The organism is [Clostridium] aerotolerans DSM 5434 (genome assembly GCF_000687555.1).
Taxonomy (GTDB): domain Bacteria; phylum Bacillota; class Clostridia; order Lachnospirales; family Lachnospiraceae; genus Lacrimispora; species Lacrimispora aerotolerans.
In genome coordinates this window covers 115,344-317,829 of the sequence record NZ_JHWJ01000005.1, presented here as the reverse complement: position 1 = coordinate 317,829, position 202,486 = coordinate 115,344, and the positions used below count along the sequence as shown (strand labels likewise).

General features: G+C 41.7%; 198 protein-coding genes, 2 tRNA genes, 1 riboswitch and 1 other annotated feature (1 of these 202 running past the window's edge). Of the genes, 143 read left to right on the top strand and 57 right to left on the bottom strand.

Going from position 1 to position 202,486, the window contains the following annotated elements:
- Window positions 1–373: 373 nt before the first annotated feature.
- A complete protein-coding gene (locus tag T546_RS0109865; RefSeq protein WP_026891468.1) occupies window positions 374–967 on the top strand; it encodes a lactate utilization protein in 594 nt (197 codons plus the stop codon).
- 228 nt (window positions 968–1,195) lie between these two features.
- Window positions 1,196–1,579, top strand: coding sequence for a VOC family protein (locus T546_RS0109860; protein ID WP_026891467.1), 384 nt, complete (start codon window positions 1,196–1,198; stop codon window positions 1,577–1,579).
- A gap of 274 nt (window positions 1,580–1,853) precedes the next feature.
- On the opposite strand, the gene T546_RS0109855 is transcribed toward T546_RS0109860, so the two are convergent.
- Window positions 1,854–1,924, bottom strand: a tRNA-Gly gene (locus T546_RS0109855).
- Between the two features lie 153 nt (window positions 1,925–2,077).
- Between T546_RS0109855 and T546_RS0109850 the strand changes: the two genes are divergently transcribed.
- The 5 genes from T546_RS0109850 to T546_RS0109830 all read left to right on the top strand — a co-directional run bounded on the left by T546_RS0109850 (window position 2,078) and on the right by T546_RS0109830 (window position 9,605).
- On the top strand, window positions 2,078–3,997 hold the full coding sequence (locus T546_RS0109850) for a DNA gyrase/topoisomerase IV subunit B (protein ID WP_026891466.1): 1,920 nt from the start codon (window positions 2,078–2,080) through the stop codon (window positions 3,995–3,997).
- 41 nt (window positions 3,998–4,038) lie between these two features.
- Window positions 4,039–6,273 (top strand): DNA gyrase/topoisomerase IV subunit A, encoded by a 2,235-nt coding sequence (locus T546_RS0109845; protein ID WP_026891465.1) that lies wholly within the window; start codon window positions 4,039–4,041, stop codon window positions 6,271–6,273.
- A gap of 160 nt (window positions 6,274–6,433) precedes the next feature.
- Complete coding sequence (gene asd / locus T546_RS0109840; protein WP_026891464.1) at window positions 6,434–7,522, top strand: aspartate-semialdehyde dehydrogenase; 1,089 nt, start codon at window positions 6,434–6,436, stop codon at window positions 7,520–7,522.
- A 60-nt stretch (window positions 7,523–7,582) separates the two neighbouring features.
- A complete protein-coding gene (locus T546_RS0109835) occupies window positions 7,583–8,644 on the top strand; it encodes an aldose epimerase family protein (protein ID WP_026891463.1) in 1,062 nt (353 codons plus the stop codon).
- A 76-nt stretch (window positions 8,645–8,720) separates the two neighbouring features.
- Entirely contained in the window at window positions 8,721–9,605 is an 885-nt protein-coding gene (locus tag T546_RS0109830) for a DMT family transporter (RefSeq protein ID WP_026891462.1), read from the top strand.
- Between the two features lie 13 nt (window positions 9,606–9,618).
- On the opposite strand, the gene T546_RS0109825 is transcribed toward T546_RS0109830, so the two are convergent.
- Entirely contained in the window at window positions 9,619–10,101 is a 483-nt protein-coding gene (locus tag T546_RS0109825) for a YbaK/EbsC family protein (protein ID WP_026891461.1), read from the bottom strand.
- Between the two features lie 156 nt (window positions 10,102–10,257).
- On the opposite strand from T546_RS0109825, the gene T546_RS0109820 reads away from it, so the two are divergent.
- The 4 genes from T546_RS0109820 to T546_RS0109805 all read left to right on the top strand — a co-directional run bounded on the left by T546_RS0109820 (window position 10,258) and on the right by T546_RS0109805 (window position 15,159).
- Window positions 10,258–12,315, top strand: coding sequence for a DNA topoisomerase (locus T546_RS0109820; RefSeq protein WP_026891460.1), 2,058 nt, complete (start codon window positions 10,258–10,260; stop codon window positions 12,313–12,315).
- A 12-nt stretch (window positions 12,316–12,327) separates the two neighbouring features.
- On the top strand, window positions 12,328–13,014 hold the full coding sequence (locus tag T546_RS0109815; protein ID WP_026891459.1) for an LbetaH domain-containing protein: 687 nt from the start codon (window positions 12,328–12,330) through the stop codon (window positions 13,012–13,014).
- A gap of 147 nt (window positions 13,015–13,161) precedes the next feature.
- On the top strand, window positions 13,162–13,641 hold the full coding sequence (locus T546_RS0109810; protein WP_026891458.1) for a MarR family transcriptional regulator: 480 nt from the start codon (window positions 13,162–13,164) through the stop codon (window positions 13,639–13,641).
- A gap of 270 nt (window positions 13,642–13,911) precedes the next feature.
- Window positions 13,912–15,159, top strand: coding sequence for an MFS transporter (locus T546_RS0109805; protein ID WP_026891457.1), 1,248 nt, complete (start codon window positions 13,912–13,914; stop codon window positions 15,157–15,159).
- Between the two features lie 59 nt (window positions 15,160–15,218).
- Here T546_RS0109805 and upp read toward each other — a convergent pair whose 3' ends face one another.
- The 3 genes from upp to T546_RS0109790 all read right to left on the bottom strand — a co-directional run bounded on the left by upp (window position 15,219) and on the right by T546_RS0109790 (window position 18,095).
- Window positions 15,219–15,848, bottom strand: a complete 630-nt coding sequence (gene upp, locus T546_RS0109800; protein WP_024835751.1) for a uracil phosphoribosyltransferase — start codon at window positions 15,846–15,848, stop codon at window positions 15,219–15,221.
- A gap of 16 nt (window positions 15,849–15,864) precedes the next feature.
- A complete protein-coding gene (locus tag T546_RS0109795; protein ID WP_026891456.1) occupies window positions 15,865–17,205 on the bottom strand; it encodes a uracil-xanthine permease family protein in 1,341 nt (446 codons plus the stop codon).
- A gap of 71 nt (window positions 17,206–17,276) precedes the next feature.
- Window positions 17,277–18,095, bottom strand: a complete 819-nt coding sequence (locus T546_RS0109790) for a DUF4163 domain-containing protein (RefSeq protein ID WP_166429809.1) — start codon at window positions 18,093–18,095, stop codon at window positions 17,277–17,279.
- A 167-nt stretch (window positions 18,096–18,262) separates the two neighbouring features.
- Here T546_RS0109790 and T546_RS0109785 point away from each other — a divergent pair, with 167 nt between their 5' ends.
- From T546_RS0109785 to T546_RS0109755, 7 genes are all read left to right on the top strand, one after another.
- Entirely contained in the window at window positions 18,263–19,093 is an 831-nt protein-coding gene (locus tag T546_RS0109785; RefSeq protein ID WP_026891454.1) for a helix-turn-helix domain-containing protein, read from the top strand.
- An 87-nt stretch (window positions 19,094–19,180) separates the two neighbouring features.
- Window positions 19,181–20,137 (top strand): iron-siderophore ABC transporter substrate-binding protein, encoded by a 957-nt coding sequence (locus T546_RS0109780; RefSeq protein WP_026891453.1) that lies wholly within the window; start codon window positions 19,181–19,183, stop codon window positions 20,135–20,137.
- Between the two features lie 81 nt (window positions 20,138–20,218).
- Window positions 20,219–21,259 (top strand): FecCD family ABC transporter permease, encoded by a 1,041-nt coding sequence (locus T546_RS0109775; RefSeq protein ID WP_051629711.1) that lies wholly within the window; start codon window positions 20,219–20,221, stop codon window positions 21,257–21,259.
- The gene (locus tag T546_RS0109770) at window positions 21,256–22,296 is read left to right on the top strand and encodes a FecCD family ABC transporter permease (RefSeq protein WP_026891451.1); all 1,041 of its coding nucleotides are present in this window, start codon (window positions 21,256–21,258) and stop codon (window positions 22,294–22,296) included. The genes T546_RS0109775 and T546_RS0109770 overlap by 4 nt, the downstream gene beginning before the upstream one ends.
- A gap of 44 nt (window positions 22,297–22,340) precedes the next feature.
- The gene (locus T546_RS0109765; protein WP_026891450.1) at window positions 22,341–23,099 is read left to right on the top strand and encodes a nucleotide-binding protein; all 759 of its coding nucleotides are present in this window, start codon (window positions 22,341–22,343) and stop codon (window positions 23,097–23,099) included.
- Window positions 23,092–24,342 (top strand): nitrogenase component 1, encoded by a 1,251-nt coding sequence (locus tag T546_RS0109760; protein ID WP_026891449.1) that lies wholly within the window; start codon window positions 23,092–23,094, stop codon window positions 24,340–24,342. Before T546_RS0109765 ends, T546_RS0109760 begins: the two co-directional genes overlap by 8 nt.
- Window positions 24,343–24,367: 25 nt before the next feature.
- Window positions 24,368–25,612: a nitrogenase component 1 gene (locus T546_RS0109755; RefSeq protein WP_026891448.1), complete on the top strand. Its 1,245-nt coding sequence runs from the start codon at window positions 24,368–24,370 to the stop codon at window positions 25,610–25,612.
- A gap of 125 nt (window positions 25,613–25,737) precedes the next feature.
- Here the strand turns inward: T546_RS0109755 and T546_RS0109750 are convergent.
- Window positions 25,738–25,820, bottom strand: a tRNA-Leu gene (locus T546_RS0109750).
- Between the two features lie 133 nt (window positions 25,821–25,953).
- Between T546_RS0109750 and T546_RS0109745 the strand changes: the two genes are divergently transcribed.
- The 9 genes from T546_RS0109745 to T546_RS0109705 all read left to right on the top strand — a co-directional run bounded on the left by T546_RS0109745 (window position 25,954) and on the right by T546_RS0109705 (window position 34,156).
- The gene (locus T546_RS0109745) at window positions 25,954–26,301 is read left to right on the top strand and encodes an anti-sigma factor family protein (protein ID WP_026891447.1); all 348 of its coding nucleotides are present in this window, start codon (window positions 25,954–25,956) and stop codon (window positions 26,299–26,301) included.
- Window positions 26,268–28,856, top strand: a complete 2,589-nt coding sequence (gene polA, locus T546_RS0109740) for a DNA polymerase I (RefSeq protein ID WP_242842214.1) — start codon at window positions 26,268–26,270, stop codon at window positions 28,854–28,856. The genes T546_RS0109745 and polA overlap by 34 nt, the downstream gene beginning before the upstream one ends.
- Before the next feature lie 17 nt (window positions 28,857–28,873).
- Complete coding sequence (gene coaE / locus T546_RS0109735) at window positions 28,874–29,467, top strand: dephospho-CoA kinase (RefSeq protein ID WP_034598694.1); 594 nt, start codon at window positions 28,874–28,876, stop codon at window positions 29,465–29,467.
- Window positions 29,464–30,261, top strand: coding sequence for an MBL fold metallo-hydrolase (locus tag T546_RS0109730; RefSeq protein WP_024835763.1), 798 nt, complete (start codon window positions 29,464–29,466; stop codon window positions 30,259–30,261). The genes coaE and T546_RS0109730 overlap by 4 nt, the downstream gene beginning before the upstream one ends.
- A 17-nt stretch (window positions 30,262–30,278) precedes the next feature.
- Window positions 30,279–30,551 (top strand): ACT domain-containing protein, encoded by a 273-nt coding sequence (locus T546_RS0109725; protein ID WP_024835764.1) that lies wholly within the window; start codon window positions 30,279–30,281, stop codon window positions 30,549–30,551.
- 39 nt (window positions 30,552–30,590) lie between these two features.
- Window positions 30,591–31,955, top strand: a complete 1,365-nt coding sequence (locus T546_RS0109720) for a PFL family protein (RefSeq protein ID WP_026891444.1) — start codon at window positions 30,591–30,593, stop codon at window positions 31,953–31,955.
- 61 nt (window positions 31,956–32,016) lie between these two features.
- Window positions 32,017–33,189: a class I SAM-dependent methyltransferase gene (locus T546_RS0109715; RefSeq protein WP_026891443.1), complete on the top strand. Its 1,173-nt coding sequence runs from the start codon at window positions 32,017–32,019 to the stop codon at window positions 33,187–33,189.
- A gap of 78 nt (window positions 33,190–33,267) precedes the next feature.
- Window positions 33,268–33,612, top strand: a complete 345-nt coding sequence (locus T546_RS0109710) for a phenylpyruvate tautomerase MIF-related protein (RefSeq protein WP_026891442.1) — start codon at window positions 33,268–33,270, stop codon at window positions 33,610–33,612.
- 34 nt (window positions 33,613–33,646) lie between these two features.
- Window positions 33,647–34,156, top strand: a complete 510-nt coding sequence (locus T546_RS0109705) for an NUDIX hydrolase (protein WP_034598691.1) — start codon at window positions 33,647–33,649, stop codon at window positions 34,154–34,156.
- Here T546_RS0109705 and T546_RS0109700 read toward each other — a convergent pair.
- Complete coding sequence (locus T546_RS0109700) at window positions 34,151–35,413, bottom strand: nucleotidyltransferase (RefSeq protein ID WP_026891440.1); 1,263 nt, start codon at window positions 35,411–35,413, stop codon at window positions 34,151–34,153. The two genes, T546_RS0109705 and T546_RS0109700, sit on opposite strands and share 6 nt — an antisense overlap.
- 163 nt (window positions 35,414–35,576) lie before the next feature.
- On the opposite strand from T546_RS0109700, the gene T546_RS0109695 reads away from it, so the two are divergent.
- From T546_RS0109695 to T546_RS0109670, 6 genes are all read left to right on the top strand, one after another.
- Window positions 35,577–36,146, top strand: a complete 570-nt coding sequence (locus T546_RS0109695; RefSeq protein WP_026891439.1) for a PduL/EutD family phosphate acyltransferase — start codon at window positions 35,577–35,579, stop codon at window positions 36,144–36,146.
- 20 nt (window positions 36,147–36,166) lie between these two features.
- Window positions 36,167–37,360 carry an acetate/propionate family kinase gene (locus T546_RS0109690; protein ID WP_026891438.1) on the top strand — a complete coding sequence of 398 codons (1,194 nt, stop codon included), beginning with the start codon at window positions 36,167–36,169 and terminating at the stop codon, window positions 37,358–37,360.
- 111 nt (window positions 37,361–37,471) lie between these two features.
- Entirely contained in the window at window positions 37,472–37,999 is a 528-nt protein-coding gene (locus tag T546_RS0109685; protein WP_026891437.1) for a YceD family protein, read from the top strand.
- A 2-nt stretch (window positions 38,000–38,001) separates the two neighbouring features.
- Window positions 38,002–38,184, top strand: a complete 183-nt coding sequence (gene rpmF, locus T546_RS0109680) for a 50S ribosomal protein L32 (RefSeq protein ID WP_024835773.1) — start codon at window positions 38,002–38,004, stop codon at window positions 38,182–38,184.
- A 202-nt stretch (window positions 38,185–38,386) separates the two neighbouring features.
- On the top strand, window positions 38,387–39,898 hold the full coding sequence (locus T546_RS0109675) for a sialate O-acetylesterase (protein WP_026891436.1): 1,512 nt from the start codon (window positions 38,387–38,389) through the stop codon (window positions 39,896–39,898).
- 28 nt (window positions 39,899–39,926) lie between these two features.
- Window positions 39,927–41,453 (top strand): glycoside hydrolase family 43 protein, encoded by a 1,527-nt coding sequence (locus tag T546_RS0109670; RefSeq protein ID WP_026891435.1) that lies wholly within the window; start codon window positions 39,927–39,929, stop codon window positions 41,451–41,453.
- Here T546_RS0109670 and T546_RS0109665 read toward each other — a convergent pair.
- Entirely contained in the window at window positions 41,450–42,310 is an 861-nt protein-coding gene (locus T546_RS0109665; RefSeq protein ID WP_026891434.1) for an AraC family transcriptional regulator, read from the bottom strand. The genes T546_RS0109670 and T546_RS0109665 overlap by 4 nt on opposite strands.
- Before the next feature lie 316 nt (window positions 42,311–42,626).
- Here T546_RS0109665 and T546_RS0109660 point away from each other — a divergent pair, with 316 nt between their 5' ends.
- The 5 genes from T546_RS0109660 (at window position 42,627) to T546_RS0109640 (ending at window position 47,331) form a co-directional block, all read left to right on the top strand.
- Complete coding sequence (locus T546_RS0109660; protein ID WP_026891433.1) at window positions 42,627–43,985, top strand: ABC transporter substrate-binding protein; 1,359 nt, start codon at window positions 42,627–42,629, stop codon at window positions 43,983–43,985.
- 75 nt (window positions 43,986–44,060) lie between these two features.
- A complete protein-coding gene (locus tag T546_RS0109655) occupies window positions 44,061–44,948 on the top strand; it encodes a carbohydrate ABC transporter permease (RefSeq protein ID WP_026891432.1) in 888 nt (295 codons plus the stop codon).
- Between the two features lie 13 nt (window positions 44,949–44,961).
- Window positions 44,962–45,816, top strand: a complete 855-nt coding sequence (locus T546_RS0109650; RefSeq protein ID WP_026891431.1) for a carbohydrate ABC transporter permease — start codon at window positions 44,962–44,964, stop codon at window positions 45,814–45,816.
- Between the two features lie 67 nt (window positions 45,817–45,883).
- Window positions 45,884–45,948: a sequence feature (sodium ion sensor (DUF1646 type); this cis-regulatory element may regulate processes involved in with the transportation of sodium ions), on the top strand.
- A 71-nt stretch (window positions 45,949–46,019) separates the two neighbouring features.
- Window positions 46,020–46,181, top strand: coding sequence for a hypothetical protein (locus tag T546_RS25315; RefSeq protein ID WP_156951310.1), 162 nt, complete (start codon window positions 46,020–46,022; stop codon window positions 46,179–46,181).
- A 13-nt stretch (window positions 46,182–46,194) separates the two neighbouring features.
- A complete protein-coding gene (locus T546_RS0109640) occupies window positions 46,195–47,331 on the top strand; it encodes a sodium ion-translocating decarboxylase subunit beta (protein ID WP_026891430.1) in 1,137 nt (378 codons plus the stop codon).
- 96 nt (window positions 47,332–47,427) lie between these two features.
- Here T546_RS0109640 and sufU read toward each other — a convergent pair whose 3' ends face one another.
- From sufU to sufC, 5 genes are read right to left on the bottom strand one after another with little or no spacing between them, the layout of a single operon-like run.
- A complete protein-coding gene (gene sufU, locus T546_RS0109635; RefSeq protein ID WP_026891429.1) occupies window positions 47,428–47,889 on the bottom strand; it encodes a Fe-S cluster assembly sulfur transfer protein SufU in 462 nt (153 codons plus the stop codon).
- Window positions 47,879–49,099 (bottom strand): cysteine desulfurase, encoded by a 1,221-nt coding sequence (locus tag T546_RS0109630; RefSeq protein ID WP_026891428.1) that lies wholly within the window; start codon window positions 49,097–49,099, stop codon window positions 47,879–47,881. Before T546_RS0109630 ends, sufU begins: the two co-directional genes overlap by 11 nt.
- Window positions 49,080–50,168, bottom strand: coding sequence for a SufB/SufD family protein (locus T546_RS23230; RefSeq protein ID WP_166429808.1), 1,089 nt, complete (start codon window positions 50,166–50,168; stop codon window positions 49,080–49,082). Before T546_RS23230 ends, T546_RS0109630 begins: the two co-directional genes overlap by 20 nt.
- Window positions 50,169–50,182: 14 nt before the next feature.
- Window positions 50,183–51,601 (bottom strand): Fe-S cluster assembly protein SufB, encoded by a 1,419-nt coding sequence (gene sufB, locus T546_RS0109620; RefSeq protein WP_026891427.1) that lies wholly within the window; start codon window positions 51,599–51,601, stop codon window positions 50,183–50,185.
- 4 nt (window positions 51,602–51,605) lie between these two features.
- Window positions 51,606–52,352: a Fe-S cluster assembly ATPase SufC gene (gene sufC, locus T546_RS0109615; RefSeq protein WP_026891426.1), complete on the bottom strand. Its 747-nt coding sequence runs from the start codon at window positions 52,350–52,352 to the stop codon at window positions 51,606–51,608.
- Between the two features lie 229 nt (window positions 52,353–52,581).
- On the opposite strand from sufC, the gene T546_RS0109610 reads away from it, so the two are divergent.
- From T546_RS0109610 to T546_RS0109555, 12 genes are all read left to right on the top strand, one after another.
- Window positions 52,582–52,890, top strand: a complete 309-nt coding sequence (locus tag T546_RS0109610) for a PTS fructose transporter subunit IIB (RefSeq protein WP_026891425.1) — start codon at window positions 52,582–52,584, stop codon at window positions 52,888–52,890.
- Window positions 52,891–52,927: 37 nt separating this feature from the next.
- Window positions 52,928–54,034 carry a PTS fructose transporter subunit IIC gene (locus T546_RS0109605; protein WP_026891424.1) on the top strand — a complete coding sequence of 369 codons (1,107 nt, stop codon included), beginning with the start codon at window positions 52,928–52,930 and terminating at the stop codon, window positions 54,032–54,034.
- A gap of 32 nt (window positions 54,035–54,066) precedes the next feature.
- On the top strand, window positions 54,067–54,951 hold the full coding sequence (locus T546_RS0109600; protein ID WP_026891423.1) for a class II fructose-bisphosphate aldolase: 885 nt from the start codon (window positions 54,067–54,069) through the stop codon (window positions 54,949–54,951).
- Window positions 54,952–54,964: 13 nt separating this feature from the next.
- Entirely contained in the window at window positions 54,965–56,932 is a 1,968-nt protein-coding gene (locus T546_RS0109595; protein ID WP_026891422.1) for a BglG family transcription antiterminator, read from the top strand.
- Between the two features lie 11 nt (window positions 56,933–56,943).
- Window positions 56,944–57,393, top strand: a complete 450-nt coding sequence (locus T546_RS0109590) for a PTS sugar transporter subunit IIA (protein ID WP_026891421.1) — start codon at window positions 56,944–56,946, stop codon at window positions 57,391–57,393.
- A 103-nt stretch (window positions 57,394–57,496) separates the two neighbouring features.
- Window positions 57,497–58,510 carry a LacI family DNA-binding transcriptional regulator gene (locus T546_RS0109585; protein ID WP_026891420.1) on the top strand — a complete coding sequence of 338 codons (1,014 nt, stop codon included), beginning with the start codon at window positions 57,497–57,499 and terminating at the stop codon, window positions 58,508–58,510.
- Between the two features lie 97 nt (window positions 58,511–58,607).
- On the top strand, window positions 58,608–59,243 hold the full coding sequence (gene deoC / locus T546_RS0109580; RefSeq protein ID WP_026891419.1) for a deoxyribose-phosphate aldolase: 636 nt from the start codon (window positions 58,608–58,610) through the stop codon (window positions 59,241–59,243).
- Window positions 59,244–59,259: 16 nt separating this feature from the next.
- A complete protein-coding gene (gene rbsK / locus T546_RS0109575; RefSeq protein WP_026891418.1) occupies window positions 59,260–60,207 on the top strand; it encodes a ribokinase in 948 nt (315 codons plus the stop codon).
- The gene (gene rbsD / locus T546_RS0109570) at window positions 60,201–60,599 is read left to right on the top strand and encodes a D-ribose pyranase (protein ID WP_026891417.1); all 399 of its coding nucleotides are present in this window, start codon (window positions 60,201–60,203) and stop codon (window positions 60,597–60,599) included. The genes rbsK and rbsD overlap by 7 nt, the downstream gene beginning before the upstream one ends.
- A 29-nt stretch (window positions 60,600–60,628) precedes the next feature.
- Window positions 60,629–62,140, top strand: coding sequence for a sugar ABC transporter ATP-binding protein (locus T546_RS0109565; protein WP_026891416.1), 1,512 nt, complete (start codon window positions 60,629–60,631; stop codon window positions 62,138–62,140).
- Window positions 62,124–63,086, top strand: coding sequence for an ABC transporter permease (locus T546_RS0109560; RefSeq protein ID WP_026891415.1), 963 nt, complete (start codon window positions 62,124–62,126; stop codon window positions 63,084–63,086). Before T546_RS0109565 ends, T546_RS0109560 begins: the two co-directional genes overlap by 17 nt.
- Window positions 63,087–63,121: 35 nt before the next feature.
- Window positions 63,122–64,144 (top strand): substrate-binding domain-containing protein, encoded by a 1,023-nt coding sequence (locus T546_RS0109555; RefSeq protein ID WP_026891414.1) that lies wholly within the window; start codon window positions 63,122–63,124, stop codon window positions 64,142–64,144.
- A 51-nt stretch (window positions 64,145–64,195) separates the two neighbouring features.
- Here T546_RS0109555 and T546_RS24585 read toward each other — a convergent pair whose 3' ends face one another.
- Window positions 64,196–65,065, bottom strand: coding sequence for an AraC family transcriptional regulator (locus T546_RS24585; protein ID WP_026891413.1), 870 nt, complete (start codon window positions 65,063–65,065; stop codon window positions 64,196–64,198).
- A 258-nt stretch (window positions 65,066–65,323) separates the two neighbouring features.
- Here T546_RS24585 and T546_RS0109545 point away from each other — a divergent pair, with 258 nt between their 5' ends.
- The 11 genes from T546_RS0109545 to ilvA all read left to right on the top strand — a co-directional run bounded on the left by T546_RS0109545 (window position 65,324) and on the right by ilvA (window position 79,618).
- A complete protein-coding gene (locus T546_RS0109545) occupies window positions 65,324–66,694 on the top strand; it encodes an oxidoreductase (protein ID WP_026891412.1) in 1,371 nt (456 codons plus the stop codon).
- Window positions 66,695–66,707: 13 nt separating this feature from the next.
- Window positions 66,708–67,463, top strand: coding sequence for a 3-ketoacyl-ACP reductase (locus tag T546_RS0109540; protein ID WP_026891411.1), 756 nt, complete (start codon window positions 66,708–66,710; stop codon window positions 67,461–67,463).
- A 13-nt stretch (window positions 67,464–67,476) separates the two neighbouring features.
- Window positions 67,477–69,381, top strand: a complete 1,905-nt coding sequence (locus T546_RS0109535; RefSeq protein ID WP_026891410.1) for an FAD-binding protein — start codon at window positions 67,477–67,479, stop codon at window positions 69,379–69,381.
- A 52-nt stretch (window positions 69,382–69,433) separates the two neighbouring features.
- Window positions 69,434–70,096 (top strand): YczE/YyaS/YitT family protein, encoded by a 663-nt coding sequence (locus T546_RS23220; RefSeq protein ID WP_051629707.1) that lies wholly within the window; start codon window positions 69,434–69,436, stop codon window positions 70,094–70,096.
- A 163-nt stretch (window positions 70,097–70,259) separates the two neighbouring features.
- A complete protein-coding gene (locus tag T546_RS0109525) occupies window positions 70,260–71,606 on the top strand; it encodes an MATE family efflux transporter (protein WP_026891409.1) in 1,347 nt (448 codons plus the stop codon).
- 165 nt (window positions 71,607–71,771) lie between these two features.
- On the top strand, window positions 71,772–72,788 hold the full coding sequence (gene plsX, locus T546_RS0109520) for a phosphate acyltransferase PlsX (protein ID WP_026891408.1): 1,017 nt from the start codon (window positions 71,772–71,774) through the stop codon (window positions 72,786–72,788).
- A 19-nt stretch (window positions 72,789–72,807) separates the two neighbouring features.
- Window positions 72,808–73,038 (top strand): acyl carrier protein, encoded by a 231-nt coding sequence (acpP, locus tag T546_RS0109515; RefSeq protein WP_024835800.1) that lies wholly within the window; start codon window positions 72,808–72,810, stop codon window positions 73,036–73,038.
- A 73-nt stretch (window positions 73,039–73,111) separates the two neighbouring features.
- Window positions 73,112–73,807, top strand: coding sequence for a ribonuclease III (gene rnc / locus T546_RS0109510; RefSeq protein WP_026891407.1), 696 nt, complete (start codon window positions 73,112–73,114; stop codon window positions 73,805–73,807).
- A gap of 64 nt (window positions 73,808–73,871) precedes the next feature.
- Entirely contained in the window at window positions 73,872–77,432 is a 3,561-nt protein-coding gene (smc, locus tag T546_RS0109505; protein ID WP_026891406.1) for a chromosome segregation protein SMC, read from the top strand.
- Between the two features lie 11 nt (window positions 77,433–77,443).
- Window positions 77,444–78,385: a signal recognition particle-docking protein FtsY gene (gene ftsY / locus T546_RS25310; protein ID WP_026891405.1), complete on the top strand. Its 942-nt coding sequence runs from the start codon at window positions 77,444–77,446 to the stop codon at window positions 78,383–78,385.
- 3 nt (window positions 78,386–78,388) lie between these two features.
- The gene (gene ilvA, locus T546_RS25305; protein ID WP_026891404.1) at window positions 78,389–79,618 is read left to right on the top strand and encodes a threonine ammonia-lyase; all 1,230 of its coding nucleotides are present in this window, start codon (window positions 78,389–78,391) and stop codon (window positions 79,616–79,618) included.
- A 110-nt stretch (window positions 79,619–79,728) separates the two neighbouring features.
- On the opposite strand, the gene T546_RS0109490 is transcribed toward ilvA, so the two are convergent.
- Both T546_RS0109490 and T546_RS0109485 read right to left on the bottom strand, forming a co-directional pair.
- Window positions 79,729–80,469 (bottom strand): LytR/AlgR family response regulator transcription factor, encoded by a 741-nt coding sequence (locus tag T546_RS0109490; RefSeq protein WP_026891403.1) that lies wholly within the window; start codon window positions 80,467–80,469, stop codon window positions 79,729–79,731.
- A gap of 10 nt (window positions 80,470–80,479) precedes the next feature.
- Window positions 80,480–81,487 (bottom strand): sensor histidine kinase, encoded by a 1,008-nt coding sequence (locus T546_RS0109485; protein ID WP_166429807.1) that lies wholly within the window; start codon window positions 81,485–81,487, stop codon window positions 80,480–80,482.
- Window positions 81,488–81,969: 482 nt separating this feature from the next.
- Here T546_RS0109485 and T546_RS0109480 point away from each other — a divergent pair, with 482 nt between their 5' ends.
- The 4 genes from T546_RS0109480 to T546_RS23215 all read left to right on the top strand — a co-directional run bounded on the left by T546_RS0109480 (window position 81,970) and on the right by T546_RS23215 (window position 85,848).
- Window positions 81,970–82,521 (top strand): accessory gene regulator B family protein, encoded by a 552-nt coding sequence (locus tag T546_RS0109480; protein WP_026891401.1) that lies wholly within the window; start codon window positions 81,970–81,972, stop codon window positions 82,519–82,521.
- Between the two features lie 17 nt (window positions 82,522–82,538).
- Window positions 82,539–82,679 (top strand): hypothetical protein, encoded by a 141-nt coding sequence (locus T546_RS0109475; RefSeq protein WP_026891400.1) that lies wholly within the window; start codon window positions 82,539–82,541, stop codon window positions 82,677–82,679.
- A gap of 350 nt (window positions 82,680–83,029) precedes the next feature.
- Complete coding sequence (locus T546_RS0109470) at window positions 83,030–83,209, top strand: hypothetical protein (RefSeq protein ID WP_026891399.1); 180 nt, start codon at window positions 83,030–83,032, stop codon at window positions 83,207–83,209.
- 374 nt (window positions 83,210–83,583) lie between these two features.
- On the top strand, window positions 83,584–85,848 hold the full coding sequence (locus tag T546_RS23215; protein WP_051629705.1) for a rhamnogalacturonan lyase family protein: 2,265 nt from the start codon (window positions 83,584–83,586) through the stop codon (window positions 85,846–85,848).
- A 115-nt stretch (window positions 85,849–85,963) separates the two neighbouring features.
- Here T546_RS23215 and T546_RS0109460 read toward each other — a convergent pair whose 3' ends face one another.
- A complete protein-coding gene (locus tag T546_RS0109460) occupies window positions 85,964–87,706 on the bottom strand; it encodes an Rqc2 family fibronectin-binding protein (RefSeq protein ID WP_026891398.1) in 1,743 nt (580 codons plus the stop codon).
- 145 nt (window positions 87,707–87,851) lie between these two features.
- On the opposite strand from T546_RS0109460, the gene T546_RS0109455 reads away from it, so the two are divergent.
- The 11 genes from T546_RS0109455 to T546_RS25535 all read left to right on the top strand — a co-directional run bounded on the left by T546_RS0109455 (window position 87,852) and on the right by T546_RS25535 (window position 96,028).
- The gene (locus tag T546_RS0109455) at window positions 87,852–88,730 is read left to right on the top strand and encodes a YicC/YloC family endoribonuclease (protein ID WP_026891397.1); all 879 of its coding nucleotides are present in this window, start codon (window positions 87,852–87,854) and stop codon (window positions 88,728–88,730) included.
- Between the two features lie 16 nt (window positions 88,731–88,746).
- A complete protein-coding gene (gene gmk, locus T546_RS0109450) occupies window positions 88,747–89,367 on the top strand; it encodes a guanylate kinase (protein WP_026891396.1) in 621 nt (206 codons plus the stop codon).
- Window positions 89,368–89,390: 23 nt separating this feature from the next.
- Window positions 89,391–89,645 carry a DNA-directed RNA polymerase subunit omega gene (rpoZ, locus tag T546_RS0109445; RefSeq protein WP_024835814.1) on the top strand — a complete coding sequence of 85 codons (255 nt, stop codon included), beginning with the start codon at window positions 89,391–89,393 and terminating at the stop codon, window positions 89,643–89,645.
- Between the two features lie 69 nt (window positions 89,646–89,714).
- On the top strand, window positions 89,715–91,055 hold the full coding sequence (gene rimO / locus T546_RS0109440) for a 30S ribosomal protein S12 methylthiotransferase RimO (RefSeq protein WP_026891395.1): 1,341 nt from the start codon (window positions 89,715–89,717) through the stop codon (window positions 91,053–91,055).
- The gene (gene pgsA, locus T546_RS0109435) at window positions 91,039–91,581 is read left to right on the top strand and encodes a CDP-diacylglycerol--glycerol-3-phosphate 3-phosphatidyltransferase (protein ID WP_024835816.1); all 543 of its coding nucleotides are present in this window, start codon (window positions 91,039–91,041) and stop codon (window positions 91,579–91,581) included. Before rimO ends, pgsA begins: the two co-directional genes overlap by 17 nt.
- 5 nt (window positions 91,582–91,586) lie before the next feature.
- Complete coding sequence (locus T546_RS0109430) at window positions 91,587–92,834, top strand: competence/damage-inducible protein A (RefSeq protein ID WP_026891394.1); 1,248 nt, start codon at window positions 91,587–91,589, stop codon at window positions 92,832–92,834.
- Between the two features lie 23 nt (window positions 92,835–92,857).
- Window positions 92,858–94,198, top strand: coding sequence for a hypothetical protein (locus T546_RS0109425; RefSeq protein ID WP_026891393.1), 1,341 nt, complete (start codon window positions 92,858–92,860; stop codon window positions 94,196–94,198).
- Window positions 94,176–94,508, top strand: a complete 333-nt coding sequence (locus T546_RS0109420) for a hypothetical protein (protein ID WP_242842212.1) — start codon at window positions 94,176–94,178, stop codon at window positions 94,506–94,508. Before T546_RS0109425 ends, T546_RS0109420 begins: the two co-directional genes overlap by 23 nt.
- A 7-nt stretch (window positions 94,509–94,515) precedes the next feature.
- Window positions 94,516–95,409: a DUF2953 domain-containing protein gene (locus T546_RS0109415; RefSeq protein WP_026891391.1), complete on the top strand. Its 894-nt coding sequence runs from the start codon at window positions 94,516–94,518 to the stop codon at window positions 95,407–95,409.
- 17 nt (window positions 95,410–95,426) lie between these two features.
- Window positions 95,427–95,837 (top strand): GerW family sporulation protein, encoded by a 411-nt coding sequence (locus T546_RS0109410; RefSeq protein ID WP_026891390.1) that lies wholly within the window; start codon window positions 95,427–95,429, stop codon window positions 95,835–95,837.
- Between the two features lie 53 nt (window positions 95,838–95,890).
- Window positions 95,891–96,028 (top strand): hypothetical protein, encoded by a 138-nt coding sequence (locus T546_RS25535; protein ID WP_013272624.1) that lies wholly within the window; start codon window positions 95,891–95,893, stop codon window positions 96,026–96,028.
- A gap of 146 nt (window positions 96,029–96,174) precedes the next feature.
- On the opposite strand, the gene rpmB is transcribed toward T546_RS25535, so the two are convergent.
- On the bottom strand, window positions 96,175–96,360 hold the full coding sequence (gene rpmB / locus T546_RS0109405; protein WP_024835822.1) for a 50S ribosomal protein L28: 186 nt from the start codon (window positions 96,358–96,360) through the stop codon (window positions 96,175–96,177).
- A gap of 168 nt (window positions 96,361–96,528) precedes the next feature.
- On the opposite strand from rpmB, the gene T546_RS0109400 reads away from it, so the two are divergent.
- The 10 genes from T546_RS0109400 (at window position 96,529) to T546_RS23210 (ending at window position 106,309) form a co-directional block, all read left to right on the top strand.
- Window positions 96,529–96,885 (top strand): Asp23/Gls24 family envelope stress response protein, encoded by a 357-nt coding sequence (locus T546_RS0109400; protein ID WP_024835823.1) that lies wholly within the window; start codon window positions 96,529–96,531, stop codon window positions 96,883–96,885.
- A gap of 14 nt (window positions 96,886–96,899) precedes the next feature.
- On the top strand, window positions 96,900–98,570 hold the full coding sequence (locus T546_RS0109395; protein WP_026891389.1) for a DAK2 domain-containing protein: 1,671 nt from the start codon (window positions 96,900–96,902) through the stop codon (window positions 98,568–98,570).
- Between the two features lie 80 nt (window positions 98,571–98,650).
- Window positions 98,651–100,702 carry an ATP-dependent DNA helicase RecG gene (gene recG, locus T546_RS0109390; protein WP_026891388.1) on the top strand — a complete coding sequence of 684 codons (2,052 nt, stop codon included), beginning with the start codon at window positions 98,651–98,653 and terminating at the stop codon, window positions 100,700–100,702.
- A 33-nt stretch (window positions 100,703–100,735) separates the two neighbouring features.
- Window positions 100,736–101,431, top strand: coding sequence for a DUF975 family protein (locus T546_RS0109385; protein WP_026891387.1), 696 nt, complete (start codon window positions 100,736–100,738; stop codon window positions 101,429–101,431).
- A 143-nt stretch (window positions 101,432–101,574) separates the two neighbouring features.
- Window positions 101,575–103,425, top strand: a complete 1,851-nt coding sequence (locus T546_RS0109380; protein ID WP_026891386.1) for a leucine-rich repeat domain-containing protein — start codon at window positions 101,575–101,577, stop codon at window positions 103,423–103,425.
- A 40-nt stretch (window positions 103,426–103,465) separates the two neighbouring features.
- On the top strand, window positions 103,466–104,083 hold the full coding sequence (gene udk / locus T546_RS0109375; protein WP_026891385.1) for a uridine kinase: 618 nt from the start codon (window positions 103,466–103,468) through the stop codon (window positions 104,081–104,083).
- 162 nt (window positions 104,084–104,245) lie between these two features.
- Entirely contained in the window at window positions 104,246–104,449 is a 204-nt protein-coding gene (locus T546_RS0109370) for an alpha/beta-type small acid-soluble spore protein (protein WP_024835829.1), read from the top strand.
- Window positions 104,450–104,643: 194 nt separating this feature from the next.
- On the top strand, window positions 104,644–105,198 hold the full coding sequence (gene rsmD, locus T546_RS0109365; protein ID WP_026891384.1) for a 16S rRNA (guanine(966)-N(2))-methyltransferase RsmD: 555 nt from the start codon (window positions 104,644–104,646) through the stop codon (window positions 105,196–105,198).
- Window positions 105,199–105,217: 19 nt separating this feature from the next.
- Window positions 105,218–105,706: a pantetheine-phosphate adenylyltransferase gene (gene coaD, locus T546_RS0109360; RefSeq protein WP_026891383.1), complete on the top strand. Its 489-nt coding sequence runs from the start codon at window positions 105,218–105,220 to the stop codon at window positions 105,704–105,706.
- Window positions 105,707–105,727: 21 nt separating this feature from the next.
- Window positions 105,728–106,309, top strand: coding sequence for a vacuolar family H+-ATPase subunit H (locus tag T546_RS23210; protein ID WP_051629703.1), 582 nt, complete (start codon window positions 105,728–105,730; stop codon window positions 106,307–106,309).
- On the opposite strand, the gene T546_RS0109350 is transcribed toward T546_RS23210, so the two are convergent.
- Window positions 106,266–107,192, bottom strand: coding sequence for a nucleoside recognition protein (locus T546_RS0109350; protein ID WP_026891382.1), 927 nt, complete (start codon window positions 107,190–107,192; stop codon window positions 106,266–106,268). The two genes, T546_RS23210 and T546_RS0109350, sit on opposite strands and share 44 nt — an antisense overlap.
- 51 nt (window positions 107,193–107,243) lie before the next feature.
- Here T546_RS0109350 and T546_RS0109345 point away from each other — a divergent pair, with 51 nt between their 5' ends.
- The 15 genes from T546_RS0109345 (at window position 107,244) to pepT (ending at window position 122,550) form a co-directional block, all read left to right on the top strand.
- Window positions 107,244–108,053, top strand: coding sequence for a M23 family metallopeptidase (locus tag T546_RS0109345; protein WP_034598677.1), 810 nt, complete (start codon window positions 107,244–107,246; stop codon window positions 108,051–108,053).
- 53 nt (window positions 108,054–108,106) lie between these two features.
- Complete coding sequence (locus T546_RS0109340; protein WP_026891380.1) at window positions 108,107–109,462, top strand: RsmF rRNA methyltransferase first C-terminal domain-containing protein; 1,356 nt, start codon at window positions 108,107–108,109, stop codon at window positions 109,460–109,462.
- Window positions 109,462–110,208 (top strand): pseudouridine synthase, encoded by a 747-nt coding sequence (locus T546_RS0109335; RefSeq protein ID WP_156951309.1) that lies wholly within the window; start codon window positions 109,462–109,464, stop codon window positions 110,206–110,208. Before T546_RS0109340 ends, T546_RS0109335 begins: the two co-directional genes overlap by 1 nt.
- Window positions 110,198–110,863, top strand: coding sequence for an HAD family hydrolase (locus T546_RS0109330; RefSeq protein ID WP_034598674.1), 666 nt, complete (start codon window positions 110,198–110,200; stop codon window positions 110,861–110,863). Before T546_RS0109335 ends, T546_RS0109330 begins: the two co-directional genes overlap by 11 nt.
- On the top strand, window positions 110,860–112,797 hold the full coding sequence (locus tag T546_RS0109325) for a YgiQ family radical SAM protein (protein ID WP_026891377.1): 1,938 nt from the start codon (window positions 110,860–110,862) through the stop codon (window positions 112,795–112,797). Before T546_RS0109330 ends, T546_RS0109325 begins: the two co-directional genes overlap by 4 nt.
- A 34-nt stretch (window positions 112,798–112,831) precedes the next feature.
- Window positions 112,832–113,620 carry an SDR family NAD(P)-dependent oxidoreductase gene (locus T546_RS0109320; RefSeq protein ID WP_026891376.1) on the top strand — a complete coding sequence of 263 codons (789 nt, stop codon included), beginning with the start codon at window positions 112,832–112,834 and terminating at the stop codon, window positions 113,618–113,620.
- Between the two features lie 24 nt (window positions 113,621–113,644).
- On the top strand, window positions 113,645–114,607 hold the full coding sequence (locus T546_RS0109315) for an RluA family pseudouridine synthase (protein WP_026891375.1): 963 nt from the start codon (window positions 113,645–113,647) through the stop codon (window positions 114,605–114,607).
- Window positions 114,608–114,616: 9 nt separating this feature from the next.
- Entirely contained in the window at window positions 114,617–115,150 is a 534-nt protein-coding gene (locus T546_RS0109310; RefSeq protein WP_026891374.1) for a Holliday junction resolvase RecU, read from the top strand.
- Window positions 115,151–115,279: 129 nt separating this feature from the next.
- Window positions 115,280–116,542: an ATP phosphoribosyltransferase regulatory subunit gene (gene hisZ, locus T546_RS0109305; RefSeq protein WP_026891373.1), complete on the top strand. Its 1,263-nt coding sequence runs from the start codon at window positions 115,280–115,282 to the stop codon at window positions 116,540–116,542.
- Window positions 116,543–116,555: 13 nt separating this feature from the next.
- On the top strand, window positions 116,556–117,206 hold the full coding sequence (gene hisG, locus T546_RS0109300) for an ATP phosphoribosyltransferase (RefSeq protein ID WP_024835843.1): 651 nt from the start codon (window positions 116,556–116,558) through the stop codon (window positions 117,204–117,206).
- A complete protein-coding gene (hisD, locus tag T546_RS0109295; protein ID WP_026891372.1) occupies window positions 117,203–118,504 on the top strand; it encodes a histidinol dehydrogenase in 1,302 nt (433 codons plus the stop codon). The genes hisG and hisD overlap by 4 nt, the downstream gene beginning before the upstream one ends.
- Window positions 118,505–118,525: 21 nt before the next feature.
- On the top strand, window positions 118,526–119,113 hold the full coding sequence (gene hisB / locus T546_RS0109290) for an imidazoleglycerol-phosphate dehydratase HisB (protein WP_026891371.1): 588 nt from the start codon (window positions 118,526–118,528) through the stop codon (window positions 119,111–119,113).
- 12 nt (window positions 119,114–119,125) lie between these two features.
- Window positions 119,126–119,869, top strand: a complete 744-nt coding sequence (hisA, locus tag T546_RS0109285; protein ID WP_026891370.1) for a 1-(5-phosphoribosyl)-5-[(5-phosphoribosylamino)methylideneamino]imidazole-4-carboxamide isomerase — start codon at window positions 119,126–119,128, stop codon at window positions 119,867–119,869.
- The gene (hisIE, locus tag T546_RS0109280; protein ID WP_026891369.1) at window positions 119,866–121,149 is read left to right on the top strand and encodes a bifunctional phosphoribosyl-AMP cyclohydrolase/phosphoribosyl-ATP diphosphatase HisIE; all 1,284 of its coding nucleotides are present in this window, start codon (window positions 119,866–119,868) and stop codon (window positions 121,147–121,149) included. The genes hisA and hisIE overlap by 4 nt, the downstream gene beginning before the upstream one ends.
- Before the next feature lie 174 nt (window positions 121,150–121,323).
- On the top strand, window positions 121,324–122,550 hold the full coding sequence (gene pepT / locus T546_RS0109275) for a peptidase T (protein WP_026891368.1): 1,227 nt from the start codon (window positions 121,324–121,326) through the stop codon (window positions 122,548–122,550).
- Window positions 122,551–122,639: 89 nt separating this feature from the next.
- On the opposite strand, the gene T546_RS0109270 is transcribed toward pepT, so the two are convergent.
- The 3 genes from T546_RS0109270 to T546_RS0109260 are packed head-to-tail and all read right to left on the bottom strand — an operon-like array spanning window position 122,640 to window position 125,592.
- A complete protein-coding gene (locus T546_RS0109270; protein ID WP_026891367.1) occupies window positions 122,640–123,644 on the bottom strand; it encodes an ATP-binding cassette domain-containing protein in 1,005 nt (334 codons plus the stop codon).
- On the bottom strand, window positions 123,641–124,342 hold the full coding sequence (locus T546_RS0109265; protein ID WP_026891366.1) for a GTP-binding protein: 702 nt from the start codon (window positions 124,340–124,342) through the stop codon (window positions 123,641–123,643). The genes T546_RS0109270 and T546_RS0109265 overlap by 4 nt, the downstream gene beginning before the upstream one ends.
- On the bottom strand, window positions 124,339–125,592 hold the full coding sequence (locus T546_RS0109260) for an ABC transporter substrate-binding protein (protein WP_026891365.1): 1,254 nt from the start codon (window positions 125,590–125,592) through the stop codon (window positions 124,339–124,341). The genes T546_RS0109265 and T546_RS0109260 overlap by 4 nt, the downstream gene beginning before the upstream one ends.
- Window positions 125,593–126,051: 459 nt before the next feature.
- Here T546_RS0109260 and T546_RS0109255 point away from each other — a divergent pair, with 459 nt between their 5' ends.
- Complete coding sequence (locus T546_RS0109255) at window positions 126,052–127,113, top strand: inorganic phosphate transporter (protein ID WP_026891364.1); 1,062 nt, start codon at window positions 126,052–126,054, stop codon at window positions 127,111–127,113.
- A gap of 29 nt (window positions 127,114–127,142) precedes the next feature.
- Entirely contained in the window at window positions 127,143–127,766 is a 624-nt protein-coding gene (locus T546_RS0109250; protein WP_026891363.1) for a DUF47 domain-containing protein, read from the top strand.
- A 52-nt stretch (window positions 127,767–127,818) separates the two neighbouring features.
- Here T546_RS0109250 and T546_RS24580 read toward each other — a convergent pair whose 3' ends face one another.
- On the bottom strand, window positions 127,819–128,733 hold the full coding sequence (locus tag T546_RS24580) for a LysR family transcriptional regulator (RefSeq protein ID WP_051629701.1): 915 nt from the start codon (window positions 128,731–128,733) through the stop codon (window positions 127,819–127,821).
- 436 nt (window positions 128,734–129,169) lie between these two features.
- Here T546_RS24580 and T546_RS0109240 point away from each other — a divergent pair, with 436 nt between their 5' ends.
- The 20 genes from T546_RS0109240 to T546_RS0109145 all read left to right on the top strand — a co-directional run bounded on the left by T546_RS0109240 (window position 129,170) and on the right by T546_RS0109145 (window position 151,114).
- Window positions 129,170–130,609 carry a non-oxidative hydroxyarylic acid decarboxylases subunit C gene (locus tag T546_RS0109240; RefSeq protein WP_026891362.1) on the top strand — a complete coding sequence of 480 codons (1,440 nt, stop codon included), beginning with the start codon at window positions 129,170–129,172 and terminating at the stop codon, window positions 130,607–130,609.
- A 26-nt stretch (window positions 130,610–130,635) separates the two neighbouring features.
- Entirely contained in the window at window positions 130,636–130,842 is a 207-nt protein-coding gene (locus tag T546_RS0109235; RefSeq protein ID WP_024835856.1) for a non-oxidative hydroxyarylic acid decarboxylases subunit D, read from the top strand.
- Between the two features lie 59 nt (window positions 130,843–130,901).
- Window positions 130,902–132,278, top strand: a complete 1,377-nt coding sequence (locus tag T546_RS0109230) for an SLC13 family permease (protein ID WP_026891361.1) — start codon at window positions 130,902–130,904, stop codon at window positions 132,276–132,278.
- A 26-nt stretch (window positions 132,279–132,304) separates the two neighbouring features.
- Window positions 132,305–132,868 (top strand): UbiX family flavin prenyltransferase, encoded by a 564-nt coding sequence (locus T546_RS0109225; RefSeq protein WP_026891360.1) that lies wholly within the window; start codon window positions 132,305–132,307, stop codon window positions 132,866–132,868.
- Window positions 132,869–132,892: 24 nt separating this feature from the next.
- Complete coding sequence (gene lpdD, locus T546_RS0109220; protein WP_026891359.1) at window positions 132,893–133,270, top strand: prenylated flavin chaperone LpdD; 378 nt, start codon at window positions 132,893–132,895, stop codon at window positions 133,268–133,270.
- Between the two features lie 16 nt (window positions 133,271–133,286).
- Window positions 133,287–133,814 (top strand): isopentenyl-diphosphate Delta-isomerase, encoded by a 528-nt coding sequence (gene idi / locus T546_RS0109215; RefSeq protein ID WP_026891358.1) that lies wholly within the window; start codon window positions 133,287–133,289, stop codon window positions 133,812–133,814.
- A 128-nt stretch (window positions 133,815–133,942) separates the two neighbouring features.
- Window positions 133,943–135,742 carry a methyl-accepting chemotaxis protein gene (locus T546_RS25300; protein ID WP_051629698.1) on the top strand — a complete coding sequence of 600 codons (1,800 nt, stop codon included), beginning with the start codon at window positions 133,943–133,945 and terminating at the stop codon, window positions 135,740–135,742.
- Between the two features lie 51 nt (window positions 135,743–135,793).
- Window positions 135,794–135,996, top strand: a riboswitch (cobalamin riboswitch).
- Between the two features lie 234 nt (window positions 135,997–136,230).
- A complete protein-coding gene (locus T546_RS0109205) occupies window positions 136,231–137,250 on the top strand; it encodes an ABC transporter substrate-binding protein (protein ID WP_026891357.1) in 1,020 nt (339 codons plus the stop codon).
- Entirely contained in the window at window positions 137,247–138,317 is a 1,071-nt protein-coding gene (locus T546_RS0109200) for a FecCD family ABC transporter permease (protein ID WP_034598671.1), read from the top strand. Before T546_RS0109205 ends, T546_RS0109200 begins: the two co-directional genes overlap by 4 nt.
- 23 nt (window positions 138,318–138,340) lie before the next feature.
- Window positions 138,341–139,093: an ABC transporter ATP-binding protein gene (locus T546_RS0109195; RefSeq protein WP_026891355.1), complete on the top strand. Its 753-nt coding sequence runs from the start codon at window positions 138,341–138,343 to the stop codon at window positions 139,091–139,093.
- A gap of 361 nt (window positions 139,094–139,454) precedes the next feature.
- On the top strand, window positions 139,455–140,165 hold the full coding sequence (locus tag T546_RS0109190; RefSeq protein WP_026891354.1) for a LytR/AlgR family response regulator transcription factor: 711 nt from the start codon (window positions 139,455–139,457) through the stop codon (window positions 140,163–140,165).
- An 8-nt stretch (window positions 140,166–140,173) separates the two neighbouring features.
- Window positions 140,174–141,451: a sensor histidine kinase gene (locus T546_RS0109185; RefSeq protein ID WP_084326271.1), complete on the top strand. Its 1,278-nt coding sequence runs from the start codon at window positions 140,174–140,176 to the stop codon at window positions 141,449–141,451.
- Window positions 141,452–141,948: 497 nt separating this feature from the next.
- Window positions 141,949–142,107 (top strand): hypothetical protein, encoded by a 159-nt coding sequence (locus T546_RS25295; RefSeq protein WP_156951308.1) that lies wholly within the window; start codon window positions 141,949–141,951, stop codon window positions 142,105–142,107.
- Between the two features lie 187 nt (window positions 142,108–142,294).
- The gene (locus T546_RS25290) at window positions 142,295–142,453 is read left to right on the top strand and encodes a hypothetical protein (RefSeq protein ID WP_156951307.1); all 159 of its coding nucleotides are present in this window, start codon (window positions 142,295–142,297) and stop codon (window positions 142,451–142,453) included.
- Between the two features lie 257 nt (window positions 142,454–142,710).
- Window positions 142,711–143,895, top strand: coding sequence for a radical SAM/SPASM domain-containing protein (locus T546_RS0109170; RefSeq protein ID WP_166429806.1), 1,185 nt, complete (start codon window positions 142,711–142,713; stop codon window positions 143,893–143,895).
- A 269-nt stretch (window positions 143,896–144,164) separates the two neighbouring features.
- Complete coding sequence (locus tag T546_RS0109165; protein ID WP_166429805.1) at window positions 144,165–145,391, top strand: S8 family serine peptidase; 1,227 nt, start codon at window positions 144,165–144,167, stop codon at window positions 145,389–145,391.
- 39 nt (window positions 145,392–145,430) lie between these two features.
- Window positions 145,431–147,191: an ABC transporter ATP-binding protein gene (locus tag T546_RS23195; RefSeq protein ID WP_051629696.1), complete on the top strand. Its 1,761-nt coding sequence runs from the start codon at window positions 145,431–145,433 to the stop codon at window positions 147,189–147,191.
- 183 nt (window positions 147,192–147,374) lie between these two features.
- Entirely contained in the window at window positions 147,375–149,240 is a 1,866-nt protein-coding gene (locus T546_RS0109155) for a TIGR03960 family B12-binding radical SAM protein (protein ID WP_026891350.1), read from the top strand.
- Window positions 149,224–149,934 (top strand): TIGR03936 family radical SAM-associated protein, encoded by a 711-nt coding sequence (locus tag T546_RS0109150; protein ID WP_026891349.1) that lies wholly within the window; start codon window positions 149,224–149,226, stop codon window positions 149,932–149,934. The genes T546_RS0109155 and T546_RS0109150 overlap by 17 nt, the downstream gene beginning before the upstream one ends.
- Complete coding sequence (locus T546_RS0109145; protein WP_026891348.1) at window positions 149,927–151,114, top strand: ribonuclease E/G; 1,188 nt, start codon at window positions 149,927–149,929, stop codon at window positions 151,112–151,114. The genes T546_RS0109150 and T546_RS0109145 overlap by 8 nt, the downstream gene beginning before the upstream one ends.
- Window positions 151,115–151,170: 56 nt before the next feature.
- On the opposite strand, the gene T546_RS0109140 is transcribed toward T546_RS0109145, so the two are convergent.
- Window positions 151,171–152,352, bottom strand: coding sequence for an MFS transporter (locus T546_RS0109140; RefSeq protein ID WP_026891347.1), 1,182 nt, complete (start codon window positions 152,350–152,352; stop codon window positions 151,171–151,173).
- Window positions 152,353–152,611: 259 nt separating this feature from the next.
- Here T546_RS0109140 and rplU point away from each other — a divergent pair, with 259 nt between their 5' ends.
- The 8 genes from rplU (at window position 152,612) to rsfS (ending at window position 156,940) form a co-directional block, all read left to right on the top strand.
- Window positions 152,612–152,920, top strand: coding sequence for a 50S ribosomal protein L21 (rplU, locus tag T546_RS0109135; protein WP_024835874.1), 309 nt, complete (start codon window positions 152,612–152,614; stop codon window positions 152,918–152,920).
- Window positions 152,921–152,922: 2 nt separating this feature from the next.
- On the top strand, window positions 152,923–153,261 hold the full coding sequence (locus T546_RS0109130) for a ribosomal-processing cysteine protease Prp (protein WP_026891346.1): 339 nt from the start codon (window positions 152,923–152,925) through the stop codon (window positions 153,259–153,261).
- Window positions 153,262–153,264: 3 nt separating this feature from the next.
- Complete coding sequence (rpmA, locus tag T546_RS0109125; RefSeq protein WP_024835876.1) at window positions 153,265–153,555, top strand: 50S ribosomal protein L27; 291 nt, start codon at window positions 153,265–153,267, stop codon at window positions 153,553–153,555.
- Between the two features lie 194 nt (window positions 153,556–153,749).
- Window positions 153,750–155,033 carry a GTPase ObgE gene (gene obgE, locus T546_RS0109120; RefSeq protein WP_026891345.1) on the top strand — a complete coding sequence of 428 codons (1,284 nt, stop codon included), beginning with the start codon at window positions 153,750–153,752 and terminating at the stop codon, window positions 155,031–155,033.
- Window positions 155,034–155,047: 14 nt separating this feature from the next.
- Complete coding sequence (yhbY, locus tag T546_RS0109115; RefSeq protein WP_024835878.1) at window positions 155,048–155,344, top strand: ribosome assembly RNA-binding protein YhbY; 297 nt, start codon at window positions 155,048–155,050, stop codon at window positions 155,342–155,344.
- A gap of 35 nt (window positions 155,345–155,379) precedes the next feature.
- The gene (nadD, locus tag T546_RS0109110) at window positions 155,380–155,997 is read left to right on the top strand and encodes a nicotinate-nucleotide adenylyltransferase (protein ID WP_026891344.1); all 618 of its coding nucleotides are present in this window, start codon (window positions 155,380–155,382) and stop codon (window positions 155,995–155,997) included.
- Window positions 155,994–156,587, top strand: a complete 594-nt coding sequence (gene yqeK, locus T546_RS0109105; protein ID WP_026891343.1) for a bis(5'-nucleosyl)-tetraphosphatase (symmetrical) YqeK — start codon at window positions 155,994–155,996, stop codon at window positions 156,585–156,587. The genes nadD and yqeK overlap by 4 nt, the downstream gene beginning before the upstream one ends.
- Entirely contained in the window at window positions 156,587–156,940 is a 354-nt protein-coding gene (rsfS, locus tag T546_RS0109100) for a ribosome silencing factor (protein WP_026891342.1), read from the top strand. Before yqeK ends, rsfS begins: the two co-directional genes overlap by 1 nt.
- A gap of 153 nt (window positions 156,941–157,093) precedes the next feature.
- Here the strand turns inward: rsfS and lexA are convergent, their stop codons facing one another.
- Window positions 157,094–157,714, bottom strand: coding sequence for a transcriptional repressor LexA (gene lexA, locus T546_RS0109095; protein ID WP_026891341.1), 621 nt, complete (start codon window positions 157,712–157,714; stop codon window positions 157,094–157,096).
- 172 nt (window positions 157,715–157,886) lie between these two features.
- Between lexA and T546_RS0109090 the strand changes: the two genes are divergently transcribed.
- The 3 genes from T546_RS0109090 (at window position 157,887) to ytvI (ending at window position 161,475) form a co-directional block, all read left to right on the top strand.
- The gene (locus T546_RS0109090) at window positions 157,887–158,192 is read left to right on the top strand and encodes a LysM peptidoglycan-binding domain-containing protein (RefSeq protein WP_026891340.1); all 306 of its coding nucleotides are present in this window, start codon (window positions 157,887–157,889) and stop codon (window positions 158,190–158,192) included.
- A gap of 132 nt (window positions 158,193–158,324) precedes the next feature.
- Window positions 158,325–160,274, top strand: coding sequence for a GTP-binding protein (locus T546_RS0109085; RefSeq protein ID WP_026891339.1), 1,950 nt, complete (start codon window positions 158,325–158,327; stop codon window positions 160,272–160,274).
- 139 nt (window positions 160,275–160,413) lie between these two features.
- Window positions 160,414–161,475, top strand: a complete 1,062-nt coding sequence (ytvI, locus tag T546_RS0109080) for a sporulation integral membrane protein YtvI (protein ID WP_026891338.1) — start codon at window positions 160,414–160,416, stop codon at window positions 161,473–161,475.
- A 59-nt stretch (window positions 161,476–161,534) separates the two neighbouring features.
- On the opposite strand, the gene T546_RS0109075 is transcribed toward ytvI, so the two are convergent.
- Entirely contained in the window at window positions 161,535–162,122 is a 588-nt protein-coding gene (locus T546_RS0109075) for a DedA family protein (RefSeq protein WP_330371903.1), read from the bottom strand.
- 240 nt (window positions 162,123–162,362) lie between these two features.
- Window positions 162,363–163,280 carry a LysR family transcriptional regulator gene (locus tag T546_RS0109070; RefSeq protein ID WP_026891336.1) on the bottom strand — a complete coding sequence of 306 codons (918 nt, stop codon included), beginning with the start codon at window positions 163,278–163,280 and terminating at the stop codon, window positions 162,363–162,365.
- Between the two features lie 197 nt (window positions 163,281–163,477).
- Here T546_RS0109070 and T546_RS0109065 point away from each other — a divergent pair, with 197 nt between their 5' ends.
- The 8 genes from T546_RS0109065 to T546_RS0109030 all read left to right on the top strand — a co-directional run bounded on the left by T546_RS0109065 (window position 163,478) and on the right by T546_RS0109030 (window position 172,882).
- The gene (locus tag T546_RS0109065; RefSeq protein WP_026891335.1) at window positions 163,478–164,830 is read left to right on the top strand and encodes an acyclic terpene utilization AtuA family protein; all 1,353 of its coding nucleotides are present in this window, start codon (window positions 163,478–163,480) and stop codon (window positions 164,828–164,830) included.
- Window positions 164,831–164,846: 16 nt separating this feature from the next.
- Window positions 164,847–165,152, top strand: coding sequence for a DUF4387 family protein (locus T546_RS0109060; protein ID WP_026891334.1), 306 nt, complete (start codon window positions 164,847–164,849; stop codon window positions 165,150–165,152).
- A 391-nt stretch (window positions 165,153–165,543) separates the two neighbouring features.
- A complete protein-coding gene (locus T546_RS0109055; RefSeq protein WP_026891333.1) occupies window positions 165,544–166,266 on the top strand; it encodes a FadR/GntR family transcriptional regulator in 723 nt (240 codons plus the stop codon).
- Window positions 166,267–166,519: 253 nt separating this feature from the next.
- On the top strand, window positions 166,520–168,061 hold the full coding sequence (locus tag T546_RS0109050; protein ID WP_026891332.1) for an L-lactate permease: 1,542 nt from the start codon (window positions 166,520–166,522) through the stop codon (window positions 168,059–168,061).
- Window positions 168,062–168,176: 115 nt separating this feature from the next.
- Window positions 168,177–168,965 carry an electron transfer flavoprotein subunit beta/FixA family protein gene (locus T546_RS0109045; RefSeq protein WP_026891331.1) on the top strand — a complete coding sequence of 263 codons (789 nt, stop codon included), beginning with the start codon at window positions 168,177–168,179 and terminating at the stop codon, window positions 168,963–168,965.
- A gap of 11 nt (window positions 168,966–168,976) precedes the next feature.
- Window positions 168,977–170,173: an electron transfer flavoprotein subunit alpha gene (locus tag T546_RS0109040; protein ID WP_026891330.1), complete on the top strand. Its 1,197-nt coding sequence runs from the start codon at window positions 168,977–168,979 to the stop codon at window positions 170,171–170,173.
- A gap of 107 nt (window positions 170,174–170,280) precedes the next feature.
- A complete protein-coding gene (locus T546_RS0109035) occupies window positions 170,281–171,684 on the top strand; it encodes an FAD-binding oxidoreductase (protein ID WP_026891329.1) in 1,404 nt (467 codons plus the stop codon).
- A 373-nt stretch (window positions 171,685–172,057) separates the two neighbouring features.
- Complete coding sequence (locus tag T546_RS0109030; protein ID WP_026891328.1) at window positions 172,058–172,882, top strand: linear amide C-N hydrolase; 825 nt, start codon at window positions 172,058–172,060, stop codon at window positions 172,880–172,882.
- Between the two features lie 148 nt (window positions 172,883–173,030).
- On the opposite strand, the gene T546_RS0109025 is transcribed toward T546_RS0109030, so the two are convergent.
- The 13 genes from T546_RS0109025 to T546_RS0108970 form a co-directional block, all read right to left on the bottom strand.
- Window positions 173,031–174,086, bottom strand: a complete 1,056-nt coding sequence (locus tag T546_RS0109025) for a tyrosine-type recombinase/integrase (protein ID WP_026891327.1) — start codon at window positions 174,084–174,086, stop codon at window positions 173,031–173,033.
- A 569-nt stretch (window positions 174,087–174,655) separates the two neighbouring features.
- Window positions 174,656–176,398 carry an arsenical pump-driving ATPase gene (arsA, locus tag T546_RS0109020; protein WP_026891326.1) on the bottom strand — a complete coding sequence of 581 codons (1,743 nt, stop codon included), beginning with the start codon at window positions 176,396–176,398 and terminating at the stop codon, window positions 174,656–174,658.
- Window positions 176,399–176,511: 113 nt separating this feature from the next.
- Entirely contained in the window at window positions 176,512–176,883 is a 372-nt protein-coding gene (gene arsD, locus T546_RS0109015) for an arsenite efflux transporter metallochaperone ArsD (protein WP_026891325.1), read from the bottom strand.
- Window positions 176,884–176,958: 75 nt separating this feature from the next.
- Window positions 176,959–177,381 (bottom strand): arsenate reductase ArsC, encoded by a 423-nt coding sequence (locus tag T546_RS0109010; protein WP_026891324.1) that lies wholly within the window; start codon window positions 177,379–177,381, stop codon window positions 176,959–176,961.
- Between the two features lie 72 nt (window positions 177,382–177,453).
- Window positions 177,454–177,801: an ArsR/SmtB family transcription factor gene (locus tag T546_RS23190; protein ID WP_051629695.1), complete on the bottom strand. Its 348-nt coding sequence runs from the start codon at window positions 177,799–177,801 to the stop codon at window positions 177,454–177,456.
- 95 nt (window positions 177,802–177,896) lie between these two features.
- Complete coding sequence (locus tag T546_RS0109000; RefSeq protein WP_026891323.1) at window positions 177,897–178,220, bottom strand: ArsR/SmtB family transcription factor; 324 nt, start codon at window positions 178,218–178,220, stop codon at window positions 177,897–177,899.
- A gap of 260 nt (window positions 178,221–178,480) precedes the next feature.
- Window positions 178,481–178,897, bottom strand: a complete 417-nt coding sequence (locus T546_RS25910) for a hypothetical protein (RefSeq protein WP_242842211.1) — start codon at window positions 178,895–178,897, stop codon at window positions 178,481–178,483.
- Window positions 178,891–179,724: a hypothetical protein gene (locus tag T546_RS23185; protein ID WP_242842210.1), complete on the bottom strand. Its 834-nt coding sequence runs from the start codon at window positions 179,722–179,724 to the stop codon at window positions 178,891–178,893. Before T546_RS23185 ends, T546_RS25910 begins: the two co-directional genes overlap by 7 nt.
- A gap of 96 nt (window positions 179,725–179,820) precedes the next feature.
- On the bottom strand, window positions 179,821–180,312 hold the full coding sequence (locus T546_RS0108990; protein WP_026891322.1) for a hypothetical protein: 492 nt from the start codon (window positions 180,310–180,312) through the stop codon (window positions 179,821–179,823).
- Window positions 180,313–180,517: 205 nt separating this feature from the next.
- Window positions 180,518–181,144, bottom strand: coding sequence for a YHYH domain-containing protein (locus T546_RS25905; protein ID WP_051629693.1), 627 nt, complete (start codon window positions 181,142–181,144; stop codon window positions 180,518–180,520).
- A 150-nt stretch (window positions 181,145–181,294) separates the two neighbouring features.
- Window positions 181,295–182,833 carry an LCP family protein gene (locus T546_RS23175; RefSeq protein ID WP_034598715.1) on the bottom strand — a complete coding sequence of 513 codons (1,539 nt, stop codon included), beginning with the start codon at window positions 182,831–182,833 and terminating at the stop codon, window positions 181,295–181,297.
- Window positions 182,834–182,930: 97 nt separating this feature from the next.
- Window positions 182,931–184,484: a C40 family peptidase gene (locus tag T546_RS0108975; protein WP_026891321.1), complete on the bottom strand. Its 1,554-nt coding sequence runs from the start codon at window positions 184,482–184,484 to the stop codon at window positions 182,931–182,933.
- A gap of 102 nt (window positions 184,485–184,586) precedes the next feature.
- Complete coding sequence (locus T546_RS0108970) at window positions 184,587–185,444, bottom strand: Cof-type HAD-IIB family hydrolase (protein WP_026891320.1); 858 nt, start codon at window positions 185,442–185,444, stop codon at window positions 184,587–184,589.
- A 515-nt stretch (window positions 185,445–185,959) separates the two neighbouring features.
- Here T546_RS0108970 and glmS point away from each other — a divergent pair.
- Window positions 185,960–187,777, top strand: a complete 1,818-nt coding sequence (glmS, locus tag T546_RS0108965; RefSeq protein WP_026891319.1) for a glutamine--fructose-6-phosphate transaminase (isomerizing) — start codon at window positions 185,960–185,962, stop codon at window positions 187,775–187,777.
- A gap of 126 nt (window positions 187,778–187,903) precedes the next feature.
- Here glmS and T546_RS0108960 read toward each other — a convergent pair whose 3' ends face one another.
- From T546_RS0108960 to mreC, 17 genes are all read right to left on the bottom strand, one after another.
- On the bottom strand, window positions 187,904–188,536 hold the full coding sequence (locus T546_RS0108960; RefSeq protein ID WP_026891318.1) for a cytidylate kinase-like family protein: 633 nt from the start codon (window positions 188,534–188,536) through the stop codon (window positions 187,904–187,906).
- 118 nt (window positions 188,537–188,654) lie between these two features.
- A complete protein-coding gene (locus T546_RS0108955) occupies window positions 188,655–189,602 on the bottom strand; it encodes an RluA family pseudouridine synthase (RefSeq protein WP_051629691.1) in 948 nt (315 codons plus the stop codon).
- Complete coding sequence (gene lspA / locus T546_RS0108950; protein WP_026891316.1) at window positions 189,572–190,084, bottom strand: signal peptidase II; 513 nt, start codon at window positions 190,082–190,084, stop codon at window positions 189,572–189,574. Before lspA ends, T546_RS0108955 begins: the two co-directional genes overlap by 31 nt.
- 9 nt (window positions 190,085–190,093) lie before the next feature.
- Window positions 190,094–191,182 carry a 3-dehydroquinate synthase gene (gene aroB / locus T546_RS0108945; protein WP_026891315.1) on the bottom strand — a complete coding sequence of 363 codons (1,089 nt, stop codon included), beginning with the start codon at window positions 191,180–191,182 and terminating at the stop codon, window positions 190,094–190,096.
- Window positions 191,183–191,350: 168 nt separating this feature from the next.
- Window positions 191,351–191,872: a cell division protein SepF gene (locus tag T546_RS0108940; RefSeq protein WP_026891314.1), complete on the bottom strand. Its 522-nt coding sequence runs from the start codon at window positions 191,870–191,872 to the stop codon at window positions 191,351–191,353.
- Window positions 191,869–192,573 carry a YggS family pyridoxal phosphate-dependent enzyme gene (locus T546_RS0108935; RefSeq protein ID WP_026891313.1) on the bottom strand — a complete coding sequence of 235 codons (705 nt, stop codon included), beginning with the start codon at window positions 192,571–192,573 and terminating at the stop codon, window positions 191,869–191,871. The genes T546_RS0108940 and T546_RS0108935 overlap by 4 nt, the downstream gene beginning before the upstream one ends.
- Window positions 192,574–192,585: 12 nt before the next feature.
- Complete coding sequence (locus T546_RS0108930) at window positions 192,586–194,025, bottom strand: HlyD family efflux transporter periplasmic adaptor subunit (RefSeq protein ID WP_034598658.1); 1,440 nt, start codon at window positions 194,023–194,025, stop codon at window positions 192,586–192,588.
- A gap of 101 nt (window positions 194,026–194,126) precedes the next feature.
- Window positions 194,127–194,546: a hypothetical protein gene (locus T546_RS0108925; protein WP_026891311.1), complete on the bottom strand. Its 420-nt coding sequence runs from the start codon at window positions 194,544–194,546 to the stop codon at window positions 194,127–194,129.
- A gap of 89 nt (window positions 194,547–194,635) precedes the next feature.
- Entirely contained in the window at window positions 194,636–195,580 is a 945-nt protein-coding gene (locus T546_RS0108920) for a D-alanyl-D-alanine carboxypeptidase family protein (RefSeq protein ID WP_026891310.1), read from the bottom strand.
- 34 nt (window positions 195,581–195,614) lie between these two features.
- A complete protein-coding gene (gene mgsA, locus T546_RS0108915; RefSeq protein WP_024835918.1) occupies window positions 195,615–196,010 on the bottom strand; it encodes a methylglyoxal synthase in 396 nt (131 codons plus the stop codon).
- Window positions 196,011–196,026: 16 nt separating this feature from the next.
- Window positions 196,027–197,151 carry an FtsW/RodA/SpoVE family cell cycle protein gene (locus tag T546_RS0108910; protein ID WP_024835919.1) on the bottom strand — a complete coding sequence of 375 codons (1,125 nt, stop codon included), beginning with the start codon at window positions 197,149–197,151 and terminating at the stop codon, window positions 196,027–196,029.
- A 2-nt stretch (window positions 197,152–197,153) separates the two neighbouring features.
- Window positions 197,154–197,432: a cell division topological specificity factor MinE gene (gene minE / locus T546_RS0108905; RefSeq protein WP_024835920.1), complete on the bottom strand. Its 279-nt coding sequence runs from the start codon at window positions 197,430–197,432 to the stop codon at window positions 197,154–197,156.
- An 11-nt stretch (window positions 197,433–197,443) separates the two neighbouring features.
- Complete coding sequence (gene minD, locus T546_RS0108900) at window positions 197,444–198,235, bottom strand: septum site-determining protein MinD (protein ID WP_024835921.1); 792 nt, start codon at window positions 198,233–198,235, stop codon at window positions 197,444–197,446.
- Between the two features lie 35 nt (window positions 198,236–198,270).
- Entirely contained in the window at window positions 198,271–198,936 is a 666-nt protein-coding gene (locus tag T546_RS0108895) for a septum site-determining protein MinC (RefSeq protein WP_026891309.1), read from the bottom strand.
- A 20-nt stretch (window positions 198,937–198,956) separates the two neighbouring features.
- Window positions 198,957–201,821, bottom strand: a complete 2,865-nt coding sequence (locus T546_RS0108890) for a penicillin-binding transpeptidase domain-containing protein (protein WP_026891308.1) — start codon at window positions 201,819–201,821, stop codon at window positions 198,957–198,959.
- On the bottom strand, window positions 201,814–202,332 hold the full coding sequence (mreD, locus tag T546_RS0108885) for a rod shape-determining protein MreD (RefSeq protein ID WP_026891307.1): 519 nt from the start codon (window positions 202,330–202,332) through the stop codon (window positions 201,814–201,816). Before mreD ends, T546_RS0108890 begins: the two co-directional genes overlap by 8 nt.
- A gap of 14 nt (window positions 202,333–202,346) precedes the next feature.
- Window positions 202,347–202,486, bottom strand: the final stretch of a protein-coding gene (mreC, locus tag T546_RS0108880) for a rod shape-determining protein MreC (RefSeq protein ID WP_026891306.1). 757 nt of this gene lie beyond the right edge of the window; the window shows 140 of its 897 coding nt (coding positions 758–897); its start codon lies off the right edge, out of view; the stop codon is at window positions 202,347–202,349.

Genomic DNA, 202,486 nt, shown 5'->3' with positions numbered 1-202,486 from the left:
GTAGCGCCAGCAGGACCAGTAGCGCCGGTAGCGCCAGTAGCGCCAGCAGGACCAGGACAGCCTCTAGGGCCTTGAGGTCCGCAACAGCAATTTTTATTACAACAATGATTGAAATCAGTATCTCTATAATTATACATTTAAATCATCTCACCCCTTTTTATCGGTATAATAATAAAATAAATTATTACATATTCAATATATGTGAAATTGTACAAGTATGTTAAATTAGTATATCGTAGAATTATTGTACATTGATAGATTAATATTGAAAGTTATTAGGTTTAATGGTATCCTATTCATACAGATGAATAGACTTTGATGAATAAAAATTTTTATTATAATCAAAGGTGGAATAAAAATTGGAGATGAGTTTATGGATTATTCGCAGATAAAAAAGAACTTTGAGCGGCATGGATTTACAACACAAGTTTTTTCTACAAAAGAAGATGTCTGTTGTTACCTTACCGATATTTTACAAAATCAAACGATTGGATTTGGGGGAAGTGAAACTTTGAAGGAAATGGGATTATTTGAGGCTCTACAACAAAAAAATGCTGTTGTATGGCACAATAAGATTCCAGGCATGGAAGTGCGTAAACTTGCAAATTGTGCAGACATTTATATATCCAGTGCAAACGCAATAACGGAGACGGGAGAGATTGTAAACATTGACGCAACAGGAAATCGTGTTGCAATGACTGCTTTTGGACCTCAATCCTATTATTACATTATAGGCAGAAATAAAATTACAGCTAATATTAGCGAAGCTTATTCCCGGTGTAAAAATGTAGCTGCACCCTTGAATGCGAAACGTTTAGGAGCAAAGACGCCATGTGCGGTTAGGGGAGATAAATGTTATGATTGTAACAGTCCTAACCGGATTTGTCGTATTATTTCGATAATTGAACGTGTACCATTGGGTATGAAGTGCGAAATTATCTTTGTGGATCAGGAATTGGGGTATTAATCTAACCGGTTGTAATCATAATGACTGTTTGTTAAATGTAAATACGAAAATAAAACTACCAGCTATTAGTATTCTGAACTGGTAGTTTTTTATTACATAAAACCAATAAAGCTGATATTTATCTTAACTAATACTATGCTCAAAGTCATTTATAATTATTATTGAGGTCCTATGTAACTATTTTCTTTGTTACAATTAAGAAAATGATAAGGAGAATATAGAACTAAAATGACTATAAGATTAAAAACTGTAATATTAGAATGCCGTGATATACCGCAATTACTGTCTTTCTACACAGGTCTTTTGAATTGGCCAGTTGTATATGAACAAGAAACCTTTGTAGGAATACATTCTAATGATGAAGAAATGGGAATAGCTTTTCAGTATGATGAAAATTATATCCCTCCAGTTTGGCCATCACAGCTAGGGCAGCAACAGATGATGGCTCATTTAGATTTTGCTGTAACTAATAAGCAAGAATTAAAGGAAGCAATGGAAAAAGCAACTATGTTAGGTGCAAAAATCGCTAATAAGCAATATGGTGGTGAAGAGTGGGTCACTATGCTTGATCCTGCTGGTCACCCGTTTTGTTTTGTTGTTTGGAGTGAATAATAAACAATGTATTTGTTTCTGAAAGCAGTATTCCAAAATAGAATGCTGCTTTTAAATTTATATTTTTTCCATTGCAAAGGAGAGTTCAAAATTGCTATGGAAATATTACGATTTATAGGCCTCGTTTGAACCCTTAAAACGTGTTGTATATCGTGTTGCATTTCATTATAAAATGATATAAAAATTAACAATATATCAGTAAATGTTATGAACGCAAACATTGAAAAACCCTAGTATTTACAAGGAATTCTTGTATATACTAGGGTTTTAAAACAGCAGATAACGGGAATCGAACCCGCCTCCTCAGCTTGGGAAGCTGATATTCTACCGATGAACTATATCTGCATACTGATTTTAACTAATAAATATTATATCACACACAGTTAGTGGAATTCAATCCATTTTTACAAAAAATGGAAAAAGAATCTTAGTAACTTGCCAAAAATGGAAAAAGCATTGTATAATGAAAGCTGATTATACGAAATGTGGAGGAGTATCATGGCAAAAACGCAGTATAATGCGGATAGTATTACCGTATTGGAAGGCCTTGAGGCGGTACGAAAACGTCCTGGAATGTACATTGGAAGTGTAGGGACAAAGGGATTAAATCATTTAATTTACGAGATTGTAGATAACGCGGTGGACGAGCATCTGGCTGGTTATTGTGATCAGATATGGGTGACGCTGGAATCAGATGGTTCCTGTACCGTAAAGGATTCAGGCCGAGGAATCCCGGTAGAGATGCACAAAAAAGGTGTTTCAGCAGAACGAGTGGTTCTATCTACCCTTCATGCAGGCGGTAAATTTGACAATGATGCCTATAAAACCAGCGGCGGTCTTCATGGAGTAGGTTCCTCTGTTGTAAATGCGCTGTCTGCCCACATGAAAATTAAAATATATAAGAACGGTCTGATTCATTACGACGCATATGAGCGGGGCATACCAACGGTAGATCTGATGGATGGCCTGCTTCCTACGTTGGGAAAGACAAAAGAGACAGGGACTGAGATTAATTTTCTTCCGGATGTGGAGATTTTTGAAAAGATACGTTTTAAGGCAGATTGGCTTAGAAGCCGTCTCCATGAAACAGCCTATTTAAATCCAAACCTAAGAATTACTTATATGAATAAAAGACAGGGCGAAGAGGAAACGGTGATTTACCATGAACCGGAAGGAATCGTTGCCTATGTAAAAGAATTAAATGCTGGGAAAGAAAAGATGCACGATCCCATTTATTTTAAAGGGGTGGTTGATAAAGTTGAAGTGGAAGCAGCCATTCAGTTTGTGGATACCTTTGAGGAGAATATTCTTGGATTTTGTAATAATATCTTCACTCAGGAAGGCGGAACCCATTTAGCTGGCTTTAAGACCCGTTTTACCCAGATGATTAACAGCTATGCAAGAGAGCTTGGAATCTTAAAAGAAAAGGATACAAACTTTACGGGAGCAGATACGAGAAATGGACTGACGGCTGTGGTTGCAGTAAAGCATCCAGACCCCATTTTTGAAGGACAGACAAAGACAAAACTTGCCAGCGCGGATGCCACAAAAGCTGTATTTACCGTAGCGGGAGATGAGCTGCAACGTTATTTTGACCGTAATCTGGAGGTTTTAAAGGCAGTCATAAGCTGTGCGGAAAAGTCTGCTAAGATACGAAAAGCCGAGGAAAAGGCAAAGACTAATATGCTTTCCAGATCCAAGTTTTCCTTTGACAGCAATGGAAAGCTTGCTAACTGTGAGAGCAGGGATGCCGAAAAGTGCGAAATCTTCATCGTAGAGGGAGATTCTGCGGGAGGCTCTGCGAAAACAGCCCGTAATCGTCAGTATCAGGCCATTTTACCTATCAGAGGTAAAATTTTAAATGTAGAAAAAGCTTCTATTGACAAGGTTTTGGCCAATGCAGAAATTAAGACCATGATCAATACCTTTGGGTGTGGCTTTTCCGAAGGCTATGGCAATGATTTTGATATTACAAAGCTGCGCTATGATAAAATCATACTGATGACCGATGCCGATGTGGATGGAAGTCATATTGACACCCTCCTTTTGACCTTTTTATACCGGTTTATGCCGGAGCTTATTTATGATGGACATGTATATATCGCCATGCCTCCTTTGTTTAAGGTTATTCCAAAGCGTGGTGCGGAACAGTATCTCTATGATGAGAAAGAGCTGGAGCGTTACCGCAGGACCCATTCCGGTGATTTTACCCTCCAACGTTATAAAGGTCTTGGAGAAATGGATGCAGAACAGCTTTGGGAAACAACACTTGATCCGGAGCGGCGTGTGCTTAAGCTGGTGGAAATTGAGGATGCCCGTATGGCTTCTGAGATAACAGAAATGCTCATGGGAAGCGAAGTGGCTCCCAGACGACAGTTTATTTATGAGCATGCTGATGAAGCGGAGATTGACGCATAAATAGTTAGATGTCCTGAAAAGCGGACAAAAAGAGAGGAAATATGGCAGAAAAAATAATTAGAACAGAGTATTCCGAGGAAATGCAGAAAAGCTACATGAATTACTCCATGAGTGTAATCACAGCCAGAGCAATCCCGGATGCAAGAGATGGATTAAAGCCGGTACAGCGGCGTGTATTATATGATATGAGCGAGTTGCGTTTAAACCACGATAAGCCCCACAGAAAATCGGCGCGTATCGTGGGTGATACCATGGGTAAATACCATCCCCATGGTGACAGCTCCATTTATGAGACTCTGGTAGTGATGTCCCAGATATTTAAAAAAGGGATGCCTCTTGTCAATGGACATGGAAACTTTGGTTCCATTGAAGGGGATGGCGCGGCGGCGATGCGTTATACGGAAGCCAGACTTGAGAAATTTGCTGAGGAAGTTTATTTAAAGGATTTAGATAAAACGGTTGATTTCATTCCTAACTACGATGAGACGGAAAAGGAGCCGGAGGTACTTCCGGTAAGAGTTCCTAATCTTTTGATTAACGGTGCCGAGGGTATTGCCGTTGGAATGAGCACCAGCATACCTTCCCACAACCTGGGAGAAGTCATTGATGCAGTCATGGCATACATTGACAATTCAGACATTTCCATTCAGGAGCTGATGGAATATATGCCAGGGCCTGATTTCCCAACTGGAGGTATTATTGCAAATAAAAGCGATCTGCCTGCCATTTATGAAACCGGTGTAGGTAAAATCAAGCTTCGCGGCCGCATTGAAGTGGAGCTTGGAAAAAGAAAGGCAGATAAGGACAAGCTGCTGATTACTGAGATTCCTTATACCATGATAGGTGCAGGAATCAATAAATTCCTGGTTGATATCGTAGACCTTGTGGAAAGCAAAAAGCTTACAGATGTAGTGGATATCTCCAATCAGTCCAATAAAGACGGGATCCGTATCGTTCTCGAACTTCGTAAGGATGCCGATGTAGAGAAAATCCGTAATATCCTATATAAGAAGACAAAGCTGGAAGACACCTTTGGAGTCAATATGCTGGCCATAGCTGGCGGCAGACCGGAAACTCTGAATTTAAAAGGAATTTTAAAGAATTTCCTGGACTTCCAGTATGAAAATGCCACGAAGAAATACCAGGCACTTTTAGACAAGGAGCTGGAGAAAAAAGAGATCAAGGAAGGTCTTATTAAGGCCTGCGATATCATTGATCTTATCATTGCAGTTTTAAGAGGCTCCAAGAACCTAAAGGATGCAAAAAACTGCCTTATGACCGGTGATGTGTCCAATATTAAATTCCGGGTCAGCGGATTTGAAGAAGATGCGAAAAAGCTTTGCTTTACGGAAAAGCAGGCCAGTGCCATTTTGGAAATGCGTCTTTATAAGCTGATCGGACTGGAGATTCTTCAGTTGGAGAAGGAATTTAAGGAAACTCTTGAAAAAATTGCATTATATGAAAAAATTCTTTCCAGCAGAAAAAATATGGATGAAGTAATTAAAGATGATTTAAAAGCCATTAAGGAAGAGTATGCGACTCCAAGAAGAACGGTGATTGAAGACGGCAAGGAAGCAGTTTACGATGAATCTGCCATCGCTGTTTCAGAAGTGACCTTTGTCATGGACCGGTTTGGCTATTGCAAAATATTAGAAAAGAATACCTATGACAGGAATAAAGAAACCATTGAAACCGAGAGTCAGTATGTGGTAAACTGTTTCAATACGGATAAGATCTGTATTTTCACCAACACTGGAAACTTACATCAGGTGAAAGTTCTTGATATACCGGCTGGAAAGCTGAGGGATAAAGGAACTCCGATTGAGAATTTAAGCAAGTTTGACGGGACAAGGGAACAAATCATATACTTATGTCATGCGGAAGGATTAAAGGGGCATAAATTCCTGTTTGCAACGAAACAGGCTCTTATTAAGCTTGTTCCAGGAGAAGAGTTTGAGACCAATAACCGAATGGTAGCTGCAACAAAGCTTCAGGACGATGATTCCGTTATCAGCATACAGCTTTTAAATGAACAGCAGGATGTGGTACTCCAGACATCAGCAGGTATTTTCCTGCGCTTCCGTGTGGAAGAAATATCTGAGATGAAAAAGAATGCCAGGGGTGTCCGGGGAATTAAGCTGTCTCCGGGAGAGGAACTGGAAGCTGTGTATCTTCTGGGAGAAGATCCTGTGATTCGTTACAAAGAAAAAGAGGTTCACTTAAACCGGCTGAAAGCAGGTAAGCGAGATGGAAAAGGCAGCAAAGTTCGCCTTTAGTACGTTACCACGAAATACATTTTAAAGAAATGTCTTTGTGACACGAACAAATGTATTTTTATCGCGAATAAATATTGATTTTTCTTTCACTTTGTTATAGGATAGTTAAGAATTTAGCGTATTAGGATATTACAATTTGGAAAGAAGTGAGGAGAAAGCGATGGAAAAGAAATTGCAAGTTGGCATCTTGGGAGCAACCGGAATGGTAGGACAGAGATTCATTTCTCTGCTTGAAAATCATCCCTGGTTTGAGGTAGTGACAGTAGCAGCAAGTCCACGCTCTGCCGGAAAAACATATGAGGAAGCTGTGGGTGACCGCTGGAAAATGACATCACCAATGCCTGAATCTGTGAAAAAGTTAACGGTCATGAATGTGAACGAAGTGGAAGCAGTGGCTTCTGGCGTTGATTTTGTATTCAGCGCAGTCGACATGTCAAAAGACGAGATTAAGGCCATTGAAGAAGCTTATGCAAAAGCAGAAGTACCTGTTGTATCCAACAACAGTGCCCATAGATGGACTCCGGATGTACCGATGGTAATTCCTGAGATCAATCCAGAGCATTTTGAAGTGATCAAAGATCAGAGAGACCGTCTGGGCACTAAAAAAGGCTTTATTGCAGTGAAACCAAACTGTTCCATTCAAAGCTATGCTCCCGTACTTACCGCATGGAGAGAGTTTGAGCCTTATGAAGTAGTGGCTACCACTTATCAGGCGATTTCCGGTGCAGGCAAGAACTTTAAGGATTGGCCGGAGATGGTAGGCAATGTGATTCCATTTATCGGCGGCGAGGAAGAAAAAAGCGAGCAGGAGCCGCTGCGTCTTTGGGGTGAGGTCGTAGACGGACAGATCGTAAAAGCCAGTGAACCGGCTATTACATGTCAGTGTATCCGTATTCCCGTTTTAAATGGACATACAGCCGCTGTGTTTGTAAAATTCCGTAAAAAGCCAACCAAAGAAGAACTGATTGACCGCATCCGCCAGTTCAGTGGCCTTCCACAGGAGCTTAAGCTTCCAAGTGCGCCAAAGCAGTTTATTCAATATATGGAAGAAGATAACCGTCCACAGATCACACTTGATGTGGATTATGAAAACGGCATGGGAATTTCCGTGGGCCGTTTACGTGAAGATACGGTTTACGATTATAAATTTGTGGGAATGTCTCACAACACCGTCCGTGGGGCAGCAGGCGGAGCCGTTCTCTGTGCAGAGCTTTTAACAGCCAAAGGATATATATCGGCTGGGAAATAATAAAACCATGAAGCCCCTTTTATAAGGGGCTTTTAGGAAAAGGTATATGGAGGAAGCAAAATGGCATACAAAAAAGAACTTTGGGGAAACATGCCGGATGGCAAAGAAGTGTATTTGTATACACTGGAAAATGGAAATGGAGTTTCTGCTTCATTTACAGATTTAGGAGCCGTGTGGGTCAGTATGTTGGTGCCGGATCGGGAAGGAAATAAGAAGGATGTGGTGTTAGGGTATGATACCGTAGCCCAGTACCTGGAAAATCCCCCTCATTTTGGAGCACCCATTGGTAGAAATGCCAACCGGATCGCAAATGCTGCATTTGAAATCAACGGCAAAGAGTATCAATTGGAAGCCAATAATGGTGTCAACAATCTACATAGCGGTTCTGATCTTTATCACTCCCGGCTGTGGGAGGCTGAAGTTGAGGAGGCAGAGGAAGGTACGAAAATCAGCTTTTCTCTTTTCTCACCTGACGGAGATCAGGGATTCCCTGGAAATGCTACCATTACAGCAGCCTATACCCTGACTCAGGATAACAGCCTGATTCTTTCCTATCATATGGTTTGCGACCAGGATACAGTGGCTAATTTTACCAACCACAGCTATTTTAACCTTGATGGTCAGGATGGCAAAAATGCAATGAAACAGCGTGTCTGGATCGATGCAGATACTTATACCAGAGCAGATGAAGGCTCCATTCCAACCGGCGAGATTACACCTGTAAAGGGAACTCCAATGGATTTCACCCAGATGAAGCCAATTGAGCAGGATATTAATGAGGATTACGAAGCATTGATCTTTGGCGGCGGCTTTGACCACAACTGGGTGCTTAATCATCCAGAGGGAGAAGTTTCCTTATGTGCTGCAGCAGAATCTGATAAAACAGGCATCCGTATGGAGGTATACACCGATTTACCAGGAATGCAGTTCTACACCGCTAACTTTTTAAAGGACGGGATGACAGGAAAAGGCGGAGCTGTTTATGAAAAACGCTGCTGCTACTGTTTTGAGACCCAGTATTATCCCAATGCCATCAACAATCCTGAGTTTCCATCTCCCCTATTAAAAGCTGGAGATGAATATCAGACCGTAACGATTTATAAATTTTCTATCGCAGAATAATATCATACATAGAAAATAATCCAGGGACGCAGGGTGCTGCGCCCCTGAACTTATGTGAAAGGACTTTGCTATACATATGAATATACAGGACGGAAAAGGAATTAAGGCACTGTCAGCCCTTGGTCTTATAGTGACCACAATAATATGGGGTAGCGCGTTTGTGGTGATGAAAAATTCAGTCGATATTATTTCTCCCACCTATTTACTGGCTCTGCGTTTTACCATTGCTTCTATGGCACTGGTCGCAGTATTTTTTAATCGCCTTAAGCTGGTAAATAAAACAGAAATACTATGCGGCAGCCTTTTGGGCGTGTTTTTGTTCGTCAGCTATCTGCTTCAGACTTATGGGGTGAAGTATACCACTGCCAGCAAAAATGCATTTATCACTACGCTATACGTGATTATAGTACCTTTTCTGCACTGGTTCTTTAATAAAAAAAGGCCCTCTGTGAACAATATAGGCGCAGCCGTCATCGCTGTATTCGGACTGGCCCTTATTTCACTGGAAGGCGATCTTTCTATTAACATAGGTGATTTACTGACACTTTTCTGCGGTCTGTTTTTTGCGTTCCATATCGTATTTGTAGACCGGTATACGGATCATCACGATCCGGTGAGGCTGACCGTGATTCAGATGGTGGCAGCTGCAATCCTTAGCTGGATTTTGGCACCGATTATGGAAGGAACACAGGATTTTACCGTCATCAATGGTTCCATGCTCATTGGCTTATTGTATCTTGGTATATTCAGTACCATGATCTGCTTTCTGCTTCAGAATGTGGGACAGAAGCACCTAAGCCCAAATACTACTTCTATTATACTGTCCTTTGAAGCAGTATTTGGCCTGGTATTTTCAGTCATATTCCTGGGAGAAGAGGTAACCCCTAAACTCATGGCAGGGTGTATCTTATTGTTCGCCTCTGTAATCCTGTCAGAATATCAGAGAAAGAAGAAAGCATGATCGGTGTGATCAATCAGGATGCATCTGTTATTTTACACACATCGATCCATTCCAAAGCACCTGATAGCATGAAAAGCTCTTCACAGGTCAATTCAATGGCGGAATTGGAGCTTCCGGCAGCCGGAAAAACGGTTTCAAATCTTTGCATGGAGATATCTAAGTAGGTAGAAACCTGTTCCGGGTTGGCAAAGGGGCAGACGCCGCCTATTTCATGGCCGGTTAGTAAGGAAACCTCCTCAGCTGCCAGCATTTTTGCCTTGTAGCCAAATGTCTTTTTAAACTTTGCGTTATCAATTTTTGTGTCTCCCGCAGTAACCACCAAAATGCAGCTGTCTGAATCTTCCTTACGAAAGGACAGGGTCTTGGCAATGCGGGCGGGAGATACATCAAGGGCTTTGGCGGCCAGTAAGACCGTAGCACTGGATACCGGGAATTCCTTTACCTGGCAGTCTCTGCCATAGTCTTTTAAATACTCTTTTACCTTCTGTACTGACATGGTTCAACACTCCTTTTAATAAAATTGTAAACCATTGTACCATTGATATTCCTATTTTTCAATGGTATAATAAGTTTTAAACGGTCAAATATTTGCTATTCCAAGGGTTTGATGGTATAATAGTCAGGTTACTAAAAAAGAGCAGTAGGGAGTTATATGTCGAAATCGTTATACATTGCAGAAAAACCAAGTGTAGCGCAGGAATTTGCCAATGCTCTGAAAGTAAAGGGAAGGCGCAGTGATGGTTATATTGAGTCTGATGAGGCGATTATTACCTGGTGCGTAGGCCATCTGGTGACCATGAGTTATCCGGAAAGCTATGATCCGAAGTTTAAGCGGTGGAGCTTGTCTACCCTTCCGTTTCTTCCAAAAGAGTTTAAATACGAGGTAATTCCCAGCGCTGAAAAACAATTTAAGATTGTAAGCAGCCTGCTGAACCGTTCGGATGTAGACGTGATATATGTCTGCACTGACTCCGGACGGGAAGGAGAATACATATACCGCCTGGTTGCCCAGATGGCGGGAGTTAAGGATAAGTGCCAAAAGAGGGTATGGATCGACTCCCAGACAGAAGATGAGATTTTAAGAGGAATTCGTGAGGCAAAGGATTCTTCTGAATATGATAATCTCTCAGCTTCCGCATATTTACGGGCAAAAGAAGATTATCTCATGGGAATTAATTTTTCCCGATTGCTTACACTAAGGTATGGACAGCATATTTCCAACTATATGCGGAGTGGGAAAAATACAGTCATATCGGTTGGCCGTGTCATGACATGTGTCATGGGAATGGTAATCCGTAAAGAAAGGGAAGTCAGAGGCTTTGTAAAAACTCCCTTTTACCGGGTTGTGGGTACATTTTTAAAGGACGAGCTGGACTTTGAAGGAGAGTGGAGAAGCGCTCCAGGGTCTAAATATTTTGAGTCCCCTTATCTTTATAAGGAGAATGGTTTTAAGGAGCGAAAGCATGCGGAAGAATTGATTAAAATTTTAACTTCTGCGGAGCCCCTGGAAGGAACCGTAGCTTCCATTGAAAAGAAAAAAGAAACGAAAAATCCGCCTCTTCTTTATAACCTTGCAGAGCTCCAAAATGATTGTTCCAAGATGTTTAAGATCAGTCCTGATGAGACCTTAAAGGTAGTACAGGAGCTTTATGAAAAGAAGATGGTTACCTATCCCAGAACCGATGCCAGAGTGCTTTCCAGTGCGGTTGCAAAGGAAATCCATAAAAATATCGGTGGGCTGAAAGGCTTTGAGCTGTTAAAGGATGCAGCTTCTGAGGTTTTGGAAAAAGGTTCTTACCGTAATATAGAAAAGACCAGATATGTCAATGACAAGCAGATCACAGATCACTATGCTATCATACCTACCGGGCAGGGCCTGGGAGCAATGAAGGGTCTTTCTCCCCTGACTTATAAAGTCTATGAAGTTATTACCAGGAGATTTTTAAGCATTTTTTATCCGCCGGCTGTTTATCAGAAATATTCCCTGGAGCTGGTGGTGGGCAAGGAGCATTTTTATTCCAGTTTCAAGGTCATGCTGGAAGCGGGATATTTAAAAATTGCTGACGTGTCAGGCATGAAAAAGAAAGCTCAAGAGGATAAAGACGGGGGAAAATCATCGCCTGAGGAAAATTCAGATGAGAAAGATACTGATACACCTCAAAAGAATATGGATAACCCTGCGTTCATTGCCATGCTTGGCACCTTAAAAAAGGGAATGGCTCTTTCCATTAAGGAATTTACCATAAAGGAAGGGGAAACATCCCCGCCAAAACGCTATACCTCCGGTTCCATCATTCTTGCTATGGAAAATGCGGGACAGTTGATTGAGGATGAGGAATTAAGGGCTCAGATCAAAGGAAGCGGCATTGGAACCAGTGCTACCAGGGCGGAGATTTTGAAAAAGCTGTTTAATATCAAATATCTTTCCCTGAATACGAAAACACAGGTAATTACCCCAACATTGCTTGGAGAGCTGATTTATGATGTAGTAAATGCATCTATTAAACAGCTGTTGAATCCAGAGCTTACAGCAAGCTGGGAAAAGGGTCTTACTTATGTTTCCGAAGGTTCCATTACCTCCGAAGAGTACATGCAGAAATTAGAGAATTTTGTTGCCGGACGCACCTCTGGGGTGCTCAGGCTCAATAACCACTACGATCTTCGCAGTGTATTTGATGCAGCGGCAGCTAATTATATTAAAGAAAAATAGGAGATTACAAACATGAAAAAAGAAGATATGACAAACCAAGATCTATTTGATACAAACTATACTGTTGCAAAATTATTATTTGAGCAGACAACATATCCTTGGGAAGTTCTTCCTAAAATCAGTGAGTTCATTGTTTCTTTAGGAGAGCGTCTTCCTAAAGATGAGTTTGTACATGTAGGAAAGGCTGTATGGATTCATAAATCTGTAAATCTTCCGCCAACAGCATGTATGGGTGAGCACGTAATTATCTGTAAGGGAGCTCAGATCCGTCATTGTGCATTTATCAGAGGCAATGCCATCATTGGTGAATTTGCAGTGGTTGGAAACTCCTCTGAAGTAAAGAACTCCATTCTTTTTGACGGCGTTCAGGTTCCTCATTTTAACTACGTAGGAGATTCCATTTTAGGATATAAGTCTCATATGGGTGCTTCTTCTATCGCTTCCAATGTGAAATCAGACAAATCTCTGGTTACTGTACACGCAGAGGATGGAGATATCGAGACTGGCCTTAAGAAATTTGGAGCCATCCTTGGTGATTATGCAGAGGTAGGCTGCGGTGCAGTTTTAAATCCAGGAACTGTAATCGGACCAAAATCCAGCATTTATCCCCTTTCTTCTGTAAGAAGCTGTGTAGATGCAAACTCTATCTACAAAAATCAGGGTGAAGTTGTAGAGAAGACTGTAACAGAAGAAGAGTAATGAATTGTAATCTCAGATAAGAGATAGAACAACGTGCAAGAGAGGGGCTGTCTCGGTGAGAGATGGCCCCTATTTAAAATGGTTTCGCATGATAAGAAGAGAATTATTTATAGTGTAAATTGTTTCTTCACAGTGGGAGGTTTGGCAATGGATAAAGAAGAACATGTCATTATGGGATTGAGGGATTTGTTAAATAAGATGTCCTGGCTGAATAAGATTAAGATGGAAGACGTACTTAAGGACTATAAGGCTTCCGAGGTGCATTGCATTGAATATATTGGTAGAAATTCAGATTCTAACGTGACAAAACTCTCAGAGTCCTTCTATATGACCAGAAGCGCCATGAGTAAAATAACAAAAAAACTGATGGAAAAAGGTTTTATTGAAAGTTATCAAAAGCCAGATAACAAGAAGGAAATCTATTTCAAGCTTACCAATAAAGGAAAAGAACTATATGACATCCATGAGAGCCTTCACAGAGAATTCAAGAAGCGTGATGAGGCTGTTTTTGAGCAAGTTACGGATGAACAGTTTGACAGCATGCTTCGTTTTATAGAAAGCTACAGCAGTCATTTGGATGAAGAAATAAAGAAACTTGATTCTGATATTCATTCAGAAAAAATTTAATTATATATTGTAATTACAGGCGGCCAACGAACAAAGTGTGGCCGCTTTTTTATACAACAAGAAATACGATTTATTCATGAAAAGTCCTGCCGGGCGGGGAGCACATGGCGTTTTAAGAAAGATTTTCCCTAATCTGACAGCGGGTCAGCGCCAGAGTGTGGCGAGGCAGACTCTTTAAATTGTTTTTTGTTATTGTTGACAAGGACACAAAAAAGAGTTAAGATAAATATGTGTCCAAGGAAACAATAAAACAATGAGAGGAGAATTGTTATGTTTACAATTAAATTGCAAAAAGAAGAAAATCATGAAACAGCTGTAGATAGAAAGGCTTTAATATTTGGCCTTATGATGGTATTTCTTTGTGGATTAGGGTTTAGTATTATAACCCCAGTAATTCCGTTTTTAGTAGCACCATATGTCAAATCCCCCGAGGAACAGGCAATTATGGTCACTCTTTTAACTTCCGTTTATGCCGCTTGCGTTTTTCTGGCTGCTCCGGGCTTAGGAGCTTTAAGCGACAGGTATGGGCGCAGGCCTTTGCTGTTAGCTTGCCTTTTAGGATCGGCAGCCGGTTATATTGTTTTTGGTATTGGAGGTGCCTTGTGGGTATTATTTGTCGGGCGCATCATTGAAGGGATAACAGGAGGCAGCATAAGTACTATTTTTGCTTATTTTGCAGACATTACTCCCAGAGAGCAAAGAACCAAATACTTTGGCTGGGTAAGTGCGGTCACTGGAACTGGTTTTGCCATAGGGCCTGCCGTAGGAGGATTGCTCGCCAGGTTTGGTTATTCGGTGCCTATGTTCTTTGGAGCCGCCATAACCTTGTTGAACTTTGGATTTGGATTCTTTTTTATGCCTGAGAGTCTTCATAAAAGTCTCAGATCTGAAATGATTTCTCTTACAAGCTTAAATCCACTTAAGCAGCTTATGAATGTATTGTCTATGAAAAAATTGAAACGGCTTTTATTATCTGCTTTTTTACTTTGGATACCTAATGGATCACTACAGGCGGTTTTTTCACAATTCATCATAGATACCTTCCATTGGCAGCCAGTAATCATTGGACTCATGTTTTCCATTATCGGAATACAGGATATTATATCTCAAGGTTTTATCATGCCAAGACTTCTTAAAAAGTGCAGCGATATGCAGATTGTAATCCTAGGAATGGGTTCGGAGATATTAGGGTATTGTCTGATTGCAGTATCAGCCTTGTTTTCCTTCTATCCTTTTTTCATTTTAGGTATGTTTGTCTTTGGATTTGGTGATTCCATCTTTGGACCTTCCTTTAATGGTATGATTTCTAAGTCGGTGGAATCAAGCGAACAGGGGAGAGTACAGGGCGGGAGTCAGGCCATACAATCCCTGGCAAGAATCGCAGGACCGGTCATTGGAGGCCAGCTCTATGTATTGCTGGGCCATGTATCACCAGCCTTAATGGGAGTGGTTTTAATTACCGGGGCTTTACTGGTATTGTGCCGGAAGGAACGTGTATATAATCATCTTACAGCATAAAAACAGGGGTACAAAACTTGAATGAAGTCTTGTACCCCTGTTTTTATCTATTAAAATCTCTATTTTGTTCCGAAAATACGGTCACCTGCATCGCCAAGGCCTGGACAGATGTAGGCATTCTCATTTAATCCACGGTCTAAATGTCCTACATAAATCTGGATATCAGGGTGAGCTTCCTGAAGCTTCTTTAAGCCTTCTGGAGCAGCAATGATACACATGAACTTAATGTGCTTGCCGCCATACTGCTTGATGAAATTGATTGCTTCAACTGCAGAACCGCCGGTTGCTACCATAGGATCTGTGACAACGATGGTTCTCTGTTCGATTGGGCTTGGAAGCTTGCAGTAATACTCGTGTGGCTCATGAGTCACTTCGTCGCGGTATAAGCCAATGTGTCCTACTTTTGCAGAAGGAACCAGAGCCAGAATACCATTCACCATACCCAGTCCTGCACGGAGAATCGGTACGATTGCCATTTTCTTGCCGGCAATCATTGGAGTCATGCAGGTTTCGATTGGAGTCTCTACCTCTACATCCTGTAAAGGAAGATCTCTTAAGGCTTCAAAGCCCATCAGCATAGCAATTTCTTCAATAAGAGCACGGAATTCATTGGTGCCTGTTCTCTTGTCTCTTAAGATAGAAATTTTGTGCTGAATCAGGGGGTGGGTAAAAACGGTTACATTGTCCATTGAAAAATCCATAATGTTATTTGTCCTTTCTTGAATCTCTTGTTGTATCAGGGGTTTCCGGCAGAATCAGGTTCATAATGACACCTACCACAACTGCGATGAAAAGGCCTGAAATGTTTAAAGTAACAGAACCGATCTCTGCATTAAGACCGCCGATCTGGCCAAATCCAAGACCAAACACCAGAATGAGTCCAACAATGGATAAATTTCTGCTATGTGTAAAATCCAAATTTGATTCGGCAAGAGAACGGATACCAACGGCAGCAATCATACCAAAGAGCATGATTTCAACGCCGCCTTTTACAGGACCGGGTATGGTCTGAAGAATTGCGCCCATTTTTCCAAATAGACCTAAAATGATTGCAAACACTGCGGTAATACGAAGAAGTCTTGGGTTATAGTTCTTTGTAGTCGCAAGCACTCCAGTGTTTTCCGCATAAGTAGTATTAGCTGGACCGCCTGTGAAACCGGCAAAAAGAGTTGCAATACCGTCGCCTAAAAGGGTGCGATGGAGTCCGGGATCTTTTAAGAAATCTTTTCCTACAACCGTACCATTGGTAGTAATATCACCGATGTGTTCCATAAAAGTAACACAGGCAATTGGTGCGATGGAAAGAATGGCTCCCAGGCTGAATTTTGGAACTGTCATGAAAGCTACTCCATTTAGATCTTTGGTCACATAAGGAATGTTGATCCAGGCTGCAGATGTAATGGCGGAATAGTCCATGTGAAATACGCCTAAGCTTCCTAAAATTATGCACAACAAATAACCTGCCGCAATTCCGATAAGAATGGGGACAAGCTTAAAGAATCCGTGTGCGAAGATAGAGCATAGGATTACTACAAGCAGGGTAAATAAGGCAATTCCCAGGTTCAACGCTATGGCTGGAGTCAATCCGTCGGCAAGGCTTAGGTTGCCGGTAGCATCATTGATTGCCGTACTTGCAAGGTTAATTCCGATTACTACGATGACAGGACCTGTTACTACCGGAGGGAATATCCTCTTAATCTTGTCCGAACCTACGATAAAAACAATAAGGGCAAAGAGAAGATAGACAAAACCGGCAAAAATAATTCCACCCTGTGCTAAAGGTACGTTCTCTGGGATCACGGTTCCTTCCGGGCGGACGATAGTAGTAACGGCTGCCAGAAATGCGAAGGAAGAACCAAGAAACACAGGAACCTTAAATTTAGTACAGCAGTGGAATATTAAGGTACCAACGCCTGCAGAAAATAATGCCAGCGATGGGTTGAGACCAGTCAGCAAAGGAACCAGTACGGTTGCGCCAAACATAGCGAACAGATGCTGGATACTGAGCAGATAATCTCGCGTGGTGAGTTTTTCTTTATTACTCATTTTTCGACTCCATTTCTATTTATTTTCCGTCCTATTTTAACAGAGAAAGGAGTAAATGGCAACTATTTTTCCTATTTTGTCACAGGAGTGTAAGAAACCAGGGCAGAATCGCCTAAAGCATGGGGGACTGGAATGGAAAAAATGATGTTTCCCTTGTCTTCATAACTAAAGGAATCCGGGAATGCCGGGGTTCCATCGGGCAGCTTAGTCTTAATAGGAAAGTCAGCTTCCTGGAATAATTTGACATATGAAGAAAGGTCCATCTGGGTTCTTGCATCCATAAGTGCTTCTGTAAGTTCCGGGGAAGCATTGTAGAATTTTACCTGATCGGAAAGAACGTACTCTGCCAGAGCTTCCGGGCTTGCAAAATCTGTCAGTCCAAGATCTTTCACCTGGTTGATATCAATTGTATTTGTGTAAAAGAGATTAATGGGATGTGCGGCTCCCTCTGCATAAAAGGTGCCGGTGTAAACGGCTGTAATCCGTTTGGGATCAGCAGAAATAATTTCAGCATCAACAATCACTGTGTCCTTTAAGGGATCAACGGAAGCAATGCTTAGAAAGCTGAGGGCATTGTCTTTCAGCAGTTTATTGACGTTTTCTTCTTTTTTCTTGTCTTCTAAATTAGAAATAGCAGGGTATTGAATGGAGACATTTTTGTCTTTATAGGTTTTTATTGATGTGGTAATGCCTGGATGAGTGACTGGTTTTTCTGAATAATCTCTGATGACAATGGTGCTTGCCTGGCTTTCCACCTTGGAAGCTTCCGGGGAGACGGTTTTAATATAATTCTTCTGATTGCACCCGGATAAAATTAGAACACAGAGAGCAGATAAAAAGAGAAGCTGTTTGCGGAACATAATAGAACTACCACCTTTCTTTTTGTTCACATTCAAGTTCAGTATATCATAAAGTATGAAAATATGGGGAAAAGAATGTGGAAATGATTGTATTTCTACGTCATTTTTACACCTTTGCTTGCGTGAAACCGGGAGAAATAGTATAATTTAGTAGTTAGATAGGACTAACTTAAAGAGATCAGAAAAGAGATGAAAATATGGATGCAGAATTAGAACAGTTTATAAAAAGTTATTCCAATGCCTCTATATGTGTACAAGGGGTTTATCACTATGCAATAGAGCCTGGATCTTCCGGCAGACAGAAAACGGCTCCATTTCGTGGATTTATATTTCCCATCAGCGGAAGAGCGCAGTATGCCTTTGATGGAACTCTCTATACCACAGATTCCCGGAAAATTATTCATGGTGTACCGGATATGATGTTAGACAAGCTTGTTCTGGGAGATAGAAGGTGGGAATACATATCTGTTTTTTATGACATAACAGGGAAGCGGCCGGAGGGAGAGTTTCTTCCTGATACCCATTTTGAGCTGACGGTAGGGCATAGCCCCAGGCTGACTGGTCTTTTATGGCGTCTTCGCAGAGTTTTTTCAGAACCTGGGGCTCTTTCTTCCTTTCAGTCAGAAGTGTTGTTTCGCTGCATTTTGGAGGAAATGTTCATCAGTGCTGCAAGCCAGACAAGTGACAGCTCCCATATGCTTTTTAAATCTGTCCGTTCCTATATTCATGATTATTATATGGAAGGGCTGACAGTAGGAGGACTGGCGGAACAAAATGGAGTGACCGTAAACCGTTTGTTTTATGTATTTCGAAGCTATGCCGGAATGGGACCGGGAGATTATCTTCTCCGGTACCGTCTGAATCGGGCAAAGGAAATCCTCATTACAAGTGATGCTTTCATCAGTGACGTTGCCCGAGGGGTTGGTTACGACGATCCGCTGTATTTTAGCAGGTTGTTTAAAAAGCAGTTTGGAATAACGCCCAGCGGCTTTCGTGAAAAATTCAGGAATAATCCATGTCCATCTTAGGATTATTCCATTCCAATCAAATGCTTCCATTGTTATACTGTATGAGTTGAATACGGAAAACATCATTCAGTACCTGGAGGATATGACATGAAAAAAATGATGAAAATACTTCTTTCCATTGCAGTTTTCTCCTGCCTGATCAGTGGTTGTGCCAAAGCACCCAAAGAGGCAGCAGTCACTGGTTCCCAGTGGCCAAGAAGTTTTAAGGATGCGGCAGGGCATGAGGTGGTTTTAGAGAAACAGCCGGAAAGAATTGCAATCCTGCATTCCATGTATCTGGAGTATTTCTTTGCACTGGATACGCCGCCAATTGCTTCGGCTGGCGCCAATACAGGAACAGCAATGAAAGCGCTGGAAGAATTCGAAACACTTCGCCCCTTTAAGGGAACCGCGGATATTATTGACTTAGGAAGCGCACGCCAGCTTAACTTAGAAGCAATTCTTGCATCCGATCCGGATGTAATCGTTACCTTTAACGGGCAAGGGGGAGTAAATGAAATATATGACCAGCTGACGCAAATAGCTCCGGTAGTTATGCTGGATTATACAGCAAGCTGGCAGGATTCCATACGTGATTGTGCTAAGATCGTAGGTAAGGAATACTTAGCAGAGCAGCGAATTACGGAAACAGAAAAAATTATGTCGGAAGCAAGAGAAAAGCTCGCAGGCATAGGCGATAAGACGGCGGTTTTTGTTCGTTCCGATGGAAAGGGTGGAGTATTTGCCCTTGGAACCTCCCGATATCCTTACTATTATGATAAAGCCTCCGGCTTTGGACTCTCCATACCAGATGGATATCCTGAGGAATGGGGCGTGATTTCATTAGAGACTCTCTCTGAGCTGGATCCGGATTATATTATTTTTCAGGACTTTATTTCCGATGCCAAAGGCCTTGTAACGTCCCTGGAAGCGTCTGCCGTATGGAATAATCTAACGGCGGTCAAGAACCAGCAAGTCGTTTATCTGGATGGCTCTTTGAATACCACAAGTCCTCTTGCCATACAGGCAGCAGCAAAGGGACTGACGGAATCATTGGTCAAGTAACGGAATTATCATAGGATTAGCCGGGCGACGTTAAGACAGTGAGTTGCCCGGCTTTTTGTATACTTAATTTAGGAGGGATCGATGAAACCGAGCATTTCTACAGAACAAACCGGTTACCAAAAGAATCATTTGAGAAAGACGTGTCTGGCTCTTTTAGGAGGTCTCTTATTACTTCTTTTCGCCATGACAGCTTCCGTGATGGGCGGGGCGTCAGATATATCTGTTAAGACCTTGTGGGAGGCAGTGACACAGTATGATGCCGGCAAGTCCCAGCATTTAATTATTATGGATCTGCGGCTTCCCAGAGTGGTCACTGGGGCAATGGTTGGAGCTTCACTTGCTGTAGCCGGGGCAATGATGCAGGCAATGACGAAGAATCCTTTGGCAGATTCCGGGCTTATGGGCCTCAATGCTGGGGCGGTCTTTTCTCTTTCGGTCTGCTTTGCCTTCTATCCTGGTCTGGGATATCAGGAGATGATGTGGGCGGCATTTGCAGGAGCAGCCCTGGGGGCAGGAATGGTTACTGGGGCCTCTGGCATGAGAGGAGGAACAAATGAATCTGGAAGAATTGTATTGGCAGGAGCAGCGGTCAGTGCGCTATTGACTGCATTCAGCCAGGGAATTGGTTTGCATTTTAATGTCTCCCAGAAGGTAATGTTTTGGACAACAGGAGGGACGGCAGGCGCAAACTGGCAGCAGATAAAAGGGGTATCTCCCTGGATTGCAGCAGGACTGATTGGTGCCTTTCTTCTGGCCCGGTCAATATCACTGCTCAGTCTTGGTCAGGAGACCGCAAAAGGACTTGGTGTGAATACTGGGGCAGTAAATGCAGTCTGCTCCTGTTTGGTGCTTATATTAGCGGGTACAGCGGTATCCATTGCTGGCGGAATTGGATTTGTAGGACTTATGGTCCCTCATATCGTCCGTTATTTTGTTGGTGTGGATTATCGAAGCATTCTTCCTGTCTCCGCCATCTTTGGAGCGGCGTTGGTTGTTGCAGCGGATTTAGGCGCCCGGCTGGTCAATCCACCCTTTGAAACACCCTTGGGTGCTGTGATTGCTTTGCTTGGAGGCCCGTTTTTTCTGTATCTGGCATGCAGCCAAAGGAGGCGTAACGTATGAATAGCATGAAAGAGTTAGTTAAGACTGACAGGGGCAGGCGTCTTGCCCGAACCCATGGAGTGGTGGTGATTTTATGTGGAATACTCCTCTTTACACTGTTGGTCAGCATGAATACAGGTCAAATAAGGCTATCTCCATTTGATACGCTTCGTACTCTTTTTGGAGGTGGCAGCGGGAAAGAAAATCTGGTTTTATTTCAGTTTCGCCTCCCTCGCATCGTGATTTCCATACTGGTGGGGGCAGGTCTTTCTATTTCCGGCCGTATCATACAGGCGGTACTGGGAAATTCCCTGGCAGATCCGGGGCTCCTGGGAATTCATGCCGGGGCTGGCTTTGCAGTTACCATGTATGTGTTATTTCTTGGGACACAGTCCTTTTTGTCTGTCTTTACCATGCCCTTCATCGCCATGGCTGGGGGAGGAGTAACGTCCTTTTTCATTTATATTCTGGCGTATGCTAGGCGAAGGGAAGCATCTCCGGTTCGTCTGATCTTAGTGGGGGTGGCTTTACAGGCAGGCTTAACTGCCTTGACGACGGTAACTGTGGTCAGGCTTGACGAAACCCAATACAATTTTGTGGCCGCCTGGCAGGCAGGGACCATATGGGGAGCAAATTGGAACTACGTCATGGCTTTGCTGCCATGGATTTTTATACTTGGATTCTATGTTTGGTCAAAGGCTCTTGTTCTTGATGTCTTGAGTCTGGGAGAAGAAGTGGCTGGCGGACTGGGTATTTCAGTTTCACGTCAGCGAATATTTCTCCTTTCGTCAGCAGTAGCGCTGGCTGGTTCCTGTGTGGCTGTTAGTGGTGGCATTGGCTTTGTGGGACTAATTGCACCTCACCTGGCGGCGAAACTGGTAGGATCACGTCACCAAATCCTTTTGCCCGTATGTGCCCTGACAGGGTCGGTCCTGGTCCTGGCAGCGGATACCGTGGGAAGAACCATTGTTCAGCCCTCTGAGCTGCCGGCCGGTCTGGTAACTGCTGTCATAGGGGCACCATACTTTTTATATCTGCTAAGGAAGCGCAGAAACTGAGTGAAATAGGAAATAAGGCATAAGCAAAGAAAGGCAGGAAAATGATGAAAAAAATCGCAATTTACGGAAAAGGCGGAATTGGAAAATCCACCACAGTTTCAAATATATCGGCAGCCATGGCTGAAATGGGGAAAACCGTGCTGCAAATCGGCTGTGACCCAAAGGCGGATTCTACAAGGAACTTAACTGGCGGAAAAAATATTCCTACTGTACTGGATATTTTAAGAGATCAGGGAGATGCGGAATTGGAGGATTTTGTGGTCAAAAGCAGTACCGGAGTGCTTTGCGTGGAGGCAGGCGGTCCCGTGCCAGGAATCGGCTGTGCCGGAAGAGGAATCATAACTGCGTTTGAGAAATTGGAGGAACTGGAAGCTTACGATACATACCGGCCGGATGTAGTACTTTATGACGTGCTTGGAGATGTGGTCTGCGGAGGATTTGCCATGCCCATCCGCGGCGGCTATGCGGATGAGGTATGTATTGTAACCTCAGGGGAAATGATGTCCCTCTATGCGGCTTCCAATATTGCTCATGCGGTGAAAAGCTTTGGAAGCCGGGGCTATGCAAGTCTTAGAGGGCTTATATTAAATTCCAAGAATATTGAGCGGGAAGAGGAACTGGTTCAAAAAGCAGCCGCTGAAATCGATGCCTCAATTCTTTACTGCCTGCCAAGAGATGGCGCCGTTCAACAGGCGGAGGCAGAAGGAAAGACCGTAATTGAGGCCTTGCCGGATTCTGATATGGCAGAGCATTACCGTTCTTTAGCAAGGCTGTTGCTGGAAGGAGGACTTAAGGATGATTGAGTTAAAGCACTTAAAGAGATTATCTGCCGTTAAATCCAATGCAGGAATTAAATTCCTCACTCCAGCCGCTTTTCCCGGCAATCATTGTCCCATGCACACTGCATTGGCGCTGAGTTCCAATATTAAAGGAATGTCCACCCTATTGATCGGAACGGCAGAATGCGGCAATTACAGCCGCAGCATTATTGAGAAAAATAAGCCGGACGATCATACTCTCCACTGGATGTATGTGCTGGATTCCAATGAGGTGGTTTTTGGATGCAGAAAGGGAGTCATGCAGGCTGTTAAGGAAATGGAGGCAGCTGGAGCAAGGGCGATTATGCTGATTTCCACCTGTGTTCCCGAAGTCATAGGGGAAGATATGGAAGGGATCATTCGAGAGCTGCAGCCCGAAACAGAAGCCAGACTTAACTATGTGCAGATGCCTCATTTTAAATGTAACAGCTATCCTTCCGGTTTCTATAAAACCCTGGAGTCCTTTGTAGAGATGATGGAGCCTTCTAAAAAACGCCCGGATGTGGTAAACATTCTGGGCAGGAGCAAAGAAGAAGACCATATTCCTATGCCAGAGCTTTTACAGGCACTTGAAGCCAGAAATATGACCCTTCGTTATCTGGCACCAAAATCTGATATCACAGATTTTGTCTCCGCACCAGACGGAGCACTGAATCTTGTGCTTTCCCCTTATATGAACCCTCTTGCCAAACGGATGGAAAAGCGTTTTGGAGTCCCCTTTGTCAGTGTTCATGAAGTCTATGACGTAGATGGTATTGACCATCTATATCATGACATTGCTGCAAAGTTAGGCATTCAGTGGGGAGATGGTTTTCAAAAATCAAGAAAGGCAGCTGCCCATTCAGAGGCAGAGGCAAAAGAAATAGTAAAAGGGCTCCGCTTTGTCACGACCCATCGAAACACCTTAATGACACTGCCGCTGGCTCATTATCTGTTAAAGCTGGGGATGGACCCATTGCTGCTTCACATGGAAGAGTTTTATCCGGATGATAAAAGATGGTCGAAGCTTCTTCTGGAACAAGGACAGAATCCCTATCTTTGCCATATGGTAAATGAACCATCCGATGCAAGGATGCTCGAGGAGTTAAGCCCAGATGTTTCTTTTGGAGAGATACCTGGCGGAAATGGGAAGATTCCCTTTGTCCCCCACTTAGATGAACTATACGGACAGGCTGGCTACGAACGGACAGAATTATTATTAAAAAGACTGATAAGCGCTTTAAAATAAACCAACAGGTAAGGAGATGATTGAAATGGGATTACATAGATTCAGACCGCCTCTTTCCGGCAGAATGGGCACTTTACGCACCCTTGGGACCATTCGCGGTGCAGCTCTGATTGAATATGGCTGTATGGGACATATGCTGTATAGCCGGGTGTTTTTAAATCAGGCAGGAGTGGCAGAAGGGTGCAGGCTGTACTCGACGCACATCGACGAAACAGATATTTCCATGGGTGATACCAAGCGGCTTAACCGCACAATTGCTGAAATCGTAGAAAAAGATAAGCCGGAAATCATCTTTTTCCTTCCTTCTTCCGTTCCAACCGTCATTGGAACGGATTTAAATGCGATCTGTAAGGAACTGCAGCCGGAATATCCGGATATTCCTTTACTCCCCTTTGGGGCAGGAGGCTTTCATGTCCATGGATACGAAGGGGTAGAAGAAGCCCTTCTTTTACTGGCGAAGGAGCTTCCAAAAGAGCGGGAAAAAACATCTCACCCTACCTTTAATATCATTGGTTCCTGTGCAGATATGTTTCGCTTTCAGGCTGATGCAGAAGAAATGGTGAGAATCCTGAAAGGAGCTTTTAACATGGACCCGGTTTGCGTGATGACATCTCATACCTCGGCAAGCCAGGTAATGGATATGGGAGGAGCTCATATCAATATAGTGGTCAGAAGAGAAGGAGAAAAGGCGGCAAAATATTTAGAAAAACGATTTGACACACCCTATGTGATCGGCAGGCCTTATGGAATAGAAGGAACTCTTTCCTGGATTATAAACATATCAAATACCCTGGGGGTGGAGGCAGACCGTGACTTTGTGAACCAGGAAGCCAATGGAGCCAGGAATCATTTAAGACCTGCAATGCCTGTTTTAAATCATATGATTCGTTCCCACCCGGATGAAGCCACTATTTCTCTGGGAGGTCACGCAGATATAGTAAAAGGAATCCTGGAATATGGCCATAAGGAGCTGTCTTTGTACCGGGGAGACTGCTGGTGTGATAGTCCGGACATGGGAGATGAGGATATACCATACTTCTCAGAGGAGGAATGGTCCAAAACAGTGAGAAATCGAAAAAAAGGAATCTTCATGGGAAGTGGAGAAGCTTTAAAATGGGCAGGAAAAGGATTGGAACTTCAAATCAGCAATCCAGATGTCAGATGGAGACTAAGTCCTTATGATCCTCCCTTCGTTGGATTTCATGGAGCCATTCATCTGGCAGGACTATGGCTCAATGCTCTGTTGGAGCAGGAAGAGGAAGAAGAGTAATAAAAGAGGCGGCACCGATAGGGTAAAGTGGACCCATGGTTCCGCCTCTTTCATGTTAATTGACTTATCATAGAAATAAAAAAAGAAACCGATTAAAAACCGATTTCTTTTTGCCCATAATAGAATGCCGATGGCCGGATTCGAACCGGCACGGAGAGTGTCCGCTGCATTTTGAGTGCAGTGCGTCTGCCAGTTCCGCCACATCGGCTCTCGTCTGCAACGATGATTATTTTATCACAGGAATTTCCATTTGGCAAGTGCTTTTTTGGATTATTAAATTGAAAATAGGCAAAATATATTGTATGATAGATGAAAGAAATTGTTAAGGAGGTGTCGGGATTTTGACATGCAAAGAAGCAGAGCGTCTCGTCATGCCATACATCAGAGATGAACTTACGGATGAAGAACTGAAGGAATTTCTGGAACATATGGAATCCTGTCCCGGCTGTCGCGATGAACTGGAGATTTATTTTACCGTTGAGGTAGGAATCAGACAGCTGGACTCCGAAACTGGGAACTATAATATAAAGGGAGCGCTTGAAGCTGCCATTGAGCAGTCAAGACAAAGGATACAGGCTATAAGGCTCATAAAAATAGCAAGGTATTCTGTCGCAACCTTAAGTGTTATGGCATTGATAATCACGGTCCTCCTGCAATGCAGAATCTGGATGCAGCAGGGCTTACTATGATAGGAGAACAGATGAGCAGAAAACGAATTGTTTTAATAGATGGAAGCAGTATGATAAAGGAAGCCTTTTACAGCCTTCCAGCCAAAGGCGCAGGTGGAGTCAAAAGCCTGATGACAGGAATCCTTGAAAGAAAGGAAGCTGATTATCTGGCAGTTGCCTTTTCTTCGACCGGTGCCGACCAGTCCATGGTAGAAAAGGAGATAACGATACAGGAAGAGCTGTTAAAGGAGATGGCACCATCTCTTAAGGCAGAGGTTCTTATAAAAGAAGGGTACGAATCTGCGGATATCCTGGCTTCCCTGGCTAAGAAGTGCAGCAGTGAAGAGAGTGATATTACCATAATTACGAAAGATCAAAGACTTTTGCAGACGGCAGCAGAGCATGTGACAGTCCAGATTCCGGCTATGGGAGAAGAGGGGCTTATTTTTAAGTCTTACCATCCTGAAACCATCCGGAAAGAGTATGGACTGGAGCCAGTGGGCCTGAAGGAAGTCTTTTCTCTTATAGCCGCTGATGGGCTTGGAGAAAAAACCGCCTGTGGGCTGATCAGACAGTATGAGAACATCGCCGGTTTATATGAACATCTGGAAAGCATCGAATCCCAGAGAATCAAAGATATTTTAAAGACATTTGAAAACAGGATCCTTGAGGAGGAAAAGAAAATTCTTTTAAAAGAAGACTGCGATATAACTCTGGACGATACAAAATCAATATCCGAAGCTGAAATTCAGGAAATCATGGATATGGACTTTGTACCCGCAGAATTCCCGGATGACGAGAATCAATCGGAGAAGGAATCTTCTCCAACCACTAGCTTTCATGTAGTTACTGATTTTTCGGAAGCGGAAGCAGTGTTTGGTAAAGGTATGTCAGCAGACCGTCTTGGCCTTCAGCTGATCATTGAAGATAAAACAGTAATTGCACTGTCCATTTGTTTTGGAGAGGAAGACTGCTATTGCATTCTTTCGGAAGGCTTATTAAGCGGAGACTATCTGGCTGGCAAGGCAGAGGATATCTGCAAAAAGGCTGGACATGTTACTGTACTTGATTTAAAGAGCCAGCTTCCCTATTTAAAACTGGAGGCAGGAACTCCGGTGTTTGATGCTGGAGTTGCGGGATATCTGTTAAACCCATTAAAGGATTCCTACAGCTACAAGGATCTTGCCGAAGATTATCTTAATATGACCGTTCCTTCCAGGATAGAGCTGATAGGAAAGGTCTCCATAAGCCGTGCTCTTATTGATAACCGGGAGAATGTTGTCTCCTGTATCTGCTATATGTCCTACATTGCCTTCCTCTGTGGAGACCGCCTTTTAGAAGCCTTAAAAGAGTCGGAGATGGAGAAGCTTTTCCATGAGATAGAGATGCCTTTGATCTACAGCCTTTACTCCATGGAAACAGCCGGAATTCAGGTGGAACGGGAACGGTTAAAGGAATACGGAGACCGGTTAAAGGTTCAGATCAAAGAATTGGAACAGAAGATATATGAGGAGACAGGAGAGACCTTTAACATCAATTCCCCCAAGCAGCTTGGCGAGGTACTCTTTGACCATATGAAAATTCCGGGAGGGAAAAAGACAAAAACAGGTTATTCCACAGCCGCCGATGTACTGGAAAAGCTTGCCCAGGATTATCCTGTGGTCACACTTATTCTGGACTACCGCCAGCTGACCAAATTAAATTCCACCTACGCCGATGGCCTGGCAGCTTATATCGGGCCAGACGGACGGATTCATGGAACCTTTAATCAGACCATCACCGCGACGGGAAGAATCAGCAGTACAGAGCCAAATCTCCAGAACATTCCGGTTCGAATGGAACTGGGACGGGAGATTCGTAAGGTCTTTGTTCCAAAGGAAGGCTGCGTGTTCGTGGATGCAGACTATTCCCAGATCGAACTTCGGGTACTGGCCCATATGTCAGGAGATACCCGTCTGATCAATGCTTATAAGCAGGCGGAGGACATACACGCCATCACTGCCTCAGAGGTGTTCCACATTCCTCTTAACGAAGTGACGTCACTGCAAAGAAGAAATGCCAAGGCAGTGAATTTCGGAATTGTATACGGAATCAGCTCCTTTGGCCTAAGCGAAGGCTTAAGCATAACCAGAAAAGAAGCTTCCGAATATATAGAAAAATATTTTGAAACGTATCCAGGGGTTAAATCCTTCCTGGATGGGTTGGTAACAAAAGCAAAGGAAAGCGGCTATGCGGTCAGCATGTTTGGAAGACGGCGTCCGGTTCCTGAGTTGAAATCATCGAATTTTATGCAGCGGTCCTTTGGAGAACGAGTAGCAATGAACTCTCCCATACAGGGAACGGCAGCCGATATTATGAAGATAGCTATGATACGGGTAGATCAGGCACTAAAAAAACGGGGCCTTAAATCCCGGATCGTTCTTCAGGTTCATGATGAACTTCTGATTGAAGCCTATCAGGATGAGCTGGAGACAGTAAAGGAACTTTTAACAAATGAGATGACCCATGCGGCTGACCTAGAGGTATCCCTTGAGGTGGAAGCCAATGTGGGAGAATCCTGGTTTGACGCAAAATAAGGAACTGGTGGCAACGCATGAGAGTAATTGGATTAACAGGAGGGGTAGGCGCAGGTAAGAGCCTGGTTCTTTCTATATTAGAGAATGAATATGGGGCAGAAGTGATAAAGGCTGATGAAGTAGCCAGGGAATTAATGGAACCGGGGAAGGAAGGGTATGAACTCATTGTCACGGCTTTGGGAGACAGTATCTTAAAGCCGGATGGCTCCATAGACCGAAAGCTTCTTTCCCAATGCATTTTTCGGGATGAGAGAATCAGGAATGCAGTTGATAGAATTATTCATCCTCTTGTATGGAAATTCATAAAGGGTAAAATTTCTTCTTCCCAAGCGAAGCTTATTGTGGTAGAATTTGCAATTATGGGTGAAAAGGCGGATGTCGGTTATGATGAAATGTGGTATGTTTATGCATCGGAAGAGGTTCGAATCCGCCGGCTTTTTGAAAACAGGGGTTATGAAGAGGAACATTCAAAGCGAATAATGGCAAGCCAGGCAGCCGAGTCGGAATATCTGGCCCGTTGCGACCGGGTCATCAAAAATGATGGTTCCATGGAAGAAATCAGGGACCAGCTGGCGCAAATATTGAAAAACAGGGGACAGAAAGAATCATGAGACTGGTAAGCATTGCAAGCGGAAGCAGTGGTAACTGCATCTACGTAGGCTCGGACACCACCCATATCCTGGTGGATGCAGGCATAAGCAACAAACGGATTGAGCAGGGGTTAAATGAAATCGGTGTCAAGGGAAATGAACTGACAGGAATTGTAATTACCCATGAGCATTCCGATCATACCAAGGGACTGGGAGTACTTGCCAGAAAGTACGGCGTTCCTATTTATGGAACAAAGGAAACCCTGGAGGAAATATCAAAGCAGAAGTATCTGGGAGAATATCCAAAGGAATTATTTTGCGCCATACGCCCGGACGTGGATTTCCAGGTCGGAGATCTTGACGTAAAGCCGTTTTCCATTGATCACGACGCGGCAAATCCAGTGGCTTACCGGGTGCAGCACGGACGCAAATCGGTAGCAGTGGCTACGGACATGGGCCATTATGACCAGTATATCATCGAACATCTCCAAGGGCTGGACGCTCTTCTTTTAGAATCCAACCATGATGTGAATATGCTGCAGGCAGGACCTTATCCCTATTATTTAAAACGCAGGATTCTGGGAGATCACGGACATCTGTCCAATGAGAATGCAGGCCGGCTGTTATGCTGTATTCTCCATGACAATCTAAAGAAGATTCTGCTGGGTCATTTAAGTAAGGAAAACAATTATGAGGAACTGGCTTATGAAACAGTAAAGCTGGAAATTACAGAAGGCGATAACCCATTTCGGGCATCTGATTTTTCTATTACGGTAGCGAAAAGAGACCAGATGTCGGAAATTATCACTATATAATCAAAGAGGAGATCATTATGAACAAGACGATTATTACAGTAGTTGGAAAAGACACCGTTGGGATCATCGCAAAAATCTGTACATACCTGGCAGACAACCGGGTGAATATCCTGGATATTTCTCAGACCATCGTACAGGGATACTTCAATATGATGATGATTGTCGATATGGATGAATCTGCAAAGCCTTTTGGAGAGCTTGCTGATGAACTGGAGGGAATCGGTGACGAGATCGGCGTAAAGGTAAAATGCCAGAGAGAAGAGATATTTACAAAAATGCACCGTATCTAATGATAACTGCAAGGCTTAAGAAAAGGATGGGTTCCCGATATGTTAAATATGTTTGAAGTAAACGAGACCAATAAGATGATTGAGCAGGAACTGCTTGATGTGCGTACCATTACCATGGGTATCAGCCTTCTTGACTGCTGTGACAGCGATCTTAATGCAGTGAATGAAAAAATCTATCGTAAGATTACAACCGTTGCCAAGGATCTTGTTTCCGTAGGAAAAGAAATTGAGAAAGATTTCGCTATTCCCATTGTAAATAAGAGAATCTCCGTCACTCCTATTGCATTGGTAGGTGGTTCTGCCTGCAAAAAACCAGAAGATTTTGTGACCATTGCAAAGACTCTGGACCGTGCAGCAAAAGAAGTGGGCGTTAATTTTATCGGAGGCTATTCTGCACTGGTAAGTAAGGGAATGACAACCGCTGATGAGTACCTGATTCGTTCCATACCAAAGGCTCTTGCCTGTACCGACAGGGTGTGCAGCTCTATTAATGTAGGCTCTACAAAGACAGGTATTAACATGGATGCTGTAGCTCTTATGGGTAAGATTGTATTGGAAACTGCGGAGGAAACAAAGGAAATTGACTCTCTTGGCTGCGCCAAGCTGGTGGTATTCTGTAATGCGCCGGATGACAATCCATTTATGGCGGGAGCGTTCCATGGTGTGACAGAAGCAGATGCCATTATCAATGTAGGTGTCAGCGGCCCAGGTGTTGTAAAGACTGCCATTGAGTCAGCCAGAGGACAGGACTTTGAGGTGCTTTGCGAAACCATTAAAAAGACAGCATTTAAGATTACTCGTGTTGGACAGCTGGTAGCTCAGGAAGCGTCCAAGCGTCTTAATATACCATTTGGTATCATTGATCTTTCTCTTGCTCCGACTCCTGCAGTTGGAGACAGTGTGGCTGAGATATTGGAAGAAATCGGTCTGGAGAGAGTGGGAGCTCCTGGAACAACAGCAGCTCTTGCACTTTTAAACGATCAGGTAAAAAAAGGCGGCGTTATGGCTTCTTCTTATGTAGGAGGATTAAGCGGCGCATTTATTCCAGTCAGCGAGGATCAGGGTATGATCGATGCGGTTGCTATGGGAGCCCTTAACTTAGAAAAGCTGGAAGCAATGACTTGTGTCTGCTCCGTTGGTCTTGATATGATCGCAATTCCTGGAGATACGCCTGCTTCTACCATTTCCGGAATCATCGCAGATGAATCTGCCATTGGTATGATCAACCAGAAGACAACTGCAGTACGTATTATTCCGGTTGTTGGTAAGTCCGTAGGTGAGACGGTAGAATTCGGTGGACTCCTTGGATATGCACCCGTTATGCCGGTAAATAAGTACTCCTGTGAGAAGTTCGTAAACAGAGGCGGAAGAATCCCGGCTCCTATTCATAGCTTTAAAAATTAAGTTTCGATTTTATCAGCCAGAAGAAGGCATGAAACTGTAGAGAAAGGAATCGCTTAGTTCAATGGAACAAAAGGAAAGAGAACATTTCATTCAAACTGTCCAGAAATATCTTGACGAGGCCCTGCTTCGTATTGTAGTCAGCAATCCATCAGGAAAAGAGGGAGTTTCAAAGGTAAAGATACGTCCTCTCTTGTTGAAAGGGACTTTGGTATTTCAGGCAGAGGAATTGGTGGGAAACCAGGCTTTCCACAAAAATCTTTCTGTCATGGAATGTGCCGCTTATCTGGCTGATTTATTGGAGGACAAGCTTCGGCAAATGGAGCTAGATTCTGGTAAAGGCCAGGTAAGGGTTCTGGTAAGTAAAAAAGGAACCTTAAGTATGAAGGAAAAGAGGCAGCAGCCAAAAATGGAGGCTGCCCCTTTCATACCAGAACATAACAGACAGAAAAGCTATATTTTACAAGAAGGAATCCCGGTTCCGTTTCTGGTGGATTTAGGTGTTATGACAGAGGAAGGCAAAATCGTCAGAACCAGATACGATAAGTTCCGTCAGATTAACCGTTTTTTAGAATTTATTGAAGATATTCTTCCAAGACTTCATTCAGACAGGGAAAATGTAATCATAGATTTCGGTTGTGGTAAATCCTATCTCACCTTTGCCATGTATTATTACCTCCATGAGTTAAAAGGATATCCCATTCGCATCATCGGATTGGATTTAAAACAGACCGTTATAGATAAATGCAACCAGCTAAAGGAAGCGTACGGTTATGATAAACTAAATTTCTATCATGGAGATATTGCCTCCTATGAAGGCGTCGAGCATGTGGATATGGTGGTGACTCTTCATGCCTGTGATACCGCTACGGATTATGCTCTTTATAAAGCGGTCCGCTGGGGGGCATCTGTTATTTTATCGGTTCCGTGCTGTCAGCATGAGATGAACCGCCAGCTAAAAAACGATCTGATGGCGCCAATTTACCAGTATGGGCTCATTAAAGAACGGACAGCAGCCCTTTATACGGATGCATTGCGTGCGGAAGTATTAGAAAACCAGGGATACCGGACCCAGATTCTTGAATTTATTGATATGGAGCACACTCCTAAAAACATCTTGATTCGTGCCGTAAAGCAGGGAGGAAAGAAGGACAACCAAAAAGAGATCAAAGAAATTATGGAATCTCTTCACTGTGATCTGACCTTGCCAAAATTATTTGAAGAAAAAGAAGTGTAATGCTTTGAAAGATAGAAATTTCCTTCATTATATGATATAATCACGGAAAGGAAATTATATAAATAAAGGAGGTATCTCATGCCTTTTATTAATTCAAAAGTGAATGTTCCATTAACCGAAGAAGTAAAAGAAGCATTAAAAACGAAACTTGGCCAAGCAATCAGCCTGATTCCGGGAAAATCGGAAAACTGGCTCATGGTAAGCCTTGAGGACAACTGTTCCCTCTATTTTAAAGGGAAGAACAATACGAAGATGGCTTTTATCGAAGTGAAAATATTCGGACGAGCAACAGAGCGCGATTATGAACGTCTGACAGAGGAAATCAGCAAGATTTACCGGGATACGGTTGGGATTGCTCAGGATAAGATATATATTAAATATGAAGAAGTAGAGCATTGGGGCTGGAATGGAACAAACTTTTAACCATACTGATTGAGTTTTATGGCAGGAGGAATGGATGATGGAGCTTTGGGACGTTTATGATGAAGGCAGAAAAAAGACAGGGAAAACCCATGTGAGAGGGGTTCCCATGCCGGAGGGGGATTATCATCTTATATCAGATATCTGGGTTGTCAATGAATCCGGAAGAGTTTTAATCACCAGAAGGCATCCAAAGAAAACCTACGGCCTGATGTGGGAGTGCAGCGGAGGATCTGTACTGGCAGGAGAAACAAGCCTTCAGGGAGCGGTAAGGGAGCTATTGGAAGAAACGGGATTACTGGTAGGGGAGGATGAGCTAAAACTGATCCATACCATCCAGTTTAAGGACCGGTTTGTAGATACTTATATTACCCGCCAGGAAGTTACAAGGAAGGATTTGGTCCTTCAGCCAGAGGAAGTGGTTGATGCAAGGTTTGTAACCTTTCAAGAGCTTTTAGATATGTGGGATCAAGGAATAGTTGTTCCCAAAACCCGGTTTCTTCTATATAAAGATGCCATCCACGCATTCCTTGTTCCGCCGTCATAAGATGACGACGGAACGAGTGAATTCATTCTTATTCTGAATATGATATTTGTTCTGAAGTACGGTCTGATATAAGTGGGAACAGTAAAAATCCTGCCGGAGCATGGAACTGGCTGCTTCCGAAAGTGTGAGTTCTGCGCCTGCTGTTTTGGTAATGAGAGGGATGCTCCCTCTCATTTTTATTTGCCCTAATAAGTCTTTGGAGTCTTTTCGAAATCCTAAAATTCTGGCATAGGGAGCGTACCCCGCTTCTTTTCCTTCCCTTATCTGCTCCGTTGTAATTCCTAATATGATGTGGAGCAGCGCCCGGCTGATTCTTGTATAGGTATACTGTTTGGTCTTTAAACTGCTTATTTTTTCCTCGAAGGGAAGAAAATCCGGCAGTTGCTTTTTTATTCTGGCAGCCAGCTCTTTGGAGACATCGGCATACTTTTCCAGAGATATGTCTTCCATAGAGAGGCGAAGAAGAGCTGCATTTAACAGGGAACTGAAATCGTCTGAAAATACAGGCTGGCTGTTTTTTGCTATCTGTCTTGCTGATTCAGGAATTTGCAAATAAAGAGAAGCCGTATCCATGATTTCGCCTTCGTTTTCTTTCAGCAGATTTCTAATACCTGTGGCTGAGCTATATTGGTGCGGGGTTACCAGGGGATCATGATAGCCGCTTCCTGCTCTCTTAATGGTAAGAGGAGTCAGGCTGCTGTTTTGACGGTGAATCGCCTTACAGTATTCAATGCCAAGTATGTTGTTGGGAGTCAGAAGGATCTCCCCATCTTCCTCGCCTAAGTTTTCGCAGGAGATGAGTGCCTTGTTCCTTGCCTGAGGAAAGCTCAACCCTTTTTTTAATTCCATGCGGAGTATTTGTTTGTATTCCTCTGGTTCTTCTGCCAGGATGGATGCGATGGCTGAAAGTTTTTTAATATCTCCGCATTCGCTGCCAAAGCAAACAGAATCTACAACCCCCAGACTGCCAAGAAGGGCAATGCTGCAGGCAGCAAAGTCTTCGGCACTGCTGGTAGCAAAGATAGACGGAAGTTCGATGACTAGATCAGCCCCGCAGGAAAGTGCCATGGTGGCGCGGGTATATTTGTCGAATATGGCCGGGGCGCCTCTTTGAACGAAATCCCCGCTCATAACAACGATACAGTAATCTGCTTTAGATAATTCTTTGGCTTTTTTGATATGATATGCATGTCCATTGTGGAATGGATTGTATTCAGCAATGATGCCAACGGCACTGCAATGAGTATGGTTTGCCATGAAAATAGTCCTTTTTATGATATTTTATACTCTATTATGCTATTGTTTTGCAAAAAATGCAAATAATTTAAAGACAAGACTTGAAAATTTTGAGGAATGCTCATAGAATAGAGTGAGAGTTAATTTAAAAACTTTCAGGAAGAGAACAGGAGAATATCGAAACATGAAGTTTATTGTTGAAACATCAGCACGTCATGTACATTTATCTCAAGAAGATCTTGAGATTTTATTTGGTAAGGGATATGAACTCACAAAGAAGAAGGATTTATCCCAGCCAGGGCAGTTTGCCTGTGAAGAGAGAGTAGCGGTTGTTGGCTCCAAAGGTGAGTTCAAGGGCGTTTCTATCTTAGGACCCGTAAGAAAAGCAACTCAGGTAGAACTTTCCCTGACCGACGCTCGTTCCGTTGGAATTGCAGCTCCAGTTAAAGAATCCGGTGATATCGCTGGAAGCGGTGCTTGCAAGATCGTTGGACCAGCAGGTGAGATTGAACTTGCAGAAGGTGTTATCGCTGCAAAGCGTCACATTCATGCAACACCTGCAGATGCAGAACAGCTTGGCGTAAAGAACGGCGAGATCGTATCTGTAAAAATTGACACTGATGGCAGAAGCCTTGTTTTTGGAGATGTAGTTGTTCGTGTAAGCGAATCCTATGCTCTGGCTATGCATATTGACACTGATGAATCTAACGCAGCTGGCTGCGGTAGAGAGCAGCACGGCGAAATCGTTAAATAATCAAAGGAGAATTTATTTTTATGAAAATTTTAGTTATCAACTGTGGAAGTTCTTCCTTAAAGTATCAGCTGATCGATATGGAGAATGAGGGAGTTTTAGCAAAAGGTTTATGTGAGAGAATTGGTATCCCTGGTTCAAAGTTAGTTCATAAGGGTGAAGGAAAAGACGATCTGGTAATCGAAGAAGATATGCCTAACCATACCTTAGCGATCGAGCACGTTATGAAGGCGTTGGTTGATCCTCAATACGGCGTAATCAAAGATACAAGTGAAATCTCCGCAGTAGGACACAGAGTTCTCCATGCTGGAACCATCTATAGTGATTCTATCGTTGTAACAGAAGATGTAAAGAAAGTAGTACGTGACTGTTTCGATTTAGGACCTCTTCACAATCCTGCAAACTTAATGGGTATTGAAGCTTGTGAAGCTGCTATGCCAGGCGTTCCTAACGTAGCTGTATTTGATACAGCATTCGGTATGGGTATGCCAGAGAAGGCTGCTTTATATGCAATCCCTACAGAATATTATGAGAAATACAGCATCCGTCGTTACGGCTTCCACGGTACAAGCCACAACTATGTATCCAAGGAAACCTTAAAGTTCTGTGGCCTTGATGAGAACAAGGGCAAAGTAATCGTATGCCATTTAGGCAACGGTGCCAGCATCTCAGCTTCCATCGGCGGCAAATGTGTAGATACCAGCATGGGTCTGACTCCATTAGAAGGACTTATCATGGGTACCAGAAGTGGTGACATTGATCCTGCTGTTGTACAGTTCATCTGTGATAAAGAAGGAAAGACTGTTACTGAAGTAATTGATATCTTAAACAAAAAATCCGGTATTCTTGGTATGTCCGGTGGCATTTCCAGCGATTTCCGTGATGTTCAGAAAGCTCAGGCAGAAGGAAACCACCTTGCTGATACAGCAATCAAGGCTTATGTATACCGTGTAGCTAAATACATCGGTTCTTACACTGCAGCTATGAACGGTGTTGATGCAATTGCATTTACTGCAGGTGTTGGCGAGAATGACAGAGCAATCAGAGAAGAAATCTGTTCCTATTTAGGATACCTTGGTGTTGTGATTGATGATGAAGCTAACAGCAAGAGAGGATTTGACAACATGATTTCCGCACCGGAATCCAAGGTTAAGGTATGTGTAATTCCTACCAACGAAGAGCTTGCTATCGCAAGAGAAACAAAAGCTCTCGTATAATCCTGGACAGGGTGGTACATCCTAGTGATGTAACATCAAATATGGAAATATTTTGTTGACAAATAGTGCGCATCTATGTATAATTACATAGGTGCGTATTAGGAGACTAATATGCTTATTAATTTAACCGAGTTGTTTACCCTGGAGGGGAAAGAGAAAACTTATACGCCAGATATCGAGATGAAAGTCTATCATGGGCCATACGGTGATTATAAAGTAGTGGCTGAGAAACCAGTTACACTGCGGATTATCAATCTGGGAGGCAAAAAGCTGGAAGTGGAAGGGAAAGCAGAGCTTACCCTTGTTATTCCATGTGACCGCTGCCTGGAACCTGTTCCTATTGATTTGGATTTTGATATCATTCGTATGATTGACTTAAGTGAATCAGAGGAAGAGCGTGAAGAGGATCTCGATGAACAACCATATGTTAATGGTTATAATCTGGATGTAGACCAGTTGGTTTGTGATGAACTCATACTGAACCTGCCTATGAAGGTTCTCTGCAGTGAAAACTGTAAGGGGATTTGTAATAGATGTGGAACAAATCTCAATCGTGAGACTTGTGACTGCGATATTAGGCCTACAGACCCTAGAATGGCAGTCATCCAGGATATTTTTAAACAGTTTAAGGAGGTGTAACCATGTCTATCTGTCCAAAGAACAAATCTTCTAAAGCAAGAAGAGACAAACGTAGAGCAAACTGGAAGATGAGCGCTCCAAACTTAGTGAAGTGCAGCAAATGCGGTGAGCTGATGATGCCTCACAGAGTTTGCAAGGCTTGCGGTTCTTACAACAAGAAAGAAATCATCAACGTTGAAGCTTAATTCAAGTTTTGTGTAACCAGAAACTGCGTCATGTAGTTTCTGGACAAACATGGTGAAAAGAAGGCTGTTACCCGGTATCGGGTGACGGCTTTTTTATTTGCCTATAATTATAAAAAAAGAGCAAGTTTTATGTTTTGATAAAAAAATATCTATGCTACAATATAGTAATATAGTTTCATATTTTATACTTAGGGGGAAGTGTATGACACGAATTGAATTACCTGAAATATTTCAAGATGGAATGATGCTTCAACGGGATAAGACCATTAAAGTATGGGGGACAGCAACAGGGGCAAAACGGCTTCGCATAAGTCTTTGCAATGATATGGCAGAGGCAGAGGTCCATGGAGATGCCTTTTACTGTGAGCTTTCAAAACAGAATGCTGGTGTGGGACTTACTCTGTCCATTTTTGTGGATGAGGAGGAAGCTCCGGAAGTCACCATTTGCAATATAAGCATAGGAGATATCTATATTGCGGCAGGTCAGTCCAACATGGAGTATTTTTTAAGATACGACGCTCACTGGAATGACATAAGAAAATGGGAAAGAAATGATGATATACATATGTTCAACTGTAAGAGAATTGCATTTGAAGGCCAGAAGAGGGAGCTGCCAGATTCCGGGAGCTGGTTTTTGGAGCATGATTTTCAGTGGGAGACCTTTTCTGCACCAGGATATTCCTTTGCTAAGTCCCTGCAGCCGGTCATTGGCGTTCCAGTGGGGGTTATTGGCTGTAACTGGGGCGGGACACCTGCCTGTGCCTGGATGGACTGGTCCTGTTTTGAGGAAGAACCGTTACATATTTTTAAAGAAGAGTATCAACAGGCTTTATCTTCTATGTCAGAAGAAGAAATAAAGAATAAGAGCATGGAAGGCTGGGCATTTGAAGACTCTTATGAGCATCAAATTGACTGGAGAGCCATGATGTATGGCATGAATGAAGAGGATCAGAAAGAATGGATGGAACGAAATGCAGGTGACCCTGCAGTTCCTCTGGGACCGTACCATCATTACCGCCCATCAGGCCTTTATGAGACCATGCTTAAAAAGCTGGCACCCTTTCCGGTAAAGGGAGTTCTCTGGTATCAGGGAGAATCCGATGCAGGCCATGCAGACATATACGATAAGACCTTTGAAACCATGATCCGCTGCTGGAGAAAGCTTTGGCAGGATGAACTGCCTTTTCTTTTTGTTCAGCTGGCTCCATTTGGCTGGTGGCTTGGAAATGATGGCAACGGCTACCCGGCTGTCAGAGAGCGGCAGGAACTGGTCTCCAAGCTTGTTCCAGGTGCTTACATGGTTTCTATCATGGACCTGGGCATGTACGAGGATATCCATCCTAAGGAGAAAATGGAAGTTGGGGAAAGGCTTGCCCTTCTGGCTCGTGGGAAAATATATGGGGAAGACATTCTTTGTGAATCTCCGGAGTTTATAAAGGCTGAGAGAATAGAGAATAAGCTCATTCTTCATTTCTCAGATACAGGTAAGAGCCTCACCCTCAAAGGACGAGAAATTAAAAGCCTGAAGATCTGGCAGGGGAAACAAATAAAAGAAATAAAAGATTTTAGTCTTGATACAACCGTTACACTTACCTTTGAATCCTTATCAGAAGATTCCATAGAAATTCAATTCGCAAAAGAGGGATATTGTGAGGTGAACCTGTTTAATGAGGCTGGACTTCCTGTAAAACCGTTTTCTGTGGTGTGCTTATAGGAATGGAATTCAAAGAGAGGTGATAAAGATGATAACGATTACAAATCCCATTCAAAAGGGGTTTTACCCGGATCCTTCCATATGCCGGGTGGGGGAAGAGTTTTTTATGGTTCATTCCACCTTTACATATGCACCTGGAATACCGGTTTTTAAAAGCAATAATTTAAGAGATTGGGAACAGATCGGCCATGTGCTGGAACGAGAAGAGCAGCTCCGTTTGAATGGTGCCAAAGTCTCCCAGGGGATTTATGCGCCTACTATCCGATATTTTAATGGAAGGTTTTATGTGATTACCACCAATGTGTCTGGCGGAGGGAATTTCTATGTAACAGCAGAGACGGCAAATGGGCCGTGGTCGGATCCTATTTTTATAGAAAATGCCCCTGGCATTGACCCCAGTTTGTTTTTCGATCATGATACCTGCTATTATGTAGGCCAGAGAGCAAAAGAGAACGCGGCTTATTATGGAGACTGCGAGATATGGATTCAGGAGCTTGATTTAAAGGAAGGAAAGCTTGTGGGAAAACCAGTAGGTGTTTTTGATGGAAGTATGAAGCACACGATCTGGGCGGAAGGTCCTCATGTATATCGCAAGGATGATTTTTATTATCTGATGCTGGCGGAGGGAGGAACGGCCTTTGATCACAGCGTAGCAGTTGCCAGAAGCCGGTCTGTCTTTGGCCCTTATGAATCCTGTCCTCATAATCCGGTTCTCACTCACCGTAATCTGGGCCATAGTCACCCCATTCAAAATATTGGTCATGGGGATCTGGTGGAGAGCCCAAGCGGGGACTGGTTTATGGTCATGCTGGGAACAAGGCCGAAGAATGGCTGCGCGGAGCTTGGCAGGGAAACATTTTTAGCGAAAGTTGAATGGGAAGAAGACTGGCCTGTTGTAAACCCAATGGTGGGAACGGTCATGGAGCAGCAAAAGATGAAGTTCTTACCTGGTTGTGACAGAGCAAAGCCGGCTGCAAGGGGTGATATCCTATGGACATCCCCTCTTGATATGAGGTGTCTTGGTTTAAGGGGAAATCCAGATAAGCTGCCCCTTAAGATAGAACAGGGAAAGCTGTATCTTCCATTTAAGACAGTAACCATCGAGGATCTTTCGGTTCCCTCCTTTATTTGTACAAGACTTCTGTCCCGCAGCTTTGAGGCATGGGTGGAGGTAGATGCAGATTTGATGGAAGGAGAAGAGGCCGGGCTCATTTATTTCTATGATGAGAATCATTATGTAAAAACAGTCATAAAGAATCGGGCTGGAAGCTTAGACGCAGTTATGATAAAACGAAGCGGAGATGAAGTGACGGAGTGGGGGAACCCTGTCGTATCCGGCAGCCTGCATACAATATACCTAAAGGGGGAAGACCAGCGGCTTCGCGGGGAAGCGGACCAGACGGTCATTGTCGATTCCCTGGGGTTAAAGGAGCTTTCCTCGGAGATGGCAGGAGGCTTTACCGGGTGCACCATTGGAGTATATGCAGCATCAGAGCGGGGAGAATCGGAACGTATGGCTGCATTTGGCACTCTTTATCTTGACTTTATGGATTAGCTGTCGTTGTACATACGGCGAAATTCTGTAGGAGTACAGGATTTTACGATTTTAAACATACGGATAAAAGCGGATGGACTTGAGAAGCCGGAACGAAGAGCAACCTCAGTAATGGAAAGCTGGGGATTGATTAGCAGCGTTTCGGCAGTGGCTATCCGCTTTTTGTTTACGTATTTGTAAAAGGATATGTTTGCAAATTGCTTAAATAAGCGGGCAAAATGGTATTTACTGAATCCAACCAGAGAGGCCACCTCCTCCAGTGATAAATCCTCGGTACAATGGCAGCTGATATAGTTGCAGATAAAAATGAATTTTTCTGTGTATTTCTTCTGTTTGATATTATCTGAATCCAGAAGGCTCACCTGCTCTGTGTGATTTCGTCCGATGAGGGCGAACATGTCTAAGAGAGCAGAGTAAATCTTTGTCTCTGTTAAAGGGATGTCTTTTTTGTATTCTTCTGTAATCTCCAGCATGTAGTGGTAAAGTTTGTCGTGAATGGTAGGGAATCCCTGTGGAGTGATGATTAAGGTCGGACTTAGGAGTGTAAGAATGGATTCTAGTTCTTTGATCGCGTTAAACATGGGAAGCTCTGCCTGAAAGATAATTCTTCGTCCGGTTTTAGGTGCCTTTAAAGAATGAATGACTCCTGGACAGATCAAGATAATGTCGCCTGGGTTTATTTCAAAGGTATGGGTATCACAGACCACAGAGTAATGGTTCTTTATGGGCATGATGATCTCCAGGGGAGTATGCCAGTGGGCAGGGTAATCTTCAGCCTCCGTATTGTCATAAAGACGAATGTTGGTGTACTCTTTGTAATTAACTGTTTCGTGGATTCCTCTCAGATTCTCTATCATTTTACGGCTCCTTATAAAAACAGCAATAAATAATTGCTTGTAGTAATAAAAATATTATAAGGTGCATATGTCAAAATTACAATAATAAAAGGAAAATTGTAACAGCAAATAAGCGTTATATTGTGAAAAAGCATAAAAAAACACCTCTGATGCCTACGATGATATCTAAAACATAAAAAAGTAATATATACGAAAAATAAATGATAGCAATAATTGATAATGTAGAGGCAATAATTTTAAAGAAATAATAAGTGATTTCTGTTAAAGTTAATTTATCAAATAAACATGAAACATGTGAGTCATGGAGGAGAAAGGTATGATGAAAAGATTCATTTCAGGCTTCTTAGCAGCAGGACTGGTAATTGGGTCACTTTCTGGTTGTGGGGTTTCAACTAATACCGGGGCTACCCAGGGAGCAGATGGTACTACAGAAAGTAGTGCTGCAGCTGTAAAAGCTACTGGCACAGAAGAGCAGATTACATGGATGTTCTGGGACAACCTGGATGCAACTGAGGATCTCATTACGAAAGGGTACAAGCAGGTCATTGATCGCTTCAATGAACAGTATAAGGGGAAATACTACTGTAATGTTGTTACAACCAATCTGGACGAATACTATACCAAGCTGAATGCTTTGGTTGCAGCAGGGAATACACCTGATGTATTTATCTGTGATCCAGGACCAAACCTTACCAAGTATGTGGAGGTAGGAGTAGCAGCAGATTTAACAGATATTCTGAAAAACAAAGAATCTGAATGGTATAAAACATTTAACGATGGTATTTTTGAGCGTATTACATATGACGGAAAGATTATGGCGGTTCCTACAAACTTTGCCGCAGCCTGTGTATTTTATAATACAGAGATCTTTGAAAAGGCAGGAGTCGAGGTACCAAAGGACTATACTGATTTAATTGAAGCTTGTAAGAAGATTAAAGAAGCAGGCTACACACCAATTTCCTGTTCCGCAGGTACTTCCTGGTGTTTATCCATGATTGCTGGATATCTTTGTGATAGAGAAGGCGGTCCAGATAATCTGATTGCTGTCAATGAAGGTAAGCTTGATTGGACGAATAAAAGCTTTATTGATGCAGGAACGAAGTTAAAAGAGCTGTCCCAGTATTTCCAGGACTCTGCTGCTGGAGATTCCAATGATCAGGCAACTGCTAACTTCTATAATGGAGAAGCAGCAATGCTGGTACAGGGTTCCTGGGCTATTGCTCAGATCAACGGCAACAATCCTGAGTTTGAAAGCAAATGTGGTATCTTCCAGTTTCCAGGTATTGAAGGCGGAGCAAATCCTAACCGTATGATTGTTAAGACAGATAACCTGGTTATGAGTTCATCTACAAAGCATCAGGAAGCTTCCCTTGCTTTATTGAAGATGTTTACAGATGATACTGCACAGAGATACACGGCTGAAGTAGCAGGTAAGATTCCTGTAACTTCTGTAAAGATCGATTTTGATAAGGCACCAAAGCAGTTTGCTTATATCAGTGATATTATGAAGAATGTTACTGGAACCTTAGGCTTTTACAATGAATCTTTAGCTAGCGTTGAAGCAGGAGATTTCTTTGATAATGCAATGGTAGATATCTATCTTGGTAATGCGACTCCAGAAGAAGCATTCCAAAAGGTTCAGGATTTTTATACAAAAAATGTCTGGAAGAAATAAATCATAGGATATTAGAAGGTATACGGTGCAGAAATACATTCGTATACCTTCGCTTTGAAAGGAAAGGGATATTACATGAACAAGTTATTGGAAGATAAAAAAGCAGCAGTTATATTTCTTGCACCGGCATTCCTTTTGTTTACACTGATTTTATTTGTTCCAATCATTCAGGTTATTTATTATTCTCTTTGTGATTATACGGGGCTTACGAAACCAGATTTCGTGGGACTAAAGAATTATATAGATCTGTTTACCAGTGATGATATAATGAAAACTGCTTTGAAAAACTCCATATTCTTTATGGTTTTTTCTGGCATCACGCAACAGGTAATAGGGTTATTTCTTGCTGTCATATTAACAAATCTGAAATGGGGAAGAAACCTTTTTAAAAATATCTATTATCTTCCTTGCGTACTGTCTTCCGCAGCGCTTGGGCTTTTGTGGGCATTTTTATTTAATCCTAAGATAGGATTAAACCAGCTCTTAGGTATGATTGGGGTTGAGGGACCAAAATGGCTTTTTGCTACCAAGGGGCTGATTCCACTTCCTATGTGGGTCATTGGGTTTGTAGCACTCTGGCAGTATGTAGGGCAGACAATGATGCTTTATATGGCGCAGATCAGTGGAATATCAAGAGATATTTACGAAGCTTCCTATATTGATGGGGCATCAAAATCCCGGGCTTTCATACATATTACGCTTCCTCTTATCCGGCCTATGTTAGTTACCACCCTTTCTTTAAATTGCATTGGTTCCTTGAAATTTTTTGACTTGATTTACAACATGACACAAGGCGGTCCTAACCATACAACAGAGGTTTTGGCATCTCATTTGTATACCCAGGGATTTAAGTTTTTTAAATACGGATATGCCAGTTCGATTTCCATTGTCTTATTGATCTTATGTATGGTCACGACAGTTATAATCAGCAAGTGCATAAAAGTTGAAACTTATGAGGCTTAAGGGAGGTGGCAGAATGAAAACAAATGAATTGGTAAAGAAGAAAAAACAAATTACCATTGTCGATGTTATTATATATTTATTTCTTGTTATTCTTGCACTGATTTATATTCTTCCCTTGCTATGGATGCTCAGTGTTTCCTTTAAAACCAACCGGGAAGTACTGACGAATCCATTTTCCATACCCCGGGTATTGCAATTAGGGAATTATATATTTTCTTGGGTAAATGGTAAGCTGGGAATTGCGACCTTAAATTCCGTGATTGTCTGTAGCGCGGCATTGATTATCAGCCTGCTAATTGGTTCTATGGCAGCATTTGCCATTGCAAGAATGAGATTGAAGATCATGCGTTATCTTATGCAGTATTTTTTAATTGGTATGATGGTACCGGTTCACTGCGTATTGATTCCTCTGTTTGTTCGTTTCTCAAGCTGGAATTTGACTAATCAATTAATCGGTCTTATTATACCTTACATAACCTTTTCTCTTCCTATAACAATATTTCTTATGGTAGGGTTCTTTAAAAGTATGCCAAATGAGCTGCTGGAAGCGGCATGCATTGACGGCTGCTCCATCTATGGCTGCTTTATAAGAATTTGTCTTCCGCTGGCAAGAGTTGGTATGTTTGTTGCAGGGCTTATGACTTTTATTGGTAACTGGAACGAACTGTTGCTTGCAATGGTATTTATTTCGGATAATCTAAAAAAGACATTGCCGGTTACTTTGACCTTTTTCGTAGGACCTTATGCGACAAACTACGTTCAAATGTTTGCTGCAATCATCATAGCAATTGCTCCAACGATTGTGGTATACAGTATATTCAGCAATCAGATTGTTGATGGTCTGACGACAGGGGCAGTAAAAGGGTAACAGGGACCGCCGTATTGACAAATCCTCTGTTGTACGATATGATATATAAAATAAATATGATTGATCCGGTTGGACAGATATTTCAGTATTTTGTATCTGTTTTCAAGAATTGTTGCTTTTAGGGTGGAGGCTTCTTTGGAAGTTCCTGCCCTTTTTTGCGTGTTTGAAACCGGGATCGACAGAAATAAAAGGAGGTACCATGAATGAATTTTATTGAAAGTATGACTGTTTCCTTGTTTTTGCTTGCGGTTGTGTTTTTTGTATTGTTCTGTCTGTACATTTCAATTCGATTGTTTTCTTTTCTGCTGGAAAAGGTTCAAAAGGGAAGTACGTCAATGGATAAAAATAAAAAACCTGAAATATAAAAGGAGAAAAACTATGTTTATAAATGCATTAAAAAACTTGTGGTTAAGCTCAGGGTTTGCTGCACTTACCTGGCAGCAGGCGATGATGGTTGTGGTGGCCTGTTTTTTGATTTACCTTGCCATTGTCCGTAAATTTGAGCCCCTTTTGCTTATGCCGATTGCCTTTGGGATGATGCTCGTTAATCTGCCTCTGACAGGCTTAATGACGGGGCCCGGTGCTGGCTCAGAACCTGGAGGACTACTTTATTATCTATACCAGGGAGTCAAATTAGGAATTTATCCTTCGCTGATATTTCTGGGAATTGGAGCTATGACTGATTTTGGCCCATTGATTGCCCGCCCCAGCAGTCTGTTTCTTGGCGCTGGCGCCCAGTTTGGTATCTGTGTTGCATTTGTACTTGCAAATGCTTTGGGATTTCAGCCATCAGAGGCTGCCTCCATCGCAATCATTGGAGGAGCCGACGGACCTACGGCTATTTTCCTGTCGTCAAGACTTGCTCCGGAATTATTGCCAGCCATAGCAGTAGCGGCTTATTCCTACATGGCGCTGATTCCTCTCATTCAGCCACCCATCATGAGGCTGCTGACGACGAAAAAGGAGCGGGAGACAGGGATGGAACAGCTTCGGGTGGTATCAAAGCTGGAAAAAATATGCTTTCCTGTGATTGTTACTATTTTATGTGTACTTTTACTTCCATCTGTGGCTCCTCTCATTGGAATGCTTATGCTTGGAAATTTATTTCGGGAATCCGGAGTAGTGGAACGCCTGTCAGATACTGCGCAAAATGCCCTGATTAATATTGTAACTATATTTTTAGGCGTTACGGTGGGAGCCACTGCTAATGCGGAAACCTTTTTGCGGCCTCAGACTCTTATGATTGTCGGACTGGGACTATTGGCTTTTGTTTTCAGTACAATAGGGGGATTGATCCTTGGAAAGGTAATGTTTTGGGCTACGAAAGGCAAAATTAATCCTTTGATTGGGTCTGCGGGAGTTTCTGCTGTTCCCATGGCGGCCAGAGTGTCCCATATAGAGGGGCAGAAGGCCAATCCAGCCAATTTCCTGCTAATGCATGCCATAGGTCCTAATGTGGCTGGTGTCATTGGCTCTGCAGTAGCTGCTGGTATACTCCTGTCCCTGTTTGGATAGGAGTTGTTCATAAAAATAAGCCCTGATCTGGTCCTTGGACCATCAGAGCTTATTTTTTATATACTTGTTATTTGCTTAAGAAACATTTGAACCGTATTAGGAATGGCCGTCATTACATCCTGTTGATTCTGTTCTTCCGTCCAGGGCTTCTTCCAGGGTATGCCATGCAAGCACAGCACATTTTACTCTTCCCGGCATATGGGATACTCCCTTTAAGGCAACGATATCGTCAAGGATTTCCAGTTGATCATCATCGGTGATCTCTCCCTTAATCATTCCATAAAAGGTGGAAAGCAGTTCTTTTGCTTCTTCCACACTTTTTCCTGTGACTAAATCAATCATCAAAGAGGCAGAAGCCTGAGAGATGGCACAGCCGGTTCCAGTAAAACCTGCTTCTTTTATCTTTCCGTCTGAAACCTTTAGCTCCAGTGTAATATCATCGCCGCAGCTTGGATTGACTCCCTCTAAAACGGCTGTTGCATGATCTACCTTATGGCGGTTATGGGAAGCGCGGCTGTTTTCTACAATAATTTGATTATACAAAGCCTTAAGATCCATAGCCCATCCACCTCCTTACATTCTTTAAGCTGTTAATTAAGGCATCCACATCCTCTGGCGTATTATAGATTCCAAAGCTGGCACGGACACAGGAGTTGATCTTTAAATACTCCATGAGCGGCTGGGCACAATGGTGACCGGCACGGATTGTGATGCCGTCTGAATCCAGAAGGGAAGCGGTGTCATGTGGATGGACATCCTCTACATTAAAGGCGATAACTCCGTGCCTCTTATCCGGGGAGAGGTCTCCATATACGGTTAGATGAGGAATTTCAGCCAATCCCTTTAAAGCCCGTGTCATAAGATCCCTTTCATGAGCTTGAATGTTATCCCATCCCAGGGAATTCAAATAGCCGATGGCAGCAGCCAGACCGGCTTCGCCTCCTACATTTCTGGTGCCTGCCTCAAAACGGCGGGGCACCTCAGCATAGGTGGAGCTTTGCTCATGAACGTTTCCAATCATGTCACCTCCCGTTAAAAATGGAGGCATTTTATCAAGAATCTCTTTCTTTCCGTACAGAACTCCGATTCCCATGGGAGCATAAAGCTTGTGGCCGGAGAATGCTGCAAAATCCACGTCCAGGGCTTTTACATCCACTGGCATATGAGGGACACTCTGGGCACAATCCAAAACAACGACTGCACCGGCTTTACGGGCCCGGCGGACAATGGAGGCAACGGGGATTTCGATACCGAGAACATTGGATACCTGGGCAACTGCAATCAGCCTGGTTTTGGAAGTGATTTTTTGATCCAGTTCTTCCTCTGTCAAATGACCGAAGGCATCGGGATAGAGATAAACCAGCTTAGCTCCAGTTACTTTCGCGACTCTCTGCCATGGAACAAGATTACTGTGATGCTCCGCTACGGAGAGGACGATTTCGTCCCCTTCCTTTAAAAATTCCATGCCGTAGCTGTATGCAACGAGATTCAGGCTTTCTGTGGTATTCTGAGTAAATATAATTTCATCAGGCGAAGCATTTAAAAAGTCACCAACAATGCCTCTGGAATCCTCATGGGCCTTTGTGGCACGGGCGCCCAGTTCATAAACGCCGCGATGAGGGTTTGCATTGTCTTTGTTGTAATATGACTCCACCGCATTTAAAACAGCCAGAGGCTTCTGTGTGGTAGCGGCATTATCCAGATACACCAGCCGTTTTCCATTTTCTAAAATGGATAGTATGGGGAAATCATCCTGGATTGTTTTCATGGCGGTCAAGCCTCCTTTCGATGCCCTCCAGTATTTCGGTGCGCAAGTCTTCCTCTGGAAGCAGATCCAGCACCGGCATGAAACGGGCTTCTACCATAAGCCGCTTTGCCTGAGTGGGGGTAAGTCCTCTGGAGCAGAGATAATAAAGCTGTTTTTCATCAAATTTTCCAAGGGTAGCGGCATGCTGGCCTTCTACCTGTTCTTCTCCGCAGAGTATGAGAGGAGTGGTACGGTTGCGGGCTGTGGGGCTGAGTAAAAGTACCGTTTCATTTTCATGTCCCACCGCACGGACAGCTCCACTGCGAAAATCAATGGTTCCACGCAGAATCTTCGTGCTGTTATCAGCCAGCACTCCTGAGGTGTACATCTCGCAGACAGATTCCCTTCCCATATGCTCCGCGGTATCGTTAAAGTCAAGATACTGTTCTTTGTGGCCGAAATAGGCGGAGTTTAAGTCATATCCGCTTTTTGCGCCCTCCAGCTTCATAAGGGAGCCGGAGGCAGCTACCTGACCTCCAAGCACGGCCCGAACCAGCTCTACCTTGGCACCTTCTCCGATACGTGCGCCAACCGCCTCCCAGCTTCGGCTCTTATCCCCTAAAAGCTGGAGCTGAATCAGCCGTACAAAGGAGCCAGCCTTGGCGTGAATCTGGGTCAGGGTCATAGCTGCGCCATCCATAGCGTCTCCTCTGCTTATCTGTACCACAGTAAGGCGGCTGCCTTCCTCCGCCACAATTCCCCAATGGGTCCGGCTTGCTGGATTGGAGGAATCTAATTGCTCTGTAATAATAAATGGTTCTTTTACATCATCATTTACCTGTAAAAAACAGGTCTTATCTGCCTGATCCATGATATATTCATCGTAATAGGCACCCATTCCGCTCTGGATCTGGGCCACCTCAGTGGGGAGTTCTCTTAAGGTCTGCATCCCGTGGGAAACTGAGCCGGTGTAGGGCTCTTTTTTTCCTTTTGGTAACAATGCTTTTGGCAGGTCGGCTTTTGCCTCTGCCCAGTTGACTCCCATACGGTTCCAGGTGGGAACCGGCAGTATATTAATTCTTTCGTTCATACCAGCTCCTCCTCTCATCCGATACTTCCTACCATCTCAAGATGGATTAAATTGTTCATTTCAACGGCATATTCCAAAGGAAGCTCCTTTGCAATGGGTTCCGCAAAGCCGCCTACGATCATGGCTCTTGCATCCTCCTCAGAAAGCCCCCGGCTCATGAGATAGAAGATGGCTGACTCACTGATTCGTCCAATCTTGGCTTCGTGTCCGATATCCACTTCATCGCACTGGATATCCATGACAGGAATGGTATCGGAGCGTGATATGCTGTCTAACATCAGGGATTCACAGGATACGGCTGATTTACTTCCCGTTGCCTGAGGGGTAACGGTAATGGCACTTCGGAAGGTGGATACGCCTCCGTCTCTTGATATGGACTTGGTCGTAATATGAGAGGTCGTATCAGGTGCGGAATGAAGTACCTTGGCTCCGGTATCTAAGTTCTGGCCCTCGCCTGCAAAGGTAATTCCCGTAAATTCCATTCGGGAATTTTTCCCCTTTAAAATGCTCATGGGATATAAATAAGAGGTGTGGGATCCAAAGGAGCCGGATACCCATTCAATGGTTCCTCCTTCTTCCACAACCGCACGCTTGGTGTTTAGGTTATACATATTTTTTGACCAGTTCTCAATGGTAGAGTAGCGGAGTCTGGCATTTTTCCCTACATAGAGCTCCACGCAGCCGGCATGAAGGTTCGCCACATTATACTTGGGAGCGGAGCAGCCTTCGATAAAATGAAGATAGGCTCCTTCATCTACAATAATAAGGGTATGTTCAAACTGTCCGGCGCCAGGTGCATTCAGCCTGAAATAAGACTGTAAAGGAATCTCTACGGAAGCGCCTTTTGGAACGTATACAAAAGAACCACCGGACCAAACAGCTCCGTGAAGAGCTGCGAATTTATGATCAGAGGGCGGTACCAGCCGCATAAAGTGCTTTCGTACCATTTCAGCATAAGGACCTGTGAGAGCACTTTCCATATCAGTATAAACCACTCCCTGGGCAGCCACCTCAGCTCTTACGCTGTGGTAGACCACTTCTGAGTCATACTGGGCACCTACGCCGGCTAAAGATTTTCTCTCTGCATCGGGAATTCCCAGCCGCTCAAAGGTGTTTTTGATGTAGTCGGGAACGTCAGACCAGTCGGTGCGCATGTCTGTCTTAGGGCGGACATAAGTAACGATGTTTCCAATATCAAGTCCGTCTAAGGATGGCCCCCAGCCAGGCATGGGAGTTTTGTGATACGTCTCCAAAGCCTTTAAGCGGAAGATGCGCATCCACTCCGGATCGTTTTTTTCCTGGGATATCTTTGAAACAATGGCAGAAGTCAGGCCGGAATCCACTTCAAAGGAAGAATCTACTTTGTCCTTGATGTCATAAATGCTTCGGTCTACTTCACTTATATGGGTCTTTTCCTGGTTAAAGTCTTTCATGGCCTCATTCCTCCTTATCAAGTATAGTAAAACCGTCGTTTGTAATTAAGGAGATGAGTTCCTTTCCGCCGGTACGAATGATGCGTCCGCCTTCTAGGATATGGACCACATCTACGTCAAGTCCCTCCAGAATTTTTGCGTTATGAGTAATGATAAAAAGTCCGTTTTTCTTATTTGAGAAGGTGCGGATTCCTTTTGTCACGGTACGGACGGCATCCACATCAAGGCCGGAATCAGTTTCGTCTAACAGTGCAAGCTTTGGTTTTAACATAAGCATCTGTAAGATCTCTGCCTTTTTCTTTTCGCCGCCGGAAAATCCAACGTTTAAGTAACGTTCCGCATAGGAAGGATCCATATCCAGGGCCTTCATCTGCTCTAACAGCTCCTTACGGAAGGAGAGAATCTTAGGCTGTTGCCCTTCGACGGCTCCTCTGGCTGTACGGAGAAAGTTCTCCATAGTAATGCCTGGAATCTCTTCGGGAACCTGGAAGGAGAGAAAAAGTCCTGCCCTGGCCCTTGCATCTGCCTTATCATCTGTAATGTCTTTTCCCTCAAAGAGGATGCTTCCCCGTCTGATGGTAAATCTTGGATCTCCCATGACCGTGGAAACAAGAGTGGATTTTCCAGTTCCGTTTGGTCCCATGAGGACATGGAGCTCGCCTGGATTCACCTTTAAATTCACTCCATCTAAAATTACTTTATCTTCTACTGATACACATAAATCTACTATTTCAAGCAATGGTCTGCTCATATTTTCAACCTCCTTTTTTTGCCTGATCACAGGCAATTACGGGGTTAGCACATGCTAACTTACCTTTCATAATAATACTATACCTTTTTAGTATGAATTACAAGCCTTTTTTTGATTTTACACAATCTTTTTCATAAAAATTACCGTTTCGATATGCCTTTTTATATTTACCGTAAGCGTACATGATATGGTAAACTTTAAGTAACTTAAAGAGAAGGAGGTATCAGTTATGAAGATTCTGGCCATTACAGCCTGCACCGCAGGCATCGCCCATACCTACATTGCAAAGGAGAAAATTGAGAATGCTGCAAGGGAAATGGGAGATTTCATCAAGGTTGAGACTCAGGGGTCCATTGGGGTGGAAAATGAGCTGACACCGGAGGAAATTAAGGAGGCAGATGTGATTTTAATTGCAGCTGACATACGGGTAGGAAAGGAGCGTTTTACCGGAAAGGCAGTGGTTGACGTACCCATCAGCATGATCATGAAGTCTCCCAAAAGTGTAATTTCTAAAATTCACGAAAAGCTGGGGAAATAGCAGGAGACAGAAACGAAGTATTCGAGGAGGGATATCAATGGCAAAGCAGAAGTTTGAAATCAAAAAGCATGTTATGACAGGAATTTCATATATGATACCTATCGTAGTATGTGGGGGGATCTTATCTGCACTGGCAAAAGGTTTTGGGGGATATGATATCGGAAGCGCCATAGAGGCTGGAGCCACACCATTTACTAATTTAAATCCATTTACCTGGCTTGGCTTCTGGTGGGGAGTCAATAAGCTTGGTTCCATCGCAATGGACTTTGCAGTAGCAGTCATGACGGCTGGGGTAGCTTATTCCATTGCAGGGCGGCCGGGAATTGTGCCGGGAATTGTAATCGGTTATTGTTCGTCCCAATCGAAGGCCGGATTTCTGGGCGGACTGCTTATGGCATTTATCATCGGCGGATTCGTCAACTGGATGAAGAAGTGGAAAATGCCGAAGTGGTGTGAGGGCTTAAAGCCTGTTATGTTTATTCCGGTTTTATCCACCCTTGTCTGCGGAATGATTTTCCTGTGTGTATTTTCCATTCCTCTCGCCTATGTGATGAATGTGTTTCAGCAGTGGATCATTTCCTTAAATGGACGGGCAAAGGCAGTCATTGGCGGCGTAATTGGAGCTTGTATGGGCTTTGACTTAGGGGGACCTGTGAATAAGACGGCTTCCATGGCAGCAAACGCACTTGGCGCCGATGGAATCTACGGTCCTATGGCAGCGAAAATCATTGGCGGTATGACGCCTCCTATCGGTATTTTCATTGCAGCACTGATTAAAAGAAAGAGCTTCTCCAAGGTAGAATTTGATACAGCAAAAACAGCATTCCCTATGGGCTTATGCTTTATTACGGAAGGTGTGCTTCCATTTGCAGCTGCAGACCCTATAAGAGTCATTCCCAGCTGTATGATAGGATCAGCGGTAGCCGGAGCTATAGCCGTAGGTATGGGCTGTGAATCAGCAGCAGGCCATGGAGGTATTTTCGTAGTTCCAATGATGAAAAACCCTATGTGGTTCCTCATTGCTTTACTCATCGGTTCTCTGATAACAGGAATTATCTATGCAGCGATTAAAAGGCCAAGTCAGGAAGGTACTGATGATAAGGAAGAGGAGCAGGACTTTGATCTTGATATCCAGATCCAGTAAATGACCAGGTATAGGAGAGGAAGGGTGAGATTATGCTGGTATCGATGAAAGCAATTCTTGACGACGCAAATAAAAGAAATTACGGTGTTATGGCCATGAACAGCATCAACATGGAAATGGCCAGGGCCGGTATTATGGCAGCAGAGGAAGAACATTCTCCTATTATCATTCAGTTTGGCCCCGGCCAGATGAAAAATCATGCTCATGCAGAAGAGATGCTTCCTGTGATTAAGGAGTTGGCTTCCAGAGTGAGAGTTCCTGTTGCCCTTAATTTAGATCACGGTACAGACTTTAATGTGATCGCAGACTGTATTAACCGTGGCTTTACCAATGTTATGTTTGATGGTTCTTCCCTACCCTATGAGGAAAATGTAAGCCGGACAGCCATCATCACAGCATTGGCACATGGAATGGGCTGTTCGGTGGAAGGAGAACTGGGGCATGTAGGTCAGGCAATCGATTCCGACGATACGGATGTTGACCTTTATACAGATCCCGGTCTGGCCCTTGATTTTGTACAAAGAACCGGAGTGGATGCCCTGGCAGTTGCCATTGGAACGGCTCACGGTGCATATCCTAAGGGAAAAATACCAAAGCTAGACTTTGAGAGACTTAAAAAGTTAAAAGAAACACTCCGGATGCCTCTGGTCCTTCATGGTGGATCAGGCTCTGGAGAAGAAAATTTAAAGAAAGCGGTAGCATGCGGGATCAATAAAATCAATGTGTGCACCGATGCATTTGAGGCTGGGAAACGCTCTATGCTAGAAGCATTGGAGGAGAAGCCGGATTTAGATTACATGCATTTATGCATGGCAGCCGAGACTGGAATAAAAGCTTTTGTAAAGGATTATATGAAAGTGATTGGCTCCAGCGGGCGTTACATTTATGGGGAGACCAGACATATTGGATATGAATGATTGAGGTGGTCATTTGAAGCAGGACAAAAATACACGATACTACAACCAAATATTATCATATCTTTTTTCAGGGAAGACATACACGGTAAAGCAGCTGGCAGATGGTATGGGTCTATCTGAAAAAACAATACGGACGAAGACCGACCAGCTAAACGACTGGATGAAGTCAAACGGTCTTGGGAGCATTACGAAAAAGCAGGGGCAGGGCATCTGGCTTGACTGTACCAAGGAACAGCTTAGTGTCTTAAAGGAGACATTTTCTGACCATTCAAATGTTGACCTCTCTGCTGATTTAGAAAATCGCAACCGACAGCTTACCGGAAAGCTTTTAAAGCTTAAGCCTGGAGAAATCATTACCCTGCAGCAATTGGCGGACAGTCTTTATTTAAGTCCGCCAACGGTTGCCTCTATGTTAAAAAAGATTTCTCCCTGGTTCGAGACCCGCCATCTTCAGATTACCTCCGTAAGAAACAAAGGAATTTGTGTGGCTGGGGATGAGTATAACTACCGGGTCGCCATAAAGGATTATATTCTCTATATGATGCCGGATATTATGGAAGCTCTTCTTGGTACCTATGCACCAGGCATTGACGCCGCCAGAATTCGAAAGATTATTGTAAAAGCGGAGAACGCCTGGAGAATTGAGCTTGCGGATGTTTCCTTTAATATGGTCTGGATCATGATATGCCTTTCTCTTTCCAGAGGCTATTCGGGAGCACTTGGCCATTTCCCGCCGGGGGAAGAGGAAGAGGTACAGCATTATAACGAATATTCCTTTGCTCAATCCATTTATCAGAGAATCGAGTCGGAATATGGAATTAACATTCATTCGGATGACGTAAGTCTTTTGTCCATGTTACTGCTGTCTGCCAGGAAGATTGAGGGGTTTTCCGGCATGGAAGACGGGGAGTCTGCAAAAAAATACGATGAGGATTTAAGAGAGTTTGTAAAGCTAGTCATTGAAACCATAGATTCGGTGCTGGATGTGGATTTGTCCTTAGATGACATTCTGTTTGATAGTCTTTTAAGCCATATGCGCTCGGCCATTTTCCGCATGAAATATTCTACGACCAATTCCGACAGCATCAGTAAATACGTGAAGCAGGAATATAAACAGACCTTTCTCGCCACATGGTCTACCAGCAACTTGTTTGAAGAATATTATGGAGTTCAGGTGACGGAGGATGAACTGGCTGGGATCGCCTTATATATTCAGGCCTCCCTGATCCGTTTAAACAGAGAGCGTCCATTTAAAGCTCTTATGGTCAGCAGGCAGGGGCTGGCTTCCAGTCAGCTCATGATGGAGATGATTAAATACAGTATACCGGAGATTTCTGAAATACGGGCGGTCAGCCATCATGATTTTAAGCTTTCCCAGTACAGGACCATGGATCTTATCATCAGTTCCGTCCCCCTGTCCGATTCCGATTCCAGAATTGTGAGCATCAGTGACCGAATGTCAGAGGAAAATATTGATATCATTCGCAGGAAAGTAAAGGAAATACGAAAAAGCATTCCAGTTACTGATTTTCAGTTTCATAGTCTTTGTCATCAGCTATTTGAAATTGACTTGATTTTCTTTCGACCGCCTGTAAAAGAGAAAGGGGAGCTGCTCCGTCATATGGTGGGTAAACTGGAGGAAAAAGGAGATGTGACCGGGAAATATTTAGAAAGTGTGTTTGACCGGGAAAAAGCGACCACCACCAGTATTGGACACGGCATTGCCATTCCCCACGGAAACATGATGGAGGTAAATGAATCCAGAATAGCAGTAGCCATCTTAGACAGCCCCATTGAGTGGGCAGGGGATCTTGTGGATGTTGTATTTCTGCTCTCTGTAAAAATGACTTCCCAATATGAAATCAAACGGACAAAACAGTTCTACAAGGACTTCTTACTGCTGACAGAAAATGAAAAAAACATGGAAAGTTTAAAGAAGTTAAATTCCCCGCTGGAAGTATACCAGTATTTTATTCGATAAGGAGTGATGTTATGGCTGTAACAGAAATTTTAGACCAGAGAGTCATTGATCTTAGCATGGATGCAAGAAATAAGGATGAGGTTTTAAGGCATTTATCCGGGCTATTAAAAAAAGCTGGATATATAGAGGATGAAGAAGCGTATTTAAAAGATGTATACTTAAGAGAATCGGAAGGAGTGACGGGGATTGGCAGTCACGTTGCCATTCCCCACGGCAAGTCAGATTCCGTTAGTCAGGTAGGCATTGCCGTTGGACGGACCAAAGAGATGGTAGAATGGGAGTCCTACGATGGAGAACCTTCTGATCTGTTTTTCCTGTTTGCAGTCCCTTCTGACAGTCAGGGGGCATCAGAGCACCTTCGCCTGATTTCCGAGCTGGCAGGAAAGCTTGGAAATTCAAAAACAATGGAAAAGCTTCAGACAGCCAAAAGCTACGAAGAGCTTTTAGAAGCTTTCTCTTGATTGTTAAGAAAATAGAATATATCATTTGCACAAAATGGCTTTACAGTTTTAGAAAATTGTGGTAATGTTATACATGTAACCGGTTACATAAAGGAGAATCTACATGAATATACGGGATATAGCAAAAAAGGCAGGAGTATCGTCTGCAACAGTTTCCAGAGTGATCAACGAATCCGGATATGTAAAGGAGGAAACGAAGCAGAGAGTACTGGAGGCCATTGAAGAAACCAACTTTGTCCCTAATGCAATAGCAAGAAGCTTAAGTATCAACGATTCGTCCAGTATAGGAGTGATTGTCCCGGATATTGCCAATGAATTTTTTTCAGGAATAATCAGCGGTATGGGAGAAAAGGCTTCCGGTAATCAGTATAACATTGTTCTTTTTGATACTGGAGAGATGCAGGAGAGGGAGCATCAATGCCTTCAGATTGCAGAGCGTCAGAGACTTTCCGGGCTTTTAATCACTCCGGTATCTGAGCTTGATATGGAGACCCGGGATAAACTGATGCAATTTGAAAGCAAGGGAATCCCAGTTGTCTTAGTTGACCGGAATATAAAAGATTCCACTTTGGATGGAGTTTTTGTAGAGAATGCCAAAGCCGCTTATGAGGGGGTAGAGGCGCTCATAAAGGCAGGGCACAAAAAGATTGCCATTATCAAAGGACCAAGTACTTCCATGCCTGGAAAAGACCGCTATGAAGGCTATAAGGCCGCTTTAGCTGATTATGGGATCGAACTTAAAATGGAATACGTAGTTTCCGGAGATTTTAAAACCATGAAAGCGTATGAACAGACCAAAGCGTTGCTTGAGCTGCCGGAACCGCCTACTGCGATCTTTGCCTCCAACAACCAGACCAGCCTTGGTGTTTTAAAATATTTAACAGAGCATAAGCTGAAGATCGGAAGGGACCTTTCCATGGTAGGATTTGACCAGATCGAGTCCCTTAAAATCATAGATTACAGGCTTTCCACCATAGAAAGAGATGCCAAAAAACAGGGATATGAGGCAATGGCAATGCTCATTGATAAACTGTCCCAAAAAGAAAGCAAAAGTACCGGAAAAAAGATATATGTTCCGTATCAGGTGGTACTGCGCGGTTCCGAAACTATAAAATAAGCTGCATGTAGCAGTTTATTTTTCCGGCAAATATGTAACCGGTTACATATTTGCCGGAGATAATAAAAACCAAGAAATAACAAAAGGAGAAAGAAAGATGAATCTAGCAGGAATGATTGACCACACAATGTTAAAGGCAGATGCTACCTCAGAAACGATTAAAAAATATTGTAAGGAGGCAAAAGAATACGGGTTTGCATCGGTTTGCGTCAATACATGTCAGGTGCCTCTGGCAGCGGAGGAGTTAAAGGGAAGCGAAGTAGGAGTATGCTGCGTGGTAGGCTTTCCCCTTGGTGCTATGCTTACGAAGGCTAAAGCCTTTGAGGCCATGGAAGCTGTAAAGGCAGGAGCCACTGAGGTGGATATGGTAATCAATATCGGGGCACTGAAAGATAAGAATTATAATCTGGTAAGAGAAGATATAAAAGCGGTGGCAGAAGCCTCTCAGGGGCGGGTTGTAAAGGTCATATTAGAAACATGTCTTTTGACCAAAGAAGAAATCATAAAGGTCTGTGAGCTTTCCGTGGAGGCTGGAGCTGATTTTGTAAAGACTTCTACAGGCTTTAGTACGAATGGAGCAGAAGTTTCAGACGTAGCGCTGATGAAAGAGACTGTGGGAACGAGAGCAAAGGTAAAAGCCAGCGGAGGAATTCGTACCAGAGAAGAGGCACTGGCAATGATAGAAGCCGGGGCAGACAGAATCGGAGCAGGAAACGGAGTTATACTGCTCTAAGAAAAGGAGAAATAGTATGGGAAAGAAGGTAACAGTTTTTGGCAGCTTTGTAGTTGATCTAATGGGACGATGTCCCCATCTCCCGGCACCGGGAGAGACGGTAAAGGGAAGTGTTTTTCAGATGGGGCCTGGAGGAAAGGGGTTTAACCAGGGCGTAGCAGCCCATAAGGCAGGAGCAGATGTTACCATGGTGACGAAGCTTGGAAGTGATGCCTTTGCAGAGGTGGCCCTAAATACCATGAAAAAACTTGGTATGAATTCAGAACGAATCTTTCAGACAAGTGAGACTGTAACTGGCAGCGCACTGATTCTGGTAGATGAGAATACGGCACAAAATGAAATTGTAGTGGTGCTAGGAGCCTGTGGTAACATCACGGATGAGGAGGTAGAATCACTCTCTGATCTATTGGACCAGTCAGAGTATCTGCTGACCCAGCTTGAAACCAATGTTTCAGCCGTAGAAAAGATCATTACCATGGCCTATGAAAAGGGAGTGAAAATAATATTAAATACAGCTCCTATCCAACCAATCAGTGATTTTGTTTTAAGCCGGGTCGATTTAATTACACCCAATGAGGTGGAGGCTGGAATTTTAAGTGGAATTAAAGTTGATGGTGTGGAAGGTGCAAAAAAAGCAGCCGATTACTTCTTTCATAAGGGCGTTAAGAATGTGTTGATTACCATGGGAGGCAGCGGAGTATTCCTTGCCACACCACAAAAGAGAGGCTTCCTGCCAGCATATAAGATAAAGGCTTTTGATACCACTGGAGCAGGGGATGCCTTTAATGGAGGGCTGACAGCAGCCCTTTCAGAAGGAAAGGATCTATGGGAAGCAGCACAATTTGCCAATGCACTTGCTGCTATATCTGTGCAGCGACTGGGGACCACAACATCTATGCCAGACCGGGAAGAAATCGATCGGTTTGTGGCAGAGCATGGAAAAGGAGAGTGGAGCTTATGCTAAAGACCGGAATCCTCCATCCCCAGCTGGCAAGAGTGATGGCTGAGCTAAGGCATATGGATATGCTGGTGATTGGAGACGCTGGACTACCCATTCCGAAAGGAGTAGAGCGGGTGGATTTAGGGTGGAAGCCTGGAAGTCCAGCATATTTAGAGGTGTTGGAAGAAATGGAGAAATACATGATAACCGAAAAAGCCATCTTTGCAAAAGAGGCTTTGACAGTATGCCCTGCTCTCCATGAAAAAGCCTGTAATCTGCTCCCCAAAGGAATCCCTGTGGAATACGTTTCCCATAAGGAATTAAAAAAGATGACAGAGGAAGCAAAAGCCATCATCCTGACAGGGGAATTTACCGGGTATACCAATGTGATCCTGATTTCTGGCTGCGCATATTAAGGGGAAATAGTGGGGAAGGGTGAAGTTAAATGGGAGAAGGGTACGTTTTAAAACTGGATAACATAGTGAAGGTATTTCCTGGAGTCAGAGCACTGGACGGAGTACATCTGGAGATCAAGAAAGGTGAGGTTCATGCTCTGTGTGGAGAAAACGGAGCAGGGAAATCCACCTTAATGAAAATCATAGCAGGAGCCCAGCCCTATACCTCTGGTACCATGCTATTAAATGGGAAGGAAGTTGTGTTTCATTCAGCAAAAGACGCCGAAAGGCATGGAATCGCTATGATCTACCAGGAATTTAACATGATTCCGGAACTGTCAGTCGCTGAAAACATGTATCTGGGAAGACTGCCGGTCAACCGATTGGGGAAGGTTGACTGGAATCGTCTGTATCAGGACGCGCAAGAGCATTTAGACCATCTTGGCTTACCATTCTCAGCAAAGGCAAAGGTAAGAACCTTATCTGTGGCTGAGGCTCAGATGACAGAAATCGCAAAATGCCTTACCATCGGCGCCAAAATTATTATTATGGATGAACCGACTGCGGCTTTGGCAGAGGAAGAAATCCGGATTTTATTTCAGACAATCGAAGAACTTAAAAAGAAAGGGATTTCTGTCATTTACATATCACACCGTATGGATGAGATTTTTAAGATCTCAGACCGGCTCACCGTGTTCCGGGATGGGAAGTTTGTAGCTACAAAGAATATTGATGAGACAGATTATGAGGATGTCGTTTCCATGATGGTGGGAAGAAAGGTGTCCAATCTATACCCGGTGAGGAATTATATTCCGAAAGAAGTGGTCTTTGAAGCCAGGGACATAACAGGCCGGGGAGTCCACGGTATCAGCTTAAAGCTTTATAAGGGAGAAGTTTTAGGAATCACCGGTTTATTAGGGTCTGGTGCCGTTGAGCTTTCCAAGCTGATTTACGGAGCAATTCCCATGGAGAGTGGAATCATTATGATTGGCGGGGAGAAAAAGGACTGCTCCTCTCCGAAAAAAGCTTTAAAGGCAGGCATTGGATTTGTTTCCGATGACAGGAAGCAGGAGGGGCTTGTTCTTGTAAGAAGCATTCGGGAAAACATCTCCATGTCTTCCTTAAAGAAGTTTACCAGAGGTGTTTCCTTAAATAAAAAGCTTGAGATGAAATGCGTACAGGATCAGGTGAAAGCGCTTAACATCAAAATCAGTTCTGACCAACAGCTGGCAGGGAAATTAAGTGGCGGGAACCAGCAGAAGGTAGTATTTGCAAAAGTGCTGGAAGCTGATTCTGATATACTGATACTGGCTGAGCCTACACGAGGGGTAGATGTAGGCGCTAAAGCAGAAATCTACAGCATAATAAACAGGCTGACGGAATGCGGAAAAAGTATCCTGGTCATTTCCACAGACCTTCCGGAATTAATCGGAATCAGCGACCGGATTCTGGTCATGCGGGAGGGGCATCTGGTTTTAGATGTTTTAAGGCATGAGGTGAATCAGGAGACAATATTGGCACATGCGTCTGGAGGGGTGAGTGAACATGAATCAGGAAACTAAAAAAAGACTGATGAATCAGATTAATATTTATCGTTCATTTCTGATATTGGTAGTCATCTGTATTTTTGCGGCATTTTTATCAAATAGCTTTTTAAGTGTATCAAATCTATTTAATGTATTCAAACAGATTACTGTTGCGGGGATTATAGCCTGCGGTATGACCTTTGTCATTCTCACTGGAGGTATAGATCTATCCGTTGGTTCTATCCTGGGATTATCTGGTGTGGTGGCGTCTGGTGTACTTCAATCAACCGGCAATACTGGATTAGCGGTTCTAACTGCATTGGCCATAGGGATTGTCTGTGGGGCAGTCAATGGATTCTTCATTTCTCATTGTGAGATTCCTCCATTTATCGCAACTCTTGGTATGATGACTCTGCTTCGGGGGTGTGTTTTAATTTTCACAAAGGGGTCTCCCATTCCAGTGAAGGCAGATATCTATAAATTTTTAGGTAAGGGTATGATTCTTTCCATTCCTGTGCCTGTTATCATACTCATACTGCTGTATTTACTGGCCCATTATGTATTGACACAGACCAGTTTTGGGCGAAGTGTTTATGCTTTTGGAGGAAACAGAGAAGCGGCCAGACTATCGGGTATTTCTGTTAAAAGAACAGAATGGATGGTTTACATCATAAACGGCTTGCTAAGCGGTGTTGCAGCAGTGGTACTGACCGCCCGGCTGGGTTCGGCACAATCTACCAGCGGACAGGGGATTGAGATGGATGCAATCGCAGCAGTTATACTTGGGGGAACCAGCTTAAGCGGAGGGACTGGATTTGTTCTTCCTACAGTGATAGGTGCCATGATTATGGGGATCATCGATAATATTCTTACGCTCATGAACGTAAATCCTCATGCAACCTATATTGTAAAAGGCGCAGTGGTACTGATTGCAGTTTTAGTGGACAAGAAGGTAAAGGATTTATCTGCGAAAGCAGAGTAAATAAATATTTTTTATGGAGAAGGGAAGGAAAAATTATGAGGAAAAGAAGGTTTTTGGCAGCATCGGTACTTTTAGGGGTGGCTCTGGCTTCGCTTACAGCGTGCAGTACTGAAAAAACAGTAGCTACGAAGCAGGACACAGCGGTAGAAACTACAACGGCCAGGACAGAAGAATCGAAAGCAAAGACGGAGGCTAAATCGGGGGATAAAAAGTATGTGGTGGGACTTGCTATGAATACCCAGACGAATCCCTTCTTTGTAGATGTAAAAAACGGGGTGCAAAAGGCGGCAGATGAACTGGGGGTAGAGCTTTATATTACAGATGCCCAGGATGATCCCACCATTCAGATGAAGGATGTGGAAAATCTCATTACCAAAAAGCCAGACTGTATTATAATTGATACCTGTGACTCCGATGCCATCGTTTCTTCCATAGAAGCCTGCAATGAAGCCGGTATCCCGGTGCTTACGATGGACCGGGAAGCCAGCGGCGGGGAAGTGGTTTCTCATATTGGTTATGATGCCGTAAAATCCGGCAAGCTTGCAGGGCAGTATCTTGCGGACACCCTAAAGGGAAAAGGGAATATTGTTGAGATTCAGGGCATTATGGGGACCAATGTAGCCCAGAACCGATCTAAGGGCTTTAATGAGATCATCAGCCAGAACCCTGACATGAAAATCGTTGCCTGCCAGGTGGCTGATTTTGATCGTGCGAAAGGCATGAGTGTCATGGAGAACATTCTTCAGGCTAATGATCATATTGACGGGTTATATGCAGCCAACGATGAGATGCTTCTGGGAGCGTTAGAAGCGGTAGAGGCAGCAGGCAGGCTTGATGAGATTACTATGATCGGCTGTGATGCCATTGATGATACCATTAAGGCTATCAAAGCAGGTAAGGTAGAGGCAACCATAGCGGAACCTCCTTACTTCCTTGGAAAGGCGATTATGAACGCTGCTTACGATTACTTGGAAGGAAAGCCAGTTGAAAAATATGTAATTCTGGACAATGAACTGGTCACCGCTGACAATGTAGATAAATTAGTTACAAAAGAATAAGGACAGTACAATAAAAAAGCCGGCAGATGCAGCCGGCTTTTTTTCGTTTTCTTACTTCCCTGAATGATGTTGATAAAACATCTTGTGATATTGATAAGGGGTCATTTCTTCCTTTTCCTTAAACAGGCGGATAAAGTAATTGATATTGTCATAGCCGATTTTAGTGCAGATTTCATTCACCGTAAGGCTTGTATTTTGCAATAGTATTTTCGCCTTATTGATACGAATCAGCTGAATGTATTTTTTAAATCCATAGCCAATGATTTCCTTAAATTGATGAGATAGATAATATTTATTGATGTAAAAACTCTGAGCCACCGTTTCAAGGCTTAAGGGCTGGCTGTAGTTATGGTCAATGTAATCCTTAATGGCAAAGATAACATTCAGGTCATCGGGATTTTTCTGAATTGCAAATGCTTCGGGATTACTGCGGTAAAGTAATATTAATATATTAAAAAGAGTAGTTGCACATCGCTCTTTCCATTTCACTTCATGGCTTGCTGTTTCTGAAACAAGGGTTTTAAAATAGCCTTCCATTTCGTCTGCTGTTTCAGGGGTTAGGTCAATGACGCCCAGATGTTGATTGCTCCTTACAAAGGCAGAGGACATGATGGGATCATGAATGTAGTCTGAACAGAGGTCCATGGAAGATACAAACACGTATCGATGATAAGGCGTGTGCATGGAATGGGTGGAGTGGTTTTCAAGTGCACTGATGAGCACAATCTGATTCTTTTTGATGGTATATGCTTCTCCTGAAATGTCAAAGGTACATTGACCTTCCTTTACAAATATAATTTCATTTTGGGTGTGATGATGCCTTGTAAGTGCAGCATTATGATTGCTTTCATCATAATAGGCATGAGCGAAATCTTTTGAGTGAAAGTTCCCATTTTGTGCCGTATTTATCTTATCTCCCATACCAAACCTCCTCCTCTTATACATGGAATGCTATAGCTTTATATAACAGTAATACCATTAACAAATGAAGTAAATAAAAGAAAAACAAGCTGTTTTGTAAATTATAACCATTTTTTTGTGGAAGTCAACCGTAAATCTGTATTAAGTCAACATGAAAACAAGAAAGGTGTATTTTGCAACAATTTATTGCCTAGCTATTATGAATAAAACTTTTTATAATTAACTCACATTAATAGTTCAACTTTGGAGGTTATAAGCATGGCAAAGCACAAAATGTTTCGGTATATGTCATTGGAGGAATTGAGACAGGAGATAAAAAATCAGGAAGTAAACATTGATTTAACAGAAGATTTATCCCCCCTTAAAAACAAGGTAAAAGTAGGACACCTAACAACATCAAATGCGATGGCAATTCTGCCAATGGAAGGCTGTGACAGCAATCCAGACGGCTCCATGTCTGAGCTTACCAAACGCCGTTATATGAGATTTTCAACCGGCGGTTCCAGTCTGATCTGGTGGGAAGCCAATGCAGTGGTAGAAGAAGGAAAGGCTAATCCCCAGTCGTTAATGCTGACAAAGGAGAATGTCGGTTCCTTTCAGGAGTTCTTAAAAGAGAGCAGAAAAGCAGGAAAAGAAGCAAATGATGTTTCTCTCATTCATATCCTTCAGCTGACCCATTCTGGCCGCTACAGCCGTCCGGGAGAGGAAAGAGCTCCTATGGTGGCATTCCGTGATCCTATCTTAGATGAGAGAAGCGGCATATTTCGTGATGATCAGGTGGTGACCGATGAATATCTGGATTCCCTGACTGAAAAATATGTGGAATCTGCTCTGCTGGCCAAAGAAGCTGGATTTGACGGAGTTGATATCAAGGCATGCCATAAATATCTCTTAAGTGAACTTCTCGGTGGATTTACCAGGGAAGGAAAGTACGGCGGAGAAAGCTTGGAGAACCGCAGCCGTTTTCTGGTTCAGACGGTGGAAGCCATCCGAAAAGCTGTTGGCGATGAGTTTATTATCGGCTGCCGCTTAAATGTGTTCGATGTTCACCCATACCCATATGGATTTGGATGTGATAAAAATGACATTTATCAATTTGACAGCACAGAGCCAGTGGCATTAATCAAAATGCTGGTTAAGTCTGGAGTGAATGTATTTGCACTCTCTTCCAGCAACCCATACTTTGTTTACCCTCAGTTTGGACGTCCCTTTGATATTCCAAGCTTGGGTGTCCCGGAGCCGGAAGAATCCCAGCTTTCTATTATTGAAAAGATATTTGAGTACACCAGAATTGCACAAGAGGCAGCTGGCGATGTGCCCATTATTGGAAATGGCTACAGCTGGCTTCGTAAATATATTCCCAATGCAGCCGCAGCTAATATTAAATCCCATTCCTGCAGCATGGTAGGTCTTGGCCGTTCCAGCTTTGCATATCCGGATGCAGCCCATGACATTTTTACGAATGGTGAAATGGATTCTAAAAAAGTATGCGTTTGCTGCAGCAAATGTACCCAGATCATGAGAGACCATGGAAGCACAGGCTGCGTGGTCCGGGATTCAGCCGTATACGTTCCTAAATATAAAGAAGCAAGAGCGGCGGCAGAAGCTTTGGCAGCAGCGAAACGATAACAGGAGGATTCAAATGGCAAAAACAGCAGTAGTGACCGGTGGAACCCGTGGAATCGGATTAGCCATTGCAAAGCAGCTTTCAGAAGACGGCTTTCAGGTTGTCATAGTCGGAACCCGTGAAAAGGAAGCGTATGCAGAACAATTAAAGTGGTTTGATGATAATAATAAGGATTATTTCTATGTGACTGGAGATATCTCCAGCCAGGAAGACAGAGTTCATATTGTAAAGGAAAGCGTGGCACATTACGGGAAAATAAACGTCCTTATAAATAACGCGGGAGTTGCTCCTAAAGTTAGAGCAGATCTTCTTACTATGAGCGAGGAAAGCTTTGATTATGTGCTGGGAGTCAATCTTCGGGGAAATATGTTTTTAACCCAGCTGGTTGCGAACCAGATGATAAAGCAGGAGGAGAAAGGAATCATTATTAATGTTTCGTCCTGCTCCGCAGAGGTGAGCTCTGTAAACCGTGGAGAGTACTGTATATCAAAGGCTGGTGTCAGCATGCTGACTAAGCTTTATGCGGACCGGTTATCCAGTGAGGGAATTCTGGTCTATGAAGTCAGACCGGGTGTTATCTTAACGGATATGACCAGTACCGTGCAATCCAAATACGAAAAGATGATTGAAGATGGCGTATTTCCTATTCGCCGCTGGGGACTGCCAGAAGATGTGGCACTGGCCGTAAGCGCGTTTGCAGGAGGGAAATTCCCATATACCACAGGAAACTTTATTGATGTGGACGGAGGATTTCACATCAAACGACTTTAAACAGAGGTACACAATGGAGAAAGTTAGTTATAAGTTCTTACAATATGACACAGTCGTAGTGGGAAGCGGTGCAGCAGCTTATAATGCGGTCGATTGGCTCTATGACCTTGGCCGGAGAAATATTGCCTTGCTGACAGAAGGAATCCGCATGGGAACCTCCCGGAACACAGGAAGTGATAAGCAGACCTACTATAAGCTTTCCGTGGGTTTTCATGAAAACGATTCTGTGTACGAGATGGCTCAGACACTATATGAGGGGGAGGGGGTAGACGGCAGCGTTGCCCTGGCAGAGGCCGCCAATTCCCTGCGCTGTTTTTACAAGCTGGCGAATCTGGGAGTGGATTTTCCCACCGATGAGTTTGGAGTATACACTGGCTATAAGACAGATCATGATCCGCGTCAGCGTGCAACTTCCGCAGGGCCTCTAACATCCCGCTACATGACAGAAGCCCTGGAAGGGTCAGTAAGTAAAAAGAATATTCCAATTTTAAATGAGCTGCTGGCTTTTCAGATTTATGAAGAGGACAATAAAATCCGGGGAATTATCTGCTTAAATAAAGATAAGCTTTCTGATAATCAGCTGGAACTGGTCGTCGTTGCAGCAAATCATGTGATCTGGTGTACCGGAGGACCAAGCGCCTGTTATAAAAATGTGGTCTATCCGGCAGGTCATACAGGAATGTCAGGGGCACTCCTTGATGCAGGTGTCAGGGGCGTGAATCTTCAGGAATGGCAGTACGGACTCGCTTCCATCAAGTTTCGCTGGAATGTATCAGGAACTTATCAGCAGGTGCTGCCACGGTATGTATCCATTGATAAGGAGGGAGTGGAACGTGAATTTCTTACGGACTATATGAGTAAGGAAGAGGCACTGAATCTGGTGTTCTTAAAAGGCTATCAATGGCCCTTTGATGCCAGCAAAAAAGACGCTTCTTCACGGATCGATTTATGTGTCTATGAGGAAACTGCAATAAAAGGGCGCAGAGTGTATCTGGATTTCATGAATAATCCAGCTGGTTTAGAGGGCGGGTTTGAATGCCTGTCAAAAGAGGCCCATTCCTATCTTTTAAAATCCAATGCTCTGTTTGGCACTCCCATTGAGCGGTTAAAGCACATGAATCCTCTTGCCATTGACCTGTATAAGAGTCACAGCATTGATATTGAAAAAGAAATGCTTGAAATCAGTGTTTGTGCCCAGCATCACAATGGGGGCATATTGGTGGATGCCAACTGGGAGACTTCGATGAAAGGACTGTTTGCAGCAGGAGAGGCAGCAGGTACCTTTGGAGTCCATCGTCCAGGCGGCTCCGCTTTAAATTCCACTCAGGTAGGCTCTATGCGGGCCGCTCAGCATATTTCATACACCAGTGAGGAGGAGACACCAGATCCTTCGTTGTGGAAGGTATCCCCGGACAAGCTGGCTGAGGAAATAGGAAACAGTCTTTTAAGCATGATAGGAGAAGAAAATAACGCCCTTACGGTAAGAGAGGACCTTCAAAATGCCATGTCTTGTGTGGCAGCCCAGGTCCGTGATTTAAAGGGGTTGTCTGAACTGCGTGAGAACGTGGAACACTACCGGATTCATTTTAAGAGCCTGGTGAAGGTTCCTAATATCAGAACCCTTCCTATCTTATTAAAGACATACGATATGATTGTGACCCAGTGTGCTGTTTTAGAGGCCATGGAGCAGTCGGCAGCTTTATTTGGCAGCAGGGGAAGCTGCCTGGTAAAAGAAGAGACGGGTGGGTATCTGCCAACCAAATCTCATGATAAGAACCTGCGCCTGATTACAAGGCAGGAAAATGGCCGCTTCACAAGCCTTACGGAAGAAGTGACCCCGGTTCCCCAGAAAAACGACTGGTTTGAAACAATATGGGCAGAGCATCGAACGCTGCGCCAGTCCAAACAAACGCGATAAAGTAACGGTCTCATCTCATTCTATTTCATATCAACAAAAAAGGGGTATTCATATGAATTATACTAAAATGGCACAGCGCATCGCTGTATACGTAATTGGGGTTCTTTTACTTGCACTGGGAGTCGTACTAAACACAAAATGCTTACTTGGAGTATCTACAACAAATTCCGTTCCGTTTGTTATCAGCAAAATCAGCTCAATGACACTGGGAACAGCCTGTACCGTAGTTTATCTGGCAGACGTATTATTTCAGTGCATCATTTATCGTAAGATAAAAATCAAAGTACTTCTCCAGTTTCCTTTTTCTTTTGTTTTTGGCTGGATTGTGGATTTTTATAATAAATTTATAATCATATCAAATCCAAGTATCATGATAAAAATCGTGCTCCTGGTATCAGCGATTCTTTGCATCGCAATCGGTATCAGTATGGTGGTTAATATGGACTTTGTACCAAATCCTCCTGATGGCGGAGTACAAGCCCTTTCTGCCATTACAAAATTGCCTTTTGGACGTGCAAAAGTGCTCTATGACGGTATTATGCTTGGAATCACTGTTGTCATCAGCATGATATCCACCGGAACCATCATCGGCATCGGTATAGGTACGGTTGTCGCATTCTTTACCATTGGAAATATCATTCACTTTATCAATAAGAAATTTGGAGGCTGGTTCCGTAATATTTATGACAAGGAATTAAAACCTGCAAAAAGCTAAATAATAGGGATTGGAAATGCAGTCACAAGGCTTAAGTCATAAGCGATGTGGCTGTTTTTTCATTATATTATAAAATATCGGTGACAAGCCCATTGGAACGTGATAGAATACGTTTGCACTGCTAAAAAACAGGATACTTATGAGCAAAGAAGGATAAAGAACAATGGAAACAGATATGACAAAAGGCAGTCCCTTACCAATTATCTTAAAATTTACACTGCCACTATTTTTAGGTAATATTTTTCAGCAGCTTTATAATATGGTGGATACCATTATTGTGGGTCGTTTTGTAGGGCCAGGTGCACTGGCAGCAGTTGGTTCCACAGGAACTATCATGTTTTTAGTGATTGGTTTTTCCCAGGGAATGAGTACTGGTTTTACGGTTCTTACCAGCCAGAGGTATGGAGCTGGCGACAGGGAGGGGACCAAGCATTCTGTGGCAAATGGTACGATATTATCTATTTTTGTTATCGTGTTTATGACATTGATCAGCCTTCTATTTATGAAGCCGCTTTTAAGACTTATGAACACTCCGGATGATATTTTTAATGATGCATTGACATATATATCAATCATTTGCATAGGTATTGTTGCAAACGTATTTTATAATCTGTTTTCCTCTTTTTTACGGGCCGTGGGAAACAGCAGAGTTCCTCTTTATTTCCTGGCATTTTCCTCGGCACTAAATCTTTTACTTAATCTGCTTTTTGTAATTGTTTTTCAGTGGGGGGTGGCAGGTTCGGCTTGGGCGACCAATGTATCGCAGGCAATTTCCGCCATACTCTGCCTTATTTACATTTTTAAGAAAGTCCCGGCGCTTGCACCATTCGCGCACCACTGGAAGCTGAGCTTTCGCGATACAAGGCATCAGCTGTCTGTGGGAATCCCGATGGCTCTTCAATTCGGGATAACGGCTTCCGGCACCATGATCATGCAGTCTGCGATCAATTTATTTGGTTCTACGGCAGTCGCCTCTTTTACGGCAGCCAGCAAGTTTCAGAACATTGCCATGCAGGGAATGATGGCAATGGGTCAGACCATGGCAACTTATACGGGTCAGAATTACGGAAAAGGGGATATTAAGAGAATCAGAAAAGGGGTCCGGCTGGCACTTTCCACAGAATTTGTCTATGCCATCGTAAGCTCCGCTGCGGTATGCCTTACGCTGCCACACGCTCTTGGGCTGTTCTTTTCCGGTGATGTGGATATTTCAGCAATGCTTCCCTGGGCAAAGACTTATATTTATTTATGCGCTTTATTTTATATTCCCTTAAGTACGATTTTCATATTCAGAAATACTATGCAGGGCTGTGGGTACGGATTTCTTCCCATGATGGGCGGCGTGGTAGAACTCATAGCGCGCCTTATCATGGCAGTATTTGCAATCCGTTTCTTAAGCTTTCCCTTATCCTGTGCAGGAGATCCGGCGGCCTGGGTCAGCGCAGCAGTATTTACCGGCATTGCTTATATTTTTGTTATGAAGAAGGTAGAAAAAAATTTGACTTCCTAAAAGATTAAAATCATTTGTAAAAAGCGGGCATACTAGGATTCGGAATCCTTTATTTTGTTTTTTCGTTCCTCTTTTAAATTTCTCAATTTATTATTGATTTATAGAATAATATTTAGTATATTATGTAATAGATTATCTAAGGAATTACTTGAAAGGGGAATCATGATGATTAAAGTAGCTGTAGATGCCATGGGTGGAGACTATGCGCCAGCAGAGATGGTAGCAGGTGCTGTGGCGGCTGTGAATGCGAATAAAGGGATCCAGGTTCTCTTAGTAGGGAAAGAGCAGATTGTATCAGAAGAACTTTCAAAGCATCAATATCAGAAAGAACAGATACAGATTGTAAATGCATCAGAGGTAATCGAGACGGAAGAATCTCCGGTTAATGCTATACGAAAGAAGAAAGATTCTTCTATTGTTGTGGGAATGAATCTGGTAAAACAAAAGGAAGCGGATGCATTTGTATCGGCAGGCAGCTCGGGCGCCATCTTAGTTGGCGGTCAGGTAATTGTCGGCCGGATTAAGGGCGTGGAAAGACCGCCGCTCGCTCCGTTAATTCCTACAGAAAAAGGAGTTTCCCTGCTGATTGACTGCGGAGCCAATGTAGATGCCAGATCGTCACATCTGGTACAGTTCGCAAGAATGGGTTCCATTTATATGGAGCACGTTATGGGGATTAAAAACCCCAGAGTAGCCATAGTCAATATCGGCGCAGAAGAGGAAAAGGGAAACGCGCTTGTAAAAGAAACCTTTCCACTGTTAAAAGAATGTGAAGACATCAATTTTACCGGAAGCATTGAAGCAAGGGAGATTCCCCGCGGCGGAGCAGACGTTATTGTCTGTGAAGCATTTGTAGGAAATGTAATCCTAAAGCTTTATGAAGGAGTGGGCGCAACCTTGATCGGCAAGGTGAAAAGCGGTATGATGGGAAGCTTGAGGAGCAAGATAGGAGCTTTGCTAGTAAAGCCCGCTTTGAAGGAAACATTAAAATCATTTGACGCATCCCAATACGGCGGAGCACCGCTTCTGGGACTTAACGGTCTGGTTGTAAAAACCCACGGTAATTCAAAAGCGGTAGAAGTAAAAAACTCCATACTTCAGTGTGTAACCTTCAAAGAACAGGGAATTAATGATAAGATAAGAGAAAGTCTTAAATCAGTGAATGAAGGAAGTAAAGAATAGGAGAGAGGAAGGAAAAGAAATGGAATTTGAGAAGTTACAGAATATTATTGCAGAGGTATTAAATATTGAGCCGGATGAGGTTAACTTGAACTCCACATTTGTGGATGATCTTGGAGCTGACTCCCTTGATGTGTTCCAGATCATTATGGGCATTGAAGAGGAATTTGATATTGAGATTCCAACTGAAGTGGCAGAAAACATTGTTAGTGTCAGCGATGCAGTAGATCAGATCAAGAATGCTTTAAATTAATAGATGTGGGTGCTGCTGGAACCGTAGGGTCTTTTAGCAGCACCTTCTTTCATAATAGGGAAAGAGGGATTATATGAGTAGAAATTTAAAAGAACTGGAGGAACGGATCGGCTACCGTTTTTCAGACAAGCATCTGATGACGCAGGCAATGACTCACAGTTCCTATGCCAACGAGCATCGCTTAAACAAGCTGGAATGCAACGAACGGCTGGAGTTTTTGGGAGATTCTGTGTTAGAATTATTTTCAAGCGACTGCCTGTATCACAAATATCCGGACAGGCCGGAGGGTGATTTAACTAAGGTTCGGGCAAGCATTGTCTGTGAACCCACACTGGCATACTGCGCGGAAGAATTAAAGCTTGGGGAATATCTTCTCTTAGGCAAGGGAGAAGAGGCGACCGGAGGAAGAGGACGGGCTTCCATCGTGTCTGATGCCATGGAAGCATTAATTGGGGCTATTTATCTGGACGGTGGTTTTGCTAATGCAAAAGAGTTCATTTTGCGTTTTATTATGAATGACCTGGAACACAAACAGCTCTTTTATGATAGCAAGACTATCTTGCAGGAGATTGTACAGAGCCAGACAGAGGAACCGCTGACCTACAAGCTTTTACGGGAAGAAGGACCAGACCATAACAAATTATTTGAAGCCCAGGTTCTTATAGGAAATAAGGCCATCGGACAGGGAAGCGGCAGAACCAAAAAGGCAGCGGAGCAGGTAGCGGCCTACCATGGTATTCTTGCACTGAAAAAAGAGAAAGCGCGTTAATGGCGGGTTTTCATGTCCAAAAAACGAAGAAAGGGCAGGCGTTAACAGTCTGTCGGCGTGAACTATGTATTTAAAAAGTATTGAGATACAGGGCTTTAAGTCATTTGCCAATAAAATCGTATTTGATTTCCATAATGGAATTACCGGCATTGTGGGGCCTAATGGGAGCGGAAAAAGCAATGTTGCCGATGCAGTGCGTTGGGTGCTTGGAGAACAGAAGGTAAAACAGCTTCGAAGCTCCAGCATGCAGGACGTAATCTTTTCAGGAACCGAGCAGCGTAAGCCCCAGGGGTTTGCTTATGTTGCCATTACCCTGGATAATTCGGACAAGCATCTTGCCATTGATTATGATCAGGTAACCGTATCCAGAAGAGTTTACCGTTCTGGTGAAAGCGAGTATATGATCAATGGCAGCGCCTGCCGTTTAAAAGACATTAATGAACTGTTCTATGATACTGGAATCGGTAAAGAGGGGTATTCCATTATCGGACAGGGTCAGATTGATAAAATCTTAAGCGGAAAACCAGAGGAACGCCGGGAATTGTTCGATGAAGCGGCTGGTATTGTTAAATTCAAGCGCCGTAAGGCAATCGCACAGAAAAAACTGGAGGATGAAAAACAAAATCTGGTCCGTGTCAATGATATTTTAACGGAGCTAGAAAAGCAGGTGGGTCCTCTTGCCAGACAATCCGAAGCAGCAAAAGAATACCTTCGACTGAAAGAGGAATTAAAAAAATACGATGTGAACCAGTTTTTAATGGAGACTGAGGGACTCAGACTTCAGATAAAAGAAAGTGAAGACAAGGAAAACATCGTAGCCAAAGATTTGGAAGATGCAAAGACGATTTCCGAGGGAATCAAAGAGCAATACGATGCCCTTGATACATACTTAACGGAACTGGATGAGGCCATTAATGCCCTGCGGAATGAAAAAAACAGTTCCAATATGGAGATCAGCGGTCTGGAAGGCCGAATTAACGTATTGAAGGAGCAGATTAATACGGAGCGTATGAACGCAGAGCATATTGCAGGCCGTATTAAAACCATACATACGGAGATCGCTTCCAGGCAGGAACAGGAGGTTTCCTACCAGCAGGCGCGTGCAGATATTGCCAGCCAGGTAAACGCAGCTCTGGAGAAACTAAAGGAAGCGGAAGGGATTCTCACTGCAGAGGATGAAAAAATCCGCTCCTTTGAACAAAAGCTGGACGAAGGCAAAGGCCGTATGATGGATCTTTTAAATGACAAAGGATCCCTGACTGCCAGACAGCAGCGGTATGAAGCCATGCTTGAACAGGTCAATGTCCGCCGTTCCGAAGTATGTCAGAAGCTTTTGAAATTTAAAAGTGACGAATCCGAGCAGGATGAGCTGCTTTTAAATCTGAAAAAAGAAGCAGATGAAATCGATGAGGGAATATCACAGCGGGATGAAGCCCAGTCTTTATGCGAAAGCAGGACAGAGGAGCTGGAAGCCCAGGTCAAACGGCTGAATAAGAACTTAAACGACAAACAGCAGGAGTATCATACCAGCTATACGAAGCTTGAGTCCTTAAGAAACCTTGCAGAACGGTATGAAGGTTATGGCGGAAGCATCCGTAAGGTAATGGAAGTCCGAGACCGGATTAAGGGCATTCACGGCGTTGTGGCAGATTTAATTACAGTGCCGAAACAGTATGAAATTGCCGTTGAGACCGCTCTGGGCGGAAGCATCCAAAATATTGTTACGGATTCAGACCAGACTGCCAAGCAGTTGATTGAATATTTAAAAAAGAACCGGTTCGGCCGGGCTACCTTTTTACCTCTTACAAGTATATCAAGCAAGAATTCCTTTTCCCAGGAAAAGGCTCTTTTAGAACCAGGTGTTCTTGGTCTTGCCAATACTCTGGTGGAAGCAGACAAGCAGTACGAAGGCCTGATGAATTATCTTCTGGGCCGCGTGGTGGTGGTAGACACCATTGACAATGCCATTGCCCTAGCTAAGAAATTCCAGTACTCCCTTCGTATCGTCACCCTGGAAGGAGAGCTTTTAAGTGCAGGCGGTTCCATGACCGGTGGTGCATTTAAAAACACAAGTAACCTTCTTGGACGAAAAAGAGAGATCGAAGAACTGGAAGAACGCTGCACCAAGGCTCTAAGCGATGTGGAACAGCTGGAAAAAGAGCTGGTGATGAATGAAGGTCTTTTAGCGGAAAGCAAGGAAGAGCTGGACCGAATCCGGGGAGAAAAGCAGAGTCTTTATTTAAAACAGAATACCGTTCGCATCAATCTTAAGAGAATCGAAGATAAAAAGACAGAAATCCGGGAATCCTACGGAGATCTGGAACGGGAGAATGTTCAGCTGGAGGCACAGATCCGGGAAATCGGAGGAAGCCAGCAAGAGCTTCTTACTGCGGTGAAAACTCTGGAAAAGCAGAACCGGGATACTGGTGAAGAACTGGAGCTTTTAAATTCCGGTCTGGAAAAGGCTAAGTCAGACAGAGAACAGTTTTACAGAAATTTATCTGCCGTACAGCTTGAAGCCTCAGGTTTAAAACAGAAGGATGATTTTGAGCAGGAGAATATAAAGCGTATCAAAGAAGAGATACGGCGGCTGGAAGAAGAACTTTTGGGACTCACAAACGGTTCCGATGATTCCCAGCTCATTGTAGGGGAAAAGGAAAAAGAGATTGAGCTTTTAAAGGGTCAGATCCATAAAGAAAAGTCCCGTGGGGAAGAATTGGAACAGTCGATTGCGGATAAGGCAGGTAAAAAGGAGTTAAAGTCAAAGGAGCAGAAAGAACTGTTTCGGACCAGGGAAGAGCTCACCGGCCGTATCGGTCTTTTGGATAAGGAACTATTCCGGCTCCAAAGCCAGAAAGAAAAGCTGAATGAACGAATGGAAGGCCACGTAAACTATATGTGGAACGAATATGAACTGACCTTCTCTTCCGCTGAGGCACTAAGGAATCATGAATGGACGTCTCTTCCGGACATTAAGCGGATGATCGCATCTTTAAAGGATGAGATTCGAAAGCTTGGCAATGTCAATGTCAATGCCATTGAAGATTATAAGGAAGTTTCAGAACGATATGAGTTTATGAAGACTCAGCATGATGATCTTGTATCAGCAGAGGGAACTCTGTTAAAGATCATAGATGAGCTGGATTCTGGAATGAGAAAGCAGTTTGAGGAAAAATTCCGGGAAATCCGGGCAGAATTTGATAAGGTATTTAAAGAACTGTTCGGAGGCGGCCGCGGAACCTTAGAGCTGGTGGAAGATGAAGACATCCTGGAAGCAGGAATCCAGATTATCTCCCAGCCGCCAGGAAAGAAGCTTCAGAACATGATGCAGCTTTCTGGTGGGGAAAAGGCGCTGACTGCCATTGCCTTACTGTTTGCCATTCAGAACTTAAAGCCATCCCCATTCTGTCTTTTGGATGAGATTGAGGCGGCACTGGATGATTCTAACGTAGACCGTTTTGCAAAATACCTTCATAAGCTGACGAAATATACGCAGTTCATTGTAATTACACATAGACGTGGTACTATGGTATCTGCGGACCGCCTGTTTGGTATTACCATGCAGGAGAAAGGCGTTTCAACGCTTGTATCAGTAAATCTGATTGAGGAAGATCTAGAAAGTTAAGGAGACCGACTATGAGTGAGAAAAAGGGATTTTTTGGGAAGCTGGTTGCTGGACTTCAAAAGACAAGGGATAACATTATCGCCGGCGTGGATTCCATTTTCAGCGGCTTCTCGGCGATTGATGATGAGTTTTATGAAGAGATTGAAGAAATTCTCATCATGGGAGATCTGGGCATCCAGACCACCATGTCTATTGTTGAAGATCTAAAAAAGAAAGTGAAAGAGAACGGAATTAAAGATCCTTCCGAATGCAAGGAGCTTCTGATGGACAGCATCAGAGAGCAGATGGACCTTGGCGAAAATGCATATGAATTTGAGAACCGCAAATCCGTGCTCCTTGTCATCGGCGTCAATGGAGTAGGGAAAACCACTTCCGTTGGAAAGCTGGCAGGTCAGATGAAGGACGACGGGAAAAAAGTCATTGTTGCAGCCGCTGATACCTTCCGTGCTGCCGCCATTGAACAGCTTACAGAATGGGCCAGAAGAGCCAATGTGGATATCATTGCCCAGCAGGAAGGCTCAGACCCGGCCGCCGTTGTATACGATGCAGTGGCTGCGGCAAAGTCCAGACAGGCAGATATTCTCATCTGTGATACGGCAGGGCGCCTCCATAACAAGAAAAATCTTATGGAGGAGCTTAAGAAAATCAACCGGATCATTGATAAGGAATATCCGGATGCCTACCGGGAAACTCTGGTGGTCTTAGATGGAACCACCGGACAGAATGCACTTGTTCAGGCCAGACAGTTTATGGAGGTTGCCGATATTACTGGAATCATCCTGACTAAACTCGATGGTACTGCAAAAGGAGGAATTGCTGTTGCCATTCAGTCTGAGCTTGGCATTCCTGTAAAATATATTGGTGTTGGGGAGAAAATCGATGACTTACAGAAGTTCAATGCAAACGAGTTTGTGAATGCATTGTTTCACGCAGATGAGAAAGTAGAGGCTTAAAATATGTTGACATTGGAAAAGTTCGAAGAAGCATCAGAAGTCGTAAGTAAGGTAACTCTGGAAACTAAGCTGGTATACAGTGAGTACTTCTCTGCCCAGACCGGGAACAAGGTGTATTTTAAGCCGGAGAATATGCAGTATACCGGAGCCTACAAGGTTCGCGGGGCGTATTATAAGATCAGCACTTTATCGGAGGACGAAAAATCAAGAGGTCTGATTACCGCTTCTGCCGGCAATCATGCCCAGGGTGTCGCCTATGCGGCAAAGTTAGCTGGTATCCCTGCTACGATTGTTATGCCAACTACCACACCTCTTATGAAGGTAAACAGAACAAAAGGGTATGGCGCTGAAGTAATTCTGGAAGGCGATGTTTTTGATGAAGCATGTGATCACGCCTACAAGGTGGCAGAAGAGCGGGGACTCACATTTGTTCACCCATTTAATGATTTGGACATTGCTGCCGGACAGGGAAGCATCGCCATGGAGATTGTCAAAGAGCTTCCAACCGTTGATTATATTCTGGTCCCCATCGGTGGCGGCGGATTGTGCACAGGAGTATCCACTCTTGCCAAGATGTTAAATCCAAAGATTAAGATCATAGGGGTAGAGCCGGCTGGAGCCAACTGTATGCAGGAATCCATACGCCAGGGGAAGGTGGTTTCTCTTCCAAGCATCAACACAATCGCAGATGGTACTGCTGTCAAATGTCCGGGAGATAAGCTTTTTCCCTATATACAGGACAATGTGGATGAAATCATCAGCATAGAAGATTCTGAACTCATCGTTGCATTCCTTGATATGGTTGAAAATCATAAGATGGTAGTGGAGAACTCTGGACTTCTTACGGTTGCGGCATTAAAGCATATGAATGTGGATAATAAGAAAATCGTTTCTATTTTAAGCGGCGGAAATATGGATGTCATTACTATGGCTTCTATTGTTCAGCTGGGATTAATTCAGAGAGACCGTATCTTTACCGTTTCCATTCTCCTTCCGGACAAGCCAGGAGAGCTTGCAAAAGTATCTGCTCTGCTTGCCAAGGAACAGGGCAATGTCATTCGTCTGGAACATAACCAGTTCATCAGCATCAACAGAAACTCTGCGGTAGAGCTTCGCATTACCCTTGAGGCGTTTGGAACGGATCATAAGAATACGATCATGGCAGCGCTGACTTCCCAGGGATATCGTCCAAAGCTGGTGAAATCCAAGGGCACATATAGTGATGGCTGCTAAAGCTGCTTTATATTTATCATATCTATTACGAACATAAAAAGAAAAAGGGTACCCGTTGAAAGTTCCATGAACTTAAAGGGGTACCCTTTTTTACTGTCTAAACTTGCTGTCTAAAGCTGTTTTAAAGCCCTTTGAATCTTACCCAGCATTCGGATGGAAACAGAATACGTTTCTTTGTTATCCATGGTTAAGAGCGCTTCTTCTCTGGAATACTTCACTACGTGCTTCATATTTACGATAGCAGAACGGCTGCATTGACAGAATGCAGGATTTAGAACGGCTATCAGTTCCTTTAAAGACCCTGACATCTGTCGTACCCCGTTTTTCGTATGAATCATGATTTTATGATAATCTTCACTGGTAGTAATGGCTACAATATCGTCCTGGTCAAGAATCAGGGAGGTCTTGTCTACCTTTACTGAGAGCAGGCGGCTTGATGAGTCCAGCTGTGTTTTATAATTGATTTCTGCATTTTTAATGCAGGCACATATCCGGTCAGGAAGTGTTTCTATTTCATCTTTTACTATAAAATCCATGGCTTCCACCTTATACTGGAAGGTGAGAACCGCCATTTCACTGTGTGTGGTGACAAATACAATATATCCCCTTGGATCGTATTTCCGTATCTCCTGAGCCAGTTCAATTCCGTTTTTCTCAGACTGTAAATCAATATCTAAAAAGTACAGGCCGGTAACGGTTGATTTTTTTCTTATCTCAAGCAGTTCGGATGGACTATTTGCAGTGCAGTAAAGCTGAGATTCAGTAGAATTCATCAGCAAATATTTTTCCACCACGCTTTTCCAACGTGTCAATTGCCTGTTATTATCTTCACAAAGATATATATGTATCATTTCTTACTCCTTATAAATTGTTTTTCTTAAGGATTATTTCCTGTGTAAAATAAGGATTTTCGTATGTAGTATTCCAGATGACATTTTCATAGTGATTGAGGATCATCTCCACATTATAAAGGCCCACTCCACGATTTACTCCCTTTGAAGAGATTCCCTGATTGCGCAGCTCCGAGATGGGATGGTCCAGTTCGGGAGAGGAGTTTCTGATGATGATATAAAGATCCTGCTCCTTATAGAACATACAGAAAGCCAATTGTTTATCCTTAGTTTCTGTTGCAGCCTCAATGGCATTATCCAGAAAGATTCCGATGACACGGGAAAGATCCAGGGAATCCATAGGCAGGGCGTCAATGGGTTCCAACAATTCGATCTCTGCTTTAATTCCAATTTCCATGGAATAGATGAATTTAGAGGAAAGGAGGCTTTTTAAAGCAGTATTTTTTACATTTGACAAGGCTCCCAGCTTCGTATCTGATTCCGCAAAGGCATGACTGATAGGAAGAACCTGATCCCCGTAATATTTCATCAGGCCATCCATGTTATTCTCTTCCATATAGCCTGACATAGTACTTAAGATATTCATATAATCATGCTTGAATTTACGCATGATCCCATAAGATTTCTCCAGCCGCTCCGTATAGTGGCGGAGGTTCTCAAATTGGGCCATACGATGTTTATAAGCCTGTTCTCCCGTGGTGGCCCTATAAATGGAATACATGAGATAAACGGTAATCGCAAACAGCAAAAGGAATATAATACCGTTTAACGCAATCACGCCATAATTATACCCTAAGTACTCCCCATAGGAGAAGTTAAAGATATAAAAGAATACCAAAATAAAAAGGTCAATAAATATGGCCTTTAACAAATGAGAATTTGTTAAGTATTGGAATATATTCAGCTTTTTATGGATATACCATCCCAGCAGTTTCGTGGTAATTCCGCAGTATACACTGTAAGTGATAGAAAATATAATGTTCAGCCTGTTATGTGTCAGTAAATCCTGCATGTCCATTTGAAGCAGAAGACCGGCAACCCACATAAAAAGGTAATTGAAAGCGATGGTATAAAGATATCCGAATAAAAAACACGACATATTAAAATAAGGTTCCTTTGCAAAAATAAAAACAAGCAATAAGATCCCTACAAAGGTAATGTATGTACTGGCTTGTCCGTAAATTCTGTTAAATAAAAAAAGACTGCCAAACGCGTACATAAAGATACAAAGTTTTCTGACGTTCGTCATTTTATGGGGCAATAGATGAATGCTTGAAAAATATATGCATATGCCGCCGGTCAAGGTGTAAATTAAGTAAGTCATGATGTTTCCTCTCGTTGGTAAGTATATCCATTTTACCTTGTTGCATATGGAAAGTAAAGAGAATTGTTTCCTTAAAATAGACATCTAACGTTTAAGAAGAAAAATTCAACGAAAATTGCAAAAACATTCACATGTAAAATTTTGTGCTAATATAGCAATATGTGGTGGTGATAATAATGAGTATATCTGGGATTGCTGTCGGATTTTGTAATTGGATGAATAAGATAAGTCCAAAAAGTCAAGACGAAAACAAAGTGATTCAATATGGAATGGAATTATTGCTGGATAATATGATAAAGTTCGCCTTGATTCAATTGATTGGTATTTTTATTGGAAAGGGCTTTGAAACTTTCATTATATTATCATCCTTTTGCGGTCTAAGGCTACAGGCTGGAGGCATTCACGCCAAAACCGGTTTGGGCTGTGGAATCAGCATGGTACTGGTATGGGCAGTTTCTCTGTTGGCAGACAATTGGTTTAATATACATATTTCCGTACTGCCTCTGATATTTGCTGCATCCACATTGGTGATTCTGCTTTGTGTTCCCCGCACCATCAATATTGAATATTTCAGTTCTCAGGACAAATTACAAAAGAAGATATTTTCTTTTGTAGTATTGATTGTTTTGATGGCATTAGCCTCAATCTTTCCGTCAATCAGAGAACTGACTATGATTCCTGTTATTTTGGAAGTATTGACATTACTTCCCCAAAATAAAAAAATATAAAAAGGAGAGTACAAGGGATGAAGAAAACATTGATTGAAAGAGTTCAGAAAGCTTTAGTAAAGGTGTCCTTAAATTCAGTAGGGAGAAGTATACCTGCTGGAATTTATGAAAGAAAAATCCCGGAAGAAGTATTAAAAGCTCGCGATGCAAAAAAATGATTTTAGACAGATTTCAAAAGCGGTAAAAGCAACTATAAGCAAGATGTCCGGTATGAGTATGTAAAAAGGCTAAGGCCAGGGATAATGAAAAAGCTAGATTACTTCAAGCAGTGTGAGTAGCTGTTTGATGAATTAATTTAAATTGCACTGAATAACTAAGGGGGAAATAATGATTTAATTGACAAGGCGTCAATACAATCATTGTTTTATAAGTTGTTCAGTGCAATAGTAGTTATATTCCATGATTTTATGATTGAATATGACAATAGGGTGAATGAGTTAGTAAAAATTGGATAAACGGAATAATTGCTTTGTGTACATGTGGTAAAAGGAATTAGGAGAACGTATTCATGAGAAGGTCTTTGTTTCAGAAGTTTCTCAATTTGGATGAAAAAAAGTCAGCTGCCTCTGCGGAGAAAAGGGTACTCTCTAAACGCAGAAGGAAAATTTTGATTCCAGAGAAATATTATATTGAGGTGATAACCAACGTTCCCGTGAGAAAGGCTGTAGTAGAGCTTTCTGATAATTAAAAGAAAATACTACAGTGTGGGACGATATACGGCAGGTCCAAGGAAGAATGATATATTCTTTCTTGAGACCTGCTTTTTGTATTTTAAGAAGAGAATAGTCACACATTATATGGTCTGGAATAACTGGCTCTCTTTCCAAAGGAAGGCCATGCTGGTATTTATTATGATAACAGGCGATCTATTCCCTGATGTTTAGGGGCCAATATTGGGTCATAACATGATTATTTACAGATATTATAAGTAAATGTTAGAATTATTTCAGGAGATTCCTGAATTTTATTAACAATATTGGAAGGAGGGTTGAACGAGTCAAGGGGGGATACTCCTGTTTCAATTAACAGTAAGGGGATTATTATGAAGATGGAGGAGAAGGAATGTATTTAAGGAGAAGAATAAGAAAAAGCTTTGTTGCATTGACGGGTATTTTAATTATGGTCAGCGGAGTACCAGGGATGACTGCCAATGCAGAAAACATGTTTTCCAAACAAATTTATGGAGGACTGGAAAATACGTCTGACAGGGCACTGACAGCCGTTACGACCAATCAGGGAGCTTTGGTAAGCTGGCGGTATTATCCGGAAGATGGAAGTGGAACAGAGTTTACTCTAAAGCGTAATGGTCTGGAAGTGTATCGTGGGAGCAATACAAATTATTTTGACCGCCAGGGAAGGGCAGGAGACAGATACAATTTAGAGGATAACTCGGGAAGGAATCGTGTTGGTTTAACAACGTCTGCGTGGAAGCAGGAATATTTGGAGCTGACTCTTAAAGCACCTGATCCACAGACCATGCCAGACGGCTCTGTCACAGATTATACGGCCAATGATATGTCTGTGGGGGACTTAAATGGAGACGGACGTTTGGAGCTAATTGTCAAATGGTATCCTGACAATGCTCAGGACAATTCCATTGACGGGTATACGGGAACTACCTTTTTGGATGCCTATGATATTGATACGGGCACAGGAGCCGCTAACCTGATGTGGCGAATTGACTTAGGAGTTAATATTCGTTCAGGAGCCCATTATACCCAGTTCCAGGTTTGGGATTATGACGGCGATGGATGTGCGGAGGTGATGGTAAAGACTGCCGATGGGTCAACCACCTACCAAAATGTAAATGGAAGCTTAAAGGAAACCGGGCACGTGGGTGCTGTCAGTTCAAAAGCACTTCCAACCAATAAAATCAGCGAAAAATATGATTTCCGCAGCTTCAGCGGAAGAATCGGACGGATTGTAAAAGGCGATGAGTACTTAACTGCATTTGACGGCAGGGCAGGAAAAATCATTGATACCACAGCTTATCTTCCTTCCAGAGGAATCTACAATGCCCAAACAGGGATCTGGGATACCTCCATGTGGGGACTGGACAGCAAGGGAAACAAAGAACCTCAGGGATACGCCAACCGGGTGGATCGTTTTCTGGCGGCTACAGCATATCTGGATGGAACAAATCCAAGTGCTGTATTCTGCCGCGGCTATTATGGGAGGACAGCAATTGCTGCATGGGATCTAAAGAATGGGAAGCTGACGAGGAAATGGCTGTTTGATGTGCCTACAGGTGACAAATATGCAGGTCAGGGAAACCACAATCTTTCTATTAATGATGTGGATGGTGATGGAAAGGATGAAATCATCTACGGATCTCTGACGCTTGACCATGACGGAAAGCCCAAATATACCACTGGCCTTGGTCATGGGGATGCCATGCATGTCAGTGACTGGAATGATGACGGAAGACTGGAAGTATTCCAGGTACATGAGGAGAAAAATGCCCAGTATCATGTGGAACTTCACGATGCGGAAACAGGAAAGATTTTATGGGGATATCAGTATGGCAAGGATACGGGACGTGGCGTAGCTGCTGATATCGATCCAAGATATCCTGGTGCAGAAATGTGGGCAGCTGTTAATGCAATTACCTACAATGCCAAAGGAGAGCGGATATATGAGGAGGGCAAAAGGCCAAGCCAGAATTTCTCCATATTCTGGGATGGAGATCTGCTCATGGAATTGTTTGATTCCAATAATTCCACACAGCTGATTCCTCAGGTTCAAAAATGGGATTATGAAAACCAGAAAACAGATGTACTGATCCAGATGAATGGTACTCTTACGAATAATGGAACAAAATCAAACGCCTGTCTTGTAGCGGATATCATAGGAGACTGGAGAGAAGAAGTGATTGTCCGGGATGGACAGGATAAGAATAAGATCAGGATTTACAGTACTCCCATTGAAACCTCCTATCGGGTTCCCTGTCTTTTAACGGACCGGGCTTACAGGGAAGGTGTGGCTTGGCAGAATACGGCGTATAATCAGCCTGCCAATTTAAGCTATTTATTATCCAGCGGAATTAAAGTGCCGGAGATTACTGGGAAACAGCTTAATTCCCAGACTATGGAATTAAACTGGACCGCTGGAAGTGATGGCAAATACGGGCATCAGATTACTGGATACGCAGTTTACCGGGCCGAACCAGGACATAATTTCAGACAGATTGGAACAGTAGGAGAAAGCAACCGGTCTTACCGGGATTCTGGATTGACACAGGGGGTGGAGTACCGCTATCAAGTAGCAGCCATTGTAGATGGAGTTCCTTCCTTTCAATCATTTCCGGTTACAGGAAAAACACAGTAATAGGTTGAATAAGTAACAAAGGAATTTGAAAAAGCCTACAAAGAAGTGGGCGAAAAAATGTGCCGCGTTCAAAGCTATTGATCGGCTATGAGCGCGGCACTATTTATTCGTTTATTTATTGAACTTCCTCCAGGATCAGCTTTGGTTCTGCCACCATGGAGTAATTCGTATGGTAGATGACAAAGCCGGGAGCTGCGCCAGTCACCTTTTTAATCTGTTTTTTCTGGATATAATCCACTTCAACCTTGTCGCCGTCCCTGCCTTTGGAATAATAAGCGGCCAGAGCTCCAGCTTCTTCATAAACCCGGTCCGGCAATTCCTTACCTTCTGATTTTACAATAACATGGGAGCCGGGGATTCCCTTTGCGTGGAACCACCAGTCGTTACCGGTTGCCACCTTGAATGTGAGTTCTTCGTTTTGATAATTATTTTTCCCTACATAGATATGGAAGCCGTCGGATGAGATGTAATGAAACGGCTTGCTGGTCACCTTCGGCTTTTTATCACCAGCACGGCGGTGCTTGACATAGCCATACTCCATCAGCTCTTCTTTAATCTGAACCAGATCTTCTTCTTTCAGAGCAATATCCAAAGCAGCGCTCACGGATTCCAGATGATCAATTTCCTGTCTGGTTTCCTTGATCTGTTCTGTAACAGCTTCAAAGGTACGTTTCAGCTTATTATATTTATCAAAAAACTTTTGTGCATTTTCCTTCGCGGATAACTGGTCATCAAGAGGAATAGTAATCTCTTCGTTGGTGTAGTAGTTTAAACAGGTGAATTTTTTCTCCCCACCGGACAGCTCATATCCATAGGTGTTTAAAAGCTCTCCATATACCTTGTATTTATCTTTTTTCTCTGTATCCTTTAGCTGTTTTTCCTGCAGGTCAAACTTTTTATAGTTTCTCTCCAGTGCTGTCTGGACAATTTTACGAAGGTCCACTGATTTTTGACGAATTCTTGTAATGGTATTTTTAGAAGCATAGTAGCTCTCCAGCAGAGAACTGATGGATTCAAAAGAGACTGCCTCATAGCCGTCACCTTCATAACAGGTCATAGGAAGTGCAGAAAATTCTACAGGCTCATCCTGGCGGTAAATGATATTAGGTGAAAAATTCTCCTGCCTGATATCTTCCATAAGATGAGAGAAGGTCCGGTATAGATGAAGCATCTCCATTTCAGACAGTTCGTTAGCAGAGTGGTCTCCATCAAGAGACGCCAGGTGACAGAGCTCGTGGCCCATAATGGGGCTAAAGCCGGTCAGCTTTAAATACAAGGCTTTTTGTATAGGGGCCGGCGTCGTGCCAATGGTCTTAATAAACTCATCCTGGGTGATGGTGAGAGGGTCTCTTTTCTCTGTGGTCTGGGGGATAAAATAGGTCCTGCCAGGAAGTACCTCCCGCACAGAGCTTACCTGGGCTGATATATGCTTGATGCTGTCTAAAATCATATCTTCCTCATTGCAGAAGATGATATTGCTGTGCTTGCCCATGATTTCAACGATAAGCTTTTTTACACGCTTGTCCCCTAATTCGTCTAAATGTTCAATCTCCAGACACAGGATACGTTCAAGGCCAGGCTGGCTTACACTCAGGATTCGGCCATTTCCAATGTGTTTTCGTAAAAGCATGCAGAAATTAGGCGCGGTCATGGGACTTTGCTTGTTGGATTCTGTAAAATAGACCAGTGGAAGACTGGCGCTGGCGGAGATTAAAAGCCTCCATGTATTTTTCTGATTTTTAATCGTAAACAGCAGTTCGTCTTTTTCCGGCTGGGCGATTTTGGCGATTTTTCCGCCTTCCAGCCGGTTTTTCATTTCTGCTGCGAGATTAGCCATAACAATTCCGTCTAAAGCCATTGTATTATTTCCTCCGGTAAAAGTCTGATTAAAATAAGGATAGTATACCACAAAAACGCTGTTGTGTAAAATTTAAAACCAATTGACTTGTTTTTTAATATGACTTATAATGGTTAATATCTATGGCGAAAGAGAGGCATTTGCAATGATTAAGAGCATGACAGGTTTCGGCAGGTACGAGACCGTCACGGATGAATATAAGATTTCCGTCGAGATGAAAGCTGTAAATCACAGGTATTTGGATTTAAGCGTGAAGATGCCGAAAAAGTTTAATTTCTTTGAAGCAGGAATCAGAAATCTGTTAAAGAATTATATACAGCGGGGTAAGGTTGATGTTTTTATCAGCTACGAGGATTATACAGAGAATAAGCTGTGCTTAAAGTATAACAGTGCTCTGGCCGCTGAATATATGGATTATTTCGCAAAGATGGAGGCAGAGTTCGGAATCCAGAACGATATTAAGGTATCTGCACTGGCTAAATGCCCGGAGGTTCTTACCATGGATGAGGTTCCTGAAGATGAGGACCAGATGTGGAAGCTCCTTTCTGAAACCATTGAGGAGGCTGCAAAGCGTTTTGTGGAAACCAGAATCACCGAAGGTGAGACCTTGAAGAATGACCTTCTTAAAAAGCTTGGACTGATGAACGACCTTCTTGACTTTATTGAGGAACGCTCTCCAAGGATTCTTATGGAATACCGTGCTAAGCTTGAGGACAAGGTAAAAGAACTGCTGGCTGGTGCTTCCATTGATGAAGGAAGGATTGCCACAGAAGTTACGATATTTGCTGATAAAATTTGTGTGGATGAGGAAACCGTTCGGTTAAGAAGCCACATTGATAATACCCGGACAGAGCTGGAGGCTGGGGGAAGTGTAGGAAGGAAACTGGATTTCATCGCACAGGAGATGAACCGGGAAGCCAACACCATTCTTTCCAAGGCCAATGATCTGGAGATCTCTGACAAAGCAATTACATTAAAGACCGAGATTGAAAAGGTCAGAGAGCAGATCCAGAATATTGAATAGGGAGTGTAACAGATTCATGAATGAGCAAGGCATGTTGGCAGTAGTATCCGGTTTTTCAGGGGCTGGAAAAGGAACTCTTATGAAGGAACTCCTGAAGCGGTACGATAATTATGCGCTGTCCATATCTGCTACCACCAGAAACCCAAGAGAAGGGGAAGCTGATGGGAGAGAATATTTTTTTGTAACAGAGGAATCCTTTCGGGACATGATTGAAAAAGATGCCCTGATTGAATATGCCCAGTATGTAAAACATTTTTACGGAACTCCCAAGGAATATGTTTTAAATCAGATGAAACAGGGCAAGGATGTAATTCTGGAAATTGAAATACAGGGAGCACTTAAAATCAAAGAACGTTTTCCTGAGACTATTTTGATTTTTGTTATGCCGCCAAACGCAGAGGAATTAAAGCGCAGGCTGATCGGACGGGGCACGGAGAGCATGGAAGTAATCAACGCCAGGCTGAAACGGGCTGCAGAAGAAGCAGAGGGAATGGAAGCTTATGACTATATCCTCATCAATGACAAAATTGAAACCTGCGTGGAAGCAATGCACCAGATGATACAGGTCCAGCATAACCGGGCATCCAATAACATGGCATTTTTATCCCACATTCGGGAAGAATTAAAGAATATATAGTTGACTTAGAAAGGGGAACAAAGATGTTACATCCATCTTATTCAGATTTGATTAATGTAGTAAACAGTGAGGTTGAACCAGGAGATGCTCCTGTTGTCCAGAGCCGTTATTCTATCGTGATTGCAGCTGCGAAAAGAGCAAGACAGATCATTGGTGGTTCTGAGCCTTCCGTACCGGGATACGGTAAAAAACCGCTTTCTGTTGCCGTAGAAGAGCTGTATGAAGGCCAAGTAAAGATTTTGAGCGAAGCGGACGCAACAGAAGAAGACGATAATTAAGAAGAAGGCCGTCTCCCTTTTGGTAGATGGCTTTTCTCATATACGAATATTTACGACAGGAGTTTTAGGATGAAATTATTATGTGTTTCACTGGGCTGTGACAAGAATCTGGTAGATACGGAGATGATGCTGGGCCTTTTAAATAAAGACGGATATACCTTTACCGATGATGAATATGAGGCAGATGTTATTGTAGTCAATACCTGCTGTTTTATCGGAGATGCAAAGGAGGAAAGCATCAATACCATACTGGAGATGGCTCAAAGAAAGGTAGACGCAAACTGCAAGGCACTTATTGTAACAGGCTGTCTTGCTCAGCGATATAAGCAGGAGATCATTGATGAGATTCCGGAAGTAGATGGAATTCTTGGAACTTCCACCTATGACGAGATTTCCAATGTGTTAAGGGAAGCTTTAAGCGGTGTAGAACACGTACAGCGTTTCCACGATTTAGACGGAATTCCAGAGATGGAAACTGGACGAGTTCTTACCACCGGAGGTCATTATGCGTTCCTTAAAATTGCAGAAGGCTGTGATAAGCACTGTACTTACTGTATTATCCCTACCCTTCGTGGAAACTACCGCAGCGTTCCTATGGAAAGACTTATAAAGGAAGCACAAGAACTGGCTGAAAAAGGGGTAAAAGAGCTTATCTTAGTTGCACAGGAAACCACACTTTACGGTGTGGATCTCTATGGCAAAAAGTCTCTTCCTGAACTCTTAAAGAAGCTTTGCCGTATCTCAGGCATTCAGTGGATCAGAATTCAGTATTGCTATCCGGAAGAAATTACGGATGAGCTGATTCAGACCATGAAGGAAGAAGAGAAGATCTGCCATTATCTTGACCTGCCGATTCAGCATGCCAGTGATCGTATATTAAAGCGCATGGGACGAAGAACGACTCAGGATCAGCTTCGTGGGATCGTGGAAAAGCTTAGAAAAGAAATCCCGGACATTGCCCTTCGAACCACACTTATTTCCGGTTTCCCTGGTGAAACAGAGGAAGACCATGAAGAACTCATGGGATTTGTAGATGAGATGGAGTTTGAACGTCTTGGAGTGTTCGCTTATTCTGCAGAAGAAGATACACCAGCGGCTGATTTTCCGGATCACGTAGATCAGGAAGTAAAAGAAGACCGCCGTGATGAAATTATGGAGCTTCAGCAGGAAATTTCCTTAGAGCATTCAGAGTCTATGATCGGAAAGACAGTTGAAGTTATGATCGAGGGCAAAGTAGCAGATGAAAATGCTTATGTAGGACGTACTTATATGGATGGACCTGGTGTGGATGGTATGATATTTGTCCAGACCGGTGTAGAACTGATGTCAGGTGATTTTGCCAGGGTTCGGGTTACCGGAGCTATGGAATATGATTTGATGGGAGAGTTGGAAGATGAATTTACCGAATAAGCTAACGATTTTAAGGGTTATCATGATTCCGTTTTTTGTTTTATTTCTTCTGTTAGAGGGTGGCACAAATGTTACTTACCGCTGGATCGCGGCCGCCATATTTGTGATTGCAAGCTTTACGGATATGTTAGATGGAATGATTGCAAGAAAATATGGACTGGTAACGAATTTCGGAAAGTTTATGGACCCGCTGGCAGATAAGCTTCTGGTCTGTTCTGGCCTGATTTGTTTTACCGCATTGAATCAGCTTTCTGCCTGGATTGTTATTGTAATCATAAGCCGGGAATTTATCATCAGCGGATTTCGTCTGGTGGCTTCTGATAATGGCGTCGTGATTGCCGCAAGCCAATGGGGGAAATTTAAAACAGTTTCCCAGATGGTCATGTCTGTACTTCTTATTGTAAATATACCGCTGCTATCACCGGTTACAGCCGTATTTATCTGGCTTGCAACCATACTTACGATCGTATCGCTGGTTGATTATATTGTAAAAAATTATAAGGTTCTTACAGAAGGGAGCATGTAATCATTATGGTTGTCGAACTTGTTTCAGTTGGAACGGAGCTATTGCTCGGAAATATTGTAAATACGAACACCCAGTACCTTGCACAAAAGTGTGCTCTTTTGGGATTATCCATGTATCATCAGGTGACGGTAGGTGACAACCGGGAACGTTTGTCCCAGGTGATGGAGACTGCCTTAAATCGCTCGGATGTTGTAATTTTAACCGGCGGTCTTGGACCTACGGAGGATGATCTGACAAAAGAGGTCTGTGCTGAAGTTATGGGATTTTCATTGGAAGAAGATGCCCATACGAGAGATCGGATCAGCGAGTATTTTAAAAACAGTATTTATAAAGAGATACCGGACAACAACTGGAAACAAGCCATGACCCCTCAGGGGGCCATGGTTCTCGATAACCACAATGGTACGGCTCCTGGGCTGATTATGGAAAAGGACGGGAAAACAGCTATTTTACTGCCCGGACCTCCAGGTGAATTAAAGCCTCTGTTTGAGGAACAGGTATTTCCTTATTTACAAAAGCGCCAGCCGGAAGTGATTCGTTCCCAGATGATTAAAATCTGTGGTCAGGGAGAGAGCCAGGTGGAAGACAAGCTGCTTGATTTAATTAGTGGCCAGTCAAATCCTACCATTGCTACCTATGCCAAGACGGCCGAGGTTCATTTACGGGTCACTGCCAAAGCTTCCAGTGAAGAAGAGGCAAAGGAGCTTTTAAAGCCGGTTGTAAAAGAGATTAAGAGCCGTTTCGGTAATGATGTCTATACCACGAAGGAAGAAGAGACCTTAGAAATGGCAGTGGTCCGACTTTTGAAAAAACATGAATTAACAGTGACAACGGCAGAATCCTGCACAGGCGGTCTGATTTCAGGCCGTATCGTTAATGTGTCGGGAGCCTCCCAGGTGTTTCGGGAAGGGTTTGTCACTTACTCCAATAAGGCAAAGAGAAAGCATCTCAATGTAAATAAAAGCACTCTGAAAAAATACGGCGCTGTCAGCAAGCAGACAGCAAAAGAGATGGCCTTAGGCGGTGTCTTTGCTACAGGTGCGGATGTCTGTATTGCCGTGACAGGAATTGCAGGACCAGTTTCCGAAGGGGAGAAGCCTGTGGGACTGGTGTATATTGCCTGCTATCTGAAAGATAAGGTGAAGGTGGAAGAATACCACTTTAAAGGAAATCGTGAGAAAATCAGAGAGCAGTCAGTTGTGAAGGCTCTGGATTTATTAAGGCGGTCGATTCTAGCCAATTACAATACGTGACAGATTCCGAAAGGAGATATAATTTGGATACCCGATTACTGAAAAAACAGATGACAGCAGCTTACCAGTACTCCTATGTGAGGCTTGCGCTGAATTACTATACTCTATTTGAAGCTTTAGAAGAAGAGACTCTTGTTTCCCCGCATATTTCTGATTGCAGTGTACGTCTGAACCAGCTTCTTTCTGATCATTATTCCGGTGGGGACGTACTGGAGGAAGTTTTGAAGCTTAGAGAAGATATTACTGGTAAGGTTGAGGTAATGACTTCCTATGCAGATTGCTTTCAGATTTATGAATACGTATTAAACCGTATGGAGAGAAAATTTAAGTCTATGCCAGAAAGCTCTCTTTCTGATAATGAGTTTGCAAAGCGTTTAATGGAGTACATTACCGGATCCAGCGAAACGGCTGTGATGAATGGAAGAATCAAAGAGGTAATTGGTCAGTTACCGGTCCGTTTGACAAAACAGAAATTTTTCAGTCTGGTTATGGAGGGGCTGTCGGTATATATCGGTTCTTCTATGGAAAGCCTTAAAGATATGATGTATACACTCCGCACGGAATCCATGGCACAGCTTCCAAAGGATATGGGCCAGGAATATGAGGAGTTCTTTCAGCTTCTGGAACAGCTTCGAAGGACGGATTATAAGAATATGGCATCAGAAGGCTTTGAGGAGGCTATGGATAAGCTTTTAGATGCTTCCGAAGGGCTTACAAAGGAATCTGGTTTTTATGTGATGATTCAGGAAATTGTCAATGATTTTTGTGTTCTTTTAATGGCTGGAAGAGATGCTGTTGTGGATGTGAAGGAAGAGGAGCTTTACTCCTCCATTGTAAAAGAAGTTCTGGAACAATTCCATAAGGGGGAAGGTTCTTTTGGATCCGATGAGCTTTTTCATAAGCTCACTCAGATGGAAGGCCGACAGGAAGCGTTCTTTGAACGGTATTTAAAGACTGAGCTTCCCCAGGAGAGTGAAGAATGGAACCGGGATCCGGATTATATAAGAGCAGTTAATGTAGACCGGCTGCTGTCCGGAAGCAGTTTTGCAAAATTAAAGTACTTATCTTCTCAGGAAGAAACCGAAAAGACAGAGGAAGGGGTATTGGTAGACCGTATTTCTCTGGAAAAAGAAGCAGGTGCGTATTTTAAAGAACTGGAAGAAATCTTTGCCGGGTCTTCCAAACAAGTGGTGCGTGCCATAATGGCGAAGGTTTTATCAGACCTTCCTGTGTACTTTAATTCGATGGATGAAATTCAGTCGTATATCACAGGAAGTCTTACAAGCTGTCTTGATGAAGCGGAAAAAGAAACCTGCAAGGAATTATTGGAAGAGCTGATGGATGATGAAAATAAGCTGGTTTAACCGTCTGTACGTAGGCGAAAAGGCCAAGAAGAAACGGTACAAAATTATACAGGGAATTCGTAAATCAAAGCCAAGACCTGATATTTATGTGATTATGCCCGCTTCAAATGGGAATAATATACTTGATATCTACCCCACTGCGGAGCTGTTTGCCCCATTTTTTAAGAAGAACGATATTCTTATATTAGGCATTGCGGCCGATTACTGGGAAGCATTGGAGGTGGCCGGGCGAATGGTTCATGACATGTACCGGATAACAGGTGGCTTCGATCTATCCGCCTTTTTGGAAGAGGAAGCCGGTAAGGTGTGAGGTGTCCATGCTTCATATAATTTTATTGATATTAAAAATCTTAGGACTTCTTTTGCTGGTCATTCTGGGACTTCTTTTGGTGGTTCTTCTGGCCGTGCTTTTTGTACCTGTCAGGTATCGTGGTTCTGGTTCCTATTATGGGGAAGGAAAGGGAAGTGTCGGTATATCCTGGTTGCTACATATCCTTTCCATACGGCTGCGGTATGATAAGAGCCTGACGGTAACGGTTCGTTTATTCGGATTTCGGATTTTAAAGCAAAAAAAGCTGGACAGAGAGCTGGAAGAAGCAGAAGATATTATGGTTCATGCCATGGAAAGAATCGAGCCGGAGCCTGTAAAGGATGCCAAAGAGATGAAGGAGGAAGTTCGGGAAGAAATAAAGGAACGTCCTGAAAACATTCCACCAGCCAAAAAAGTAGTGAAAACAAAAAAAACTCCCTTTTATAAGACATGGTGGGAGAATGTGAAGCGAAGAATCCTACGGTTTTTCGCAAAACTTAAGTTTTTTTTTCACAGAGTATATGATACACTGAAGACAGTAAAAGAAAAAAAAGATGAAATTTTTTCCTGGATCAACAATGAGAATAACCAGAAAACAGTAAAGCTGCTTTTAAGGCAAGGGAAAAAACTCATCCGTCACGTTCTCCCCTTAAGGGGAAAAGGAAGTATTACATTTGGATTTGATGACCCTTATCTGACAGGTCAGGTGTTGATGTATGCAAGTGTGGTCTACCCGTTTTGTCATAAGCATCTTGATTTATATCCGGTCTTTGACAATGCGGTGTTTCAGGCAGAAGGAACATTTCGCGGAAGGATTCGGCTGGGCACAGTGCTGATCATAGGACTGCGTATGCTGATGGATAAAAACTTCAGAATTCTGTTGAGGAAATGGCTTCGATAAAGGAGGAATTGCTTTCGATGGCAGAGAATAATTTTACATCTACGGTAGAAGCCCTGTTTAAAGGGATGGATGCCTTTGTAGCGACGAAAACAGTAGTGGGAGATGCAGTTAAGGTTGACGATGCAATCATTCTTCCCCTGGTTGATGTGACCTGTGGCATGGCTGCCGGTTCTTTTGCAGAAAATGCAAAACAGCGGGGAGCGGGCGGAATGCACGCAAAGATGAGCCCCAGTGCCGTTCTTATTATTCAGAATGGAGTAACAAAGCTGGTGAACATCAAACAGCAGGATGCAGTTACCAAGATCCTTGACATGGTTCCTGATTTTGTGAATAAGTTTGCGGGAGGCTCAAAAGAAGTCTCTTCCGATGCGTTAAAAGTAGCAGAAGAAATGGCTGCCGCACAGGAGAAGGAAAAAGGAGAGGAATAAGCAGGGGATAAGCCGCATAGGATATCATATAGCTGAATGAATTGAGGGATGATATGAGAAGAGTATGCGGGCTTATGCTGTTCTGTTTCGGAGCAGGTATGGCGATCCTGCTATTTATCCCGGCGACAATCGTTACGATCTTGTTCATTATTGGATGTCTGGTATTGGGATATAATCTGTTCTGCTGTTGAGAGAGCATTGCCATAAATCATAAAAGGGGGACTGGTCATGAGAAACCGTCCCCCTTTAAAAATTTATTATATAGGGGAGTTCGTAGAACTTTCCTATATAATAAAAAAAATACCCCTGACTGTAAACAGCCAGGAGTTTCCTTCGATTAAGCTCTTTCAACTAATCCGGATCTTAAGCAGGAAGTACATACGTACATCTTCTTAGAGCCGCCTGTAACCTTCACCTTAACGGACTTTACATTTGCTTTCCACATCTTATTAGATCTTCTATGGGAATGGCTCACTGCGTTACCAAAGTGAGCAGCTTTTTCACAAATTGTACATTTAGCCATGATTGCACCTCCTTAAAAGCTACTTGGATTTTTTATGGTTGAAAAATCCACAACAAGTGTATGATAACAGAAAACACCATGATTTGCAAGTGAAAATTAAAAATTTGTTTCTTTTTTTGGAAAAATCATGTATAATCAAAACAGACAGAAAGAACGGAGGTAGAGACTATGAAGGGTTATATCAATAATAAACTGGGCGAAATCCAGGTAAGCCCTGATGTTATCGCTATGTATGCCGGAACTACTGCGGTAGAATGCTTCGGTATTGTCGGTATGGCGGCTGTCAGCATGAAGGATGGACTCGTAAAGCTTTTAAAGCGGGAGGGCCTGACTCACGGAATCAATGTGAATATTCAGGACAACCATATTATCATTGATTTCCATGTAATTGTTGCATATGGAATCAGTATTTCTGCAGTAGCTGATAATCTGATTGAAAATGTAAAATACAAAGTAGAAGAATTCACCGGAATGACGGTAGATAAAATTAACATCTACGTTGAAGGCGTAAGAGTGATCGATTAAGGAGGAAACTACCTGTGGGTATGAAGTATATAGACGCCAAAATGCTGCAGAAGGCATTTCTGGCAGGTGCAAAAGGGCTGGAAGCCAAGAAAGAATGGATTAATGAATTAAATGTGTTTCCAGTACCGGATGGAGATACCGGAACGAATATGACCATGACAATTATGTCAGCGGCCAAAGAAGTTGCCGCCATTGAAAATCCAACCATGGAAACTTTGGCAAAAGCAATTTCTTCCGGTTCTTTAAGAGGAGCCAGAGGAAACTCAGGCGTAATTTTATCCCAGTTGTTCCGTGGCTTTACAAAAGAGATATCCGGAACAGAGCAGGTGACCACAACAGTTTTAGCCAACTCTTTTGTAAGAGCTACGGAGACTGCTTACAAAGCAGTAATGAAGCCGAAAGAAGGTACCATTCTTACCGTTGCAAAGGGTATGGCTGATAAAGCGGCAGAACTGGTGACTGAGACAGAAGATGTAATCGAATTTTGCCAGAAGGTGATTGAACACGGAGATTACGTTTTAAGTCAGACTCCTGAGATGCTCCCTGTATTAAAGCAGGCAGGCGTTGTGGATTCCGGCGGACAGGGACTCATGCAGGTAGTAAAGGGAGCCTTTGACTGCCTTATGGGTAAAGAGGTTGACCTTTCTGTAGAAGGAAGCAGCCAGCTGTTCCAGACCAGAACGGAAACCGCTCACCTGGGAGATATTGATATTAAATTCGGCTATTGTACCGAGTTTATTGTTAATCTGGAAAAACCATATGACGAAAAGACTGAACTGGAATTCAAAGACTATTTAGAATCCATTGGTGATTCTCTTGTAGTCGTTTCTGATGATGATATGATAAAGGTTCATGTTCATACCAATGATCCCGGGCTTGCTATTCAACGGGCTCTTACCTATGGTTCTTTATCCCGTATGAAGATTGATAATATGAGAGAAGAGCATCAGGAGAAGTTAATTAAAGAGTCAGAAAAACTGGCGGAGCAGCAAAAAGCAGAAAGAGAGAAAAAGGCGGAGCCAAGAAAGCCTTATGGATTTATTTCTGTTTCTGCAGGTGAAGGGCTTGATGAGATTTTCCGTGGTATCGGAGCCGATTATCTCATTGAAGGCGGCCAGACCATGAATCCAAGTACAGAAGATATGTTAAATGCCATTGACCGTGTTAATGCTGATACGGTCTATATTCTTCCAAATAATAAGAATATAATCCTGGCAGCTGAGCAGGCAAAGGGACTGGTAGAAGATAAAAAGGTAGTTGTGATTCCGTCAAAGACCATTCCTCAGGGAATTACTGCAATCATCAATTTTGCGGCAGATCTTTCTCCGGAAGACAATGAAAGAAATATGATTGAAGAGATGTCCAGAGTAAAAACCGGACAGATTACTTATGCAGTGCGCAATACTGTGATTGACGACATAGAGATCAAGGAAGGCGATATCATGGCTCTAGGTGATCAAGGCATTCTGGCAGTTGGAAAAGACATAGAATCTACTGTGCTCCATTCCCTTAAGTCAATGGTAGAAGAAGAATCTGAGCTTGTTACTATTTACTATGGAAAAGATGTAAAGCAGGACGATGCCAATGTGTTAAAAGAGAAAGCAGAAGAGATTTTCTCTGCCTGTGAAGTAGAGCTTCACGCTGGTGGGCAGCCCATCTATTATTATCTGATTTCAGTGGAATAAGGTGTATTATTTCCCGGGCAGACGGGATTTCGTCTGCCCGGATTTTTGCTATTTAAAATGAACCTGGAGGTGTATGTTCCATGAACCGTGAACCCATTGATACCTTAAAGGGAATTGGAGATAAAACCGGAAAATTGTTTTACAAAGTGGGAGTGGAAACGGTAGAAGATCTCCTGGAATATTATCCAAGAGCTTACGATACCTATGAGGAACCGTCCTTGATTGGAGATTTAAAGCCGGACCGTGTCATGACTGTGGCAGGAATGCTTTATAAAACTCCGGATGTAAAGCGTTACAGTCATATTCAGGTAATCACAACGACTCTAAAGGATTCTACGGGAACCCTTGCTTTGACCTGGTATAATATGCCTTATCTTCATTCCACCCTAAAGGCTGGCATGAGGGCAATTTTCCGGGGAAGGATCGTAAAGAAAAGCGGCCGCCTTACCATGGAGCAGCCAGAGGTGTTTACTCCGGAGGCTTATGAGCAGGTCGTTCACTCCATGCAGCCGATTTATGGACAAACCAAGGGACTCAGCAATAAAACGGTGGTCAGAGCTGTAAAACAGGCCTTGGAGAATCGTATGATGGTCCGGGATTATATGCCTGCTGATTTAAGAAAGAAGCATGAACTGGCGGAATATAATTTTGCCATTGAACATATACATTTTCCGGAAGACCGGAAAGAACTGCTGTTTGCCAGAAAAAGACTGGTATTTGATGAATTCTTTTTATTTTTAATGGCGGTCAGGAGACTAAAGGAGCAGAGAGAGGATAAAAAAAGTAAGTTTTCTTTCCAGCTTTCTTCTACTGTGGAAGAGATAAAAGAAAGCCTTCCTTATTCGCTGACAAAGGCCCAGGAAAATGTGTTAAAAGAAGTTTATAAGGACATTTCCGGAGGCCAGGTAATGAATCGTCTGGTTCAGGGTGATGTTGGATCCGGTAAGACCATTATAGCCATTCTGGCACTTTTACAAGCTGCTTATAACGGATATCAGGGAGCTCTTATGGTACCAACTGAGGTATTGGCAAAACAGCATTTTGAATCCATGACTGAGCTCTTTGAGGCTCATGGAATTGAGAAGGTACCCATTCTTGTTACCGGATCTATGACCGCAAAGGAAAAGAGGATTGCTTATGAAAGAATTGCTTCTCACGAAGCCGATATCATTGTAGGCACCCATGCTCTCATTCAGGAAAAGGTGGTATATGATAAGCTCGCCCTTGTAATTACGGACGAACAGCATCGGTTTGGTGTGGGGCAAAGAGAGATGCTTGGAAAAAAAGGAGAAGAGCCTCACGTGCTGGTCATGAGTGCAACTCCTATTCCACGGACTCTTGCCATTATTATTTATGGGGATCTGGATATTTCAGTCATTGACGAATTGCCAGCCAACCGTCTCCCAATTAAAAACTGTGTGGTAGATACGGGATATCGGAAGAAAGCCTATGAATTTATTCGCCAGGAGGTTGCTGCCGGCCGTCAGGCCTATGTAATCTGCCCCATGGTGGAAGAGAGTGAGATGATTGATGCGGAAAATGTAGTGGATTATACAAAGGTCCTTAAAGGAGAACTTCCAGGCATTGCAGTGGAATATCTCCATGGGAAGATGAAACCAAAAGAAAAAAATAAGATCATGGAGAGATTTGCCGGCGGAGAGATCAAGGTCTTAGTATCCACTACTGTAATTGAAGTAGGTGTCAATGTACCGAATGCTACTGTAATGATGATTGAAAATGCAGAACGGTTTGGCCTGGCTCAGCTTCATCAGCTAAGAGGAAGAGTCGGCCGTGGAAAACACCAGTCCTATTGTATCATGGTTAATGGTTCCGACCAGGACGGAACTAAGGAGCGGCTTGATATTCTAAACAAATCAAATGACGGCTTTTTTATTGCTTCTGAAGATTTAAAGCTTCGTGGACCTGGAGATATCTTTGGTATCCGCCAAAGCGGTGATCTGGAATTTAAGCTGGGTGATATTTTTACGGATGCCAATATATTAAAGACGGTATCTGAGGAAGTAAAGCTGTTGTTTCAAGGTGATCCGGAGCTTCATAAAGAAGAGCATTATGAGCTTAAGATTCGGTTGGAGGAGTATCTGGCTAAGAGCTATGATAAGCTGAATCTATAATAGAATCATTCATAGTGAGAAAGGAGGCGTGTAATGGATAGAAGAGAGTTAAAGATGGGAGCAAAGGAAGCCATGAGAGTTGCGGCAATCAGCCCATATGGTGTAACTATTATCTATGGTATTATCATGTTCATCATATCTGGTGTTCAAAAGGCTCTCGATGATTGGGGAATGATATTATTTCAGACGGGAGAATATGAAGACCTATCCCAATTATCATCGTATGTACTTATCAGCCTTGGATTTTTTATAATTTATTTTTTATTTTCCTCAATTCTTGATTTTGGATACCAATTGCTTTGTCTGAAGTTTTCCAACAGGGATTCTTCTATGTCCTATAGTGATCTTTTCATTGGAATTCGGTATCTGTTTAAAGTCCTTGGTTTATATTTTATGATGTTTATTTTTACCGTATTGTGGTTTTTGGTGTTTATTGTACCAGGTATTATTGCAACTTACCGCTACTCCCAGGCTGTATTCATATTGGCGGAGAATCCGGAAAAGGGAATTCTGCAGTGTATCAGGGAGAGTAAGGAAATGATGATCGGTCATAAATTTGAATATTTTGTTCTTGAACTGTCATTCATTTTGTGGTTTCTGTTGTTGTTTGCTACATTTGGCCTGGCATCTATTTATGTTAATCCATATGTAACAGTAACAAAAGCTAATTATTATAATGCCATAAAACCCAAAGCAGCTGTAGACTATGAATATACTGCGTTTACATAGAATGATGAGAGGTTCAGTTCTTGCTTTTAAGAACTGGACCTTTCTTTGGTGACAAATAAGTCTTTAAAAAGAATTGAATATAACCATTGATTCTGCTAGAATATGTATGGTAAATATTTGAAACAGCATTTAGGGAGTTTGAGATGAAAATAACAGAATTAAAGTGTAAGTCCTGTAATGGTACCTTAAGGATTGATGAAAAGAATCCCCATATAGCGGTCTGCGAGTATTGTAACACAACCTATGCCATAGAATCAGATCACGATGACAATGTGCACTTTTCCCATGAAAAGGACACAGGTTCATCGGTCCAGGCGGAGAGAGTAAACTCAGGAGCTGGAATTCTACCCAGGATTTTGTTGTTGGTCCTTGTATTATTTATAATTAATGTGGCAGTCAGAGGTATCTTTTTCAAATCTGGGGCGGACAAAGGGGAAAGAGCAGTTCAGGCCACTGTTGATAGCAGTCAGACCTCTGTAAAACCCTTATCAGGGCCTCTTGGTATGATGGCAGAGACTGCACTTGGCCGTCCTGCCCAGGAACTGACAGAAGAAGAACTGTCTAAGATTAAATGGCTCAACATTACATACACAATAGACGATCTTCAAATAGGATACAGCCTTGATAATCCTTATGAAGATACAAACGCGCAGCTTACATGGCTTTCATATCCAAAAGAAAGCGGAACATTTGATTATGATCTGGTGTCACGATTTACTGGTCTTAAAAAGCTTGAGATGAGCGGATATGTAAATAAAGAATCTTTAAAGGGTCTTACTTTAGAAGGAATCAGCTGTAATTTGGATTCTCCCTTAAAACTGGCAGAAATATATCCTGATGTATCAAATTTAAAAGAGGTCCAATTTGTATCAGGCCTATACAATCTGGAAGGGTTGGATCAATTTAAAAATCTTGAGAGTCTTACTATTAATGGTGTAAATTTAAATGAGATTAAAACGCTGGTCACAGCCAAGTCCATAAAGAGCTTAACCATTAGAAACGGAGACAGTATCAACGATTTTTCCGTACTTTCCGTACTTCCTAATCTTGAAACGCTTTCTCTGGAATCAGAGATGATCCGGGATTTAAGCTTTTTATCAGGCCTTACAAACTTAAAAACCTTTTCATTAAAAGATGCTAAGATTTTAGAGGTTAACGAACTTAGAAATCATTCTGGTCTAACGAATCTGACCATTACAGATTGCGATGAGATAAAGGATTTAAGCGGAATAGAGGGACTTTCGGGGCTTAAGGAACTTTTTCTGGAAATACCAAGTAATATTCCGCAGCCGGATATGACACATTTCCCGGGAATCATGAAACTCACTTTAGTTCGAGCTTCTGATGTAGGCTTTTTAAGTTCCATGACTTCATTGGAAGAACTGAATCTGGATCGTTGCAAGGTGAACAATCCTGATGTTTTTGCCAGCCTTACAAATTTGAAAAAACTGACCTGCGGATGGTTATCCGGTAGTTTTCAAAATTTAAATTTTGTATCATCCATACCGTCTCTTGAATATCTCAATGTAAGCGGAATGACGACGTATGAAGATATTTCCAATATATTCCAGGTACCATCGATACAGGAACTATATTTAAATGGAGTAGAATGTGAACTCAATTTTGATAAAATTCAGCCTACAGAAACTTTGAAGATATTGGAAATGGATGGTGTAAAGTTATATAAGAACGTAAAAGTATCCGGCGGTAACGGTATCTATTCCGTCGATTATGATAAGGTAGTTCTTGACGAACACAAAGATTTTTTTGCGAAATTTCCAGGACTTAAGAAACTTAGTTTAGCAGATAATACTCTTACAGGGATTGAATTTGCTTCTTCTCTTCCCTCGCTGGAAGAAATTAACATCAGTGGAAATTATGTATCAGATTTAAAACCATTACAAAATTTAAATCAATTAAAAAAGGTTGTATGTACAGATAATCCCATTGGGAATGACCGGGTACTAAGCGATAGCGTTACCATAGTTAGATAAAAATGAATATGATCCAAAAGAGTTTAAAGGAGTGCGAAAGATGAAAAGTGTAATAATAGGTATTGCCGGAGGAACCGGTTCAGGAAAGTCAACCTTTACGAATCGGTTAAAGGAGGCATTTAGCGACAATATAGCAGTCCTTTATCATGATAATTATTATAGAAAGCAAGATGGAGTTCCCTTTGAGGAAAGAAAGAAGATGAATTACGATCATCCGGAGGCATTTGAAACAGAGCTTTTATTAAATCAGTTAACCATGCTGCGGGCAGGAAAAGCAGTGGAATGTCCGATCTATGATTATTCCATGCATAACCGTTCCGATGAAGTCGTAAGAGTGGAGCCAAAGAAAGTTATATTAGTAGAAGGAATTTTAGTCTTTGCGGATGAACGTTTAAGAAATATGTTTGATATTAAAATATTTGTAGAGGCAGATGCGGACGAACGGATTCTGCGCCGTGTGATCCGGGATGTCAAAGAACGGGGCAGAGATATAGAAGGAGTTGTAGAACAGTATCTTACAACGGTAAAGCCCATGCATTATCTTTATGTTGAGCCTACAAAGCCGCTTGCTGACGTGATTATTAACAGCGGAATGAATGAAGTGGCATTTCAGCTTATGCGGACAAACATTGAAAAAATGCTGTCATCTGAATCATAAATGTCCATTGCGTAAGAATGGTTATGAGGGTTAAAAAATTTCCTAAAATTTTCTAGTGTATTTCATTCTGTTTCAGCCATAATAGGAGTGTAGCACAAAACACACCATGTAAAAAAAACAAACGAACACATGGTGAAATAGATGAAAAGGAGGCATTTTATTATGTCAGGAAAATCTAACACTACAAATGTACCAGAGGCAAGAGAAGCAATGGATCGTTTCAAAATGGAAGTAGCAAACGAATTAGGTGTTCCGTTAACCAATGGATACAACGGTAACTTAACTTCCGCACAGAATGGTTCTGTAGGCGGTTATATGGTTAAGAAAATGATCGAATCCTATGAGAGACAGCTTGCAGGTAAATAATCTGTAAACAAAAAAAGAAAAGTGGAGCCGCAGCCTGGTAAATATGAATTTATTTACAGGGGCTGCGGCTCCTTTTCTTTGTAAATTTTTAAGACTGAATAACTTATAAATTTAAGAATCTCAGGACAAAATCTTGTTGTATATCTTTAGGTTTCATACTATAATAGTTTGGATAAATAAAGTGAGGAATTCTAATGAGAGTGATTGCAGGAAAAGCCAGAAGGCTTTTATTAAAAACAATAGAAGGTCAGGATACCAGACCTACCACAGACAGAATCAAAGAAACGCTTTTTAATATGATAAATACAGACATGGCTGATTGTTGTTTTCTGGATTTATTTTCTGGTAGCGGTGCCATTGGAATTGAAGCATTAAGCCGTGGAGCAAGATTTGCAGTATTGATAGAGCAAAATCCAAAAGCAGCGGAATGCATCAGGGAAAATTTGAAGACAACCAAGCTGGAAGACGGCGCAATTGTCATGAACTGTGATGTTTTAACAGGCATCTCCAGAATGGAAGGAAAGGGATATGTTTTTGACTATGTTTTCATGGATCCCCCTTATAACCTGGAATGGGAAAAAAGAGTTTTGGAAGCACTTATAAATTCAACCATGATAGATGAGCATACCGTCATTATTACAGAGGCATCTTTGGAGACTTCGTTTGATTATCTGGAAGACATGGGATACCAGATGGTAAAGGAAAAGACTTATAAAACGAACAAGCATATTTTTATAGAGAAAAAGTAATAGGGGAAAAGAGAAGCATATGAGAAAAGCAGTATATCCGGGAAGCTTTGATCCGGTGACCTTTGGCCATCTGGATATCATTGAACGTTCGGCCAGAATGTCCGATCATTTAATTATAGGAGTTTTAAATAATAATTCAAAAACGCCGTTGTTTTCTGTAGAAGAACGTGTTAATATGTTAAAGAGTCTAACCAGAGATTTAAAGAACGTAGAAGTAACAGCGTTTGGAGGACTTTTAGTTGATTTTGTACGAGCCAATCAGGCGGATGCGGTTGTCCGCGGGCTTCGCGCTGTAACAGATTTTGAATATGAATTGCAGATTGCACAGACCAACCGCGTCATAGCACCGGAAGTGGATACTGTGTTTTTGACGACGAATCTTAAATATTCTTACTTGAGTTCCAGCATTGTGAAGGAGATTGCCGCTTTTGGCGGAGAGATAAACGCGTTTGTGCCGGAAGAAGTAGCGGAACGTGTGATGAAGAAAATGGAAGATAGAATGAAATAAAAGTAAGGAGTGTTCGAATTTATGATGAGTAGAATTGAGCAGTTAATTGGTGAAATTGAAGAATATATTGATAGCTGCAAGTATCAGCCCCTGTCTAACAGTAAGATCGTGGTGAACCGGGACGAGTTGGAGGAGCTTTTGGTGGAACTGCGCCTTCGTATCCCGGATGAGATCAAGCAGTATCAAAAAATCATCAGCAACCGGGATGCAATTATGAACGAAGCACGCCAGCAGGCGGATTCCATATTGGCCCAGGCCAATGCTCAGACCAATGAACTGGTCAATGAACACGAAATTATGCAGAAAGCCTATGCCCAGGCCAATGAAATCATTGAGCAGGCCAGCCTGCAGGGACAGCAGATCGTAGAGAAGGCTGTGGCAGATGCAAACGGAATCAGACAGAGCTCTGTCCAGTATACCGATGATATGCTTAAAAGCCTGCAGACGATTATCAGCCATTCCATGGAAGGCGCACAAGGCCGTTTTGATGCATTTATGACTTCCATGCAGTCAAGCTATGATATCGTTTCCTCAAACCGTCAGGAACTGACCGGAGCCGTTATGGGAACGGAACAAGTGCCGGAACCCGGGACAGCAGAATAAACAGGATAATGGTTAGGAGGCAGTGAAAAGCCTTCCATGCTACATAGTGCCGGATGGATAATCCGGCATTTTTTATGACACTCTTTGTCTGAAAGATTCCGGAAAGTCCTCCGAAAGCAGAAGCGGCTGCAATCCAAAATCCGCATAAAGCGCCTGGAAAGGCTTCTGAAATGGCCTTGATTCCCGTGGTGATTTCCACAAAACCAAGTATCACTGCCTTGTACTTTGGTGCTTCCATGGGAAACTTTGTTATGTAAAGAGCAAGAATGGAAAACAGCATGATGTAGCCGCCTATTTTAACCATGACCTCGCAGGAGTCCATCAGACTGTCATCAAAGGAGCGCTGGGCCTTTTTACTTACCGGCAGGGAGCGTTCTGGTTCTTTCACCTGGTAAAGTGCCTTTGCAGCCAGTGAGACAGGAAATATGGGAAGGTAAACAGAGAGAAGAAGCAGTGAAACCGGAACCTGGGCGGGCAAGGCGGAAGCAGCATAGCCAAGTAAAAACATGGGGCTGGAGTGATTGCAGATGGCAAGAAGGTATCTCCCTTCCTTATTTGAAATACGGCCGCTGTCCATAAAGTCGCTGCAGGTTCTTGCGCCCATGGGATAACCGCACAGGAGACCGGATACCAGGGCATAGCTTCCAGCATCAGACAGGCAGAAAAACCGGTGCAAAAGTTTTTTTACCGGAAATATCAGAATATGAATCGCATTTAAGGTCACAATGACATTGGAACAGATCATAAAAGGCAATAGTGTAGGAACCACCACAGAGCCCCACAGAATAAGCCCATTTTTTGCTCCTTCGTAAGCGATGGACGGCCGGAACAGGAGAAAAAGCAGGGCCGCTACGGAAAGCAGACGGAAAAAGGATTTTTTCATGTGCACCTGAATAAATTGTTTTATATATTTATATGAGGGGGCGTGACCGATATGATGGTGATTCTTTTTTTGATTCTGATCCTGTCCATATTCCATGTGACCATGATCGATTATTTATATAACAATCCAACCTTTTATCAGCTGAATGCATATACTTGGGAAAGTGAGGATTTCAGGAGCTTAAAGCTTGGAAATATGGTTGCCGACTGGAATACCATTGATTACGATGTGCTGACCTCTCTTATGGTAGAGCATCAGTACGACTTAACTAAGGTGAAGGACAAGGACAACCATGGAAGCCAGCTGCGGAAAATAAAGCCTCAGGAGTACCGTAAGCTTAAAAATGCGTATATCACTTTGCTGGGGGATCTTAAGTTCTTTCCGGTACCACTGAATACGAAAGGGGATGCACCTGAAATAACCTATGAAAATGGCTGGATGCAGCCAAGGACCTATGGCGGGGACAGAGGACACGAAGGGTGTGACATTATGGGAAATAAAAAGCCCAGAGGTTACTATCCGGTGGTGAGTATGAGCGATGGCGTGGTGGAAAAGGTGGGCTGGCTCAATAAGGGTGGCTGGCGGATTGGAATCCGGGCACCAGGAGGGTCGTACATTTATTATGCCCATCTATATGGATACAGCAAAGAATGGAAAGCAGGGGATCCTGTGAAGGCGGGAGAACTGTTAGGATTTATGGGAGACACAGGATATAGTGAGATTGAGGGGACGACAGGGAATTTTGATGTCCATCTTCATGTGGGGATTTATTTAAAAACAGACCATAATGAGGAGATGAGCGTCAATCCCTTCTGGGTCCTTAAGTATCTGGAAAAATACCGGTTGAAATATTCCTATTAGTATATTAAGATTGCTTACATAGACAGGAAACAGGAGCAAAACGCGTGAAAGAAATGAAAATTTCAAAAGAGTTTTTAAACAGAATGAAAGACTTACTTGGAGAAGAAGAGTTCGAGGCATACGTAAAAAGCTTTGAAGAAGAAAGGCTGTATGGCCTGAGGGTTAATACGCTTAAAATTTCTCCAGAGGAGTTTTTAAATATAACGGATTTAAGCCTAAAACCAGTTCCATGGATCAGGAATGGTTTTTACTACAATGGAGACGAACGTCCGGCCAAGGATCCCTATTATTATGCCGGCCTCTATTATTTACAGGAGCCAAGTGCCATGACTCCGGCGGACTTACTCCCTGTGGTTCCGGGGGATATGGTTCTTGATCTTTGTGCAGCGCCTGGAGGAAAAAGCACAGAGCTTGGAGCCAAGCTGCAAGGACGAGGGATGCTGGTATCCAATGATATCAGTAATTCAAGAGCAAAGGCACTGCTTAAGAACTTAGAGCTTTGGGGCATTGAAAACATCTGTGTCACCAGTGAGGAACCGGGAAAGTTAAAAGAGACCTTTGGATCATTTTTTAATAAGATATTAATTGATGCGCCTTGTTCTGGCGAGGGGATGTTCCGTAAGGATGCGGACATGGTGAAAAGCTATGAGGAGCATGGACCGGAGTATTATGCTGTCATTCAAAAAGAAATCGTAGCTCAGGCTGTGGACATGCTGGTTCCAGGAGGGCTGATGATTTACTCCACCTGTACCTTTTCCCCATGTGAGGATGAGGATATTATCCGTTGGATGTTAGAAGAATATGAGGAAATGGAACTTTTGCCTCTTCCCCTGTTTGAGGGAGCATCGGATGGAATCGGTCTTTCCGGCTGTCTCAGACTTTTCCCTCACAAGGTTAAGGGAGAAGGTCACTTTATGGCATTGTTAAGAAAAAAACAAAGTCATGAGAAAGAAGATATCATCAGTAACCAGAGAGAAAAGGAAAAACCACTTCCGGAAGAACTCAAAGAATTTCTTTCCCTGATTTCAAGACCCTTTGACACCAGTAGAATCTATAGGAAAGAAGATTCTGTCTATTATTTGCCGGAGTGTTTCCCGAAACAGGGAAAAAAGCTTCGTTATTTACGGACGGGCTTACTGCTTGGAGAATTGAAAAAAGGAAGATTTGAGCCAGCGCAGCCTCTGGCAATGGCTTTAAAGCCAGGAGAATTTAAACAGACAATCTCCTGGAACAAATCCGATGAAAGGGTAATCCGCTATTTAAAGGGAGAAACTATTTTCTTGACAGAAGAGGAAGGGCTAAAAAAAGGCTGGTGTCTCATTTGTGTGGAAGGGCATCCATTGGGTTTTGCCAAGGGAAGCGGGAACACACTGAAAAACAAATACTATCCTGGATGGCGGTGGCAATAATGAAAGAAATCAGATTAGATAAATATTTAGGAGAAATGGGAATCGGCACCAGAAGCCAGATTAAGGAAATGGCCAAAAAAGGCAGGATCACGGTAGACGGCACCCCGGAGAAAAAGACAGATCGGAAAATAGACCCGGAGTTGACTGAGGTAGCGGTAGACGGTCATAGAATTGCCTATGCGGCCTTTGAATACTATATGCTGAATAAACCCCAGGGAGTTGTTTCTGCAACGGAGGATAAGCGATATGAGACCGTTATTGGTCTTATCGGAGACCGGATGAGGGATGACTTATTTCCTGTGGGAAGACTTGATATAGATACCGAAGGACTTCTTCTGATTACCAATGACGGAGATCTGGCTCATCAGCTTCTTTCCCCTAAAAAACATGTGGACAAGGTTTATTATGCTAAGATAGAGGGAGTGCTGCCTTCTGATGCGGCAAAGCAGATGGAGGAAGGAATTGTGCTTTCAGATGGAACGCCTACCCTTCCGGCCCGGCTTGAGATTTTGAAAGAAGGAGAAATATCTGAAATTCTCCTTACCATACGGGAAGGAAAATTCCATCAGGTAAAACGTATGTTTGAAACACTTGGTACTCCTGTGGTATACTTAAAAAGGCTATCCATGGGAAGCCTTAAACTGGATGAAACATTGAAACCGGGAGATTACCGTCTTCTGACCAATGAGGAATTAGAAGAACTGAAGCGTCATGGAAAGGAAAAGAGAACAGATCATGTTAAATGAGAAAAAAGCTGTGATTTTTGATCTGGATGGAACCCTGGTGGATTCCATGTGGATGTGGAAATCCATTGATATAGATTTTTTAGGAGACAGAGGGATTGAATGCCCGGACGATCTCCAAAAGGATATAGAAGGAATGAGTTTTTCAGAAACCGCCTTTTACTTTAAAGAGAGGTTTAAGCTGGAAGAGTCTCTCGATGAGATCAAGGACATCTGGGTAGACATGTCCATTGAAAAGTATAGAAATGAAGTGCCCTTAAAGCCAGGCGTAGATGTACTGCTGAAATATATAGCAGAAAATGGACTTAAAGCGGGTATCGCTACCAGCAATGGCCGGCAAATGGTGGAGGCGGTGCTTGAATCCCTTCATATCGGGCAATATTTTCAGGTAGTGGCGACCTCTTGTGAGGTGGCGGCTGGAAAGCCTGCTCCGGATATTTACTTAAAAGTAGCCAGTGAGCTTTCCGTAGACCCTGCTCACTGTCTCGTCTTTGAAGATGTCCCTGCGGGAATTCTTGCAGGAAAGAGAGCCGGCATGACAGTCTGTGCGGTTGACGATGATTTTTCCAAAGAGATGGAAGAGGAAAAGAGAAGGCTGGCAGATTATTTTATACATGACTATCATCAGATTTTTAATAGAAATGGAGCAAACGAATGATACACGATTATCTTCCTATCAGCAGGACTGATATGAATATCAGAGGATGGAAACAATGTGACTTTGTTTACGTCGTCGGAGATGCCTATGTAGACCACCCTTCTTTTGGACATGCCATTATCAGCCGTCTATTGGAGGCCCATGGATATAAAGTAGGAATTATTGCGCAACCAGACTGGAAGGATAAAAAAAGCATTCAGGTCCTTGGGGAGCCAAGACTTGGATTTTTGGTTTCCGCCGGAAACATGGACTCTATGGTAAATCATTACTCGGTTTCAAAGAAACGGAGACAGCAGGATTCCTATACCCCTGACGGAGTCATGGGGAAGCGTCCGGATTACGCAACCACAGTATACTGTAACTTAATCCGTTCCGTATATAAGAATACACCTGTTATCATCGGAGGCATTGAAGCCAGCTTACGACGGTTTGCTCATTACGATTACTGGTCTGACCGGTTAAAGCACTCCATTTTAATTGATTCCCAGGCGGATTTAATTTCCTATGGAATGGGAGAAAAATCAATTGTAGAGATTGCAGATGCCTTAAACAGCGGAATTGATATTAAGGATATTACATTTATTGAAGGAACCGTTTATAAGACAAGCAGCCTGGAATCCGTGTATGATTATAAATTGCTCCCAGCCTATGACAGCATGAAGGCAGATAAGCTGGAGTATGCAAAAAGCTATTACATCCAGTATTCCAATACCGATCCATTTCTTGGAAAACGCCTGGTAGAGCCGTATAAGGATAATTTATTTGTGGTTCAGAATCCTCCGTCAAAGCCATTGTCTGAGGAAGAGATGGATTTCACTTATGACCTTCCCTACATGCGTAACTACCATCCCTCCTACGAGGAACAGGGAGGAATTCCGGCAGTCAGGGAGGTTAAATTCAGCCTTATTAATAACAGGGGCTGCTTTGGTGCCTGCAGTTTCTGTGCTCTTACCTTTCATCAGGGAAGGATCATTCAGGCAAGAAGCCATAATTCCCTCATTGATGAGGCAAAAAAACTGACAGAGGAACCGGATTTTAAAGGTTATATTCACGATGTTGGCGGTCCTACCGCAGATTTCAGGTATCCGGCCTGCGAAAAGCAGACCACAAAGGGAGCCTGTGCCAACCGTCAGTGCCTTTTCCCGGAACCATGTAAGAACTTAAGAGCAGACCACTCAGATTATATCGAGCTTTTAAGGAAACTAAGAAATCTGCCTAAGGTGAAAAAGGTATTTATCCGTTCAGGTATCCGATTTGATTATGTTCTGGCAGATCCGGGCAAAAAGTTCTTAAAGGAGCTTTGTGAACACCATGTCAGCGGTCAGTTGAAGGTTGCACCGGAGCACGTAGCAGATAAAGTTCTTTCTAAGATGGGCAAGCCCCAAAATCAGGTATACCGTCAGTTCGTTAAAGAATATAACGAGATGAATGTGAGAATAGGAAAGAAACAGTTTTTGGTTCCTTACCTCATGTCTTCTCATCCAGGCTCTGGTCTTCATGAGGCCATAGAGCTGGCAGAATATTTAAGAGATCTGGGATATATGCCGGAGCAGGTGCAGGATTTTTATCCAACTCCTTCCACCATTTCCACGTGCATGTATTATACCGGATATGATCCCCGTACCATGGAAAAGGTTTACGTGCCCACCAATCCTCACGAAAAAGCCATGCAGAGAGCCCTCATCCAGTACCGCAATCCTAAGAACTACGACCTGGTGGTAGAAGCATTAAAGCTGGCAGGAAGAACCGATCTCATCGGTTTTGATAAAAAATGCCTCATTCGTCCTAAAACAGGTGGTCCCAGAGGTAATATGGATGGGAAAAACGGGAAATATAATGGTAATATGAGAAAAGCGGAGGCTTCGTCCCAGGAAGGACAAAAGAACCGCAAGAAAAAGACCATACGTAACGTTCATAAAAAAGCTGCTAAATAACAGGAATAAAAGTTCAGGAAAAGAAGGGATTTATATGAAGATTGCAATTGTGACCGGTGCATCTTCCGGTATGGGAAAAGAATTTGTCATGCAGATTGCGGATCGTTTTAACGGAATCGGAGAAATATGGGCCATTGCCAGAAGGCAGGAGCCCATGGAGGAGTTATCTCCCCTGGTACCTGTAAAGCTTCGTACCTTTTCAATTGATTTAACAGATGAAAGCTCCTTAAGAGAACTTCAGGAAATTCTTGAAAGAGAGAAGCCAGAGGTAAAAATGCTCATAAACGCAGCCGGCTACGGAAAAATCGGTACCGTGGGCAGCGTGAGTCTTTCCGACGAGATGGGAATGGTGGATCTAAACTGCAGAGGACTCATTGCTGTTACTCATTTGGTAATTCCATATCTGTCATCCAACAGCCGGATCATACAATTTTCTTCTTCTGCTTCTTTTCTACCTCAGCCAGGCTTTGCTATATATGCTGCCACAAAGTCATTTGTCCTAAGCTACAGCCGGGCGTTGAATGAAGAACTAAATCATAAGGGCATATTCGTTACGGCAGTATGCCCTGGACCTGTGCGAACAGAATTTTTTGATATTGCTGAAACAACAGGGCGGATTCCTGCTTATAAAAAGGTAGTCATGGCCGATCCCAAAAAGGTGGTGCGTCAGGCACTTCGGGAGAGCATGATGGGCCGTCCTGTTTCCGTATACGGAGGAACGATGAAGACCCTCCGTCTGGCTGCAAAGGTAATGCCTCACAGCTTTATATTACGCCTTTTTAGAGCAATTGGTGTAATGAAGGTAAAAAATGAAAGACTCTAATGAGGATTACAGAAAGGATATCACATGCAGTCTTTGATTGTATCGAGTAATGAAGCAGGCCAGCGTCTTGACAAGCTGCTGACCAAATATCTAAATCTGGCCGGTAAAGGATTTCTTTATAAGATGATGAGAAAAAAGAACATCACATTAAACGGCAAAAAATGTGATGGTTCGGAGAAATTGTTATCAGGAGACGAGATCAAACTGTTTCTGTCGGAAGAGACTATCTTAAAATTTTCCGAAGTGAAAATACCGGATGTAAAAAAAGTCAATTTGGATATTATTTACGAGGATGATAATATTGTGCTGGTAAATAAGCCTGCGGGGATGCTTTCCCAAAAAGCAAAGGACACGGATGAGTCTCTGGTGGAATACTTAATTGATTATCTATTATCCAGCGGCCAGTTATCCACAGAACAGCTAAAAAGCTTCCGTCCTTCCATCTGCAACCGCCTTGACCGGAATACAAGCGGCCTTGTGGTAGGGGGGAAGTCTCTAGCCGGACTTCAAATCATGTCAGAAGTCTTTAAGGACAGAAGCATACACAAGTTTTATCAGTGTGTGGTGAAGGGAGAGGTATCCGGTCGCCAGACCATAAACGGCTTCTTAATTAAGGATGAAAAGACCAATCAGGTAACCATTCATAAAACATCGGTACCAGGAAGCCTGCCGATCACCACAGAGTATGAGCCAGTGGAGTATTTCGGAGGATATACGCTTTTAAAGGTCACCTTGATTACGGGACGAACCCATCAGATCAGGGCTCATCTGTCTTCCATTGGACACCCCATTGTGGGGGATTATAAATATGGGGACAGCCGGGTCAATGAAGAGGCAAAAAAGCTTTACCATATCAGTTCCCAGATGCTCCATTCTTATCAGGTGATATTTCCTGAACTAAGAGAGCCATTGGAGTATTTATCTGGTAAGTCATATAAAGCTTCTCTTCCCAAAACATTTTCAAAGATATGCAGGGACTGGAGATAGGAGGGAGATATGGGAACCTGGAAAACCAGAGGGTTAAGGGGATCTACCCTGGAAGAACTGATTAACAGAAGCAATGAAGGATACCGGGAAAAGGGACTTGCATTGATTCAGAAAATACCGACTCCAATCACACCGATCTCCATCGATAAGGAAAGCCGGCATATTACACTGGCGTATTTTGACCAGAAAAGTACAGTGGATTATATCGGTGCGGTACAGGGAATCCCTATCTGCTTCGATGCAAAGGAGTGCGGGGCCAATACCTTTCCGCTACAGAATATCCATCCCCACCAGGTCGCTTTTATGGAAGCCTTTGAGCAACAGGGAGGAATCGCCTTTATTATCTTATCCTACACCCAGAAAAACGAGATTTATTATCTCCCATTTGCCCGGTTGAAAGAATACTGGAAGAGAATGGAGGAGGGCGGAAGAAAAAGCTTTACCTATGAAGAGGTGGATAAGACCTGGAAGATCGGAAGCTGCCGTGATATTCTGGTCCACTATTTGGAAATGATTCAAAAAGATTTGACAGGAAGAGATTGACAAGTCAGGATTTGTAACCTATAATAAACAGCACATCATTGAATTATCACTTTACTACAATAAAGTAGCGATAAAGGATAACGCATGAAATAGAATTTCTTCACTGATTTCAGCAGTCAGGAGGTTTATATGGCAAATAAACTGTTACATACTCCGGATGGTGTCCGGGATATATACGGAGCAGAGTGTACCAGAAAGGCAGTCATACAGGAAAAGATATTAAAGGTATTTCATTTGTGTGGGTATCAGGATATAGAGACTCCTACCTTTGAATTCTTTGACATCTTTAATGAATCAAGAGGCAGTGTAAAGGCCAAGGAAATGTTTAAATTCTTTGACCGTGACAATCATACCCTTGTACTTCGGCCCGATGAGACGCCTGCAATTGCAAGATGTGCGGCAAAGTATTTCCTTCACGAGGATATGCCCATCCGCCTTTGTTATATGGAACGGACTTTTATCAATCATTCCAGCTATCAAGGCAGGCTAAAGGAAGCCAGCCAGACCGGCGTAGAGCTCATTGGAGACGGTTCTGCGGACTCTGATGGCGAGATTCTTGCTATGGTAATCTGGGCACTGATGAGTGCAGGACTTACGGAAATCCAGGTGGAATTAGGAGAAGTGGATTTCTTTAAAGGACTTTTAGAAGAAGCAGGCATGGACGAGGAGCAGGAAGAACGTCTAAGAGAGCTGATAGAAAATAAAAATTACTTTGGGGTGGAAGAGCTTGTTAACTCTCAGCCTATATCCGATGAATTAAAGCAGGTGTTCTTAAAACTTCCGGAGCTTTTTGGCTCCCTGGATCAAATAAAGGCAGCCAAAGAACTAACGAGTAATAAAAGAGCTTTAAAAGCCATTGAACGTCTGGAAGAGGTAAATGAAATCCTTTCCTTTTACGAGCTTTCTGATTACGTTTCTTATGATCTTGGAATGCTGAGCCAGTATCAGTATTATACAGGGATTATATTTAAGGCATACTCTTATGGAACCGGCGATTATATCGTAAATGGCGGAAGATATGATAAGCTTTTAGAGCAGTTTGGGAAAGATTCGCCTGCTGTGGGATTTGGAATCTCTGTGGAAGAGCTGCTTTTAGCCTTATCCAGACAAAAGATCAAAACAGAAATTCCTGTGACCAATACCATGATCCTTTATGAACAGGAATCCAGAGAACAGGCCATTCTGTTAGCAGATCATTTTAGAAGCACTGGTTTGTCGGTTCAGCTTCAGTCAAGAGATGGAAAACGCTCTATAGAAGATTATGAAGCCTATGCCCTTCGCAGAGAGCTTACCAATCTTTTGTATCTGGATTCCAGGGGAATATCTGTTACCATTAAAAATCTGTCTCTTGGAAGAGAAGATGAAATACCGCTTTCAGAATATTTAAAATGACGGGAGGGAACGTATGAGATATTTAACCTTTGCCCTGGCAAAAGGGCGTCTGGCCAGCAAGTCCCTCTCCATGTTTGAAAAAATAGGTATTACCTGTGAAGAGATGAAGGATAAAGACTCCAGAAAACTGATCTTTGTTAATGAGGAATTGGGTATCAGATTCTTCCTTGCAAAAGCCAGCGATGTTCCCACCTATGTAGAATACGGTGCGGCGGATATCGGCGTGGTGGGCAAGGATACTATTTTGGAAGAAGGCCGTAAGCTTTACGAAGTGATGGATCTTGGTATGGGAAGCTGCCGCATGTGCGTCTGTGGTCCCGAATCAGCCAGAGAGCTTTTAAAGCATCATGAAAGAATCCGGGTAGCAACCAAATATCCAGCCATTGCCAAGGACTATTTTTACAACAAGAAGCACCAGACTGTGGAAATCATTAAGTTGAATGGTTCCATTGAGCTGGCTCCTATTGTTGGACTTTCCGAGGTCATCGTAGATATTGTGGAAACAGGAGCGACCTTAAAGGAGAATGGCCTTACGGTATTAGAGGAGATTTGTCCCCTATCAGCCCGAATGGTGGTAAATCAGGTGAGTTTGAAACGGGAAAATGACAGGATCACAAAGCTCATCCGTGATCTTCGCACCTTACTGCAGGAGGAAAACCAATGAGAATCGTAACATTAGATGAAACATCCAGAAAAAACATTCTCGCAGATCTCTTGAAACGGGATCCCAATCAATACGGTACGTATGCAGATGCAGTCCAGAACATCATTGATACGGTAAAAAAAGACCGGGACAAAGCCGTGTTCGCATATACCAGGGAATTTGATCATGCGGATATCAATTCTTCCAACATCAGAGTAACGGAAGAGGAGATGGAGGAAGCGTTAAAAGAAGTAAAGCCAGAGCTTTTGGAAGTAATGAAGAAATCCCTGAAAAACATTCAGGAATTTCACGAAAAACAGAAACAATACAGTTGGTTTGACAGCAAGCCAAACGGTACCATTCTGGGTCAAAAGGTCACTGCGCTGGAGAGTGCCGGTGTATACGTTCCAGGTGGAAAAGCCGCTTATCCTTCTTCTGTTTTAATGAACATCATTCCTGCAAAAGTGGCTGGAGTGGATCGCATCGTCATGGTGACTCCTCCGGGAAGGGATGGAAAGGTCAATCCAGTGACCTTGACCGCAGCCCGACTTTCTGGAGTTACTGAGGTATATAAAGTGGGAGGGGCCCAGGCTATCGCAGCCCTGGCATTTGGTACGGAATCCATTCCACGGGTAGATAAAATTGTAGGCCCTGGCAATATATTTGTTGCCCTGGCAAAAAAGGCAGTCTACGGCCATGTGAGCATTGACAGCATTGCAGGACCCAGTGAGATTCTTGTCCTTGCGGACGAGAGCGCCAACCCCCGTTTTGTTGCTGCTGATCTTCTTTCTCAGGCAGAGCATGATGAGCTGGCTTCTTCTATTTTAGTAACCACCAGCATGGAACTGGCCCAAAAGGTATCGGAGGAAGCAGAGCGGTTTACAAACCAGCTTTCCCGAACTGAAATTATTCGAAAATCCCTGGATCAATACGGTTATATTCTGGTAGCAGATTCTATGAAGGAAGCCATTGAGACCGTCAATGAAATCGCACCGGAGCATTTGGAAATCGTGACGAAGAATCCATTTGAGGATATGACAAAGATCCGTCATGCAGGAGCTATCTTCATCGGAGAATACAGCTCAGAGCCTTTGGGTGATTATTTTGCAGGTCCTAACCACGTGCTTCCCACTAATGGGACTGCCCGTTTCTTCTCTGCTTTAAGCGTGGATGATTTCGTAAAGAAGTCAAGCATTGTTTATTATTCCAAAGAAGCCTTATACGAGGTTCACCAGGATATTGAGGCTTTTGCAAATGCAGAATATTTAACAGCTCACGCCAATTCGGTGAAGGTACGGTTTGAGGAAGAGGAGTCATAACACAGGGGAGGTGGAAGGAACGTGGGACGAAGTTGTGAGATTGAACGAGTGACTGGAGAAACGAATATTAACATGCGCTTTAATCTGGATGGACAGGGAGAGGCAGTGATAAACACAGGTATCGGCTTTTTCGATCATATGTTAAACAGTTTTACCCGTCACGGTTTTTTTGACCTAAATCTTTCTGTAGATGGAGATCTGGAGGTAGATACTCATCATACGGTAGAAGATACTGGAATTGTGCTGGGGAATGCCATTAAGAAAGCCCTTGGTGATAAAAAGTCCATAAAACGGTATGGAAGCATGATTCTTCCCATGGATGAAACTCTCATCCTTTGTGCCATTGATTTATCCGGCAGACCTTATTTCAGCTTTGATGTTCCATTTACAGCAGAACGGGTAGGGGATTTTGAGACTGAGATGGTAAAAGAGTTCTTCTATGCGGTTTCCTATGCCAGCGAGATGAATCTGCATATCAGAAAACTGGCAGGAGAAAACAATCACCATATCATCGAAGGAATCTTTAAAGCATTTGCAAAGGCACTTGATGAGGCTACCATGATAGATGACAGAATTCGTGGAGTGTTATCTACGAAAGGGACATTATAAAGGAGAATTCGTATGCAGCTTTATCCAGCGATTGATTTAAAAAACGGGCAGTGCGTCCGCTTAAGACAGGGCGAATTTAAGGATATAACAGTATATTCTGACAGACCAGAAGAGATTGCTGCAAAATGGCAGTCAATGGGAGCTACCTATCTCCATCTGGTGGACTTAGACGGAGCTCTGGCTGGTCATTCTGTGAACAAAGAGGTTGTGAAGAAGATTGCGGCGGAAGTTTCTATCCCTGTTCAGATGGGCGGCGGTATCCGAAAGGAAGAAGATATTGAGTTTATTCTGTCTCTTGGGGTAAGTCGTGTCATTATTGGAACAAAAGCTGCAGAAAATCCGGAATTTATTCGGCAAATGGTGAATAAATTTGGACAGGAGCGTATTGTAGCAGGAATCGATGCGAAAAATGGCATGGTTGCTGTAGAAGGATGGGAGAAAATCAGCAATCTTTCCGCATCCCAGCTTGCAAACCAAATGAAAGAATACGGAATTCGTCATGTGGTGTATACAGATATCGCCAGAGATGGAATGCTGTCAGGTCCTAATGTGGAATACACCAGGAAATTGACGGAAGAAACAGGTCTTGACATTATCGCTTCCGGTGGAATGTCTTCCATGGAAGATTTAGAAGAACTATACCATGCAGGCATATGTGGTGCAATTATCGGAAAAGCTCTGTATGAGAATAGAATCGATTTAAAAGAAGCTATTGTTGCTTTTGAAGGACAGGACCATCAGGGGAGGAAAAGTTGATGGAATGCAAAAAACTGATTGCAGGTTTTGGCATACGGCAGGGCAAGGCGTGCAGGCTTGATGACCTACAGGCCTGTTATAAGGAAGACCTGCTATCTTTGGCCCGTTATTTTGGAGACAGCGGGGCAGATGAACTATTTATTTATGATTTATCGGATACGGAAGAAGACCATGAAAAAAACATTGGTCTGATCAAAGAGATCGTCAGGCTTTCAGATATCCCTGTCATTGCCGGAGGCAGAGTAAAGCGGCTGGAAGATGTAAAAAAATATCTCTATGCTGGATCAAAGGCTGCATTTCTCGATGCAGGGGATGATGACAATGTAGACCTTATGAAAGAAGCCGCTGACCGGTTTGGAGACGATAAGATCTATGCCTATTTACCAGATTCCTCCTACCTTAACCGAACCAAAGAATATGCTCAGCTGGGAGCTTCGGTCATGATTCTTGGTGACCCGGACCTTACGGAGGAGACCCTTTTAGCAATTTCCTCTTGTGAGGAACATTTTCTACTGACTGGTTCTGATGAAAATATGCTTTCAGACTCCTTAAAGCTGGATCTGGTGGATGGCTTTATTGCCTGCCTGTTAGAGGATTCCGTATTCATGGATTTAAAACAGGAATTAAAGTCCCAGGGCATCGGAGTAGATACCTTTGAAAGCAGCGTGGAATTTTCCCAGTTTAAATTAAATTCCGATGGCCTGATTCCGGTGGTGGTTCAGGAATACCGCACGGGAGAAGTTCTCATGCTGGCCTACATGAATGAGGAAGCCTTTAAGGAAACATTAAAATCCGGCTGTATGACATATTATAGCCGCAGCCGTCAAAGTCTCTGGAAAAAAGGAGAGACTTCCGGTCATTTCCAATATGTAAAGGCTTTATCTCTTGATTGTGATAATGATACGCTTCTTGCAAAGGTCAATCAGATCGGGGCTGCCTGCCATACAGGAGAGCAAAGCTGTTTCTACCAGAGCCTGATTAAAAAAGAATTCAAGGACTCCAATCCACTTAAGGTATTTGAAGAGGTCTTCCAGGTGATTCTCGATAGAAAAATCAACCCCAAGGAAGGCTCTTATACCAATTACCTCTTTGATAAGGGACTGGATAAAATACTGAAAAAGCTGGGAGAAGAGTCCACAGAAATTATTATCGCTGCTAAAAATCCAAACCCGGAAGAAGTAAAATACGAAATTTCAGATTTTCTTTATCATATGATGGTTCTAATGGCTCAAAAAGGTGTTACCTGGGAAGATATAACCAGGGAACTGGCTAACCGTTAGAGAATTAAGGGTATCTTATACATAGCTTTTGAAGCTTGTGTGAGATACCCTTTTTTGTATTTGAAATTCCATAAACACCATGGCGTAGACAGTATAATACCTCTATGGTATAATAAAGAAATTGGGAAAAGGGAAAGCTATTAAAACTAAAATCATGAAAAAGAGGCGATTATTATGTCAGAAGTATTAAATCATTTTTTGAAGTATATATCCTATGACACCCAGTCAAAAGATGGAGTGGAGGCAGTTCCAAGTACAGAAAAGCAGAAGGTACTGGCTCAGGAACTGGCTTCAGAGCTTCGGGCCATGAAGGCTGAAGATGTTGTTATAGATGATCATGGCTATGTTTACGCGACGATTCCGGCAACCACAGATAGGCCTATACCAGTACTGGGATTTGTTTCTCACATGGATACATCACCGGCATTTTCAGGAGCTGGAGTGAAACCTCAGATTGTAAAGAATTACGATGGAAACGATATTTTGCTGAATCAGGAAACAGGACTTACGATGAAGGTAAGCGACTTCCCGTATTTATTAAAATATAAAGGACAGGACATTATTACAACAGATGGCACCACACTCTTAGGTGCTGATGATAAAGCCGGAGTTGCAGAGATTATGACAATGGCAGAATTCCTGTTATCTCATCCTGAAATTCCTCACGGAAAAATCCGTATTGGCTTTACTCCCGATGAAGAGGTTGGAAGAGGAGCTGATTTCTTTGATGTCAAGGGATTCGGAGCTGAGGTTGCCTATACCGTTGACGGCGGCGGTCTGGGAGAATTGGAATATGAGAATTTCAATGCTGCCTCTGCAAAGGTAAAGATTCATGGTACGAGCATTCATCCAGGCTCTTCCAAAGGAAAGATGAAGAATGCGCTATTAATGGCTATGGAATTCCATAACATGCTTCCTGCCTTTGATAATCCTATGTATACAGATGGCTACGAAGGCTTTTTCCATCTGGATTCCATGAAGGGAAGTGTTGAGGAAGCAGCCATGGATTATATCATCCGTGACCACAGCAAAGACAAGTTTGAAGAGAAAAAACAGTTCATCCGCAGAGTGGAGGAGTATTTGAACAGCCGCTATGGAGCAGGTACCGTCGAGGTGTTGTTAAGAGACAGTTACTTTAACATGAAAGAGAAAATCGAACCACATATGTACCTCATCGACATTGCAAAAGCAGCCATGGAGGAACTGGAGATTGAACCTTTGGTAACACCAATCAGAGGAGGAACCGATGGAGCACGTCTTTCTTATGAAGGGCTTCCATGTCCTAATATCTGTACTGGTGGCTACAACTATCATGGCAAATTTGAATTCATACCGGTTCAGTCCATGGAAAAGGTAGTTGATTTGTTATTAAAGATTGTTGATAAATTTACAGAGCGGTAAGCTTTTTACTGTTTCAAATAAAAGAGCTGTTGGAGGGCCAAAAGAATATTTTCTTTGCCTTACCAACAGCTCTTTTTTTATTTCATTGATTATCCTAACAGATCAGAAGTTAAATTGCTTCCTTTTCTAAGTTCCTGTCTTGCATGCTGAATGAGGGTGTCCATCTTTTCCAGTTCTTTTAACAGCTCTTTTTCTTCGTCACTGGTGTGGATGACTTTGCTGATTCCACCGTTTTTAATGACAATTCTCTTATCTGCCATAAGTGCAAGCAATGGGTCATGGGTCGCCATCAAGACGATTTTATCTGAGGTGACTAAAAGCTCCAGGGCTTTTTTTCGGTCAATTCCTGCATTTTCAATTTCATCAATGAGAACAATGGGAGAGGAGCTTAAAATAGCAGTATCTGCAATCATAAGAGCTCTTGACTGGCCTCCGCTTAAGCTGGTTACCGGCGTGGTCAGATCAAACTTCTCGCCAGCCAGATTATTGGCCGCTTTTATGATTTCATTGATCACTGACTGTGGGTCCTCCACCAGACGGCTGACTGCATGCATGTTTAAGAAATCCTCAACTGTTAAATCCATAACAAAGTTCATGTTCTGAGAAAGCTGAGCGACCAAACGGTTATTGGAAGAGAAGCGCCACTTATTATCCGGTACTTCTCCGTTAATGCGGATACTCCGGCCGGTAGGTGTATCATTTTGAGCTGCCCACTCGATATCTGCAAGAAGGCGGCTTTTCCCGGAACCAGTAGGGCCTACAATGGAGATAATCTGAGAGGTGTGAATGGTCAGCTCCTCAAAGCCTTCCGTCACTCCTGATTTATCATGTCCCGCAAGAATGGTCAGAGAGAGTACCTGGTTCTTCTTTTCGATACCAAGAAACGCCTGCATCTGTTCGATATAAACGGGAAGATCGGATAAGACCTTTTCTTTATCAATGGCCTGATCCTCTAATTCTATTTCGGTAAAATGATCTAAATATTCTTCCAGTGTCTGATTCTCAAATCCTGTGATGTCTAATTTATTCTGCTCAAAGTAAGACAAAGAGTATGGGTATTCTTCTAATATCTTTGAAATTGTCCAGTTTGTCATTTCTTATCAGCCCCCAAATCTATTTTTTTAATATTACCCATCTGATAAGCTTCTCCGATCCTGGTTTCGCCAAGACAGTAGGAGCAGAGTGCAGATGGCATAGGAAACCGAAGCTTCATGCCCTGAACCGATTTAATATCCTGATCTTCATCGTATAATAAGCTGCCGAGTTCATAAGCACCCTGTCCGGTCAGGCCATTTACATGCATGGTGACGGCACGGGGATTGACTGAGCTTACACAGGAAGCGAAAACTTCACGTTCTGCCTGAGAGACAATATCTCCCTTGGTGATGACTACAAAATCTGCAGATTTTAACATAGGACCAATCTTTTTGGGAGTATTAATACCGGATAAGTTGTCGATGACACAAACGCCTTTAATGTCCTTTAAGTAAGGAGAGCAGCGGTTGCACAATCCTGCTGATTCTGTAATCAGGAGATCTAAGTTCTCCTGATTGCCCCAGCTGACCACCTCTTCAATGTTTGAAGCGAAGAAGTGATCCGGGCATAAGGCGCCGGATAATCCTTTTTTTACGGGGATGCCTGCTTTTTCATAGGCGGCATCGTCATCAGTATACAAACAGTCGAATTTCACCACACCGACTTTAATGTTTCTTCTATTATAAGAAGCGATGACCTTTAATATAATGGAGGTCTTCCCGGAAGAAGGGGGACCCGAAAATATAATCAGATTCATAAAATCTCCTTTTCTGCCGCCTGATAAAATTTCTGCTCAATGTTCTTTATCAGTTCGCCGATATCATGATTGTGGATAAAGTCCCAGCCAAGCCACATGAAATTCTGGTCTTCTTTTAGATTATTTTCAACCAGAGGATTGGTAGATGGGAATTTTCCGTTGGAGGAAAGGATCTCGCCAATTTCCTTAGAATAAAGAAGGTCTACGAAAGGCTTTACCTTATCCTTATTCTTTGCTCTTGCCAGAAGGAAGATTGGGCTTAAAATAGCGCCGTCCTTTGGCCATACGGGACGCATCGGTCCTTTTCCGTCAGCCATGCTGGCAAAAAAGTAAGGGGTAACCGTAATGGTCGGGACTTTACCCTCTCCCTTTGCAAGATGTGCTTTCACCATCTGAGCAGGATGCATGCTGCGCAGTAGTGCCTTACCCATTTTTTCTACGCCTTCTTCTCCGTAGTAGCGGTAGATATGGAGTAAGAATGCGTTAAACATATCGAGATCCTTCATGGGAAGGCTGATGCTGTTTTCAAATTCAGGCTTCATTAAATCCGCCCAGCTTTCAGGCATAGGACGATCTCCAAGAACATTGGTATTTACCATGAAAATCGCAGGAACGACACCAATAATCGCGTACTGGCCTTTTGGATCCTTTAAGGATATTTTTTCGTTATCAAAGTCAGGATTAATATGATCCAGACCGGAGATATCTTCAAATTCTCCAGCTTCCCGGTATTGGCCCATCATTTCCTTATCAAAGAAAAGATCAAAACCTGCGGATAAATAAAGATCAGAAAGCGCATCTGCATTGCCATTTGCAGCCACGACACGCTCTTTTACGTCATCAAGACCTAAATTGGCAGATTTCAAATTATAATCCACTTTATAGCCAAGCTTATCGGATTGTTCGCTGAGCCAGGATTCGAATTTTTCCATTAGCGGAAGGCGGATAGGACAGGGAAGAACACCTTCAATTCTGATATCACCGCCATCTTCCTTTACCATAGGAGCAAGTCCTGATCCCGCATCCGGAAGCGCCTGATTAATGACCTCATCAAGTTTTGCAAGGAATGCCTCCGCATTCATCTTTCTCATGGAAAGAGCCATTTCCAGTGTGACTGTCTTTCCAATGGTGTTTCGCATGATGGGGTTGCTCATTTTATCAAAGCCGTTAGCCACAAAGAAGTTGATTGTCTCCGGGTATTTTTCTGTTATATCATATATAGTATCAGTTACTTTCAAATGATTTGACATAGTTTCTTCCTTTCTGATGGTAATAAGTAAATGTTTTTCAAACTATCTTTCGTAGGTACTATCATACCATAACATTTCCTCTTTGTTTGTTGTAGATACAACCAAGTACCAAAACATTATTGATACAAATTATTATGAGACCTCATTGAAGGCATGTAACTAAAATGATACCATACTTTGGTAAAATTATTGTAGATTTTCTTATGATTTTTTTAAGTAAAAGCCTCGAAAAATCTGGAATTCTAAATATTTCTCTTTAAAAACCTTAAAAATATCTGTCTTTGTGGGGCGGAAAAAGGATTGTGTTGTTTTAAGGTTTATGCTATACTTACTAAGGTTTGTCATTTTTTTGTAAAATGAATGCTAATTTTGTGTTAAAATGACAGACCACAAAGAATATTGTTGACCGCTGATTATGTTAGTAATTATTTTGGCGGCAAGAAATTTGGAGGTGATTGCTTGGGTGTTACCTTAGGTGAGTTTTTAGTGGAGCTTACAAAAAATCTGCCACTCTTGATCGTATCTGTTCTGACATTAGGTGTTATACTTGTAAATGGCTGGACAGATGCACCGAATGCGATAGCGACATGCATATCCACCCGTTCTATGAGGCCAAGAACGGCGATTTTAATGGCGGCAGTAATGAATTTTGCCGGGATTTTGATTATGACCTCTTTTAATGCTACCGTTGCCATGACCATTTATAATATGGTAGATTTCGGGCAGGGAGCAAACCAGGCCGGTGATGCGCTGACCGCACTTTGTGCAGCGTTGGCAGCCATTGTACTTTGGGCAGTTCTTGCCTGGAGGTTTGGTATTCCTACAAGCGAAAGTCATGCACTCATTGCAGGACTGAGCGGTTCAGCCATTGCACTTCACGGTAGCCTTTCCGGCGTAAACGGAAGTGAATGGATGAAGGTATTATACGGACTGGTGGCATCTGCGGTATTAGGCTTTAGCTTGGGATGGATCATGACAAAGCTGACGGAACGCTTATGCCGGAACGTAGACAGAGGAGCAGCTCAGCCATTTTTTAAGGGAGCTCAGATTGCTGGTGCTGCGGCCATGGCATTCATGCACGGAGCACAGGATGGTCAGAAGTTCATGAGTGTATTTTTACTGGGTACATTTCTTGCTAGAGGAAATGGCGGTGAAAATACCTTTGCAGTGCCTTTCTGGCTCATGGTTCTTTGTGCCGCAGTTATGGGACTTGGAACCTCCATTGGTGGTATGCGTATCATCAAAACAGTAGGTATGAGTATGGTTAAACTGGAAAAGTATCAGGGATTTTCCGCCGATATTGCGGCGGCTGCCTGTCTGATGGTTTCCACTCTGACCGGAATGCCGGTTAGTACCACCCATACAAAAACAACAGCAATGATGGGAGTAGGCGCATCAAAGCGTATCAGTGCTGTAAACTGGGGAGTTGCAAGAGAGATGGCACTTGCATGGATTCTTACGTTTCCGGGTTGTGGATTGGTTGGATTTTTGATGACCCATCTGTTTTTGCGTATTTTTTAAAGTGAGTTATTCTGAAGGGAGATAAAGGAATGGCAAAAAGAAGTGATAATGAGTATTTTACGCTGTTTGTCAAAATGTCAGAGGTTGCGTTAAAGACTCATAAGATGCTGACTGAGATACTGAGTGATTTTGATCTGGCCAAGCTGCCGGAACAGCTTGACAAGCTTCATGAGCTGGAATCCGAAGGAGACCGTCATACCCATGAGCTTATGAAGAGAGTTGCAAAGGATTTTGTTACTCCAATTGAGAGAGATGATATCATTGCCCTTGGAAGAGAGCTTGATGATATTACAGATAATATAGAAGATATCCTGATTAAAATCTACATGTATAATATCAAATCCATTACACCAGAAGCGATGGAGATGCTTAAAGTCGTTGGACAGTGCTGTGAAAAAGTTAACAGTTTAGTGGCAGAATTCTCAAACTTCCGTAAATCAGACTCTATTTTAAAGGACATTGTTGAGATCAACCATTTAGAAGAGCTTGGCGATGATTTATACATCAAAGCATTCCGCAATCTTTACACAAAGGGCGGAGATCCTCTGGAGGTGATTGCCTGGTCAGAAGTTTATAAGCAGCTGGAAAAATGCTGTGACACTTGTGAACACGCTGCAGATGTTGTTGAGTGCGTCATTGTTAAAAATACTTAATCATAAAAAACCTTGGTTTCTTTTTAGAAAGAAAATCAAGGTTTTTTTGATATCACATCATTACTTTCTTATTCTCTTTCATCTGTTTAAAAAAATCCAGTAATACATTTGTCTTTTCATATAACTGCGGATTATCATCGTTAGCAGACAGCTTCACAAGTCCAATGCTTGTTTTGACCGCATCTCTGATTCGATAGTATGTAAGCTGAGGAAACATATAAAGATTAGCCAACTGCTTTGGCAGCAAGGCGCAGCCTCCCTTTTGGATCAGGATGGGAAAAATCATCATATGTCTTGGAACTGTGCCTGTTATTTCTTTATTATACCCGATACGATCTAACTGCATTTTTGCTAATCTATAGATATCAGAATTCTTAGAGATGGTATATACGTGATCCGGTTTAAAACCAGCCAGATCGATTTCGCTTCCCTGTTCAAAGGGAAAGGTATCCTTATTGCATATGAGGACCATCTCATCTGTCACAAGAGGTACGATATCATATCCTTTTTCCGGCAATAAATCAGTACGGCAGATAGCAGCGTCAATTTCCTTCTGTGCAAGCTGTTTCATCAGAAAGCTTTGATCTGATTCCGTGATCTGAATGGAATAGTTGGTATATGTCTCTTGAAAATCCAGAAGCGGCTCCATGATTCCGCTTTCTGCCAAGCATGGGATTGTCCCAATGCTTAAGCGGTAAATACATGGAGAGATTCCAAACTTATTTAGTTTGAGCCGAAGTTCATGGGAAAAATTCCGAATGTTGAGAGCGTACTCCAAATATATTTTCCCTGCTTCCGTAAGCTCTGCCTTTGTGTTGCTTCTTACAAACAATACTACACCAAGTTCATTTTCGATCGCTTTAATATGCTTTGATAACGCTGATTGTGAGATGTAAATACTATCGGCTGCTGTAGAAAAACTCTTGTGCTCCGCCAATGCCAAAAAATCGTCGATCCATCTGATCATGATTGGTGCCCCCCCCTTTTTGCCTCATATAGTCTATAAAGCAGCTTTTGTAGTTATAAAATAATGAAAAATTGTCATTTTATAAGATATTTTGTCATTGATCATATTATAATACAGAATCACCAGAAGGAAAATACAATTTTACTAATTTGTGCTGACATTTTAGAATAGGGCCAAGTGAGCTAATTCGACAAACAGTGACATACAACTATACCTAATTCAGTACAATTCATTTGTTATTCTTTGTATTTAACCTATTTTTTTGTTATTTCCTCCAAATGTAATGATAGGATATTGATTGCATCTTTCTATTTTGGAATATGCTCCCGTTTCTTTTCGAATTGCCACGGATTCTCTAAATGCTATAATCGAAGAAACTGGGTGGTATCTCACCTGGAAACCGTTAACAGTTTACAAAAGATCAGGAGGATGAGTTATGGCAAACGTTTATCAGGATTTGCGAAGTTTTCTTTCCACGTTAGAGGAAAACGGTCAATTGGTTCGTATTAAGGAAGAAGTAAATCCAGAACCTGACATTGCAGCGGCTGGCAGAGCTGCAGCCAATATCGAGAATGCTCCGGCAGTGCTATTTGAAAAAGTCAAAGGGTATCCCTACAGCGTTGTGACCAATGTACATGGTTCCTGGGCCAATCATGCCCTTATGCTTGGTATGCCTAAGACAGCTTCCACCAAAGAACAATTTCATGAGATCAACCGCAGATGGGAGAGCTTTCCGGTAAAGCCTGAGATTCTGGACCGGGATAAGGCGCCCTGTAAGGAGAATACCATTGATAAACCAGAGGATATCAATCTTTTTGAAATACTTCCCCTGTACCGGATCAATGAACAGGACAGCGGTTTCTTCCTCTCAAAAGCTTCCATCATTACTGCTGACCCCAATGAGCCGGATAATTTTGACAAACTGAACGTAGGTACTTACCGCATCCAGGTCAAAGGAAAAAACCGTGTGGGAATTCAGGCTCTTGCCTTTCATGATATTGCCATACAGCTGGAGGCAGCCGAACGAAAGAATGAGAGAGTTCCTATCTGTATTACCGTAGGCAACAGTCCTCTTGTCACCTATATGGCGTCAACACCAGTCATGTATACACAAAATGAGTATGAATTTGTAGGGGCACTTCAGGATGGCGTTCCCACTCAAATTGTAAAATCAGATCTCTATGACAATCTCTACGTTCCGGCCGGATCAGAGGTAGTGCTGGAAGGTTATATAGAACCACGGGTTCGGGAAGTCGAAGGACCCTTTGGTGAGTTTCCAGGCTCTTATTCCGGTTCCCGCCGTCAATGTGTGATTACCATTACCCATGTGACCCACCGGACCAATCCCATTTTTGAAAATCTGTATCTTGGTATTCCCTGGACAGAGATTGATTACCTTATGGCACTTAACACATCGGTTCCCCTATACCAGCAGATCAAGCGGGATTTCCCTGAGGTTCAGGCAGTGAACGCCATGTACACCCATGGAATTGGCTGTATCATCTCTACCAAGGTACGCTTCGGAGGCTTTGGCAAAGAGGTCGCTTTCCGTCTGCTTTCTACTCCCCATGGAGGTTCTTACAGTAAGATCATCATCATCGTAGATGAATTTGTGGATCCTTTTAACCTGCCTCAGGTAATGTGGGCCTTGACCACCAGAGTACGTCCGGATAAGGATGTAGTAGTCATTCCTAACTGCCCCGGGATGCCTCTTGATCCATCTTCCTACCCGGCAGGTATGCATTCCAAGCTGATCATCGATGCTACCACACCAAAAGATCCGGAACCCAATCCACGTGAAGTAGAGCTTTTGGAGCCTCCTGTGGGTTATGAAAAATATGAGACCTTGATTCGTGAACTGATGGCAAAGATGTAAGACCATAATGGAAGGAGCAATGAACTATGAAATGTCCACGCTGTGACGGCAATAAAATCGAAATAATTGCAACCTCACCCGTAGGTAATGTATGGGAGGTTTATGAATGTATGGATTGTTTTTATTCCTGGCGGTCCACAGAGACTCCAGTTGTCCACGAAAAGTTTAAATTGACAAAAGAACAGATTGACCATCTGCCCATGATCCCGCCAATTCCGCCCCTGGATAAATAAACGAACAGGGAATGTCTTTATGCAATGCCTTAGAATAGAAAGGAGTGTTTGCTATAAAATTGAATAAACAGATTCTTGGTTTTTTCGGCGGTATCCTCGTTCTTGCCATCGTCTTATTACTACCTTTAGAGGGACTGGCAAGGGAAGGTCATATTTTTCTTGGCTTAACGCTTATGACCGTTGTTTGGTGGGCCACACAGGTGGCCCAATCCGGATATGTAGGGGGATTCTATGTTGTTTGTTTATGCCTCTTAAAGCTGGCGGATACAAAGGTTATTTTTGCAAGCTGGACCGGCTCCACCCTTTGGCTGGTAATCGGTGCCTATATGATAGCCAATGCTGTAAAAAAATCTGGTTTGGGCGAGCGGATCTCTTATATGTACATCCTAAAATTTGTAAGATCATGGAGAAGTATTATCATTGGAATCTTTGTACTGACACTTATTTTATCCCTCCTGATTCCCAACCCATGGTCCAGAGCCTTTCTTATAATGTCGGTGATGACAGTGATTATAAAGGCTGCAAAGATGCCAAAGGAAGACGCTGTTAAAGTTGGCTTTACTGTTTTTGCGGCGTCTGTACCAGTATCATTGATCTTTATGACTGGTGATTCCATCATAAATCCGTTGGTGGTCAGCTATTCTACCTCCGGTAATATTAATTTTATCACCTGGCTTGTGATCATTGGTCCGCCTGCTATTTTCTTAAGTTTAATGAATCTTTTTTTGATTCTTGTGCTGTTTAAGCCGACCAAGGAAGTCACCATGGATTTTGAGGAAGTACGGAAAGCCCAGACCGACCTTGGCAAAATCAGTGAAAAAGAGATACGGACATTGGTGTGGATTCTCATAGCCATAGTCTTGTGGGTTACCAACGGCATCACTGGGCTGGATATCGGCTGGGTGACTCTGGCTGTTGCCATGTGCCTTTCCCTTCCTGTCATTGGCAATGTACTGACGCCAAAGGAATGGGGAGATGTGCCGGTTCATGTTCTTGTATTCTTAACGGCTGCGATGGCAATCGGAAAGGTTGGGGCAGCGACTGGTCTTAACGACTGGCTGGCGGTTACCTTACTGCCTGACAAACTGCCGGAGAACATCTTTATACTGGCAGTTTTGATTGCCGGGATTGCAATTGTGATTCACATGTTCATCGGCTCGGTCATTGCGGCAATGGGGGTGGCTGTTCCGGCTATTCTCGTATGTACCAATGCACTTGGAATTGATCCTTTCGTCATAGCGGCCATTATCTACCTGGCGGTCTATACTCACTACATCATGCCGTTTCATCACCTTAATATCCTGGTGGGACAGGGGGAAGAAAACGGAATGTATACCCAAAAGGAAGTTATGAAAATGGGAGTTCCATTGCTGATCCCCGTATTTCTCACAGTTATTTTTGCTGTGATGTGGTTTACCGTACTTGGCCTAGTATAAGAAAAAATAGGAATGAGGTTGTATCCATGCGAATCATTATTGGAGTATCTGGTGCTACTGGTGTTATTATGAGCTATTATCTGCTAAGAGCCTTAAAAGAAGTGGAGGGCTGTGAGACACACCTTGTGGTTTCCGATTATGCAAAATTAAACTGGGAGCTGGAAACAGATCTGCCATTCCAGCTTCTGCTAGATAATGCGGACGTATATTACGATGTACATAATCTGGCAGCCGCCATTTCCAGCGGCTCCTACCAAACCGACGGTATGATCGTTATGCCCTGCAGTATGAAAACTCTGGCAGGCATTGTAAGCGGATATACGGACAATCTACTGATTCGTGCTGCGGATGTTTGTATCAAGGAGAACAGAAAGGTTATACTTTGTACCAGAGAAATGCCTTTAAGCAAGCTGCATCTTCGTAATATGCAGTCAGCTGCAGATTTAGGCTGCACCATCATGCCACCAATGCTGACATTTTACAATAACCCCCAATCCCTTGATGACCAGATCAATCATGTAATAGGAAAAACGCTGATGCAGTTTGGTATCAATCATAAAAGCTTTATTCCCTGGAACGGAATACATTAAGACCATCGTATAAAGAAAGGCAGTATGACTATGATAACTGAAACCTATGGAGATGGAAAATACATTGTGAACATTAGTGTCCATGATACCAATGGGTCTGGACTTGCTGTGTTTGTAAGAGGTGGGGATAAACCACACCTGGGAGGGGTCGCCCTGGCTTCTCCTGGAATTGAGATGCATGGCAGAACCTTATCAAAATGTGATCTCTGGACCATTACCGTTCCAGGACATAAGGATGCGGAGCTCGCCCAGAGAATCGCAAAAAAGATCTGCATCGCATCCGGGGAGCCAGTATCTGTCAGTCTTGGAATCCATGTGGAAAATGCAACTCCTGAGGAAATTGAGCTGATATGCAGCAATGTGGATGCGGGCGTAGATGTATTTCTTCAAAAATATCTATAAATGGATTGGAGTTAATATGGATGAGCTAATATGCGTTGATGTTCTGGACCTGCCGGTTGGTAAGGCTACAAAGGAAATATGTCATAAGGAAGGACTCCTCCACAGAGCATTTTCCGTATTCTTATATCGGGATGGGAAGCTGCTTCTTCAGCAGCGCGCCAGGAATAAGTATCATTCCGGTGGGTTGTGGACCAATGCATGCTGCTCTCATCCCCGATATGGGGAATCTCTCGACGACGCGGTCAGAAGACGTCTTTATGAGGAAGTGGGAGCCGTGTGTTCCTGTAAGGAAATCGGCCAGTTTATTTATTATCACCAGTTTGACCAAAATCTCTATGAATACGAATATGATCATGTATTCTTAGGGGAATATGAGGGTACGGTATCCCCCGATCCAGAGGAAATCATGGATGTGGCGTGGGTGGATGTAAGTGAGCTGTCAAAAAGCCTTGTGACAAGCCCTAATCAATATACGGTCTGGTTTTTAACAGCGGCACCTATGGTGATCCGTGAGTTATCAAAATCATTTACTTTTGAAATCTGAAAGTAAATCGTTTACTTTTTTACTAAAGACAATGAGTAGGAATCACCTGATAAAATGGCAGGATCCCAGTTGTTACTACGGAAGGAAAGAGACGGTTTTATTATAATTTACAAATGGGAGGTATCATAATGAATGAAAAAAAGGCGGCTAAGGTGTATATGAAACGATTGCCGGTGAAATGGAAGCTGTCAGTGGGATTTGGTATTTTGTTTGTAATCCTGCTCTTATCTCTGGGCACTTCAGCAAGAAGTATTTCCAGCATTGGAAAGCAGGTGGAGATGTACTCTAATTTCACCTATCCCCTGACCAGCCGCAATCTGTCTGCACAGGTTGATATGTACTCTGTACAGCGTTACCTATTAATGGCTATTTTAGATAAGTCTGCCGGGAAAGATTATCAGGCTTCCCTGGACTTATCCAATCAGAGCGTAGATGGGTTTAAGACCAATATGGAGTATTTTGCCTCCCATCAGCGAAGCAAAGCCAACGATGAGAATATTGCACAGATCACGCAGTATGTAACTGAGGCAGAGGCAGCAAGAATGAAGATCATTGACATGATTAAGGATCCTTCAAAAAAAGATACCAAGGCCGCCTATGAGTTGTTCCAAAATGATTTTGTACCTACGTTTAATAAGATTGCAAAAATCATGGATGATATGAATGCAGTAGGAGATCAGAAGGAAGCCATTCAGAGTAAGACAGCTAGAACCATTGTATCCAATGCCTGGATCATACTTGCGATTGTTTTACTCAGCGCCATAGCAGCAACCATTGGTGTTATATACGTGCTGGTCCGTGCAATCCTGATTCCTGTGACTGAAATCGAAGAGGTCTACAAGGAAATGGCAAAAGGCAATCTTCATAAACAGGTTCAGTACGAAAGCGACGATGAGCTGGGACGGATGGCGGTGAACATCCGGGAGACAAATGCCAGACTCACTACATATATTGAGGACATTATTGATAAACTGTCCCGCCTTTCCAAAGGGGACATGTGTATTTCCATTGATCTCGACTATATGGGTGATTTCGCAGTGATCAAACAGTCCCTTTTAAAAACCACAGAGGCACTTAATTCTACCATGCTGGTTATATCAACATCTGCGGATCAGGTGAATTCCGGTGCCGGTCAGGTGGCCGATGCTTCCCAGTCACTTGCATCCGGAGCTACAGAGCAGGCTGCCACAGTAGAAGAATTAACAGCGGCCATTCAGAGCGTAACGGAAAAAGCAGAAAAGAATACAGTTTCTGTTCGGAAAGCAACGGAATATGTGGCGCAGGCAGGAGAGGGTGTCTATGAAAGTAACGATCATATGAAGAACTTGAATGCTGCAATGAAGGAAATTATCCAGTCTTCCGAGGAAATCTCCAAGGTAACAAAGCTGGTGGAAGACATTGCCTTCCAGACGAACATTCTGGCTCTCAATGCAGCGGTAGAAGCAGCACGGGCAGGGGAAGCGGGAAAAGGCTTTGCGGTGGTTGCCGACGAGGTGAGAAATCTGGCAGCTAAGTCTGCAGAAGCAGCAAAACAGACGGCAGAGCTGATTCAACAGTCGAATATGAAGGTTGCAGAGGGAGAGAAAATAGCAAGCCAGACTCTCGTGCTATTAAATGATGTTGCGGAAAAAGCGGCTATGGTGGATGAGGCAATCAAAGAAATTGAAGCGGATTCACAGGATCAGACCAATGCCATCGTTCAGATCAATCAGGGCTTATCTCAGGTTTCCTCTGTGGTTCAAAACAATGCTGCCACTGCAGAAGAAAGCTCAGCTTCCAGCGAGGAGCTTACTGCCCAGGCTCAGATTCTTCGGGGGGAGCTGTCTAAATTTAAGCTTTCCTTAAACACTAATAAGGGAATGAGCGAAACCCATGAGCCGGAAAGTCACTTCCATGAAGACGGTAATACCGCATCTGGAAAGTATTAGAATGTCTTGACTTTATGGTAGAAGTAGGATATTATACCTATGAATTTCAAATTACATAGGAAGAAATACGGTTCGGCCCATTGCCGATTAATAGAGAAGTCAGGTGAGATTCCTGCATAGTCCCGCTGCTGTGATAGCGTAGGTTTTTTGTGAATCATTCGACCACTGAGAGCAATCTTGGGAAGGTAAAAAAACCACTGATGAAAGATTCAGAACGCTTAAGTCAGAAGAACTGCCGTATTTTATTGTGATTTCCTCGCGGATGACGATGGGAACAGCTTTATAAAAATCGTGTCAGTTACAGACAGGACATTTTTGGTGTACCTGATGGCGGTTTGTTGTTCATGGTAAAATACCCCTAGTATTTGCGCAAAGGCAGATATCAGGGGTTTTTCTTTGTGATCTTTTTGTTCTCGGCAAGAACCATCATGGCGTAGTTCTATGGAAATTATGAAATCAGAAAATAACAGAGGTTGAGGAGACAAAAGATGAAAAAAAGATTAATTGCACTGGCAGCCGCCATAATCCTTTCTGCAACAGGATGTTCTACAGCAGCGCCATCAGGTGAAAAAAAGGCCGAAACATCAACTGCCATAACAGAAGCAGCTGGTCAGGACGCAGATGCGTATGGCGAGGTAGTAATTCAAAATGGTGACAGGACCATTACCTTTACCTCCATGCCCCAGAAGGTACTTTGCTGTAATTTATACAGTGCTGAAAACATGGTAATGCTTGGACTAAAAGATTATATAGCAGGAAGAAATGTACCAGCTAGCAAGGCAGAAACCCCTCTTCCGGAATTGGCAGATGAGTTTGCCTCCATACCTGAGATAGAGGTCTCACATGAGAACGCTGTAGCTTTGGAAGCAGACCTTGTGATCGGACAAATCAGTTCCTTTCAGGAAAGCAAGTGGGGAACCTACGATATGTTCGGCAACAAAGGCGTGAACTGCTATACCATAACCGGCACCCTTGTAAAAGACGAAACCATAGAAGATGTTTATACCGACATTGAAAACCTTGGTAAAATATTTAAGGTAGAAGACAGGGCTTCGGCTTTGATTGATAAGATGAAAGGGGAAATCACGGATATCCAGACCGCTGTTTCTGATATTGAGGAAAAGGACAAAGTAAAAGTCTTTGTCATGGACACCTTTAAGGGAAATGAAATATATACTACATCAGCTGGCTTGCAAAGCAACTTAATTGAACTGGCAGGCGGTATTAACGCAACCAGAAACATGGCTGACTCCCGTTGGTTCAACACCAGCGTGGAAACGATTGTGAAAACAAATCCTGATATTATTATCTTTAATGATTACGGTCAGCAGACCATTGAGGAAAAAATGGATTTTATGAATAATAACCCAGCACTTGCTGATGTAACAGCCGTTAAAAATAAGGCCTACTTAACGGTTCCTCTGGTAACGGTTATGCAGAATATCCGGTCAGCCAGCGCGTGCAAAAGCTTTGCTGAATTTTTCTATCCGGAGAAATTCAAACAATGAGACAGGAGAATGGTAGGAATCTAAGAGGAATCATTCTGTTTCCTGTACTGATTGCTGTTTTGTTTGTTTCTCTCCTGTTTGTGATATCCAAAGGCTCCACAGACATTTCCCTGTCTGTGGTCTACGGAATCTTAAATGACCAGGTCTTACATGGCGGACGGGAATTAAAAGAGGGCTTATGGGGGAGGGCGGATTATCAGATCATCTGGAATATCCGGCTTCCCAGAGTATTGTTTGGTATCTTATGCGGTGCCGGTCTTGGATTATGCGGAGCAGTGATGCAGGCACTGGTTTTGAATCCCATTGCCGACCCATATATTCTTGGCATATCCTCAGGTGCATCTTCGGGGGCAGCCTGCGCGCTGCTTCTTCCGATTCCATTCTTCGGAGGCCAGTATCAGACTACAATCATGGCTATGGTTGGTGCTCTGATATCCTCTGCTCTGGTGTACTTCATGGCAAAATTTGCCGGAGGCGGTAAGCTTCATCCGGTCACCTTATTGCTTTCCGGAACCGCAATCAATGCAGTAATGAGTGCTGTCACAGGTTTTTTAATATTTATTGCAAAAAGCTCTGAAAGCATTGCTGCTGTGTATAACTGGCAGATGGGAAGCCTGGCAGCTGCTCAGTGGTCCACACTGACTATCCCAGCTCTTGGCGTTCTTCTCGGTCTCGTCGTTTGTATCCTTCAGTCAGGGAATTTAAACCTGATGATGATGGGAGATGAGGATGCGGCAGCTCTTGGTCTGTCCGTAAAGCATGTTAGAGCTGGTATGTTTATTGTATGCTCGGTAATCGTTGCCTCCCTGGTTTCTGTTACCGGTATCATAGGCTTTGTGGGCCTGGTGGTACCTCATGTGGTTCGTCTGATGATCCGCTCCAGCAATAATAAACTGGTGATTCCACTCAGTTCATTATCAGGAGCCATTTACCTCATGTGGGCAGACAGCCTGGCCCGCAGCGCATTCCGGGCGGCAGAGCTTCCGATAGGTATTATTACTGCATTTGTTGGGGCGCCATTTTTCCTATTTCTTATGATTCGGAAAAATTATGGAGTTAGAGCGTAAGAGAACGGGAGAAAAGGAGGAGTATGAAGATAGAATATAAAGATGTCAGTGTATCAGTTGGAAGAAACAGAATCGTACATGGAGTGAATTTAACGGCGGAAAGCGGTATTATAACAGGAATTATAGGACCAAACGGCTGTGGAAAGTCAACGCTGTTAAAAACGACTCTGGGACTCAATTCTATGGACGAAGGAGATATATTACTCGATGGCCGTTCCGTGACAGGATTAAACAACAAGCAGCTGGCTAAGCGTTATGGTTATGTGGGCCAGGATAACAGCTGTACCTTTGATTTTACTGCTTATGAAATCGTTTCCATGGCCGTTCCTATCCGGGGAAGAATGAGCAAACGGGCGGAGCAGGAGATTGTTTTGAATTCTCTGGAACAGTTAGGAATTTCACATTTAAAAGACCGGAACATACAAAGCTTATCTGGTGGAGAGCGGAAATTAGTCTTCATCTCAAGAGCATTTGCCCAGGGCGTGGATACCATAATTCTTGACGAACCCACCAACCACTTAGATATCAAACATCAGCTTTATATTTTAGATATTTTAAAGCAAAGCAAAAAGACCATTTTAATCGTCTTACACGATTTAAGGCTGGCGGCGCATTATTGCGACACCCTGTATTTAATGAAGCAGGGAAATGTTGTTTGCGGCGGCAGACCATCTGAGGTTCTTCAAAAGAAAAGGGTAAAACAGGTGTTTGGAGTAGAAGGCTTTGCGTTAGAATTAGAGGATGGGGCACTTGATTTTCATCTTAAGATGAATTAGCTTTTTTACAAGTTTTTTTTAATTTAAGCTTTAATAAATCTTATTTTTTTGCAATATAAAATATATAAATCGCCGTCAAGATTATCTTGACGGTTTTTTGTTTTTTCAGAAATAGAAACTATTTGCGGAATCAATCTTATAAGATAGTAAAGGAGTAATTTGTTGATAACATTGCAAAAGAATGTTGTAATATATCGAATTAAATGATGAAAATAATATTATTTTGCAAATAACTGTCTTTAATTTAATAAAACTTTATTTTGTGTAAAAATAGTATTATAATATGATTGTTGCAAATTATAAAGTGAAAGTAACATTGTATTATTATAATATACACACATTATAATAAAGGGGAATGAATATGAAAATGCATATCGTTGTTTGTGATGATGAGGCAAGTGCTGTAAAATTAATTAAAGAAAGGTTATGTATCATACTTGATCCACTGATTCAATATACTTGTTATGAATTTACCGACCCAAGACATGTTATTAAAATGGCAAAGCATACTCCTATCGATTTGCTTTTAATAGATATTGAGATGCCGGATATAATAGGGTTTGATGTAGTTAAGGAAGTAAGAATATATAATGATCAGTTACTGGTCTTATTCATTACAAACATGGACATGTATGTATATGAATCATTTAAACTCCAACCATTCAGATTTATCAGAAAATCTCATATAAATGAATTAAATGAAGCATTGGTCAGCGCTGTATCTATAATAAAGAATAATATGGAAATTTTTAATGTGCCAATTAATCCGGTTACGCACAAGGAAGTGAAGATTCATGATATTGTCTATTTTGAATCTTTGCATAATAATGTTAAGATAGTCTTAAATGGAGATTCATATGTATTTAGATCTACTTTAAAACTCATTGAAGAACAATTGGAAGATAAGAGATTTGTTCGTATACATAGCGGATTTTTGGTTAATTTGAAATATATCTATCTTATCAGAGGGTCTATGGTAGAAATTAGTTTTAATGATAATATAATTTCGCTTCCGCTAAGCAGAAATCGTAGAAACAGATTAATTTCTGAATATAAAAGGAGTTTAAGATAAAATCAATTATGAGTATATTTCAATTCAACCTAATTATATTTGACTCTTTGCTCGCTGTTTTCTTTTTAATAAGATATAACGGATATAAATGGAATGACAAGCCTCAATTTTTAATGTTGTTTTCAATATTGCTAATGAACATTTGGTTTTCTGGCGTAAATGTTCATGTTTTGGTTATCACAGGAAGTATTTTCGTTTCCTATCTTTTAATGATTATATGGAAATTTGAATGTCGAACAAAATTTGGTCTTCTTTGGTTCTGTATTCTTTATTTTGGAACATTGATGTTATCAAGTTCTATGACCTTCGATTTGTTTCTATTACTTATGAATAAAAGTCTTGATTTCTTCATGATTCCTCATACGTTTAATGTATTATTATGTTTGATTTTGAATAGTTTTCTATGGGGCTTTGTTAGATTTTATATTTTTTTAGAAGAGAGAAATATTACGTCTAAAAATGATAACATTCAGCCTATGATAAGTAACTCTATTTATAATATTGCTTATATAGTTGTTATCTTATATTCAATCAATAATGATATTTTAAAGGAACGGCATGGTTTCGTACTTCTTATTATTGGCATTGTGGCCAGTCAGGTTATATTCTTTTATATGTATGCTAAAATGAACAGTAAAAGCAGACTTTCTTATGTAAATGATCTCCTCATGCAGATAAATGAGGATGAGCGGTATTTGGAAGGAAATAATCAACAAGTTGAAAGAATGGCCCGGATTAATCATGATATAAAAAACCATTTAACTTATATAGCTTATAATTTAGAAAGTAAAAATTATGATAAAGCAAAAGAGTATATTGTAGAATTAATAAACAATGCAGATCTAAATTTTAATTTTATAAAGCTTTCCGATAACTCTCTTAATTTTATCATTAATCATAAGCTCAGTCAGGCTTATAAAAAAAACATAAAGATATTTGCTCAGATTGAAGATTTAAAGAAACTTTACTTAGAGGAATTTGATTTATGCATATTACTATGTAATATTCTTGATAATGCAATAGAAGCTGTAGAAGGGCAAGAAGAAAAGCAGATACATATTGAGATATTTAATCATGCTGGCTATCAGACCTATTTTATAAAAAACACCATTGAAACCTCTATATTAGGAGTGAATTCCAATCTCGTTACCACTAAATATAACAAGGAGGATCATGGATATGGATTTCTACAGATAAATGATATTATCAATAAATATCATGGACATATTGATATCTACGAACTAGAAAGATTCTTCTGTATTAAAATATTAATTCCAGCCTCATAATAAGTGATATTAATTGAGTACCCGTCTATCGCATTTCCATAGTTCATTTAACATATCTTTTATGAATTTATAATTTTAATATGCAGCATAAGATACTATGCTATTTGCATCTGCGATTATCTAATAAGCTCCATTTTTTGCGTTTAGTACACACAATCAAATGGGAAGGATAGGAATAAGCCTTTTAAAACAAAGGGCTTATTCCTTCTGCCAATAATTTTTTACTATATTACTTTAAAGTAGTTAACTGGTAAGACTTAAATTAGCTATTACATAATATCCCGGAAATCTTTCAAATATCCCAAAATATTGATTGCATTTCAAATATCTTATATATTTAATAATGATAATAATTCGTCAATGCCTCACACCAGTACATGATAGAAACATGATGAAAACTTAGCTTATTATCCATTTAGAGTGCAAAATATTGATATTAAGCATTTATTTTTGATGTTTAATATAAATAACATTTATTATTGAAAGGTGGTGGAAATATGAGCAAAAACCAAAAACAACCAAATGTAAAGCAAGGTTTTACCATTCCTGAGGATCGCCGTGTTCGTCTTCAGGTCAACAGTAAAAGCAGTTCCAACTGTAACCGTCCTGGTGGATTCTTATGGGGAGGTAATGGTCAGAGCCAATGTACCTGTTAATTATAATTTGATAGGTCCAACAGGAAAGTTATTATTAAAGCAGCTGTGATTTTGTTATGGTAATTGATGCATTGTCTCAGTTTGTGTACAAAGGAAGATAAATAAGTTATCAGAATATAGAAAACTGTGATTCTGATTGCATGAAGCATATATACATACTATTTAACTTTGAAAGGGTGGCGTGAATATGAACAAAAACCATGAGCAATCTAATGTAAAGCAAGGTTTTACAATTCCTGAGGACAACCGTGTTAAGCTTCAGGTCAACAGTAAAAGCAGCACCAATTGCAGCCGTCCCGGCGGCTTTTTATGGGGATCCAATGGTAAAAGTAGTTGTACCTGCTAATAATTCCTGAGGCATTTAACAGGAATTAAATTACTTATATCGCTGCGGCTATGTTTTGATACTCAATGCATTGGCCGCAGCTTGCTGTAGAAAGGAAACTATATATGTTATTAGAATATAATAATCAAATTCATTTTACCAGTAGATATAGCTCTATAAAAATTGATCATTTTAATTTGGTTCTATTTCCTGAATTCAAAAATTATTTTGTTACGGATGATGAAGGTATGGATTGTTTCCAAAAGCTATATGACGGTATGAGTATTGGTGAAGCCTTTGAACATTACAGCAGCCAATTCATTGATTGTACGGAAGACGAAATACGTCAGAAATACCAAAAACTTCTTGGTGATATTGTACATGCCAATAAACATACTGAGCCTTTTGACACTGCTGATGAAATACTTGATATTAAATTTGATATGACATATAAATGCAACGCAGAGTGCGTACATTGTTTTGCTACTGATTTTCCTGATATGATGAGCGCAGATACCAATACATTTTGCAGGGTTTTTGATGAGCTTCTCAATATCTTTCCTCATAAGCCTAAGGTGGCAATATCTGGTGGCGAACCGCTGTTAAATGCGGAATTATTAACAGATTTCGTTCGTTATATTAAGCCAAATACAGCAGGAATAACTCTTTTAACAAATGGATTTTTATTTAGTGACTGGATTGATAAAGATGTGACTAAAATAAACTTTTTATTGGATAATATAAGTGATTTTCAGATTAGTCTTGATGGCTTTACAGAAGAGATTTTTGATAAAGTCCGAGGTGATGGCAATTTTAAAAAGGTTATGAACACATTGTATTATCTCAATGAAAAGGGAATCAGCCTTAATATGCATACCACAGTTACTAGAATTAATGAAAAAGACATAAGGGAGAACTTCATTCCCTTTTTAATTAAAAACCGTTCCTTAGTAAATAATAGAAATCATTTCTCATTTTCCATCGCCAGAGCTGTTGGCAGAGGAAAGGATCTTGCTGAACAGGGCCTTATCTGTAGTTACACGGATTTTGAAAAACTATTATTTGACGTGCATACCCAGCTTATTAAGAATCATCTCTGTGATTCTGCCCCCATGCCTATTACCTTCCGGGAAATATGTGGAATCGGAAAGCAGATAACCGTATCACCTGATGGTAGCTGCTATTTGTGTGGAATACCTACCTCAGAAATTCTTGGGAATGTTCTAACAGACGGGCATGAGCTAATCAAAAAGCGGACATTAAATACCAGAAATCTCTACCACCTGGACAAGTTTGAATTCTGTAAGGGCTGCGATGTCAGTGGCCTATGTATGGGAGGGTGCCGTGTTTATAACAAAACATTAAAAGGGGATTATTGTGCTCCTGCCTGTAACGATGATTATAAGGAATCCATATATCGGATGCTAATAAGAGAATACGAAGTAGGCATGGTCAATATATGATAACCATATCTAAGCAATCTGAAAATATGCGTGTGGAGATTATGGATTTTAACCGGGATGAATTCATCTTATGGAATGAGCAAACCAAATCTATTTATTATTTCATGCGCCGGCATCTTGATAATCATAACCAGACATTTAATTTATTCAGCAGATTATTTCGTAAAAACTCTTTACTTGCAGTATTGCTTATAGATGACAAAATGGAAGGACTGATTACATGGAAGAGAGTGAAACGGGCTGGTGACTGGCTGGTACATATTGATATTTTGATTATTTCAGATGAATTTCGGGGAAGTAAAAGGATGTTTTTCTTTATTGAACAGGCTTTTTTACATTTAAATTCCTGTTTTGAATCCCCAGACCAAGAAATTTTACTTATAGCGGAGACTAGATACAATTCTGTTTATAAGTACATTGATAAATTTTTTACTATATTACCTCCGCCTGGATTAAATACGGATTACCAGACAGATCGTGATAAGTTGATTCATTTATTTTATCAGGACTTTGTCGAACATTATTTGCAGGGAATGTATTACAGTGGGGATACCCATACCATTCGTCTGAAAGGAGTGGAACCAGCGGATACAGATATCTATGTCGAGTTTGACTGCCTTGGTAAATTAAATATTACACTAGATGAATACAGTGTAATATTCTGCCGAATTACCAAGGAACAAATTAATAAAATCAAAAGGTTCCATGAAGTAGAAGTATACACTAAAGCAGAACTCTTAAAAAATTGCCTTCTTCTGAATCAGGTCAATAAGGATGGCCCTGGAAAAAATAAACAAACGAAAGTGGCTATTATAGATACTGGCATAAGTCAGAGTAGAAAAGTCAATCTTATAGGTGGAGTTCATGTTTTTTATGAAAACGGGAGTGTAAAAACAGATAATGATTTTTATTCCAGTGAAGAACATGGAAACCTGGCAGTAAGAATCGTAGAAAGCATATATCCGGATGCAGAATTTTTTGTTGTAAGAGCTCTCTCAGGCGGAGACTGCAGATGTGAAAATATGATTAAAGGCATATATTTAGCAGCTGATTCTGGTGCAAATGTTATCTCCATTGGAGGCGCAACACTATCTCAGGATTTTAAAGATGATTTGCAGAACGCGTGTGACTATGCGGTATCAAAAGGTTGTATTATCATAGCTCCCCGGGATATTGAAACGACAAAGGAATGCTATCCATTTTCTTTTTCTAATGTTTTAGGTATCGGAATTACATCTATTTATAATATGATATTATTGGACAGAACCTTAAATATAGTAAAGGCAACTCCAGAATGGATTGATTATGATGATGATTCTGAGAGGTTGATAGGAAATGTTTCTCTTGGTTCCAGCGTTGCAAACTATATTATCACAGCTTTAGTTGCAAAACTGTGGAAAACTTATTCCTTAACTGGTTATGAGGATCTCTGGGATCAACTGGAGAAAATCGGAATGCCAGCGGAAGAAATTGAACATTATTTATTTGATGAGTGACTAACTTATCGGAGGCAGGTTTATACAAGGAGGTAGCAGTTGAAAGAATATTGGATCAGATTTAGGGAAGGCGTTATGGCAATTAAGAGTATCAGATACTTCTTACCATCCAGAAAACTTGTCATATTCGCCATCCTTGCTGCCTTGTTTGAAATTGTGGCTACTGTTGTAACACCAGTAGCTGTCATGGATATGATTGACAATCCTCTTATGGATGTTCATCTGAGCATATTCAATTATTTGCCCGTTCTTATGATCTTATTTATAAAACTGCTTATTTCATCTTTTCATTATCTCATGCTTTCAAATCTGGCTGCGGGTCTATTAAAGAATCTGCGGCTCAAAATCTGGGAAAAAATATTACGGCTTCCGGTTTCCTTTTATGATTCTGTCAGCAATGGTGAAACCATGAGCCGGTTAACGAATGATGCTATAGTTATTAAAGATTTTTTTACTACTGAGACATTTTCCGTTATTTCAGGTAGTATTTACCTTGTGATAATTGGAGCAATTATTTTTATTATTGATTGGAAGATATCATTGTTAATCTTTTTTGCTATTCCTGCGACACTTTTATTGATTTCTTTTATAGCCCGACGAGAATATGATATATCTCAATCCATACAAAGAGAAACGGAAGGATTTCAGAATAGGATTAATCAGGTTCTCTATGAAATCAGAACAATTAAATCCAGCCAGGCAGAGGAGTATGAAAGTATTCAGGGCCAAAAAATCATTAGAAATTTATTCCACTTAAGCAGTCTGGAGAACAAAATATTTGCCTTGATTCAGCCTTGCGCAAACATCTTACTTATGCTATTGTTTTTGGTCATCTTTGGGTACTGTAGTATTAGAGTTTCTCAAGGAAGTTTATCAGCAGGTCAATTTGTGGCTGTCATATTCTATCTTTTTGAGTTGACTGGCCCAGTCACTATCTTTGGAAGCTTCTCTGCAAAGCTTCTCAAATTTATTGTATCAGCTGGAAGGATTAACCAACTTTTTGCAGAAGAAGAAGAACCTGGGATTTCAGGAAAACTGTCAGCAAGCCTTTTACCGCCTCAGGATATAGAAGTGCAGGGTTTGAATTTTGGGTATCATAATAACAGAATGATACTTCAATCTGTTGATTTTAGGATTCAAAAAGGATCTGTTACTGCAATTATCGGTGAAAGTGGTGTGGGAAAGACTACTTTTTTTCTTCTATTAGAAAGGTTTTATCTTCCTTCCTCCGGGAATATCTGTTATGGGGGTGTGCCTATTCAGAACTATGATCTTTATGAGTGGAGAAATAAGATCGCATATGTCTCTCAAGAGGCCCCATTAATGCAAGGAACAATTCATGATAATCTAACTTATGGAATTGAAAACTATGACAATGAAGATCTTACGAAAGCCTTATTGGATGTTGGATTGCTTGAATTTATCGAAAAGCTTCCAAAAGGAATACATACAAAAGTAGGTGAACGGGGAACAAACCTGTCAGGAGGACAGCGGCAAAGAATTGTAATTGCCAGGGCGCTAATAAGAAAACCAGAAATCCTTCTCTTAGACGAGGCCACATCTCATCTTGACAGCACTTCGGAATACCTGGTTCAAAACTCTTTAAATAAACTGATGAAAGGTCGGACAACAATAATAATAGCTCACCGTTTATCAACTATTGAAAACTCAGACCAAATTATTATTTTAAAGGATGGAAAAACCGCTGGAATCGGATACCATAGAGATTTAATGGAGAATAATAGATTATACCGCTCTTTAGTGACAAGACAGCAAATCTATGAAAGTCCATTTGCTTAATTGTCAATTTTTAAATCATGTTGCCTAATACCGAAAAATCCTATATAATTATGCGTAGTGTTGAATGCTATTTATGAAAGCAAATGGCTATCAGAGAATGCATTGCATAAATCACTTTCAATATTTTATGCAACACAATCAATTATAAAATGTGATTGATTCACATGTAAAAAAGGAATAGGCATGAGAAAATTAGCTTTAAGTGATGAAATTTTAATGAAAATTGAAAAACCTGCCCGTTATATCGGTAACGAGGTAAATATGGCCAGGAAGGATCCGAACGAAGTGGATATCCGCTTTGCCATGTGTTTCCCCGACGTATATGAGATCGGTATGTCCCATTTAGGGATGCAGATTTTATACGATATGTTTAACCGCAGAGATGATATTTACTGTGAACGCATCTATTCTCCATGGACCGATTTGGACAAGATTATGAGGGAAGAAAACATCCCTCTTTTTGCGTTGGAATCACAGGACCCCATTAAAGAATTTGACTTTATCGGAATCACCTTGCAGTATGAGATGTGCTATACCAATATCTTGCAGATTCTCGACTTAGGCAAGATTCCGTTCCATACCGAGGACAGGACAGAGGAAGATCCTATCCTCATCGGTGGCGGCCCATGCGCTTATAATCCAGAGCCTCTGGCCCCATTTTTTGATCTGTTTTATATTGGAGAAGGAGAGACAGTCTACTTTGATTTAATGGACCGCTATAAGGAAAATAAGAAAAATGGCGGAACCCGTAAGGAATTCCTTCAGATGGCCGCAGAAATAGAAGGCATTTACGTTCCTGCCTTTTATGATGTTACCTATAAAGAAGACGGCACCATCGAAAGCATGAAGCCTAACAATCCTCATGCAAAGGAAAAGGTGACCAAGCAGATCGTCACCAACATGGATGATGCTTATTTTATTGAAAAGCCTGTCGTACCATTTATCAAAGCCACCCAGGACCGGGTTGTTTTGGAATTACAGAGAGGCTGTATTCGTGGATGCCGTTTCTGCCAGGCCGGCAATGTATACCGTCCTTCCAGAGAACACAGTCTTGATTATTTGAAAGATTACGCCCATAAGCTTTTAAAAAGCACCGGACATGAAGAGATTTCCTTAAGCTCTTTAAGCTCCAGTGATTACTCTCAGTTAGAAGGAATCGTTAATTTTCTGATTGATGAATTCAAGGGAAAAGGAGTTAATATTTCACTTCCATCCCTTCGTATTGATGCATTCTCCCTGGATGTAATGAGTAAGGTTCAGGATATTAAAAAAAGCAGTCTGACCTTTGCTCCGGAAGCAGGTTCCCAGAGACTTCGTGATGTTATTAACAAAGGACTGACAGAGGAAATTATCTTAAAGGGAGCCAGTGACGCATTCCGCGGCGGCTGGAACCGGGTCAAGCTTTATTTTATGCTTGGTCTGCCTACAGAGACCGTAGAAGACATGGAAGGAATTGCGGAGCTTTCGGAAAAGGTCGCAGAAGTTTATTACGAGATTCCTAAAGATCAGCGAAATGGAAAAGTACAGGTCGTGGCAAGCTCCTCCTTTTTTGTTCCAAAGCCATTTACCCCATTCCAGTGGGCAAAAATGTGCACCAAGGAAGAATTTTTAGAGAGAGCTTACATCGTGAAAGACAAATTCCGTGAAATGTTGAACCGAAAGAGCTTGAAGTACAACTACCATGAGGCAGATTTGACCGTATTAGAGGGCGTTCTTGCAAGAGGTGACAGAAAGATATCGGCTCTGATTGAAGAGGTCTACAAAAACGGGGCTATTTATGATTCCTGGTCAGAGCATTTTAAAAATGATGTCTGGATGAAGGCGTTTGAGACCTGCGGCATAGATCCTGATTTTTATACCATAAGGGAACGTGATCTTGATGAATTATTTCCATGGGATTTCATTAATGCAGGTGTAACCAAAGAGTTTTTAAAGAGAGAGTGGCAGAATGCCATCGGCGAAAAAGTAACTCCAAACTGCCGTCAGCAATGTACCGGCTGTGGAGCCATGAGTTTCAAAGGAGGAATCTGCTATGAAGGTAAGAATTAAATTTATAAAGCACGGCCCAGTGAAATTCATCGGGCATTTGGATATTATGCGTTATTTCCAGAAAGCAATCAGAAGGGCAGAAATCGATATTAAATACAGTGAAGGCTTCAGTCCTCACCAGGTCATGTCATTTGCAGCGCCTTTAGGCGTTGGGCTTACCAGCAATGGAGAGTATATGGACATCGAAGTAAATTCCATGACAGATACAAAGACCATGATGGATCAGCTCAATGCAGTTATGGTAGAAGGTATTTCAGTTACAGACTGCCACGTACTGGATGAACGTGCTAAAAATGCAATGTCACTGGTTGCTGCGGCTGATTACACCCTTACCTTCAGGGAAGGAAAGGAACCGGCTGATTTAGAAAGCTTCTTTCAGGGACTTTCTGAATTTATGAAACAATCTGAGATCCTTATAACCAAGAAAACAAAAAAAGGGGAAAAGGAAGTAGATATTAAGACTGGAATTTATGAGCTTTCCGTAGATGGGGAGCGGATTTTTATGAAGGTATCTTCCGGTAGCGCAGATAATTTAAAGCCAGAGCTTGTTATGGAGGCTTATTATCAATTCCTTGGCCTTACACTTCCTGAATTTGCGTTTCATATTCAAAGAGAGGAAGTATACGGCAATACAGGAGACGACGAAAACCGGAACCTGGTGCCCCTTGGCCTGATGGGAGCAGCCTGTGAATAAGCTGATTATTACCAGATGGAATGGAGGGATTGTAACCCTCCTTCATTCTGGTAAGGAAGTACTTCAGATTAACGTGGAACCAGAGCAGCAAGGGTTCTCTTTAGGCAATGTTTACATTGGAAAGGTTAATAAGCTGGTAAAGAATATTAACGCAGCCTTCGTTGACATTGGCAATGGTCAGATGGGGTATCTGTCTTTAAATGAAGGAATGGTACATTATGCCGATGGCCGTCCGTGGGATGGAAGGCTGAAACAGGGAGATGACGTTATCGTTCAGGTAGAACGGGATGCCGTTAAATCAAAGGCACCTGTTCTGACCGGAAATATTAACCTTACCGGACGGTATTTTGTTCTTACCACCGGTAAAAAGCAAATTGGATTCTCTTCTAAGATCACAGACCAGACGTGGAAGCTTAAGATGAAGTCTTATCTTGAAACTTTAAAGGATGAGGACTTCGGAATCATTGTAAGGACCAATGCATATGGTGCTGTGGAAGAAGATCTTAAGAACGAATTTCAGTCCCTTCACAGTGGCTTAAAGAAGCTTTTAGAGGATGCAAAATACAGAACCAGCTACAGTCTGTTATATAGTGGTGCTCCTACCTATCTTTCTGGTATCAGAGACAGTCTTAAGTCATCTCTGGAAGCTGTGATTACGGATCAGACTGATATCTATGAAGCCTTAAAAAATTATTTAAGTGAGAATCAACCTGAGGACTTATCCCTTCTGGTTTCTTATGAAGATCCGTTGCTTCCCCTTTATAAGCTGTATCGAATTGAGAAATCGATGGATGAGGCCCTGGGGAAAAAGGTCTGGTTAAAATCAGGGGGATATCTGGTCATTGAACCCACGGAAGCCCTTACGGTCATTGATGTAAATACCGGTAAGTATGCTGGGAAAAAGGCACTTCGTGACACCATAATGAAGATTAACTTAGAATCAGCCCAGGAGATTGGCCATCAGCTCAGGCTTAGAAATTTATCTGGTATCATAATCATTGATTTCATTGATATGGAATTGGAAGAAGATAGAATACTGCTGGTGAACCGTTTACATGAGATTCTTTCTAAGGACCCGGTTAAGACTACAGTAGTTGAAATAACAAAGTTAAATTTAGTAGAGGTCACAAGAAAAAAAATCCGCAAGCCTCTTCACGAACAGATCGCACAGCTACCATAAAAATGAGGATAAGCAGGCTTTATACCAGCTTATCCTCATTTCTAATGGTAAGGCTCTTATATCTTCTTATGATGATTTCTGAAATTAAGGAAGGCTAACAAAATTACCATAAATACATTTATATTCAATATCCCAATGGAACCTACAATACCAATACGGTCAGCAATGCCACCGATGATCTGTGGTGTAATAATACCTCCCATGGCTGAAATTGCAGTTAAGACAGACATCCCAAGGGTGGAGCCCTTAATCATAGGGCCGGCATTTGCAATGCAGGTAGGATAGATTCCAGATAAAAAGAATCCAAGGCCCAGCAATGCCACTGTAATCAAAGTCAGGTTTTTCGTAGATATTAAAAGGAAGAAACAGGCGGCACTTCCCAATGAAAGAATGAGTATAATGGTACTCTTATCCAGTTTCTTTGAAAGGGCAGCGCAGATTAAGCGTCCAGCCATAATAACTAGCCATGTAAAGGACACAAGAGCTGTGGCATAAGTTGCACTCATGACATTTGTATTCTGGAGGTAAGTAACAAACCACCCATTGATACAATTTTCAAGCCCCAGATAAAAAAACAGGATAAAGGCGATTCCATAGAAGGAATATGACTTTAAGAATGACTTATCCTGAGAATCCTTCTTACCTTTATCTTTATTTATGCCATTAGAAGTCTCATTTAAAAGAGTGTCATCCATGGTACCATAAAGTGCCGCAGTCGCCGCTGTGAGAATGAGTATTAAGTAGAGAACATGTCTCCAGTTAAATCCCAGCTTCATTAAAACAGCAGTAAGAAATGGTGCCAGGAATGCTCCCACTGCAAAAAAACAGTGAAGAAGATTCAATTTTCCAGTCGCTTTACTTCCATATATATCGTTGACAGCAGAATTATTCAAAATCGTTATACTGCCGCGGACCAGACCGTAAATCAGCATAACACCGTACATAATTGGAAATGGTGGGAGAATACTTAATATAAAAAGACAAACTGGTGCGCAAAGAGTGATAAAAAAGATCGCCCGTTTTCTTCCCAACCAGGAAACCAGGACCGGAAATAAAAAACTGGCGCTTAAATTTCCGATTGCCATCCCTGACAAAAGGCTTCCAGCCGCCAGAAAACTGATTCCTGCTTCTGTAATAATCGATGGCAATATGGCACCAATAACAAGAACTGCCATCCCGCTGACTGCATACCCATAACAGCAGCGTAGAAAGATGTGATTGTACTTATCTGTTTTCATTACAAAACTCCTTAATCGTATTTAAAACACATTTCATTATACTAAGGGTTTCATGGAAAGACAAGGGTAAGACACATTTCCTCAAGAAAAGAGCCATTTCTTTATATACATGCATAAAAATTGGAAAAGTCAAGAAATAATATTGACAGAAGTATTATAGAATGCTATATTAATTAAGTATGCCGCACAATGAGGTTAGTAAGCTTCCATGTTTCATGGGACACCGAAGTTGGCGAGTAATGATAATAGGAGGTGCCATATGTACGCGATTATTGCAACAGGTGGAAAGCAGTACAAAGTAGCGGAAGGCGATATCATTAAGGTAGAAAAACTTGGTGTTGACGCTGGCGAAGCTGTCACATTTGACCAGGTTCTTGTAGTAAACAATGGTGAATTATCCGTTGGCAGCCCAACCGTAGCAGGTGCTACCGTAACAGGTACAGTTGTGAAGGAAGGCAAAGCTAAAAAGGTTATTGTTTACAAGTATAAGAGAAAAACTGGATACCATAAGAAAAATGGTCATAGACAGTCTTATACACAGGTTAAGATCGAAAAGATCAATGCTTAATTATGGTAAGTGTAACCGTATTTGTTGATTCAGAACAGCATTATACTGGAATTCAGATGTTGGGACATGCAGGTCTGAAAGACGATCCTCAGGAGGGGCAAGAACTTGTCTGTGCTGCGGTATCGGCTCTTACGATTAATATGTCTAACAGTGTAGAGCAATTTACAGAGGATTCTTTTGAAGTAGATCAGGAGGAAGAGTCAGGTACTTTTCGTTTTCGGTTTACCTCAGATATCAGTTCAGAGTCGCAGCTCCTTATAAACTCTCTCGTATTCGGATTACAGGATATTGAGGAGGAATATGGAGAACCATATATCAAAATTTGTTTTAAGGAGGTGTAAGTTATGTTAAAGATGAACCTTCAATTGTTCGCTCATAAAAAGGGTGTTGGTTCTACCAAGAACGGCAGAGATTCCGAGTCTAAGAGATTAGGTGCCAAGAGAGCTGATGGTCAGTTCGTATTAGCTGGCAATATTCTTTACAGACAGCGTGGAACACATATCCACCCAGGCATCAACGTAGGCCGCGGCGGTGATGATACATTATTCGCTTTAGTGGATGGCGTTGTTAGATTTGAAAGAAAAGGCAGAGACAAAAAGCAGGTTTCTGTTTATCCAAAAGCAATTAATGAATAATTGGACCGGCTTCATACCTTGACGTATGGAGCCGTTTTTTGCGATACAGATAATGCTTTTACTTATCTGTATTTTCTGTCTGTCAGAAAGGACAGGCAGTATGTTTGGTGCTAATGTTCAGTTTAAGTCTTATCCTCTTTAGAAAGAGGTAGAACTTAAATTTTAAATAAAGCAGAAAGGGAACAGGTGAATGAATGTTTGCCGATAGAGCAAAAATATATATCAGATCCGGTAAAGGTGGCGATGGCCATGTCAGTTTCCGTAGAGAACTTTACGTTCCTTGCGGTGGACCTGACGGTGGTGATGGCGGCCGGGGCGGTGACATTATATTTGTAGTGGATGAGGGCCTTAATACCTTAAGTGATTTCCGCCAAATCCAAAAATATGCAGCAAAAGACGGGGAATCTGGTGGAAAACGCAGATGTCACGGAAAAGACGGGGAAAGCCTTATCATTAAAGTTCCGGAAGGAACCGTTATTAAGGAATTTGAGTCTGGTAAAGTAATTGCAGATATGTCCGGTGAAAACCGCAGAGAAGTGATACTAAAAGGCGGAAGAGGCGGCAAGGGCAATATGAATTTTGCGACTCCCACCATGCAGGCACCAAAGTATGCTCAGCCGGGACAGGCCTTTCAGGAGCTTTGGGTACAGCTTGAGCTTAAGGTGATCGCAGATGTAGGTCTGGTTGGTTTCCCTAACGTTGGAAAGTCTACTCTTTTATCCAGAGTAAGCAATGCCAAGCCTAAGATCGCTAATTATCATTTTACAACCTTAAATCCTCATCTTGGAGTTGTAGATATTGATGGAGGAAAGGGCTTTGTAATGGCCGATATTCCTGGACTCATTGAAGGAGCCTCCGAAGGCGTTGGCCTTGGACATGATTTCCTTCGTCATATAGAACGCACCAGAGTTCTTGTTCATGTAGTGGATGCTGCTTCTACAGAAGGAAGAGATCCCATTGCGGACATCCATGCCATTAATAAGGAATTAGGCGCATACAATTCAGAGCTTCTGGAACGGCCGCAGATCATTGCTGCCAATAAAACAGATGCTATTTATGATGATGGTGAAGATCCTGTAGCAAAGCTGAAAGCTGAGTTTGAACCTAAGGGTGTTAAAGTATACCCCATATCAGCCGTAAGCGGTAAGGGAGTCAAAGAACTGTTATATGCCATTTATGAACTTATTCAGACCGTGAACTTAAGTCCGATTGTCTTCGAAAAAGAATTTGACTTAAAGGGGCTGACCATTAAGCAGCTTCCTTATACGGTTGAAGTGGATGAAAATGGTGTTTATGTGGTGGAAGGCCCAAGAATTGATAAGATGCTGGGTTATACCAATTTAGAGACGGAAAAAGGCTTCCGATTCTTCCAGAACTTCTTAAAGGAAAATGGAATTTTAGAAGATCTTGAGCAAGCTGGAATCCAAGAGGGTGATACCGTCCGTATGTATGGTCTGGAATTTGACTATTACAAGTAAGTAAGGAGAATAATATGACAAGTAAGCAGAGATCCTATTTAAAAGGATTGGCGATGAATATAGATCCGATTTTCCAGATAGGAAAATCAAGCTTGACTCCAGAACTGACCAATGCAATCGCAGAGGCGCTGGAAGCCAGAGAATTGATTAAGATCACAGTATTAAAGAATTGCCTGGATGACGGTTCAAGCATTGCTCAGGTTCTTTCTGAGCGCACCCATTCAGAGGTTGTACAGGTAATTGGAAGACGCATTGTCCTTTATAAGCAGGCAAAAGAGGAAGCAAAGCGAAAAATAGCACTTCCCAAATAAAACTGCATCACGTTCCAGTGAGGGAGTCGAAGATTATGGGGAAAATAGGAATTATGGGCGGAACATTTGATCCGATTCATAATGGTCATCTTATGCTTGGGGAACAGGCGTATGATGAATACAGTCTAGATGAAGTCTGGTTTATGCCATCCGGGCATCCGCCTCACAAAAAAAGGCGTCAGATAACGGAACCAAAACTCCGCCTTGCCATGACGGCTGCTGCGGTGAAGTATCACCCAGGATTTTCGTGTTCTGATTTTGAAGTTGCACGAGAGGGGAATACTTATACAGCGCAGACCTTAAAATTACTTTCAGAGGCATATCCGGAACATACCTATTATTTTATTGTTGGGGCTGATTCCCTTTATGAGATTGAGAAATGGTATGAACCGGAACTGGTGTTAAAGCTGGCAGTAATACTGGCTGCTCCCAGGGAATATGAGGTTAAGGAAAGGTCTTTGGATCAACAGATTGATTATCTTCGCCGTAAATATGATGCAGATATTCGAATGCTGCACTGCAAGGAAATGGATATCTCTTCTGCAGAGCTTCGGAGCATGGTGTCAAATGGCGAATCCATAGATCCTTATGTGCCAAAGGTGGTTAATAAGTATATTCAGGATCATGGTCTTTATCAGGAGATAGAAGCATGAAAGAGATAATCTTAAATCTTAGAGATGACTTAAAGGAAAAACTTAGCCCTCAGAGGTATGAGCATACAATCAGCGTATCATTTATCTGTACAGCGCTGGCGATGAGGTATGGTGCTGATTTAGAGCAGTCTGAATTGGCCGGCCTGCTGCATGACTGTGCGAAATATTACGGTGACGGAAATATTATTAAAAAATGTGAGAAACAGAATATCTTTTTAACATCGGATGAATTAAAAGCTCCTGTTGTGCTTCATGCCAAATACGGTGCATGGCTTGCAGAGCATAAATATGGCATCGAGGATCAAGAAGTTATAGATGCCATACGGTGGCATACGACCGGAAGGCCGGATATGTCTTTACTGGAAAAAATCGTATTTACAGCGGATTATATAGAACCAAGACGAGATAAGGCGGCAGATTTGCCTGTCGTAAGGTCTGTTGCTTTTATAGATTTGGATGAATGCGTTTATATCATCCTGAAAGGCACTCTGGAATATCTGGAGGGAAAAGGCTATTTTGTGGATTCCATGTCGGTACAGGCATATGATTATTATAAGAAGATCCATGAAATGAAGAAGGGAGAGTTGTGATGAATCAGTCAGTTGAAATGGTAAAAACCGCATACAATGCGTTGTCTGATAAGAAGGGTGAGGATATTACAATCATTGATATCCGTAACGTATCGGTTATGGCAGATTATTTTATTATTGCCAGCGGTACAAATTCAAGCCAGGTACAGGCCATGGTTGATAATGTGGAAGAAGAACTGGGTAAAAAGGGTTATGTCTGCAAACAGATGGAGGGATATCGCACTGCCAATTGGATCCTCATGGATTACGGCGATATTATCGTTCATGTATTTGATCGTGACAACCGTTTATTCTATGATCTGGAAAGAATCTGGAGAGACGGAAAAACCATTGATGTAGAAACATTATCATAATATGATGAGAGTAGAAAACGGCTTAACAGAACCTGTTAGCCGTTTTTTGTTGCAGTCCTATCAATGGATTAAAAAAACGGCGATAGTTGACATAAAATAATTATGTTAACTATCGCCGATCCTTTATAATCTCTACTGGCGTTAAACCGTCTATTAATGAATTCCAAGACGAAACAGACCGATTACTTTTCCAAGAATCTCTACTTGATCTACAATAATCGGATCCATGGAATCGTTCTCCGGCTGAAGGCGGTAATGACCATCTTCCTTGAAAAAACGTTTTACTGTAGCAGAATCATCTACTAATGCAACAACAATCTCTCCGTTAACAGCAGTAGGACAATGCTCAACAATAATTTGATCTCCTTCCAGTATACCAGCATTAATCATGCTGTTTCCCCGTACCTTAAGCATAAAGGTTTCCCCATTGGGAAGTAAATCGGAAGGAATAGGATAGTAATTCTCAATATTCTCCTCAGCATATAATGGCTGACCGGCTGCTACTGTTCCAAGAACCGGTACATTCACCACTTCTCTGCGGGTCAGATTAAAAAAATCATCAATGATCTCAATGGTTCTGGGTTTGGTTGGGTCTCTTCGTATGTAGCCCTTTTCTTCCAATGTCTCCAGGTGTGAATGAACGGAAGAGGTTGATTTTAAATGAACCGCTTCACAAATCTCCCTCACTGCCGGGGGATAACCCTTCTTTAATATCGTCTCTTTTATATATTCCAAAATTTCCTGTTGCTTGGGTGTGATCTTCTCCTGAGCCATCGCACAGCCTCCTCAAATCTTTATCATTAAACCTATAGTAACATATGTTCGAAGAAAATGCAAACCTTTGTTCGAAAAAAGCCAAAACGAATTGACAAACATATGTTTGGAATGATATGATTGCCTTATTAAAACAGAACATGCGTTCTGATTATTTTTAGGAGGTATCCGTATGATGAAACAAATAATTGTGCTGTTATTTTTCTCATTTCTTGGATTCCGTATCTTTGGTTTCGTTCCGGGACTTGATTCTGCCCAGGCCCTTGAACAGGCAGCTATAGAGAAGTACTACACCAGCATTGAGATCCAGCAGGGAGACAGTCTGTGGAGCATTGCAGGAAAATATAGTGAAAACAGCGGAATGACTGTAGCACAGTATGTAAAAGAGTTGAAGAACATGAATGGTTTAAAGGAAGATATCATACACAGCGGGCACTATTTGACCGTTATGTACTGTACCTCTGAGGAAAACCCCTGATTTTTATTTCGATGGCAGGATAGGAGCTTTAAATTGCGTTGATTTTATGGGAATAATAAATTAGAATAAAGAAAGCGTCCCCTGATATTGGTAGATTGGCGCAATTTTAATGACTAAAGGATTTGAACCTATATGAAAATCACATTTGGTATTCTGGCTCATGTGGATGCTGGTAAAACTACTTTTTCAGAACAGATTTTATATGAGGAAAAGGTGATCAGGACATTGGGACGGGTAGACTCTCAGACGGCCTGTCTGGACCATGATGAGATAGAGAAAACAAGAGGGATTACGATTTTTTCTGATATGGCGTGCTATACACATAACGACAATACTTATTACCTGGTAGATACTCCCGGGCACGTTGATTTTTCGGCTGAGATGGAGAGAACTTTGGAAATTATGGACTATGCTGTCCTTGTAGTGAACGGTTCCGATGGGGTTCAGGGTCATACAGAGACTATTTGGAAGCTGCTGGAACGATATGGGATTCCTGTATTTCTGTTTATCAATAAACTGGATATCCCGACAGCCTCTTATGAGCATATTGTAAAAGAACTTAAAAACCAGCTGTCAGACCGCATTTTGGATTTCCAGGACATGAACTTTAAGAATGGAATGGAAGGTACCTTTACGGACGATCTCATAGATAATGTTTCTGAACTGGATGAAGGCCTTGTGGATGAGTGGCTGGAAGGAACTATGTCTTATGAAGATATGAAGCCCTCATTGTTATCTCAGATTAAGAAGCGCCACTTATTTCCCTGCTTTGGGGGAAGTGCATTAAAAGGGGCCGGACTTTATGAGTTCCTTACCGCATTTTATGAGCTTACTAAGACCAATTACGAGACCTCTGACGTTTTCAGAGGAAGAGTGTTTAAGATTCGTTATGATGAACAGCAGGAGCGCATGACTTATCTTAAGGTATTAAGCGGAAGTGTAAAGGTACGTGATATTGTTTCTGAGACTGAGAAGATACATCAGATCAGATTGTTTAGAGGGGAGAAATTTACTACAGTGGCGGAAGCAACTGCTGGTGATGTGGTTGCTGTAACCGGATTAATAAATACAGTTGCAGGCCAGGGACTTGGCGCCTGCCATACAGGAGAGATTCCTTACCTTCATCCAGCCCTTCAGGCCAGAGTTCAGTATCCACCTGACATTCCTGATCAGACGGTTTTACGCATCTTCCATATGCTTGAAGAGGAGGATCCATCTCTGAAAGCGGAGTGGGAGGAATCCTTACAGCAGCTTAAGGTAAACGTTATGGGGAAGATCCAACTGGAAATCTTAGAAGAAACGGTTTTAAGAAAATATCAGGTTCCAGTAACCTTTGGGAATCCGGAGGTTGTATATATGGAAACGGTGAAAGAACCAGTATATGGTTATGGTCATTTTGAACCTCTTAGACATTATGCGGAAGTAGCCCTTAGAATAGAGCCGGCGTCCAGAGGGGAGGGCATTACCTTTAAGAGCGAATGTCATGTTGACAGGCTTGGGATCAATTATCAGAATCTGATACGTACCCATGTATTTGAGACGGTTCATAAAGGAATCTTAACCGGTTCTTCCCTGACAGACGTTAAGATCGTTTTGATTGATGGTATCTCTCATATAAAGCATACAGAAGGCGGTGATTTCCGGGAGGCAGTATATCGGGCAATCCGGCAGGGGCTGATGAAGGCGGATAATCTCCTTTTAGAGCCCTATTACAGGTTTAGCCTGTCCATTCCCGACACCCTGGCTGGAAAGCTCTTAAATGACATTACAAGACGTTACGGAGTGTATGAGGCTCCGGTCATGGATGGAAACGGTAGATGTGTTGTTACGGGAACCGGCCCAGTCTCTTCTTTTATGAATTATGGAGAAGAGCTGTTGATGATGACAGGAGGACGGGCAGGGATCACTATGAATTTTTCTCATTATGACATATGCCATAATCAGGACGAAGTCGTGGCCTCTTATCATTACAATGCGGATGCAGATGTTAAGAATCCCTCCTGTTCTGTTTTCTGCCAAAAAGGGACTTCCTTTGTAGTGAATTGGGATAAGGCAGAAGATTATATGCATACCCTTCGGTAGCCCCTGTTTTTCAACAATATCGGACAAAGATTAGCCGTAGTGCTTGACACCGTCCGTATAAACGATATAATACAACCAAGGAATCTGGTAATTATAGGTACCAGATTTACATGCGACCATCAGAAAGGTATTGTAATTCATGAGTTTAGAAAAACAGAAAGCATTTATTATTCACTGTGTATTTGCATTTATTTTATTAATCATGGTATATGCAGGCGTTAAATATGTTTTTCCGCTTTTAATGCCCTTTGTTATTGGATTAATTATCTCCATGACATTTCGAAAGCCCATTGATCTGCTGACAAAGAAGTTGGGTATCAAACGGACTTTTTCCTCAATTATAATTCTGATTTTATTTTATGCCTGTTTGTTCTTGGTCATCAGCCTCATTGGTGCAAGGTTCTTTCAGTTTATCAGTTCATTATTTAATAACCTTCCTTCGCTTTATAAGGAAACGCTTCAGCCAGCGCTTTCTGCTTTTACAGATCAGATGTCTGACCGGTTTCCTGTCATTAAGGTGTATCTGGATGAGTTTATTAATAACATTGGGCAATCAATTTTCACCTATCTTTCCAATATATCCTCTAAGGTAGTGACAACGGTCACTGGTTTGGCTGGTCAGGTTCCAACATTGTTAATAAAGGTTATTTTTACAATTGTATCGTCCTTCTTTTTCACCATTGATTATTATAAGATCGGAAATTTTGTGTTACGCCAGTTTGGAGACAAGCGCAGAAATATAATGCTGAATATAAAAGATAATGTCATTGGCTCATTAGGCAAATTCATTCGTGCCTATGCCCTGATCATTTCCATCACTTTTATAGAATTATCTCTTGGCTTTTCTATTATAGGCATTCCTACACCATTTCTGATTGGACTGCTTGTCGCAATCATAGATGTTCTCCCTATTTTGGGGACTGGAGCTGTTTTAATTCCCTGGTCAATCATTGCCTTTTCCATGGGGGATACCCGGGTAGGAATCGGAATGATTGTTTTATACATCTTTATTACAATAGTTCGGCAGATACTGGAACCCAAAATCATAGGACAGCAGATAGGACTTCACCCCATTGTAACTCTAATTTTAATGTTCGTAGGAGCACAGCTGATGGGAATTTTAGGACTGTTCATGTTGCCGATCATAGCAACTATTTTGGTCAAACTGAATAAAGAGGGTAGCATTCATATTTTTAAATAAAAAAAGATACGAATATATAAAACAAAGGCAGAGACATAAATAAAGTCTCTGCCTTTGTTTTATATGGATTTTTTTCGTTTCTTTACAAACCAGATAAGAACACCGACTGCGATGACCGCCATAATAGCGACGGAAATATTGGAATACAGATCCATGTAATGTACAATGGTGTTCCATTTCGACCCAGCGAATGCTCCCAGGAACACGAGCACAATGTTCCATATGAAGGTACCAATGGTGGTATAGAGGAGAAATTTCCCCATATGCATTTTGGCCATACCTGCTGGTATGGAAATCAGGCTGCGTATAAGTGGGATGAAACGGCAAAAGAAGATGGTTGAGGTTCCCTTTTTCTCAAACCAGCCTTCTGCTCGTTTAATATCAGATCTTTTTAATCCCAGGATATGTCCCCATCTGTCAACCAGCAGCTCCAGCTTTTCTACGGGAAGCAAAAGTCCCACTCCGTATAGGATACATGCGCCAATGACAGAGCCAAAGGTAGCAAACAGCACAACAATCCATCGATTCATGGATGTGTAAGTTGTCATAAAACCGCCAAATGTCAGAATCAATTCAGATGGGATGGGAGGAAAAACGTTTTCTATTGCTATCAGCAATGCAATCCCCAAGTATCCGTATTGATCCATCGTATTAATAATCCATTCCTGCATTTCAAATTCCTTTCCTGATGTAAATGTTCTGTTTGTTACTATTATCTGCAGAAAGGCAGATATTTAATAAGCATCAGCGCGAAACCTTTTGAGTTAGGACGCTAATGCTTATTTTGATTATAGCTATTATATTGGATAAAAATATATATTTCAATCCTTTTTCATTAAAATGATAGCTTAAGAATTATGGAAGAAATTCTAAAGGGGAAAACTGAATCAGAAATGACCTAGTATTTCTGGTATCATATTGATTAAAAATTGTTCTCCAGCAGTTAAATATCCGTGTTTTCTATAGCAGCAATATAAGCTTCGTTTCATAGGATAATCTTTGATCTGGCAGTAGTAATTGGTGTTATTACTTACAGAAAAATGATGCATGGCGATGCTGGGAACAAAGGTGAATCCCTTATTCAATCTTACTAAGCTGCTGGCAAGGTGAATATTTTCAGTCTCAATGACTTTACCAGGAGTAATTTGATATTGCATCAGGAATCGGTCAGCCGCTTCACGCATGCTCCGGCCTTTTTTTAGTAGAATCATAGGTTGACCGGAAAGTGATTCAGGCATTATGGAAGGGTTTTGACTGCCTGGTTTCCATGAGGTTTTATGTTCCAGAAAGAACGGCGGAACTTGTAGATAAATAGGATTTTCCAGGAATAGACGATACTCCAGTTCAGGATCCTCCGTCTGATAGACAAAAGCCATATCTGTTTTTCCGCTTTTAACTGTTTCTAAAAGAGCGCTCATACGTTCCTCAATCAGTAATAACTCAACATTAGGAAATTTCTGCTCAAAGGTATCTAAAATAGCTGGAAATAAAAATTCCCCAGTCAGGGAAGTAAGACCTAACGTGATTTGCCCGCTTTGGCTGTTGCTTAAATCAGAGATTTCTTTTGTAACAGACCTTGAAATTGCCAACACCTCCTTACATCCACGTAGATAGACCTCTCCAGCTTTAGTAGGCTGGAGATTGCCCCTATTACGGATAAACAATGAGGTGCCAAGACTATGCTCCAGATCAAGAATAAGACGGCTCAGTGCGGGTTGAGAAATGTAGAGCTTTTGAGCTGCTGCGGTTATATTATGTTCCTCGGCTACGGTCAGTAAATAATAAATCTGTTTTTCGTTTATCATGGTTGTATCTCCACATAGTTTTTGAGAAATAGTAAGCAAAAGCATAACATCAATGTTATGCATGAATGTCATGATTGGTATTTTACATTATTTTAATCTGTGTTTATAATGAAGTCAAGATGAATCGTAATCACTGAGCGGATCGTAAGATTTTATAAAAAATCCAGTGATATTCAGATGTACAGGAGGGGATAGCTATGGCAAATGTAAAAGTATTTGTTCCATATGGCGCAGTTGGTTTAAATTGTACGGAAGAAGCATTTGAAGCAGGTCTGGCCATGAAACCAGACATCATATCCAGTGACGCAGGTTCCACGGATTCAGGGCCTTATTATTTAGGATCAGGTCACGGTAAATATTCTATCAGTGATGTCAAACGAGACTTAAAGCGCATGGTATTAGGTGCTCACAAGCTGGGAATTCCCATGACCATTGGTTCAGCAGGAACCTGCGGTTCGGATGAGGGGGTTGATACTGCCTGCGAATTAATCAAGGAAATATGTGAGGAAGCTGGAATCCACAAAAAAATTGCCAGAATTTATTCCCAGCAGGATTCTAACGTGATAAAACAGAAGTACTGTGATGGAAAGATCAATGCATTACATGGAGCTCCTGAAATATCAGAGAATACGTTTGATGAGTGCAGCACCATTGTAGCGCTGCTTGGTGCGGAGGCGTATGAGGAGGCTTTTAAAAATGGCGCAGAAATCATCATTGGAGGCCGGTCAACCGATACTGCCGTAATAGCAGCATATCCCCTAATGAAAGGCTGTGATCCTGCATCTTGCTGGCACGCAGCCAAAACCGTTGAGTGCGGCGGCGTTTGCACCAGCGCTGGTCTGCAGGGTGGGGTATTTATGGAGGTAGATGAAAAAGGCTTTACAATCAAAGCCGTGCAGCCAGGCAGTACGGTTTCTGCCTATTCTGTATCTGCACATCTGATTTATGAGAATTCCAATCCGATTCAATTAACAGAGCCAGGAATTCAAATTGATACTGCAAATTCCATCTATACAGAACTGTCTGAAACAGAAGTACGGGTAGAGGGTACAACCATCGAGTATTTTCCCTATACCTTGAAGTTAGAGGGTTCTGGTCCTGTGGGATATCAGACGGTCAGCATGGCAGGCATTCGTGACCGAAAGGTAATGCAGGATCCTATGAAATGGGTGGATGCAGTATCCAGAGCCGGTATAGAAAAGCTGGAAAAGGCAGGCATTTCGAGTGACAGCTATCATTTCTGGCTGCGTCCTTATGGTTATAACGGTGTTTCGGGAATGGAGGTACCGGAGGGTTATGTTCCAAACGAGGTACTGATGATGCTGACAGTGACCGCTGATACCCAGGAAATGGCAACTCAGATAACCAAAGCATTTAATCCGTTACTGCTTCATTACAATATGTTTGAAGGAAAACAAATGCCTTCTTATGCCTTTATTTTTTCACCTGCGGAGATGGAACGAGGCGCAATTTATGAATTCAAATTGTACCATACCGTGTCCGTGGAGGATCCGTTGGAGCTGGTTCGCTTTTCTTATGAGAATATCTAATTTGGGGAGGTGCATGATGAATACGATTGAAAAGACTGTAAAATACATTCGCAGCAAAAATGCAGGTCCTTTTTGGCTTACCATTGATGCTTTTTGCAATAATGTAGAAGATACAAAGAGTGTTACTGCTGCGTTTGAAAGAGAGCGGGAGTTTATTGCCAAGTCATTTCAGGTGAAACCGGAGGAACTTGAGATCTTCTGTCTGGAACATATTCAGGTGGCTAAAATCAGCCTCCCCCGGGTACCAATTGAGGGAAGCCGCGACGAGAGGGATATGCACGGCGGACAGCAATATGTTTCATTGCTTGATATCTCTTGCTAAAGAAACATGGTTAACAATTTCATATATAAACTGAAAAATCAGTATAATGAACCGGCAATAGGAGGCGAATCCTATTGCCGGTTTGTCTACGTAATCAGAATAATTCTTTTACATACGCTTACTATAAATTTTTGATAGTGCATTCTTAATAAATTCCAATATAATAATGCCTCTCTCCGCGTTTCTGATATATTCATATCTGGTAGGAGACCATTTGAAAGAACCGCATATAGTTGAAAATAAAATAAATTATGATAGAATTATAGACAGCCAGAGGTTATATCGACTACAAAGAATTCAAACTAGCAGGATATGTTTTGATTATAAATTGTAAATGAAAAAACAAATTGCCCTGAATAAAATTGGATATTTGAAATACAAGGAGGTATTTATGGAAGAGGATAGAACAGAAAATAAGTCATATATGAAAGTGATAGATTATATAAAAAAACAAATACGCAATGGCGAATTGAGTATAGGAGGAAAGCTGCCTGCGGAAAGAGAATTGTCAGAGATACTGGGAATCAGCCGCAATTCTGTCAGGGAAGCGATTCGTACGCTTGATATTATGGGGGTTATCTCAAGTCAACAGGGTGCAGGTAATTTCCTTACAGGAAACTTTGAGAATAATCTGGTAGAATCCCTGTCCATGTTGTTTCTGCTGAATCAGATCGATTACAGGCAGGTCAGTGAGCTTAGGAGAGCGCTTGAGATGGAAGCACTGATGCTGGCAATTGATCATATCACCGATGAGGAAATTCAGACCCTGGTAAAGATCGTATCACAGTTGGAGAGAGAGACGGAAGCGAATAATGTGGTATTGGACAAGAAGATGCACTATAATATAGCCCTGGCCTCTAAGAACACTCTGATTATCAATATCCTTCAGGCTCTTTCAGAAATACTGGATAAATTTATTGTAGATCTGCGAAGAGAGATCTTAAGCCAGGAAGACAGCAGAAAGATTCTTATACAAGCCCATAATGGAATGTTAGAAAGTTTGATTAACAGGGATAAAAATCTTGCTTATGAATCAATTAACAAACATTTTAGTATTATTGACCAAAAAATTAAAGAAAAAGATTTGACAATGATCAAAAAACACGAAAATTAGTGAAAATCAACAAAATACTTGTTAAAAAAATGACGTATGTTGACATATATAACATACGTCATTATAATTAAATTGCAAAGTGGTACTACCAATTTTATGGGGTGGTAGCAAATAGGTGTAGTAAGACAAATCTGTTTTGCAACATCTATTTTTTTACGATAATTGGTACTACCAATTGAAAATTTCATTTCAGGAGCAATGAGAATCGGCAGAATTCCATGAGGCTCCTCAAAGACCACAGAATGGAGAAGCTATGGAGAAAATTTTCGAATTTGTTTTGGCACTGTTACCTATTATCTGGCTGATCATTGCTCTGACAGCTATTAAAATCCCAGGATTTAAAGCATGTATCATTGCTTTGGCAATTGCATACGTACTTTCCGTGTTCGTATGGAAGATGCCTTTTATTGACAGCCTGGGTGCAGTTGCGGAAGGGGCCGCACTTGCTTTATGGCCAATTATCATTGTTATAATTGCCGCAATATTTACTTACAACGTCTGTGTTGCCACCGGAAAGATGGAAATAATCAAAAAAATGCTGGCAAATGTGACGCAAGACAAAAGAGTGTTAGTACTTATTATAGCATGGGGCTTTGGTGGCTTTATGGAAGGTATGGCGGGCTTTGGAACAGCGGTTGCCATTCCGGCCAGTATGTTATTGGGCCTCGGCTTTCCGCCAGCATTTGCAGCAATCGTCTGCCTGATTGCGAATGCAACACCCACCGCCTTTGGTTCTATTGGTATTCCCACCACCACGCTGGCTAAAGTAACAGGCATTCATGTGATTGATCTTTCCACCAATACCGTAATTATGTTAGCTTTACTGATTATCTTAACACCGTTTGTATTAGTATTTCTTACAGGAAAGTCAAAAAAATCTTTAAAAGGAATCACTTTAATCACATTCATTTCAGGAATTTCCTTTTTGATTCCTGAATATTTGGTGGCAAGATATTTAGGGGCGGAGCTTCCCGTCGTAATTGGATCGGTTTGTTCCATGGCTGCCACGGTTTTGGCCGCTAGTGTCATTGGAAAAGGCGAGGTGGAAGAAAAGTACCGTCTGGAGGGCAGAGAAGAAGTTAAAATAACAGTGAAGCAAGCCTTGGTTGCCTGGAGTCCCTTCATCCTGATTTTTGTATTTCTTCTAGCAACATCTAAATTGGCAGGTCCCTTAAATAGAATGCTGGAATCCATAAAAACTTCAGTGAGTATTTATCAGGGAAATGGTGGGGGCACATTTACCTTTTCCTGGCTTGCAACTCCTGGTTTGTGGATTCTTTTATCTGCCTTTATCGGAGGTAACATTCAGGGATTGAATATGAAAGAAATGATTGTAATCCTTAAGAAAACGATTCTTCAGATGATGAAGACGGTCATCACCATTATTGCCATTATGGCAACAGCAAAATTAATGGGATACAGCGGAATGATTGCCTCCATCTCACTGGTATTTGTAACTTATACGGGTTCCTTCTATCCCTTTTTCGCACCCTTCCTTGGTGCCATCGGAACCTTTGTAACCGGAAGCGGAACATCTGCCAGTGTATTATTTGGGGGATTACAGGCAGAAACGTCTGCAGCATTGGGACTTAACCAGGCCTGGATTACAGCGTCTAATACAGCCGGTGCGGTGATTGCCAAAATGATTTCACCTCAAAGTATCGCGATTGCAGTCGCGGCCGTAAATCTTGAGGGCAAGGAAAATATGTTATTAAAGGGAACCATCAAATGTTTCATCATTTTTATAATTATAGTCGGGGTTATTACATATGCAGGTTCGAGGATGTTGTCATAATATCCTGGGAATAAAATTTGCGATAATAAAAAACGATAAAGTATTTTTGCTGTAGGTTTTGATTTGAATTATCATTGCCACAGTAATCCTTAAAAGGGAAGGAAAGGAGTTCTAAATGAATATTTTAGTATGCATTAAGCAGGTACCAGACAGCAATAAGGTGGAAGTAGATCCGGTTACCGGCGTGTTGAAGCGAAATGGAGTAGAATCCAAAATGAATCCTTATGATTTATATGCATTAGAAACCGCACTGCGAATCCGGGAAAAAACCGCTGGCAGTATTACGGTAATTACCATGGGACCTGGGCAGGCAGTTGGAATCATCAAAGAAGCCTTTGCCATGGGAGCAGATAACGGAGTGCTGATATCTGACCGTAAGTTTGGCGGAGCCGATGTACTGGCAACCAGCTATACTCTTTCTCAGGGAATCAGACAAAGTGGAGAATTTGACCTGATCCTCTGTGGAAAACAGACCACAGATGGAGATACCGCTCAGGTAGGACCAGAAGTGGCGGAATGGCTGGGCATTCCCAGTCTGTCCAATGTTTCCCGGATCGTTGAACAAAAAGAAAGCTCATTAGTAGTGGAAATGGATATGACAGAAGACATAGAAGTAGCAGAAATACAATATCCCTGTCTGCTGGCGGTGGATAAAGACATATTCATTCCAAGGCTTCCTTCCTATATCAGAAAACAGGAGACAAAGGACAGGGAAATAAAAGTTATTACTCTTGCCGATATGGAAGATAAGGAAGAGAAAAACTATGGCTTAAATGGTTCCCCCACACAAGTGCAGAAAATATTCCCTCCTCAGGTAAATAACCACAGAGAAGTGTGGAATGGAGATGGTAAAGAGCTGGCTGAACAGTTATTGCATAAATTAAAGGAACTAAAATTTGCCTAAGGAGGATAGATATGGCTAAGTTAATCGTAAACCAGGAAAAGGTAGGAAATAAACAGGAGCTGATCAGTATCTGCCCCTTTGGTGCTATTGAAGAGAAAGACAATATGATTCAGATCAACGCCGCCTGTAAAATGTGTAAGCTCTGCGTAAAAAAAGGCCCGGCAGGTGCTGTTGAATATGTAGAGGAAGCTGTTGAAGCCATTGACAAGGATCAATGGAAGGGAATTGCCGTTTATGTAGATCATATTGATGGAGTGATTCATCCCGTAACCTATGAGCTAATCGGAAAAGCAAAGGAACTGGCAGCAAAAATCAATCACCCGGTATATGCCATAATGATGGGACATCATATACAAAAACAATGTGAAGAACTTTTACATTATGAAGTGGATAAGGTATTTGTTTATGATAAGGAAGAATTGGACCGCTTCAAGATGGAGCCATATACCAGAGCTTTTGAAGATTTTGTTGAACATATTAAGCCTACGGCTATCTTAATAGGAGCAACTCCGGTAGGCAGACAGTTGGCACCAAGACTGGCAGCCAGATTAAAAACGGGATTAACTGCTGACTGTACGATTCTGGACATAAATGAGAACACGGATCTTGTTCAAATAAGACCTGCTTTTGGCGGAAACATTATGGCACAGATATTAACGCCTAATCACAGACCTCAGATGGCTACTGTACGCTATAAAGTTATGGATGCACCTGAAAGAAAAGAAGAGGAACTCGGTGAAATTATTAACTGTGTGATTGATTCAAAGGAACTGGGCAGTAAGGTAACGGTATTAGATATCATTGCAAAGGAAAAAGAACAGTTTATAGAAGCCGCCGATGTACTGGTAGTCGCCGGCAGAGGTGTTAAAAAAGAAGAGGACCTTGACATGCTAAGAGAGCTTGCGGATATACTGGGTGGTCAGCTTGCCTGCACACGTCCGGTCATGGAAGCAGGGTGGCTGGAAGCCAAATGTCAGGTAGGCTTAAGTGGCCGTACCGTAAGACCGAAGCTGATCATTACCTGCGGGGTATCCGGTTCCGTCCAGTTTACGGCAGGTATGAATAATGCGGATCAGATCATTGCCATTAACAAAGATGAGAATGCACCAATTTTTAAAACAGCTCATTATTGCCTGGTTGGAGATCTGTACGAAATTCTGCCGGAAATCATCAGCCAGATCAAGGCTGGTAAGTTTATTAGCGCTTAAGTGTTGTTAAACTCAGAATAGTATTAGCGTGAAACGTGAAATGCGATATACAAAATTGTACCTGTGGCTTAAGATTTTAAAGCTATGAGAAAGGCAGGGTTATTATAATGAATTATAAAAAGTTGGAATTGGAAGATATTAATTACATACAAAGTATCATCAAGGATAATGAGAGAATTCTCATGGGCGAAGATATTAACGAAGAATACAGCCATGATGAACTAAGCGACACGATCAGCTATCCGGATTTGGTGGTAAAGGTTAAATCCACGGAAGAAGTCTCTCTTATTTTGAAATATGCCTATGAGAACACAATACCTGTTACCCCCAGAGGTTCTGGCACAGGTCTGGTAGGAGCTTCTGTTGCAATCGAACATGGTATCATGCTGGATACCAGCCTAATGAACCACTTTCTGGAACTCGATGAAGATAATCTTACCATCACAGTGGAACCGGGAGTTCTGCTTATGGAGCTGGCCGCCTATGTGGAGGAGAGAGGTTTATTTTACCCTCCTGATCCAGGTGAAAAATCTGCCACCATCGGAGGAAATATCAGTACCAATGCCGGTGGTATGAGAGCCGTTAAATACGGTGTAACCAGAGATTATGTAAGAGGGCTTGAAGTTGTACTGCCCAATGGCAAGATTGTGGATTTTGGCGGTAAGGTAGTAAAGAATAGTACCGGATACGCCATGAAGGATCTGATGGTAGGTTCAGAAGGAACTCTTGGTATTATTACCAAGGCAACCTTAAAGATTCTTCCTTTGCCAAAGAAAGCAATCAGTTTACTGATTCCATTTCCAACTCTGGAACAGGCAATTGGTACCGTGCCTCTGATTATCAAATCCAGAGCGATTCCCACTGCAATTGAATTCATGCAGAGAGAAGTTATAATGGATGCAGAAGAATACCTGGGCAAAAAATTTCCTGATAACAGTGCAGATGCCTATCTGCTGCTTAAATTTGATGGTAACTCAACGGAAGAAATTGAAAAAGACTATGAAAGCGTAGCCAAAATCTGTATAGAGCAGGGAGCCATTGATATTTTAGTGTCTGACACCACGGAAAGAGAAGATTCTATATGGAAAGCCAGAGGTGCTTTTCTGGAAGCCATCAAAGGTTCGACTTCTTTTATGGATGAAGTCGATGTCGTAGTCCCCAGAAGTTCCGTGAATGAAATGGTGGAATATATCCATGGATTATACAAAGAAGTCAATATCCGTATTAAAAGCTTCGGCCACGCTGGAGACGGCAACCTCCATGCTTATATCTTAAAAGATGAACTAAGTGAAGAAGAATGGGAAGAAAAAATGAAAGCAGCCATGGATAAGATTTATGGAAAAGCCAGAGAACTAAGTGGTCAGGTATCAGGAGAACACGGCATTGGTTACGCGAAAAAGTCCTATCTTATGAAAGCGCTGGATCCGGCTACGGTTGAAATTATGAGCGGAATTAAACAGGCTTTTGATCCAAAGAATATCTTAAATCCGCATAAAGTATGTCAGTTGTAGGTCATAGAAGATATTTGCTTGTATTGATTTATCTTTGAAAGGATGGAAGAGGAGTGGTCTAATACAGACCACTCCTCTTAAAATACTTAGCTTACTTGTATTTATATACATCTCTATTTAAACGACTAGTAGGAGAGGTAACTATATTGTGGCACATATAAATTCGGTCAATATAGCTTTAACCAAAATAAGCTTAAGTAGCGCATTATTTATTCTGAAAAATGTTGTAGGTTGAACCATGGAGATGTCTGATGATATCATGTGGATGGAAGTTTAAGAAAGTGGTGATTCCAATGGTAAGATAGCTAATTGATTCTCTAAATACTCTAAGTATACTATATGACAAAATTATATATTAAAAGGAGGTTCCAAAATGTGCACAAGTTTTGCTGTATACAGTCAAGAAAAAGCTATTTATGGTATGAATTTCGATGCTGATGATATTGATTTAAAACTAAAAGTAAGTAGTTATAATGATATGAACTTATTTTACTTTTCAGGCTTATTAGATGACAAATACAGGGATATTGCTGGTTTTAATAGTGAAGGTCTTTTTATCTGTACTCAAGCAGTAGAATATAGTCAGGGTTTTAAATCAAGTTGTGACGTTAATGATTGGTTTGCCTTTGATATTTTTGATGAAGCGCTAAAGAAAACAAGAAAAACATCTGAATTTTTTAAAATTCTTAAAAAGAGAGTAATCTCGTATCCTAGAAATCCATTATTCCCGGATTTAGGGCTACATACTATTATCGCTGATAAAACTGGTGATGCATTTATTTTAGAAGAAGGAAATGATACAAACATAGTAAGTCTTAGCCATAATGATTTTATTATTATGACTAATTTTCCAAATGGGGATTTTAAAGAAGCAAATTATAATAAAGTATATGGCATAGGTGCTGATAGATATATTTGTGCTCATGAATATATTCATAATAATATTCATAGCTTTGGAATAAATGAAGCCTTTGAAATTTTAAGTAAAACTAGTCAGGAGAATACTCGGTGTTCAATCGTATATGAACCATTAAAAAATGAAATTTATATTAGTTTCAAAAAAGATTTTAGCAAAAAATGGAAAATATCTATTATCGAAAAAACAATCCAATCAATGGATGGATTTTTAAGCAATAATAAAATTCAATTTACACATGAAGAAATATTTGTGAAGGATCTTATTAACTTATATAAGTGAAAACCATCTAAATAAAGAAGATTAATTGGTAAGACAGATTTTTTTGCTATTATGCAATAGAAGAGGAGCGGTCTGTGTTAGACCACTCCCTTTTGTGATATTATCATTTAAAACTTTATTTACTTATTATTTACCGGAATTAAGTACATTACGACTCTCTTAATTTCACTTTATTTCTTGCGCTTCTTCGTCGCTCATCCTCCAATGCAGCATAATGCTTTTTAGTTGTATTTACGTCTGAATGGCCAAGTACATCCGCCACAAGATAAATATCACCCGTTTCTTTATAAAGACTGGTTCCATATGTGCTTCGAAGTTTATGGGGCGTGATTTTCTTTAGAGGAGTCACCGATTTAGCATATTTTTTTACCAGATTCTCCACACTTCGAACAGCAATGCGCTTTTTTTGTAGGGATAGAAAGAGCGCCTTATCATGGCCTTCCTCAGCAATTGTCTTATTACGTTCTATTAGATATTCATACAGAGCATCCTCTACCTCAGTTCCGAAATAGACCATGACTTCTTTTCCGCCTTTTCTAACAATTCGTATGCCCCCATTTTTAAAATCAATATCGTCTATATCAAGACCAACACATTCCGACACTCGGATTCCGGTACCTAGAAGCAGCGTCAACAAAGCAAGATCTCTGATTTTTGTTTTGGCATGATAGGATTTTTGCTTTTCTGTCAAGGCTTCTCCATTTTCTACCTCATCAAGCAGGAGAGCAACCTCATCAACATCTAGCCGAATAATATCTTTTTCGTGTAGTTTAGGGAGTTGTACTAAAGCAGCCGGATTGTTTTGAATACGTTCATTTCGGTAATAATAATTATAGAAGCTTTTTAAAGATGAGATTTTCCTCATTATTCCTCGTTCTTTATTGGTTATTTCCTGGTTTTTGTCGTTAAAACGATATTTAAGATATTCCATATATTCTTCAATATCTACCACTTTAAGATTATCCAGGTGATCCAAAGTGATATTTTGAATGTCAGACTTGAAAAGTGACGGATTTTCTTTTTTTAGGAAATCAAAAAATACCTTAAGATCGTAGGCGTATGCGATTCTTGTCCGGGAGGACGTACGCGGCTCTATACCACGAAAAAAATCTCCACAGAAGCGGGGAAGCCCTTTGATTAGCTCACGAAGATGCTTCACATTTTCAATGTCTTTTTGCTGATGATAGGACAGTGGGGCGCTCACATTTTTACCTCATTTCATTTATGTATTTAAATTTAAGTTTGTTAGCAAGATTAATCCATGAAATTAGAAGATTTATTCTTGTAAATAAGTAGTTAATTTATATTATATCATATAATTTAAATAATGTATAAGACAAGTATTTATATAGTGTATTATGAGATGTATAATAAGAAAACGTATATGAGTTTAATTAAGTGAGGTATTTTAAAGAGTGCATTTAATAGTTGAGTAGTAAAAGTGTTATCAATAGCGGACATTCAAAGAACAAACAAAGAATAATAAAATTGCATTGGAATTAATAAAATGTATTAATTACCTATAACTATGCGTTAAACTAGACTTTCGCGAATAGTTAAATGTATAGCTTTATCTAATAATAATTGAATCATATTTACTATTGTTCCTAACAATCGCTTTGTGCCAATACCCCTATTGCTTCTAACGATTGTCATACCCTTTTGCTATATCATATTTTTACTACATATCTCCAGGCCTCTATGCTCATTCTTTGAATACTGAGGCCTGGACTGAATTAATTATATGCAAACATTGAAATAATATATTGAAAATTATGCGAACAGATTTTTTAGTTCATCTCCTTTAATATCATAAGGACTCCAGCCTATTACAGCAAATTTACCGTTTGTATGGTTATCCACTCTATTAATCCATTCAACCTCATTGTTTGCTTTGGCAGCTAACAATTGATTCGTTGTCTTTGTCTGATACATGGAGGAATTGATTATCCACCATTTAGTTGCAATATCAGCACGTTTCAAATCTTCTTCCAATCTCAAAGCTTCGTAAACTGGAGTTGCCTCAGCGAGTGTAACAATAATTACTTCGGTCTCATTATCGTTACGCAATTTAGGAAGAAGCTTTTTAACTGATTCTGGAATGTCACCTTGAGATCGCTGTATCTCCCGATGATAATTTTGTGTAGAATCCAGAAGTAATAAGGTATGTCCTGTTGGTGCAGTGTCAATTACAACAATCTCCTTTTCTGCCCTTTCAACTATTTGAGCAAAAGCGCGAAAAACTGCAATTTCTTGAGTACAAGGTGAACGCAGATCTTCTTCAATATAGGCAATGTCCTCATCAGACAATGTTTCTCTTGCCTTGTCAAGAACTTCCTCCTGGTATTTTTTTAGTTCTACATGCTCATCAATATGACTCATTGTTATTCCCTGGCTTTCATCTATTACCAGTTTAAGATGAGCTGCTGGGTCAGTTGTTGCAAGATGTACTTTTACTCCTTTTTCGGCTAATCCCATAGCAATTGCCGCAGCGATTGTAGTTTTTCCGACACCCCCTTTTCCCATTGTAAAAATAACTTTTTTCTGGCTATGATATAATTCATTCACAATATCTGCTAGCCGTAATATACTCTCCGCTCTCACAATTTCATTAGATGGTAAATAATTATCCGAATTCAGAAATGCCCTAATATTATCTATTCCAGTTATATTATAAGCTCTAAGTGGAATTTGATAAAATTTTAACTGTTTAAATGATTCCGATATCTCCTCTAACGCATTTTTTTGTTTATAATACAAACTTTCAGAAATATTATCATCAAAAGAATTCATTATACCATTGATTATTAAAATCTGATTGTTTACGCCAATATCTGCAAGTTCTTTCGATGCACGTTCTGCTTCCTTTAGCGGAGCTGATTCTGGTCGTGTAACAAGTAATAATGTTGTTAATTCATTATTAGAAAGAGTCTCTACTGCTTTTTTATAGATATCCTTTTTACTTTCCAATCCGGAAAGCTGACCAAGACAGGAAGCTCCATGTGTGCTTTCGCTAATAAAGTTACTCCATGCCGAAGGCAATTGTAACATTCTTAGTGTGTGTCCGGTAGGGGCTGTATCAAATATTACATAATCATACTCTTCCTGGATTGTTTCATTTGTAATAAAATTAGAAAATTCATTGAATGCTGCAATTTCAACCGTACAAGAGCCCGAAAGCTGCTCCTTCATATTATTTATTACAGCCTCTGGTAACTTTCTACGATATGGAGCAATGACACTCTCTCGGTATTCAGCCGCAGCCTGGATTGGATCTAAATTTGCCACAAAAAGATTGGGTACATCATTGATGGCAACACCTTTGTTAGTAAGTTCGGTATTAAATACATCCTGCAAATTTGAAGCAGGATCAGTACTGATTAAAAGCACCTTTTTTCCGCTATCTGCAAGATTAACAGCGGTAGCGCAGGCAGTAGATGTCTTTCCGACACCACCTTTTCCTGTAAAGAATAGATATTTGGTAAGCGCTATTAATTGCGGGGTGAAATTTTCCATTTAAAAACCTCCGGTTATAGCCAACAATGAAAGACATATCTATTGGTAATTCCTTTTAATCCGTTAAATAAGATATGCCCCTCAAGACAGTTGATTTCTTTACAGAAACTTAATTAGCAACAATTTCCCCCGGAACATCCGCAGCTACCTGAAGATTTTGAACTTCCTTCCAATATATTTGCAGGAATGCCGAGTATACTTGAAAACTCATCATTAGTCGGATATCTGCCAGCTATCACAATTTCTCCGTTCGCTACGATAATAGGTAATTCATCCACGCCCTTTGCATTGATAAATTCATTTACAGCTTTATTTTTAATAAACTCTTGAGGTGAATTTGAAAGATTAAACCTTTCAACTACAAATCCCCTTTTTTTAAGCGTATTTAGGATGGTGGATATCCTAAGAAGTTCTGGATCCACCCCCACTCCACATAATCCTGTTGAGCAGCACATTGCAGGTTCAAAAATTTGCATTTTAATCATGATATTTCCTCCAACTCAATTGTTATATTTATATAATAAAGTATTTTCCCTTACTGTAATATTACTTTGCTGAGCCTATAAGCCATTTGCCAGGCGCTCTTTTAAATCCAATATGTTGTGTTCAATTTGATTTATGATCTCAAAGAAATTTTCATCGTTTTTCCCGGATGGATCTTCTAAGCCCCAATCTTCTCTTAATTTACAAGGTAGAACTGGGCACTTTACGTTGCATCCCATTGTAATGACCACATCGGGACTTGGGATGTCTTCTAGCAGCTTGATTTTCTGTGTTTCCTCCATATTAATGTTGTACTTTTGCTTTATTAAACGTACTGCATCCTGATTAATACGGTCCTTTAATTCGGTTCCTGCGGAATAGCTTTCAAATACATCACTTGCGAAACGCTTTCCTAATGCTTCTGCCATCTGACTTCGGCAGGAATTATGTACGCATACAAAGGCCACCTTTGGTTTATTAACTGCTGAATTTGAACTCATGAGCTTCCTCCTTCATATATCAAATTTTAAGCGATACTGATAAATATTATAATCTTCCTTAACAAAACAGCTTTAGTGTGAATTGCTTTGGCAAGAACAAAGATTTCTCACTTTTACAGCTAAGCTATTCCTATAATCCTCTTGATAGCTTGGAATCTCTTTTAAATTTATTTGTAAATAGATCCATAGCTCCTTATTTTTTTCTATAAAATGACTACTTAGCTGGTAATAGGTCCACTGTGCTTTTTTGTAACTGGTTAAAATACCGCTACTCTTTAGTGCCGATAAATGTCTGGAGGCGTTCGACTGTGTCATATTAAGAATGGCTTCTATTTCACAGACGCACATTTCCCGTTCCATGAGCAAGGCAAGTATTCTTAGTCTGCTTTCTTCAGACAACGCTTTAAATAGTTCTACCATTTTTATCCCCTCCTTGCTTATATCTATATGCGCATATAGGAATATACTATGCAGAGTTAATCATTATGCTATACTTTTTTGATACACCATATTTTCTATTCGCACGTATTAATCTCTTTTGTATTCTTGCATATACAAATATCTGAAGGTGTAGTAATGCCTTCCCAAAACTCCTTTACTGCTTCTGTGAGTATTGAATTATTTCGGTAACGCATCCAGGAGCCTTCTTTTCTCGATATGACAAGACCAGACTCGGTCAATATTTTCATGTGATAAGATAGGGTAGGCTGTGTAATTTGAAACGATTCTAAAATGTCACAGGCACATAGTTCTCCACATGACAACATTTCTATAATTTTTAACCGAGTTTCGTCTCCCAGCGCTTTGAAAACAGCAACATATTCTTTATGATTTTCCATTTCTTATTTCCTGCCTATGTGAATTCGTATATAGTATTTTTGTTTATGTAGTTATAATTCGTAAATATATAGATATATATCAATATAATAAACATATAGATGTTTGTCAATGTGTTTTTGCGTTAAAGCCCTACAATTCGCTTTAAAACGAGATGTACAACGTAGATTAGTGAAAATAGATAAAAAGCTCTTACTTTTCGGCTATAAATTTAAATCTAGGCATGACAATCAGATAATCTCTATTTCATAAAACAAAAATGTTAATACGAATCATTAGTTCTTGAAAGGATCCTCATAATCTCCTTAGTTCTCTCATAAATATTCAATGTTCTTTTTTTAATTAAAAGCTCTTTGCAATTATTGTTTATATATGAAGCATAATCAATCTTATCATAAATCATATTTATTTTACTAAACTCGACTAAATCATAGCTAAAGTTATTATCTTTTCCATTCTTTAGGAATTCTAAATGTTCCAAAAGTATTTTAAAATATCTGTAGCAAAGTGGTGTTATTAAATCTATTTCATCTAGTTGAAACGCTGGATAATCAGTTTTGAAAATTTTTCCCTCCCAGTAATACTCTAATGCACAAGTTGAGATATTTTTAAAATATTTTAGTAATTCTTGTTTAATAAATCTTAGCGTAGTTGCAGTACCTGTGCTATCATCTAACAATAAATATTTGTACTCTCTGGATATTTAGTACTTACTAAACGCACCTGGTCAAGCAAGGATAATTCACAATAATGAGTATTATCATATTTTGAATACCTAATATATTCATACCCTACCAAACCGGTAGAAATATTCATGGTATTGGTATATTTTTGCATAGATATAAAAAAGGGTGGTATTAGTGCTGCTCCCTGCAAAGGCGAAATAATAATATCGTGTTCTCCAATATAATCACATAATGCAAAATATGTAACAAACATAATAAGAATATTGTCCATCTCAGAAAATTCGCGAACAGAGTAAATATTAAGTTTTTTCATATCCGACATGATACTATCAATCAAACTAAAAGATATCGGTGGAAATAGATTCAATTCTTCATCAAAAATAATTCGAGTTATATAGTCAGTCAAATCAATCAGATATTCTTTAAGTACCTTATAATAATTATCACATAAAGACGTATAAGAAAATATAACACCAACTAATTTTGCTATACATGACAACATATATTCCGTAAGTGAAAATATAATATATCTTTTATTATCATACGATATTTCTAAATCCAAAATTATTGGTGCATCTATGGCTATATTTTTTAATAAGTCTGTTATCTCAATTATATCTGCTGAATAATACGTGTAATTTCTATTACAGTAAAACGGTTTTTTTAGACTAAAATACTTCTCTAAAATCGAAAAATATTGGTTGTATTCTTCTTCAAACTTATCTGCCTCAATATACACCTCCCCTGCTAAACCGAACTTATATTCAGATAATATAGTTTTATTTAAGAATGGTTTGATTGTTTCATATAAGTCATTCAAACTAACACCTCATTCCTATAATTGTATTAAAAATAGGACTCTCCCACTACTTACAAATTTATATAAGCAGAAAAGTCCTATATGGCACTAATATTACTAATTCGTATTACCTGTCGTTGTATCTTTGTCTTGGAACACAACCCAAAGTGGAAATTCTTTGATTACATTGAAGTTATTATCCCGATATGAAAATCCAAAATAAATAGGTTGATTTGATATGCTGTTAAAGTCTTCAGTAAAATAAGGAATGTAGCTAACACGGCCATCCTGAATATCTACCATGTAATCCCCTACCACTGTATCAGCAGTACTAACTGTCGAAGTAATCAAGGTTGCATTTGTATCTGTTGTTACGATATCAAAAAAATGATATCTGTTTTCACTATTTATTGTCGGCTTCTCAATAACAATTGCTGGTGTGGTTTGACCATTAATTGTTATATCTTTTCCCCCAATAAACCCCGGAACAATTATCTGATAATTAGTATCTCCCCAGTTAACAGTCTGCTCTTGAGCTGCACTTGCGGGTAAAATCATAATACAAGCTAGTAAAACTGTTGTTAAAATGACTTTAAATAATTTTTTCATATAAATACCCCTCCTTTTTAGAATATAGTATCATAACAAATCCATAAATTCAATAATTTTCCAATTCCATATTACTGTTTTTTAGGCTAAAATCGACAAAATGAGGACGTTATTTTTGAATTTGTTTGGTATATTGTCAATAGAGATGTATTCAAAATAGAAACGGCTTCATGCGCTCCCACATAACCATATTAAGAATCATATATTAATTATGTTTTCGGTTCTCCTTGTGCCCAATAATTCTATAATGCTCATAATATTCTTTTAAATTATCTCCATATGCAGCTTCTAAATCTTTGTTACTATCTCTATATACTTTTACATCAAAATTACTTGACCCTTTTCTGCCTTCAGCCATACCATAATTAACGAAGTGCTCCAGTAGGTCCTGGCCGCCATTTCCTACAGCCTCTTGTAGGTCTGGGTTATTATTATAATAGTAGACTGTTTCAAAAATGAGACTATAATCCTCTATTTTCAGAGCGGGTTCTGTCTTTTTCTCAGAGGACGATGTACTTGACCCAGAGGTCTGTTTTGATGGCTTTGTTGTAGATGCTCCATTGCCATTGTCATAGGGACATACACCGTTGGGGTGTAAATGGGCCTCATAACCGTGATGATAATGGTAGCTTCCTAAACCACTTTTGTTCTTATTATCATGATGCCCACCTTGAGAATCTGTTCTTCCTGAATGTGCCTCTGCAACTATAATACCTCCAGAATAACTTGTCTCCATGGATCCAATGATGAATATTGCTGCAACAAATAAAGTTCCTCTTTTCAGCTTCTTTGAAATAAATTCAAACTTCTTGTTTAATACTCTTTTCCCCATATACAATTCCCTCCATATATATCCATTTATTACCATCATAACATATGAGTTTTAACATTACAAACATTGGATAAAATAATCGAAAAAGAAAACCCACTGTCTTTCGATCAGTGCGTTTTCTTTCAAGTTTTACGATTAGTTTTTAACTCATTAAATTCCTGGCCCAAACTCTCCTTGCTGATCCGGTTCATTCTGCTGCTCCGGGGTATCTATTGGTTCTGTCTCTTCTTTTGTTTCCTTTTTATCTTTATTTTTCTTCTTATCATTTTTCTTTGAATTGGAATCGTCGATCTTTGCTCCCGGGCCAATTAAGCTGCCATCCTGGTTGGTAGGGGCTTCTGTGCTCTCCACTTTTGTTTCTACCGAAGTCGTTTCTTTTACATTTTCTTCGGTGGTTTCCGGTGTAGTCTCAGCTGTGGTCTCAACGGCTGGTTCCGTCTGTTGAGGCGCTGTTTCTTTTGTGGAGGAAGATTTTTTCTTCTTGCCACCGGACCCGTTGCTTGAAGGAGCATTCTGACCTGGTTCCGTCAGGCCGCTTTCCTTGGCGATCTTGCCGCTGATATTCTTCACTGTTAAGGAAGGGCTATAATCGGTCACTCCATAAAGAACCTGCTGAAGCTGTATTACGTTGCTTTCCAGAGTGGTTGCAATGACACAGTCCATTTTGCCGATCTTCATAGCAGTTCTTGAAAATGGGAAACCAGTGGTCTCTCCAATGTGATATTTATTAATTCCTTTGGCGATAGATAGAACGTCATTTACTCCAATGCTGGTGGATACCTGTGGGAACACGGCAGCTACTAAGGAACTACGGGTTGCCAAATCAGCATTCTTTGCTTTCTCCATTGCCAGGTTAACAACCTTACGCTGGCGTTCGGTCCTGTTATAGTCGGTATCCATAAGACGAAGTCTGGCATAAGCCACTGCTTGTACCCCATCCAGGTGATTCATACCGGCACGCTTTAATTGATGGGAACCAACACCTGTAGAGTTTACTGTTTCAGTGATGAATCCATTTATGTAAGCAAACTCAGAATCTGTTATTTCAAGGTCAATGCCGCCTAAAATATTGATGGCATCGGCAACGGATTTCCAGTTAAATGTGGCATAATCATCAATGCTTAGATCCAGGTTTTCGTTTAAGGCTTCCATTGCCTGTTTATGGCCGCCTTTAAAATATGCCTCGTTAATCTTATGATACGTTCCCTTGCTGTTGATCTTTAGATAAGTATCCCGGTAAACGGATACCAGTTTAATCTCTCCCGTAGCTTTATTGATGTTACAAAGCATAATAACATCGGATAAAGCTCCTTTATCCAGCTTACCGTCCCTGGAATCCACTCCGAAAACGGCAATGGTCCAAAATCCTTTTTGGTGGGTTCTTTGCTTAAACATAAAGAATCCAGCCAATAAAATAAGAATCAGGACAGCAATTTCTATCAATATAATACGTCTTTTATGCTTACGCTTTTTCTTCTTTTGATTGTTGCGCTTCGGACTGCTTGAGGCACCGGTATATCGGGCTCTGGGATTTCTTCCATCTCCGTCGCTGTAATATACTCTATCCCCTTTTGCAGCTTGCTGAGGGTGTTTTTTTGGTGCCGGACGTCCAGTTTCACCTCGGCTGCCGATACCATTTTTATGACGTTTGCGGGCTCGCATTCGGTCTAATTCATCTTCATAATCCATGATTGAAATATCAATCCTTTCCCAATTTGTCTTAGGCAGACTCCATTTCATTTTAACAGAAAAGCATAAGTAAGTCCTTGCTTTTCTCTTAATTTTATCAGTCGATCAGTTTTCTGATATAAGGCCAGTTTGCGCTCATTTTTGTTACGGTCACATTATCTACCAAAGCGCTTGATTCGTGTACGACAGTCATATCTCCGTCATCTTCCCAGCAAAGGAACATAACGACATGCCCCTCATCTCCTGTTTTCAGGATGATGTCTCCAGGCTGTAAATCCTCTCTTTTTATGGGTGTCCCAAGGGAAGCCAGCCCTGATGTACTCTCAGAGGATAGGCGTTTTTGAATGGCAGACCAATAAATCCAGCTGATCCATCCGGAGCAGTCCAGTCCTTTCAGCGTTCTGCCCTTTTCATCAGGATCTGCCAGTGCACCAAAATTGTTTCTCTCATAGCCGGCGCAGGCAGGTTTACCACCCCAGTAATAAGGCACTCTCCCAACGGAAGATAACGCATAATAAATCAGTTTTGTCCTGCTTTGAGAAAGTGTATCCGGAAGCCGTTCCATATAGCTTTGTATCTCTTCGTAGGACAGAGGATTTGAAATAAATGATGGTGTAAGTGTAAGCCCATAAGCCTCTGCCCAATCCTGCTCAAAAAGACTTGCTGCATATTTTTTCGTTTCCTCCGTCCAGCCTGGCCACTGTATGGAATCATTTTTCTCAGAACCCAGAGTATCCAGAGAAAATAATCCCTTTTTAGAATCAGAAAGTCCGGTAATTACCGCCTTGACATGGAGATCCACGTGTCCGGGACATGGGTTTGGTTTAGTAGCTTCGGATTCTTCTATGGTTTCCGCTTCTGTGGCTGCGGCTTCTTTTTCTTTTAAGGCAAGACCTGGTCCAATCTCCTTCGATGCTTCTGTTTCCTCTTCTGCTTCGGAAATAGCAGGTTGGGCTTCTGAGGGGGTTGCAGGAACAGTTTCTGGAAGGGTGACTGGATTGCCTTCCAGAGAGCCATCACAGTAATAGATATCACTGATGGAGTATTGAACGGTATGAGAGCTTTCCCACAGCTGGCTTGCATAGCTTAAAAAAGCGTCGTAATCATTTGGAGCCGCATAGTAAAAATATGTATTGGCCAGAGACATAATTTCCTGGATATTGGACTGGGGAGAAATCTGTTTTCCAGCTTCATTATAAAAAGAAATATTCACTTTTTGAAAGGATAATCCTCTTAAGGGAGCATCCGGAATATTTAACTTTTTAGCCACCTTTTCAGGACTTTCGTCTCCGATCTGATAAATAGAGGCCAGCCAGGCTGAGTCTTTCTTAGACAAAGCTTCCGCTGCTTCTGCACCCAGACTTTTTTCCTGGGAGTCACCCTCTCCATAAAGAAAGGCCAGATTAAATGCAGTAAGAGAAGGAACATAGGGGGCCGGTGTTTCCGGCTGCTCCTCTTCTGTATCTAAATGAGCCTTTTCATCTTTTGTATTGTCTTTTGGCAATGCACTTGCCATAAGTTCTGTTTTATCAATGATTGGTTTGTCGTATGCGGAAATATAAGATTGGGAGTATTTGCAGAGAAGACCTCCCAAAAGAGCCATAATCATGGCTGCTGACATCTGTATTTTAACGGTTTTACCTATTTTCATCTGCTATCATTCCTGTTATTTTCTTCTAAGATAGAACTATAGCATAAGAAGACCGTAAAATACAGAGAAAAAGATTTAAGAGTTTATTAAGATATAATTGAATTAACTTACTGCAGCTTCTTTCGATAAAATAAGGGCGTCAATGGCAAGAGCCACACCATCTTCCTCATTGGTTCTTGTTATAAGCCTTGCACTGCGCTTTACGGCATCAGAAGCATTTCCCATTGCAACGGTGTAACCGATGGGAAGCCTTAACATGGACAAGTCATTTTCACTGTCTCCAAGAGCAAGGATCTCCCGTGGGTGAATTTTTGATTTTACGGCATATTCCATGAGTGCAGAGCCTTTTTGAGCCATTTCATGGGTCAGTTCCAAATTGGTGGATGCGGAGGAGGCAATTGAAATACCGTCTTCTTTCTTTAGCTGCCTGCGAATCTGATCCAGGACTTGGGGATTTTCATGGATCACCGAAATTTTGAAGATATCTGTCTCTCCATTTAAGAGAATATCTTCTGTAATAAACTTAAAACGGCTTTCTATGGTCTCATAGGTCAGCTCATCGGCTACCATGGAAAGAAATACCCTGTTTTCAAAGCTCTTTTTCAGCTCCTCACGGCTGGTTGTGGTACAGCTTCCTGATTCGGTCATGAAATCAAAAAGCGGGGAATAAGGGCGGCAGATATCAAGAATCATTGCAACCTGGCTGTTTAACAAGGGCTGGTTTCTAAGTCTCTCTCCCTTTTTATTAAATGCGGCGGCGCCATTCATGCAGATAATATCGCATTGAATTCCTGCCTCTTTCAGCGGAGCATACGCATCCTCATAATGCCTGCCAGTACAGACTACAAAGCCAATATTTTTATCTTCCAGTGCCTTGATCGCATTGACATTCCATTGTGATACTTTGCCAAAACGGTTTAAAAGTGTTCCATCCATATCAGATGCTACTAATCGTATCATAAGTTTGTTCCTTTCTTCATTTTTATAGTGTCAGGATAAGTGGATCTTATGGGGAAAAATGTCCCTTTATACATATCCTATGATTCATTATAAGGAGTTATTGTAAAATAAAAAAGATACTTTTCGTAAAATAGATGTAAATCATGGTATTGACTCACAAACGATGAAAGGATATAATAAACTAAATTTATAAGGAGGATAAATTTCTAATAGCAAAGCTAAGCGCCATGCACCTGATGGTACGAACGTGAACGTTTTTTCTGAAAAACGGTGCCAAAGGTTAACGAGGTGAAGGGTTATCGAATATTCGGCGGATGCCCTTCCATGCCCTCCGGGCGTGTGATCCAACATGAAATATGCAGGTAACTGCAAAACAAACATGCTGGAACCGGAGAACTTACAAATGAATAAAAGAAAAAAAGCTGCCATAAAATGAGGAAACAGACAGCCTGTTTTTTGTCTGTGATTTTTTATGAATGCTGTAATCAATTGAAAATATAAGGAGATTATAAAATATGTGTGGAATTATTGGATATACAGGACCTTTGGACTCTAAGAAAATATTGCTGGAGGGACTTTCTCAGCTGGAATACCGGGGCTATGACAGCGCTGGAGTTGCTCTTTGTATGGAAAACTCTCATATCCGTGTCATTCGTCATACTGGAAAGGTTTCAAATTTAAAAGAAGGCTGCAAGGATATTACTGAAGTATCCCACTGCGGTCTTGGGCATACAAGATGGGCAACCCACGGCGGCGTAACTACGGAAAATGCGCATCCTCACAGAGCTGGGCGCGTTACCCTGGTTCATAATGGAATTATTGAAAATTATCATCAGCTTACTACAGAATTTCATCTGGAAGATAAGCTTCATTCAGAAACCGACACAGAGGTTGCTGCCTGGGTGCTGGATCACATTTATCAGGGGGACCCCATTGAGGCCATTGCAAAGCTTGTTGGCCACTTAATAGGCTCTTACAGCTTCTGTATGATGTTTGAGGATCATCCTGGTGAAATATATGCAATCCGTAATGTAAGCCCACTGGTGGCCGCTTACACCCGTTCCGGTTCATTCCTGGCATCGGATCTGACTGCCCTGATTCCTTACACCAGACAGTATTTCGTAGTGCCTGAGAATCATATTGTAAAGCTTACCTCTTATCAGACACAGCTGTTTGATTTAGACCAGAAGGAACAGGAGCCAGAGCTTCTGGAAGTAAACTGGAATACGGAATCAGCTATGAAGAATGGCTTCCCACATTTTATGCTGAAAGAAATTCATGAACAGCCAGACGCTTTAAAGAACACCATTCTTCCGCGCCTGGTCAAGGGGCTTCCCGATTTTACGGATGACCAGATTCCGGATCATGTATTAAAGGACTGCAATCAGATCCACATTGTTGCCTGTGGTACCGCAATGCATGCAGGAATGGCAGCCAGAGCTCTCATAGAGCCTTTGTTAAGAATACCTGTAACCGTTTCCATTGCCTCAGAATTTCGTTATGAAGAACCCCTGGTTGATGATAAGACACTGGTAATAATCATATCCCAGTCAGGAGAGACCATTGATACGCTGGCGGCTCTTCGTCTTGCAAAGAATTATGGTTCAAAAACGCTTTCCGTCGTAAATGTGAAAGGCTCTACCATTGCAAGAGAAAGTGATTATGTTTTATACACCCATGCAGGCCCTGAAATTGCAGTAGCAAGCACTAAAGCCTATTCCGTACAATTAGCGGCTCTCTACATGATTGGCTGCCGTATGGCCTATGTACGTGAGTGCTACAGCAAGGATGAAGCCAGAGACTTTATGAAAGAGCTTTTAGATGCTATTCCGGCTATGGAAGCAATGCTTGAGAAGAAGGAATTAGTGAAGGATCTGGTAAGCCACCTCATCCAGAAACCAGACGCATTCTTCATTGGACGTGGGCTTGACTATGCATTCTCCCTGGAAGGTGCCTTAAAATTAAAGGAAATTTCTTATATCCATGCAGAAGCATATGCTGCCGGAGAATTAAAGCACGGTACCATAGCGCTCATTACAGATCAGGTTCCTGTCATTGCAATTGCCACACAGGAAAAGGTATTTTCTAAGACTATCTCTAACATCAGAGAGGTTAAGGCCAGAGGTGCATTTGTAATTTTGCTGACCAGAGAAAATGCTCAGATAGAAAAAGGCGTATCTGATATTCAGATCAACATTCCTGATATCAATGACAGCTTCACTGTATTCCCCATCGCAGTTATTTTACAGCTGATTGCTTACTACGCTTCTGTTGGTAAAAACCTGGATGTGGATCAGCCTAGAAATCTGGCGAAGTCAGTAACCGTAGAATAGGTTAAATGAAATAGCTGTTGAAATAACGGTTATATCTGATTGAATAAATTAAATATGCTATATTAAATAGGGTTATATAAAGAAACGGACATTTCCATGAAATTAAGAAATGTCCGTTTTGCTATATTATGATAACCTATTCATCTTCTCTTCTATAAAACACTTAATGACTTTCACGGCTCCATCAACCCCAACAGAGCTTCTGTCGACGCAGAGATCATAGCTCCTTACATCTCCCCATTTCTTATTGGAGTAATAATTATAATAGCTGGAGCGCTGCTTATCTGTTTTTACCATTAAATCTTTAGCCTTAGCATCATCAATCTGGTATAGCTCTTTTAAGGATTTGATTTTATCTTCGTCCTTTGCAGATATAAAAACGGATATCAGATTGGGATAATCGGAAAGTGCATAATCTGCACATCTTCCAACGATAACACACGGTTCTTCCATGGCAAGCTCTTTGATGGTTTCAAACTGTGCCAGAAACAGTTTATGGTTAATTGGCATATCCATATAACCGGAGGTTGTAAAACCCAAAGAATAGGTATCCATTACCAGGGAATATAAAAAGCTGCTGGTTGGCTTTTCATCGTGAGATTCAAACAGCTCCTCACTAAGTCCGCTGTTTTTCGATGCAAGTGCAAGAAGCTCCTTGTCATAACATTTAATTCCTAATTCTTCTGCCAGTTTCTGACCAATGACCTTTCCGGAACTTCCGCATTGTCTTCCAATTGTAATTACCGGATGTTTACTCATATCGATCACTCCTTCCAGTTATCTGATGGTAATATTATACATCGAAATATCTGAAAAATCTATATTTATTCTGATATTAAACAGTTTTCTATATAGAAAAAACCACTTAGACAATCTTCTAAGTGGTTCGTAGTTTTCTTAATAAATCCTCAAAATATTCAGGAAGGGGCGCGGTAAACTCCATATATTCCCCGCTTCTGGGATGTATAATACCAAGTACTCCTGCATGGAGTGTCTGTCCGGTCAGGCGAAATGGTGACTTAGCGGGACCGTAAACAGAATCTCCTAACAGAGGATGATTGATGCTTGCCATATGAACCCTGATCTGATGAGTCCGACCTGTCTCCAGCTGGCATTCTACATAGGTAAACTGCCGGTATCGTTCTAAAACCCGGTAATGAGTCACGGCTTCTCTTCCATTCTTTTCGTTAATGCTCATCTTCTTGCGGTCTACCGGATGACGGCCTATTGGGGCATTTACAGTCCCTTCATCCTCTTTTAAGACTCCATGGACCACGGCATAGTATTTCCTCGTAATGGAGTGTTCCTTTAATTGCTCTGCTATGGAGTTATGGGCCATATCGTTCTTGCAGACAATGAGCACCCCCGTCGTATCCATATCAATCCTATGAACGATTCCAGGGCGCATTACGCCGTTGATCCCAGATAAGTCTTCCCGGCAATGGGCCATTAAACCATTGACCAGCGTTCCGCTGTAATGGCCTGCCGCCGGGTGTACTACCATGCCCTTAGGCTTATTGATGAGGATGATATCCTTATCCTCATAGATAATGTTAAGCGGCATGTCCTCTGCTTCAATCTCAGGCTCTATGGCTTCTGGAATGCATAACAGGATATAATCGTTGGGGCACACCTTATAGTTGCTTTTGACTGTCTTCTGGTTTACTAATACAGTTTCATCCTTTAACAGCTTTTGCAAATAAGAGCGGGATACCTCACTGCATCGGTCGGATAAATACCGGTCAATCCGAATCCCGGCTTCTTCAGCTGTTACGGTAAATTCTAGATTCACTGTTAAACCTCCTTCTTTCCAAGGTTCAGGCATGATAAATCCTCTTCCTTGTAGTAAAAAAAGAAGAGAATGATAAAAAAGAACATGGAAATGGTAACATAACAGTCTGCAACGTTAAAAATTGGAAAGTTAATCAGTCTGAAATAAAGAAAGTCTACCACATAGCCCCGTGTAAATCGGTCTATCATGTTTCCTACTGCTCCTGCTGATAAAAACATGGCAATGACATGAAGAGGCAGATATTTTTTCGTGGCTGGCATACGAATAACTGCAAAAACAGCTACTGATAATACGGCTATAGCAACTAACAGGAAAAAAAACTGCTTTCCCTGAAGCATGCCAAAGGCTGCTCCACGGTTCTCGGAATATAATAATTCAAAGACTCCGGTCCAGATGTTATAAGCACTCTGATCCATAAGATGCTTTACCGCCAGGAGCTTGGTCCACTGGTCTAACCCGATTGCTGCAAAAAAGCCGATGATTAGTCCAATGATTAGTTTTGTCTTCTGATTCATAAAATCTCCTTATGCTAAGATGGGGATAAGACCCTTTGACATTTCTGTTTCTGTTACAGTCTTATCAACGTACGCCTTCCCTATCTGTTCTAACAGGATAAACCGGATGGTACCGGAATCCATCTTTTTATCATTCTTTGTAAGACTCACAATGTCCTGGGAGGAAAGACCGCTGACAGTCAATGGCATGTCAAAGTCCTTCATAAGCTCATTAAGCCTCGTAAGCTCCTCTTCCTGAATCATTCCCCTATGAATGGAAATGGCCATAGCAGCGATGCAGCCAAGCCCCACACAATGGCCGTGTAGCAGCTTGAAATCAGCCAGCTTTTCAATGGCATGTCCCAGGGTATGACCAAGATTTAAGAGGGCTCTGTCGCCTTGCTCCGTAGGATCCTTTTCCACCACCTCACGCTTTATGTGGTTACTGATCTTTACCATCTCTTTTAGATGCTCTAGGTCTCTGGCTTGAATCATAGAAGCATGATCCTTCAGCCATTGATAGTAGGAAGCATCACGGATCAGCCCATGTTTAATGACTTCTCCCATTCCAGAGGAAAACTGTTCCGGAGAAAGCGTCTTTAATGCGGATATGTTGGTATACACAAGCTTAGGCATATGAAACGCGCCTACCATGTTTTTGTAAGCATCAAAATCAACACCAGTTTTTCCACCGATGCTTGAGTCCACCTGAGACAGCAGAGTCGTTGGGACCTGAATAAAGGAAATACCTCTTAAATAAGTGGCAGCCGCAAAACCGCATAAATCGCCTACGACTCCGCCGCCTAATGCCAATAGAACATCGTGACGGTCGAATTGCCTTTTTATAAGAATCTCATATAAGCTCCTGACCGTATCCAGATTCTTATGTTCCTCTCCTGCGGGAAAAATAAAATGAGAGGCTTCCCTGCAGCAACGGGAGACAATCGCTTCCACTTCATCTAAATAAAGAGCCGCAACATTAGAATCTGTGACGATACAGATTCTGCGACCCTGTAAGCCAAATTCGTGCAATTCCCTCTCCAGACCATCAAATGTCATCTCCATAACAATGTCATACTGAAAGTCACCATTCATGTGTACCGGAACTCTATCTCCCATGATGCGATTCCTCCGTCGTAAAATTTGTCTGCCTATATTATGGAAGAAAGCAAACAATTCTCCTTTTCACCATTGCTCAGCTTTTTGGCCTCGCATATAAATAAGTGAATGTAACGGAAAATCATCTGCTTGTACCATAAAATATGTTATTGCATTATAAAAAGCGATCTAAAGACGTAGATTCATACCGCCCATATCCAAGCTTCCACTGTTAAGTAAGTCCTGGAAATCCCCGGACAATTCAACAGATTCAGGAGTTGCTATGAATATGTAATTTGATATTTTCTGCAGATTGCCATTCATGGAATAAGTAGCGCCTGATGTAAAATCTATGATCCTTTGGGCCACTTCCGTGTGAATTCCTTCCATGTTAAGTACAACTGCTTTTCCAGCCAGCATATGATCGCATATTTCTTTCGCATCTTCAATGGAAGTCGGTTTTACCATCGAAACTTCCATGGTTCTTGATTGCTTCATCGGCACTACCTTGGGAGAACGGGACAGAAAACGAGGCTTCTGTTCATATTCCTCTTCTTCATCGTAGTATTCATCATCAGTCTTTTTGGAAAAGAGTGTTTTCTTTGCAGGCTTTTCTTTTTCATCCTCGTAATCATCATCTAAATAGTAATCATCGTCATCATCTGTATCATTTAAGCGCATGCTATCCATCAGTTTGCCTAAAATGCTCATACTTCATTCTCTCCAATCTTATATCTTGTACCGAAAATACCGGTACCGACTCTAACAAGAGTAGCACCTTCTTCTATTGCAACTTCATAGTCTCCGGTCATACCCATTGAGAGCAAACTCATACTAACATTATCAATGTTTTTCCTTTGCATGTCAACATAAAATTGTCTTAATTTTTTAAAAACGGAACGATTTTCCTCAGAATTTTCAACAAAAGGTGCAATAGTCATGAGGCCTTTTATCCTAACATGGGGAAAGGTGGCGATTTTTAAAATGGCGCTTTCTGCTTCCTCTAGTTTAAAGCCAAACTTACTGTCTTCTTCAGCCACATTTATTTCCAGGAGGATATCAATGATTAAATCCTGTTTCCCAGCTTCTTCCTCGATCTGCTCTGCAAGACGAAGGGAATCAACGCTATGAATCAGCACTGTTTTTCCAATGATCTGCTTCACCTTATTACGCTGCAGATGACCAATCATATGCCATTTGATGTCCTGTGGAAGTTCCTTGTGTTTTTCACACAATTCCTGAACTTTATTTTCCCCAAAATCACGGACTCCAGCACCATATGCCTCTTCTATCATAGAAGCTGGCTTTGTTTTACTAACTGCAATAAGGGTCACTTCTTTGGGATCTCTCCCAGCTTTTTCACATGCGGATAAAATTCGTTTATTTACTTCTTCCAGATTTTCCAGAATCAATTTAATCACCTCTTATTGATATATTAATTCCCCTTCGCTGACAGTCTCTGCATTCAATACAATATGATCGTAAACAGCCAGCCCATAGGTCATATTTTTCTTAATGGTATAGTACTCATCATTGGATGACAATACATCAATCTGCTTGAACACGGCATATCCCTTGTTAATATTGTAAACTCCCTGCAAGGATGCGCTTGGCCCGACTTGATACCGATCAGTGGAGTTGGGCTTAACAATGTAATCGCCAGCCTTAAAGCCGTCCTTATCATTCATCTCAATATAGTAATTATTGCCTTCAGAATAATAGATCTCAGTTGGGACAAAGACCACAGAAGTGCCGGACTGAGAATAGACCTCTTTATTAAAGCCAGTTTCTGTGCTGTCTCCGCCTTGCGTCATGTAATCCATTGGTACCAGTAAAAAGTCTTTCTTAGTTACTGCAGTCACAGGAATCTTAAGACCATCAGCTCTCTGAGAGACTATTTCAAAGTCCACAAATCGATCCGAAGCGAATTGCACCATGTATTTGTCAAAATCAAGTTTGCCATAGGTTTTTCCATCGGTACCGGTAAATACGGTAAAATTTCCTGGAATCTTTAAATCATGGCCTGAAAATTGTACGGTAAGGCTTGTCTTATCTCCATAAGTTTTTGCATCCTCTTCGGCAAGCGGAAACACAACGGACCATAAATCAGATGTAATGAGCTTATATACTGGCACTCCTTTTTCAATCAGACTGCCGGACTTGGTTATGTTTTTTGTATACTTCGTACGGTCAAACACCTCTTCTGATATAGCGGAAGAATTCAGTGCCTCATAGGAATCAATGCCATAGGAAACAATTCCAGCCTGATCGGATTTCACCTGCTGAAAATTAACACCAGCCTTGTCCATCTGCTCTCCAAGGTTGTCCAGACTGTTAAAGTTCATGTATTCAAGGATCTCCGCGTCTACAGATAATTTAGTATCGTAAACAGACTGAAAGCGGTCACTGTTGTAGGCGAGACTAAAAGAGGTCAGCTGCTTTTTAAGACCAGATAAGTTTTCTGGCTTTAACGCTACCTTATCCTGAGCGTTTTCCGCAAGAAAAGTGGCAATCGTCCCGGTCTCATCAATGGAATATACTCTGGTTCCAGTGGAAGCCCGTTTGCCCTCTCTTACGTAATAGTTTACATAGCCGGAACGGTCTGTATTCTTAACCTCCTCCTGACGGAGAATGATACCTGTGTAATTTTTATTGTTTACAATGCTTCCTTCCTGCACTTCATAAAACATTACTTTATCTCTTCGAAGGTAAGCGGTTACACTGAACACCATATAAACAAAAATCAGCGCAAAGATGATCATGCCAACATTGATATTCAGAGGCCGTCGGTACCGGATTATTTTTTTGTTCTTCTTTGGTCGTGCAGCTTTCTTTCCTGGCTGCGTTGCCTTTTGTTTTGCCAACCTGACGCCTCCTTTCCTTTCATACATTATAAAAGGAAACTTCTAAAAATTCAAGAAAAATAAAGGGGACCGTTATCCAGCCCCCTGTTTATTATCTATGATTATAATGAAACAATCACATCGGCCTTAGCGTTCTCCGGCAGATGTTCCGCATCAATTGAAACGCTTAGAACGAAAGTTACGTGATACTTTTCACCGATTTTTTCCAAAGTTGCAATGGTCTCAGATATGTCTTCTCCTTCCAAACAGGCCAGCCTCAAAAAACTGTCAAAAAACATCATTTCCAAATCATGATCCTGAGATATGATACCACAGATAAAACCAATAAATCCTTCACTAGATGTTATCGGATACTCATTCACATTAATGAGACGGATTTTGTTGCTTAGCTCATACATGTGCTTAGAGCTTTTGTCCAAGTACACGATTGAGCCTTTTGAGTCTTTTACAGCGAAATTCGCTCTGTCTAACAGATGCTTTGTCTTTCCCTTACCCTTTTTTCCCGCTATTATCTGCACCATAGCAATCTCCTCCTTGCATTATTTAATTTGTATAAAAAGTTTATTCGGATTAATCTAATTATAGTACAAATTCATAAGAAAGGCAATGATTATTCTGCTATTTTATTTAATATATTTGTCATGTTATCGTAGAGAGTCGCGTGATTGGAAGCCTTTAAAACTACGGAAATGTATTCATTCTTAGAGTCATCCGAGCTTCCCATGATGAGACAGCTTCCGGCTGCCTGGGTAGTGCCCGTTTTCCCACCAAGAACGGTAAGTCCCTGTGGCATCTTTTTCTCACCAGTCAGATAACGGTTGGTATCCTTCCAGGTAACATTGACTGGATTTCCATCTTTATCCTGATAAGTAGTGGTGTAACGGTCTGTCCCGATAATTTTACGGAATTCCGGATATTTTAAAGCCTCGTTAAAGATTAAGTACAAATCATAAGCCGTCGTATAATGATTTTCATTGTTCAGTCCATGAGGATTCATGAAATGGGTGCCAGTGGCCCCCACCCTCACCGCTTCCTCATTCATCATCTTGGCAAAGGCGTCTGCATCGCCTGCAATGTGCTCCGCGATGGCTGCTCCTGCATCGTTACCGGAGGGAAGCATGAGTCCATATAAAAGCTGCTCCAAAGTCACCTTATCACCTGGTTTAATCCCACACAAGCTGGATCCAGGCTCCGTAATCACAGCAGCTTTTGTCACTGTAATTTCATCTGACAAATTGCCGTATTTTAAGGCAACAAGAGCGGTCATGGTTTTTGTAATGCTTGCAGGATACATTCGCTCAAACGGATTTTTAGCAAAGATCACAGATCCTTTTGTAAGGTCAAAAACAGCGGCTGCTTCCGCTGTAACTTTACTGTCCTGGCTGGCCACGTCTTCCGAAATGACACAAAGATTCTGGGCAAAGGTATCTGATTTATCCGTTTTACTTCCAGCCGCATAAAGAGCCGTCCGTTCCGAAAATACATATGGATTGTCAAGCTTACGCAGACCAGAGCATCCCGTTAACAGTATGGCAACGGAAAGGAAGCCTGACATTACTAAAGCTTTTCTTTTCACAAAAAACACCTCTTTATTTGTACATTTCCCGCCATTCAAGATCTCCTCGCTCCAGAGATTTGATTAAAAGCTCTGCAGTTGCAAGGTTGGTTGCAAGGGGAATATTGTGCATATCACAGGTGCTCATAATATTGACAATATCCGGTTCATGGGATTTCTGAGTAAGAGGGTCTCTTAAGAAGACCACCAGATCAATCTCATTGTGCTCAATTTGAGATCCAAGCTGCTGTTCTCCGCCCAAATGCCCTGCCAGATATTTATGAACGTTTAAATTTGTTACTTCCTCAATCAATCGTCCGGTTGTCCCGGTTGCATATAACATATGCTTGCTTAAAATGCCTCTGTAGGCAATGCAGAAGTTCTGCATCAGTTTTTTCTTAGAATCATGTGCAACTAATCCTATATTCATAACGATATACCTCCTATTAATTACCGATTTTGCGTTGCAATCCAACATTCAGCACCAGCCCCATGCCCATAAAAATACTAATGAGCGAACTGACTCCCGAGCTGATAAACGGAAGCGGGAGGCCTGTATTTGGGAAAATCTGTGTCGCCACTGCAATATTAGCAAATGCCTGAAAACCAATCAAAGCTGCCATACCCGTACAAATCAGTCTTCCTGATAAGTCTTTGGAACGGGCTGCCATATAAAGGCATTCAAAAACAACAAGACCAATAATGAGAATGATGATTACACTGCCACGAAACCCCATCTCTTCGCCAATGATAGCGAAAATAAAGTCGGTTTCTCCAGCTGATAAGAAATTCCCATCTTTTACAGATGCGATTGTCGTATTAAAAAGTCCCTTCCCCTGAAGCTGGCCGGAACTGATTGCCATGATTGAATTTTTTTGCTGATACAGATTTTCTGCATATTGCTCGGCATGCGGGTAAATCCACGCAAGAATACGCCGTGCCTGGTAGTCGTGAATAAAAGGAATTAGGCCCTTTGTCAGCAGGAATATAAAAAGCGCGCCTGCAGGTATTGCCACTGCAAGCACTCCACCGATCCAACGATAACTGATTCCTGCGGAAAAAACCATACAAAGAATGATAATGGTGACCACAAGACTGGTTGACAGGTTTGGTTCTGCAAAAATAAGGCCGATAGGAATGGCAGCTAGTCCTGCCGCCATTCCTATCATGACCGGCATATTCATCTTCTCCTGATATTTATTCCAGTACCAGGAGAAGAATATAATTAATCCTATTTTTACGAATTCAGAGGGCTGGATGCGACCGATACCCGGAAGGTTGATCCATCTGGTTGCACCTCCCGCCGTATGCCCCATAACCAGTACCGCCCCCAGTAAAATGATGCAGCCTGCATAAACCAAAACATACAGCTTTGTTATGTTGTGATAATCAATGATAGAAATGCCGATAGCCAAGGCAAACCCTACCATAACTCCTATGATCTGCTTCGTCACAATAGAGGAGTCCTGATTGGAGGCACTTGCCACCACCAGGATTCCAGTCACGGACAAAATTATCATATATAAAACTAAACGGTAATTATAAAACTTTAAGTTGATTTCTGAAAACATAATTAATATATCCCCTTGTCAGGTACATCGCGGATAGGGATGTTAGCATAAAGCACCGGAGAAAAACCTTCACAGTCCGGCTGCTTTAACTTCTTCATCTGTATCTCTATTCTGTCGGAATCTATATCCATGTATCTTGATACTACACGGATCATATCGTCTTTTATCATCTGCATGATTTCAGGAGAACAATCAGCCTTGTCCGCAACCAGCAAAAGTTTCAGACGATTTCTTGCAATTTCTCCTGAATTCTTCTTGCGGAATACAGGAAACAGGCTCATATCAAACCCTCCTATGCTCTCTTTAAGAGATTTGAGAGTTTGAAGAACAGGCCTTCGCGCACGGCTGGATTCTGAATCGGGATGTTCTCGCCGGCAATCCTTCTGCAGATATCCATGTAAGCTTGTCCCGCTGGGGTTCCCATGCCTACCAGCGGCTCTCCCTGATTGGAGGAAATAACAATATCCTCATCATCCGGTACAGCTCCTATGATATCTACCGCAAGTATGTCCATTACATCATCTAACGACATCATATCTCCGCGCTTTACCATGTCAGCCCGTATCCGGTTAACAATCAATTCAATGCTTCCCATATCAGCGGCTTCTAAAAGTCCGATAATACGGTCTGCATCCCGGATCGCAGAAACCTCCGGTGTTGTAACGACTATGGCTCTGCCAGCGCCTGCAATGGCGTTTTGGAAGCCCTGTTCAATCCCGGCAGGACAATCAAGGATAATAAAATCAAATTCATCCCTTAAATCGTCAACCAGCTTTACCATCTGGCCGGGTGTAACAGCAGTCTTGTCCCTCGTCTGTGCAGAGGGAAGTAAAAATAAGTTCGGGTATCTTTTGTCTTTTATCAGGGCCTGCTTCATACGGCAGTTCCCTTCTACCACGTCTACTAAATTGTAAACGATGCGGTTTTCCAGACCCATGACTACATCAAGGTTTCGCAGTCCGATATCAGTATCAATCAGAACTACCTTTTTCCCAAGAATTGCCAGTCCGGTACCGACGTTGGCAGAAGTTGTCGTTTTGCCTACCCCGCCTTTTCCAGAAGTGATTACGATGATTTCACACATACCATATCCTCCTGATTTTTATACCTTATACTATTTTACCTTAATTTATGGAATATTTCCATACTTTTTTTCATTGGTTTAACAATGACCTTATTATTTTCAAGATAAGCCTTCATGGGTCCCCTGCCCAAACGCCTGCCACGGCCATCAAGACCTGAAGTACAGTCTGCGATACGCAGCTGTATGGGAGCCATATCAAGAGCGGTGATCAGTGCGCTCTTATTACCAGCTACCCCGGCACATACGGTTCCGGTTAACTTGCCAAGAACAATGACATTTCCCTTAGCAAGCACCTTAGCACCTTTGCACACGTCTCCAATAATGACAATGCTGGCTTCCGATTCCAAGGTCTCTCCGTTTTGCAAATTACCTTTAAAGAACTGGCCGGTCTGACAGGACAGCTCCATAAGTTTCTCATTGAGTGCTTTTTCACATCGCTCCAACCGGTTCGCATCCGTATCGACAATACAGATAATTTCCACATTGGAGTTATTCGTAATCTGGTTGATGATTGCGAATTCTTCTTCAGAAGTTAATTGCCTGCCTTCTAGAGTCAGGGTCATTTGTACTGATCCCCAGAATTTTGAATTATCCCCGAATTTTTTCCCAATATCAGAAAGAAGCTGAGGGAAAGGGAGGTCGGGGTCCAGGATGACAGTCATACCTGCTCTGTTGCTCTTAATTACTACGGTATTATGCATCATATCACCTCTTATCCTAGTTAATCGCGAATATTGACTTTCGCTGCATCCAGGGCACCCGCGTTTACAATGGATTCTAAGTCAGTATAACCATAGTAGTATTTGTAAACATTCTTCGCAATATTGGCCGCATTGGATGATGAGTAGCCATACGGAATATTCACAGTAACACAGATTTCCGGATTGTCATATGGCGCATAAGAAATGAAGAAAGCATGGTTGGGTTTGTTGCGGGCTTCCTGAGCGGTACCTGTCTTACCTGCAATCTCCACTTCAAGGTCTTGAAACAACCTTTTGGTTGAACCATTTGCAATCACTTCTCTCATTCCCTGTTGTACAGTATCCCACGTTGTTGTCGCCGCGTCAATATGAGAAGAAATCTTAGGGGTATAATCTTGTATCAGATTGCCTTCAGAATCCGTTGTTTTATCAAGTAAACTGAGTTCAAAAACGGTTCCCCTGTTTGCGATGGCTGCCACATATCTGGAAAGCTGTACATTGGTGTACGCATGGCTTCCCTGTCCCATGGCAGAACGCTCGGGAGCTTCTTTGGAAATCTGAGGATCAAGCTCTGCAATTTCTACGCCGGACTTATGATCCAGTCCGAACTTGGTTGCGTAAGTGCGTAAAACATCAAGGCCCAAATCTGGGGAGTATACGCCTCCGGCATCGGTTGACAAACGATGCCCTAAATCCGCAAATAAAAAGTTACAGGAATTTTCAATTCCACCTACTATATTCAAAGGGCCGTGATGCCCGGAATAAATCCAGCATTTAATTGGCGGTTCCACATCTGTATAGATGCCGGTACAGTTTATGGTCTCATCGGTTGTAATGGCTCGTTCTTCCAGTGCCGCAACTGCTGTAATCGGCTTAAAGGTAGAACCTGGTGCTTTTCTCGTCTGAGTCGCATTGTTATAAAGGGGCAGAGACATGTCTGCCTGAAGCTGACTGAAATAGGTCCCGTCTCCGATCCGGTTGTTATCATACCCAGGATAAGAAACCAATGCAAGAACTTCGCCTGTTTTATCATTAGTAACTACAACACCAGCGTTACAGGGCGATAATGCCAGCTGGGCCGGTGTGATCTCCAAGGTGGACAGCTTTTTTAACAGGAAGGAGTAGGCATCTCCGGTGGCTCTAAGCTGGGCCGCATCCTGACCGTCATCCTTTAATACTCCCTGGTCGTACAGGGCGAGGCACAGTTCCTGACCGGTAATAACATCGTCATTAATCAGGTAACGGTAAATCCTCTTGGTGAAGTTACGGTCCCCTTCCAGATTGGTCAGTACATAATTAATAAGCTGTTCAAAGGTATCATCTGCATTGGAATATTTGGAACCGGTTTCAAGCTTTGTGGTATCCACCCAGCCGTTTGCAATTCCATAATAAAGATAATCCCTGAGACTCATCTCATTGGATTTCCAGGCCTGGTATTCTTCACTTGAAGTATCTACCTGATCTTCTTTAATGATACCAACCGTGGGGCCTGACAAATAGGTATAGATATAAAACATATAAGCTTTCATATCTTCCGGCAGATCCTTCATCGGTGTGGGATGGGCACTCATTAATTCATTTCTTAAATTTGCAAATATCTGTTTTTGAGAAGATATGTATTTGGAATAGATATTTTTTTCAACCGCAGAGGCATCTGTTTCCTCCAGTTCCTTTAAGGATAGTACATTGTTATTGATCAGCTGATAATAAGCATCCTTAACAGGGATTTTCATATTAGAACCATCGGTATTAGCCCCGGTTTTATAATCACCATTCACAATGGTTTTTATGAGAACACCAGCTAAAGACTGTTCAATCAAATGATAAATACCAACCTGAAGGTCCGCATCCTGATTTAAATATACATCATTTCCAGCAGAGGAATCGGTTTGATCCTTGGTTTCACGGATTCTTCCTACGCTGTCTTTGTATATGGTCTTCTTGCCCTTGGTTCCCTGAAGCTCATGTTCCATGGTGTATTCAATGCCGGTACGTCCTACGATATCGTTAATATCATAGTCATCTTTCTTCTTCTGAAGATCCTCCAACTGATCCTCAGGTACCTTTCCCGTATAACCGATAATAGGGGCAAATGGAATGCTGTAATTATAGGCCCGAATGGTGGTTTCCTCTACACTGACTCCCTGTAAATCACTAAGATGCTCCAAGATATCCGCCACTGTCTCATCACTCACCTGGGAGGCTACTGTCGTCGCTTCATATTTCCGGTAGGACATGAGACGAAGGGCGTATTTAATATTTATAATATCAAGGGCTTCCTGGTCAGTTAAAGTGATTATGTTCTCTTTCGTGTCTTTCAAATCCTTTAAGCCATTTTCTTTGCAGGCCCAATCAAATAACTCTCTTGCGCTTAAATTCGAGGGATACTTCCCCTTTTCATCATCCAGCTCGTCTATACTTTTTAATCCGTAATAATCACGAAGGAATCTTTTTCTTGACGTTTCAGAGGAAGAGGTATAAACCATATCTCCATTTGAGTCTATGGCCACTTCAAATTTACTCTGAATGGTCTCTTTATGGTTCTGAAGGATTCTCACCAGGTTCAAGTACATATTGTTTCTGGCGGCTGGAGTTTTATAGGCTCCGTTATCCTGAACCGTCACCGAGTAAGCCAGCTTGTTATAAGCTAAGACCTTACCATTCCTGTCATAAATATTGCCTCTCGTACCAGCTGTGGTGATGGTCTGCTCTGTTATCTGGAAATATTCATTAAGGGCCTTTTCTCCATTGATAATCTGCATATGGAACAGCTTGTTAATTAAGCCGACATACATGGCAAAACAAATGATTCCAAGTACGAAAAGCCGGGATGATACAGCTTTTTTAAAAAACTCAGAAACGATGTCCAATAAATCCCTAAACAATGTTCGAATCTCCTCTTTTTCCTATGTCTTCCAAATGACGATTTATAATCATTAATACACGATAAAGAAGCAGTGTCGTCACTACGGTAAAAATGATTTCCGGCAGCACGATATTAACAAAATAGTATCCAATCCGCAGCTTTTGGCGGATCAGGAACCGGAAAACATAAATGTAAAAGTTGTAAGTCAATTCATTCAGTACACTGAGTATTAATGGAAGGGTAATATAATCTTCGTAATAATACTTGGTGCAAATACCATTCACATACCCTACATATAGAAAAATCAGGGTATAAAAGCCGAAGGGACCAGTATAAAACAGATCCATCAGCAACCCGGAAAGCAGACCGTAATACATTCCTGCCTCTTTTCCATGCATGAAGCCGAAGGAAAAGGTCAGAATTAAAAGCAGATTTGGAGACGCTGATAAAAACGGCAGCAATGGGAATATACAGTTTTGAATGGTAAATGCCAGAATAATCAGCAGTACATTGAAAAAAACACGTCTCATGATACTCCTTTTCGCTATTGAGAAGCACTTTCCGTCGCCTGTGTTTCAGCGGAAGTTGTCTCCTGGGAAGTTTCTTCTTTCATCATTTCAGATTTTAATTTCGTAATAACCAGTACTTCCTGCAGACTGTCAAATTCTGCGGCAGGGACCAGAT

Excerpts from the sequence above, each read along its gene's own strand:
- T546_RS0109340 (WP_026891380.1), top strand. The coding sequence starts at position 108,107 with ATGAAAATTTCAAAAGAGTTTTTAAACAGAATGAAAGACTTACTTGGA.
- nadD (WP_026891344.1), top strand. The coding sequence starts at position 155,380 with ATGGGGAAAATAGGAATTATGGGCGGAACATTTGATCCGATTCATAAT.
- minD (WP_024835921.1), bottom strand. The coding sequence starts at position 198,235 with ATGTGTGAAATCATCGTAATCACTTCTGGAAAAGGCGGGGTAGGCAAA.
- T546_RS0109845 (WP_026891465.1), top strand. The coding sequence starts at position 4,039 with ATGGCAGAAAAAATAATTAGAACAGAGTATTCCGAGGAAATGCAGAAA.
- coaE (WP_034598694.1), top strand. The coding sequence starts at position 28,874 with ATGAGAGTAATTGGATTAACAGGAGGGGTAGGCGCAGGTAAGAGCCTG.
- T546_RS0109325 (WP_026891377.1), top strand. The coding sequence starts at position 110,860 with ATGATACACGATTATCTTCCTATCAGCAGGACTGATATGAATATCAGA.
- T546_RS0109250 (WP_026891363.1), top strand. The coding sequence starts at position 127,143 with ATGGCAAAAAGAAGTGATAATGAGTATTTTACGCTGTTTGTCAAAATG.
- rsmD (WP_026891384.1), top strand. The coding sequence starts at position 104,644 with ATGAGAGTGATTGCAGGAAAAGCCAGAAGGCTTTTATTAAAAACAATA.
- minE (WP_024835920.1), bottom strand. The coding sequence starts at position 197,432 with ATGAGCCTGTTTCCTGTATTCCGCAAGAAGAATTCAGGAGAAATTGCA.
- T546_RS0109700 (WP_026891440.1), bottom strand. The coding sequence starts at position 35,413 with ATGGCAAACCATACTCATTGCAGTGCCGTTGGCATCATTGCTGAATAC.
- T546_RS0109685 (WP_026891437.1), top strand. The coding sequence starts at position 37,472 with ATGCTTATTAATTTAACCGAGTTGTTTACCCTGGAGGGGAAAGAGAAA.
- T546_RS23215 (WP_051629705.1), top strand. The coding sequence starts at position 83,584 with ATGTATTTAAGGAGAAGAATAAGAAAAAGCTTTGTTGCATTGACGGGT.
- T546_RS0109850 (WP_026891466.1), top strand. The coding sequence starts at position 2,078 with ATGGCAAAAACGCAGTATAATGCGGATAGTATTACCGTATTGGAAGGC.
- T546_RS0109815 (WP_026891459.1), top strand. The coding sequence starts at position 12,328 with ATGAAAAAAGAAGATATGACAAACCAAGATCTATTTGATACAAACTAT.
- T546_RS0109535 (WP_026891410.1), top strand. The coding sequence starts at position 67,477 with ATGGAGAAAGTTAGTTATAAGTTCTTACAATATGACACAGTCGTAGTG.
- T546_RS0109480 (WP_026891401.1), top strand. The coding sequence starts at position 81,970 with ATGAGTATATCTGGGATTGCTGTCGGATTTTGTAATTGGATGAATAAG.
- T546_RS0109070 (WP_026891336.1), bottom strand. The coding sequence starts at position 163,280 with ATGATAAACGAAAAACAGATTTATTATTTACTGACCGTAGCCGAGGAA.
- rpmB (WP_024835822.1), bottom strand. The coding sequence starts at position 96,360 with ATGGCTAAATGTACAATTTGTGAAAAAGCTGCTCACTTTGGTAACGCA.
- rpmA (WP_024835876.1), top strand. The coding sequence starts at position 153,265 with ATGTTAAAGATGAACCTTCAATTGTTCGCTCATAAAAAGGGTGTTGGT.
- T546_RS0109265 (WP_026891366.1), bottom strand. The coding sequence starts at position 124,342 with ATGAATCTGATTATATTTTCGGGTCCCCCTTCTTCCGGGAAGACCTCC.
- T546_RS0109810 (WP_026891458.1), top strand. The coding sequence starts at position 13,162 with ATGGATAAAGAAGAACATGTCATTATGGGATTGAGGGATTTGTTAAAT.
- T546_RS0109260 (WP_026891365.1), bottom strand. The coding sequence starts at position 125,592 with ATGTCAAATCATTTGAAAGTAACTGATACTATATATGATATAACAGAA.
- rbsK (WP_026891418.1), top strand. The coding sequence starts at position 59,260 with ATGGGAAAGAAGGTAACAGTTTTTGGCAGCTTTGTAGTTGATCTAATG.
- ftsY (WP_026891405.1), top strand. The coding sequence starts at position 77,444 with ATGAGTGAGAAAAAGGGATTTTTTGGGAAGCTGGTTGCTGGACTTCAA.
- recG (WP_026891388.1), top strand. The coding sequence starts at position 98,651 with ATGAACCGTGAACCCATTGATACCTTAAAGGGAATTGGAGATAAAACC.
- T546_RS25295 (WP_156951308.1), top strand. The coding sequence starts at position 141,949 with ATGAGCAAAAACCAAAAACAACCAAATGTAAAGCAAGGTTTTACCATT.
- pgsA (WP_024835816.1), top strand. The coding sequence starts at position 91,039 with ATGAATTTACCGAATAAGCTAACGATTTTAAGGGTTATCATGATTCCG.
- T546_RS0109475 (WP_026891400.1), top strand. The coding sequence starts at position 82,539 with ATGAAGAAAACATTGATTGAAAGAGTTCAGAAAGCTTTAGTAAAGGTG.
- T546_RS0109150 (WP_026891349.1), top strand. The coding sequence starts at position 149,224 with ATGAAGGTAAGAATTAAATTTATAAAGCACGGCCCAGTGAAATTCATC.
- T546_RS0109350 (WP_026891382.1), bottom strand. The coding sequence starts at position 107,192 with ATGAAAAAATCCTTTTTCCGTCTGCTTTCCGTAGCGGCCCTGCTTTTT.
- T546_RS0108990 (WP_026891322.1), bottom strand. The coding sequence starts at position 180,312 with ATGAAAAAATTATTTAAAGTCATTTTAACAACAGTTTTACTAGCTTGT.
- sufU (WP_026891429.1), bottom strand. The coding sequence starts at position 47,889 with ATGGATCTTAAGGCTTTGTATAATCAAATTATTGTAGAAAACAGCCGC.
- T546_RS0109540 (WP_026891411.1), top strand. The coding sequence starts at position 66,708 with ATGGCAAAAACAGCAGTAGTGACCGGTGGAACCCGTGGAATCGGATTA.
- T546_RS0109400 (WP_024835823.1), top strand. The coding sequence starts at position 96,529 with ATGAAGGGTTATATCAATAATAAACTGGGCGAAATCCAGGTAAGCCCT.
- T546_RS0109010 (WP_026891324.1), bottom strand. The coding sequence starts at position 177,381 with ATGAGTTCAAATTCAGCAGTTAATAAACCAAAGGTGGCCTTTGTATGC.
- T546_RS25300 (WP_051629698.1), top strand. The coding sequence starts at position 133,943 with ATGAATGAAAAAAAGGCGGCTAAGGTGTATATGAAACGATTGCCGGTG.
- lpdD (WP_026891359.1), top strand. The coding sequence starts at position 132,893 with ATGACTATGATAACTGAAACCTATGGAGATGGAAAATACATTGTGAAC.
- T546_RS0109130 (WP_026891346.1), top strand. The coding sequence starts at position 152,923 with ATGGTAAGTGTAACCGTATTTGTTGATTCAGAACAGCATTATACTGGA.
- T546_RS0109765 (WP_026891450.1), top strand. The coding sequence starts at position 22,341 with ATGAAAAAAATCGCAATTTACGGAAAAGGCGGAATTGGAAAATCCACC.
- T546_RS0109805 (WP_026891457.1), top strand. The coding sequence starts at position 13,912 with ATGTTTACAATTAAATTGCAAAAAGAAGAAAATCATGAAACAGCTGTA.
- T546_RS0109730 (WP_024835763.1), top strand. The coding sequence starts at position 29,464 with ATGAGACTGGTAAGCATTGCAAGCGGAAGCAGTGGTAACTGCATCTAC.
- T546_RS0109090 (WP_026891340.1), top strand. The coding sequence starts at position 157,887 with ATGATGAAACAAATAATTGTGCTGTTATTTTTCTCATTTCTTGGATTC.
- T546_RS23190 (WP_051629695.1), bottom strand. The coding sequence starts at position 177,801 with ATGGTAGAACTATTTAAAGCGTTGTCTGAAGAAAGCAGACTAAGAATA.
- T546_RS0109155 (WP_026891350.1), top strand. The coding sequence starts at position 147,375 with ATGAGAAAATTAGCTTTAAGTGATGAAATTTTAATGAAAATTGAAAAA.
- T546_RS0109770 (WP_026891451.1), top strand. The coding sequence starts at position 21,256 with ATGAATAGCATGAAAGAGTTAGTTAAGACTGACAGGGGCAGGCGTCTT.
- idi (WP_026891358.1), top strand. The coding sequence starts at position 133,287 with ATGGATGAGCTAATATGCGTTGATGTTCTGGACCTGCCGGTTGGTAAG.
- yhbY (WP_024835878.1), top strand. The coding sequence starts at position 155,048 with ATGACAAGTAAGCAGAGATCCTATTTAAAAGGATTGGCGATGAATATA.
- T546_RS0109555 (WP_026891414.1), top strand. The coding sequence starts at position 63,122 with ATGAGGAAAAGAAGGTTTTTGGCAGCATCGGTACTTTTAGGGGTGGCT.
- T546_RS0109055 (WP_026891333.1), top strand. The coding sequence starts at position 165,544 with ATGGAAGAGGATAGAACAGAAAATAAGTCATATATGAAAGTGATAGAT.
- T546_RS0109825 (WP_026891461.1), bottom strand. The coding sequence starts at position 10,101 with ATGTCAGTACAGAAGGTAAAAGAGTATTTAAAAGACTATGGCAGAGAC.
- T546_RS0109670 (WP_026891435.1), top strand. The coding sequence starts at position 39,927 with ATGATAACGATTACAAATCCCATTCAAAAGGGGTTTTACCCGGATCCT.
- T546_RS0109760 (WP_026891449.1), top strand. The coding sequence starts at position 23,092 with ATGATTGAGTTAAAGCACTTAAAGAGATTATCTGCCGTTAAATCCAAT.
- smc (WP_026891406.1), top strand. The coding sequence starts at position 73,872 with ATGTATTTAAAAAGTATTGAGATACAGGGCTTTAAGTCATTTGCCAAT.
- T546_RS23175 (WP_034598715.1), bottom strand. The coding sequence starts at position 182,833 with ATGGATTATGAAGATGAATTAGACCGAATGCGAGCCCGCAAACGTCAT.
- T546_RS0109650 (WP_026891431.1), top strand. The coding sequence starts at position 44,962 with ATGAAAACAAATGAATTGGTAAAGAAGAAAAAACAAATTACCATTGTC.
- rpmF (WP_024835773.1), top strand. The coding sequence starts at position 38,002 with ATGTCTATCTGTCCAAAGAACAAATCTTCTAAAGCAAGAAGAGACAAA.
- T546_RS0109410 (WP_026891390.1), top strand. The coding sequence starts at position 95,427 with ATGGCAGAGAATAATTTTACATCTACGGTAGAAGCCCTGTTTAAAGGG.
- T546_RS23230 (WP_166429808.1), bottom strand. The coding sequence starts at position 50,168 with ATGAACGAAAGAATTAATATACTGCCGGTTCCCACCTGGAACCGTATG.
- T546_RS0109695 (WP_026891439.1), top strand. The coding sequence starts at position 35,577 with ATGAAGTTTATTGTTGAAACATCAGCACGTCATGTACATTTATCTCAA.
- udk (WP_026891385.1), top strand. The coding sequence starts at position 103,466 with ATGAAAAGTGTAATAATAGGTATTGCCGGAGGAACCGGTTCAGGAAAG.
- T546_RS0109655 (WP_026891432.1), top strand. The coding sequence starts at position 44,061 with ATGAACAAGTTATTGGAAGATAAAAAAGCAGCAGTTATATTTCTTGCA.
- T546_RS0109715 (WP_026891443.1), top strand. The coding sequence starts at position 32,017 with ATGGAACAAAAGGAAAGAGAACATTTCATTCAAACTGTCCAGAAATAT.
- T546_RS0108895 (WP_026891309.1), bottom strand. The coding sequence starts at position 198,936 with ATGCATAATACCGTAGTAATTAAGAGCAACAGAGCAGGTATGACTGTC.
- T546_RS0109705 (WP_034598691.1), top strand. The coding sequence starts at position 33,647 with ATGATGGAGCTTTGGGACGTTTATGATGAAGGCAGAAAAAAGACAGGG.
- T546_RS24585 (WP_026891413.1), bottom strand. The coding sequence starts at position 65,065 with ATGGGAGATAAGATAAATACGGCACAAAATGGGAACTTTCACTCAAAA.
- T546_RS0109725 (WP_024835764.1), top strand. The coding sequence starts at position 30,279 with ATGAACAAGACGATTATTACAGTAGTTGGAAAAGACACCGTTGGGATC.
- T546_RS0109330 (WP_034598674.1), top strand. The coding sequence starts at position 110,198 with ATGTTAAATGAGAAAAAAGCTGTGATTTTTGATCTGGATGGAACCCTG.
- upp (WP_024835751.1), bottom strand. The coding sequence starts at position 15,848 with ATGGACAATGTAACCGTTTTTACCCACCCCCTGATTCAGCACAAAATT.
- mreD (WP_026891307.1), bottom strand. The coding sequence starts at position 202,332 with ATGAGACGTGTTTTTTTCAATGTACTGCTGATTATTCTGGCATTTACC.
- T546_RS0109045 (WP_026891331.1), top strand. The coding sequence starts at position 168,177 with ATGAATATTTTAGTATGCATTAAGCAGGTACCAGACAGCAATAAGGTG.
- T546_RS0109185 (WP_084326271.1), top strand. The coding sequence starts at position 140,174 with ATGAGTATATTTCAATTCAACCTAATTATATTTGACTCTTTGCTCGCT.
- plsX (WP_026891408.1), top strand. The coding sequence starts at position 71,772 with ATGATTAAAGTAGCTGTAGATGCCATGGGTGGAGACTATGCGCCAGCA.
- T546_RS23210 (WP_051629703.1), top strand. The coding sequence starts at position 105,728 with ATGATGAGTAGAATTGAGCAGTTAATTGGTGAAATTGAAGAATATATT.
- T546_RS0109040 (WP_026891330.1), top strand. The coding sequence starts at position 168,977 with ATGGCTAAGTTAATCGTAAACCAGGAAAAGGTAGGAAATAAACAGGAG.
- T546_RS0108960 (WP_026891318.1), bottom strand. The coding sequence starts at position 188,536 with ATGAGTAAACATCCGGTAATTACAATTGGAAGACAATGCGGAAGTTCC.
- T546_RS0109370 (WP_024835829.1), top strand. The coding sequence starts at position 104,246 with ATGTCAGGAAAATCTAACACTACAAATGTACCAGAGGCAAGAGAAGCA.
- T546_RS0109430 (WP_026891394.1), top strand. The coding sequence starts at position 91,587 with ATGGTTGTCGAACTTGTTTCAGTTGGAACGGAGCTATTGCTCGGAAAT.
- T546_RS0109565 (WP_026891416.1), top strand. The coding sequence starts at position 60,629 with ATGGGAGAAGGGTACGTTTTAAAACTGGATAACATAGTGAAGGTATTT.
- T546_RS0109755 (WP_026891448.1), top strand. The coding sequence starts at position 24,368 with ATGGGATTACATAGATTCAGACCGCCTCTTTCCGGCAGAATGGGCACT.
- T546_RS0108955 (WP_051629691.1), bottom strand. The coding sequence starts at position 189,602 with ATGCCTGAACCTTGGAAAGAAGGAGGTTTAACAGTGAATCTAGAATTT.
- T546_RS25905 (WP_051629693.1), bottom strand. The coding sequence starts at position 181,144 with ATGGGGAAAAGAGTATTAAACAAGAAGTTTGAATTTATTTCAAAGAAG.
- sufC (WP_026891426.1), bottom strand. The coding sequence starts at position 52,352 with ATGAGCAGACCATTGCTTGAAATAGTAGATTTATGTGTATCAGTAGAA.
- sufB (WP_026891427.1), bottom strand. The coding sequence starts at position 51,601 with ATGAAAGACTTTAACCAGGAAAAGACCCATATAAGTGAAGTAGACCGA.
- T546_RS0109320 (WP_026891376.1), top strand. The coding sequence starts at position 112,832 with ATGAAGATTGCAATTGTGACCGGTGCATCTTCCGGTATGGGAAAAGAA.
- T546_RS0109545 (WP_026891412.1), top strand. The coding sequence starts at position 65,324 with ATGGCAAAGCACAAAATGTTTCGGTATATGTCATTGGAGGAATTGAGA.
- T546_RS0109860 (WP_026891467.1), top strand. The coding sequence starts at position 1,196 with ATGACTATAAGATTAAAAACTGTAATATTAGAATGCCGTGATATACCG.
- arsD (WP_026891325.1), bottom strand. The coding sequence starts at position 176,883 with ATGATTAAAATGCAAATTTTTGAACCTGCAATGTGCTGCTCAACAGGA.
- yqeK (WP_026891343.1), top strand. The coding sequence starts at position 155,994 with ATGAAAGAGATAATCTTAAATCTTAGAGATGACTTAAAGGAAAAACTT.
- T546_RS0109345 (WP_034598677.1), top strand. The coding sequence starts at position 107,244 with ATGATGGTGATTCTTTTTTTGATTCTGATCCTGTCCATATTCCATGTG.
- hisZ (WP_026891373.1), top strand. The coding sequence starts at position 115,280 with ATGGCAAATAAACTGTTACATACTCCGGATGGTGTCCGGGATATATAC.
- T546_RS24580 (WP_051629701.1), bottom strand. The coding sequence starts at position 128,733 with ATGATCAGATGGATCGACGATTTTTTGGCATTGGCGGAGCACAAGAGT.
- lspA (WP_026891316.1), bottom strand. The coding sequence starts at position 190,084 with ATGAATCAGAAGACAAAACTAATCATTGGACTAATCATCGGCTTTTTT.
- T546_RS0109460 (WP_026891398.1), bottom strand. The coding sequence starts at position 87,706 with ATGGCTTTAGACGGAATTGTTATGGCTAATCTCGCAGCAGAAATGAAA.
- rimO (WP_026891395.1), top strand. The coding sequence starts at position 89,715 with ATGAAATTATTATGTGTTTCACTGGGCTGTGACAAGAATCTGGTAGAT.
- T546_RS0109640 (WP_026891430.1), top strand. The coding sequence starts at position 46,195 with ATGTTTATAAATGCATTAAAAAACTTGTGGTTAAGCTCAGGGTTTGCT.
- rsfS (WP_026891342.1), top strand. The coding sequence starts at position 156,587 with ATGAATCAGTCAGTTGAAATGGTAAAAACCGCATACAATGCGTTGTCT.
- T546_RS0109000 (WP_026891323.1), bottom strand. The coding sequence starts at position 178,220 with ATGGAAAATCATAAAGAATATGTTGCTGTTTTCAAAGCGCTGGGAGAC.
- T546_RS0109315 (WP_026891375.1), top strand. The coding sequence starts at position 113,645 with ATGCAGTCTTTGATTGTATCGAGTAATGAAGCAGGCCAGCGTCTTGAC.
- T546_RS0109490 (WP_026891403.1), bottom strand. The coding sequence starts at position 80,469 with ATGATACATATATATCTTTGTGAAGATAATAACAGGCAATTGACACGT.
- T546_RS0109590 (WP_026891421.1), top strand. The coding sequence starts at position 56,944 with ATGGCTGTAACAGAAATTTTAGACCAGAGAGTCATTGATCTTAGCATG.
- coaD (WP_026891383.1), top strand. The coding sequence starts at position 105,218 with ATGAGAAAAGCAGTATATCCGGGAAGCTTTGATCCGGTGACCTTTGGC.
- rbsD (WP_026891417.1), top strand. The coding sequence starts at position 60,201 with ATGCTAAAGACCGGAATCCTCCATCCCCAGCTGGCAAGAGTGATGGCT.
- T546_RS0109865 (WP_026891468.1), top strand. The coding sequence starts at position 374 with ATGGATTATTCGCAGATAAAAAAGAACTTTGAGCGGCATGGATTTACA.
- T546_RS0109485 (WP_166429807.1), bottom strand. The coding sequence starts at position 81,487 with ATGGACATGCAGGATTTACTGACACATAACAGGCTGAACATTATATTT.
- T546_RS25315 (WP_156951310.1), top strand. The coding sequence starts at position 46,020 with ATGAATTTTATTGAAAGTATGACTGTTTCCTTGTTTTTGCTTGCGGTT.
- T546_RS0109720 (WP_026891444.1), top strand. The coding sequence starts at position 30,591 with ATGTTAAATATGTTTGAAGTAAACGAGACCAATAAGATGATTGAGCAG.
- T546_RS0108970 (WP_026891320.1), bottom strand. The coding sequence starts at position 185,444 with ATGATACGATTAGTAGCATCTGATATGGATGGAACACTTTTAAACCGT.
- T546_RS0109660 (WP_026891433.1), top strand. The coding sequence starts at position 42,627 with ATGATGAAAAGATTCATTTCAGGCTTCTTAGCAGCAGGACTGGTAATT.
- arsA (WP_026891326.1), bottom strand. The coding sequence starts at position 176,398 with ATGGAAAATTTCACCCCGCAATTAATAGCGCTTACCAAATATCTATTC.
- T546_RS0109820 (WP_026891460.1), top strand. The coding sequence starts at position 10,258 with ATGTCGAAATCGTTATACATTGCAGAAAAACCAAGTGTAGCGCAGGAA.
- T546_RS0109420 (WP_242842212.1), top strand. The coding sequence starts at position 94,176 with ATGATGAAAATAAGCTGGTTTAACCGTCTGTACGTAGGCGAAAAGGCC.
- hisD (WP_026891372.1), top strand. The coding sequence starts at position 117,203 with ATGAGAATCGTAACATTAGATGAAACATCCAGAAAAAACATTCTCGCA.
- T546_RS0109240 (WP_026891362.1), top strand. The coding sequence starts at position 129,170 with ATGGCAAACGTTTATCAGGATTTGCGAAGTTTTCTTTCCACGTTAGAG.
- T546_RS0109035 (WP_026891329.1), top strand. The coding sequence starts at position 170,281 with ATGAATTATAAAAAGTTGGAATTGGAAGATATTAATTACATACAAAGT.
- T546_RS0109225 (WP_026891360.1), top strand. The coding sequence starts at position 132,305 with ATGCGAATCATTATTGGAGTATCTGGTGCTACTGGTGTTATTATGAGC.
- T546_RS0109065 (WP_026891335.1), top strand. The coding sequence starts at position 163,478 with ATGGCAAATGTAAAAGTATTTGTTCCATATGGCGCAGTTGGTTTAAAT.
- T546_RS0109675 (WP_026891436.1), top strand. The coding sequence starts at position 38,387 with ATGACACGAATTGAATTACCTGAAATATTTCAAGATGGAATGATGCTT.
- hisG (WP_024835843.1), top strand. The coding sequence starts at position 116,556 with ATGAGATATTTAACCTTTGCCCTGGCAAAAGGGCGTCTGGCCAGCAAG.
- T546_RS0109380 (WP_026891386.1), top strand. The coding sequence starts at position 101,575 with ATGAAAATAACAGAATTAAAGTGTAAGTCCTGTAATGGTACCTTAAGG.
- T546_RS0109690 (WP_026891438.1), top strand. The coding sequence starts at position 36,167 with ATGAAAATTTTAGTTATCAACTGTGGAAGTTCTTCCTTAAAGTATCAG.
- T546_RS23220 (WP_051629707.1), top strand. The coding sequence starts at position 69,434 with ATGAATTATACTAAAATGGCACAGCGCATCGCTGTATACGTAATTGGG.
- rplU (WP_024835874.1), top strand. The coding sequence starts at position 152,612 with ATGTACGCGATTATTGCAACAGGTGGAAAGCAGTACAAAGTAGCGGAA.
- T546_RS0109030 (WP_026891328.1), top strand. The coding sequence starts at position 172,058 with ATGTGCACAAGTTTTGCTGTATACAGTCAAGAAAAAGCTATTTATGGT.
- T546_RS0109600 (WP_026891423.1), top strand. The coding sequence starts at position 54,067 with ATGCTGGTATCGATGAAAGCAATTCTTGACGACGCAAATAAAAGAAAT.
- T546_RS0109060 (WP_026891334.1), top strand. The coding sequence starts at position 164,847 with ATGAATACGATTGAAAAGACTGTAAAATACATTCGCAGCAAAAATGCA.
- T546_RS0109270 (WP_026891367.1), bottom strand. The coding sequence starts at position 123,644 with ATGACAAACTGGACAATTTCAAAGATATTAGAAGAATACCCATACTCT.
- hisA (WP_026891370.1), top strand. The coding sequence starts at position 119,126 with ATGCAGCTTTATCCAGCGATTGATTTAAAAAACGGGCAGTGCGTCCGC.
- acpP (WP_024835800.1), top strand. The coding sequence starts at position 72,808 with ATGGAATTTGAGAAGTTACAGAATATTATTGCAGAGGTATTAAATATT.
- T546_RS25290 (WP_156951307.1), top strand. The coding sequence starts at position 142,295 with ATGAACAAAAACCATGAGCAATCTAATGTAAAGCAAGGTTTTACAATT.
- T546_RS0109795 (WP_026891456.1), bottom strand. The coding sequence starts at position 17,205 with ATGAGTAATAAAGAAAAACTCACCACGCGAGATTATCTGCTCAGTATC.
- T546_RS0109200 (WP_034598671.1), top strand. The coding sequence starts at position 137,247 with ATGAGACAGGAGAATGGTAGGAATCTAAGAGGAATCATTCTGTTTCCT.
- T546_RS0109525 (WP_026891409.1), top strand. The coding sequence starts at position 70,260 with ATGGAAACAGATATGACAAAAGGCAGTCCCTTACCAATTATCTTAAAA.
- T546_RS0109085 (WP_026891339.1), top strand. The coding sequence starts at position 158,325 with ATGAAAATCACATTTGGTATTCTGGCTCATGTGGATGCTGGTAAAACT.
- ytvI (WP_026891338.1), top strand. The coding sequence starts at position 160,414 with ATGAGTTTAGAAAAACAGAAAGCATTTATTATTCACTGTGTATTTGCA.
- T546_RS0109235 (WP_024835856.1), top strand. The coding sequence starts at position 130,636 with ATGAAATGTCCACGCTGTGACGGCAATAAAATCGAAATAATTGCAACC.
- deoC (WP_026891419.1), top strand. The coding sequence starts at position 58,608 with ATGAATCTAGCAGGAATGATTGACCACACAATGTTAAAGGCAGATGCT.
- T546_RS0109075 (WP_330371903.1), bottom strand. The coding sequence starts at position 162,122 with ATGGATCAATACGGATACTTGGGGATTGCATTGCTGATAGCAATAGAA.
- pepT (WP_026891368.1), top strand. The coding sequence starts at position 121,324 with ATGTCAGAAGTATTAAATCATTTTTTGAAGTATATATCCTATGACACC.
- T546_RS0109775 (WP_051629711.1), top strand. The coding sequence starts at position 20,219 with ATGAAACCGAGCATTTCTACAGAACAAACCGGTTACCAAAAGAATCAT.
- lexA (WP_026891341.1), bottom strand. The coding sequence starts at position 157,714 with ATGGCTCAGGAGAAGATCACACCCAAGCAACAGGAAATTTTGGAATAT.
- T546_RS0109385 (WP_026891387.1), top strand. The coding sequence starts at position 100,736 with ATGGATAGAAGAGAGTTAAAGATGGGAGCAAAGGAAGCCATGAGAGTT.
- T546_RS0109470 (WP_026891399.1), top strand. The coding sequence starts at position 83,030 with ATGAGAAGGTCTTTGTTTCAGAAGTTTCTCAATTTGGATGAAAAAAAG.
- rnc (WP_026891407.1), top strand. The coding sequence starts at position 73,112 with ATGAGTAGAAATTTAAAAGAACTGGAGGAACGGATCGGCTACCGTTTT.
- T546_RS0109050 (WP_026891332.1), top strand. The coding sequence starts at position 166,520 with ATGGAGAAAATTTTCGAATTTGTTTTGGCACTGTTACCTATTATCTGG.
- T546_RS0108925 (WP_026891311.1), bottom strand. The coding sequence starts at position 194,546 with ATGGTGCAGATAATAGCGGGAAAAAAGGGTAAGGGAAAGACAAAGCAT.
- aroB (WP_026891315.1), bottom strand. The coding sequence starts at position 191,182 with ATGGGAGATAGAGTTCCGGTACACATGAATGGTGACTTTCAGTATGAC.
- T546_RS0108975 (WP_026891321.1), bottom strand. The coding sequence starts at position 184,484 with ATGAAAATAGGTAAAACCGTTAAAATACAGATGTCAGCAGCCATGATT.
- T546_RS0109190 (WP_026891354.1), top strand. The coding sequence starts at position 139,455 with ATGAAAATGCATATCGTTGTTTGTGATGATGAGGCAAGTGCTGTAAAA.
- gmk (WP_026891396.1), top strand. The coding sequence starts at position 88,747 with ATGAATGAGCAAGGCATGTTGGCAGTAGTATCCGGTTTTTCAGGGGCT.
- polA (WP_242842214.1), top strand. The coding sequence starts at position 26,268 with ATGCAGAATCTGGATGCAGCAGGGCTTACTATGATAGGAGAACAGATG.
- mgsA (WP_024835918.1), bottom strand. The coding sequence starts at position 196,010 with ATGAATATAGGATTAGTTGCACATGATTCTAAGAAAAAACTGATGCAG.
- T546_RS0109195 (WP_026891355.1), top strand. The coding sequence starts at position 138,341 with ATGAAGATAGAATATAAAGATGTCAGTGTATCAGTTGGAAGAAACAGA.
- T546_RS0109140 (WP_026891347.1), bottom strand. The coding sequence starts at position 152,352 with ATGAAAACAGATAAGTACAATCACATCTTTCTACGCTGCTGTTATGGG.
- T546_RS0109830 (WP_026891462.1), top strand. The coding sequence starts at position 8,721 with ATGAATATACAGGACGGAAAAGGAATTAAGGCACTGTCAGCCCTTGGT.
- T546_RS0109785 (WP_026891454.1), top strand. The coding sequence starts at position 18,263 with ATGGATGCAGAATTAGAACAGTTTATAAAAAGTTATTCCAATGCCTCT.
- T546_RS0109205 (WP_026891357.1), top strand. The coding sequence starts at position 136,231 with ATGAAAAAAAGATTAATTGCACTGGCAGCCGCCATAATCCTTTCTGCA.
- T546_RS0109605 (WP_026891424.1), top strand. The coding sequence starts at position 52,928 with ATGGCAAAGCAGAAGTTTGAAATCAAAAAGCATGTTATGACAGGAATT.
- T546_RS0109455 (WP_026891397.1), top strand. The coding sequence starts at position 87,852 with ATGATTAAGAGCATGACAGGTTTCGGCAGGTACGAGACCGTCACGGAT.
- T546_RS0108910 (WP_024835919.1), bottom strand. The coding sequence starts at position 197,151 with ATGTTTTCAGAAATCAACTTAAAGTTTTATAATTACCGTTTAGTTTTA.
- glmS (WP_026891319.1), top strand. The coding sequence starts at position 185,960 with ATGTGTGGAATTATTGGATATACAGGACCTTTGGACTCTAAGAAAATA.
- T546_RS0109335 (WP_156951309.1), top strand. The coding sequence starts at position 109,462 with ATGAAAGAAATCAGATTAGATAAATATTTAGGAGAAATGGGAATCGGC.
- T546_RS0108920 (WP_026891310.1), bottom strand. The coding sequence starts at position 195,580 with ATGTCAGGCTTCCTTTCCGTTGCCATACTGTTAACGGGATGCTCTGGT.
- T546_RS0109310 (WP_026891374.1), top strand. The coding sequence starts at position 114,617 with ATGGGAACCTGGAAAACCAGAGGGTTAAGGGGATCTACCCTGGAAGAA.
- T546_RS0109585 (WP_026891420.1), top strand. The coding sequence starts at position 57,497 with ATGAATATACGGGATATAGCAAAAAAGGCAGGAGTATCGTCTGCAACA.
- obgE (WP_026891345.1), top strand. The coding sequence starts at position 153,750 with ATGTTTGCCGATAGAGCAAAAATATATATCAGATCCGGTAAAGGTGGC.
- T546_RS0109415 (WP_026891391.1), top strand. The coding sequence starts at position 94,516 with ATGCTTCATATAATTTTATTGATATTAAAAATCTTAGGACTTCTTTTG.
- T546_RS0109170 (WP_166429806.1), top strand. The coding sequence starts at position 142,711 with ATGAGTATTGGTGAAGCCTTTGAACATTACAGCAGCCAATTCATTGAT.
- T546_RS0108940 (WP_026891314.1), bottom strand. The coding sequence starts at position 191,872 with ATGAGCATTTTAGGCAAACTGATGGATAGCATGCGCTTAAATGATACA.
- T546_RS0109710 (WP_026891442.1), top strand. The coding sequence starts at position 33,268 with ATGCCTTTTATTAATTCAAAAGTGAATGTTCCATTAACCGAAGAAGTA.
- ilvA (WP_026891404.1), top strand. The coding sequence starts at position 78,389 with ATGTTGACATTGGAAAAGTTCGAAGAAGCATCAGAAGTCGTAAGTAAG.
- T546_RS0109835 (WP_026891463.1), top strand. The coding sequence starts at position 7,583 with ATGGCATACAAAAAAGAACTTTGGGGAAACATGCCGGATGGCAAAGAA.
- T546_RS0109610 (WP_026891425.1), top strand. The coding sequence starts at position 52,582 with ATGAAGATTCTGGCCATTACAGCCTGCACCGCAGGCATCGCCCATACC.
- T546_RS0109665 (WP_026891434.1), bottom strand. The coding sequence starts at position 42,310 with ATGATAGAGAATCTGAGAGGAATCCACGAAACAGTTAATTACAAAGAG.
- rpoZ (WP_024835814.1), top strand. The coding sequence starts at position 89,391 with ATGTTACATCCATCTTATTCAGATTTGATTAATGTAGTAAACAGTGAG.
- T546_RS0109780 (WP_026891453.1), top strand. The coding sequence starts at position 19,181 with ATGAAAAAAATGATGAAAATACTTCTTTCCATTGCAGTTTTCTCCTGC.
- T546_RS0109630 (WP_026891428.1), bottom strand. The coding sequence starts at position 49,099 with ATGAAAACAATCCAGGATGATTTCCCCATACTATCCATTTTAGAAAAT.
- T546_RS25535 (WP_013272624.1), top strand. The coding sequence starts at position 95,891 with ATGAGAAGAGTATGCGGGCTTATGCTGTTCTGTTTCGGAGCAGGTATG.
- asd (WP_026891464.1), top strand. The coding sequence starts at position 6,434 with ATGGAAAAGAAATTGCAAGTTGGCATCTTGGGAGCAACCGGAATGGTA.
- T546_RS0109560 (WP_026891415.1), top strand. The coding sequence starts at position 62,124 with ATGAATCAGGAAACTAAAAAAAGACTGATGAATCAGATTAATATTTAT.